Below are 205,746 nucleotides of genomic sequence, written 5' to 3' on the forward strand. Positions count from 1 at the left end.
TGCCAAAGGCATCAAGGTCAGTACACGAGAAATGGCGACACTGAACATCCGGCGACGACGGCTCTGCCCCAACCTGAACTACACAATCAGGCCAAACAAATCGGGAAGTAGTTAATGGACACTTACTAAGTTGGGAGATGAGTTGCTGCAGGTCTGAGCAGCTTTGCCAAAAGAACCCTTACAATCCAATTTCGTTTGTGGGTAGCTTTGTGGGTACAGCACAGGGGAGACTTCCTTTTCTCCTTTAGATTCAGTGCCTTGACTTTCTAAAATGGTGGAGGCGGCGGGAATCGAACCCGCGTCCGCAAGCCCTCCGCCGTCGGTCCTACATGCTTAGCCCGTTCTATTGTTTTTAGCCTTCCACCGCCCGAAGGGCAGGGCGATTGGTCAGCGAGCCCGAATTAGGTTTTAGCGATCTCGGTCCAGGCCCCCGGTATCGCGATCCTGTGTGATGTTACCCCACGAATCCGCCGCCCACAGGCAAGTGACGGTGTGAGGCCCACTGGGTTTAAGCAGCGAGAGCGTAGTTGTCGTCGTTGGCAACTATAGATTTGCGGTTGGATTTACGAGGTCGCCCGCACCTCGGCATGCACCTCGGGTTTTGTGACCCACGTCGAAGCCATGTCGCCCCCAAGTAACAGGTAGACACGCTATCACCCTGTGGGGTTCCCTGGCAATGCCAGAAAAGCAAACCGGGCCGACCTCGGTGTCGTCGGCCCGGTAGCTTGAGAAGTCTCCGAGCGGATTCGCTGGTGGACTTACTCGGCGGCGGTGCTAAAGGTGTCGACCGTCTGGACCTCGACGACCTGAGCTTGGTTGCTCTTGGCGACGTCTGTATCCGAAACGACCAGAGCGGCTTGGGTGCCACCGATCAACAGTGCGACGATTGCGAGTGGTGCTAACATGTTGAACCTCCTATTGGTTCATGGTGGAGCTGAAGCTTGAGAATTAGTATATAAGCAAACTCTAATTCGTCAAGGGCATCTCGACGAATTTTGACGTGGGTCAGGCGCAGGCGTTTTTCGGCGGCGCTTGCGAAAGCTCAAACAGCTGTCTTGATCCGGCTCCGTTCACCTCCCGTTCACCTCGACGGTTACGCGCAGGCAGAATTCATGGCGACGAAAAGCATCCCTAAGGTGGGTTTCATCAGTCTCGGCTGTCCCAAGGCAACGGTCGATTCCGAGCGCATCCTGACGCGCTTGCGGGCCGATGGGTATGCGATCGCGGCGGATTACGCCGGGGCTGATCTGGTAGTGGTCAATACCTGTGGCTTTATCGATGCGGCGATCGAGGAGTCGCTCGATGCGATCAGCGAGGCGCTGGACGAGCACGGACGGGTGGTGGTGACTGGTTGCTTGGGCACGCGTGCGGAGATGATCCGCGAGGCACATCCGGATGTCTTGGCGGTGACCGGCCCCCAGGCCGAGGATGCTGTGCTGGAGGCGATCCACACCCATCTGCCGCCGCCTGAGCACAATCCCTTTGTCGATCTGATGCCGCCGCAAGGGATCAAGCTAACGCCGGATCACTTCGCCTATATCAAGATTAGCGAGGGCTGCAATCATCGCTGTAGCTTCTGCATCATCCCGAGCTTGCGGGGCGACCTGGTCAGCCGGCCGATCGGCAGTGTGCTGGATGAGGCGCATCGCTTAGTCGACGCCGGAGTGCGCGAGCTGCTGGTGATCTCTCAAGACACCAGCGCTTATGGGGTTGATTTGCGCTATCAGGCCGACTTTTGGAGGGGCAAACGGCTAACGACCGATATCGAGACCCTGGCCCGTGGCTTGGGTGAGCTGCAGGCCTGGATCAGATTGCACTATGTGTATCCCTATCCGCAGGTGGATCGGCTGATCCCGTTGATGGCCGATGAGCTGATCCTGCCGTATCTGGATATGCCGCTGCAGCACGGCAGTCCGTCAGTGCTGAAGGCGATGCGGCGACCGGCGGCGACCGAAAAGGTGCTCGATCGTCTCGTGGAGTGGCGCCGCATCTGCCCTGAGCTGGTGCTGCGGAGTACCTTCATCGTTGGCTTCCCCGGTGAGACCGATGCCGATTTCGAGCAATTGCTGGCGTTCTTGAGCGAAGCGCAGCTGGATCGGGTCGGCTGTTTCAGCTACTCGGCGGTTGCTGGTGCCGCGGCCAATACGCTGGCCGACCCGGTGCCAGAGGCGCTGAAGGAGGAACGCCGGCAGCGCTTCATGGCCCTGCAGGCCGAGATCAGTCGCGACAAGCTCGCGCAGCGTGTCGGCAAGCGCGAGATCGTGCTCGTCGATGAGGTTCACGAGGAGCAAGTGATCGCACGCAGCTATGCCGATGCCCCGGAGATCGACGGCACTGTGATCATCGATGGCGCCTGGGAGCTTGAGCCGGGTTACTTCATTGAGGTTGAGATCACGGCAACGGGTGAGCACGACCTGTTTGCAGTGCCGGTCGCTGAGTAGTCATGAGTCGTCAACCGATGCCAAGGCGGAGCCGTTGTGTTGGCTGAGTGATGGACTCGAGGGGCTCGGTGGCGATTCGGCGGGCGGGGCTAAGCGTTGCCCTGTTGCTTGGTACTGCCGCGTTGCTGCTGGCCGCCGTGGCACTGACGCTGTACGGGCTGCGCGCCAGCCAGCCGCCAGATCTCGCAGCTGAGACCTCGCCGCTGGTACTGGACCGCAACGGCCAGCTCCTGCGTGCATTTACGGTGGACGATGGGCGCTGGCGGCTGGCGGTGAGTCTGGACGAGGTTGATCCGCTGTATCTGCGGATGTTGCTCGGTTACGAGGATCGGCGTTTCTGGCAGCATGCGGGGGTGGATCTTTGGGCTTTGCTGCGGGCGGCCTGGCAGGCCTTGGGCCAGGGCCGGATTGTCTCCGGGGGCTCGACGCTGACCATGCAGGTGGTGCGGCTGCGGCTGGGGCTCGCGACGGGCTCGCTTGAAGATAAATGGCGACAATTCGGCGGGGCGCTTGCGCTTGAGCGCGTTGAGGATAAGCATCAGGTGCTCGAGGCCTATCTGAACCTGGCCCCGTTTGGCGGCAACCACGAGGGTGTGCGGGCGGCTTCATTGGCCTGGTTCGACCGAGAGCCGCGGCGACTGACACCGGCGCAGGCGGCGTTGCTTGTGGCCTTGCCGCAATCGCCGGAGCAGCGTCGGCCGGATCGCTCGCCGGATGCAGCGCGGCGCGGGCGCGATCGGGTCTTGGCGCGGGCTGAAGCGCTGGGGTTGATCGATGCCGATACTGCAGCCGCGGCGCGGCGCGAGCCGATTCCGACCCGGCGACGGCCATTTCCGATGCTGGCGCCGCATCTGGCGCGTCGCGCGCGGGCGCTCTCGCCAGCGGCTGGTGTGCATCGGCTGACCCTAGATGCACGCCTGCAAGCGCGTCTGCAGACGTTGGCCGCTGAGCGTGCCGAGCAACTGCCGGATGCGGTTTCGGTTGCGATCTTGGTCGCCGATCATGGCAGCGGGGAGGTCTTGGCCAGCGTCGGCTCGGCCGGGCTGCTGGAGTTTGAGCGCGATGGCTTTGTCGACATGACGCGTGCCGCGCGCTCGCCAGGCTCGACGCTGAAGCCACTGATCTATGGGCTGGCGTTCGAGCTCGGGCTGGCGCATCCGGAAAGCCTGATCGACGATCGTCCGCGCGCCTTCGGTGGCTATGTGCCGGAGAATTTCGATCGCGGCTTTCAAGGTACAGTGACGATTCGCGCAGCGCTGCAACAGTCGCTGAATGTCCCTGCAGTGACGCTGCTGGAACGGGTCGGGCCGGCGCGGCTGCTGGCGCGGTTGCGGCGGGCGGGGGCCGAGCCGCGCCTGCCGGAGGCAGCGGTTGGCGCTGGGCTGGCGATTGGACTCGGTGGGGTGGGGCTTAGCTTGACCGATCTGGTGAGCGTTTATGCGGCGATTGCTCGCGGTGGTGATCCTGTCATGCTGCAGGATGGACTGAGAGACCCAATAGGCCCTGATCGCGCAAGGGTCTCTGCGGACGCAACCGTTTCTTCGGACCCGAGGCTTTCCGCGGAGCGAATGCGTTCTGCGGGCGCTGCGACACACCCGGACTCCTCGGATTATGCGAGGCGGAGCGGAGCTTCCGGCATGCACATCCGAACAAGTGCGGTGGCTGAACGCAACCCGGTGCTATCGCCACGCGCGGCCTGGTATCTCGCTTCGATCCTGTCGGGGGCGCAACGCCTCGATCTGAGCGGCGGTGCAATCGCGCTGAAGACCGGAACCTCCTATGGCTACCGGGATGCTTGGGCGCTTGGCTTTGATGGCCAGCAGGTGATCGGGGTTTGGGTGGGGCGACCGGATGGCGCCGCGGTGCCGGGGCTGACTGGCACTGAGGCGGCGGTGCCGATCCTTTACGATGCCTTTTCGCGTCTCGATGAACGGATGCCGCTGCCAGGGCCACCATCGGCGGTGCTGATGGCCGTGAGCGCCGAGTTGCCCCTGCCGCTGCGTCGCGTGGGCGGTAATCCCTCGAGTGAACCTGATGATCAGCTCGAGATCGCCTTTCCGCCAGATGGCGCGGTGGTCGATCTTGGGCTGGGGCTCGGACTGGGGGGCGGGGCGGAGCTGACGCTGAAGGTGCGCAATGGCTCGCCGCCGTTTCAGTGGCTGGCGAATGGCAGGCCGATTGCGCAGGCGCCTTACGCCCGCAGTGTCCAATGGCGCCCCGAGGGGCCTGGTTTCGCAACCATTGCCGTGATCGATGGAAAGGGCCAGTCCAGCCGCGTCAGTGTCAGCTTGCAATGAAACGCTTGTTGCTGAGCCTGTAGCCGACAGGCTTGCCTAGCGGGCTGCGTAGACGGGCTGCCTAGACGGCGTTCGAAGCCGCAGGGTTGCTAGGTTGCCGAGCGCCTGCTCAAGCTCACTGATGGCATTCGTTGCTCTGCAGGCTCAAAACGCGGATTACTCGGCGGATTACTCGAGCGATTTGTCATCTTCCGGCCGCACCGGCACCCGACAGGCATCGAAGAACCGATAATGCTCAATCGCCTCAAGGATGCCGGCCGCAAACGGCTGTTCGGCAAAGTAGATGCTCTCGGTATCGGTGAGCTGTGAGAGTTCCTCGTGATGGCGGTTGGCGACGACCACGGCCAGGGTGTTGCCGCGCATCATGTCCTCATCGGCGCCCGAGCCGCCAGCGGTCAGACAGTGCTCGATCGGGATGCCGAACTGGTCGGCCACGTAGCGCAGGGCCAGGCCCTTCGAGGCGCGTGCTGGTACCACGTCGAGGAATTGGCCAAACGACAGATTGAGATGCACGTTCAGGTCGGCCTGATGCAAGATGCTGCCGATCTCGTCCAGGCAGGGGGCGTGCTCAGGGTCGATGTAGAAACTGACCTTAAACCGGCTCTGCTCCGACTTGGGCTGGCGCTTGATGCCAGGCAGGTCGGCGAGCACGTCGCGCACCCGGCGCGGGTACCAGAGGTGGTCGATGTGCCTAGCCCAAGCATCGTCGGCGGTCAGCTGCGGGGCGTAGTAGATCTCGGTGCCCAAGGCGGTGATGAGGACATCGGGGCGCGGGATGCCGTAGCGACGCATCACCGCCAGTGCCGAGTCGAGCCGTCGCCCAGTGGCGATGCCGAAGCTGGTGCAGCGATGGTTCTCACGCATGATGCGCAAGAAGTCGGCGAGCGAATCCGGATCACCGAGCAGGTTCTGATCGAGATCGGTGAAGATGGCGCGATCGTGATAGAGCATCGGCCGCCGCGCGACTGGGGCCATTGGCGGTGGTTCGACCTGTTCGAGTAGGGGCCTGATCGCCTCCATGTAGCTCTCGGCATGGGCCTGCCAGGAATAGTGTTCCTTCACGCCACGGAGGCCATTCTTGCACATGCTGCGCCAGCGCGAGGCATCGCTCACCACCTTCAATAACGCTTTGGTGATGTCCTGCTTGTCGAGCGGATCGATCAGAATGCCGTTCTTACAGTGGCCAATGATATCGATCGGGCCACCATCTTCGGTGGCGACAATCGGTAGGCCACTGGCGGCGGCCTCGATCAGCGTCAGCCCAAATGGTTCGGTGAGCGCCGGGTTGATGAAGACCCCGCGCGAGGCTGCGGCTAGCTGATACAGGACTGGCACCTCGTCGGCCCGATGGTGTTTTGGGTAGGCGACCTTGCCGTAGAGGTCGTAGAGGTCGATCAGGATCAGGATGTCGGTCAGAACCTGCTGGGCGCCGCTATCGAGATCGCGGATGTCGTCGCGGTTGCCGGCGATGATCACCAGGTTGGCATTGCGCTGCAGCTCTTCGGACTCGCCGAAGGCATCGACCAGGGTGGCGATGTTCTTGCGCTCGTCGGGCCGCGATAGGGCGAGGATGATCGGCTTCTTCGGGTCACGCAGAAAGCGCGCCAGCTCCTGCTTGATCGACGCCTTTTGCTCGCTGCCATCCGGCGGATGGAAGCGGGTCAGGTCGGTACCGGGTGCGATGACCGACATGCGCTCGGGCTGGTAGTGGTCGTAGAGTCCGTACTGCTCTTGGATCTCCTGGCTGGTGCTGGTGACGACCAGGCTGGCGGCGCCAAGGGTTTCTTCCTCGGCATCGATGCGCCGATCCATGCGATAGCGTTCATCGATGATCTCTTGCTTGACACCGGAGGCGAGCAAGCGGCGGCGCTTGACGCGTCCGAGCGAATGTCCGGTATGCACCAGCGGCACACCGAGCTGGCTCGAGACCCGGGTGCCAACATAGCCAGCGTCAGCGTAGTGGCTGTGGATCAGGGTCGGTGCGATGTCCTGATCACGCAGGAAACTGAGCATATTGTCAGCGAAGGTGTCGAGATGATCCCAGAGTTGCTCTTTTGGCAGATACTCGGCTGGACCCGCCTCGATGCGCACGATACGCGCTTTGGGGCCGATGTCCTCGGCGGGCTGCTGATAGTCTGCGCTGACATGCGAGTCGACGACTAGGCGCGTGAAGAGGTCGACCCGGTCGACGTCGTCACGTTGGGCTAGGGCGCGGGCGAGTTCGACGACATAGAGCGTCTGTCCACCGGTGTCGGCATCGCGACCGAGCTCGAGGTCATGGCCGCGTATGAGTCCGTGGACGCTGATCAAGACGATGTAGCGGGAGTCTGGTTGTGGTGTCATACGGCTGACTGCTGCTATCGAGGTGGCGGCTTTACAGATCGTGAGAATATCCGATCCGCGATCACCTTGCCCGGAGCGATCAGCCTTGCAGCGCCGGGCAGGCGAAAACCTGCTGTCAACTGCGACCTGATTTCACGTAGAATCCCCACCCCATGGACCTGAACTTTCTCGAATTTGAACAACCGGTCGCCGAGCTTGAGGCGAAGATCGAAGAGCTTCGGCATCTCGGTGCGACCTTGGGCGCCCGTCATCTTGGCCGTCATGGCCCGGGTGATGAAGAAAACGGCATCAATATCGCCGACGAGATCGAGCATCTCGAGACCAAGAGTCGGGCGCTGACCGAGCAGATCTTCTCGTCGCTGACGCCGTGGCAGATCTCGCAGCTGTCGCGACATCCGCTGCGGCCGTATTTTCTCGACTATGTCGACCGTATCTTCGACGGCTTCCAAGAGCTGCATGGTGACCGCGCCTTTGCCGACGACCGCGCCATTGTGGGTGGCTTGGCGCGGCTCGACGGCCAGTCGGTGATGGTCATTGGCCACCAGAAGGGCCGCGACACCAAGGAGAAGATCCAGCGCAATTTCGGTATGCCGCGGCCCGAGGGCTATCGCAAAGCACTCCGGCTGATGCAGATGGCCGAGCGCTTCGGGCTGCCGATCCTGACCTTTATCGACACCCCCGGGGCCTATCCCGGCGTTGGCGCCGAAGAGCGCGGCCAAAGCGAGGCGATCGCACGCAATCTGCAGGTGATGGCGGGGCTGCGGGTGCCGATCATCGTCACCGTGACCGGCGAAGGCGGTTCCGGCGGCGCCTTAGCGATTGGCGTCGGCGACCGCCTGATCATGCTCCAGTTCAGCACCTACTCGGTGATCTCGCCAGAGGGCTGCGCGTCGATTCTGTGGAAGAGTGCGGAGAAGGCACAACTGGCGGCTGAGGCCATGGCGATCACCTCAGACCGGCTCTACGAGCTTGGCTTGGTCGATGCCGTGGTACCGGAGCCGCGCGGTGGCGCGCATCGCAATATCGACGACACGGCCTCGTCGCTAAAGATGGTGCTGGTGGATGAACTCGCGCGGGTCGCGAGCCAGCCCGTTGATCAGGTCGTCGAGGCGCGCTATCAGCGCCTGCGCGGCTACGGTCATTTTAAGGGCTGAGGCGACCCCGCTGGCAACGGGTATCGAGCCATATCCATCGCTGTGCCGGCGCCTTGCCCTCCTTGCCTGATGCCGCCTTCTCCGCTGATCGACTGAGGCCGCTGCTGGCGGCCGCGTTGGCGCGGTCGCCGCGTTCTCAGCGGCTCTGGATCGCCTATAGCGGCGGCTGCGATTCCCACGTTCTCCTGCATGCCTGTGTTGAGCTGCGCGCTGAGCTTGATGTGGTACTGAGTGTCATCCATGTCGACCATGGCCTGCATCCAGAGTCCGGTGCTTGGGCGCGCCACTGCGGCAGCGTCTGTGATCAGCTGGGTGTCGATTTCCATGCGCGGCGGGCGCAGATCGAGCGTCGTCGGGGCCAAAGCCTAGAGGCGCTGGCACGCGCGACGCGCCGACGCCTGTTTGCCGATTGCCTTGGCCCTGGCGACTGGCTTGCGACCGCGCAGCATCGCGACGATCAGGCCGAGACCCTGCTGCTCGCGTTGCTCCGCGGCAGCGGTGTCCACGGCTTAGCCGCAATGCCAGCGTGCGCAGCACTGGGAGCTGGAACCCTCATCCGCCCGTTGCTCGGGTTCGCACAGGCCGATTTGCGTGCCTACGCCGAGCAGCATCGGCTGTGCTGGCTCGAAGATCCGTCGAATCAGGATCTCGACTTCGATCGCAATCTGCTGCGCCATCAGATCATGCCGGTCTTGCGCCAGCGCTGGCCATCAGCGTCAACCACCATCGCCCGCAGCGCCGCCCACTGCGCTGAGGCCGCTGTGCTGATCGATACGCTGGCTGATGAACTGCTGCCAACGGTTGCCGGCTCGCGGCCGACGACACTTTCGGCCGCGCGCCTGTCGACGCTAGCATCCGAGCGCGCCCGCGCAGTGTTGCGGCGCTGGTTGGCGCGGCAAGGCTTTCGAGCGCCAAATCGGCCGCGCTTAGAGAGGATTTTGAGCGAGGTCGCTCAGGCCCGCGCCGATGCCCAGCCCCTGGTCGCCTGGGAGGGATGCGAACTGCGTTGCTACCGCGATGATCTGTTCGCGCTGGCGCCCTTGCCGCCGCGCCCCGCGACCGAGTTGAGTTGGGATGGGCGGCAGCCACTGCAACTGCCGCTGGGCTTGGGCAGGCTGCGCCTCGAGGCCGATGACTCGGCGTGCCCAGTGGGGAGCGCAGCATCCTGCCAGAGGTTGCCTCATGTGCCTGCCATGATCGTTCGCTTTGGCTCGCCTGGCCTGCATTGCCGGCAACCGAATCGACCGAGTCGAACACTCAAGAACCTGTTCCAGCAGGGCGGTGTTCCCGCCTGGCTGCGAGCCTATGTACCGCTGCTTCTCGATGGTCAAGGCGAACTGCTTGCGGTTGCCGGTGTTGCGGGCTGCGGTTGGGAGGGTGACTCCAAGCGCGGGCAGCGGCCGTTGTGCTTGTGGTGGGAAGGGCATCCCTGGGCGCAGTTTGGCTGGTTCACCGAGCCCTTGGTGCTCAGGCGGGTCGGGCCTGGATGACGACGCGCTGGCCAAGCTCCCCAGCAGATCGCTGTACACCGCGTCCATGGGGCGGAGATCCGGAACATCAGGCCATCAGTTCACTGTAACGGCAGGCTTCAGTACAGACTGCTCAACATCTTCGCCCGATAGCCTGTCACCAGCTCGTCATGACTCCCCAGGAGATCGAAGATCGCGACCATGCCTTTGCGTGCTGCATCGTCGCCATACTGACGGTCACGCTTTAATAACGTCAGCAGATTCTCCAGTGCTGCCTCGTTGTCACCGGCCAACACTTGATGGGCCGCCAGCTGATATCGTGCAGCACTATCTCCAGGGGTCGCTTCGAGGGTTGCCTTCAGTGCTGCGGCAGGTGGTGCATCAGCGACCGCTGCGCTGAATGCCAGCCGCCCGCGCAGTGCCGCGAGTTCTGGATCAGCAGCCAGATCGAGTGGGGTGTGCTCCAGCAGCGCGAGTGCGCCTTGGGCGTCGCCCTCTGCTGCCCTCAGCTGGACCTTGGCGATGAAGACGCGGCTGTTGCTTGGATCATCACGCTCGGCTCGGTCGACCAGTGCCGCTGCTGCTGTCAGATCGCCTGTGGCGATCGCCTGACGTGCCTGTTCGAGCAGCCGATCGGAGGCGCGAAGGATGTGCCGTGATAGGAACTCGCGGATCTGCGCCTCGGGTAACGCGCCCATGAACTGGTCGACTGCTTGGCCGTCCTTGAATAGCTGTACCGTCGGCAGGCTGCGGATTCCAAACTGCGCGGCCAGTGCCTGCTCGGCCTCGGTGTCGACCTTGGCGAGGAAGAATTGACCTTTGAATTCTTCGGCGAGTCGCGACAAGATCGGCATCAGTTGCCGGCAAGGTGCGCACCAGTCGGCCCAGAAGTCGACCAGTACCGGACGTTCAAAGGAGCCCTGGATGACGATGCGCTCGAAGTCGGCAGCCGTAACGGCGGCCGTATGGGTAGAGTCGGTCATAGTGTCTCTCGATGTGGTCTAAGGCGCGCAAGGCCTTGGCGAGTTGGGCCGCTCAGGCACCTGCGCGGAGTCGCCAGCGCGAAGTCGCATTGGCACTTGGGTCTTGCCTGGAAAATAATTGTCGCAACGGCCTCAATCAAGCGGGCGTTGGTTCGAATCGGCATCGGTACTCGGCGAGCGAGGTTTTTCCGATCGGCCTTTCCGAACGGCCTTTCCGATCACCTTGTCCGGTCACGCTGATCGCCCGACTCCTGAGAGCTGCCACCCAACATTTCGGAACCTCACTGGAGGCATACCAATGACAACGCCCATCCACATCGTCTGCCCGCACTGCGATGCGGTCAATCGGCTTCCACCACAGCGCCTCGCTGACGGCGGGCGCTGCGGTCAGTGCCATCGCGCCCTGTTTGACGGTCAACCGCTCGCGCTTAGCCAGGCAAGCTTCGAGCGCCACGCTAGCCGCAGCGACATCCCGCTGGTGGTCGATTTCTGGGCCGCTTGGTGTGGTCCCTGCAAGATGATGGCGCCAGCCTTCGAAGCGGCAGCGTCCCGGCTCGAGCCGCGGGCTCGATTGGCTAAGGTCAACACGGAACAAGAGCAGGGGCTGGCGATGCGTTTTGGTATCCGCAGCATTCCGACCCTGGCGCTCTTTGTCGGTGGTCAAGAACGCGCGCGGCAAGCCGGGGCCATGGATACTAACGGTATCGTGCGCTGGGTCGAGACCAATCTATAACGTCGTTCGCGCTACCGATCCCTGTCATCTGTCGATGGAACTGACCCCGGGTTGCGCCATGACGACCTCGAGATCTAGTGCTCAAGAGCACCGCTCCTCGCGCGTCAACGGACAAAGCGTCGCACATTTTGTGACGCAGTTGTTGCGCTGCAGCACTAACCATGGACAGCGGCGGAGGCTTTCGCTAACATCCTGGCCGTTTTGTACGGCGACGGCTTAACGGTTTTCACGAGCGGACTGCGGTCTTAGTGCGGGCATGTTTGATGAGCCCTCGCCAGCGCTCGACTTGAAGCGTACACCCTTTGCCTGAGTGGGTACGCCACGGTCGTCGTCTACCACATTGTTGCTGGGTCGCATGTGTCACTGCAACAAGGGTCGCATTGGGCGGCCATTGATGGTCGGGCATTTCGCCCGGCAGGCAGCATGGATAAGCCTGTGCTGCCTCAGGCGCAATTGGTGACATCGATTGATTCCATCAATTCATGACATCAGCCGCGTTCTGCACCACCGACTGCCTCGGAGGCTGCGTTGACTATTCCTGCGGTTTTGGTCCTGCAAGACGGCTCTGTCTTTCGCGGGACATCAATAGGCGCCCGCGGCCAAAGCGTTGGTGAGGTCGTGTTCAACACGGCCATGTCGGGCTATCAAGAGATCCTGACCGACCCGTCTTATCGGCGGCAGCTGGTCACCCTGACCTATCCGCACATCGGTAATACCGGTACCAACGAGGAGGATGAGGAGTCGCCCGCGATCCAGGCCGCTGGCCTGATCATTCGCGATCTGCCGGTGCTCGCGAGCAATTTCCGCCGCAACGAGACCCTGAGTGCGTATCTCGAGCGTCAGGGGGTGGTTGGCATCGCCGACATCGATACCCGACGTCTGACCCGACTGCTGCGCGAGAAGGGGGCGCAAAACGGATGCTTAATGGCCGGCGATGATCTCGACGAGCAGGGCGCCCTGGTCGCGGCTACCGCCTTTCCTGGACTCAAGGGCATGGATCTCGCGCGTGAGGCCGGCGTCAGCAGCGCCTATCGCTGGACTCAGGGCACTTGGAGCCTTGAGCAAGGATTGCCCGAGCCGCTCGCCTGGGATGACGAGCGCTTGCGACACCATGTCGTCGCCTACGACTTTGGCATCAAGCGCAATATCCTTCGGCTGCTGGTCGACCATGGCTGTCGGATCACGGTGGTGCCGCCGCAGACCTCGGTTGCCGAGGTGCTCGAACTGTCCCCGGACGGCGTCTTCCTCAGTAACGGTCCTGGCGACCCCGAGCCCTGCGGCTACGCGATTGAGGCCATTCGTGAACTGCTGGCGCGTGATGTGCCGCTGTTCGGCATCTGTCTCGGGCATCAGCTGCTTGGTCTCGCCTGCGGCGCGCAGAGCGTGAAGATGAAGTTTGGTCATCATGGTGCCAACCATCCGGTACAGGACTTGACGACCGGACAGGTCATGATCAGTAGCCAGAATCACGGCTTTGCCATCGATGAGCAGAGCCTGCCGGCTGCGGTCGAGGCGACCCATCGCTCGTTGTTCGATGGCTCGCTGCAGGGGCTGCGCCACCGTGCGCATCCGGCCTTTAGCTTCCAGGGGCATCCTGAAGCGAGCCCGGGCCCGCATGACGTTGAGCCCTTGTTTGCCCAGTTCGTCAGCATGATGGACGCGCGCTCGGGCGGGCAGTGAGCAGAGTGGAGAGTGGAGAGTGGAGAGTAGAGAGTAGAGAGTGGATAGAGGGTAGGTGAATCGCGCAAGATTCACGTTAAACAAACACAACCTTTTTACGTAGCAGATTTCGGACGCCTCTCAGCCTATGCCCAAGCGCACAGACATCCAGAGCATCTTGATCATCGGCGCTGGGCCGATCGTGATCGGGCAGGCCTGCGAGTTCGATTACTCCGGCGCCCAGGCCTGCAAGGCGCTGCGCGAAGAGGGATTCCGCGTGGTGCTGGTGAACTCGAACCCGGCGACGATCATGACCGATCCGGAGATGGCCGATGCGACTTACATCGAGCCCATCACCTGGCGGGTCTTGGAGCGCATCATCGCCCATGAGCGCCCGGATGCGCTGCTGCCGACCATGGGCGGACAGACGGCGCTGAATTGCGCGCTGGATCTGGTCACCGAAGGCGTGCTCGAGCGCTACGGCGTGGAGATGATCGGCGCCTCGCGCGAGGCGATCGACAAGGCCGAGGATCGCGATCTGTTCCGCCAGGCGATGCGCCGTATCGGCCTCGACATGCCACGCTCGGCGATCGCGCATAGTCTGGAAGAAGCGATTCAGGTGCAGGCGCAGATCGGTTTCCCGACCATCATCCGGCCCTCGTTCACCATGGGCGGCAGCGGCGGTGGCATCGCGTACAACCATGAGGAGTTCGAGGAGATCTGCACCCGCGGGCTGGATCTCTCGCCGGTCAACGAGCTGCTGATCGAGGAATCCGCACTGGGTTGGAAAGAGTACGAGATGGAGGTGGTGCGCGACCACAAGGACAACTGCATCATCATCTGCTCGATCGAGAACCTGGACCCGATGGGTGTGCACACCGGCGACTCGATTACGGTGGCCCCGGCGCAGACGCTGACCGACAAGGAATACCAGCGCATGCGCGATGCCTCGCTCGCCGTGCTGCGCGAGATCGGCGTCGATACCGGCGGCTCGAACGTCCAGTTCGCGATCCATCCCGACGATGGGCGCATGATCATCATCGAGATGAACCCGCGCGTCTCGCGCTCCTCGGCGCTGGCATCCAAGGCCACCGGCTTCCCGATCGCCAAGGTCGCCGCCAAGCTCGCGGTTGGCTACACCCTTGATGAGCTGCGCAACGAGATCACCGGCGGCGCGACCCCGGCCTCGTTTGAGCCGGCGATCGACTACGTGGTCACCAAGATCCCGCGCTTTGCGTTCGAGAAATTCCCGCTCGCCGATGCCCATCTGACCACGCAGATGAAATCAGTGGGCGAGGTGATGGCGATCGGCCGCACCTTCCAAGAGTCACTGCAGAAGGCGCTGCGCGGGCTCGAGACCGACAAGGACGGTCTCAACGAGATGTTGAACCTGTCCGATCCGCAGTCGCTGAGCCGACTGCGCACCGAGCTGCGCCAGCCGGGCGCCGAGCGCATCTTCTACTTGGCCGATGCCCTGCGCGCCGGGATGACCCTGGACGAGGTGCAGGCGCTGACCAAGATCGATCCCTGGTTCCTGGCGCAGATCGATGAGCTGGTGGCGATCGAGCATGAGGTTCGGGTGCAGGGGCTTGCAGCGTTGGATGCAGCGCGCCTGCGCGGGCTGAAGCGACGCGGATTCTCGGATCGGCGTCTGGCTGCGCTGACCAAGCAGACCGAGGAGGTGGTCCGCGAGCGCCGGCGTGAGCTTGGTATCCGGCCGGTGTTCAAGCGCGTCGATACCTGCGCTGCTGAGTTTGCGACCAGCACGGCGTACCTGTACTCGACCTATGAGGAAGAGTGCGAGGCGGTGCCAACTGACGCCAAGAAGATCATGGTGCTCGGCGGTGGTCCGAACCGGATCGGGCAGGGCATCGAATTCGATTACTGCTGTGTTCACGCCGCCTTCGCGCTGCGCGATGATGGTTTCGAGACCATCATGGTCAACTGCAATCCGGAGACCGTCTCGACCGACTACGACACCTCCGATCGACTCTATTTCGAGCCGCTGACCACCGAGGATGTCCTCGCCATCGTCGACACCGAGCGCCCCTATGGCGTGATCGTCCAATACGGCGGGCAGACACCGCTGAAGCTGGCGCGCGACCTGGAGGCCGCCGGGGTACCGATCATCGGTACCTCACCTGACAGTATCGACCATGCCGAAGACCGCGAGCGTTTTCAGCGTCTGATTACGGAGCTGGGTCTGAAACAGCCGCCGAATGCGACTGCGCGCAGCGAGAGCGAAGCGGTGGAGCGGGCGGCTGAGATCGGCTATCCGTTGGTAGTGCGTCCCTCCTATGTGCTGGGCGGGCGGGCGATGGAACTGGTCTATGATGAGCAGGATCTGCGCCGCTATATCCGCACCGCGGTCAGCGTCTCGAACGCGGCACCGGTGCTGTTGGACCGTTTCCTCGAGGACGCGATCGAGGTCGATGTCGATGCCGTCTGCGACGGCGAGTCGGTGCTGATCGGCGGCATCATGGAGCACATCGAGCAAGCCGGGGTGCACTCGGGTGATTCGGCCTGCTCGCTGCCGCCCTATACCCTGAGCGCCAAGCTGCAAGACCGCCTGCGCGAGCAGATGGCGGCCATGGGGCTGGCGCTCGGCGTGCGCGGGCTGATGAACGCCCAGTTTGCGATCAAGGGTGAGGATATCTACGTGCTTGAGGTCAACCCAAGGGCTTCGCGCACGGTACCCTTTGTTTCCAAGGCGGTCGGTGTTCCGCTCGCCAAGGTCGGTGCGCGCTGCATGGCCGGGCGCTCATTGGCTGAGCAGGGCATGCTGCTTGAGGTCGCGCCGAATCGCTACTGCGTCAAGGAGGCGGTGTTTCCCTTCGTCAAGTTTCCTGGTGTCGATACCCTACTCGGGCCGGAGATGAAGTCGACCGGCGAGGTGATGGGGATCGGCAAGACCTTTGCCGAGGCCTTCGGCAAGGCGGTGGAGGCGGCCGGGATGGCGTTGCCACGTCCGGGAAAGGCCTTGCTCAGCATCCGCGATGCGGATAAGGCACGGATGTTGGCGGTCGCCCGCAAGCTCCTCGAGCTGGGTTTTACGCTCTACGGCACCCACGGCACGGCACGGGCGATCCAGGATGCCGGGATGGACTGTGTTGGGGTCAACAAGGTCAAGGAAGGGCGCCCGCACATCGTCGATATGATCAAGAACGGGGAGGTGCGCTTTATCGTCAATACCACGGAGGGGGCGGAGGCGATCGCCGATTCGGCAGCGATCCGGCGCGCGGCCTTGCAACACAAGGTCAGCTATACCACGACCATCTCTGGTGCTGAGGCCACCTGCCTCGCCTTGCAGGCAGGTGACCTTTTGGAGATTACCCAGTTACAGACGCTTTACTGAGCGCTTGTGCGCGGTTAGTCTCTGCGATGTTGTCTCGTCCCGCTTACCGCGGGGCCTCGTCATCATAATCCCTACGCGTCGATCGATCGGTGGGTCCCCCATCGAGCGCACCGCTTCCTAAACCAACCTTCGACAACAACGCTATCCAAGATGGCGCGCGTTTGCCCACTGTTGCCGCAACGCGTGCTGACCGACGTATTCAGTGGGCGCGCCATGGTGCGCCCCAGTGTAAGAGGATGCCCGCATGAATAGAGTCCCTCTCACGGCGAAAGGCGCCGAGCAGTTACGCACAGAGCTCGAGCAGCTCAAGCGCGTTGAGCGCCCACGCGTGATCGAGGCCATCGCCGAGGCACGCGCACACGGCGACCTGAAGGAGAACGCTGAGTATCACGCGGCTCGGGAGCAGCAGGGCTTCATCGAAGGCCGCATCAAGGAGATTGAAAGCAAGCTCTCGAATGCCGAGATCATCGATGTCACCAAGCTCAATCCTGGTGGTCGCGTGGTCTTTGGCGCAACCGTGGATGTGCTTGAGATCGACAAGGACGAAGAACACACCTTCATCATCGTCGGCGATGACGAGGCCGACATCAAGCAGGGCAAGATCTCGGTTGGCTCGCCGATTGCGCGTGGCCTGATCGGTAAGAGCGAGGGTGATACCGCGCTGGTCGAGGCGCCCGGTGGCAAACGTGAGTTCGAAATCCTCGAAGTACGTTATGAATGAGGGCGCTGCATGCCGTTGCGGAACCAGTGCTGGAGCCGGTGACGAGTGTCATCGAGCGTGCCACCAGGGTGCGATCAGGGACGCGATCAGGGACGCGATCAGGGTGTGATCAGAGGCGCGCGATGAGAGGTGCGCTGAGAATCGGCCTATAATCCCTGACCGGCCGACAGCGAAGACTTGCTTTCGCTCGGCACGATAAGCCCTGGAGAGGAGGTATCCATGCGCCATCTGGCTCTGATCGGTTGTCTGCTGCTTGCGGCAGCTCCAGCTCACGCACTGCGCTGTGGCAACAGCGTGATCTCGGAAGGTGACAGTACCTTACGGCTGAAGCGGTTTTGCGGCGAGCCGGCCCAGGTCGAGCAGCACGAGGATCGGGTTGCAGTGGAGCGTTACGATTCGTCGCGGCAGCATGACTACATAGATTATGTGGGTAAGCCCTACGAGATCTGGATCTATAACTTCGGTCCGCGCCGCTTGATCAACCGCATTGAGGTTCGCGACGGCGTCATCAAGCAGATCACGACCGGCGGTTACGGCTATTGATGACGACCTCGATGGCCATGCACTGTCAATGATGGGGCTTTGGGTGAAGAACGAGTGCGGCTTACTGCGGACATCATGGCTGTTGAGCCGCGTGCTGCTGGTCCCGGTCTTATTGGCTAGCGCTGCGCTGGCTGAGGAACCACAGGGCACCTCCGCTTGGGCAACAAAGGCACCGACACGCGAACTGCGGGTGTTGACCTGGCCAGAATATCTCGATCCGGCCCTCGTCGACATGTTCGAGCGGGAATTCAAGGCGCGCGTCAGATTCGACTATTTCGAGAGTGACGATGCGCGTGATCGCTTTGTCGTGCAGAGCGATGGTCAGGGATTCGAGATCGCGGTGCTCGATAGCAGCGCCATTGCGAGCTATCAGCGACGGGGCTGGATTCGCCCCATCGACGTGGCACAGGTTCCCAACCTGCGCCATATCGACAAGGCTATCGATCAGGCCTACCCAGAGACCAGCGGTTATGCGGTGCCGTATTTCTGGGGCACCACCGGCATTGCCTACCGGGCTGACTTGGTGCCGGAACCGCCACGGCGTTGGATGGATCTGTTTCGCCCCGATGCGGCCTTGGTTGGGCGTATCATGATGATCGCCGACAGTTACGATCTGATCGGCATGGCCCTGAAGGCGCTGGGTTTCTCGATGAATAGCGACGATCCCGAGCAGATCGAGCAAGCCACCGCACTGCTGTTGGAACAAAAACCCGCGTTGCGCGGCTATGGCACCTTAGAACTGGGCCCGGAATCACCGCTGATCACTGGTGAGCTGGTGGCGGCCATGAGCTACAGCGGCGATGCGGCGATGCTGATGGAGCAGCATGACGCGATCCGCTATCGGGTGCCAGAAGAAGGTGGGCCGATTTGGATCGACTATCTGACGATTGGCGCGCAGGGCCAGTCTGATTTAGCCCTAGCCTTCATCGACTTTCTCAATCGTCCCGAGGTGGCGGCGCAGAATGCCCGCTATCTTCACTATGCAACGCCCAATCGGGCTGCCGAGGCACTGTTGCCCACCGAGTTTCTCAGCGATCCATTGATCTACCCTCCACCCGAGACGCTTGCCCGCTGCGAGCACTACAAGCCGCTGTCACCCGAGGCGGTGCGCCAGCGTGTCGAAGTCTACTCAGCGATCGTCCACGGTCGCTGATCCGTGCGCCTGCAAGCGAAATTAGCCTTAGCGCTGGTGCCCTTGATTGCGCTGCCGCTGCTGGCCTCTGGCTGGCTGAGCTGGAACTATTCAGGCGCTGATCTGCAGCGCAAGGCCGAGCAAAGCCTCGATGCGGCGCTGCACCGCGTTGAGCAGGCGACCGAAGCGCTACTCGAGAATGCGAACGCGAGCCTTGATCTGCTCGCGATCGCCCCAGAGACCGAGCGCTACGCGCGCAGCAACAATCCGGAGGATCGCTACTCGCTGTTCCAATCGCCGCTGCTGAAGCTCTTTCAAGACTATCGGCGGACGTACCCCGAGTATCTAATGGTTCGCTTTCTGATGCCCGATGGCCGCGAGGACGCACGCGCGGCGGGGGTGGTGAGCGGTGTGATCGGGGTCGACTCAGCGGTCGAAGCGGCCTTGTTGAGACAGCTTCCGATCCCAGAGTCGCAACTGCTCGACCTGGACAACGATAGCCTCATCTTCTATCGACCCGTTCGGCTTTCGCTCGGCTATAGCGATGCCACAGAGGGTGCTTATCGCTTGCGCGGATTCATCGCGCTGACGGTGTCGCTCGCGGGGCTCTACGCACAGGTCAACGAGCTGCGACCGAACCTCGGGTGGCTGTTCTTGGTGTCTCGCGACGGCCAGATGCTTTTTGGCGCTGGTGATGCGGCTGCGGCTGGTCATGCGGCGGCTACGGATGACGCGCTCCTAGCGCGGATCTTGGAGATCGCGACGAGCGCAGAGGCGCCGCAACTCGAGCCGCTCAAGATCGATTGGGAGGGTGGTCATCGGCTGCTGCAGGTGCGTCCCGTCGGGGCGGGTTTGACCGCCGTTGCGCTCTTGCCCGCTGATGCCTTACTGGAGCCACTGCAAGACCTGGCGTTGAAGATTGTGGCCATCACGCTGGCTTCAGGTCTGTTGTTGGCGCTGGTCCTGTACCTTTCGTTACGTCGGCTCGTGCTGACACCGCTCGCGCAGCTGCGCAAGGCGGCACAGGCGATTGGTGCCGGCAGCCTGACCCCAGCGATTGATGTGCGCTCCAATGACGAGATGGGCCTCCTCGCTGACGATGTGCGCGAGATGGGCCAGCGCCTGAGTACCTATCGCAAGCAGATCGAAGATTTGGCATTCAATGATCAGTTGACCGGTCTTCCCAATCGACACCTGATCCGCGAACTGCTGCAAACCCATCTGCAGCACTGTCAAGCCGCTGGCGAGCCGCTCGCCGTGCTCTTGTTCGACCTCGATAACTTCAAGCAGATTAACGACAACCTTGGCCATGCGAGCGGCGACCGGCTGCTGCGGATCTTGGCCGAGCGGTTTAGAACCCAGCTCGATGTCGAGGCCTTGCGCGGCCGAGCGCAGCTGGCGCGGTTTGGCGGTGATCAACTGCTGCTCGTGATCGGCGGGCTGCTTGACAACGACGAGTCGGCGCGCCTGGCCGAGCGGATCTTGGCGGAAACGGCGAAGCCGTTCGACCTGGGCGTTGGCCATTACGTGGTCACCGCCAGCGTTGGTGTCGCCGAGTTTCCGCGCGATGCCAACAATGCCGAGGGCTTGATCCGTTGTGCTGACCTGGCGATGTACCGCGCCAAGGCGGATGGTCGTAATACCTATCGGTTCTTCTCGCCCGATCTCGACAGCAAGGCTTCGGAACGGCTCCTGCTCGAACATCGCCTGCGGCTGGCTGTGGTCGAGCGCGCCTTTCAGGTCTACTACCAACCGCTGTTTACCATCGAAGGGATGCAGATCGCTGGATTCGAGGCCTTACTGCGCTGGACCGATCCTGAGCTCGGCGTGATCTCGCCAGCGCGCTTTATCCCGATTGCCGAGCATACCGGGCTGATCGAGGAGCTTGGCGACTGGGTCATGCGTGAGGTCTGCGCGCAGCTCGCGCGCTGGGCGGCGGTGGGGCTAAAGACGGTGCCCGTGGCGATCAACATCTCGCCGCTGCAATTGCTGCGCGGTTCGTTGATCGAGCGCCTTCAAGGCTATCTGCAGCAGTTCCAGCTGGCGCCCAGCCAACTCCATATCGAGATCACCGAGTCGGTGCTGATGGACATCAGCCCAATCAACAGCGCGCGTCTCGAGGCCTTGGCCGAACTCGGGATTGCGCTGCACATCGATGATTTTGGCACCGGCTACTCGTCGATCAACTATCTGCGCCGTTTCAAGATCGATTGCATCAAGATCGATCGAAGCTTCGTCGGCGACATGTGCACCTGCGATGAAGATCGCGCCCTGGTGGCGGCGATGATCGCGATGTCCAAGGCCCTGGGGATGCAAGTGGTCGCCGAGGGCATCGAGACCCAAGAACAGCGGGATCTGCTGCATGACCTTGGCTGCGATCTCGGTCAAGGTTATCTGTTCGCTCGCCCCTGTGGGGCTACCGAGGCCATGCGCTTCTTGGCTCGGCCTGCTGCAGTGGCTGTTGAACCCGTCATGCCTGCTGCAGCAGATGCGGAGGTGGATTGAGGCCGATCGACAAAGTACAAATCGATGGTACAAATCGATGGTACAAATCGATGGTACAAATCGATGGTACAAATCGATGGTACAAATCGATGGTACAAATCGATCGTCGAGATCTAGGGCGACTGGAAACCTTCGATCTCTCGGTCGTCCTCTCGGTCGTCCTCTCGGTCGTCGTTGGTCATGGTTTGGCGATCGGCGATGACCATGCTTGATCTGCCTCAAGGGTGGCAATGCCGATCGCACTGGACCGAGTTGTTGGGCGCCATCCGTTGGCGCAAGCGGGGCGGGCTGTCGATCAAGCGGCCTCGCCGACCAAGTCACGATAGGCATACCAGCTTGCGTAGCCGAGCAGCGGAAAGATCAGGATCATGCCAACGAAGGCCGTTAGCGCACCGATGATCATCAGGCCGAGGATCAAGCCAGCCCAACGCAACATCGGTGCGGGGTTGAGGCTGACGGCGCGCCAGCTGGCTTGAACACCGGCGATCGGGCCGGCATCGCGATCGACGATCAAAGGCACTGCGACGACACTGGCTGCGAACACCGCCGCGCCTAGCAAGGCACTGCTGGCCAAGGTGAAGAGCATCATCAAGGGGTCCATGCCGCCGCCCAGCAGGGTGACATAGCCGCTGGAGGTTGGTGCCAGGGTGGTTACCTTGATGGCAAAGATCACCACCGATGCCAGCGTCCAAAAGGCGACGACGAACATCAGCAAGAGTCCGAACAAGGCCAGGCTGGAGCGCCGCTGGCCAAAGAGCGCCAGGCTGGCACGAATCCCGATCCGCTCGCCGGCCAGATGTTGACGCGCGGCGACATAGAGCCCCGCGGCCAGGAATGGCCCCAGAAGCAAGAGCACGATCAGAAATTTCAACGTCAAGCCTGGCATTGCGCGGCTCATGGTCAGCGCCGCGAAGCCAGCGAGCGCGCAGAGCGAGCCGTAGAACAGACTGATCAAGGGTGTTTTCGTCAGGGTACCCCAACCTTGCGCGAGCCACCGCAGGGGCGCATTGACCGCCACCTGCCGGATCTCGAGTGTATCGCCTTGCACGGCGTCCCGATGAGCATCGGTTGAGGACAAGGTCATCGATTCTGTATTCATTGAGAAAACTCCGGAGGGGTAGAGCGACGAGGGCGACACATCGGTGGTGCCCAGCATCGAGTCATTAACCCTTTAAAGGCGTTTGAATGTAGCTAAGTAAGAATATAAGACTTTTCTGATATACAAGCAAGCCTTCGATTGAGAATTGTTCAGTAGGAGAGGGTTAAGGATGCTGGTTGTAGGGTGATGTGTTGATTTGCTGAGACCCGCGGCTTGCGGGTGTGACCCGCACGCCCTTAGCATGATCAACCTTTTCGATCGCCACAGCTCGCGGAGTCCAGCACCATGCCGTTCGATCATCAACAGCCGCCACTTGTCTTCGGCGAGGCCCTGTTTGACTGTTTTCCCGATGGCGCCGAGGTGCTGGGTGGCGCGCCCTTCAACGTCGCCTGGCATCTGGCCGCGTTCGGGCTGAATCCGGTGTTCTTGAGTCGTGTCGGTGAAGATGCCCTCGGCGAGCGGATTGATGCGGCGATGCGCGAGCAGGGGATGACCACCCTGGGGGTGCAGCGTGATCCTGAGCATGCCACGGGTACCGTGCAGGTCTCGCTCGTCGGCGGTGAACCGAGCTACGAGATCGTTCCTGATCGCGCCTACGACCACATCGATGCGGCAGCGCTGCCGCCATTGCCGCAGCAGACGCTGCTGTATCACGGCAGTCTGGCATTGCGGCACTCGGTGTCGGCAGATGCGCTGCGGATGTTGCGGGGGCGACTCAGCCCGTCGATCTTTCTGGACGTGAATCTGCGCGATCCCTGGTGGCGGAAAGAGCGGCTGCTTGAGCTGCTGGAGGGCGCGACCTGGGTCAAGCTCAACGCCGATGAGCTGGCGCTGCTGGCGCCTGAGGGCGACGCTATCGAGACCCGAGCACAGCGGTTGCGGGAGCGCTACGAGCTTGAGGCCGTATTTGCCACTCTCGGCGCCGCGGGCGCCTTTGCAGTGGATGTCGATGGGACTGTCAGCCGCGTGGCGCCAGCCGGCGCGATCGAGGTGGTCGATGCCGTAGGCGCGGGCGATGGCTTCGCCTCGGTGCTGATCTTAGGGCTGATCCGCAGCTGGCCGGTGCAGCAGACACTGGATCGTGCGCAGGCCTTTGCCTCGGCCATCGTCGGCCAGCGGGGGGCGACAGTGCGAGATCCCGGATTCTATGCACCCTTCCTCGACGAGTGGCGCTTGGGCGGGAGGGACTAGGGAGATGCCGATGCAAGCAGAGGTCCCCAATGCCCGCATCCCTGCGCTCGCCGCCTTTCTCTCCGAGAATCGCAGCAAGGCGCACCGGGTGATGCATCACCTGATCGGGTTGCAGCGGCCGTTCTTGCTGCAGAGTGATCTGCAAGATGCGCTCGAACAGCTGTGTCGCGACGATGACCAGATCGCGGACACCGCACTTGCGCGAGCACTGTTGCAGGCGCAGGAGGCGGCGATCAATGCCTCTTGGGTCTATCTGGCGCTGCGCCGCAGGGTCGCGAAGTGGGATTATCTACGCATCCATCTGGAGACCATGGATCTGAATGAGGTCACGGTCTCCGAGTTTTTGCGTTTCAAGGAGCATCTGGCCACTGGTGGCAACGATGATCCGTTCGGGCTAGAGATCGATCTGCGTCCGTTCTACCGCGAGCAGCAGAAGCTCACCGAGGAGGGCTCGATTGGCCGTGGTGTCGAGTTCCTCAATCGTCGCCTCTCCAGCCGCCTGTTCGATGAGCTAGGTAAAGGCGATCAGCGCCTGCTCGGCTTTTTGCGCATGCACAGCTATCGTGGCCATCAGCTGATGCTGAACGATGCGATTAACAGCGTTGTCGAGCTGCGCAATGCCTTGCGCCAGGCGATGATCCCGCTGCGCCGTCGGCCGAGTCATGCGCCCTATGCTGAGCTCTCAGCAGACCTGCGGGGGTTCGGCTTCGAGGCCGGTTGGGGCCATGATGCCGCGCGTATCCGCGAGACCATGGGCCTGTTGCTCGACATCCTCGAGGCGCCCTCGCCGCAGTCGCTGGAGAGCTTTCTGAGCCGGGTGCCGATGATCTTTTCGATTGCGATCGTCTCGCCGCACGGTTGGTTCGGGCAGTCGAACGTGCTCGGGCGGCCAGATACCGGTGGCCAGGTCGTCTATATCCTGGATCAGGTGCGCGCGCTTGAGCGCGAGATGCACCAGCGGCTGGCCGAGCAGGGGATCGATATCGAGCCACGCGTGGTGGTACTGACCCGGCTCATCCCCGAGTCTGAGGGCACCATGTGTAACGAGCGCCTCGAGCCGATTGCCGGGACTCGCAACGCGGTGATCCTGCGCGTACCATTCCGCAATGCTGCTGGTGAGGTGCTGCCGCACTGGGTCTCGCGCTTCCGCATCTGGCCCTATCTAGAGGCCTTTGCGCTGGATGCCGAGCGCGAACTCTTGGCCGAGCTGGGTGGCCGGCCGGATCTGATCATCGGCAACTATTCCGATGGCAATCTGGTCGCCTCGCTGCTCTCGCAGCGATTGGGCGTTAGCCAGTGCAATATTGCTCATGCGCTGGAGAAGACCAAATACCTGCTCTCGGACCTGTACTGGCGCGACAACGAGGAGCGGTATCATTTTTCGGCCCAGTTCACCGCAGATCTCATCGCGATCAACAGCGCCGACTTCGTCATTACCAGCACCTATCAGGAGATCGCCGGCACCGACGACAGCGTCGGCCAGTACGAGAGCTACACCAGCTTCACCATGCCGGGGCTGTATCGGGTGGTCTCCGGCGTCGATGTCTATGATCCTAAGTTCAACATCGTCTCGCCGGGCGCGGATGAAGACATCTACTTTCCCTACACCGATGCTGAGCGGCGCTTGATCCATCTGCAGGATGAGATCGCGGAGCTCATCTATGGCGGTCCGCGTGAGGGTGAATCACGTGGTGTGCTAACCGAGCACGAGCGGCCGCTGCTATTCAGCATGGCACGCTTGGACCGGATCAAGAACATCACCGGCCTGGTCGACTGGTTTGGCAATAGCCCGGAGCTGCGCGAGCAGGCAAATCTGGTGTTGGTCGGCGGTCATGTCGATCCGGGCCGATCGGGTGATGACGAGGAGCGCGAGCAGATCGAGGCGATGCATTACCTGTTCGACCATCATGGGCTCGATGGGCAGGTGCGCTGGCTTGGGATTCATCTCGAGAAGCCGCTCGCCGGCGAGCTCTATCGCAGCATCGCCGATCGCCGCGGCCTGTTTGTGCAGCCGGCGCTGTTCGAGGCCTTCGGACTGACGGTGATCGAGGCGATGAGCTGTGGCTTGCCGGTGTTCGCGACTCGCTATGGTGGGCCGCTCGAGATCATCGAGGATGGGGTGTCAGGTTTTCATATCGACCCGAACCACGGTGAAGCCTCGGCGACGCTGATCGCCGACTTCTTGCGCCGCTGCGCTGAGGACGGCGATCAGTGGTTGGCGTTGTCCGACGGTGCCCTAGCGCGCGTCGAGGAGCGTTACACCTGGCGCCGTTATGCCGAGCGCATGATGACGCTGTCGCGGGTCTATGGCTTTTGGAAATATGTCAGCAACCTGGAGCGCACCGAGACGGCACGCTATCTGGAGATGTTCTACGGCTTGCAATATCGGCCGTTGGCGCGCTCAATCGCTTAGTGATCCTGCCCCAGCTATGCAAGCGTTGCTCAATCACTTCAGTAGCCGATCAGTAGCCGGTCAGTAGCCGGCTATGCTGGCCTGCATCCATAGGAGTCCCATGATGTCGCCCCGCGCATTTGCCGAGCATCCGCGGCCCGCCGCCCCCCAAGAGGGCGATGCCGAAAGCCAACCGCTTATCGACCCGCCAGCAGGCACCCGCGTCAGCGAAGCCGACTACTGGACCCATTACTATGAACACGAAAACGGCTACGAATGGAATAACGGCGTACTGGAGGTCAAGCCGGTGTCTGATGCCCTCACTACCTGGATCTACCAATGGTTGCTCGGGCTGTTTCGGCTCTACCTCGATACCCACCGCAACGCCTACCTGACCTGCCTGGAATTCGGCTTTCGCCTCAGCCTGCCGAACAAGATCGCCATCCGCAAGCCCGACCTCGGCCTGGTGCTCGACAGCAATCCTCAGCCGCTCGCAGACCAGGACCGCTCCTACCAAGGTACCTTCGACCTCTGCGTCGAAGCCCTCTCCGACAGCAGCCCAGCCGAGATTCGGCGCGACACCGAGCAAAAGCACGACGAATATCAAGCTGCCGGCGTGCCCGAGTACTACATCATCCACCATGACCCGCGCTGGCAATTGTTCTATCGGCGCAACGCCTTCGGCCTCTACGAGCCCATCCCCCGCGAAGCCGGCCTCATCCGCTCAGCGATCCTGCCCGGCTTTCGCTTTCGGCTCGAGGATCTCAGCCGCCAGCCGAGCCCAGAGGCAATGCTCGAGGACCCAGTCTACGCGCCCTTCGTGCTGCCGAACTGGCAGCGGGATCGCCAGGCGCGTGTGCAGGCCGAGCAAGCGCACCAGCAGGCCGAGCAAGCGCGTCAGCAAGCCGAGCAGCGAGCCACGACGGCCGAACGGCTCGCCGAACAGCAACGTCGTGAGAAAGCTCATGAACGCGCGGAAAAAGAACGTGAACGCGCCGAAAAAGAGGCACTGCTCGTCGAGCTGGCCCGACTTCGTGGTCAGCTGAGATAACCGGCGCTCGAACCCGCCGAGCGTTGTCCCTGATGATCGAGGATGATCTCTTTGTTGGAGGCATTGATGAACGAAACCGATCTTAGTCTGTCGTGGCGCATGCTTTCCTGCCTGCGCCCGGCTGTCCCTGCCTGTCCACTAGCGCCCGCGCTTGCGGCCTGCTTGTTGGGTTTGATGGCGCCCGTGGCGGCATTGTGGGCCGCTGACGGCTTTGAGCCAGAGCGGCTGGATCTGATCTGTGTCGAGCAGCCGATGCGCGCGGTGAGCTTTGGTGCGCCAGGCGAGCTGAGCTACGACGAGCAGGCACCTAAGGAGTCTGGCCCGATTGATGTGCTGGTCACTAAGAGCAGGCCAGGTGAAGATTTCACCTATGACTTTGCCATCATCGAGAGCAGCGCTGCTTATCTTCAGAATGAGGAGGCGATCTGGATGACCGGCAAGCAGATCGAGGCCCAGCAGGGGCGCTTCAAGATCAATCTTTCCAACCTGATGATGACCCTGACCGAGACCGATCCGGACGGCAGCGCACGCTTCCGCCGCTTTGAGTGCGAGCAGCGCAACACAGGCAACGACGGCACCGGTCAGGACGACTCGAACAAGAATCGCTGAGATCGCTGAGACGAAGACAGCTGAGACAAAGATCGTCCAAACAAGATCGTCCAAACAAGATCGACCCAAACAAGCCAGGCCGGGCTGATGGTGCCCGCGTTCCGGATCGAGACCTTCGGTCGTCATGTCGCCTTGTTGCTTGATCGCTTCGATGTCTGCGGCCTTGAGGGCCGGGGGCGTAGACACCGGCTCACATCAACCCGAACTCGTCAGCGGGGTGATGCGAGTCACTCGCGCACAATCGCCTTCGAGTCGCCAGTGGATCTCCAGCGCGTAGAGCTGCAATATGAACTCACGCCGATCGGGGTAGCGATCCATGTAGCCGGGGCGTGGGTCTTGGGCGATGACCTGCTCGATCAGCTCACGCAGGCGGAGCCGGTCTTGGGGGTCCTGCTCGGCGATGGCGGCTACTGCATGAGTGCTGAAGTGGACGGCAAAGCGCGGTTCGGGCCGCGCCTGGGCGAAGCCGCCTCGAGCCTCTGGGATGGCATCAGCATAGGGTACATAAGGCTTGATATCGAGGATTGGCGTGCTGTCGAGCAGATCGGCACCGGCGACTTTGAGCATCAGCCGCTGACCTTTTCGCTCAAGCCCGTGCTGGGCGACGGCTGAGATTCCAATCGGGTTCGGCCGATAAGGCGAGCGGCTGGCGAAGACGCCGACCTTGGTTTGGGCGCCGAGCCGTGGCGGACGCACCGTTGGGCTCCATTTGGCCTCAAGGCAATCGGCGTGGAAGATGAATACCAGCCAAACGTGGGAAAAGCCCTCGAGCGCCTGGAAGGCCTCTTCGCGATCATAGGGCGGCAGCAGCTCAATCTGCGCCTCGGCAGCGGTGACCAGCCTCGGCTGCCGCGGGATGCCGAATTTATCGGTGTAGGCTGAGCGGCAGATGCCGATTGGCTCGAACTCGAAACGCATGCTGTTGAGTGCCTTATTGACGATCATGGAATCTGCGCTAGCCTAGCCCAGCTGATCCAGACTTGTCGCCCAGACTCATTGCTCTAGGCTCGCGTATCATCTAGCCGTTGATTCCCGCGATCCCTGTTTTGGAGCTCGTTCTGATGCGCATACTGCGCGGCGCGCCCGCCTTGTCCGATTTTCGTCTGTCCAAGCTTGAGGCGCGTTTGCGCGCGGCTGGGCTATCTGAGTGCCGCTTGGCGGCTGAGTTTGTCCACTTCGTCGATCTGACGCGGGTGCTCGAAGCCGATGAGGAGGCGGTGCTGACGCGGCTGCTTCGCTATGGGCCGGCGGCTGAGGCTGCGCTCGGTCTTGCTGCTGAGTCGTCTGCCGCGATCGCTCAGGGCGAATGGGCTGGCGGTGGACAGCCGTTGGCTGAGGACTCAACCCGATCCGGTGGTGTGGGCTCGCCCGCAGCAGGCAGCCTGCTGCTGGTTGTGCCGCGCCCCGGGACGATCTCGCCCTGGTCATCGAAGGCCACCGATATCGCCCAGCATTGTGGGCTGAACGCGATCCGCCGGCTTGAGCGCGGCACGGCCTATCGTCTTCGGCTGATCTCTATGGATACCCATCTCGATGCCGATGCCGATGTCGATCTCGACGCCAATGTCGATGTCGCGATCGATACGCTGGACGAGGCCGCGCTCGCGACGGCTGCCGCGCTGCTCCACGACCGCATGACCGAGATCGTGCTGCGCGATCCGACCGAGGCCGAGTGTCTGTTCGCCCAAGCCGAGCCGCGGCCGCTTGCTCAGGTCGCGCTGCTGGCCGAGGGTCGATCGGCACTGGATCGGGCCAACAGCGAGCTTGGCCTCGCGCTCTCCGCCGATGAGATCGATTACCTGGCCGAGCGTTTTACCGCACTGGGACGCGATCCCACCGATGTCGAGCTGATGATGTTCGCGCAGGCCAACTCCGAGCATTGCCGACACAAGATCTTCAACGCCGATTGGGTGATCGATGGTGAGCCGCAGCCGCAGTCGCTGTTCGCGATGATCCGTAACACCACCGCTTGCTCGCCGGCCGGCGTGCTCTCGGCCTACAAAGACAATGCGGCGGTGATCGCGGGCTGGCCAGGCCAACGCTTCGCCGCGTCTGGCGACGGCGATGGCCGCTATCGACGCAGCGACGAGCCGCTGCACATCCTATTCAAGGTCGAGACCCATAATCATCCAACCGCGATCGCCCCCGATCCTGGCGCGGCGACTGGCTCCGGCGGCGAGATCCGCGACGAGGGTGCGACCGGCCGCGGCGCGAAACCCAAGGCCGGCCTCTGTGGCTTTTCGGTCTCGAATCTGCGCATCCCCGGCGCCGAGCAGCCCTGGGAGCAGGACTGGGGCAAGCCGGCGCGGATCTGCTCGGCGCTCGAGATCATGCGTGATGGACCGATCGGCGCCGCTGCCTTCAACAACGAGTTCGGCCGGCCGAATCTAGCCGGTTATTTCCGCAGCTTTGAGCAGCAGGTGCCACGGCCGGGTGGCGGTCTTGAGCTGCGCGGCTATCACAAGCCGATCATGCTCGCCGGCGGTGTCGGTGCCGTGCGCGAGACCCATGTCGAGAAGGCAGGGTTCCCTGCGGGTGCGCCGCTGGTGGTGCTTGGCGGGCCGGCGATGCTGATCGGACTCGGCGGCGGCGCGGCCTCGAGCATGACCAGCGGCGCCAGTGCCGAGGATCTGGACTTCGCCTCGGTTCAGCGTGCCAATCCGGAGATGCAGCGTCGCTGTCAGGAGGTGATTGACCGCTGCAATGCGCGCGGCGAGGCGAGTCCGATCCTGTTCATCCATGATGTCGGCGCCGGCGGCTTGTCGAATGCGCTACCGGAATTGGTCCATGACGGCGGACGTGGCGGGCGCTTCGAGCTGCGCCGGGTGCCGAACGCCGACCCCGGCATGTCGCCGATGGAGATCTGGTGCAACGAGGCGCAGGAGCGCTATGTGCTGGCGATCGATCCGGCGCGGCTGGCCGAGTTCGAGGCGATCTGCGCGCGCGAGCGCTGCCCCTATGCGCTGGTTGGCGAGGCGACTGATGACGAGCAGCTGATCCTGAAGGACAGCCAGTTTGGCACGGTTCCCATCGAGATGCCGCTGTCGTTGCTGCTCGGCAAGCCGCCGCAGATGCTGCGCGATGTCCGCTCGGTCGAGGCCGTTGGCGACGCGCTTGATCTGGCGGCGATCGATCTGGCCGATGCGGTTGGCCGCGTGCTGCGGTTGCCGACCGTGGCCGCGAAGGGCTTCCTGATCATCATCGGCGATCGCAGCGTCGGCGGCCTGGTCAACCGTGATCAGATGGTCGGTCCCTGGCAGGTGCCGGTGGCCGATTGCGCGGTGACCTTGACCGATTTCGATGGCTACCGCGGCGAGGCGATGGCGGTTGGTGAGCGCGCGCCGATCGCGCTGCTCGATGCCCCGGCGTCCGGGCGGATGGCGGTCGGCGAAGCGATTACCAACATCGCCGGCGCCAACATTCAGGGTGTCGAACAGCTGAGCCTCTCGGCGAACTGGATGGCCGCGGCCGGGCATCCTGGTGAGGACGCGCGTCTGTATGAAACCGTGCGCGCGGTTGGACTTGAGCTGTGTCCAGCGCTGGGGATCGCGATTCCGGTGGGCAAGGACTCGATGAGCATGAAGACGGTCTGGGAGCGGCCGGTATTGCGCCCGGGTGCAGCGCATTTGGCTGAGGACGCGGGCGCTGTCAACGACAGTCGATCGGCAGCCGTCAGAGGCGCTGCGCAGCATCAAGGCAGTGCAGAAGATGCAGGCGGTTCAGCCGACCGGTCTGTTGCAGAAAGTGCTGCCGTTGCTGCGAATGCAAGCGGTGAAGGAGATCCGGCTGTTGCGAAGGGTGCGAATGGCTCCAAAGAGACGGCCGGCGTTGCTGGCGGCGATGGCCGCACCGAGCGCGTCGAGATGGCCGCACCGCTCTCGCTCGTCGTCTCGGCGGTAGCACCGGTACGCGATCTGCGCCGCTGTGCGACGCCTTGGCTAAGGCTCGATCGCGGCGAGACCCTGCTGGTGCTGGTCGACCTCGGGCGTGGGCAGGATCGTCTCGGCGGTTCGGCGCTGGCGCAGGTCTACGGGCGGATCGGCGAGGTACCACCCGATCTGGATGATCCGGTGCTGCTCAAGGCCTTCTTCTCGGCGATGCAGGCGCTGAAGGACGACGGACTGCTGCTTGCCTATCACGATCGCTCCGATGGCGGCTTGCTCGCGACCCTCTGCGAGATGGCCTTTGCCGGGCGCTGCGGGATCGACTGCGATCTCGGGATGCTGCCGGGGCGAAGTGATCTGATCGCGGCCTTGTTTGCCGAAGAGCTGGGTGCCGTCCTGCAGGTTCCCGCAGCCGAGCTGGCGGCGGTCTTGGATCGACTGCACCAACTTGGACTCGGCGACTGCAGCCATGCGTTCGGCCGGCCCAGCAGCGATGGACTGATCCGCATCCGCCAGTGCGATCAGCTGTTGTTCGAGGCGACCCGCGCCGAGCTGCAGCAGGCCTGGTCCGAGACCAGCTGGCAGATGCAGCGGCTGCGCGACAACCCCGACTGCGCCGATGAAGAGTTTGCGCGGATCAGTGCCGATGAGCCGGGTCTGAGCGCTGTGCTGCCCTTCGATCCCGCCCAGGATATTGACGCGCCGCTGATTGCGACCGGCGCCCGGCCCCGACTCGCTGTGCTGCGCGAGCAGGGCGTCAATGGCCAGATCGAGATGGCCGCTGCCTTTGATCGCGCCGGTTTCGACTGCATCGATGTGCACATGTCCGACCTGCTCGAGGGCCGTCTTGGGCTCGACGGTTTTCAGGGGCTGGCCGCTTGTGGTGGCTTCAGCTACGGCGACGTGCTCGGCGCGGGTGAGGGCTGGGCCAAGACCATCCTGTTCAACCCCCGCGCACGCGAGCAGTTCGAGGCCTTCTTTGCCCGTGCTGACAGCTTCGCGCTCGGTGTCTGTAACGGCTGCCAGATGCTCGCCAACCTGCGCGAGCTGATCCCCGGTACTGAGCACTGGCCGCATTTCGTGCGCAACCGCTCGGAGCAGTTCGAGGCGCGGTTGCTGATGGTCGAGGTGAGGCCCTCGCCATCGATCCTGCTGCAGGGGATGCAGGGTGCGAGGCTGCCGATCGTCGTCTCGCACGGCGAGGGTCGAGCTGAGTTCCGTGATACGGCACAGCAGCAGAGCGCCGGCCCGATGACAGCGCTACGCTACATCGAGGCCGATGGCACAGCGGCCATCCGCTACCCGGCGAACCCGAACGGCTCGCCGGAGGGCATCACGGGCCTTTGCAACAGCGATGGGCGTGTCACCATCATGATGCCGCACCCGGAGCGCATCTTCCGGACCGTACAACAGTCCTGGCATCCTGATGATTGGGGCGAAGACAGCCCCTGGATGCGGCTGTTTCGGAATGCGCGTGTTTGGGTGGGCTAGCGGGCTAGTATTGCTCAAAACTGCTTCACCTTGATATTCATCGTCTGAATCCGATAGGCGATCTGGCGCGGGGTCATGTTGAGCAGGCGCGCGGCCTTGGCCTGGACCCAGCCGGCTTGCTCCAGCGCGGCGATCACCCGCTCGCGCTCGTCGACGTCCGGGTCGTCGAAGTCGATGCCGTTGTCTCCGGCACCAGCTCCAGCACCGAAACCTGAACCCGCCGCCGAGGTCAGCGCGGCGCGCGGTTCGGGTAGGTTGCCGACATCGAGCCCGGTCAGGTCGATCACATCGCGGTCGATGATCCCGCATTCGCTCATCACCGCCGCGCGCTCCATGCAGTTCTCCAGCTCGCGCACGTTGCCGGGCCAGTCGTAGCGCATCAGCACGCGCAGCGCGCTGTCGGTGATGCTGAGCTCGCGGCCCTGCTGCTTGGCGACCTTGGCGACGAGGAACTGGGCTAGCTCGGGCACGTCTTCGATGCGTTCGCGCAGTGCTGGCATCACGATCGGCATCACGTTGAGCCGGTAATAGAGGTCTTCGCGGAACTCGCCGGCCTTGACCTCTTGCTCCAGGTTGCGGTTGGTGGCCGCGATCACGCGCACATCGACCTTCATGGTGCGGCTGCCGCCGACGCGCTCGAACTCGCCCTCTTGCAACACGCGCAGCAGCTTGGCCTGGAAGGCCGGACTGATCTCGCCGATCTCATCCAGGAACAGGGTGCCGCCGTCGGCCTGCTCGAAGCGGCCCTTGCGCAGGTTCACGGCGCCGGTGAAGGCGCCTTTTTCATGGCCGAACAGCTCGGATTCGAGCAGATTGTCGGGCAGCGCTGCACAGTTGAGTTTGACGAAGGTGCTCTGTGCGCGCGGTGAATTGTAATGGATGGCGTTGGCGATCAGCTCCTTACCGGTGCCGGATTCGCCACGCACCAAGACCGTGGTGTTCCATTTCGCGACCTGACGCACCTGCTCGAAGACGATGCGCATGCGCTGGGTGTGGCCGATGATGCTGTCGAAGCCATGGGTGCCTTTGACGTGACGCCGCAGGGCATCGCGCTCCTCGCGCAGCGCTCGCCGCTCGGCCTCGACCGAGCGTGCCAGCAGCACCGCCTGGCCGATGAGATTGGCGACCATCTCGGTGAAACGCGCGCGCTGCTGCAAGTGTTCATCGCGCACGGGTGGCTGGATGGCGAACACGCCTGCGGCGGGGCCATCGCCGATGCGGATCGGGACGCCGATGAAGGGCAGGTCACGGTTGAACATACCGAGCTTATCGAGAAAGCGCGGCTCATCGCTGACCCGCTCTAGCAGCCATTCTTGATTGGTCTCAAGGATGTGCCCGATGACCCCCTCGCCGCGGCGATAGCGCACCTTCTCGAACGGGGCGGCGTCGTCATCGTGCAGGGCGCTGATCAGCAGGTCGCCGGACTCTTCGTCGAGCAGGCTGACCATGCCCAGGCACAGACGCTCGCGCTCGTGCAATGTTTGCAGCACCGCGCGCAGCGTTTCGCGCAGTTGGAGTGAGCGACTCAGAATGCGGCTGACATCGAACAAGGCGGCGAGCTGCGCCTCAAGCAGATCGGCGCGTCGCGTATCCATTCGCGAATCCGTTCGCGAATCCGTTCGCGTATCCACTCGCATCTCTGTTCGCGTATCCGTTCCCGTTTCGGGGCGTGGCGATTCTGGTAGGTCCTTGTCGTACATTGGCACGGGGTCTAAGTCAGTCACGGGGCAGGGCGTTGGTTAAGGTCACCAGGATGCGGCAACCGTCGTTGTATTCCGGGTCGATCTCGATGCTGCCACCATGCTGGTTGGCAAGCTCCTGAGCGAGTGGCAGTCCCATGCCGGCACGGCCGCGACGGTTTCGCCAGCCGATATAGAAGGGCTCAAAGGCCTTGTAGCGATCGCCACTCGGAAAGCCGGGGCCGCTGTCCTGGATGCAGACCTCGACCGCGTCATCGAGCGCGCGGGTACTGATATGCAGCTCGCGCTGGCTGCGCCCGGCTTCGCCTGTTGCTTGCAGCGCATTGTCGATCAGGTTCTTGAACAGCGAGCGCAGCTCGGTCTGGCGCGCACTGATCTCAGGCAGGACATGCGCCGGACGCCAGTCGACGGTGACGCCAGCGGCGAGCAGGGCATCGGTCTCTAGGGCAAGCACGTGCCGCACCAGTTCGTTGACATTGACACTGACACAGGCCTCGACGATCTCATCCGGGAGCGCCGCTTGCAGGGTTTTGAGCGCCTGCTCGCTGGTCTCGGTAATCTGCGCCAGGGTCGGCGCGAAGCCCTCGAGGGTGCCGGCGCCATTGGCGAACATGGCGTTCGCCGCGCGCAGCAGGTTGAGCGGGGTCTGGATCTGGTAGCTCGCGGCGGCCAGCGCTTCGCGCATGCCTTGCGCCAGTCGTTGCTCGGCGATGCGCGCGCGCAGATGCTCCAGATGCGCGCGCTCGATTTCGCGATGGCGGGCGGTGACATCGGTGGCGAGCAGCAACAGACGGGCGTCACCGCGATTGCCGCGACCGAAATAGCTGCGAGCACTGCCGTCCTGCTCGCTGATGCGGGTGCCGGAGCAGGAGAACCAACGCGGACCGAGGCCGCCGGGTACCTCGAGGCTGACCTCGACGTTCTTGAAGTCTTCGCCGCCGCCGGTCGCGGGAACGGTGCGCTCGATGGGGTCGAAACCAGCCTGCTGACGCAGCGCGGCACGGATCAGCGGCAAGGGCTCGCGCCCGCGCAGGTCGCCGAACAGTTTTTTGTACTCCATGTTATCGAGGATGATCTCGCCCTCGGCGTCGAGCAGCACCATCACCGTTGGCGCGGCGTCGAGCACATTCTCGATACGTGTCTTCTGCTGTCTGAGCGCGGTCGCGAGTTCATGTTCGCGCGTCACGTCGCGATGCATGCCAAGGAAATAGGCAATCTCGCCGCTGCTATCGAGGACCGGTGAGATGACCAGCTCGGCGAGGTATTCATCACCCCCTTTGCGTTGGTTCACCAGGGTTCCGGTCCAGGTTTTTTTGCGCTGGATGGTGCGCCAGAGCTGACGATAGATGCTGTCTGGCGTTGCATTGCTGGACAGGATCGACTGGTTCTTGCCCAGCAGTTCGTCGCGCAGATAGCCGCTAAGATGCTCGAACGCGGCGTTCGCGTAGAGGATGCTGGCGGTTGGATCGGTGATCGAGATTGCCACGGGCGCTTGCTCGACGGTCTCGAAATAGAGGCGCGGTGGTAACGGCTCGGAGGCGTTTCCCGCCATCAGTCGCAACGCGGCCAGCACCTCTAGCGGGGTGTCATCGGGTGGCTCGCGCAAGAATGCCGAGATGGCATTTTGCATGAGGGGCTGTGCGTTCTTCAGGCTAGCGCTGGCAGACGTGTTGAAAGCCTGCGCTGGCGCCTGACGGGACGAGGTCGTACCCGGACTTGAATGCTGCGAAAGTGGCGCGCTGCTCTCCGGGGATGATCGAGCCATGGGTGTCTCCTCTATCGTGACCTAGTCTTTTTTCGTGTCGAGTCATTGCTGTGCCATCAGCGTATGTCATCAGCTTCTGCCATCAGCGCAGTTCGGGGCGTTGAACCCGGACGCCGGAGCTGTTTTAAGCAGATTTCATGCCGGTCTTATGCTGGCCGACGCTGTCATGCCTCTATTAAGCCCCGGCTCTTGGGGCTACAGGGATGTTTGACCGACTGGAAACGCAGATAGCCTTGTCGGTTTTACGACAATTTACTGTGGCCCAGCATGCTGGCTGTGTCGTCCGCGACAGCTGACTGCATGCTTGGCAGCTAAGCACAATGCCCGTCGCAATGCCCGTCGCAATGCCCGTCGAGCCAGTCCAGTGCTGCCAAAACCCCAGTCTGATGAGGATTTCGGGCCAGGTCAGGGATCGCTCGCTGGGCTTTTCGCGAGGGCTGCGCAGCGCTGGCATTGAGTTTGCTAGATGCAACGAGTCTCGAGTGCGCGCCGCCTCGGCTGTGCGTTGTCTGTCTTCGCCGGAGAGTCCTGCTGAAGCCCTATGACTGAGTCCCTGATGCTGATCCTTGCGACCGCGCTAGTGAACAACGTCGTGCTCGTCAAATTCCTTGGCCTCTGCCCGTTCATGGGTGTGTCTGGGAAGCTTGATACCGCACTGGGCATGGGGTTGGCAACGACCTTTGTGCTGACCCTGGCCGCGGCGGCCAGCTGGGTCTTGGAGCATCTGGTGCTGGCGCCGCTCGATATCGGTTTTCTGCGCATCCTGACCTTTATCTTGGTGATTGCCGCCGTCGTTCAGTTCACCGAGATGGTCGTGCGCAAGCTCTCGCCAACCCTGTATCAGGTGCTTGGCATTTTTCTGCCGTTGATCACGACCAATTGCGCGGTCTTGGGCGTGGCCTTGCTCAACGTCCAGGAGCAGCACAGCTTTGTCGAGAGCCTGCTCTATGGGTTTGGCTCGGCGCTCGGTTTCACCTTGGTGATGGTGCTCTTTGCCGGGCTGCGCGAGCGCTTGGCACTGGCGCAGGTGCCGGCGACCTTCGCCGGGGCACCGATTGCCTTCATCGTCGCTGGGCTGTTGTCGCTGGCCTTTATGGGTTTCGCCGGGCTGGCGTGAGGATGGTCGTTCCAACTGATCGCCGGATGGAGCCAGCCGGCAACCCTTTAGCCCCCTTTAGCCCCGCGCGCGAGCCGATTCCAGCGCTAACTTCAGTGCGAACCTCAGCGCTCACTTTGGAGCCTTCGACATCATGGTTTTTGCGATCCTGAGCTTGACCACCCTTGGCCTTGGACTTGGCGCGCTGCTCGGCGTTGCGGCGCGCTTCTTGAAGGTTGAGGAGAGTCCGCTGGTGGCCGAGATCGAGGCACTGTTGCCCGGCTCTCAATGTGGCCAATGTGGCTTTCCGGGCTGTGCGCCGGCGGCCGCGGCGATTGCCGAGGGCAAGGCGCCGGTCACCCTCTGTCCGCCCGGCGGGCGCGCCTTGGCGCAGGCCTTGGCGCAGCGCCTCGGGGTCAGTGTTGATCTGAGCGCGGTGGCCGAGCAGGCGCCGAAGGTGGCCTTTGTCCACGAGCGGCTTTGTGTCGGCTGCACCAAATGCTTCAAACGCTGCCCGACCGATGCCATCGTCGGTGCTAAGGATCAGATCCATGCCGTGTTCGAGGACGCCTGCATCGGCTGTGGCGACTGCGCCGAGGACTGCCCGACCGAGTGCATCGAGATGCGCAGCCCAACCCAGACCCCATCGAATTGGGTCTGGCCGCAGCCGATAGCGGCCTGACCCATCTATTGAAGCTTGATCCGCTCTATTGACGCATGATCCATTCTATTCACGCTCGCTGAGGCCTGTTCGATGCAACTGTTCCGAATCCGTGGCGGCGTGCATCCCGACGACCGCAAGACCCTCGCCGCTGGTCGGCCGATCGAGCCGCTACCGATGCCGAAGCTGCTGCATATCCCGTTGCAGCAGCATATCGGCGCGATTGCCAATCCGCTGGTACAGCGACGCCAGTATGTCGCCAAGGGCGAGCGCATTGCTCAGGCTCAGGGTACGGTCTCGGCGCCGATCCATGCGCCGACCTCGGGCCGCATCGTTGGGCTGGGCCTGTATCCCGCCAATCACCCCTCCGGACTCTCGGTGCGCACCATCACCCTGCAGCCGGATGGCAAGGATCGCTGGCATAAGCGTATCCAAGGCGTTGCTGATCCCTTGGCGCTAGAGCCGGTCGAGATCGCCAAGCGGGTCGCGGATGCCGGTGTCGTCGGCATGGGCGGGGCAACCTTCCCGTCGGCGGTCAAGCTTGGGCTTGGCAAGCGCTACCAGCTGTCGACCTTGGTCATCAATGGCTCCGAGTGCGAGCCCTATCTGACCTGTGACGATCAACTGATGCGCGAGCAGGCTGAGGCGATCGTGGATGGTGCGCGCATCATGGCGCGGGCGCTTGGCGTCGATCGTCTGCTGTTCGGGATCGAGGGCAACAAGCCCGAGGCGCTAGTGGCGATGCAGCGCGCCACGGCCGAGCTTGCTGGGGCCGATGTGGTGCGACTGCCGATGCGTTATCCGATGGGCTCGGAGAAGCATCTGGTGCAGACCCTGACCGGCAAGGAGACACCGGCGCGGGGGCTGACCGCTGACATCGGCGTTGTCGTCCATAACCCGGCGACCGCCTTCGCCGTGCATGAGGCGCTCCGCTTCGGTCGGCCGCTGGTCTCGCGCGTGATCAGCATCACCGGCGGGGCGATCAGCACGCCGAAGAACCTACGCGTGCTGATTGGCACCAAGATCGAAGACCTGATCGAGCATTGCGGGCGCTTCCGCGAAGACCCCGAGCGCCTGATCGCCGGCGGACCGATGATGGGGCAGCCAATCCCGGAGCTGCGGGTGCCGGTGATGAAGGGCACTAACGGCATCCTGGCGCTGACCGCGGCCGAGACCGGCAAGCGCGAGCCGCAGCCCTGTATCCGTTGTGGCAGCTGCGTGCAGGCCTGTCCCTGTGGGCTGGTGCCGCTTGGCATGGCGGCCCATGTGCGCACGGGTGATCTCGATGGCGCGGTCGCGACCGGGCTGATGGATTGCATCGGTTGCGGCTCCTGCGCCTATGTCTGCCCGGCGCACATCCCGTTGGTGCAATTCTTCAATCATGCCAAGGGCGAGCTGGCCGCGCGCGGCCGGGCCAAGCAGAAGCAGACCGAGACCAAACGCCTCGCCGAGCATCGCGCGCGGCGGCTCGAGGCGCAGAAGCGCGCCAAGCGTGAGGCGATGGCCAAGCGCAAGCGTGAGGCCGAGGCGAAGAAACAGGCCGAAGCCAAGGCACAGGCCGAGTCAGAGAGACAGACCGAAGCTAAGGCACAGGCCGAAGCGGAGAGGCAGACCGAAGCAAACCAGCAGGTCATGGCGGCCAATGAGGCTGAGGCCAGGATCAAGCCTCGGACGGAGTCGTTGACCAAGCACGGACTCGAACAGCGGCTCAAGCAAGCGCCCGAGTCGAATCAAGACCAGGCGGTTGCGGAGGCACAAGCATGCTAGACAGTCCACTCCTCGCCAGCCCGCACGCGCATGCGCCGGTCAGCATCAGCCGCACCATGGGGCTGGTCCTGCTGGCGCTGCTGCCGGCGACGCTGCTCGGCCTCTGGCAATTCGGTTGGCCGGCGATTCTGTTGTTTAGCGCGACGCTGACTGCCGCGCTGTTGTTTGAGGCGCTGGCGCTGATCCTGGGCGGCAAGCCGCTGCGAGCGAGCCTGATGGATGGCTCGGCGCTGCTGACCGGCTGGTTGTTGGTGATGACCCTGCCGCCCTGGGCGCCCTGGTGGATCGGCGTGCTGGGTGCCTTTATCGCCATCATCGTCGGCAAGCAGGTGTTTGGTGGACTGGGTCAGAACCTGTTCAATCCGGCGATGGTGGCGCGGGTGGTGCTGCTGGTCTCGTTTCCACTGGAGATGACGCAATGGATCGGCCCGCAACCGCTGTTCTTCGCGCAGACGCCAGGGCTGAATGACGGCCTGGCGATCAGTCTGGACGGGCTGTCCGCGCCCTGGGATGCGATGAGCGGCGCCTCGATCCTGGGCCAGGTCGATCTGATCCTGCAGCAGGGTGGCGATCTGGCCGCGGCGACCCCCGAGCTGTTTGCGCCGCTGACGGCACTGCTGGGTGGCATCCCCGGCAGCCTTGGCGAGACCTCGGCGCTGTTGCTGTTGCTCGGTGGGCTGTTCCTGATCCGCAAGGGCGTGATCGACTGGGTGATCCCGGTCGCGGTCCTGCTCGGCGTGGCGGTTCCGGCCAGCCTGCTGCACCTGCTCGACCCCGCCCGCTTTGCCGGCCCGCTGCTGCATCTGCTCGCCGGCGCGACCCTGCTGACCGCCTTTTTCATCGCCACTGATCCGGTGACCTCGCCGGTCTCGCGGCTTGGACAGGCGGTGTTTGGGGCTGGGGCCGGGCTGCTGATCTATCTGATTCGAACCTTCGGCGCCTATCCCGAGGGCGCAGCCTTTGCCATCCTGCTGATGAATGCGGCGACGCCGATGATCGATCATTACATCAAGCCGCGTATCTTTGGTCGCGATCGGCACGGGCGCCCGCTGCCGGTGGCCGGGGATGCCGCCCAGGAGCGCCAGCGATGAGCCGATCCCTGCCACAAACCTTCACCGATCGCGATGGCATCGGTTATCAGGCGCTCTTGCTGGCGGGATTCGCGCTCGCCGCCTCGGTGCTGCTGGTGGTCGGGAATCTGGTCACCAAAGGCCCGATCGCCGAGCGCAAGGCCGAGGATCTGCTGGCCTCATTGGAGCAGGTGATTCCCGCCGAGCTGCATGACAACGACCTGCTCGCGCATCCGCTGATGATCCCGCGCTCGAGCTTGAACTCGGGTTCGAGCCGCAGCCCGAGCCCTAGCCGTCATAGCGAGAACGCGATCATCGTCTACCGCGCACTCCAGGGGTTGGACGTGACGGCGGTCGCCTTTGAGACCCTTGGTCAAGGCTATGCCGGTCCGATCCGGGTGCTGCTCGGGATCGGTGTCGATGGACGCATCCTCGGCGCCCGGGTGCTGGCGCACAGCGAGACCCCAGGGCTTGGCGACAAGATCGAGATCGCGCGTGACGCTTGGATTACCGATTTCACTGGCCGCGATCTCAGCGATCCGCCGCCCGAGCAGTGGGCCGTGAAGAAGGATGGCGGCGTCTTCGATCAATTCAGTGGCGCGACCATTACCCCACGGGCGGTGGTGGCGGCGATCAAGGGCGGACTCGAGACCTTTGCCGCGCAGCGCGATGCCTTGACCGCCTCAGCCGTGATCACGACCGAGATCAGCCAATAATCACTCCCGCTCCAAGCATTGTGGTTAAACCATGTCCAGGAGATAGAAACGTCATTGTTCCGCAGCGGGTGCGGTCAAAACTGCACATCCCAAACTGGACGCGGTTTAGAAGCTGGCTTGATACATGACCTTAAGAACATGACCCCCGATCCAATTGGAAGCGCTCGCGATGACCAAAGACCTTGACGAGACCGCCCCTGAACGCACCCCTTGGGGCCGCATCGCTCGCGATGGGCTTTGGGACAACAATGTGGTGCTGGCGCAGATGCTCGCACTCTGCCCGCTGCTCGCGGTCACCGGTACCGCGACCAATGGCCTCGGCCTCGGACTAGCATCGCTGGTGGTGATGGTTGCTTCGGGACTTCTGGTCTCGAGTCTACGCGGGCTGATCACGCCGCAGGTGCGCATCCCGGTGTTCGTGCTCATCATCGCCACCCTGGTGACTTTGGTCGATCTGGCGATGAACGCCTGGCTGCATGATCTGCACAAGGTGCTCGGGCTCTTTATTCCATTGATCGTGACCAACTGCGCTATCCTCGGCCGCGCCGAATCCTTTGCCTCGCGTAATCGCATCGCGCCGGCGGTCTTCGACGGGCTGATGATGGGCATCGGCTTCACGCTGGTGCTAGTCACGCTCGGCGCGATGCGCGAACTGATTGGCTCTGGAACCCTGTTCGCCAATGCCTCCTTGCTGCTCGGCGAGGCGATGGGCTTCTTGGAGATGACGCTGATCCCTGACTATCGCGGCTTTCTGTTGATGATCTTGCCGCCGGGTGGCTTTCTCGCCCTAGGGTTCTTGCTGGCTGGTCAGCGACTGCTAAAACGGTTGCCGATCTTCAAGCGCCGCGCGCAGTCGGTCTCGTTTGCGTCGCCCGGGTGATTGTTCAACTCAACAAGAGGCTTGATCCATGCATATCGGTGTCGCGTACGCAGACAAGTTCAAACGCACCTGGTTGAGCCTCGACGTCCCGGACGGCAGCACCGTTCGCGAGGCGATCGAGCACTCTGGCCTGCTGCGCCAATATCCGGACATCGACCTCGACATCCAGCGCGTCGGCATCTTCGGCAAGCTGAGTAAGCTCGACGCCAAGGTCAAGGAAGGTGATCGAGTCGAGATCTACCGGCCCATCACTGTCGATCCCGAGACCGTCGAGCGGCGTGAGGAGTGATTCCCATGATCAGTCGGCTGATCAGTCGGCGCATGGGCAAAGCCTCAAGCCTCATCGCTAGACTTGGCGCTAGGCGCGCGAGCCTGGAGCTTGTTGAGCAAGGCCAGCGCATCATCGAAGGCAAAGTCTTCAAGGAGTGCGCCGATCTCATCGACCTCGCGGCCGAGTCCGGCTGAGAGCAGGCTGCGATGGGTCTCGAACACCGACTGGGCTTGGATATAGCCGGCTTCGAGCAAACTGGACAACTCCTCAATGCAGGCTGCCAAGGCAAGGCGATCGACCGACACTGGGCCGGCTGAGGCTGGGCGCGGAGTAGGGGCGCTGGCTGTGGTCTGAGCGGGAGCAATGACCTTGGCGAGTGCCTGCTGTAGCTGTTCGACCTCGGCGTCGAGTCGGCGTGCCTGGGCTTGGGCCTCCAGCAGTGCACTGCCGCCCGCTTGCCAGTTTTCGAGGTTCCTGCTCTGTGGGCCGATCTGATGATCGCCTGGTGCTGGCGTGGATGCTGTTGCTGGCGCGGGCAGTGGTGCTGGCGCATGTCCCGCTGGCAGGGCTGGTCTGGTGGCTCCGTTGTGGCCGCGGCTGGCAATGGCCTGCTCAAGGGCAAAGGCTTGGGCGCGTACTGACTCGGCGCCAAGGGTGGCCGCAACGCCTTTGATGCTGTGCGCCGTGCGTTGAGCCGTTTCGAGGTCAAGGTTGGCTAGCGCTTGCAGCAGACTGGCTGTATCGGTCGCATCTAGGAACCGGCGCAGTAAGCGCTGGTAGAGATCGAGGCGGCCATTGCACGCATGCAGCCCAGCGTTGGTCTCCAGCCCCTCGATGGCTGCGAGCCGTTTAAGGAGTACGTCTGCCTGCTCAGCTCCATCCACCTTAGCGCTAACAGTCGCCGCGGCACTGGCTCCAGCCTCAGCAGACTTGTCATGGTCGTTCAGCATCGTCGCTGGTGGCTCAGCCCCTGACTCGGAGGCTGCGGTGGTCAAAGCATTGACCTCTGTCGAGGCCTCCACAAGCACTCCCTCATTTCCAATATGTCCAACGTCCCTAGGGTTTCCGGCGCCTTGATCTGCCGTTTGATCGCGATTCTGCCCTGCGCTTTGAGGCTGCCTTGAGCCTGCGGCTGAGTGGTTTTGGGCAGCAGCCGGCAGCCATTTGAGCAGCGTCTGATAGAGTCTCTCGGGATCGACCGGCTTGACGATGTGATCGTTCATGCCTGCTTGTAGGCAAGCATCGCGGTCTTCATCAAAGGCATTGGCGGTCATCGCCACGATCGAGGTGTCGTGATGTGCTGGGATCTGCCGGATCGCCCGCGTTGCCTCCAGCCCATCCATCACCGGCATCTGCACATCCATCAGGATCAGGTCATAAGCCTGAGTGCGCGCTTTGTCGACGGCGACTTGACCATCATCGGCGATGTCCGGCTCGATGCCAACGGTTTCTAGCAGTTCACGCGCGACTTCCTGATTGATGATGTTATCTTCAACCAGCAGCAGGTGGGCTGGGGCGCGCTGACGTAGCGCCCGTTCAGCTGCGCCGAGGTTCGGTTCCGCGGCCGCATCGGTGCGTCCGGTGAGGGCTTCTCGGAGTGCCCTGACCAGCCGCGAGGCGGTGAGTGGTTTCGGCAGCAGGCGTACATAGCCGGCCTGGCTCAGTGCCTGTGGCGCCACCTCTTCACTGGCGGCGCTGATCAGCAGGCAGACGGGTGGCCGCGCGAGTCCGAGGCTGTGCAGTTGCTGGCCCACCTCGAGTCCATCCATGCCCGGCATCTTCCAGTCGACCAGGCAGAGGTCGAAGGCGCGGTTCTGCTGCTCGGCCTGCTGTAGCTGCTCGAGCGCCGCCGCCCCGGTGTTGGTGCTGGTGACCAACAGACCCGCCGGCTCGAGCATGGCAGCGAAGGACTCTAGTGCTTCAGGCAGGTCATCGACCACCAGGATACGGCGCCCTTGTAGGCTGGGTTGTCTGGATCGCTCTGGCAATGCCTTGGTCAATTGGCCAAAGGGGAGTTCGACCCAAAAGGTGCTGCCTTGGCCGAGCGCGCTCTCGACGCCGATGCGCCCGCCCATCAGCTGCGTGAGTCGGCTGGAAATGGCCAGCCCCAGCCCGGTGCCACCGTATTTGCGGGTGGTTGAGGCATCGGCTTGCTCGAAGGCCTGGAACAGTCGCTGCTGTTGCTCGGCGCTAAGACCGATGCCGGTGTCGATGACCTCGAAGCGGGTGAGTAACTGCGCGGTCGCAGCCTGCTGAGACTTGAGCTGGCGCCCACTGAGGCGGATACAGCCGCGCTCAGTGAACTTGACCGCATTGCCGAGGAAATTGAGCAGGATCTGACCAAGCCGTAGGCCATCGCCATGCAAACCTGGTGGCAGTGTGCGGGTATCGACCAGGAGTTCGATACCTTTGCTCGCGGCCTTGTCGCGGACCAGGTTGCAGGCATTGTCGAGCACCCGGTCGAGGTCGAAATCAGTCGGCTCAAGCTGCAGCTTGCCGGCCTCGATCTTGGACAGATCAAGGATGTCGTTGATGATGGTAAGCAGGTGATGGGCGGCATCGGAGACCTTCTCGAGGCGTTCGCGCTGGGCAGCGTTGCTGGTCTCGCGGCGCGCTAGATGGGTCAGGCCGATGATGGCGTTCATCGGCGTGCGCAGCTCGTGGCTCATATTGGCCAGGAATTCGCTTTTGGCGCGGTTGGCTGCCTCGGCTGCCTCCTTGGCCTGTTGCAGACGTTGCTCGGCCTGCTTGCGCTCGCTGATGTCAGTAAACGAGACCACCGCACCGATGCTGTCGCCATCGCGTAGCATTGGCGCACTGGCATAGGCGACTGCAAAGGCGGTGCCGTCGGCACGCCAGAACACCTCCTGATCGCATTGCAACGGCTGTTTCGAGTGCATCGAGTGGCGGATCGGGCAGTCTTGCGCTGGATAGGGGCTGCCGTCGGCGTGGCTGTGATGGGTCTGCTCGTGCGCGCTACAGCCGATCAGTGCCGCCGCCGACGGATAGCCGAGCAGGCGCACCGCGGCGCTGTTGGCAAAGGTGATGCGCTCATCCTGGTCGATGCCGAAGATGCCCTCCGAGGTGGATTCGAGCAGCAGCCGTAACTGGTCTTCGCGATGGGCCAGCGCGGCCGCCGCCTGGGCGCTGTCAGTGCGATCACGCGCCTGCATCAGCAGACCGGAGAGTTGCCCCTCGCTATCCCGGAGTTTGAAATAGGTGAAGGCGAGCAGGTGCGGTCTGCCATCCGCTAGGGTCAGCTCGGTCTCGTGCGAGAGGCTGTCGTCGGTGCTGGCCAAGAGCACGTCTTCAGCGTTCTGCATCTCGGCTGCGAGCGCGCGCGGCACCTGGGCGTTAGCGGTCTGACCACGAAACGCCTGCCAGCCGGAGGCGCCGCAGGCGTCAATGAAGCTGCGGCTGACGGCGCGGAAGCGGCGCTCGGCATCTTTGAGGGTAATCAGATCACGGGCGACATTGAGCACGCGCCAAAAGTCGCCACTGACCTCCTCGGCCCAGTCCTTCGCGGCTTGCAGCTCGGCGGTGCGCGCTTCAACCAGGTCTTCGAGCTGGTTGCGATAGGCGTCAAGCTCGGCGGCGAGGCGCTTGCGCTCGGTGATGTCTTGCTTGACCGCGACATAGTTGCAGATCTGGCCCTGAGCGTCGCGCAGCGGCAGGATAGTCGCCGCCTCGGTGCGAATCTCTCCATACTTGGTGCGGTTGATGAACTCACCGCTCCACGGCAACCCGGCGCGCAGCGCCTGCCAGAGCTCGGCGTAGACCGCACCTGGTGTTTGGCCGGATTTCAAAACGCTTGGGTTGCGCCCGAGGATCTCGTCCGGCTGGTAACCGGTCAGCTCGCTGAAGGCATCGTTGACGTAAACGATGCGGGCATCGGTATCGGTGACGACCACCGTCGAGGGGTTCTGCTCGACCGCCATCGACAGCATCCGAATCCGTGCCTCGGCCTGCTTTTCGCGGCTGATGTCACGCCACATGCCGAGGATACAGGGCTTGGCGTCGATCTCGATGCGACGGGTGTGCACTCGGGCATCAAAGGTCGAGCCATCCTTGCGCCGATGGCGGGTCTCGAAATGGGCCTCGCCTTTGGCCGCAATCTCGGCGATCACATTTGCGAGCGCGGTGGCATCCATCTCGGCTTGGATGTCAGCCACGGAGAGCTGCAGCATCTCCTCGCGGGTATAGCCCAGGGCGCGATAGCTGGCCGGATTGGCGGCGATGAAGCGGCCGTTTTCGGCATCGACGAGCTCGATCGCATCGGGCGCGTACTCGAATATCGCCGAGAGCATCGGCTGGGTGTCGAAGCCGGACTGCAGGCGGGGTATGGGACTGACTGACTTTGCCGACGATCCGGATGGGCGACGGGCGAAGAACTGCCGGAATAACCGGCGCGGCAGACTGAGCATCAAGCGCTGGCCTTTAACGCGTCCTGTGATGCGGCTGCTTCGGTATCGGTATTCGCGTCGGCTTTGGCAGCCGTTTCGGCACCAGCTTCGGCATCAGGATAGCTCGCTGCGATCTCGGCGAAGCGTTCACGATTCGCCACGAAGGCGTCGACTACGGCGGGGTCGAAATGGGTGCCACGGCCCTCTAGGATGATGCGGGTGGTCTCCTCCAGGCTCATCGCCGGCTTGTAGACACGCTTATTGAGTAGCGCATCAAAGACATCGGCCAAGGCCATCAGTCGGCCGGAGGCCGGGATGGCATCACCAGCGAGCCCGGCCGGATAGCCGGAGCCGTCCCACTTCTCATGATGGCTGCCGGCGATCTCGGCGGCGATCTCGAGGAAGGCGAAGGCGTCGCGACCCTGTCCCGCCTCCTCGGCATCGGCCTCGGCAAGGCTGGTCTCCATCGCGCAGCGAATGGCATCGGCGCCGATCCGCGCATGGGTGCGCATGATCGCCATCTCGGCGTCGGTGAGCCGTCCGGGCTTGAGCAGGATGGCGTCCGGGATGCCGATCTTGCCGACATCGTGCAGCGGCGCCGCCTTGACGATGCGCGGAATCCGCTCCGGGGTCAGCTCGGCCTGGAACCGCGGATGATCGGCCAGGGCCTTGGCGAGGATCTCGACATAGGCCTGGGTGCGCAGGATGTGCTGGCCGGTCTCGTTGTCGCGCGCCTCGGCCAGGTTGGCCAGCGCGCGGATGCTGAGATCCTGGATCAGCAGGTTCTCGCGCATGCGCCGCGCCACCTCGGCCTCGAGCCAGGCGTTCTGATCGCTGAGCCGATCGCGCGCGTCCTTGAGTTCAAGCTGGGTCTTGACCCGCGCCAGCACGATCGCCGGGTTGATCGGTTTGGTGATGTAGTCGACCGCGCCCAAGCTCAGCCCATGCTCCTCGTTCTGGCTGCCTTCCATCGCGGTGATGAAGATCACCGGGATGGCGGCCGTCTCGGGCGCGGCGCGGAGGCGCTCGAGCACCTCGTAGCCGCTCATGCCAGGCATCATCACGTCGAGTAGGATCAGATCTGGAAAGGGCTGTTTCTCGACCACCTTCAGCGCCCGCTCACCACTATTGGCGACCCGCACCCGATACAGCGGTTGCAGCAGCTCGCCCAGCACGGTGAGATTCTGCGGCGTGTCGTCGACGATCAGGATGCTGTGTTGTTTGCTCATCCGCTCACTCCCTAGACTGCAGTGAGCGCGCAGTGTGCCATAAACGACTGCCTGCTAGCGCGACGGCGGTGCCTTTGGTATCGCTAGGTTCGCCAGCCATTGACGTTGTTGCTCTTTACGGCGGCGCTGTTCGAGCGCGGTATGGATGCGCTGGCGAACCGCGGCGAACGGCAGCGTCTTGGCGGGATGGATGGCCTCGCAAAGCACGATGTGGAAGCCGAGTTCGGACTCGAGCACGCCGCTGAGCTGTCCTGCCGCAAGCGCGAATAACGCGGAATCGAGGGCGGGATAGAGCTGGCCGCGGTTGAGCCTGCCAAGCTGGCCGCCTTCCATCGCGGTTGGGCATTCGGAGCCTTTGCGGGCTTCGTCGATAAAGGCGTTGAGCAGGGCGGCTGGGGCATCGGCCTGGACGCGTTCCGGGACAGTGTTGGTCTGGTTGCGACCCTGAGTGTGGGTTTGGGCGCTGGCCTGGTTGCGTTTCTGCGTGCGGGCTTGGGCGCTGGCCTGTGCTCGCAGGCGCTCGCTGATGGCCACGATGCGTGCGCGTGCGGCACCGCGGCTGTTCTCAGGATAGTCGTCGTTAATCGTGATCAGGATGTGGCGTGCGCTGCGGGTCTCGGGGGAGTCGAAGCGCTCGCGATGCAACTCGTAGAAGAGCCGTTCATCGGCGTCGGTGATCGGCGCATGGCGTGCACCGACGCGCTGCATTACGGCATCGAAGATCAGCTCGCGACGCAAGGCTTGGCGCAGCTCTCGGCTGTTGAGACCATTACGCTTAAGGTCGGCCTCGAACTCGCTTTGGCTCTCGTAACGCTGCTTGACTTCTTGATAGGCGCGTTGGACCTGGGTATCGGGGATCAACACATCCAGCGCTTCGGTACTCTTCAAGACCTGCTCTTCGAGGGCGAAGCTGCGTCTGGCTTGATGCTCGGCTTCGGCAAGCTCTTCGCGTGAGAGTGCTGGGATGTTGCGTTGGAAGCGGGCCGTTGCTGCGCGCAGCAGATGGTAGCGGTAGTGCTCGGGCTCGGCGTCCTGTTGACCGGACGCTGCGGGGTTGGGGGCAATGGCCTGCGATGCGCTCATGGGCTCTGCTCCGCGATGGCGGTCTGATTGCTGCGACTGAGGTCGTGCGTTGCGGTGACCGTAGACGGCGAGAAGGATTCTGGGGCTGGAGCGGGCTCGAGCGCGGACTCCGGAACCTGCAACAGGCTGCAACCTGGGAAGAGGACATGGTAGGCGACCTCGCCGGTTTCCTCGGCCGTGGCTGGCCCGCGCAACACCTTGATCACCTCGCCGATGCGGCCTTGCTCGACCAGCACGCGCCCGCCGCGGCCGAGCGCAATCCGGGCGGCGACCTTTTCGCGCGACTCGAAACGACTCGGCGTCCAGGGGTCGCTGGCCGGCTGCAGTTCCTCCTCACGGCAGCCGACGATGCGATCGCCGTCGAGGAAATGCACGCTGTAGATGATCTGGTCCTGCAGAAAGGTGCCGACATCGCGGACATAGCCGGTGCTGCCGCGGCGCACCAGCAGAGTGCCGGTTGATTGGCCAGGGAAGGTGCCATCGTTGCGCAGATTGCGTAGCACCCGCACCTCGTCGCCGTAGTCGTAGAGCGGCCGCATCAGAGGGGTTGCTCCGTTAGTGAAGCAGGCGCATTGCGGCTAGCGCTCGCGAGGAGCTGATCGAGGCCGACGTTGACCTGCCGCGGCGCGCGCATCTTAAAGACGCGGAAGACCTTTTCGGTGCGTGCATCGGAGCCGACGAAATCTTGGTAGGCGCCGTGCAGGAGGTCGGCATAGAGCCGATAGCGGGCAGCGGCGCTATCTGGCGGCTCGTCGATCTCGCCGAGGTAGTCGTGGAAGCGTTGCAGGATGTGTAACCGATTCACATGCACGATGCTCGGCTCGAAGGTGACGCCGAAGTAGTCCAAAAAGTCTTCGGCGGTTTCGAGCTCGTCGAGATCAACCTCGAAGGCATCGATCGAGTCCGGGATCGGATGATTGAGCGTATCGGGCATCGGATTGGTCCTCGAATTCGTCTTCGAATTCGTCTTCGAATACAACAGTGTCGATGTGTTGAGGTCAGCCATGGCGGTCTCCGTTATCGGGTCAAGGTCAATCTGGAATCGCGTGGTATCGGCTGCGCTCCATGCGCGGCGGTCTCAATCGCTCAATTTCAATCGCTCAATCGCCGAGCAGATGGACATTGCCACCGGCGTTGCTGATCTCTTCGCGCCGCACCGCCTTCTCGGCCCAGCTCAGCAGTTCGCTCGTGCCGAGCTGGTCCTTTTGATCGAAGGCGCGCACTGGGGCCAGTCGCTCGATCGCGGCCTGTGGTTGATGTTGGCGCAGGAGCAGCCAAGCCGCGCCCTTAAGCGCTAGGAGCAGAAATCGGGTGCTGGTCATTGAGTGCTGCGCTGCCCGCTCCAGGTCGGCCTGTCTGAGCTGACGCCAGTCCTCGGTCAGGCCGAGCTGTCGGCTGCTCAGCAGGATCGCGCGATCGGCCATCATCACCGCCTCGGCATAGCGGTGGCGGTAATAGAAGAACCGATAGAGCGCGACGATCACCGAGAGATGCTCAGGGGCCTTGAGGTAGGCGCGCAGTAGCGCCCATTCCGCACTGTCGACGGAGGTCAGCTCCAGATCATCCTCGGATGAGCCGTCGAGTGCCTGTGAGCGATACTGTTGGCCGCTCTCGTCGAGCAGCTGCTGGACAGCATCCGGCAGCGGCGTCTCGAAATACATCGCCTCGTTGTCGAGATCGAGCAGATCCATGAGGGTGCCTTGGTCCCGGTATTGGCTCAGGCGAGCCGTCTCTGGCCGGTCGCCGCTGGGCTCCTGGTCTGTTCGAGGAACCGCCGCAGGTCGGTGCTGGCCGGTGCGCGCTTGGTTTCGGTGACGAAGCGGCGCAGCAGCGGTAGCACCCGCTCCGCCTGCATGGCGTTGATGTCGAGCTGCAGCAGTTGCTCGTAGGCGAGCCGGATCGCCTGGCGACCAGAATGCTTGCCGAGCACAATCTGATGCTGGCGGCCGACCTCTGCGGGGTCGATCCCCTGATAGTTCAGTGGGTCTTTGAGCAGGCCGTCGACATGGATGCCCGCCTCGTGGGTGAAGACACCATCGCCGACCAGGCTCTTGTGCCAGCCGATGGCATGGCCGGAGGCCTGCTCGACGAGCTTGGATAAGGCCTCGAACCGGGTCAGGTCAACGCCCGTTGCGATCTTCTGCACATGCTTGAGCCCCATCACGACCTCTTCGAGCGCGGCGTTACCAGCGCGTTCACCAAGACCGTGCACGGTGGTGTTCACATGGGTGGCGCCGGCGCGCACCGCGGCCAAGGTGTTCGCCGTGGCCAGGCCAAGGTCGTCATGCGCGTGCATCTCAATCTCGCAGTCGCAGACGCTGGCGAGATCGCGGATGCGCTCGAAGGTGCCGAAGGGATCGAGTAGGCCGACGGTGTCGGCGAAGCGCAGCCGGCGTGCACCAGCCTGCTGCGCGGCCTCGGCGACCTGCCTGAGCCAGTCGGGATCGGCCCGCGAGGCATCCTCGCAGCCGATACCGACCTCGAGTCCTTGCTCACGCGCGATACGGATCTCCCGGGCGATACAGTCGAGCACCCAGGTGCGGTCGCGGCCGAGCTTGCGGCTGATCTGCTGATCCGAGACCGGGATCGAGAGATCGACCAGATCGACGCCGAGATCGATGCAGGCATCGATATCCGCACTGCACATGCGTCCCCAGACCATCAGGCGCGCGTTGAGCCCAAGGTCAGCGACGGCCCGGATCGAGTCACGTTCGTCTTCGCCCATGGCTGGGATGCCGACCTCCAGCTCGGGCACGCCGAGGGCATCGAGCCCGCGTGCGATCGCCAGCTTCTCATCAAGCGAGAAGGCGACACCGGCCGACTGCTCGCCATCGCGCAGCGTGGTGTCGTTGATGCAGACCCATGGGGGCGTCGAAGTCTCGGTCAGCGACATCGGTCTGAACTCCAATGGCGGATGGTACCGGAGGCAATGTCGGAGCAGCGTCGATCCTGCTGCTTCGGCATCGCCGGTTGCGCGTTATGCGCTTTTATGCAAACCATGGGCCAGATTAATAAATCCTTTAAAATAAATGCCTTATCGATGTGGCGTCGAAGGTTTTGGAGCGACTGCGACTCATTGTGGCCCAGGGCGTGTCGCAGACCCGACAGAGCAAATCGTCACAAGGCCGTACAAGATCGGTGAATCGAGCACCGATGACAGCAGCAGGCCCGCAAAGACCGCAGACTCCCGTTCCGGCTCGCAGGAGGTTCTCAGCATTCAGCACCTGGCACGGTCAGGCTTCGAACGGCCTGGCTTGTTCATAAAGAAGTGTCAAGTGCGGTTGCGCGTTATCCACTCATCGTCGATGGTTACGGTTGATCATTTCCAGTCAGCCAGGCTGTTTCTCAGCTGATGGTTCGACATCACTTGAACGCAACGGCTTCGCAGGCGGGTTGCTCGTCAGGATAAACAGGATGCGAATACTGATCTATCTACCGATTATCCATAGCGCGGAGGAGTTGGGCGGGCTGGCCGGGACCGTTGCTCAGGCGCGGGCTAGCGCGGCCGCGCAGCAACAACATGAAGCGGCGATCAGCCTGGTCTGGGACCAGATCGAGCAGGTGTTGGAGTCGCTTCCAGTTGGCCCTTCAGGCTGGCGCCTCTACCAAGACGGCCTGCCGGTGTGTGGGCAGGAAAAGGCGATCGTCGACGAGCTTGCTGCCGGCGGCAGTCGCAATCACCGGCTCCTACAGCAGCTAATCGAGCGCGGTGCTGAACTCATGGGCACCGAGTCTGGCGACCTCTTGGTCGATGAATACCAACTGCAAAAACAGCTGCTTGCGATCAAAGTGCCGGATGCCGAGAAGGATGTCACGGCAGCGGCCTTATTGAGCCGGCGTGATGCCTGGATCGGTCATCGGATCAACCAGACGCTGCAGCAGGGTGAGGTGGGCATCCTCTTCATCGGACTGCTGCATAACGTCGAGGCCCACCTCGATGCCGATATTCAGCTGCGGTATCCGGTTGGCAAGCCGGCGCTCAGTGCGGCGGAGGTTCGATGAGCGCGGTTGCAGGCCCCGTCGAGGCCAGTCCGAAAGCCTTGATCGTCGATGATGATCAGGATCTTTGCGACATGCTGAGCCTGGTGCTCAGCCGTGGTGGCTTTGAGGTGCGCACGACCCACGACGGCAACAGTGCGCTGAGCTGTGTCAACCAGCGCATGCCTGATGTGATGTTACTGGATGTGAGGATGCCAGGGCCGGATGGGATGGAGGTGCTGCGGCGTGTGCACAGCAGTTATCCGCAACTGCCGGTGGTGATGATGACCTCGTTTGCCGGGGTGTCGCAGGCGGTCGAGGCCATCAAGGCTGGCGCCGCGGATTACCTGCCGAAGCCCTTCGATAACCGGCATGCGGTGAGCTTACTGAAGCAGGTGGTCAAGCAGGCTGAGGGCAGGGCGCTTGCCGGTGCCGCTAGCCAGGCATCGAGTGCCAGCGCCCAGATCAAGACCAACGCCAGCAAAGCGACCTCGCTGCAGAATCATCTCAGGGCGACGATGGGATCAAGCCCGCGCGTGCAGCGACTTGTGCGGGAGATGGCCGCGGTTGCTGAGACCAATTTCTCGGTGATCATCCAGGGCGAGACCGGCACCGGTAAGGAGCTTGTCGCGCGTACCCTGCATGCGTTTAGCGCCCGCTCGCAGGGGCCGTTTGTCGCGGTCGACTGCGGTGCCATCGCCGCGTCGCTGCTCGAGAGCGAGCTGTTTGGGCATGAGAAAGGCGCCTTCACCAGCGCCGATAGCCGCAGTATCGGCAAATTCGAGGCGGCCGCCGGTGGCACGCTGTTCTTGGATGAGATCGGCAACATGCCACTGCAGGCACAGGCCTCGATGCTGCGGGTGCTGCAGGAGCGGGTGCTCTATCGGGTGGGCGGTCAGCAGCCGATCAAGATCGATTGCCGGGTGCTGGTGGCTACTCATGAGGATCTGCAGCAGGCCGTCGAGGACGGTCGTTTTCGCGAGGATCTCTGGTATCGGCTGAATGAGTTTCAGCTCTCTGTACCACCACTACGTGAGCGGCGTGAAGACATCCTGCACCTCGCGGAGCAGTTTCGCCGCCAGGCCGAGATCGATCTGGCGAAGCCGGTGGGGGGCTTCTCCCCGGCTGCGCAGCAGCGCCTGCTGGCCTTCGGCTGGCCCGGTAATGTGCGCGAACTGCGAGCGGTGGTCAGGCGCGCCGCGCTGCTCGCCGAGGAGCAGATCGATGTTGAGCATATCCGGCTGCGGAGCCGAGACCGCTCGGTGTTGGCGGCGGCCGGTTCGCCGGTGACCGCCGCACAGGCGCTGCCCATCGGTGAGCGCTCGATGCGCGAGATCTTATTAGACAACAAGCAGCAATTGGAGCGTGCGCTCTTGGATAAAGCCCTGGGGTTGGCGCATGGCAATAAGGCCGAGGCGGCACGGCTGCTGCAAGTCGATTACAAGACGATCCATAACAAATTGAAACAATTCGGACTACAGCATCAGTGAGGTGAAATGATGACTGATCGATCGCAGGCGGGCGGTGGTATCGAAGGTGTGCTGCATGGTCTCGGTGACCTGGTTGAGAAGCTAGGACAACTGGCCGAGACCGGTGAGCAGCTCAAGCGCAGTGGCCAGTTTGATCTGCAGTCCGATCATGGTCAGGACATGAAGGCCGTCTATGGGTTTTCAGTCAGGTTTGGTGCCGGCGGCGATGGCGCTACCGCCAGCGAGCCGAAGGTAGAGCCCTTTGGCAACGTGCGCCGCGATGAGCAAACCGGTGTCTCGGTGGTGCAAGAGGTGACCGAGCCGATGATCGATGTGTTCGATGAGCAGGACCACCTCAAGGTGGTCGCTGAGCTGCCGGGCATTGCCGATGAGGATGTCAAGCTGGAGCTGGACGAGGACATCCTGCTGCTGCAGGCCGAGCGTGGGGCAAAGAAGTACCGCAAGGAGATCCTGCTGCCGCGTGTCTGCGATCCGAACAAGCTGGCCTACAGCTGCCGCAACGGCATCCTCGAGATCCGCTTGACCTAAATCGGGCGGGCGCGCTAACGCTCATTTCACCTGCTCATTTCACCTGCTCATTTCATCACATGGAGACAACGATGCCCGAGCCTCTGAAGCTCAAGGTTGCCGAAGCCCTTCCCAAAGACGCTGGGCGCGGTTATGCGCGTCTCGATCCGGTCGATATCGACCGTCTCGGTTTACAGCTCGGCGATATCGTACAGATCAAGGGCGCGGGCATGAGTGTCGCCAAGGTGATGCCGGCCTATCCGCAGATGCGTGGTCAGGGCTGTGTGCAGCTCGATGGCATCACGCGTAAAAATGCCGATGTGGCGGTGGATGAGCAGGCGCTGGTGCAGCCGCTGCCTTGGCAGCCGGCGCGCCAGGTGGTGCTGATTCCCAATACGGTCAAGCCCGGAAAGCGCGATCTGGACTATATCGGCGGCCTGCTCGACGGGCTGCCAGTGGTCAAGGGTGATCTGGTGCGCGCCTCGCTGTTCGGTAGCCGATCGGCGGACTTTACCGTCGCCGACTGCGATCCGAGCGGGGCGGTGGTCATCAATCCGACCAGCTCGCTGGTGATTGGCAAGCGCAGTGGGAGCGCCACAGCAGCCCCGCCCAGCACCACCATGACCTACGAGGATGTCGGTGGCCTGCGCACTCAGGTACAGCGCATTCGCGAGATGATCGAGCTGCCGCTGCGTCATCCGCAGGTGTTCGAGCGGCTTGGCATCGATGCGCCCAAGGGCATCTTGCTGCATGGTCCGCCCGGCTGCGGTAAGACCCTGATTGCGCGCATCATTGCCCAGGAGAGCCACGCCAACTTCTTTAGCGTGAGTGGGCCTGAGATCGTGCATAAGTTCTATGGCGAGAGCGAGGCCCATCTGCGCAAGATCTTCGAGGAGGCGGCGCGCAAGGGGCCGAGCATCATCTTCATGGATGAGATCGACGCTATTGCGCCGCGCCGCGATAAGGTGGTCGGCGATGTCGAGAAGCGGATCGTGGCGCAGCTGTTGGCGCTGATGGATGGCTTGACGCGGCGGCAGAATCTGATCGTGATCGCGGCGACCAACCTGCCGAATGCGATCGATCCGGCCTTGCGTCGGCCGGGCCGCTTCGATCGCGAGCTGGCGATCCCGATCCCAGATCGCGATGGTCGCCGCGAGATCCTTGAGATCCATAGTCGCGGCATGCCGCTGAATGAGGATGTGGCGCTGGCGCAGCTGGCGGAGATCACCCATGGCTTCGTCGGGGCGGATCTCGAGGCGCTGTGTCGTGAGGCGGCGATGAGCACCTTGCGCCGCCTGCTGCCAGATATCGGCGTCTCGCTGGCGGAGATGCCGATCGATCGGCTCGCCGGTGTGACCGTTGATATGGAGGATTTTGTCAATGCGCTGCGCGAGGTCGAGCCCTCGGCGATCCGTGAGCTGTTTGTCGAGGTGCCGGATGTGCGCTGGGACGATGTCGGCGGGCTGGATGCGATTCGACAGCGCTTGGTGGAGGCGGTCGAATGGCCGCTAAGCTATCCGCAGCTGTTTGAGCAGGCCGGCGTGCGGCCGCCGAAAGGGCTGTTATTGGCGGGGCCGCCCGGGGTGGGCAAGACCATGATCGCCAAGGCGGTGGCGAATGAGAGCGGGGTCAACGTCATCGCCGTCAAGGGGCCGGAGCTGATGTCGCGCTACGTCGGTGAGTCTGAGGCCGGGGTGCGGGAGCTGTTTCATAAGGCGCGTCAGGCGGCGCCCTGCATCATCTTCTTAGATGAGGTGGATGCGGTGGTGCCGGCGCGCGGTGCGGGCGCGACCGATTCGCATGTGGCGGAGCGGGTGCTGAGTCAGTTCCTGGCCGAGCTGGACGGGCTGGAGGAGCTGAAGGGGGTGTTCGTGCTGGGCGCCACCAACCGCGCGGATCTGATTGATGCGGCCATGTTGCGCCCCGGTCGCTTCGATGAGGTGGTGGAGATTCCGCTGCCGGCCGAGCTGGATCGGCGCGCCATCCTGGCGGTGCATCTGCGTGGTAAGCCGGGGGCGGAGGCGGTGGATATCGAACAGCTCGCGATCAGCACCGATGGCGCTAGCGGTGCTGAGCTGGCGGCGATCTGCAATCGCGCAGCGCTGCGGGCGATTCGCCGGGCCGTGGCGCAGGGCGGTGGTGATCCGCTGGCGGTGGCGGCGGTGCAGCTGGAGCGAGAGGACATCAACAGCGCGTTGCAGGATCTGATGGGCGCGGATGTCTGTTGATGAGAGAGCAGATGAGGATGCATGCCGCTAACCTGCATGCCGCTAACCTGCATGCCGCTAACCTGCATGCCGCTAATCTACCGGCAGCCGGCGAGGCCCTCTATCTCTATGGGGTGGTGCGCGACGCCGAGCCAATGCGGTTGGATATGCCGGCAATGGATGCGATGCGGCCGTTGATGGCGCTACGCCATGCCGGTTTGACGGCGATTGTGAGCGTGGTGCCGCTAGCGGAGTTTCGTGGGCCGCAGGGCGAACAGAATCTCGCTGATCTCGGCTGGCTGGGGCCGCGCGCCTTGGCGCATGAGGCCGTGATCGAGCGCTTGATGACGCAATGCAGCGTCTTTCCGCTGCCGCTCGGCACCCTGTTTTCGTCGACCCAGGCGTTATGGGAGGCCTTGGATGCCCAGCGCCCGCAGATCGAAGCGGCCTTGGAGCGACTGCAGGGCTGTCGCGAGTGGGCGGTCCAGGGGCAATTGGATCGGGAGGCGGCATTGGATGCGCGGCTGGATGAGGCGATCGCGAGCGGGCGTTATGTGCCGGCGACCTCATTGGGGCGGCAGCATCTGGAGAAGCAGCGCCTGCGGCGTGAGCTGGCGCGCGATCTTGATGCTTGGCTGTTGACGCGCACCGCGCCTTTGGCTGAGACCTTGCGTCGGCAGTGTGCGGGCTTTTGTGAGCGGCGCCTCCTCGCCGATCAGGGATGGGTCTTCAATTGGGCGGTGCTGGTGCGGCAGCAGGAGACCGCGGACTTGCATCAGACCCTCGATGAGGCGCGTGCGATCTATAGGGTTTGGGGCTTGCGTCTGCTCTGTAAGGGGCCTTTGGCACCTTATAGCTTTTGTGGCGAGGCGTGCTGAAACGGCCATGGCACTCATGCTCTATTGCATTGGCGCCGATCTCGGCGCAATGCCGTCGCGGCGGTTGGCTGCGGATGAGACGGATGCGGCGCATGGGGCGACTGATGCAGCGAATGGGGCGATCGATGCATGGGATACCCCCTTGCAGACAGTCTCGGCGCATGGCTTGACGGCCTGGGTCGGCGAGATCGCAGAGGTGGCAAAAGATGCGCAAGCGGCACTCGCCTTCGGCCGCGTGATCGAGGCCTTGCATCAGAGGATGACCCTGATCCCGTTGCGTTATGGCTGCCTGTTTACCGATACCGCGGCCTTAGAGGCGCACCTAGGCGCACAGCAGCATCACTACAGGGCACTGCTCGAGGCGCTCAAGGGCTGCGTCGAGCTGAGTCTGCGGATTCCGGTGGCGACTGCGGAGGCTGGCTTGGATGCAGGCCCGGATGCAGGCCCGGATGCAGGCCTGGATGCGGGCTTGCGGATGGACTTGGGGCCGGCGAGGGACCAGGACTCCGACGAGGCAGCGGGTGCTGAGCTGCGGTCTGGATACTCCTATCTGCTTGAGCGCAAACGGAGGCTTGCCGCGGAGCAGGCAGCCGTGCGCGCGGCCGAGGCGCTCGATCAGCCGCTGACGGGCCTGGTGCGACGGCGCGACATCGAATCGGGCTGGTTTGCGGGGCAGGCGATGGTCTCGACACATTATCTGGTGCCGCGGGAACAGTTGCAGCAGGTGGAGGCGGTGCTGCATGCAGCCGCGCTGCGCGGCGCTGCAGAGATCGGCTCCGCACCCTGGCTGTTGAGCGGGCCTTGGCCCCCCTATCATTTTGCTGCGCTCGCGGAACTCTCGCCAGCCGGCTCGACAGATCATCATGTCTGACCCTGGCGATCACGACAACCTACCCCTTGGCTATCAACAACTGCTCGATGGGATTCCCTCGACCGTCTTGTTGGTCAGTGAATCCTTGCGCATTTGTGCCGTCAATCAGCATTTTTTGGAGAAGAGCCGCCGCCGTGAGCGCGATACCATCGGCCGCCGGATTATGGAGGTCTTTCCGCGCGTCATCCTAGAGCGCACCGATCTGCAGACCAACATCAAGCAGGTCTTCCGCAGCGGCCAGCCGATGCGCGGGGAGCAGATGAGTTATCGTGCGCCGGGCATTTCCAGGCGGGTCTATTTCTACTCGATCGTACCCCTGTCCTGTGAGAACGGATCGAAGCGGGTGATGCTGTTCGTGGAGGATGTCAGCGAGCGGGCTCGCCTATCGGAAGAGGTGCGCCGGGTCGAGCGGCGTCTGGCATCGGTGGTCGAAAGCGCCAGTGATATCGTGCTCTCGACCGATAACGAGGGCCGCATCCGCACCTGGAATACGGCCGCTGAGACCCTGACAGGATTATCGGCGGCTGATGTCTCCGGTCGCTGGTTTGCGCAGCTCTGTGCCGATGAAGACTGCGAGGAGGCCTCAAGGGTGCTGGCGCAGATCAAGGCCGGTAGCCAGTCGCAGACGGCGGAATGGCGATTGCCGACCGGCGCTGGACAGTCGCTGTTGGTGTCCTGGGTGTTCTCGGCGATGCGCGATGACTATGGCGAGATGATCGGCATGGTGGCGGTAGGGCGTGATCTCACCGAGCGGCGAGAGCTGGAGATGCATCTGCGCCAATCGCAAAAGCTGGCCGCACTCGGGGTGATGGCCGGTGGCATCGCACACGAGATCCGCAATCCCTTGTCAACCTGCTACTCCGCCGTGCAGTTTCTGGATGATCCGGATCTGGATGCGGATCTGCGCCGTGAATGCATCGATAAGATCAAGGCGAGTGTCGAAAAGGCCTCGGGCATCATTGAGAATCTGCTGCGCTTCGCGCGGCCCTCGGCCGATGATGAGATGCAGGAAATCGATCTCTGTGCCGTGCTACAGGATACGATCGACTTGGTTGCCAATCAGGTCAAGGTGCAGCAGATCAGTCTGACCTTGAGCCTTGAGGTTCCTCAGCTGCAGCTGCGGGGGATTCCGAATCTTCTGCAGCAGGTGTTCTTGAATCTGCTCTTGAACGCCATTAATGCCATGCCGGATGGCGGCGAGCTGCGGGTTGAGCTGCGTCAGGTGCAGAACCTGGCCCTGGTTGATGTGACTGACACCGGTGTCGGTATTCCGAGCAGTGAGCTGCAGAAGATCTTTGATCCCTTCCATACGAGTCGACCGACACCAAACGGCACCGGGCTCGGGCTGTCGATCTGCTATTCCATCATCCAGCGCCATCTCGGCTCGATCAGCGTGACCAGTCGAGTGGGTGAGGGAAGCACCTTTCGTGTTCAGTTGCCGATCCTGTGATAAGGGTCACAGCGGCTTGAGCAATGCCCGAGGTCAGCGTCCTACTGGTCGATGACGAGCCCAATATTTGCTGGGCCATCAAGGCCCTCCTGCGTCCTCCAGGTTATCGGCTACTGAGTCTGAACAGCGGCTCAGAGGCCCTGTCGCGACTTCAGCAGGAGTCCTTCGAGCGCATCATTTTGGATGCCAAGCTCCAGGATATGAATGGGCTGGACTTGGCCGGGCGCATTCGCCTGCTCAATCCCAAGGCCTGGATTGTGCTGGTCTCGGCCTTCTATTACCGCGACGACCCGGCGGTGACCGCGGCCTTGAGCGAGGGCAGTATTCAGCGCTTCGTGGCTAAGCCTTTCTCGCATCAGGTGTTGCTGGACGCGCTCGATCCTGAACGGTCAGCGGCAGAGGGTGCTAGCGAGCCGCTTGCTAGCCGTTAATAATTCTCAATCACTAGGGTTTGGTCGCCATACCTATGGAATCTGTTCCATGGTGTATCGATCAGTATATCAGCAGATGGTCCCGGTGAATGATGCCTATTTGGCCACCGAGTCTTTTTAAATCAATAGCTTGTATTTTTTTTGTTACCTGCTCCGATCTTGGCCCATGCCTTGCTCCCTTATCACTGACAGCGCAACCGCACTGTCTCTGAAGTCAAATGCGCTTTGCCGCATAGGAGTAGTTACATGGCTAACATCGCAAAATCCACTGACTCTTCAAGTCTGGCCGAAGTTGTTGATCGCATCCTCGACAAAGGTATCGTGGTTGATGCGTGGGTCAAGGTCTCGCTGGTTGGTATCGAGCTGCTCTCGGTCGAGGCCCGCGTCGTCGTGGCCTCGGTTGAGACCTACCTCAAATACGCTGAGGCCATTGGTCTGACCGCCAGCGCTGCAGCACCTGCCTGACAGCATGGCAGCCTCGGGGTGAGTTGACCTGTTTGATGCGCCCCTGAGGAAGTCCCGCGCGTCGATCCACCGACAGCGGGACTTGTGGTTCCTGGATTGGCCTGAGGAGACAGACGATGAGCAAGATTTTAGATGAGATGACGCATCTGCGCAGCGATATCGATCGCGCGCGAGAGGGCCGCGCGCAGGCCCAGCAGGCGCGCTCCGAGCAGCTTGCGGACCAGGCATCGCTAGTAGAAGGCCTGCTCACCGGCTTTGCCGCGGCGCGCGCCGACCAGGGTGCGGCTGACCGCGCCGCACGTCAGCAGTTTCTCGCTGGCTTAGGGCAAGATATCAACGCCTTGAGCCAAGGCGTGCGCGACATGATGCAGGATCTGCAGCAAGCCAGGACCGAGCAGGCGGCGGCTGCGGCCGAAGAGCGCCGCGCCCAGGTCGAGGCGATTGCCGATGACATTCGCGGGACGCTTGGCGAGTTCAAACAGTCGATGATCGCTTTTCGCTCCGATTACCTGGCATCCGTCGATGAGGATGCTTCCGCGCGTGCTGGCTTTGTCGCTGAGACCGCGCGTCAGGTTGGCGATCTGCTGAATGGCTTCAAGCAGGAGCGCAGCCAACAGGCTGCCGCCGCTGCTCAGACGCGACTTGCTTTCATGCGGGATCTCAGCAGCCAGGTTGCCGCGATTCAGAACTCGGTGGCTGAGGATCTTGCTGGGGTGCGGCAGTTGTTTGGAGCAGCCTCTGAGTCCGCTGCTCGTTCAGCCAAGCCTGTATCGAACTCGGCGCGGGCAAAAAAGCCGGCTACCGCGCCAGCATCGCCAGCACCATCGGCCGCGCCAACCAAGCAGGCGGGGACGCATGAGCAAGCCCAGCCGGTGGCCGATGAGTCGGTGACCAATGGTGGCAAGGCTCCGGCAGCCGCACACAAGCCGAGGAAGTCAAGTGCTCACCAGGAAGCAAAGGCGAAAGCGTCGAAAGAATCGATAGCAGGCGACTGAGAGATCGATGCCTGAGCGCTGATCGCGACCTGATGGCCCGGGTTGCCAGGATCAGCGCTGACCCGTCCTGGCCCGATTTGATTGGGCCGTTTCGTTGATGTCTTGATGTGCGCTGAGCCTGGAATTGAATGATGACCCTGGAAAGTCTTCGACCCGATGTCGGTCTGAATGATGATGATCTCGTTGTCCCCGAGGCGAGCGAGACCTTTGTCTCCACACCCTATGTGGAGGAGGTGACGAATCGGGCGCTGGTCTATCTGCGGGCCGGTTATCCAGTGCATCTTGCCGGCCCTTCTGGGACTGGTAAGACGACCATGGCCTTCCATTTGGCCGCGCTCTGGGGGCGGCCGGTGACTCTGATCCATGGTAATGATGAGTTTAGCGTCTCTGATCTGATCGGCACCAATGATGCCGGCTATCGGCGCAGCAAGGTGGTTGATAATTACATCCATTCGGTAGTGCGCACTGAGGAAGAGATGCGGCAAATGTGGGTCGATAATCGCCTGACGACCGCCTGTCGCAATGGCGATACGCTGATCTACGATGAGTTCAATCGCTCACGGCCCGAGGCGAACAATGTGCTGCTCTCGGTGATGTCGGAGGGGATCTTGAACCTGCCGGGATTGCGCACGGCGGGAGAGGGCTACCTGGATGTCGGCGGCGATTTTCGTGCCATCTTCACCTCCAATCCTGAAGAATACGCCGGCACGCACAAGACCCAGGATGCGCTAGCGGATCGCATGATCACGATCCGTCTGAATCCGCCGGATCGCGATACCGAGATCGAGATCGTCAAGGCCAAGGCCGGCATCGATGAATTTGAGGCCGGTCATATCGTTGACATCATTCGTGAGTTGCGCGGCAGCGGCGAGAACAAGACGCGACCGACCCTGCGCGCGGGGATTGCGATTGGCAAGATCCTCGGTATGGTCAATGGCCGAGCGCGCTTTGGCGACCGCTTCTTCCATGGCGTCTGTTATGACGTGGTCAGCACTGAAAGCGCAAAGGTCCTGCATGATGGGCAGTCGATCTTCCGGCAATTGGTCGACAGCGTGATCAAGCAGGTCTGTCCGCCGGTGGCGGCTGGACCAGGCGCCGAGGCTGCCGGTAGGAGCGCGTTGAGCGATGACATTGTCGTCGCTTTGAGCGGCAAGCCAAATCTGATCAGGAGTCAATAATGGCAATCAAGACAACGCGTCCACCGCGCACCTTAAGCGACATCAAGACCGTCGCGGGACGAAGCTCGAATAAGAATCAACGGCGCTACGCCAGTTATTTTCAATTAGGTGCGCTAGAGCTTGAGCGTTATCGTCGAGGGCTTGAGCGGGATGCGGCACAGGGGCGGATTGATGGCATCAATGAGCGCCTTGGTGAGATCGAGACTGAAATGCAGGGCCTGCTCGTCGAGGCTGGGGTCGAAGGCGTACAAAGATCGACCAAACAGGATGCTCGCGCGCCCGCTGGCCGTCGCTCGGAGACTTGCAGCCGGTCCACCTCGGGCGAGCCAACAGGCCAGTCTCGTGGGCTACGCATCCGCTATTGAAACGCAAGCCTCAACCGCGATCAAACAATCCGCAGGATTATCATGGCTCAGAAATCGAAATCGCCGGGCGGAAAATTTATCTATGCGCTGGTCGATGTTGGTGATGAGGCGCCCGCTTATCGCGTGACCGGACTGAATAAGGAGCGAGTCTATGGCCTGAATGCGGGCCATATCGGCGCGGTCGTCAGTGATATTCAAAGTGCCCGTGTGCGCCCGGAACGGCGCCATCTGATGGCGCATCGCGCCGTGCTCGCTCATCTTTTGGAACAGGGCACCGTATTGCCAATGCGTTTCGGCGTCATTGCAACCAGTGCCGCGGCGGTACAGAGCTTATTGACTGGTAATCGTGCCGCGATCGAGGAGCAGTTACAGCGGGTGCGCCACCGCGTTGAGATGGGGCTTCGCGTCTCCTGGGACGTCGGTAACATCTATGAGTATTTCGTCAGCATGCACCCCGTCCTGCGCGAGATGCGTGATTATGTGATGCAAGAAGAGCATAACCGACGCGAAGAGAAGATCGAGCTAGGCCGAATGTTCGATCGCTTGGTGCAGGAAGAGCGCGAGCGGCATACCGCAGCGGTCATCGAGGTGTTACGCGGCTATTGTGAAGAAGTGGTTGCGAATCCTCCTAAGCATGAAAAAGAGGTGATGAATCTGGCTTGTCTGGTCGACAAAGCAGCGCAGGCCGAGTTCGAGAAAGGTGTGTTTGAGGCCTCAAAGCGATTCAATAACGACTTTCTGTTCGATTACAACGGCCCTTGGGCACCCCACAATTTCGTCGATCTCGATCTGCAGACACCCTCTCAGCCAGCGAATCGAGCGGCCGTCGGCTAGGCGGTCACGCGATGACAGGTCGACCAGTCACAGGATGAGGCCGGTGCTGTGCTACTGATCGATGACATTCTTTTCAGCCCCTATCGCGGTCTGTTCTGGGTATTTAAGGAGATCCATAAGGCCGCACTCGAGGAGGTTAAAGGCGAGGCGGCGCGTATCCGCAATGAGCTCACCGATCTCTACACGATGCTCGAGACCGAGCAGATCGATGAGGAGGAGTTCGACCGCCGTGAGGGACCGTTGCTTGACCGGCTCGACGAGCTCGAGGCGGATGAAGCGCCAGATGAGGACGATGAGGAGGATGAAGATCAGGATGACGAAGATCTGGATGATGCGGATGCGGATGCGGATGCGGATGCGGATGCGGTTAATGAGGTTTCGGATGCGCATGATGAGGATTCGGAGGATAACCAGGCCGATAGCGAGGATGGCGAAGACGACTGGGAAGCCCACAAATGACCCTGATGGCACAGCCTGAATTTGCGCATGAGCCGGCATTGGCGCTGCTTTGTTGTCGATCCGCTGAGCTGAGCCTGGCGTGAGCGATGCGAGCATCGGCATCGCTGCTGGCACCCTGAGCGGTGGCAGTCAGGGGCTGGGTCAAGATCAGGATCTCGGTCATGGCACTGGCAGGTCGAGGACACCCGGAGCCGAGCAGCAGCACATCTCGCTGTGCGAGGCGCTGGATCGCATCCTCAACAAGGGCGCCGTGGTGGTGGCTGATCTGACCATCTCGGTTGCCGATATCGATCTCATTTACATCAACTTGCAGGCCCTGATCACCTCGGTCGAGACCGGGCGGCGGCTGCAGCAAGAGGCGGCTCATGAACGACAAACAGCCGACGGCGGCAAATCCTAAACGACCTCAGGGGGTGCTGCCGGATGCGCTGGACAGGTCGCTGCAGGCGTCTACCCGATTCTCAGGGACCGGCTCAGTAGGCGGTCGCAAGCGCCTGGAGATTGATGGCGAGCGCGTGCGTGATGGGTTAGCGCAATTGGTGCTGACGCTGATCAAGCTGCTGCACGAGCTGCTAGAGCGACAAGCGATCGCGCGGATGGACTCCGGCTCGCTGAATGACGAGGAGATCGAACGACTCGGCCTGACACTGATGCGTCAGGCCGATGAGCTGGCACGCGTGCGCAAGGCCTTTGGCCTGCGCGATGAGGATTTGAACATCGATCTCGGCCCGTTGGGCCGACTGCTTTAAAGATGCATCATGGCCACCAATCAACGCAATCTGACCCATGCGACCGACAGCACAACCGTCGCCGACCTGCTTGAGCGCTTGCTGGATAAGGGGGTTGTGATTGCGGGCGACATCCGCGTCAAGCTGGTCGAGGTCGAGCTGCTGACGATCGAGGTGCGGCTGTTGATCTGCTCGGTCGATCGCGCCGTCGAGATGGGTGTCGACTGGTGGCGTGGCAACCCAACCTTCGATACCAAGGCGCGTGACCCACAGTTGAACACCCCAGGACTAGAAGAACGGCTGGCTCGGCTGGAGGAAAAGCTTGAGACGCCAGCGTCGTCCGACCCGGAATCTCGATAGGGAATCTGATATCGTCTTTGTTGATTTCGAGCCGACCAAAGGCAAAGAGATCGGTAAGTACCGTCCGGCGCTGGTGTTGCGAGCAGGGCTTATAACCAGGCGACTGGCCTGCTCATCTGCTGCCCGATCAGCACCAGTCTCCGGGGTGCGGCCACAGAGGTGCTCCATTTGGCCTCGACGCGGGTTGTAGATATCAGGCATAAGCGGGCTGAAAGCCGGCCTGATGCCCCTGGCCCTCGGTCGCTGGGCGGTCTTGATCCCAATAGGGCGAGAGCTTGCGCAGTTGAGCGACGACCGGTGGCACGGCTTCGATGACGCGTTCGATCTCCTCGGCCGTGGTGTAGCGCGAGAGCGAGAAGCGGGTGGTGCCGTGGGCGGCAGTGAAGGGGATGCCCATGGCGCGCATCACATGGCTTGGCTCAAGCGAGCCCGAGGTGCAGGCCGAGCCACTGGAGGCGGCGATGCCAAGCTTGTTCAACAGCAGCAAAATGGCCTCACCCTCGATGAACTCGAAGGCGATGTTGCTGGTGTTCGGTAGTCGATTGCTGGGATCGCCGGTGACGAAGCTGTTGGGGACCACCTCAAGGATGCCTTGCTCAAGCCGGTCGCGCAATGCGGCGACCTGGGTGCGCTCGGTCTCAAGATGGGCTTGGGCCAGCTCGCAGGCCTTGCCGAGCGCGACGATCGAGGCGCTATTCTCGGTGCCAGCACGTCGACCGCGCTCTTGATGGCCACCACGCAGCAGCGGACGGAAGCGGGTGCCGCGACGCAGATAGAGCACGCCGATACCCTTGGGCGCATGCAGCTTGTGCCCGGACAGCGAGAGCATGTCGATGGCCGTCGTCTTGAGATCGATCGTCAGCTTGCCGACGGCTTGCACCGCGTCGGTATGGAACATCACACCGGCCTCGCGTGCCATCTCGGCCATCTGTTCGACCGGGAACAGGGTGCCGGTCTCGTTGTTGGCCCACATCACCGAGACGATGGCGACCTGATCGCTAAGCAGCGATTGATACCGCGCGAGATCGAGGCGCCCCTGGCCATCGACCTCGAGCCTGTGAACGGTATAGCCGTCCTTCTCCAGATGCTCGCAGAGGCTCAGCACTGCCGGATGTTCGACCACCGTGGTGATGATCTCGCGGCGCTCCGGCTGGGCCTTGAGCGCGGACAAGATGGCGGTGGAATCGGACTCGGTGCCGCAGGAAGTGAATACGATCTCGGAGTCGAGCTCGGCGCCAAGCAGGGCTTGCACCTGCTGGCGCGCGGTCTTGATCGCGCGCCCGACCCGGTCGCCGAACTGATGCATCGAGGAGGCGTTGCCGAACTGATCGCTGAAGTAGGGCAACATCGCCTCGACCACTTCGGGTGCGACCATGGTGGTGGCGTTATTGTCGAGATAGATACCGGTGCTGGGTTGATCGCTAGACATGCTGGTTGAGCTCATGGTGTCGGTGTTCATCGTCTGTGTCACGCGAAGCCGATCAATCCGCTAAACTGCTCCGTCACGGACTCATGGTCTCGCCCAAGCCAAGTGCTTTCTTTGCTGAGCATTTTCGCGTCTTTGCGTCTTCGCGTGACATCTTCTTTTTCGCAAGACTCTTTTCGTAAGGCTTTCGCCTGAGCTGTTTGCGTTGAATCAAGCTTTTATTGCCGAAGCACAGGCTCAGGCGCGCTGAGCAACGGCCATCGCCTGTTCTGGCAGCACGCGAACCAGTTCACCGAGATCCTCGCAGATGCGCTCCTGAATACCTTCCAGCGTCACCGCGGCAAGCTGGCAGCCGGAGCAGGCGCCGACCATCTTGACGAAGATGTTCTTGCCATCGACATCAATTAGTTCGATATCGCCATGGTCGCGCTGCAGATTTGGCCGAATCGACTCGATGGTCTGCTCGATGCGGCGGATGCGGGCGAGATTGCTCAGCTTGGGGCGAGACTTTGCGCTGGGTTCAGCCTGGTTCGCTGTTGCCGCCGCTGGCGATGCGGCGGCTAATGCGGCGCTGCCAGGAGGTGGTGCGACGCTTGCTGATGACGCGGGCGGCGCTGTTGCGCTCGTTGCAACGGCTGCCGCATCCGTCGACGGCTGTTCAGCCGGCGAGGCTGTTTGGGCGCGCTTCGGCATCAGCGGCATGCCCACGGCAACCCGCTGGCGCTCCGGTGCTTTGGCTGGTGAAGCAGCTGGCTGAAAATCGCGCCCCTGCTCCTTGAGCACACGCGCAAGGATGGTTTCGATGCCTTCATGACAGGCCGAGCAGCCGCCCCCGGCCTTGGTGTAGTTCGATACCTCTTCGACGCTGCTGAGATGGTTCGCGCGGATGGTCTCCTCGATCAGCACCTCATCGACGGCGAAGCACTTGCAGATCATGGCGCCTTCTTCATGATCGTCGCTCCAGACCTCGCCGCGGTAGTTGGCGACCGCCGATTGCAGGGCTTCGCGACCCATCACCGAGCAGTGCATCTTCTCTGGCGGCAGGCCGTCGAGGTAGTCGGCGATGTCCTGATTGCTGACCTTGAGGGCCTGATCAAGCGTCATACCCTTGATGATCTCGGTCAGTGCCGAGCTGGAGGCGATCGCCGAGCCGCAGCCGAAGGTCTGGAAGCCGGCGTCGAGGATGGTCTCGTTCTCTGGGTCGACCTTCAGGGTCAGGCGCAGCGCATCGCCACAGGAGAGGGAGCCGACCTCGCCGATCGCATTGGAGTCAGCGACGGCGCCGGCATTGCGCGGGTTGAAGAAGTGCTCTTTGACGGTGTCTGAGTAATCCCACATGGTCTGGCTCCAGGCTCGAGTTTTTGGCGGCTGCTGGCGCTGAAGGGGCGCCGATCGGTGCGATTGAGAATCCGCATGGTTGTCTTGGCAAGCAACTCTTGGGCCTAGAGTGAGGGAGGTTTCAGGTCTCTGAAATTCAAGAGATTCCATCCGCCTCTTGGCACGGGTTGTCGGGCTTGCAACAAGCAGGTTGTCGGCAGCGTAACGCGCACTCGGATTTTTTCGTGCTTTGGGATTGATTCAAGCGATACGATGCGGACAGTCGACGAGCTGATCTTTAGATTGAACAAGGAGAAAGACTGATGGGGCTACCTCAGCGAGATACCGACTATCACAGCTACGGTGAACATCTGACCTGGCAGGATGACATTGTGCCCGAGCCCTATGATGGGATGGTCGTGAGCGAGGCCGATTATTGGCGGTACTACGCGGATTGGCCGGATGTGACCTACGAATGGCATCAGGGGCGATTGGAGGCCAAAGGCGTGTCGGACTGGGCAACGATTCTATTATTTCAATGGTTTATCGCGCTCATCCGGTATTGGCTCGACAGCCATGCCGGTGGGCAACTGGTCAACCAGGAGATGGGATTCGTGCTCAACCTCGCCGGTCAACGCAGCATCCGACGACCGGATACGGGCATCATCCTGCCGCACAATCCACATCAGCTGCAACTCCCTGACCGCAGTTATCCAGGGGTCTTCGATCTGTGCCTCGAAGCCCTCTCCGATAGTGATCCGAGACAAAAGGCGCGCGACCAAGTGGTCAAGTATCGGGAATACGCCCAAGCAGGAGTGCCCGAATATTATATTCTGGCTGGCGACCTCGCCAATTGCGCTTTTTATCGTCGCGATCCGCAAGGCTTCTACCAACCGCTCATGCCTGACGCGGAGGGGATCATGGCATCCGTCGCGTTACCCGGATTGCGCTGGCGCCAACGCGACCTGGTCAAGCAACCGTCTTTAGAAGGACTCCTGACTGATCCAGTCTACCGTGATTATGTGCTGCCTGAATTCAGTCGAGCCCGGGAGGCTCAAGCCGCCGCGCTCGTGCGAGCTGATCAAGAGGCCCGGCGGGCGGAGCAAGCGGCCCAGCGGGCGGAGCAGGAGGCCCAGCGAGCGGAGCAGGAGGCCCAGCGCGCCGATCAAGAGGCCCAGCGCGCTAATCAAGAAGCCGCGCGAGCAGCGCTGCTGACCGCGCGCTTACGCCAACTCGGCATCGATCCGTCCTAGCGGCGCTTGGCTTGGCGCTGGAGCCTGTTGACCGCCCGCCCGACGAGCGATAACAGCATCCACGCCTGTTCACCCGTCATCCTCATCACTGACCTCGGCGAGGACCAATCCGGTGGCGCTGTCGAGGTCACGAGTGAAGCGCAGGCAGTGCTCGCTGGCGTCGATCAGGTAGAGATTAAAGCCAGCGGATTCGCGCACTGGCTCGATGCCGGCGCTGATGTCGTCATCGAGGCAGTGGGTGAAGTGATGGTCTGGGAAGGCGTCGCGCAGGGCCGCGACCGAGTCGGCGCTGAGGCCGGCGCGGCTGACGATGGTCTCGATCTGATCGAGAAAGACTGGAGTAATCATGCTGTGTGTTGGCTTCAGGCTGCCGCCGTGCTGCCGGTCGTGCGCGAGCAAGCGTCCGTGCCAGTCTCGAGCGGGTCTTGGGGTTCCTTATGCTTCTTCAGCGGATCGCTCGAAGTGGACGCGGTCTTCGGTTGCAGTGCCCATGATCTTGGCGAGCCAGGGTGGCGTTTTTGCGGCGAGCGTGCGCGAGAGCTCGGCGATATGCTCGCGGGCGTTGCCCATCTGCGGACGTTTGATCGGATGGATGTCGCGCTTGACGACCTTGGCCGCGGCCGGGCCGCCGATGGAGGCGACGTAGAGGACCTGGCAGTCGGCGATCAGTGAGGCGCGATAGCTGTTTTTATCGTCTTGTAGCTCGCCGGCGGTCGGGTCGATGTCGCGGCAGTCGATGAGCTTGTAGCTGTCGGCGGAGACCTGATAGACCAGAAAGCGCTGGCAGGAGCCGAAGTGGCCGTCGAGCAGCTCGCCGCCGTTGGAGGCGCAGGCGACGCGGATTGAGTTGGGCAGTTCGCCGTCGCTGTAGGACTCGGGCTCGGGTGCGGGTTCGATGTCGGTGTTACCTTGGCCTTTGAGGCGGGCGAGGGCCTCTTTGAGCGAGGCGCTGTCGATCTCGCCGAGGTCGCCATTGGCGGCTTGTTTGAGGTCTTTGACGGTGAGTGTGTCGAGATTGGCGGCGGTTGGTGGCAGGCCGACGGCGTTGGCGAGCACGCGCAGGAGCCGGGCGATGTCGGTATCTGGGAGGGCGCGCGCGGCGAGACCGATGCGCAGCGCGATCTCGTCGGATAAGGTCGGTTGGGTCATCGGTGGCTCCTTTTCTTGGCGTTGGTGGTGGCCGAGACTGCGGGTTGGGTGCAGGCAGAGTCTGCCGGGTAGCGCCCGCCGGGGGACGCCGTGAATCCGTCCTTGGAGGCTCGAGCGCAGCATCCTTGCTGCGCACGCCTCCGGCGGGCGCCACCCGACAGACTCTGCTCGCACTTTGGCTGTTTGCGGACGTCCGGCGGCGTTTGCTGCTGGCTCACGGACAGCCTTTAGTTGCTTGCGCTTTTCGCTCGACCCTATCTTAGGCGGGGACGATGCAGTCGTCTTCCATGCAGACGTCGAGGCACTGCGGGTCGGCGTCGTCGCACTCGGTGCAGGTGGCGGCGTCGATCTTGTAGGTGCCTTTAAAAGCCGTGATGCTATCGGTCGGGCAGACGGATACGCAGTCGCCGCAGGCGGTGCAGAGGTCGCGGATGATTTGTAAGGCCATGGTGTACCTCCGGTTGGGGCGTTGTGATGGCGGCTATGTCGGATGTTGGTCACGCATTGCCGCGCGAGCTGGATTAGGGCGTCGCTGCAGTAGCAAGTTTGCTGGCTTTGGTGACTCGCTCAGCTCTCGGCGCGCTTGAAGCGCAGGGTGGTTGGGAATCTGGGTGGTGGGCTGACCGGGTCGATGTACCAGCGTGAGCCGTCGGTCAGCTCGACAGCGCCACCCCAGGCGTCGCTGGTATCGGTCTCGACGCTGGCGATGGTCTCTTCCATGTCTTTCTTGGCGACATAGAACAGCAGTCCACCGCTGTCGTTCTTTCGGATCATCACGTTCGGCATCTTGTACGATCTCTTTGTTTTGGCTAGTCGGCGGTGCTTGTGACTCAGTGGTGTCGATCGCCCGCTGCCGGTCGCCGGGCCACCAGGGACTGGATTCATGCCACCCTCTGCTGTCCGGTGTTCTTGAGGCGCTAGTCGTGGTCCTGGTGTCCCCGGTCAGCGGCGTCGATCGCCCGGATGGCGATCGCCGAGCCTCCAAGGACGGATTCACGGCGTCCGCTGACCGGGGGTACCAGGGCCGCGACGGGACCTTTGGCACTGAGTAGGCGTTCCATGTCGCCTGAGCGTGCAGACAGTCCCACCCCGGCCCGACAAGAGGAGGAAGCCGCTTGTCGGGCCGAAAGCCACCTTCGCGGTTATCGAACCAGGTCGTAACCGAAGTCGGTAACGCCCATCTCGTTGGTCTCGCGATCGAGCTGCTCGAGCACGGCGTTGACCAAGGTGGTCAGCATGTACATCGCGCCTTCGTAGCCGAGCGTGGTCATCCGATGCAGGTGATGACGATCGAAGATCGGGAAGCCGAGGCGGATCAGCGGGACTTCATGCTCCTTGCCCTTGTGCAGGGTGTCGCGCTGGATGAACTTGCCGTAGCTGTTACCGATCAGGAAGTCCGGCTTGTCGGTGAAGCAGAGTGAACGCAGGTGCCAGAGGTCTTTGCTGATGTAGACGGTCGAGTTCTGTCCATAGGGCGAGTCGGCCAGCATCGCCTCCATTGTCTTCTTCCAACGCTTGTTGGCGTGATGACAGAGGATATGCTTCGGCTCAGCACCGAGTTCGAGCAGGAACTTGGTCAGGCCCATGACGAAGTCGGCATCGCCGTAGAGCGCGAAGCTCTTGCCGTGCAGCCACTGATGGCTGTCGGTCATCATGTCCACCAGGCGACCGCGCTCCTTGGCCAGGGAGGCCGGGATCTCCTTGCCGGTCAGCTCCGAGACCTTCATCAGGAAGTCGTCGGTCCACTCGAGACCCATCGGGATGTCGATCTTCGAGGCCGGCTGATGCCAGACGGTGTCGATGTACTTCTTGGTCTTGGGCAGCTGCCAGGGCTGCAGCAGCAGGGTGTCGATGGCGTTAGGGGCGTCCTTGATCTCATCGATCTTGGTGCCGCCGTCGTACATCCGGTACTCGCCATCGGCTGGCGTGTCGAGCACATCGGTCGGGTCGCTGAGCAGGCTGTAGTCGACGCCCATCTCCTGCATCATCCGGTGCATGATGCGGAAGTTGCCCAGGTAGGTCTCGAAGCCCGGTACCAGGTTGATCTTGCCGTTACTGCCGACCTCTTTACCCTCCATCTCGTTGAGGGTGAAGTAGCGCATAGTGCCTTCGAACATGTTGTCCCAGCCGGTGGTGTGGCTGCCGACGAAGCTCGGGGTGTGGGCGAACGGGGTTGGGAACTCGGGCGGGATGTGCCCTTCCTTCTTGGCGTTGCCGATGAAGGCGTTGAGGTCGTCACCGATGACCTCGGCCATGCAGGTGGTAGAGACCGCGATCATCTCTGGCTTGTAGAGCGCTTTGGCGTTCTCGAGGCCGTCGAACATGTTCTTCTGGCCGCCAAAGACCGCCGCATCCTCGGTCATCGAATCGGAGACGCAGGCGATCGGCTCCTTGAAGTGGCGGTTGAAGTAGGTGCGGAAGTAGGCGACGCAGCCTTGGGACCCGTGCACGTAGGGTAGGGTTTTCTCGAAGCCGAGCGCGCAGAGCACGGCGCCGAGCGGCTGACAGGCCTTGGCCGGATTGATGGTCAGGGCCTCACGGGCGAAGTTGAGCTCTTGGTATTCCTTGGTCGTGGTCCACTCGAAGGTCTCATCGAGCTTGGCCTGATCGACACGCTCCTCTGAGGTCTCGCGCTTGCTGGTGATGCTGGCCTGGTAGTCCTCATCGAGGAACAGCGGATAGCCGGGCTTGATCTTGTCGACGGTCTGGGTCATCGGTGTGCTCCTGCCGCGCCGCTTATCCGCGGACTGACGGCGAGTGAAAACGGGATCGTTCGGTGCTTGCTATGGCTTGGCTATGGCGTTGACCTTAGGGCGCCGGTGCCGGCCTCACGTTTAGCGGACGCCGTGCATCCATCCTTGGAGGCTCGGCGATCGCCATCCGGGCGACCGATGCCGCCGGCCGTGAGCCCGGCACCGGCCCTTTGGCCTGGTTTAGTGCCGGGCTAGCCGATCAAGCGCTGGCGGCCATGGGGGCTTCGCTCTCGCCCTCGGCCGGCTTGAGCCAAGGTGCCTTCATGCTGTTCCAGCAGGGGTTGTTGATGGTCATGTCCATGTCGCGGGCGAAGATGGCGAAGCCGTCGTAGCCGTGATACGGCCCGGAGTAGTCCCAGGAGTGCATCTGGCGGAAGGGGATGCCCATCTTCTGGAAGATGTACTTTTCCTTGATGCCAGAGCCGACCAGGTCGGGCTTGAGGGCCTTGGTGAATTCCTCGAATTCGTAGCCGGTGACGTCGTCGTAGAGCAGGGTCGAATCGCCCATCTCCTTGACGGTGCGGTCGTAGTCGTCGTTATGGGCGAATTCGTAGCCGGTGCCGACCACCTCCATGCCAAGATCTTCGTAGGCGCCGATGATGTGACGCGGACGCAGACCGCCGACGTAGAGCATCACCTTCTTGCCTTCCAGACGCGGGCGGTACTTGGCGATGATGGCGTCGTACTCGGCCTGGTACTTGGCGATGACCTTCTCGGCATTGGCCTGGATGGTCTCGTCGAAGAACTCGGCGATCTTGCGCAGCGATTCGGCGATCTTGGTCGGCCCGAACAGGTTGTACTCCATCCAAGGCACGCCATAGCGCTCTTCCATGTGGCGGCTGATGTAGTTCATCGAGCGGTAGCAGTGGATCAGGTTGAGCTTGACCTTGGGGGTCAGCTCCATCTCTGAGAGGGTGCCGTCACCAGACCATTGCGCGACCACCCGCAGACCCATCTCCTCGAGCAGGATGCGTGAGGACCAGGCATCGCCGCCGATGTTGTAGTCGCCGATGATAGCGACGTCATAGGGCGTGGTCTCGAAGCTGGTGTCGTTGTCGCGGTTGTGCACGACATGGTCGCGGATCGAGTCGTTAGCGATGTGATGGCCGAGCGACTGCGAGACGCCGCGGAAGCCTTCGCAGCGCACCGGGATGACCGGCTTGTGATGCTCTTTGGTCTTCTGCTTGGAGACCGACTCGATGTCGTCGCCGATGAGGCCGATCGGGCATTCAGACTGCACCGAGACGCCCTTGGAGAGCGGAAACAGTTGCTCGATCTCGTCGAGCATCTTCGCCAGCTTCTTGTCGCCGCCAAAGACGATGTCCTTCTCCTGGAAATCAGAGGTGAAGTTCATCGTGCCGAAGGTGTTCACGCCGGTCATGCCGGTGTAGTAATTACGACGTCCAGCGCGCGAGTACTGACCACAGCCGACGGGGCCGTGGGAGATATGGATCATGTCCTTGATCGGGCCCCAGACCACGCCCTTGGAGCCAGCGTAGGCACAGCCACGAATGGTCATCACGCCAGGCTGGGACTTGCGGTTGGAGGTGATGCACTTCTTCGACTGCTCGACCGATGGGTCATTGACGGCCAAGTGCTTGGCGCGGTCTTTCTTCGCCTTCTCGGGGTAGACCTCGAGCACCTCTTGGATCAGGGCTTGGGTCTCGTCACGGGTCATTGTTGCCATGTCGGCGTTCCTCTCATCGGCGCCGCCGCTCATCCGCGGACCGACGCACGTTGAAGCATCGAACTCATCCCTCGCGGTTGCGCCCTGTGGCAGCGAGACGAGGGACCGGTGAGATCGGCAGGGCGATCGGTAGTGGTTTAGGCTGCGACGGCCTCTTCAGAGGCGGCCTTGCCCACGATGCTCTCGTCTTCTTCTTCCATCAGACCGAAGTCCATCAGCAGGTCTTCGAGGGCATCCATCGAGATCGGCGTCGGGATCACGAAGTTCTTGTTGTCGATGATCTTCTGCGCCAACTGGCGATATTCATCGGCTTGCTTGGCGGTTGGGTCGTATTCGATCACCGTCATGCGGCGGATCTCGGCGCGCTGGACGACGTTGTCGCGTGGTACGAAGTGGATCATCTGGGTGCCGAGCTGACGCGCCAGCTCCATGATCAGCTCGTCTTCGCGAGCGGTGTTGCGGCTGTTGCAGATCAGGCCTGCCAAGCGCACGCCACCAGAGCTGGCGTACTTCACGATGCCCTTGGAGATGTTATTGGCCGCATACATGGCCATCATCTCGCCAGAGCAGACGATGTAGATCTCCTGCGCCTTGTTCTCGCGAATCGGCATGGCGAAGCCACCGCAGACCACATCGCCGAGGACGTCATAGAAGACGAAGTCGAGCTCGTCGTCGTAGGCGCCTTCCTCTTCCAGGAAGTTGATCGCGGTGATGACACCACGGCCAGCGCAACCGACACCAGGCTCCGGGCCGCCAGACTCGACGCACTTGATGCCGGCATAACCGGCGCGCAGTACATCTTCCAGCTCGAGGTCTTCGACCGAGCCAGCATCCGCCGCGAGGTGCATAATGGTTTCCTGCGCCTTGGCGTGCAGGATCAAACGGGTGGAGTCGGCCTTCGGGTCACAGCCAACGATCATGACCTTCTTGCCGAGTTCAGCGAGGCCAGCAACGAGATTCTGAGTGGTGGTGGACTTGCCGATTCCGCCTTTGCCGTAGATGGCGCATTGACGCAGTGCCATGAGATTCTCCCGGTTGGATGCCCTGTCGGGCGATGAACAGATGGTTCGCTCACCGGGGTACTAAGCACAGCCTGTGCCAAACAAGTAAAATTTCCTCAATGTACTGAAATAAAAGTTAAAAATAACTCTGGCGCCGGTTTGTCATCTTCGTAGCATAGGCAACAAGGCCCCAGCCTTTGTGTGTCTAGCGACAGCCGACGTTCTAACTCCGACATGCCTCAGCTCCAGCCCACAGACCGGCCTAGGTCACAGCCATCCTCTCAGCCATCCTCTCAGCCATCGCTGCCGTCGAATGCGCGCCTGCCCATCAATCGTTGCAACCTGCCAGCCGTCATCCTTGGTGGGCTGACCTACCAGGCGCATCCGGTCTCACTCGAGATCGACGGCATTCGTGCCTTCCATCAAGACCTGTTCCGGCTTCTGGCGCCGATCGATAACAGTCGCGAGCGCGCTGAGCGCTTTGTCGACTATATGGCCGCCCACTTCTGTCTCGATGATCTCGAGGCCGCCGGCCTAGCTGCAGAGCGCGTCAAGAAATACCGGCGCAACGCCAACTACCTGCGAATGGTGCGGGGCTGGTCGTTCGACGCTGACGGGCGCGAGGGTGCCGTGCTCAAACACTGGGTCGAGACGCGCTTTGGTCTGCTCGCCCGCTATCATGCGGGGCCGCTCGACGGTGCTGATCCGGATGCCTATCACCTTTACCTTGCCCAGGGTACCAAGGGTCTTTACGCGACCAATGCCCTCGAGGCTCAGCTCGACCTGCTCTACACCTATTGCCAATACGAGTTGGTCCGCCAGCACCCCGAAGAGACCCATCTGACGCTGTACCGCGGCATCAACCGCATTGGCGAGCATGAGCTGTTGGATGACAGGCCCGAGTCCGGCACCACCTTAGGGGCAGCCAGCGCCGCTCAAGCGCCGGTGCGGGGCCATCGGCGCGAGGCTGGACAGGGCAGCAGCCGGTTCTGCAGTGGCTCGACGACTCCCGGCTGGCGGCGGGTCTTGCTGAATAATCTCAGTAGCTTCACCAGTAACCGCGAGCGCGCCTGCGAGTTCGGCGACTACATCCTCGAGACGCAAGTGCCGATCCCAAAGGTCTTCTTTTACAACAGCTTGCTGCCCGGTATGTTGAAGGGCGAGGATGAGTGGGTGGTGATCGGTGGGGTCTATGAGGTGGCGATCAGCTGTTTGTGAGCCTTTTCAGACTCTCAGTGACAAACGCTGTAGTCTGCTCGATGGCTCGAAAGAGCCGATTTTTTTCGCGGGGTCGGCGTCATGATGTCGGCATAACATTGATCAGGTCGCGTCCCATGCTGTGAGGAGCTTCTCGCAGTGTTGCCGGGCGCTGTCGTAGTCGAGTCGGTCGAGGTCTTGCGCCATAACGTCAAGATGAGGTGCTTTGCACTGGCCGATAGAGTTGCCCGGTTGATCAGCCAGTTGCGTCCTGAGCTTAGCAAGGGTATCGCGGGCGCTGAGACTGTTGGTCTTGATCTGCGCATACAGGGTGGAGAGCTGGCTCAAGCTTGCCGCCGATGTGGGGTTGGGGTCAGCGGTTGCAGGAGCAGGTTGTGGCTCGGCTCCGCGGATGCTGTTGAGATCAGTGCTCGAGATCAGTTGCCGCACCGCCTGCAGCGCGGGTGCAAGTTGTTGGTCAATGGCCTCCAGCAAGGGCTCGAATCTGAAATCAGGCTCAGCAGGATCGCTCTCAAGGTCGTGCAGCCTTGCTTCGAGCTGCTCGGCGGCCTTGCTGAGGTGCTCGAGATGCAGTGTCGCGGCGGCACTTTTGAGCGTATGCGCGAGGCGCTCTGCCGGTTTGAGCTGATGCGCCTGAAGCGCGTGGCGCAAACGCTGACCGGCGTCGGCATAATCGCGTGCGAAACCGAGTATGAGTTTTTGCAGCAATGCCCGGTTGCCATCGCAGCGCTGGAGCGCAGCTGGCAAGTCGAACGGTGGCAGCTGCGAAGGCAGCCATGTGGATGATTGTGCTTCTCCTAAAGCCATTTCCGATTGCGATGCTCCCGATGGCGGTTGTGCCTTCGACATCGTCCGGGATGACCCGGTGCTATCTCTACTAGAAGCAGCGTAGCAATGTTCAGACGCTTGCGCGTCAAGACGTGCGGAGGCTGTGCTGCTGGGTATTGGTGTGAGCCAACGCCGTAACAAGTTCCAAAGCTGATGGGCGTCGATCGGCTTGGTGAGGTGATCGTCCATCCCTGCCGCTAAGCTATTCGCGTGATCCTGCTCGCTGGCGTGGGCGGTCAGGGCAATGATCGGTAGCCGTGCAGAGGCCTTGTTGCCGCCGACAGCGACCAAAGCGGCCTCTTGTGCGCGAATGGCGCGGGCGGCTTGCAGACCATCCATGTCTGGCATCTGGATATCCATGAGCACCAGATCGAAGGCGCCGGTCTTGGCCTTGTGCAGACCCTCGCGTCCATTGCGGGCGACCTCAGTGTCGATGCCAAGCTCATCTAAGAGGGCGCAGACCAAGTCAGCGTTAAGCTGATTATCTTCGACCAAGAGGACCCGACACCCGCGGAATGCAAGCGGGTCAGACTGGGCAAGCGCTCTGTTGCGTTGAGTCTCAGCGAGTGCGCATTGGGCCGATGCTTCGGCACTGAGGGTGCCGAAACGAATCTGGACAGAGAAGCTAGTACCGCGTCGAGCACGCCGACGGACCTGAATCTCACCGCCCATCAGCTTGACCAATTGCTTGGTGATGGGAAGACCAAGACCCGTGCCACCATAGCGCCTGGTGGTGGAGCTGTCGGCTTGCCAGAATGGCTCGTAGAGCAGCGGTGACTGATCGGCCTTGATGCCGATACCTGAGTCATGTACCCAGAAGCCCAGACGGACCCAGTCGGTGGCGCAATCGAGCAGCCGCACGCGCACCTGGATCAGCCCCTGCTCGGTGAATTTCACGGCATTGCCGGCGAGGTTGAGCAGGGCTTGGCTGAGACGCAGCGCATCGCCAACCAGGTAGTTGGGGATGGCGGGGTCGGCCTCGATCCTGACCCGATTACCCTTGGCCGCAGCCGAGATGGCGAGGACCGAGCGCAGCTGGGCAAGTACCTCTCGGAGCTGGAAGGGGCGCGCCTCGAGCTCGAGCTTGCCGGATTCGATCTTCGACAGATCTAAGAGGTCGTTGATGAGCCGCAGTAGCCAGCGAGCGGCCTGCTCGATCTGCGCCAGCCGATCGCGAGTCTTGGCGCTGGGTGGCTCGCGCTGCGCCAATTGCGCCATGCCGATCACCGCATTCATGGGCGTGCGGATCTCGTGGCTCATATTGGCCAGAAAACGGCTCTTGGCCGCGGTGGCGCTTTCGGCCTTTTGTTTCGCGGTCAGCAGCTCACGCTCTTTGCGCATCTTCAGCTCGGCCTCGGCGAGCAGGTTGCTGAGGATCTTGAGGGACGAGGCCTGTTTCTCGGTCCAGTGGCGCGGTTGGCGTATGCTGTCAAAGCCTAAAAAGCCGACCACGCGACTGCCAATCTTGAGCGGGGCAGTGAGCAAGGACTGGATGCCCTGGCGGGAGAATTCGCGTTGTTCGGCCCCGGCCTCCGCTGGTAGCGCCTTGATCTGCGGAATCAGCACATAGTCCTGATTCAGGATCTGGCGCCTCCACCAGGGCAGGGCGTTGACCTCAGTGACCGTGTCGTGAAGAAAGCCCTCAATGCCTGGAGCGCACCATTCATGGGTGTTGCGCATCGATGTCAAATCATTCGAAAAGGCAAACAGATAGCTGCGGTCGACATCAAAAAAGGTGCCGGTCACGGCCAAGAAGTGATTGATCTTGGCATCGATGTTGTTAGGATCGGCGCTAATGAGGTCAGTCGAGAGTTCAGTGACCATCGCCTGGAATCGGCCTTGATCGGTCAGCGCCTGGTTCGCTCGCTGACTGTCGATCAGTGCCTTGCGATAACGACGATTGAGGACGGTGACGTAGGCCGAGATGAGTCCGGTGATGCCAAAGAGGGTCAGGCTAATCGCCAGACTACGATAGAACCAGCTCAGGTCCACCTGTTGCTCCGGCTGGTAGAGTAGACCCTCGAGAGAGAAGCCTGCGGGTAAGAGCCCAAGCTCGATATAGACATCGACGATGTGCTGCCAGCGGCCTGGGTTCATATAGCCGATGTCGATCAGGTCCGGCTTGATGAGGTCGCGCAGGGTGTCGGCCTCATAGCGCAGATGGTCGAGCGACTTATCCGGATTCCAGTGCTCTTGAATCAGCGCGATGATCTCTTCTGGATGCGCCATGGCATAGTCCCATCCACGCAAGCTCGCCCTGAGAAAGGCCTCGACCCGATCGGGCCGGCGCTCGAGTTCGCGATGGCTGGTGAAGAGACTATCGCCGTAGAAGTCGACGCCGTAGTGCTTGGGCCAGAGGATCTGGTAGCGCTCGCCACGCTGCTGTAGATAGTAGGGCTCGTTGGTCGCGTAGGCGCTCAGGACGTCGATGTTTGGATTCAGATAGTCGGCTTGGCCGACCTCGCCATCCGTCAGCGCGAGCTGATCGATGTCGATGCCCTCCATCGCCAGCATGGCCTGTAGCTCGGCATCGCGGGCGTCCCTGGTCATCTTCACTGCTGCGCCGATCAGATCGTGCGGCGTCACGATGTTGCTCTGCTCGCGGGCTAGCAGGACCAAGGGGGAGTGTTGGAAGATGGCCGCGAGCACGATGACGGGATCGCCATCACCGGCGCGTAGCAGGAGCTCGCTGTTGGTAACCCCGTAGTGGGCATCGCCGTCGACCACCGACTGCACGACGTCTTCCGCTTCGGAACGCTCGCGGATGATAACCTCGAGGCCGGCATCGCGATAGAAGCCTTTGGCTTGGGCCGCGTAGTAGCCGGCAAACTGGAACTGATGGAACCAGCGCAGTTGTAAAACGATACGCTCGTATTTGTTCTGGTTGTTGTGGTTGTTCTGTACGGTTTGTGCAGTCAGCTCAGTCTGCTGCACCGAGTCTTGCTGCACCGAGTCTTGCTGCCCCGAGTCTTGCTGCATCAAGTCTTGCTGCCCGGGATCAAAAGCGTCTTTGGTGATCGTTGGAGCATTTCTGTTGGGCGTATTGATGGGCGTATTGATGGGCTGAGTCATGGACTCAGTGATTGGATCTGCGGTCAGCTCAGTGTTGGACTGGTCAGCCTGAGCATGCAGTGGATCAGCCATCAGGATCAGATTCAGTGCGAGCAGGCTGAGCAGGGCCCTCGACCAGGCTAAGACGGCTTGCCGAGACTGTTTTGCGATCAGAGCCTTATCAAGGCTGAGAGGGATGTGGTGAGCGGCGTCCTGAATGTGTGCACGAGTGATCAGGGCCGCATCGGCGGTTAAGGTTGGCGTCTGCACCGCGATCAACAATTCAGATCCTTGGCTAAGCAACTGCGATTGCGACCGCTGTTCTTGGCTCGGTAGAGCTGCTCGTCGGCTTGCCTGATCAGGAGTGAGGCGTCCGTCGTCTGATTGCAGCAGGCGGTGATGATGCCGAGGCTAATTGTCACATACTCTGCGGTTGGCGAGGATTTGTGCGGCACGGCCAGCGCCGCGACCTGCTTGCGCAGTGCCTCAGCGAGCGCGAGCGCACCCTGTGCGGGTGGACCGTCGACGAGGACACAGGCGAATTCCTCGCCGCCATAGCGGGCGACCAGATCTGTGTTACGTCTCAAACCGCGCTCAAGCACCTGTGCCACCGCACAGAGACAGTCATCGCCGAGCACATGACCATAAGTGTCGTTGTAGGCCTTGAAGTGATCGATGTCGAGCATGATCAACCCAAGCTGGGTGCCTGTGCGGGCGTGGCGGGCATGCTCCTGCGCGAGGACCTCATCGAACCGGCGCCGATTGGCGATTCCGGTCAGACCATCAGTGGTGGCCAGCTTGGCAAGTCGATCGCGCGCTTGCTTCAGCTCGATCTGATTGCGTACCCGAATCTTCAGCACCAGCGGGTTGATCGGCTTGGTGATGTAGTCCATTGCACCCAGCTCAAGCGCCCGCGTCTCGGTGGTGCTATCGGCGCGCCCGGTGATGAAGAGCACCGGGATGGCGCTGGTCAAGGGGTCGGCCTTCAGTTGCGCGCAGACCGCGAAGCCGTCCATGCCTGGCAGCATCAGATCAAGCAGGATGAGGTCGGGAATGGCGCTTGCCGCGATCTCCAAGGCCTTCTCCCCGGAGAGCGCAAACAGGGTCTCGTACTGGCCTCGAAAGAGGTTGGCGATCAGCTCGACGGTGGCGGGATCATCGTCGACGATAAGGATTTTGGCCGCTGGGGACTCAGGCATGGATAGGGCAGCCGCATTGAAAATGCCAATAGTTTAGCCGGTCTGCGACGGTGAGCCTATGCATTGGGCAGGCTGTTGGGCTGGGTGGGTGCTAGGGTTTCTTCTGCTGCCGCAGCAAGTCGGTGATTGGGATTTGGATCGGCGCACCTGGCTGGAAACGGGGCGTCTGCGGCCGGCTTTTAAAAGGCTCGGTGAGCTGATCTGCGAGCCAGAGACCCAAGAGTGCCAGCGGTAGGGCGATCAGCCAGGCGGGTGCTGGTAGTCCCAGGAACTCGACGCCGCCAAGCAGCGGCAGCTGATAGGTCCAGGCTGGCGATGCTGACGTTAGCGCACCAAGCAGCAGATTGAGGGCTTGGCCGAATGCGATCAGCAGTGTTGCGGCAGCGGCCGTGAGCATGGGGCGGCTCCAGTCGCCCTGTGCAATGCCAGACAAGCTCGTGGCTTGGCGCAAGGCGATTTGCAGTCCAAGCGTGAGGAAGGTCGGTGCGATGAGCATCAGTGGATAGAGTTGATCCGGCCAGACCGCTGCGCTGGCCAGCGCTAGGCCGGCGAGCCCCATCATGGGCCAACCTTCTTGTATCAAATCACCGATCGGCAGGCCCGACTGGGTCCAGCGCAGCAGCCGCGGGAAAGAGCCGAGCCATTGGCGCAAGCTTAGGAGTGCGGGCAGTAGACTGGCGTAGTCCAGCGACTTGCCGAGCGCGAAGGGCACGGCCTCGGTGGCGTTCGGGTAGGTCCAAACGCCAATGAAGAGATTCAGCCAGTAGAAGACCAGCCAGCCTGCCGCCAGACTGGCAGGAAACAGGAGCAGGAAATAACCGCGGCGTTGGCTGATCAGGCTGCTGCCGGTGCGGCGCTCGGTGTCGGCATTGAGGAGCAGGGTCAAGGCCAGCGTGAGCAGTCCAATCGCCACATTGAAGGCCTTGCCGTCAATCGCTATCAAGGCTACGAGCAGCAGCAACAGCGAGATCCAGACAAAACGAGGCCAAGGATGCTGCGCTGTCCGGCGTTGTCCATCGGCGATGTCTGGCCGTTTGCGCTGGCGTGGCCAGCACAGCCAGAGCAACGTGCCAATACATAGAATGGCAAACAGTTGTGCCGCATGAGTGAAGGCGGCATTGATCGGTGCCGGGTCCCAACCGCGCGTATTGAGCGGAAAAATCAGCAGACTACTCAGTGGCTGACCGCTCAAGACAGCGCCTGCAAGGGGCAGCAGAACAGTCAGCAGCGCGATGACGATCAGGCGCAAGACTGAGCCGGACATCAGTCAGCCCTGACAAACCCGTGCAGCGGGTTTGCAGTCCTTGGCAATCCGTTGGCTCGCGTCTGGCATCATGCTGTCTGTGTTGTACACGATTGATCGGGTACTGCCTGTTTTAGCGCAGCACCTGATTGATGCGGACCTGAACCGGCTCCGTCGCTGTGCTCTCGACCGGCCCGGTCTCGCCTTGCAGATCGCCTGGGCGGGGCATGGCTTGACCGGATGGCGAGACGCGAGCGCCGACGATGATCTGCGGGAAGTTGGAGAGCTGCATCGCCGGCATCATCGCCATGCTGTCATCAAGCCGCACCTGCACCGGAAGATCGCCGAGGGTCGCCCGTTGAACCGCGAGCGGCATCGGCGGGCCGGCAGCGGCCTTGGCGTAGATGAACACCGGTGTGTTGGGCGGTAGGCGACCGCTGAGTTCGGTGGCGAGGGCGACGCTGACTTGGACGCCCGGCTGGATCGCTTCAGGTGGCGTATCGCTCGGCCGGTCTTGAGCATCCGCTCCGGCTGATGCCCTAGCCGAGGGCTGGCTGCTCGTTGCTGGGCCATTGGATGGGCCTGGATCGTTACCCGGCTCGTTGCCCGGATCGTTGTGCACTTGTGCTGCTGATCCTTGGGATACCTCATCGCCGGAGCTTGCTTGCCTTGGTGATCCCTGGGAGGCATCGTCGCTGGCGTTATCGCCGGCTGCTTCCGCTGCAGCGGTTACTGGCACTGAAACCCCACCCGCTTGAGCAATCTGCTGCGCTGCATCAGGCAGGCCAGCGCGTTGCTCGGCCTCGCTGATCAGGTTGCGTAGCTCGGCGGCATCCTCGCTCTCGGGATCAAGCTGTTCGAGCAGATTGCGCCAGGTGGTGGCTGCAGACTGAAACTGCCCGCGCTGGAAGGCGACCATCGCCGCCAGCCAGCGCGCGGTGGCGTTGTTGGGCTCGAGTGCCAGCGCCTCTGAGATCAGCTCGGCCGGACGCCCTTCGAGCTGGTTGTCGTTGTTGGTCGCAATCGACTCGGCGTAGGCCAGCACGATCAATGGATCGGTGGGCAGGAGCTTGTAGGCCTGAGCCAGTGCCGCTTGTGCTCGTTTGCGATCACCGGTGGCGAAGTAGGTGCGCCCGAGCATCATCCAGCCCTCGGCGTTGCCCGGTTCTTGCTCCAGCCGCTGCTCGAGCCTGGCGACCAGCTCTTCAAGCGGTGGCAGTTCGGCCTGGCCGCCGCCGTGGCCACCGCTGCTGCCTGCGCCGCCGCTAGCCGCAAGCTGCTCTAACTGCGGGATGAGCGCCTGGCTGCCGATCAGGCCATAGAGCACCCAAGCAGCGAGGGGGACCACCAGCAGCAACGCCAGCGCGGTGGGGCGGGGGCCGGGAAGCCGATAGCGGCGTTGCTTGGCGTCGATGCTGCGGGCTGCAGTGAGCGGGTCGCGATCGCCGAGATCGTGCAAGAGTTCGCGCTCGAGATCGCGGCGTGCGGCCTCGTAGACGGTCTGGTCGAGCTTGCCGCTGCTGAGATCGGCATCCAGCTCGGTGAGCTGCTGCTTGAACAGCTCGAGGTTCAATAGGGCCTGATCGGCCTCGGTGTCGTCAGAGTCCGGTGCGTCCTGAGCTGTTGGTGCGGGCGTGAGTAGGGGCGCAACGGCGAAGAGGACCGCCAGACCGGCCAGCCCAGCAGCGAGTATCCAAAAGATGATCATGGTCAGATGGCGAACGGGCTAGGTCGATCGGGGGCCAGAAGAGGGGCTGTCAGTGCTGTTGTCGAGCAGGGCCTGAAGCCGCTCCTGCTCGGACGCTGAGATGGGCTCATCGGTGGCGCGTTTCTTGGCCAGGATGGTGCGCACGACGACGAAACCAGCGATCCCGATCAGCACGAAGGGGCCAAACCAGAGTAGGTAGGTCGATGGCTTCAACGGCGGATCATAGAGCACGAAATCGCCGTAGCGCTCGACCAGAAAGTCGAGGATCTCGTCTTGCGACTGCCCGGCTCGCATCATCCGATAGACCTCGTTGCGCAGGTCTTGCGCCAACTCGGCCTGGGAGCCGGCTAAAGACTCGTTTTGGCACACCAGGCAGCGCAGCTTGGCGATCAGCTCGCGGAACTCGGTTTGCTGTTCGGGGCTATCGAACTGGAATTCTTCCAGCGTATAGGCGCTGAGCGAGCCGCTGCCGAGCAGCAGCAGCGCGCCAAGCGCTAGTGATTTGATCACAGGCGACATCTTGATCAGCGGGTCCTTCTTGAGCAGTGGGGGCATCAGGCACCTTCCGCCTTGAGCTGAGCGACCAGCGGTTGCAGGGTCTCTTCCCAGACCTTGCGATCGATGGGGCCGATGTGCTTGTAGCGGATGACGCCCTTTTGATCGACGACGAAGGTCTCCGGGGCGCCGTAGACGCCCCAGTGCAAGCCAACCTTGTTATCCGGGTCGTAACCATTCATGGCGTAGGGGTTGCCGGTCATGCGCAGCACGGCGAGTGCATCCCGCGCATCGTCCTTCCAATTGAGCCCGACGATTTGGAAGTCGGTCTCCTTGGAGAGCGCCATCAGCGCCTGGTGCTCCTGGCGGCAGGAGCCGCACCAGGAGGCCCAGACGTTGACCAGCGAGATCTGCCCCTTGAGATCCTCGTCGCCGACGCTGCGGTCGGGGTCGGTGAGTTCGGGCAAGCTGAACGCTGGGACCGATTTGCCGATCAGCGGCGAGGGCACCTTGCTCGGGTCCTTGCCGAGTCCGATCACCAACAGGATGACCAAGGCGCCAAAGATGACCAGCGGGATCAGGAAACGAACCGATTTCGACATACTGCATTGCTCCTGCTAGGCCTTGGCGCCGACAGCGCCCGCGGGCGCGGTGCTGCGGGCACGGGCTATGCGATAACGACGGTCGGAGACGGCAATGGCGCCACCCAGGGCCATCAGTGCCGCACCGAGCCAGATCCAGCGCACGTAAGGCTTGTAGTAGAGCCGCAGCGCCCAGTCACCGCCACCGACCGCCTCGCCGAGCGAGACATAGACATCACGGAAGAAGCCGGCATCGATGGCCGCCTCGGTCATTGGCATGCCACCGCCGAGATAGGAGCGCTTCTCAGGGAAGAGCTCAGCGATCTGACGCTCGCCGCGATAGACCAGGAAATGCCCTTGGTCGGCCCGATAGTTTGGGCCGTTGACCTTCTGTGCACCCAAGAATTCGAAGCGATAGCCGGCCATCTCGTGGCTGTCACCAGGCGACATGCGCAGATCCTTCTCGATCTGATGGTTCGAGACCATGGTGACGCCGACGATGAACATCGCCACGCCCAGATGAGCGACGACCATGCCATAGAAGCTACGACCATTGCCGCTGAAGTCGGCGACCATGGCCTGGCGCCAGCCCTGCTGCTTATGCTTGAGGCGATCGCGAACGATGAGCAGATGCGAGAAGAGTAGCCAGGCCGCCAAGGCGATACCAATCGGCACCCAGAGGTCGTCGCCGCTGACGGCTGACATCGAGGTCAGTGTCAACACGCCGATACTGAGCGCAAAGGCCAGCCACAGCTGCTTGGTCAGACGCGAGGGCTGATCGCTCTTCCAGCGGGTTGCCGGGCCGATGCCGAGCAGCAGGGCGAGGAAGGGCGCCAGCGCCAAGAACATCTTGTTGAACCAGGGGAAGCCGACCGAGATCTTGCCGAGATCAAAAGCTTCATAGATCAGTGGCGCCAGGGTGCCGAACAGCACCAGCACGGTGAAGGCGACGAACAGCAGGTTGTTCAGCAGCAACGCACTCTCGCGCGAGAGCAGATCGAAGCGCCCGCCCTCGGAGACCTCGGGTGCCCGCCAGGCATAGAGCGCCAGCGAGCCGCCGATGACGATGCACAGGAAGATCAGGATGAACAGCCCGCGCTCAGGATCAGTGGCGAAGGCATGCACCGAGGTCAGCACGCCCGAGCGGACCAAGAAGGTGCCGAGCAGGCTGAGCGAGAAGGCCGAGATGGCCAAGAGCACGGTCCAGCTCTTGAACGCCGCGCGCTTTTCGGTGACGGCGAGCGAATGGATCAAGGCGGTGCCGACCAGCCAGGGCATCAGCGAGGCGTTCTCGACCGGGTCCCAGAACCACCAGCCACCCCAGCCAAGCTCGTAGTAGGCCCACCAGGAGCCGAGCGCGATGCCGATGGTCAGGAACACCCAGGCAACCGTGGTCCAGGGCCTCGACCAGCGTGCCCAAGCGGCATCGAGCTTGCCACCGATCAGCGCCGCGATGGCAAAGGCAAAAGCAACTGAGAAGCCAACATAGCCCATATAGAGCATCGGCGGATGGATGGCGAGGCCAAAATCCTGCAGCAGCGGGTTCAGGTCACGACCCTCTGGCGGCACTGGGAACAGGCGTTCAAAGGGGTTAGAGGTCAGCAGCATGAACAAGAAGAAGCCGATTGCGACCATTCCCATCACGCTGAGTACGCGTGCTACGACCGGTAGCGGCAGGTTCCGGCTGAACGCGGAAACCGCTGCGCCCCAGCCGGACATCATCAGCGCCCAAAGGAGCAACGAGCCTTCGTGACCGCCCCAGACCGCTGAGACTTTGTAGATGTCAGGCAGCAGGGTATTCGAGTGCTGGGCGACGTAGAGCACCGAGAAGTCGCTGATCAGAAAAGCCTCGACCAGGGCAACGAAGGCGATGGCGACAAAGACGAACTGCCCGTAGGCCAGCGGCCGCGCCATCGTCATCCAAGGTCGGTTACCGGTCAGCGAGCCGGCGAGCGGCATCGCCGCCTGCGCGGTGGCGAGGATCAACGCAAAGATGAGTGCGAGATGTCCGAGTTCTGGGATCATTGGGTCGCGCTCCTGGGTGTGTTGGCCCCGGTGGTCTGCTCGACGATGCCGTCGACATGGGCGGTCTGCAGGGTATCGGCGACCTCAGGCGGCATATAGGACTCGTCATGCTTGGCGAGCACCTCTTCGGCATAGAAGACACCGTCAGTACCGATGCGGCCCTTGGCCACGACGCCCTGTCCTTCGCTGAACAGGTCCGGCAGGATGCCGGTGTAGCTGACCGGAACCACCGCGGCGTTGTCGGTGACCTTGAAGTGAACCGTCAGACCGTCTTCCTGGCGGGCCAGCGTGTCTTTAACCACTAAGCCACCGACTCGGAACACCGCGTCGGTTGGATGTTCACTGGCCATGACCTGGCTCGGACTGAAGAAATACGAAATATTGCTCTGCAATGCGCTGAGCGCCAGCGTGGTTGCGCCGGCGACACCGACCAGCGCAAGGCCGACTAAAACCAATCGTTTTTGTCTTGCTTTCATGGTGAGCACTCCGCGTGGCAATCGATCGAGCGGCTGATTCGGGTCCGGGGCAAGCCGACTCCTTTAGGATTAGGTTGTTGGGCCGGAGGTTCCCCGCTGCATGCTGGGGCCGGCACCCGCTTGCCGGGGTGCGCGTAAGCGCAGCAGCCGGCTAATGCGAGTGAGCGTCGTCTTACGGCTGCTGCGCAGTTGCAGCACTTCGATCAGCAGCAGCCCGAAGGTCATGCCAAAGGCACCCCAGACATAGCCGGCGTAGCCGCCCTGGCTGAAAAACTCCATCATGCTGTTGCCTCCTTGGCGATGACATCGCTCACCCAGGCATGGTCTGCCTCGCGCGTCAGTATAATCGTGCGCAGACGCGCGAATACCGCAGCGAACGAATAGGACCAGAGTCCGAGTGTCATGGTCAACATCGGTATCAGAATACTCAGGTGGATACTGCCTGGATCGGAGCGCTGATGCAGCGCCGCACACTGATTTGGGTCAGGGCAGTTGATGGAGAGGAAGATCACCGGAACCATCACCAGTCCAACAATGGCTAACAATGCCGCGGCACGGTCGGCGCGCCGGGTGTCGTCGATCGCCGAATGCAGCGCAATGTAGCCGATATAGAGGAAGAACAGCAGCAGCTCCGAGGTCAGCCGCGGGTCCCAATCCCAATAGGTGCCCCAGCTCGGGCGGCCCCAGAGGGCGCCGGTCCAGAGCGCTAAGAAGGTAAAGATGGCGCCGGTAGGGGCGACCGCCTTGGCCATCATGAAGCTCAGGCGGGTGTTGAACACGAGGCCAATCGCCGACCAGCCGGCGAGCACAAGGTAGAGCCACATCGACATCCAGGCCGCGGGCACATGGACGTAGATGATGCGGTAATACTCTTTCTGTGGGTTGCTGCCACCAAGCTGATCGGCAGTGAGGAAGAAGCCCCAGAACAGGCCGATGAGCACCAGCGCGAGGGCGACGCGGCCGAACCAAGGGATGAGGCGGCCCGCGATCGGGTAGAACGCGGCGGGCGAGGCGAATTTGAACCAGTTGATCGTCATGATAGTGGCAAGCGGGTTGATTCTAACAGCGGATCGGTGATCCAGGCTCCGCGGCTGACTGTTAAAGAGTCAGAAATAGTCGGTCTTGACCTCGAAAAGTTCGAAGTGTTCTGTTGCTGCCAACCATTGCGATGAGCATTGGCATCAGCCACGGTGAATTGGCGAGGTCAGCGATGGCGGCAAGCGGCAGCATGAGCTATTCCAGCGAGATACGGAGCGCTGCGGCCGCGGCGAGCGGGGCAAGCAAGCTCGAGCCCATCAGGAATGCGGTTAACAGGTAGAAATAGGGTTGCGTGTCGGCGATTTCGATCGCGCTGACCGAGACCGCGCCAGCGCCATAGACCAGTACCGGCACATAGAGCGGCAGGATCAGCAGCGATAACAGGATACCGCCACCTCGTAGCCCTAGGGTCAAGGCGGCGCCAATCGCGCCGATCAGACTCAACACCGGGGTGCCAATGGCCAAGGCGGCCATCATCACCCAGATCGCGGTGCTGCTCAGATGGTATTGCATCGCCACCAAGGGTGCGATCAGTACCAAGGGCAGGCCGGTCAGCAGCCAGTGCGCAACGACCTTGCCAAGCACCAGCAGTGCTAGCGGTTGGCCGGTGAGCAAGAGCTGCTCGAGCGTGCCATCGTCGTAGTCGGCCGCGAACAGCCGCTCTAAAGCGAGCATCGACGCTAACAGCGCGGCGACCCAGACCACGCCTGGGCCGAGCATCCGCAACTGCTCGCGCTCGCTGCCGACACCGAGCGGAAACAGGCTGACGACAATGATAAAGAAGAACAGCGTCGTCAGTACGTCGGTGCGCCGACGCAGGGCCAGCGTGATGTCGCGAGAGAGGACGCAATAGAAGACCTTTAGCATGAGGACTCGGTGTTTTCCGAACTGACCGGATCGCTTGCCTCGCCGAGCGTCAGACGTTGGATGGCGCCACTGGTCAAAGGAACCTCTTGATGGGTGGTCAAGATCACCGAGCCGCCACGGGCGACCTGCTCGGCGATGAGTTGCTGCAAGAGGTCGACCGCATCGACATCGAGCGCAGTGAAAGGCTCGTCCAAGATCCACAGCGGCGCCTTGCTCAAGATCAAGCGCGCTAGGGCAACGCGTTTTTTCTGCCCCTGAGACAGCATTCGGGTCGGGAGATCCTCGAAGCCTTCCAGCCCGATGCGACTGAGGGCCGCGACGATCGCGTCCGCGTCTGTCGGGTCTTGATCGAGGGTGCTGGCGATGCGGAGGTTCTCGAGTCCCGTCAGATCGGCCTTGATGCCATTAAGATGGCCGAAATAGAGCAGATCACGATTATAGTCTTCGGCCAGGTCGCGGATGGGCTCGCCGCGCCAGCGAATGCTGCCGGCGTCCGCCCGCAACAGACCACAGAGCGCACGCAGTAGCGTTGTCTTACCGCTGCCGTTGCGTCCGCGTACATGCACCAAGGTTTCCGCAGGCACCTGGAAGCTGAGGTCGCTGAACAGGAGACGCTCACCGCGACGGCAAGCGAGATCGGATACGTCGAGCATCAGTAGATTGGGCTGCGGGTGAGAACAGCGCGACACCATAGCGGTTCTCGAGCGATGCGACAATCGAAAAGCCGTGCTTTGGACCACAGCCCTGACATACGATCAACCTGGCCAACCGCAGTAGAGCTTATATTTATGTGAAGGACAAAAAACAACGGCTTAGCCTCATAAAGAGGCCAAGCCGTCGATTTAGTTGGCTCCCCGAGCAAGACTCGAACTTGCGACCCACTGATTAACAGTCAGTTGCTCTACCGGCTGAGCTATCGGGGATTTGACTTAGCCGCTTACTATATTCCGCTTTGGCCCGCGAGTCAAGTATTGTTTGTCAGCACTTCAACATTCAGAACCCTGAGGGCGCATCTATGAAAACGACAGCCTGGCTCGGGAAGAGGCAAAGACACGGGGGGTTGATCGGTTGCGCAATGCTGCTCGGGTTGGCCACGACGGCCGAGTCCTCCGACTGGTATCTCCGCGCTACCCTGGGTGGTGAGCAGTCCAACGATGCGGATGTCTTCGATCGCGATTGCGCCTCACAACAGCCGGCTGCGCTCTTCGGCTGTGTTAGGGGCGACGACGGCCGACCGATCGGCGCCTATGGTGACTTCGGCCGCTATCCGCTGATCGAGGTCGCGCTTGGCAAACGGTTGCTGCCTTGGCTGCGCACCGATCTGTCACTCGGCTACCGCTTCGACAGCGACTATCAAGGCAACGCCAACTTCCTCTCGGTGGGGACGCACGAACCGGTGTCAGCACAGTTCGAGTCTTGGAGCAGCATGGTCAACGCCTTCGTGGATCTTGCGCCACTGATCGAGGCGGATCTGGGCCGGTTTCAACCCTTTGTCGGCGTCGGCGCGGGCTTGGCCTACAACCAGCTTGGCAAGATGACCTACCGATTCCCGCAGAATCCCTACCGGCACAAGCTCAGTGTGACCCCGGACGGTGAACGGACCAGCTTCACCTATCGGTTGACTGCCGGCACCGGTATCAGGCTCACCGATAGCCTGATGCTGGATCTCGCCGTCGCTTACAGCGACCTCGGCAAGGTCGGCACGAACGCGGGTGTCATGGCGATGAACCATGTTCCGAGGGGCATTCCGATTGACGAGACCGAGACGCACCTGCGCGCCTTGGGGCTGAGTGTCGGGCTGCGTTATGGCTTCTAGGCACACATGGCGGATCACTAATGGGTCCATGTGTGCGAGTGGTGACCCAGAGATCCTCTGAGCCGTTCTCGGTTCGATCCCGACCACGCAATCGGTGATCTGCCGGCGTTCATGAGAGGTTTGTGCAAACGATTCTTATTTGTCTTGATGTTTGACCTGAGAAGCATTACTATTTGTATGGAATCCTGCCAATGCCTCTGTTGTAACGCTTGCCGTCGAGTTCTAGCCCATGAATCCTCGTGACCTCAGCTATCTGCCCTTTGCGAGTGGCATGCGCCACCCTATGACGTTGCCGCCGCTCGTGACCAGCAGCGATTGGCAGCTGCGACTGCGTCACCGCAGCGCCGGCCGGGCGCGACTGCAGTTGCCAGTGCTGCGGCGCGAGCCCGAGTTGGCTGATCGTCTCAGCGCGGCGCTCGAGGTCGATCCGCTGATCCGCGCGGTTCGCCTGAATCCGCGCTGCGCCAGCCTGGTTGTCCATCATGCGCTAGACCACTGCTCGGATACGGCCTTGGTGGCACAGCTGATGAAGCGGCTTGAGCCCCTGAGTCTGGCCTGGCGCGTCTCACAACTGCAGGCTGTTGTGAATAGGATCGGGCCAGATTCAGCATTCGGCTCTGCCTCGGCGTCAGGTTCAGCTTCGGCGGCAGAAGACATGCATCAGTGTCGCGAGGCGGTTGCTCAGAAGCCGATCGCAGCGCAGGCAAATTGTGCATCACGATCCCGTCGTCCTGGCTTGACCTGGGCCCTGGCCGATGTGCCGATTCGCCCAAACGCCTTGGCTGGTGATCCGCTGCCGAGCTTGCAGCAGAAACCGCTATCGGCGGTGCGATCACAGCAACCATCGCGGCGGCCAAGTTGTTGGCTCTGTGCTCTACATCGCCGATTCATGCGCTGGATGACTCGGCTCACGCTGCGCTGCTGGTGGCAGGGACGCTGATTCAGTCCCGGTTGCGGCAATGTGCGTCCTGGCATTGGTTCACCTCCAGGGTGAGATGATCGATACCAGGGATGTCAGCCAGCAATCGCTTGTAATGCTCGACGCTCTGCGGATCATGGGTGACTATGGACAAGATGCAGGCGCGGCTTGCCGCGCCAACACGCCACAGGTGCAGATCGGCGATCTGAACGTCATCGATCGTCTCGAGTGCAGCGCGGATTTGGCTTGCAATCGTGCGATGGTCTTCTGCATCCAGTAAGGTTTGGGCGCTATCCTTGGCCAATCCATAGGCCCAACGGCCGATCAACAGCGCGCCGACAATTCCCATCAATGGGTCTAGGAAAGCCCAGCCGAGCAGCATCCCTGCGCTGAGCGCACCGATGGCGAGCACTGAGGTCAGCGCATCGGCAATGACATGCAGATAGGCTGCGCGCAGGTTGTGATCCTTGTACTCGCGATGGCCCTGATGAGCATCAGCATGTTCCTGCCCATGATGATCGTGATCGTGTCCATGGTGATGATGCGCCGAGCCGCCACCGAGTATCCAGGCACTGGCAACGTTGACGACCAGGCCGAGGATGGCGACTGTGATCGCCTCGCTGTATTGGATTGTGATGGGCTGTAGAAACCGGGTCAGCGATTCCCAAAACAGCCACAAGGCCCCCAGCCCGAGCAACAATGAGCTGGTGTAACCGGCCAGCGTCGGTACCTTGCCGGTGCCAAAGGTGAAACGGTCATCTCCGGCCCAGCGCCGTGAGAAGCGATAGGCGATGACGCTCATGCCGAGCGCCGCGGCGTGGCTGCCCATGTGCCAGCCGTCGGCCAGTAGCGCCATCGAACCGGTGAGCCAGCCAGCGATCAGCTCCACCACCATCGTCGCCAAAGTGAGATAGACCACCCAACGCGTGCGCCGCTCGGCTTGCAGTTCGGCGTCGGTTCTGTAGTCGTGAGTATGGGTCCAGGCGTCGATGGAGTGTGGCTGCATTGATCAGGGTTCTCAGTGGTTTGTGGTCAGTCTATAACGATGGTCACCACATGATCATCACCCTGAGCAGGTGATCGATTGCTCAGCTGGGCATACGTTTTCTAATTTTGTATGATCACTGGCCTAGATTGAGTTGTCAGACTGGACCGGAGATCATCATGAGGCGAGGCAGAGCGCGAGCAGTTGGATGCGGTCTGGATCGGCGTGAGTTTCTCCGATGGGCTGCATTGTTGTCCTTGTCGGCGGCGTTGCCACTGCATGCAACGGCGGCGGATACAGCGGAACTGAGGACTGCGCCGCGATCGCCGGCGACTCAGTTGCCAGCGCGAGTCGTTGCGCTTGGTCCAGGTGCGTTGCGACTCCTGGCCTATCTGGACGCGACCGATGGGCTCTGCGCGATCGAGGGGATGGAGCAGCGTGGCCCGAGCGGTCGGCCCTATACCCTCATGCTCGGCGATCTCAGCGATCAGCTACCGGTGATCGGTCCCGGTGGGGTGGGGCGTCTGCCGGATCTGGAGCGGCTGCTGATGGCCAAACCCGACCTCGCGGTCGCCGTCACGCTCGACGAACAACAGGTGCGGATGCTCGAGCAGCGCGCCGGCATCCCGGTGCTGCTGCTCAGCTACGGCGCGATCGGCGAGCTGCAGCTGCCGGTGTTTGCCGACTCACTACGGCGCTTGGCGGAGCCGCTCGGGCGCCAAGCGCGTGCCGAGGCGCTGGTCGAGGCCATCGAGGCCTCGCTCGCCGAGCTGGCGACGCGGGTGGCGGATGCCGACCCCGTGCCGGCCTACATCGGCGGCATCAGTCTCAAGGGTCAGCAGGGGCTGGCCAGCACCCAGGCGGGCCATCTGCCGCTGCGCTGGGCTGGTGCCGACAACCTGGCCGACCGCATCGCTGAATCGGGTCATCGCTTTATCGATCTCGAACAGTTGCTGGCCTGGAACCCGCCGGTCCTGTTCATCGACGGCGGCGGCCTGCCGGCGGTGCTGAAAGAGGTTGCGATCAATCCGGGGCTGTTCGCCGCGCTGGATGCAGTGCAACGCGGTCAGGTCTTCGCGACCTTGCCATTCAACGCGTACAACACCAACGTTGAGCACGCCTTGATCAACGCCTGGTTCATCGCCTCAAGGCTCTATCCGGAGCAGTTCCCGGCGTTTGATCCGGTCGCTAAGGCGGATGCGATCTACCGCGACTTCTATGGTGAGCCACTCTATGCGCGTCTGCGGGCGGAGGGGCAGGGGAGCCAGCCGGGATTCGCACGGGTTGATCTGCTGACCGGCGAGGTTGACCCGCTACCCATCGGTGGCGGTTGATCTGCGGGAGATGTTTCGGGACAAGACCATCAGCGGGCTGACGCCTTGGCGATTGGCAAGATTGAGTCTGTGTCTGTGGTCAGGCCCTCGCTGCCAACCTCTTGCGCGGCTGTTGTGGCAATCCGACGCGTTCGAGCCATTCGGTAAACCCCACCCGGCGACTGGATCAGTATCCTGATGCAGGGGCTTGCCAAAGACAAAGAGTCCGCTGTTGGCAACGCAGGGGATGCGCCGCCGTCGCCGCGTCGAGCCTACCAGCGTTTACTCCAGCAGCGGCTGCTGCTTGGACTGGCCATGCTCGCCGCGCTCGCGCTGCTGCTACTCATTGCGCTTGGCAGCGGCTCCTACCAGCTTGGCCCAAGCGCGGTCGCAGCGGCACTGCTGGCCGGCCCATCGCCAGCGGATCAGGAGCAACTCGTTGCCGCCCAGGTCATCTGGAGCTTGCGCCTGCCACGGGTGATCACGGCACTCTTGGCCGGCGCCTCCTTGGGCCTGGCCGGCGCCGTACTGCAAGGGCTGCTGCGCAATCGGCTGGCCTCGCCTTTTACCCTCGGCATCTCGCAAGGGGCCGCGCTTGGGGCGACCTGCGCCATCGTGCTCTTCGATGCCGGTGCGCTGCATGCGGTGGGTACCGAAGCCATGACCCTGCAGGCGCCGATGAGCGTGGTTGGCTTGGCGCTGGCCGGTGGTCTCGGCGCTGCAGCGCTGATCCTAATGATTGGAACGCTGCGCGGCCTGACCCCCGAGGCGGTGGTCTTGGCCGGCATCGCGCTTGGCGCCTTCGCCAGCGCGGCGACCATGATCGTTCAATACTTCGCCTCCGACACCCAGGCCGCGGCGACCCTGTTCTGGACCTTTGGCGATCTTGGCCGCGCCGGCTGGTCCGAGTTGGCTTGGCTCGCGGCGGCGCTGGTCGCGATTGGGGTCTGGCCGCTGCGGGCGGCTTGGCATTACAACGCGCTCGCCTGGGGCGATGATCTCGCTCGTGGACTCGGGGTCTCGGTCGCCCGGCAGCGGTTGATCGGTACCGCCGCGGCCGCCGCGCTGGCGGCCATCACCACCGCTTTTCTCGGCGTGATCGGCTTCATCGGGCTGATCGCGCCGCATCTGATCCGTCTGCTGATCGGTGGTGATCAGCGCTTTCTGCTGCCCTTCTCGGCGCTCGCCGGGGCGCTGATCCTGCTTGCTGCCGATACCTTGGCGCGGGTGCTGATTGCGCCGGTGATGCTGCCGGTCGGGGCAGTCACCGCGCTGCTCGGTGCGCCGCTGTTGCTGGTGCTCCTGCTGCGCCAACGGCGCTGACCGCGATGCTCGAGATCGACCGACTCTCTTTTTCCTATGCGCGGGGCACTTCGAGCAAGGCGGCGGGTCGCCATGGCGCTCTTGGTCCTTCCTGTGACGTCTCTGCCGTCTCTGCCGACAGTGCTGTCGGCAACGGCCGTCCGCTGCTGCTGGACCAGCTGAATCTGTCGGTCGCCTCTGGCGAGCTGCTCGCGGTACTGGGGCCGAATGGCGTCGGCAAATCAACCCTGCTCAAGCTCATCGCGGGACTCTTGCCGTGCAAGCAAGGCCGGATTGGCATCGATACCACGGATCTGAACGCGCTGAGCCGGCGCGAGCGGGCGCAGCGCATCGCCTATCTGCCGCAGATGACCGAGATCGCGTCGGTGACGGTGTTCGAGGCGGTGCTGCTCGGCCGCCTGCCACATCTCGGGCTGCAGCCGAGCGAGCGCGATCTGGCGATGGTCGAGACGATGCTCTGCGATCTTGGGCTAGCGCCACTGAGTGGCCGGCGGGTGAGTCGGCTCAGTGGCGGCGAGTTGCAGAAGGTGGTGATCGCGCGCGCGCTGGTTCAAGAGCCGCGGCTGTTGCTGCTCGATGAACCGGTGAATCATCTCGATCTGCGCAACCAGATCGCGGTGCTGCGCAGCATCCAGGCGCTGACCCGCGCGCATGCGCTCATCACCTTGGTCGTGCTGCATGATCTCAATCTCGCCCTGCGCTTTGCCGACCGCTTCCTGCTGTTGGGGCCGCATGCAGCCGTCACGACCGGTTGCATGGAAGCGCTCGCATCAGAGGCTGTCGGCGCGGCCTATGGGATCACAGTGATCCGAGGTGAGGTGGGTGGGCTGCCGGTGATGGTGCCCGTCGTCTCTGCTGCATCATAGCGGATAGCCTGAGCCGGGCACGAAGCACGAAGGGCTCAACGCGGACTGGCCCTTCAAGCCATTCGCCAGGCGACCTCAGTTCCGGCGCGCAAGGGCAGGATCTCGTCCGAGCCTGAGCGGATCAGCTCGGGCACTGACCAGGCCTGGGCTTCCAGGGTGATCTGGTCGTCATTCCTGGGCAGGCCGTAGAAATCCGGGCCATGGAAGCTCGCAAAGCCTTCGAGTCGATCCAAGGCACCGGCGTTGGCGAAGACCTCGGCATAGAGTTCGATCGCCGCCGGCGCGCTGTAGATCCCGGCACAGCCGCAGCCCGACTCCTTGGCGTTTTTTGGATGCGGCGCCGAATCCGTGCCAAGAAAGAACTTCGGATCACCGCTGGTGGCCGCTTTTACCAGGGCCTGACGATGGGTTTCGCGCTTGAGCAGCGGCAGGCAGTAATGATGCGGCCGCAAACCGCCATCGAACAGCGCATTGCGGTTCAGGAGCAAATGATGAACGGTGATGGTCGCCGCAACCCGCTCGGAGGCCTCCAGCACGTAGTCAACGGCGTCTTGGGTCGTGACGTGCTCGAGCACGGTGCGCAGGGCCGGAAAGCGGGTATTGATCTGCTGTAGATGCCGCTCGATGAACACCGCTTCCCGGTCGAAGACATCGATCTCCCGGTCCGTGACTTCACCGTGCAGCAACAACGGCAGATCGACCTCCTGCATGGCCTCGAGCACCGCATCAACCTGGCTCAGATCCCGAACCCCATTGTCGGAATTAGTCGTTGCGCCCGCCGGATAAAGCTTAACCGCATAGATCGCTTCTGAGGCCTTGGCCCGTTGGATCTCGTCTGGCGAGGTGTTTTCGGTCAGGTACAGTGTCATCAGCGGATCGAAGGTCATACCCTCGGGCACCGCCGCGAGAATGCGCTCGCGATAGGCCTCGGCCTCGGCCACTGTGGTCACCGGCGGCTTGAGATTGGGCATCACGATGGCTCGCGCGAAGCAACGAGCGGTGTCCGCAATCACTGTCTTCAGCATCTCACCATCGCGCAGATGCAGATGCCAGTCATCGGGTTTGGTAATTCGGAGTTGCTGGTTGGTCATTCCAAACTGGAGGATCAGGTTGTTGCTGCAAAGGCTGTGATGCCGCGACCATCTTACTCTTTGACGGCTGATCTGGCAGGCTGTTTTGGGTGGGGTGCGGACGTTTTCCGGGCCTGTGATTTGGTGCGCACTCGCGATCCTCAGACCCTGCTACTCACCGCTGCCGACAGCGATGGCTCTGGTCTCCAGCTCTTGTGTGTCGCGCCTGATGGCATCGAAGGGGCCAACACCCGCGCCTTCGTCGCCGAGGCCGACGCGCAGCTGCCGTATCGCCCCCTGCCCAATCTGGCCACCGAGCTGCAGCCGGTGCCCGCGCAACCACTGCTGTTCGCCATCGCCTGGCCCGGCTTCAGCGACTTCGCCGGCGGCATCCTGAGCCGGGCCGAGGGGCTGAATGCGGACTGGCTGCGTCGTGCCGAGCCCTTTGCCGCGGGTGAGCCGCCGCTGCGCCAGCGTTTTGACAACACGGATGTCTACCGGCTGCTCTACAAGACCCTGTTTGGCGTGCGGCTGCCAAGTAGGGTTGGGGTGGAGGCAGAAACGCGGTAGCCAGTAGCAGGGTCCTGTGGCTCAAGGCTCAAGCCATCCCTGGCTCAGCGTCGAGGACGCTTAATCCAGTGCGGTGGCATTGATCCAGAGCACCGCATCCTGCGACAGCTCTTTACCCTCATACTCCTTGTCCGGTCCAGAGCCGAGGCAGGCGAAGCCCCAGACGCCCGCGCGCGGGATACCGAAGGTGAATAGCCCGTTGTCGTCGGTGATGGCGACCACGGCCGTGCTCGGCACCGGCCCCAGGGTCTCCTTGCTGATGCGGTTGGCCTCCAGGTCGATCTCGCTGTTGATGTACTCGATCTCGCACTCGACACCGGCGGCCGGCTTGCCCTCTGAGAGCAGCTGACCGGTGAAGGTGCTGCCGGCGAAGACCTGATAGGGCTTGTTCATCGGCATGATCTCGGTGGGCAGGCCGAGCGGCTCGTTCCAGCCGGTCGGCATCGCCCCCTTGTTGACCATGGCTTTCGTGATCTGCTGGATGTAGACATCCTCAGCGCCCTCCATATAAGGCGCTGGTACCAGGCCGAAGAGGTAGTCACCATTGCGCTTGATCTTGTAGCTGGCCTTGTAGCCATCGGCGGGCTCATCGCCTGGCCCCTGCCAGTCGACCGCCTCGAGGCTGTCGATCAGATCGGTCTTCTCGCCCTTGAAGACGACGAAGAACGCCTCCGGCTGGCCCATGTCCATGCTGTGGCTGTTCTCCATCGGGTGCCCGAAGATCAAAGCCAGAGGGATGTCGCCTGGCTTCTCCAGCATCACCTCGGGGGTGTAGAGCAGCTGGAAGTGCGCCTGGGCGTTGCCGGCGAGGGTCAGAGCAAGGGTCATGCCGGTGGCGGTACTGAGCAGAACGGGGCGTTTCATCGTCTCGAGTCTCCTATGGAGCAGGGGTGGAGGGGGTTCAACAGGCTTCCGGGGCCGAATCAAATCGAGCAGCCTGAGCGACCGTCTTTTGGATCTACTCGACGATGTCGCTGCCAGCGATCTCGATATCGTGGCCAGGACCGGCGTCGAAGACGACCTTGTAGTCGCCATCGGGCTTGTCGAACTCGAACTCGCTGTACTCACTCATCTCGCCCTCGATCACGACGTTGTCGTTCGCGTCCAAGACACGGATGCCGACCCCGGCGGCGGAGGAGCCATCGGAGAATCCGCCTTCGCAGAGCACGGTGCCGTCACCGTTGTCGTAGCAAGAGCACAGCGGGGTGTGGGCAAAGGCGGTTGCAGTTGCAAGCGTCAGTGCGAGTGCCGTGGCCGCTGAGGCGATGTGGAGTAAGGGCTTGCGGGTCAGAGAGGGGATCAGTGAACGGGCGATCGGCTGGGTCATCGGGTCATCTCCGTGTCTGGACGTTTCACCACAAGCCTAGCGCTGTTTTTTTCACATGTAAATAAAAAACGATCGCATTTGCGTTTGTTTTGTTGTCTGGATTATTATTAGCTCTCCAGTGGATGAACCTAAGCCTGATGGGGCTCCCATCAGTCCCAATCCTGAAGCGTCGCCCATCGATGGACGACCCCCTGAGAGCGTCAGCGATGTCCAAGATGCCCGAGCGCGGCGGCGCGCAAACCCTGAACGACATTCGCCCCGGCGGGCGCGTGCGCATCCACCGGCACCATGCCGAGGCTGCGGTTCGCCAACGCCTGCTGGACCTGGGCCTGATGCCGAATGTGGTGGTGACGGTGGTGCGCAGCGCACCCTTGAACGATCCGATTGAGCTCAAGCTCGAGGCCTCGAGCATCACCCTGCGACGCCATGAAGCCATCACCATCGAGGTGACTAGCGAGGACAGTGAATCATGAGCAAGCGCGATGGGGTCCTGGTCGCCCTGGCAGGCCAGCAGAACGCCGGCAAATCGACCCTATTCAATGTGTTGACCGGAGCGCGTCAGCATGTGGCCAACTATCCGGGCGTCACCGTCGACAAGAAGTACGGTCAGTACCGCGATGCGGTTGGCAGCGTCTATACCGTCGATCTCCCAGGCACCTACAGCCTGACCTCGTTCTCGCTCGAGGAGCGGGTCGCGCGCGAGTTCCTGCTTGGTGACCGACCGGACGTCACAGTCAACGTGGTCGATGCCTCCAATCTGCGCCGTTCCCTGCATCTGACCCTGCAGATCCTGGAGATGGAGCTGCCCTCGGTGCTGGCCTTGAACATGATGGATGTGGCCGAGGGGCGTGGTCTCCAGATCGATCAGTCGTTGCTGTCTGAGCGGCTGCAACTGCCGGTGGTGGCTACTGTTGGCCGCAAAGGGCAGGGGCGCGAGGCATTGCGCGAGGCGGTGCGTGCCGAGGCGTCTCGGCAGGTCGAGACCCCGACACCGCCGCCGGTGCTGGTCGATTATGGGCCGCTCGAGCCGATCATCGCCCAGGTCCAACAACGCCTGGCGCGGTTCAAGGCGATTGCCGATCTGCCACAACGCTGGCTCGCGCTCGAGCTGCTCGAGGGTGACAGCCAAGCGGTCAGCATCCTGGTCGAGCGGCTCGGGGAAGCGGCGGCACGACCGCTGCGCGAGGCCATTGGCAGCTTGATCGCCGAGTTCGAGCAGCAGCAGGACATGGAGATCAGCGATTACGTCGTCGGCTGCCGGGATCGGGCCGTCGAGCGCCTGCTCGATGGCGTCTTGAGCGGCGGCGAGCAAGGCCGTAAGACCCTGACCGAGCGGGTCGATCGGGTCGTGCTCAATCGCTGGCTGGCACCGGGTTTCCTGCTGCTGACCGTGTTCGCGATCTATCAGGTCTCGATCGTCTGGGGCTATGAGCTGACCAACGTCACCTGGCCTTACCTCGCCAAGGGCCGCGAGCTGATCGCTGGGCTGCTACCGAGCGCACATTTCCTGGTCGATCCCTATGTGCGCTCGCTCGGGCTCTGGCTGGTCGATTCGGCCAACACCCTGCTCAACTATGTGCCGATCTTCATCATCCTCTTCGCCTGCATCGCCATCGTCGAGGACTCGGGCTACATGGCCCGCATTGCCTTCATCCTCGATAAGGTGCTGCATCGCTTCGGCCTGCACGGGCAGAGCACGCTGCCGTTGATCCTCGGCGGCGTCTTTGCCGGTGGCTGTGCCGTGCCCGGCGTGATGGCCACCAAGGGCATCCCGGACAATCGCGCGCGCATGGCGACCATCTTCACCGTGCCGTTCATGAACTGCCTGGCCAAGGTGCCACTCTACACGCTACTGCTCGGCATCTTCTTCGTCGAGCACAAGTCGTTGATGATGTTCTACATCTCGACCATGACCATCGTCTTCGCGCTGCTCGTGGCGAAACTGCTGACCAAGACCGTGCTCAGCGGCCAGGAGACCTCGCCGTTCGTGATGGAGCTGCCGCACTATCATCTGCCGACCTTCAACGGTGTTGCCCGACGGGCGATCGAGCGCACCTGGCAGTACATCAAGAAGGTCGGCACCGTAGTGCTAGCGGTTGCGGTGGTGGTGTTCGTGCTACTGCATCTGCCGGGCCTGCCAGAGGCGCGCAAGGCGCATTTCCAGCAGGAGGCCGAGGCCGCCATCGAGCGCTTCGAGCAGGCGCTGGCTGGTAACCCTTATCGCGAGATCGCCACCGGCGCCAACCTGGTGCCGCTCATCAATTATTACAGCGACTACAAGCGCGCCAAGCTGAACGCAACGGGCGCCGAGGCCTCGCAGCGTGTCACCGAGCGCTTCCAGGCGCGCAATGCCGACTTCTATCCGCTCGTGATACGCGGCGGCGATCGTGACGCGAAACAGGCGAGTCGCGCGCTGCGCACCCTGGCGCGCGAGCGCCAGAAGCTGCGTCTGCAGATGCGCGAGGAGCGCATCACGCACTCGATCCTCGGCACCATCGGCCGCGGCATGGAGCCGATCACCCAGTTCGCCGGCTTCGATTGGAAGATCAATGTCGCGCTGCTGGCGTCCTTTGCCGCCCGTGAGAGTAGTGTCGCGACCCTGGGGGTGCTGTTCCAGCAAGGCGATGACGAGAACCAGACGCTCGAGGAGCGCATGGGGCAGGAGACCCGAGAGGGTGGCGCCACCGCATTGCTGGCGGTGTCGATGATCCTGTTCTTCGCCCTGTATCCGCCCTGCCTGGCCACCACCATGATGGTCAAGGTGCAGACCGGTTCCTACAAATGGATGGCATTCTCGATCATCTTCCCCACCATCCTTGGACTAGCGGTCTCGAGCGCGGTCTACAGTATTGGCATGGCAGTGGGCGCCACCGGGATCGAAGCCATGTCGGCGGTCTATTGGAGCGCCTTCGTGCTGCTGCTGATCGTCGGCCTGTTCAGTGATCGTCAGGCGAGCCGGCTGCTGCGGCAGCGCTTCTCGGAAGGTTAAGGTGAATCTCACGCAATTGATCTGCTGGGGGTGGGCGGCGCCATGAGCGTTAGGAATCTGGCCCTAACCACAAGCAAGCGCGTGGCTTCGAGTACGCCACGCCGTCTTGAGTTGACCGCAGAGGGGATGAGCGATGGCCGAGCCTGACCAAGGATCGCAAACACACACAGCGTCGCCAGACAGCCTGGTCTCGCAGGCCGAGAGTGCGCGCAAGGATGAGCCTCTAGTGCAAACCTCGTCGCCATTGACGCTGGTCGATGCCGGAATCATTGCGCTGATCCTGGGTGTGGCGCTCTGGTATCTCTACCGGCAGTTCTGGCGCAAGCGCGGCGCTTGCGGTGGCTGCGCCAAGGGGGCAGGCGGCGGTTGCGCGGTCGCGCGCACGGTTGCCAACGCCTCGGCCTCGGCGCCATCGCCGCGCTCGCCCCAGGTGCATCCTGTCTCGGTCGATGCCGAGCACAAGCGATCCAAATGACGGCCGCAATCCAGGTCGAGCGGCTCGCGCACCGCTATGGGCGGCGCCCCATCTACTCGGATCTGAGCTTCAGCGTCCCGCAAGGCAAGGTCGTCGCCTTGCTCGGCAAGAACGGTGTTGGCAAGACCACCCTGATTCGGCTGCTGATGGGTTTCATGCGCCCGAGCGCGGGTTGCTGTCAAGTGCTCGGCGAGCCCTCGCATGCGCTCTCACCGGCGACACGGGCGCGCATCGGGCTCTTGCTCGAGGGCCATCTGACCTATGACCTGATGACCATCGCGCAGATCGAGCGCTTCTATCGGCCGTTCTATCCGCGCTGGCGCCGAGAGCTGTACTTCGATCTGGTCGATCGGCTCGGGCTGCCCCATGGCCATCGGATCGGCAACATGTCCTGCGGACAACGCTCGCAGGTGGTACTGGGGCTGATCTTCGCCCAGGACCCGGACCTGATGATCCTCGACGACTATTCGATGGGGCTCGATGCGGGCTATCGGCGGCTATTCCTGGACTATCTGCGGCGCTTCCTCGATGAGGGCGGCAAGACCCTGTTCGTCACCTCGCATGTGGTGCAGGATATGGAATCGCTGGTCGATGAGCTGATCTTCCTGCAGCGGGGTGGGGCGCTGCGACAGCTGCCACTGGTCGATTTTCGGCGCGATTTCCGTTGCTTCGGTTTCCAAGTCGATGGCGGCTCAGCACCACAGCCGGACGCCCTGATCGAGAACGTCGACCTGCATGGCCGCGAGCCTGTTCTCTATAGCTTCGCCGACCGCGAGCCGCTCGAGGCGCACCTGGCAACCCATTGGCCGCAGGTCCGACTTGGCGATGAGCAGCCGCTGTCGCTCGAGGATGCGTTCATCGGCCTGACCGGGAAGTATTGAGAGGAGCGATCGGCGATGCGAGCGGCCATGCTGTCGGCAATCTTTTTGAAGGAATGGCTCAAGGTGCGCTGGGTCTGGCTCGGGCTGTTGGTGCTGCATCTGGGGATGCTGTTGTATTTGTTGCTCGCCATCCGCCATCAGTTCCGGGTCGAGCACTCGGAGATGATCTGGTATTGGGCCTTCGAGCTGCGCCGGCTGTTGTATGCGCCGATCCAATACCTGCCGCTGCTCACCGGGGTGCTGATCGCCATCGCGCAGTTCGGCCCGGAGATGCTCGGCGGGCGCTTTCGCCTGTCCCTTCACCTGCCGCTGCGTGCTGACCTGCTGGTCTGGAGCTGGGTCGGCTTCGGGGCGCTGATGGGCGCCTTGCTGGCGCTGTTGGATGCCGTCGCCCTGTATTGGATCATCGCCGGCTGGTTTCCCCATGAGGCCGCCGTCAGCGCCCTGCTCACGGCCTTGCCCTGGCTGCTGGGCGGCTGGATCGGCTATTTCGGCGCGACCCTAGCGCTGTTGGAGCCAGCCGCGCCGCGCCGACTGATCTATCTGGGGCTGAGCGCGGCCTTCCTGGCCTTGCTCTATCAACACCGCGGCTATCAGGAATACGACCAGGTGTTGCCGGTGCTGATCGCGCTCGCGCTGCTGTTCATCCCGGCAGTGATCCTGCCCGCCCACCGCTATCGCCACCAGCGCTGACCCGGAGCTGACCGACCATGACTGCCAGGATTGCCCGCTGGTCCTTGCTGCTGCTGACCATCGTCCTGCTCGCGCTCTGGTGGCCCTTGCTCAAGGAACTGCTGTTCGAGTACCGCTACGGCAAGACCGACCTGTTCTACAGCCCGGTGATCGAGCGCTTCGTCTACAAGGAGCTGCTCGGCGAGGGCCATGCGTTCATCTATCGCGACCAGGACGCCAACGATTACGACCGCCAGACCTTTGAGACCCTGATCCCGTTCATCTACTACAAGAACATGGAGCTGTGGGGCAAGCTGCCGTTGCAGCTCGCTGGCCAGAGCTTCGATAAGGCCCAGATCCAGGCCGAGCGTCAGGTGCTGGAGCTGAAACCGGGTGAGCTGCCGGGGCATGCCCCGCGCATCCAGCTGTTCCCGCTGCTCGAGGCCAATCCCGGCCGCGCCCGGCTGCGCTTTCCGGAGGACATCCTGCGTCCCAGCGAGCAGCTGACCTTCATCAACAGTGATCACAACCGGATCGACCCCGAGCTGACCACGCGCTTCACTGAGGCGCTGAGCGAGGCTGGCTTCGTCTGGCCGGTGCAGGCGACCTTCGGCCGGGTCTCGATCCTGAAGGCGTTCGATGCCGGTTTCTTCCTGCTCGATCGCGCCGGCCAGCTGTTCCAGCTTCGTCGCGTCGACGGCCTGCCCGAGATCACGCCGGTGCCATTGCCCGAGGGGCTTGAGGTGCGTCATGTCAAGGTGGCCGAGAACAAGCGCGGCGACTCTCTTGGTCTGATCCTGGGCGAGGACGGTCGACTCTTCCTGCTCGGTCAGGCTGATGGCCGTCGGACCGCAGCTGGGCTGACCCCGCTTGCGCTTCCGGGCTACGATGCGGAGACCATGGCGCTGAAGATCCTGTTCAATCCGCTGCATCGAACCGCGATCTACGCCAACCAACGCCAGATCAAGGCCGTCGCCATGAATCGAGCCTTCGAGCCGATCGCGCGCTATGAGCGCCGCATGGCCATGGGCGAGCCGCGCCTCGTCGATCGGGTCTGGCAGGCCTTGGTACCGTTTAGCCTGGATCTGCGCGATCCGAACGGGCGCTATCTGCGGCTCAGCCTGGATGTTCATGCCCTCGCAGCGCTGCCGGCCAGTGCTGTTGCGCTCCTGCTTGCTTGGCTGCTGCTCTGGCGGCGTGGCTTGCGCTTTCTTGCCATGACACCGAGCTTGCTGCTGGTAGCCTTCACCGGCGTCTATGGACTGATTGCCGTCGGGCTGATTCCGCCCGAGCCGTCGGATCGGGCCGGCGCCGGTGATCTGGGACGGACGGCGCTGGAGCCAGGCGCCACCTGAGCGACAGGGCGCTTGCAGATATCAGCGCTGCTCAATCACCTGCTGCCGTTTCGCCGAGCACCGGCGCGCGCCTCAGCGCGCCCGCCGGTGCTGCTGGTGATCGGCGCCCACCGCGAAGAGCTGAGCTTTGGCGAGGCCGTTGCCGCCCAGCTCGACCGCCAGCGCCTCGACCTGCTGCGCATCCCGGTCGGGATCTCGGGGCAGCGGCCCGGTCCGGATGCGCTTGAGGAGTATCGCCAGCGCCATGCCGAGCTCTATCGGCAGATCCTGGAGCATGTTCAGCCAGCGCAGCGGGTCCTGATCGATCTGCATACCGGCTTCGACGAGCGCCTGTGCTCGGCCGATGTGCTCTGTGGCGAACCGGCGCTGCTGCGCTGCATCGAGCAGCAGGCGTCGCAGCCAGGGGCACCGAGCGGCGGTGGCATGCGCGCAGTGCGGCTGGTGGCGTCCGATCGCGATGCCGTGCTCAGTCCTGGAGAATGCCCGCGGGCCGAATCCTGGCCCTGGGTCAGCCCTGTGCTGCCAGAGGCGATTTGGAACCGTCGGCGCCCACTCTATGTTGGGATTGAGGTCTATCTGGCCTCGTCATCCTATGCCTTATCCTCCCGTGGAACCGCAGCTGAGGTGCGCTTGGCCGCGGCCGTGATCGAGGCCGTCAGTGATTGTGCGCTGTCGGTGCAGCGTGCGATGGAGCCGGGCTGAGTCTCAGAATCATTCCGTCGAGACTCCATCACATGGCCATTCTTTCCCCCCTGCAGGCGCGCAATCCGCGTTTGGTGCTTCAGCTCCAAGGCATCCACCGAATCAAGGTTCTTCTTCCAGGCCTCGAATAACCGGTCGTCCTGCCGCGAGAGCCAGAACCCGCAGTCGCCGTAGCACTGGCCACCATCGGCGAGGCATAGAGGACAACGGCAATGGCAGGAGCTTGCGAACCTAAGCTTGCGAACCTACCAGAGCCGGAGGTCAGGCGCCGTTCGATGGTCCGCCCCAGCGACGATGCAGCTTGTCGAGCTGTTCGTGGGCGCAAATGACGATGACCTCATCGCCTGGCTTGATGCGGCGGGTCTCTTCGGGCAGGCGAAAGCGCTCGCCGCGGTAGAGACAGACGATGCGCGTGCGCTCGGGTAGGTCCAGATCCTGAACTGATCCGGCGTCGTCGTCGCCGACGGTGAAGCTGAACACCGCCGCGTCGTCGCGAATCACCGACGATAGCTCCAAGGATTTCTCGCCGACCAGCAGGGCGCGCAGATGGCTGGCCACGGCCTGGTTCGGCAGCACGGCATCCTCGAGTCCAAGCTCGTCTGTGATGTGCTGGAACTGACGCTCGTTGACCCGCGGCACGACGCGTGAGAAGCCGAGCGAGCGCCCGATGAGCGCCGCCAAGATGTTGGTCTGGTCTGACTCGAGCAGGCAGAACAGCACATCGGTGTTTTCGGGCTCGGCGTCTCGCAGCACTACCGGCGACGTGCCGTCACCGTGTACGAAGCCGGCATCCAGTCGCTCTGAGAGCGCGTCAATGCGCTCGCGCTCGCGCTCGACGATGATGACCTCATGCCCGTCACCGAGCAGCAGCTCGGCGGTGGCCACGGTGAGGGAATTGCTGCCGATGAATGCCGTTCGCATTAGAGCTTGCGCCTCCGCGCGATCCAGGTGGGTGGGTAGAACAGCACGAGCATGGCCAGGATCTCGACGCGCCCAAACAGCATGTCGCCAATGAGTACGGCCTTGAGCGTCGGCTCCAGGTCTGTCCCGGTGAGCCCCGTTGAGAGTCCGGCGTTGGCGATCGCGGAGACCACCTCGAACAGGCTTGGCAGCGGCGCGTAACCGTAGACTAGGAACAGTAGCCAGGAGAGCAGCAGCACGGCGAGCCAGAGACTCAGGAGCTGCAGCGCACCGGTGATCATGTCCGGCTGCAGGATGTGGCCATCGACGCGCGCGTGCAGCACGGCTCGCTCACCGATTGCGGTGCGTCGCAGGGCGAGCTGCACCAGCCGCAATAGCACCAGGAGTCGCACCAGTTTCAGTCCGCCCGCGGCGGAACCGGTGCAGCCGCCGATCGTCATCGATAGCACCAGCACGAGCTGGGCCGCTGGCGACAACGCCGTCAACTCCAGGGTGCTAAAGCCGGTGGTCGTTTGCGCCGAGACACCAAGCGCGACGCTGTGACCGAGCGCGCTCTGCCAGTCCATCTCAGGTTCCAGATCCTGCTGCCAAATCCAGAGCAACATCAGCAGCAGCGTCGTGAGCAGTGTCGCGGCCAGCAACGCGCGGACCTCCTCATCACGCCAGAGCACACTGAGCCCTTGCGATGGTATCCGAGCGTAGAGCGGGAGCGTCACGGCCGACAACAGGCAAACAGTCGTTAGCACCGCGACAGCGGCAACAGGCAGCGGTGCGAGGCTTGCGTCTGCCGGCGCGAAGCCACCGGTAGCGACCGATGCGAGCGTATAGAGCAGCGCATCGAAAGGGTCGGTCCCAGCGGCCCAGACCGCCGCCAGCGCCAACCCGCTGAGCAGGACATAGACAATGAACACCGTTCGCGCATGCTGGCGTGCGCTGGCGTTAGAAAGCCGCTCACCGCTGGTCTCGATCAGCCTCCGGGCGCTGGCGTGGTGCCGCATGATGAGCGCCACGGTCAGCACCGCGATGCCGAGCCCGCCGTACCACTGCATCCAGGCGCGGAGAAAGAGCAGGGCAGGGTCGATCTCCTCGACACCGCGCAGGACCGTGAGACCTGTAGTGGTGACCGCAGACGCGGTTTCCAGCAGCGCATCGAGCGGCCTGATGCCAGCCGCCATCATGGGCCAGACCATGCTCGCTGCTGCCAGCAGAAAGGCGAGCGCCGTGACCGCCAACGCCTCGTTCCACTGCAGGTCGATCCGCTGGAGGTCGACACCGGGCAACCGCAGCAAGAGCAATCCGAGCGCACACAAGGCCAATGCGACCAACCCGAGCCGCTGGCATAGCGGTACGCTGCCGAGTCCAAGCGCTACCCCTGCCGGCAGCAGCGTCAGCAAACCCAACATCATCATCAGTTGCGCGAGCATCGCTGCCACCACCCGAGCTCGGGCGGCATGCATGAGAGTTTGGACGGCGTGCTCGGTCATGTTTGCTGACCTGAACGGCCCGATGACGGAGGAATGTGTTAAGTCTAGTCGTCCGAGCCGCTGAGGTAGCAGCGCAGCACCTGCTCCGTGGTTGCCGCAAGCAGTGACGGACCTCGAGCCATGGCCTGCTCGAGGGTCATCGGGCCAGGGCAGAGGCTGAATACGGCATCGATGCCAATCTGATGAAGTGCAGCGATACGCTCGCCGATGCTGCCAGCGATGGCGATGCAGGGGATGCCATGCGCTTTGGCACACTCCGCCACCCCGGCCGGGGCCTTGCCGAAGGCGGTCTGAAAATCAATTTGGCCCTCGCCGGTGATCACCAGATCGGCTCCTGCAAGCTGTGTATCTAAGTCGAGGAGGTCGAGCACTAGGTCCACGCCTCGGCGAAGCTCCGCGCCGAGGAAGGCGTACAGTCCGGCGCCCAAACCGCCGGCTGCGCCGGCGCCGGCCAGGTCCCTGACCTCGTGACCCAAGTCGGCGGCGATGCGATCAGCCAGATGGGACAGGCCGGCGTCCAGAGCGCTGACCTGCTCGGGCGTTGCCCCCTTTTGAGGGCCGTAAACGGCCGCAGCGCCGGTGGGGCCGACCAACGGGTTGTCGACGTCGCAAACGGCCTCGCAGCTCACCTCGGCCAGGCGCGGATCGAGCCCGCTGGCGTCAATGCGGCGGATCTGCCCCAGCGATCCGCCCACCGGTGCCACCGTCTCACCGTCAACATCGAGAAAACGCACTCCGAGGGCGGCGGCCATGCCGATACCGCCATCGATGGTAGCGCTGCCGCCGATGCCGACCACGATGCGCTGAGCCCCCAGGTCCAGGGCGGCACGGATCAGCTCGCCGGTACCATAGGTCGTGGTGCGCATTGGATCACGGTGTTCGGGGGCGAGCAGGGCCAGACCGCTGGCAACAGCCATCTCTACCACCACCAGCCCCAGGGCCGGGACATGGCATAAGGTGGCCTGGACGGGCTCATGCAAGGGGCCATGCACGCTGAAGACTCGCGCTTCGCCATGCAAGGCATCGATCAGGATCTCTGCGAGACCATCGCCGCCGTCCGCAACCGGGATCTTGCAGACCTCCGCTGCCGGGTAGGCGGCGCGAACCCCTTTTTCCATGGCCAGCGCGGCCTGCATGGCGGACATGCTGCCTTTGAAGGCATTGGGTGCCAAGACGAGCTTCATCGGATCATCCGCAGTTGCAGAATAGGATAACAATCATAGATGATCGATCGCCGCCTGAGAGGATGGTCCAGTCAGGATGTTCCGGAGCGGCTGCCGGGCTGGAACCACTTCGGCAAGCCAGAATGGACTCGATTCTCGCCGCCGGCATCTTCGAGACGATAGAGATCGTACCAACATGACCTACTGCCTTGGACTCGTCGTCAACGCTGGCTTGGTGCTCGCCTCCGACTCCCGCACCAATGCGGGCATCGATTATGTGACCAGTGTCAGCAAGCTGCATGTGTTCCAGCCGGCGCCAGACCGACTGTTCGTCTTGCTCTCCGCCGGCAACCTTGCCTCGACGCAGGAGGTGCTGAACCTCATCCGCCGCGATCTGGATCAGCCGCCGTCTGGGCTCAGTCTGATGTCAGCGAGTTATCTATTCGAGGCCGCTGATTATGTGGGGAGGGTCAACCTTACAGTGCAGTGCGACCGTGGGCCCGCGCTCGCCGCGCATGGCGTCAGTGCAGAGACGACGCTGATCCTGGGTGGCCAGATCGCCGGGCAGCCACCGGGTCTGTTCCTGATCTACCCGCAGGGCAACTACTTTGCTGCTTCTCCCGAGACGCCCTATCTGCAGATCGGCGAGAACAAGTACGGCAAGCCCGCGCTAGACCGCATTGCCCGACCGGAGCTGTCACTGGAGGATGCCGCGCGTCTTTGTCTGGTTTCACTCGACGGTACCTCCCGTTCTAACGTTACCGTTGGCCCACCCTTCGAGGTCGCGATCTATCCCAGAGATAGCCTGGCGCTGAGCTACCGGCTCAAATTGCCGCAGGATTCGCCGCTACTTGCCCAGATGTCCCAGAGCTGGAACGCGGGTCTACGCAAGGCCTTTGAACAACTGCCGCGGTTCGATTGGGAGGCGCCATCAACAGCGGACATGCCGGCATTGCAGGCCGGCGCAATGGCGGCAAGCCCTTGATGCGAAAATGACCTGAAAAATGATGACTTGGACTAATGACTTGGCCTCTTGGTGAGTGTCGGTATGGCTAGAAAACACGACGAGTTTACGTTCCTCGATGTCTTGTACAGGGTGTGTGATGCCCTCTGCGAGGGGGAGAGGCGTGAGTTCACCCGCGACAACGGCGTCACCCGCTTTCGTCGCGACAAGGACAACGTCTTCTTCGTTGAAGGCCCCTTTGTCGCCGTCAGCTTGAATCTTCCGAGTGTGCGGGTTTCGATGAATGGGATTTCCGATCAGAATGGAAAGCCGCTAGAGGTCGATAAAGACGACATTGCCGGATTGACCGGAAGACTCATCAACCTGGATTACGAAATGGTACAAGCCAAGGTTCTCCCCCGGGCTTGATTCGTGGGTGACCTACCGCTGAACCTGTTAGTGGGTTAGTGGATTAGTGGGAGGCTCCACACCGAGCTCGGCGCGGGGTCGTTCGAGCCACTTTGTCTTCATCATCATTAGCGACGGGGTAGACGGCATGAGTCAGATCCATTTCATTGGCGGCGAAAAGGGCGGGGTAGGCAAGTCGGTCCTGTCCCGGCTGCTGGCCCAGTATTATATCGACCAAGATCTGTCTTTTCGCGCCTTCGACACGGACCGCTCACATGGTGCAATGCTGCGGTTCTACGCAGGCTACACCACGCCTATCGCACTAGACGACTTCTCCAATGCTGACCAGCTCATGGAGGCCGCGCTGGAACAAGACCAGAACGTGCTTGTGGACTTGGCTGCCCAGACCTCCCGACCCCTGTTCCAGTGGATGGATGAGAATGACCTGCTCGGGTTGGCAACAGAGCAGGGTATTGGCGTCATCCTCTGGCACGTAATGGACGACGGCGTCGACAGTATCGGGCTGCTAGAACAGTTATTCGAGCAATTTCCAAGCGGCGCCCGCTATGTGGTGGTCAAGAACCTAGGCCGCGGCAAGGACTTCTCCAACTTCGAGGCTTCGCGAGCACGCGAAAGCGCGACGGCGCTGGCTGCCCCCGTCATCGAGCTGCCCGAGCTACACGCCGCCACGATGCGCAAGGTTGACCACGGCAACCTGAGCTTCTGGGCCGCGGCCAACAACACGGAGGCTGGGCTCGGGCTGATGGACCGCCAGCGGGTCAAGGTCTGGATGCGCAAGACCTATCGGCAGTTCGACGCCATCGCTGAGTCTCTCGCCTAAAGCGGGCTACATTACGCGAAATAACGATGTCCACCACAATGGTTGGCAGTGTTTAACTGGACTGGAGGTAAAAGTAATGGAATTGAATCTGGACCGCGAGAAGTTTGATGAGCATCAGGCCATATTCATCACTGAGATTGTTGAAAAAATCAGAATAAAGGTACAAGAGGCGGGCTTGCGGGGAGAGTCTTTAGAGGCGCTTACAGCGAACATCGCTTTTAGTATCGCCAGCACTATCGATGACACCTCACTAATAGAACGTGACGGTATTGAGGTAAAGCCCTATTTGACGTTCCGCACAAGTGAAAACGAACTCCTTCATTGCGGCGAAAATGCGTACACTTATGAGTTTGTTCCGGGCGTCTTACGATCGCTATTTGAAGGCTAAAGATGTGCCACTAACTTGCCGATTTGCACAAGCATCAACGGCAGAAACGGTATCGGCACCAGTGTTGTCGTTGTTGCCGCCCTCGGCAGCACTCGCATCAAAATCGCCAGACTTGGCTTGGTTACCGAGCTCGGCATTGCCGCGCTATTGTTCGCAGAGTGGCTCCCTACACCGCTCTCAATTCTGCTCTCGGTGCCGCGCTGCCTGATCGATACAGGCGACGGTCTGGATGCTGACTGACATGCAGGCACGCCCGGCCGGGCAGGCTGTGGCCTTGGATAAACTTGGTCTTCCGCTGGAAAATGAAAAAAGGCCTAGCATCTGGTGGATGCTAAGCCTTTGATTTTTATGGCGCGCCCGGAAGGATTCGAACCTCCGACCACCTGGTTCGTAGCCAGGTACTCTATCCAGCTGAGCTACGGGCGCGATGAGCAGATAATTATGTTTACTGCGCGCGGAGATGTCAAGCATTTGTTGTAGGTTGATCAGCGCAGTCCTGATTTCCTGATTGTTGCTCGGACCACAGTTTGGCCTTGCATCCTGTATCCTTGACAAGTTTTAGAAGAGCGGCGCTTGAAGGCGCTCGCTTGAGAATGACCTAGAAAACGGCTTGGAGGGTTCTGATGCGTCTGGTGTTGATCGCCCTCGCGGGTCTCTGGGCCGTGGGAGCACTGGTTACCTTTTTGCAGACGCGCGATCGGCCGACCGATGCGAAGCTGAGCGCTGCCTATTTGGTGGGCTGGCCGGCGCTGTTGGTGCTGATGTATATCAATCAGCCGGTGCCCTTGTGGGTCTCTGTCCCGGTCTTCTTTGGCTTTATCCCTTGGTTCTTGGCTGGGCCGCACCTCTGGGGCATCTTGAAGGAGCCGAGTCGGATCAAGCCAGGCGAGGTTGTCGGTATCCCGCTCGGCTACTGGAAGTGGGGTGGGCTCGCCGCGGTGCTGTTGGGCATCCTGTTCGATGTCCTCGTCCGCCCTTGAGCCAAGCAACGCGAAGCCGATCGCCGCGCGCGACCATTGAGTTTTAAGACAGTCTTATGAGCAATCCCCCGAACAATCAGCCACCCCAGGACATCCGCAGGATTGAGGCGCTGCTGCAAATCGTTGCGCGCTTGCGCGACCCTGAGCACGGCTGCCCTTGGGATCTCAAGCAGACCATGCGCAGCATCCTGCCGTTCACACTCGAGGAGGCCTATGAGGTCGCCGAGGCGATTGAGAACGACGATATGCCGGAGCTGCGCGAGGAACTGGGTGATCTGCTGTTCCAGGTGGCGATCTATTCGCGCATGGCCGAGGAGCAGGACGCCTTCAGCTTCGAGGATGTCATCGAGGCGATCTGCGACAAGATGATCCGTCGCCATCCGCATGTGTTCGGCGATGTGCGTGTCGAGTCCGAGGCCGAAGTGCGGGCGAACTGGGAGCGCATGAAGGCGGACGAGCGTGAGGCCAAGCACGAGCGTCCTCACATTAGCGTGCTCGATGGCGTCGCGCAAGCGCTGCCGGCCTTGGTGCGCGCCGAGAAGCTGCAGAAGCGCGCTGCAAACGTTGGATTCGATCTCGACGACCTTGATCATGTGGTCAAGAAGATCCGGGAAGAGCTTGAGGAATGCGAGGAGACCTTCGCCGAGCACGCCGATCCGACTGAGCGCGTGCACGAGGTCGGTGACCTGCTGTTCTCCTGCGTTAATCTCGCTCGCCACCTGGGCGTCGATGCCGAGCAGGCGCTGCGTGCGGCCAACCATCGTTTCGAACGGCGCTTTCAGCGCATCGAGGTCTGCCTACGCGCCGCTGGGCAGGTGCCAGCGCACTCTCAACGTGCCGAGATGGATCGGCTGTGGGAGATCATCAAGAACGAACAACATTGAACGCCGACAGTGCACAGTCGTTTCGGCCCAGACCAGGCTCAGATCTGTCTCAGGCTTGCCTCAAATTTCCTCTGGCGCCGGTTCCTTGGAGACGATTGAGAGGCTGATGAGGTGATCTTCCGATGAGCTTTCTCGCGCGCATCAACGAGTGCAATCGCTGGGCGCCCGGCGATTACATGCCCTTCATCGTCGACGGCGAACGGCTCGGCATGGCGCGCATTGAGTTTGCCAGAGCCCTTTGCGAGCTGGACGACCAGGCGTTCGCCCTAGAGAGCGCTGGGCTGCGCTGGGCGGGCGCGCCGAGCGGTTTTGATGCGCGGACCGACGCGATGCACGCGCTTTGCGACGAGCTGATCGCGCGCGGACTAATCAGCCATCAACATGGCGAGCAGTATCCGGTCACAGCCGGCCGTCGTGAGGATGCGCGGTTCCTGATTGATCGCGCCTGTGCCCCTTACTTCGGCGTCCGCGCCTTCGGGCAGCATATCAATGGCTTTGTCCGTCGCCCAGCGGGGATCATGATGTGGATTGCTCGGCGCTCAGCGGACCGCCGCGTCTACCCAAATCGCCTCGATAATATGGTGGCCGGCGGCCTGCCTTGGGGCATCGCGCTGCGTGATAACCTGCGCAAGGAGTGCGCAGAAGAGGCGGGGATGTCCGCTGAGCTTGCCGATCGCGCCATCGCGGTTGGGGCCATTACCTATTGTCGAGCCTCCAAACGCGGCCTCAAGCCAGACGTGATGTATTGCTACGATCTGGAGCTGCCCGCAGAGTTTGAGCCATGCTGCCAAGATGGCGAGGTGGCCGGCTTCGAGCTGCTGCCGATCGAGCAGGTGGCTGAGATCGTCCGCGACACCGACGCGTTCAAGCTCAACTGCAATCTGGTCATCATCGATTTCCTCGTGCGCCATGGCGTGCTAACCCCCGAACATCCCGACTATCTGGAGATCGTCCAACGGCTGCGCTCGCTGGCCTGATGGCGGCAGGAGCTCCAGCCCATCCCTTCGTCTCCGGCAACACTCTTGAGTCTTGAGGGCACTATGAGCATTCAGTTTGGCATTCCGCGTCGGCAATCGGTTCAGGTCATGATCGGCGGGCTTGCGGTCGGCGGCGACGCGCCGGTGCGCGTGCAGTCGATGACCAACACCGATACCGCCGATATCGAGTCCACCGTGGCCCAATGCGCCGAGCTGGCCCGCGCCGGCTCTGAGTTCGTGCGCATCACGGTCAACAACGAGACCGCTGCGGCCGCGGTGCCACGGATTCGTGATCGCCTTGAGGCGATGGGCTCGCCGGTGCCATTGATCGGTGATTTTCACTTCAATGGACACCGCTTGCTGACCGACTATCCGGCCTGTGCCGAGGCGCTCGCTAAGTATCGGATCAACCCCGGCAATGTCGGCCGTGGCGAGAAGCGTGATACCCAGTTCGCGACCATGATCGAGATCGCCTGCCGCTACGATCGGCCTGTGCGCATCGGCGTCAACTGGGGCAGCCTTGACCCGGAGCTGATCGCGCGGATGATGGATGCGAATGCGCGCTCCGAGAATCCCCGTTCTGCTGAGGAGGTGATGCGCGAGGCAATGGTTGAATCCGCGGTGGGCAGTGCGCTGCGTGCCGAGGAACTCGGACTTGGCCGCGACCACATCATCCTCTCTTGCAAGATGAGTGGCGTGCAGGATCTGATCGCGGTCTACCGAATGCTCGCCGCGCGCAGCGACCACGCACTGCATCTCGGCTTGACCGAGGCAGGCATGGGATCGAAAGGTATCGTCGCCTCAACGGCAGCGCTGTCGGTGATCCTGCAGGAGGGGATTGGCGATACCATCCGCGTCTCCTTGACTCCGGCTCCAGGCGAATCTCGCACCCGCGAGGTGGTGGTGGCACAGGAGATCCTACAGACCATGGGAATGCGCTCGTTTGCCCCCATGGTTACCGCGTGCCCGGGATGCGGTCGGACCACGAGCACCGTGTTTCAGGAGCTGGCCGAAGATATTCAGGGCTATCTGCGTGATCAGATGCCGATCTGGCGCGAGACCTATCCTGGGGTCGAGACCTTGCAGGTGGCCGTGATGGGCTGCGTGGTCAACGGCCCCGGCGAAAGCAAGCATGCCAACATCGGCATCAGCCTGCCGGGTACGGGTGAGCAACCCTCAGCGCCGGTCTACATCGATGGCGAGAAGGTCACCACGCTGAAAGGGCCGGATATCGCTGAACGCTTTAAGACGATGGTGAACGAGTACATCAGCGAGCGTTTCGGGGCTCGATAATCTCGTCGGCTAAGCAGCTCCCGACCCGTTATCCATGGTGCATGTCCATGGTGCATGTCCATGGCGCACGACCACCAAGACGTTAACTGCGGAGAGACGATTAATGAAGAAAACGGTACTGGCCGCCTCAACCCTTGCCATCGCACTGGCGGGGAGCTTATCGACCAGCGTTGCGTTTGCGGCTGATGATCCGATGATGGTATCGGTGAAACGCCTGTCTCTGACGACGGCACAGCAGATCGCTCAGGCCACCATCGACGCCTGCCGTGAGAAGGGGATTCAGATCGGTGTTACCGTCGTCGACCGCGACGGCGTCATCCAGGCCCAGCTGCGCGATACCATCGCCTCACCAATCACCGTTCCGATCAGCTATAAGAAGGCCTATACCGCCGCCAACTTCAATGCCGCGACCTCGGCACTCGAGCCGCGCGCAGACACCGCTGTTGGGCGCCAAGACTTCTTGGTCATGTCGGCCGGTGGGCTGCCAATCCAGGTCAGCGGTGCCTTGATCGGCGGCGTCGGTGTGAGTGGTGCACCTGCCGGCGAGACCGACGAGGAATGCGCACAGGCCGGCGTGGATGCGGTTCAGGATGATCTTGAAATGGCGATGTAGCAGACTCGCAGATTACTGCGCTGGGCCGACCAACAGGTCGGCCCACAATCACCCGATCAGTGCGCGGCTCGCAATGTTAGAAATTGCCGGTTGCCCCGGCGGTGATGATCGAGAGCATCTCGCCGTTGATGGTGATCGCAATCGCCTGCAGCTCCGCTGGGAGTTCGTAGGCGTTGATGATCATGTCGAGATTAAGCATCTCGAGCCAATGGCGCCCATCATTATCCTCGATCAGTGCAATCGAGCAGGGCATGTAGGCGGCGTAGATGGTGTTGAATCGCACCATCTTGATGGCATCTTCGGGCCGACAGAACTGGAAGATCTCCAGCCTCGGCGACTCGAGGCCGCGCGCTTCGAGCTCGGCGCCGACGTTTTGATGGCCGACCAGTTTCATATTCAGCTCGACCGCCTTGGAATTCATCGCGTCGATGGCGTCGTCTGGACTCACTCCATCCGCAAGACCGATCTTCAGCACTGTTTGACCAATCTCGTACATATTGACTTCAGGCGCATTAGCAACCTCAGAGGCCAAGACGATCGGCAGCGAGAATGGTAACAGACACAACAATGCGGCCGAAGCAAGGGTGCGTTTGAGCATGGGCAGAACTCCTTGGGTGTTCATCCGCGAGCGCTGAAGCAGCTCGGGTTAATCGTCGTTATCGTTGTCATCATCGTCATCGTCGCCGCCGCCGAGATCATCATCGAGCGATGCGACGAAGGCGAGGATGTCGAGCAGTTCGTCCTCCTCGTAGGCAGCGAAGGTCTCGTCTTCAGGGTCATCGGCGTGGATGCGCTCGCCGTTCTTGAACAGGGCGATCTGGCGCAAGAGATATTCGTAGTACTGACCTCGCAGCGGCGGCGAATCCTTGCGTGATTTGCCCTGAGCCTTGCGTCCATGACAGCTCTTGCAATCGTATTTGTAGAGCTTCCGACCCGAGCGGGCGCTTCCTTCTTCCGGCCCCGGCACATCAAGCTCGATATCGAGATCGGAGATATAACCAGCCAGGTCCATCAGGTCTCGGTCATTTGCCGTCTTCAGACCACCAACCACGAGCATGGCGTCGTAGCCGCGCGCACCGGTCTGGTAGTCGCGCAGCGCGTTCACCAGGTAATACTCGGGGAGCCCAGCAAGCCGCGGGTATTTGCCGCCCAGGATGCCCTGGCCGCGTTGACCGTGACAGAGCGCACATTGGCGAAACATTACCTCGCCAGCGGCGAGGTCTGGCTCATAGTCGTCTAGGGCCTCGTTGCGGGCCTCGTTATCGTCAGCGGCCTGCGCCGGCAAGGTCATTGCCATCAAGGCCAGTGGAACCGCAACTAGCGCGGCGAGAAGCGAACGCGTCAGCGACATCGAAACTTGCTCCGTTCTCTCTTTGGTAGGGCTTCGCCTGGGCGAAGCTTGAGAAGGTCTCGTGCGTGAATAGGTCGAGCCTTCATCGTTGTTTTCGGCACGACTAACATAGGCGATTGCTTGGGGTGCTGCAACCGCGTTCATAACCATGAAATGCGTATTGGATAAACCGCTCAGTCTGCACCGATTGGGATCGACACCGGCAATCCGGTGCCGTCGATGGCGATGGTGCGGGCCTACGCTGATCGGCGCTGAGTGATCGATCTCGCTCAAGCGCGATCGTCATGTAACTGGCGCGCGACAGCCTCGCCGACGCGCCGACCGCTGCTCAGCGCCCAATGGATCGATGGCGGCGCAGTAAGCTCACCACAGACCCAAACCTGCTCAGCAACTGGCTGCACGGTGTCAGATGTGCTTGCTGCAGTGACAGGCGGAGCCTGCACCGGGAGCGCGTCGTCGATGCGATAAATCGCGAGTCGGCACCAATCCTCAACCGCATTGCCGAACCAGGAACGCAACTGCTGCTGAACCAATGGCGCCAGCTGCTCAGGAGCGCGCTCATGCCCAAAGCAGTTGACGCTTACCAAGGCCTGTCCGGGCGGTGCATAGGCTGGCGCGAGGTTGCTCGGGCAGAGCAGGCTGTTGATGGGGCCTTGGCCGTTGCCGTCAAGCACCAGATAAGGGCCATCAATTGGCGCCACCGGCGCCGCGAAGTAGAAGCAGGTCGTGCCGCGCGTCGGTGGTGCCGGTCGGCCGAGCAGGCGGGCGGACTCTCGCCCTTGAGTGGCCAGGATGACGGCCTTGGCAGGGCAGAGCGAACCATCGCTGAGGACAACCCCAGCCCCATTCCCTGCAGCCCGATCGGACGCGATCAGGCGCTCGACCTTGCGCCCCAGCTCGATGGTCTCTGGGGGAAGCCGCTGCGCAAGCTGCAGCGGTATCTGCGCCATCCCCTCAGCCGGTAGCGCAGTGTCGCCGAGCGCAAAGGCGCGAAACACAAACTCGAAGGTCCGGCTCGAGACATTCAACGCTGGCTCGAAGAAGACGCCGGCAAAGAACGGCTTAAAGAAGCGCTGAATGATGCGCTCTGAGAATCCAAGCTCACGCAGCAGCGTGAGCGCTGAGGTTTCGGGTCGGCCGTAAAGGGCCTCGAGATCGCCGCGGATGGCTCGTTGGCGCAGGCGCAGCAAACGTAGCTTGTCGGTCAGATGACCGACCGGGGATAGCAGCATCTCAGGCAAGCGCTCTGGATGCCGCCAAATGTCGCTCACGCGATGGAAGCGATTGCCGATGCGTACCTGGGCGCCGGGATAGAACGAGCGCAGGTCGAGTGCAGCATAATCGAGCTGCCGTTGCGCCTCCGGATACCAGGTCTGCAAGACCTGAAAGCCGCGATCGAGTTTGAAACCCTCGACCTGGTCGGTCGCGATACGACCGCCGATGCGGTCGCTGGCCTCTAGGAGGCGGTAGCTGATCTTGGACTCATGCAGTGCGCGCGCACAGGCCAAGCCGCTTAATCCTGCGCCGATAATGATGACATCCGCGTTCAAGTAATTCTCCAATAGAAGCTTTGCCTGAGCAGGCTTGGCTTGAGCATGTTTGGCCTCCGCATGCTTGGTATGCATCTGATGCAGATGATGACTGTGCGGCGCGCGGGCTCGACGTCAGTGCAGGCTGACCAGGAGTGAGTGATCAGGAGTTAGTGATACTGCTCGGTGGTGTAGTGGCCGGGCTCGGTGCGCTTATGTCGATGCAGTCCATGCGCCTCGAGCCAAGCGCGGACATCCTTGATCATCTCTGAGTTTCCACAAAGCATCAGATGGCTATCGTTGGTCGTGATCTTGGCGCCTGCCGCATCCTCGAGTACGCCATTTTCGAGCAGATTCGTGATCCGGCCTTGCAGGGCAGTCTCGCTTGAATCGCGGGTGAGTGCCGTGATGAAGGTGAAGGCATCTTCGTGTTTGGCTTGCAGCTCAGCGATGGTTTCGCCATAGGCCAACTCGCCGGTGTTGCGCGCTCCATGCACGAGGATGATCCGCTCAAAGCGCTCCCAAGGCTCGGCGGTCTTCAGGATCGAGAGGAATACGCCCAACGCGGTTCCCGTCGCCAACATCCACAGATCTCGACGCGAGACCACGTTGTCCATCGTGAACACACCGCTGGCCTTTGCCGAGATCCAGATCCGATCGCCGATCTCGAGATCCGAGAGCTTGGGTGTTAGTGGCCCTTCTGGCACCTCGTTGAAATAGATTTCCAACGGTTGTTCTTGCGGTGCGTTGACCAGCGAGTAGGGCCGCCCGACGCGCTCACCGTCGACATCAAGCGCAACCTTGATGTACTGCCCGGCTTGGAAGTCTGTGAGCGGTGCGTCGATCTGCAGGCTGTAGAGTGCCTGCGACCAATGCCGCTTGCCCGAAATTCTCCCTTCGATCCAATCAACCATCGATCTTTACCTCAATAACTTGGTTAATTTGCTTAGGTGGCTCCGGAACACCCTTTTCAAACCCTGAACAACGAATGTTCAGCGATAGATTGCTGGTACAAAGACCTCGCAAACCGAGCTTTCAGTGTTGATTTTCTGCTAAACCCTATCGAGGTCAGGTGTTTGGGCGCTAGTGCTCGACCAGTTGTGTTCGCAGATCGGCATCCCATTTTAGGGTTGTCTAGACTTTGCACAATCATAAACGAGGCCGATCTATGCGACTTCTGGCTCTACTCGCCGTATTAGGAGGCTTGACCATGACGACCAACGCGACTGCTAACTGCGGCCCAGCACTCGATTTCGAACTGCGGCGTCTCGCGGGTGATGAATCCGTGAGGCTCTGCGATGCCTACCAAGGCAAAGTGGTGCTGATGGTCAATACCGCTAGCAAGTGTGGATTCACCGGTCAGTACGAGGGGCTCGAGGCACTCTACGACAAGTACAAGGAGCGCGGACTGGTGGTGCTGGGCTTCCCCTCCAATGACTTTGGCAACCAAGAACCCGGCAGCGAGGAGCAGATCCAGCAATTCTGCCGACTGACCTACTCGGTCGAGTTCCCGATGTTCGAGAAGATCCACGTCAAAAAAGGCAAGGCTGATCCGCTTTATCAGTACCTTGCAGCCCAAACTGGAGCCTACCCGAAATGGAATTTCTACAAGTATCTGATCGATCGGGATGGAAATGTTGTCGACTACTTCTCCAGTATCACATCACCTGATAGCAAGAAGTTCATAGCGGCAATCGAGAAACTGCTCTAAGCAGTTGACCTGATCATGGCAGGATTCGATGCTCTGAGGGCGGCTCGAGACCTGGTCCGCAGCCGCCAGATGCTGGCACCCAATGATGCGAACTACCGCTGGCCTGACATTTCCTGCCTGAAGTGCATTCCCGGATTGCCCGATCGGACAGAACCCCTGAAAATGGCGACCAGATCGACGGCACAGCCGTCAGCGTTAAGAGGTCGACCGCCTTGCCTAAGGCTCCCTATCATTCGGATGATCCTGACCAGGCCTCGGCCGAAGGTCCGCCACCGCTGTTGCCTGAGGACTTCGGGCTAACCCCGGCCAGCTCACCCACGGATTCGCTCTCTGAGCTGGCTGAGGCCATGCCAGGGATGCGCGTGCCGCCGCACAACCTACAGGCCGAACAGTCGTTGCTCGGCGCCCTGATGCTCGAGAACAGCGTCTGGGAGCAGGTTGCCGATAAGGTCCGCGAGACCGATTTCTACCGCCAAGAGCATCAGCTGATCTTCCGTGCGATTCATATCCTAGCCGAGCAGGATCAACCGTTCGACGTCATCACGTTGGCCGAGGCGCTTGAGAAGCGCAAGCTGCTCGATGACATGGGCGGAATGCAGTATCTGGCTGAGATCGATCGCAACACCGGCTCCGCCGCCAACGCCGCACATTACGCGCGCATCGTCCGTTTCAACTCGGTCTTGCGCCAACTGATCCGAGCCGGTACCGGCATCGCCGATCTGGCGTTCGATACCAAGGGCCGCAGCGAGGCCGAGATCCTCGATGCCGCCGAGGCCAAGGTGTTCGAGATCGCCGAGCAGCTCACCCGCGGCGGCGGCTTCAAGTCGATCGAAGACCTGCTGACCATCGCGGTCCACAAGATCGATGAACTCTATCATCGTGACGAACCCATCACCGGCCTGCCGACGGGGTTCATCGACTTCGACATGAAGACCTCCGGCCTCCAGCCCGCCGATCTGATCATCTGTGCCGGGCGGCCGTCGATGGGCAAGTGCCTAGAGGCCAGCAGTGAGGTCCTGCTTGCGGATGGTCGGGTCACAACCATCGAAGCGATCGTTCAGGCACGCCAGGCATCATTACTCACATTGGATGAGCGCCTGCGCTTCAGGACGACGCAGCCAAGCGCCTTCGTCGATGACGGATATAAACCGGGGTTTCGGGTTACCACCAGACTCGGGCGTGTCGTCGAGACCACGGCCACACATCCGTTCCTGACCATGCAGGGCTGGCAAGCGCTGAGCAAACTCGCCGTCGGTGACTGCATCGCTGTGCCGCGACGCCTGCCGGTCTTCGGCAGCAAACCGATGCGCGACTGCGAGGTCAAGCTACTCGGCTGCTTGATCGGTGACGGTTGTCTCAGAGGCGCAACGCCGACGTTCATCAACGACAGCCCTCAGCTCCAGACCGACTTCATCGATGCAGCCAATGCCTTCGGCGGCGTGCGTGCTCTGCTCAAACGCCGCCCGAACCGCAGGTCCGAGATCTGCGTGGTGGCGGATCGCGACGCCAGGGTGGCTCAGCGCAGTGCGTTTAGCACGGCATTGCGTGATGCTCTCGCTCTGTCTGGCCGCTCTCAGCGCCAACTCGCGCTTGCCACGGGGGCGAGTCCGGCAACGGTCTGCGATTGGCTCCAAGGGCTGAACATGCCCGGCGCAGTAAAGAACGGCCCCAACGCACTGACTCGCTGGCTGATGGAGCTAGAACTCTGGGGCCGTGATGCGCATGACAAGTCCATTCCAGCGCCGGTGTTCGAGCTGCCCAAGGCACAACTTGCCTTGTTTCTGAATCGACTCTTCGCAACCGATGGCTGGGTAACGCTGCGTGCGAGCGGTCAGAGTCAGATTGGCTATGCCTCGCCCAGCAAACGTCTGGCGCGGCAAGTTCAGCATCTCCTGCTGCGCTTCGGCGTCATCGCCAGGCTTCGCGACCGCCCTATTCGTCGCATGCAGTTAGGCGAGCAGTTAGGCAAGCAGTTGCGCGAGCAGCCGGCAGCGCAGACCGATTTCAGCGCCTGGCAGCTGGATTTGACTGACGCAGACTCAATCCGCACCTTCGCTACCGAGATTGGAATCTACTCGAAGCAGGCCGCTCTCAGACGTGTCTTGGAAGCCCTTGATCAGAAACGCCGACAGACGAATGGTGATCTGATTCCGGCCGCGGTTCGGGAGCGGTTACAGGCCGCGAAAGGCGATGAGTCCTGGTCCGCGTTAGTTCTGCGCGCGCTGTCTCAGCAGCGCTTAGGACAGCTCGCTGAAGCGCTGAACGAACCTGCATTGAGCACTCTTGCCACCAGCGAACTCCTTTGGGACCCGATCGTCTCAATTGAGCCCATCGGCTTGCGGCGGGTTTACGACCTGACCATCCCAGAGACACATAACTTTGTCGCCAACGACGTCTGCGTGCACAACACCAGTTTCGCGATGAACATAGCGGAGAATGTCGCCATCAAGACTGGAAAGGGCGTTGCCGTATTCAGTATGGAGATGCCCGGCGATGCGCTGGCGATGCGCATGATGTCCTCACTGGGACAGATCGACCAGCATCGGGTGCGGACCGGCAAGCTGACCGACGAAGACTGGCCGCGGCTCACGTCTGCGGTGACCATGCTCTCGCAGGCGCCGATGTACATTGATGACACCCCGGCGCTGTCCCCCACGGATCTGCGTGCGCGGGTGCGCCGGTTGCAGCGTGATCTGAAACGCGAGGAGAAGGATCTGGGCATGATCGTCATCGACTACTTGCAGCTGATGCAGGCCCCGAGCGAAGGCGAGAATCGGGCGACAGAGATCTCTGCAATATCACGCTCCCTCAAGGCGTTGGCAAAGGAACTTCATGTTCCTGTTGTGGCCTTGTCGCAGCTCAATCGCAGCCTCGAACAGCGTCCGAACAAACGCCCTCAGATGTCCGATCTGAGGGAAAGTGGTGCAATTGAACAGGATGCAGACGTCATCGCCTTCATCTATCGCGATGAGGTCTACAACGAGGACAGCCCGGATAAAGGCGTTGCTGAGATCATTATCGCCAAACAACGTAACGGGCCGATTGGTACCGTGAAGCTCGCGTTCCTTGGGCAGTTCACCAAATTCGAGAATCTGGCCGAGGATCTTTACGGCGATCTGGGGTATCAATGATCGTCGGACCCGTTGCCCACATCGATCTCGACGCCCTGCGGCATAACCTTGCGGTTTGCCGGGCCGCAGCACCGAACAGCCGCGTTTGGGCGGTGATTAAGGCCAATGCCTATGGTCACGGCATGGGGCCGTGCGCCGCTGCCCTCGATGCGGCAGATGGGTTTGCGCTGGCGCGGGTAGAGGAGGCGCTGTTGCTGCGGGCGACCGGTGTCAGCAAGCCGCTGTTGGTGATGGAAGGCATCGCCAACGAGGTCGAGGCCAGTGCGGTGCTTCCGATGCAGGTTGAGCTAGCGGTTCACGCTAGCCGGCATCTGGATCTCATCCTGAATGAACTCGAGTCAAGCCCGCAGTCGAGACCCCAGCGCATCTGGCTCAAACTCGACACCGGCATGGGGCGGCTCGGCCTGCAGCAGCAAGAGGCGGTGGCGCTGATTGAGCGCCTGCGCGCGCTGCCACCGAGGCTGGCTGAGGCGCTAGAGATCGCCGGGATCATGACGCATCTGGCCAATGCCGATGATCCATCGCATGCCATGACCGACAAGCAGTGTCAGCAGGCGAGGGCGCTCGCCCAACGCTTTGACCTGCCACTCTCAATTGGTAACTCGGCCGGCATTCTGGCCCATCCTGCGGCACGGAGTGATTGGGTGCGCCCGGGGATCATGCTCTATGGTGGCTCGCCCTTACTGAACCGTTCAGCGGCAGCGCTCGATCTGCGGCCAGTCATGACCCTGTCGAGCCAGTTGATCGCCGTGCGCGAGTTCAAGGCGGGCACGCCGATCGGCTACGGCAGCACCTACCGCTGCCCAGAAGCCATGCGCGTTGGCGTGGTGGCGATTGGTTATGGCGATGGCTATCCACGCCATGCGCCAACAGGCACGCCGGTGCTGATCCGCGGCCAGCGCGCGGCCTTGCTCGGGCGCGTCTCCATGGACATGATCAGCGTCGATCTTCGGCCGATACCGGAGGCCGAGGTGGGCGATCGCGTCATCTTGTGGGGCCAGGGCTTGCCGGTGGAGCAAGTGGCGGAGCAGGTTGGCACCATCAATTATGAGCTGCTGTGCAGACTCTCGCCACGCGTCAGAGTCGTTCACGAGCAGCAACTCGGACGGCAAGCACCGGAGCAGGGGGCTTGACTGCGACCACGAAAAAGGCTCGCAGCCTCTATGTCTGCAACAGCTGCGGCGCCCAGTCGCCGAAATGGAGTGGTCGCTGCGCAGACTGCGGCGCCTGGAACAGCATCGAGCAGGTCGCGATGCCGCCAAAGACCACGCCTCGGCCCGGCGGCGGCGGATACGCTGGAGCAGCCGGTCATGCGTCGCGCGCCGACCTCGGCGCCATCCATCGCCTCGCCGAGATCGCGCCCGAACAGGAGGTGCGCACCCCGAGCGGCATCGCAGAGCTGGACCGAGTGCTCGGCGGCGGGCTGGTGCAAGGCTCGGTGGTCCTGATCGGCGGCGATCCCGGTATCGGCAAATCGACGCTACTGCTACAGGCTTGTGCAGCAATCGATGCCAATCTGGCCTTCGCGTCCGATAAAGGCTCGGTGCTCTATGTGACCGGCGAAGAATCGCCACAACAGGTCAGCCTGCGCGCGCAGAGGCTCGGGCTCAAGCCCGGCGGGCTGAATCTGTTGGCCGAGACCTGCATCGAGCAGATTTTGGCGACCACTGCGGCCGAGGCACCGCGCGTGCTGGTGATCGATTCCATCCAGACCTTGTATACCGATGCCCTGACCTCGGCACCAGGCTCGGTCTCACAGGTGCGCGAGACCGCCGCCCAGTTGGTCCGTTACGCCAAGCTCACCGACACCACCGTATTCCTGGTCGGCCATGTCACCAAAGAGGGTGCCTTGGCTGGGCCACGTGTGCTTGAGCACATGGTCGACACTGTGCTCTATTTCGAGGGCGAATCCGGCAGCGCACATCGGTTGGTGCGCGCGGTCAAGAACCGCTTCGGTGCCGTCAACGAGCTTGGTGTCTTTGCCATGACCGATCGCGGGCTGCGGCAGGTCTCCAATCCCTCGGCGATCTTCCTCTCGCGCCATTCGGAGCCAGCCCCGGGTTCAATCGTCTTGGTCACGCGCGAGGGTACGCGGCCGATGTTGGTCGAGGTGCAAGCGCTGGTCGATCAGAGTCCACTGGCGAATCCGCGCCGGCTTGCGGTAGGCCTAGAGCAGAATCGACTGGCGATGCTGCTGGCGGTGCTGCACCGCCATGGCGGCATTGCGATGTTCGACCAAGATGTCTTCACCAACGTCGTCGGCGGCGTCCGAGTGACCGAAACCGCGGCCGATCTAGCCGTTCTTTTCGCCATCCTCTCGAGCTTTCGTGACAAGGCCTTACCGATGGATCTTGCCGTGTTCGGTGAAGTTGGCCTGTCCGGTGAAATCCGGCCAGTGCCGAACGGCCCGGATCGATTGCGCGAGGCCGCCAAACATGGCTTCAAGCAGGCCGTCGTGCCCAAAGCCAATGTGCCGAAAGGCGGTGTAGGCGGCCTAAAGATTCAGCCCGTGCTGACCCTGCGCGAAGCGATTGACGCGGTATAAGATGATCTCGACCCTCAATAGACTCGCTCCGATCCGCGCAGAACTCGCTGTTTCTGCTTCCAGTCTCAGTGCGCTGCCGCTCGTGCTGCTTGATCACGGGTATAAAATTGACCAGCCCGAATAAATCCTGAGACAACCTCAGGTTCCGCAGCAATCACATGCCCATCGGCATCTCGACGTTGGACCCAGGCCTCTGGAAGGCCATCGAGGACATGAATAGGAGCCAGTCTGCCATCGCCGAAGCGCGACAGCTCAATCTCGCCAGTGGCCAGGTTGAGGTAACCAGGCCGCCAGCCCAATGAACGATTGCTTTGACTGATGCCGCGCGTTTCAGCGTAGATCTCATTTTCGTGGCGCAGCGTTAACTCAGTCAGGGCGCCTTGCATCCGGCGTTCGCGGTCGTTGCCACAGGTCGACGCTGCGGTTGAACTCAGGGCTTGACTGAGGACTTGGGTCTGAAATTGCTCGGTGTACATTGAAGTGCTCCTCGGTGTGTTACCTATCTTATCGGCAGCCAGAGCCCGATGCAGGATGCCTAAAGTAGCGAAACAGATGGGATCAGCCCGAGTACAGACCTGTTCTGTGATCCTCTTCACAATCTCGGCTGATGGAGAGGGATTCGGCATTCAGCCAGTCATGGCGCGCCCTGGAGCCGGATTGGCCCCTGGGTGTGATTGCGCATAATGTATATTATGTAAAGTGTTGAGCGACGATGCGCTCAAGGTGACGCTTTGTCGGGCGTCTGATCAGGCATCTGCTCAGACATCTGATCAGGCGGCTTAGCCTCGGTCGCTCGATCGCCAATCCAGCGCCGGTTGTCTATGATGCTGGGGATTGCTCTCCCGCAGGCCTCGCAGACCCTTGATCGCTCAGTCTCACCACCAACCCCGCAAGCGGTTCGGCCAAAATTTTCTCCATGACCCTGGGGTCATCCAGCGCATCCTCGGCGCCGTCAATGCGCAGCCAGGTCAGGCTTTGGTCGAGATCGGCCCCGGCCAAGGGGCGATCACGGCCGGCCTGTTGCAGAGCGCCGGCGTGCTCGATGTCATCGAACTGGATCGCGATCTGATCGCACCCTTGGCGCAACGCTTCAACGGCCAAGTCATCGATCCGCAGATCGATCAGCAGATGGATCAGCAGATCGATCAGCACATGGATCAGCACATGGATCAGCACATGGATCAACAGTTGGTCGTCGAGGTCGATCGTCAGCCACCTCCTCGCCTGCGTATCCACAATGCCGATGCCTTGACCTTTAAGCTCTGTAGCCTGCTTCCAGCCGGCTCTCGCCGCCAGCGATCACTCGGCCCGACGGATTCGACGGTGGATGCCGTGGATCGCTGCAACGATCGCTGCAACGATCGCCGCAATGATCGCAGCAACCAGGATCAGGGTCCGAACCGCGAGCTTGACCCTGGCGCTGATCACCCCGGTCAGGATCAGCGGATCGAGCCGCGCCTGCGCCTGATCGGCAACCTGCCCTACAACATCTCAACGCCGCTGCTGTTTCGCTTCCTCGATCAAGCCGACTGCATTGAGGACATGCACCTGATGCTGCAGAAGGAGGTGGTCGACCGCATGACCGCCGAGCCGGGCACCAAGGTCTACGGTCGGCTCTCGGTGATGGTACAGACCTTCTGCTCGGCACAGCGCCTGTTTCTGGTCTCCGCCGGCGCCTTTCATCCGGCCCCAAAGGTCAGCTCGGCAGTCATACGCTTGCGCCCACATCGCCGGCTGCCCTACCCGCTCGCCGATCCAAGTTGGCATGCCCGCATCGTCGCAGCCGCCTTCGCGCAGCGCCGCAAGACCTTGCGCAATAGTCTCTCCGGGCTGGTCTCGTCAGAGCAGATGACCGCGCAGGGAATCGACCCCGGCGCGCGCGCGGAAACCCTCTCCGTCGCCAACTTTGCCGCGCTCGCCAACGCGACCAGCGCTTGCATTGAGGCGCAAATACCCTGAGATTGAAAGGCGTTTTAAACAAAGCCGATACGGCACGGCAGAGGTGACGCCTCGCCCGTGCGGCATGATTCCCCGGAAGGGGCAGGATTCAATCCGGAGATTTCGATGAATGAAGAGGTTGCAGACACCGAGCAGCAGGAAGACAGGGCCTTCGATACGGACGATTTCGATCAGGAGACCAGCGAGCTAGCCCGTGCTCGTGACGTGCTGCCGTCGATGATCCATCTGCTGCCAGTGGCTTCACGCCCTTTCTTTCCGGGCCAGGCCGTGCCGCTGCTGATGGATTCGGAGTATTGGCTGCAGACCATGAAGGCGGTCGGCAATACCGAGCACAAGATCTTGGGCGTGGTGTTGGTCGGCAGCAACACCTCCGAGGAGGCCCGCAGCGCCGACTTCAAGCCTGTCGGCACCGCCTGTCGAGTGCATCGGGTGCATTCAGAAGAAGGCAAGCTGCAGGTGCTGGTCGAATGCCTGCAGCGCTTTCGCATCGAGCGCTTCGTCAGCCGCAAGCGTCCGTTCTCGGCACGGGTCGACTACATGCCGGAGCCGGTGCCGGAGCCTGAGGATCAGATCAAGGCCTATGCGATGGCCGTGATCAATACCATCAAGGAGTTACTGCCGCTCAATCCGCTCTACGTCGAAGAGCTGCGGATGTTCCTCGACCGCTTTGGCCCCGATGATCCCTCGCACCTGGCCGACTTCGCCGCCAGCCTGACTACCTCGACCAAAGAGCAGCTACAAGAGGTGCTCGAGGCCGTACCGCTGATGAAGCGCATGGAGAAGGTGCTGGTGCTGCTCAACAACGAGCTCGAGCTGGCCAAGGCACAGCACTCGATCCGCCAGTCGGTCGAGGAGCGGATGCAGAAGCAGCAGCGCGAGTTCTTCCTCAAGGAGCAGCTCAAGGTCATCCAAAAGGAGCTTGGCATTGCCAAGGACGATCGCACCGCCGAGACCGACAAGTTCAAGGACCGCCTGAAGAAGCTGACCCTGACCAACGAGGCGCAGAAGCGCGTCGATGAGGAGATGGACAAGCTGGCGATGCTCGAGACCGGCTCGCCCGAGTACTCGGTGACGCGCAACTATCTGGACTGGATCACGCTGCTGCCTTGGGGCCTACACTCCAAGGACAAGCTCGACCTGAAGCGCGCCCGGCGCGTGCTCGACCGCGACCATTACGGCCTGGACGACGTCAAGAACCGCATCCTCGAGTTCCTCGCCGTCGGCATCCACAAGAGCGAGATCGCCGGCTCGATCATCCTGCTGGTCGGCCCGCCTGGCGTCGGCAAGACCTCGATCGGCCGCTCGATCGCCGATGCGCTCGGCCGCCGCTTCTACCGCTTCTCGGTCGGCGGTATCCGCGACGAGGCCGAGATCAAAGGCCATCGACGCACCTATATCGGCGCCATGCCCGGCAAGTTCCTGCAAGCGATCAAGGATGCCGGAACCGCCAATCCGGTGATCATGCTCGATGAGATCGACAAGATCGGCGCCAGCTACCACGGCGACCCGGCCTCCTCGCTGCTCGAGGTGCTCGACCCGGAGCAGAACGTCGACTTTCTCGATCATTATCTGGATCTGCGCTTTGATCTCTCCAAGGTGCTGTTCGTCTGCACCGCCAACCAGACCGACAGCATCCCCGGCCCGCTGCTCGATCGCATGGAGGTGATCCAGCTCTCCGGCTATATCGCCGAGGAGAAGCTGGCGATCGCCAAGAAATACCTGCTCCCGCGGCAGATCGACCGGGCTGGACTGCCCAAGGACACGGTCAAGCTCAAGACCAAGGCTTTGCGCAGCTTGATCGAAGGCTATGCCCGCGATGCCGGCGTGCGGCGGCTCGAAAAGCAGCTCGGCAAGATCGTGCGCAAGGTGGCGGTGAAGATGCTCGAAGGCGCCGAGACGCCGATCGATGTCGATCCAGAAACGCTCAAGGATTACCTCGGCAGTCCAGTCTTTCGCGATGAGCGCAAGCTCTCCGGCCCCGGCGTGGTCACCGGCCTGGCCTGGACCGCGATGGGCGGCGCAACGCTGTCGATCGAGGCGGTGCGCACGCACGAGTTCGCCCGCGGTTTCAAGCTTACCGGTCAGCTCGGTGATGTGATGAAGGAATCGGCTGATATCGCTTATGGCTACATCGTCAGCCATGCGCTCAAGTTCGGCGCCGATCCAGCCTTCTTCGAGAAGGCCTTCGTCCATCTGCATGTGCCCGCCGGCGCGACGCCCAAGGATGGTCCGTCAGCCGGCATCACCATGGCCTCCGCCCTACTCTCGCTAGCGCGCAACAAGCCGGTGCGGCGCATCGCGATGACCGGCGAGCTGACGCTGACCGGCGAGGTATTCCCGATTGGCGGTGTGCGCGAGAAGCTGATCGCTGCGCGCCGTGCCGGCTTCAAAGAGATCCTGCTACCAGAGGACAATCAGGGTGAGTTCGACGAGGTGCCCGAGCACGTGAAGAAGGGCTTCAAGGTGCACTTCGTCAGTCGCTTCGAGGATGTGGCGGCGCTGTTGTTCTCGGCCTAGTGTAAGAACGCGGAAATCCCGAAACCGGTCGCTGCCGACCCCCGTCGTTGCGAGGTAGGAGCCCGCTTGCGGGCGATATCCGTCATCTCAAACCCTACTTCTGCCGGTCGTTCTTGCACCCTTATCAAAGCTCATTCAATGGAATTCCTCGACATCGCTCTGATGATGTTTGTGCTCGCGCTCTGCGCGGGGTTGATCGACGCGATCGCCGGCGGTGGTGGTCTGATCACGGTACCAGCGCTGCTGTGGGTCGGGCTGCCGCCAGTCGCAGCGCTGGCGACCAACAAAGCACAGGCGGTTTGGGGCTCGTTTGCGGCGACCGCGCATTTTGTTCGCCAAGGCACCATCGATCTGCGCCGCACATCCTTGCTCGTGATCTGCACCTTCATCGGTTCCGCCCTTGGTGCACTCTTGGTGCAGTACCTCGGTTCGGAACTGCTGGAGCGACTGGTGCCGCTGCTGTTGATCGCCTTCGCGCTCTACTTTCTGTTCTCGCCGAGGGTCTCGGATCTGGATTCGCGGCAGCGCATCGGCCTGCCCGCGTTTGCGCTGACGGTCGGTTTCGGTGTTGGCTTTTATGATGGCTTTTTTGGGCCTGGCACGGGCACCTTTTTTGCGATGGGCTTCGTCGCCCTCCTCGGTTTTGGCATGCGCCGCGCGACCGCGCATGCCAAGCTGCTCAACTTCACCAGTAATTTCGCGGCGCTCTTGTTCTTCGTGCTGGGCGGGCAGGTCGTCTGGTCGCTGGCGCTAATCATGGCCGGTGGACAGCTTGCTGGCGGCTGGCTGGGCGCCCATCTGGTGCTTCGACACGGAACAGGATTGATAAGACCGGTGTTGGTCGTCGCCTCACTCGCGATCTCGGTCAAGCTATTGGTCATACCATGACGATGCCGCGCTCCACACAGCTTCCGTCACGAAGAAACTCCTGAGCAAGTTCCTTCAAACCTGCTCGTTGACGGGTGCTCCTGCGCTGGGGTTCGCATGTCGACCTCTGGATTCATAGGGGCCAGCCAAAGAACCCACGCTTGACCTTTGTCGTCATCGCGTTCAACGCGGAGCATCTCCCAAAGACGGTGCAGCTGGCGCAGGCCCTGATCTGTGTCAAAAAGGTGTCATCTCAGTCGGAATTTTCGCCGACCAAGTCAATGTTGCCAGCGGTCTCTTCAGTGTACCCTCGCGGCCTTTCCTTCAATCTGTGCCCCTTGGTCGATGAAACGCAGCTTGATGTTGCTCGGCGCGAGTCTCTTTACGCTCGCCTTAGGCGTTAGTGCCCATACAGGGGCTAGCGGTGGCTCCAAACCCGAGTCTAATCCGAGCGCCGCCGCCTTTGCTTGGGGCGGCGATCTACGCCTGCGCCAGGTCTTCATCGGCAATGTCGGCCTCAACGACAAGTCGCCCATCGCCGATCGCAACTTTCAACGCTATCGCGGCCGGCTCTGGGGTCGCCATGCGCCGACCGAACAGCTCAGCGCCGAGGCACGGCTGATCTGGGAAGGGCGTCATTACAACCAGCCCAAAGCCGATCAGTGGCCGATTCCCGGCTTTGAGGCCTGGTACTCAGGCGGACTCCTGTTCGACCAGCTCGCCCTGAGCCTGGATCAGCCCGCCGGGCTTCCCCTCAGCCTCAAGGTCGGCCGGCAAGACCTGATCCTCGGTCACGGCTGGCTGGTGCTCGAGGGCACGCCCTTGGACGGCTCGCGGACGATCTACTTCGATGCCGCACGGGCGACGATCAACCTGGCCGAGATCGAGACCCGGGTCGACCTCATCTACCTCAATCAGGACGCGACCACCGAACGCTTCCCACGGCCACTGAATGGCGTGATCGAGAATCAGATCGAGCAAGATGAGACCGGCGCCATCCTCCACGCGCGCAACCGATCCTTGCTCCCCGAAACCGATCTCGACGGCTATTTCATCTACAAGCAGGATCGGCCCGATGTGACCCCGGGCAACATCCGCGTCAACAATGGAGCGCCCTTTCCGTCACCGAGCGACAGCGGCGACATCTACACTCTCGGCCTGCGCACAGAGGGCGATCTCAGCCCAGCCTGGGGTCTGCGCGCCGAGGGTGCTTATCAATGGGGGCAGCTCAACGGGAGCGATCTGACCGCGGTCGGCTTCAATGGCCGCATTCTCTACCGGCTGCGGGATCGGCTCGAGAACCGCTTTCATGCCGACTTGGAATATCTCTCCGGCGATGATCCGGGCGACAGCGCCGATCAGGCCTTCGATCCACTCTGGGGCCGCTGGCCGCAATGGAGCGAGCTGATGATCTATCAGTGGCCACTCGACAGCCGTGTTGCGCAGGCCAGCAACCTGCTGCGGCTCAACCTGGGCTGGATGGCGCAGGTGCATCCGACCAGCCTGCTGACCTTCGACTACCATGCCCTGTTCGCGAACGAAGAGAGCACGCTGACGCCGCAGCAAGCGGTGAATATCTCCGGCGACGGTCGCTTTCGCGGCCATCTGTTCACGGCCTGGCTCAAGGCCAAGCTCAGCGATCATGTCTCCGGCCATCTGGTCGCTGAATACCTGGCGCCCGGCGACTTTTATGCCGAGCACCGCCGCGATGAATCCTACTTTCTGCGCGCCGAACTGGTGCTGCATTGGTGAAACGATCGATGACCGAAGAACGCCTCCTCTTAAGCGGTGATGACGCCGTCGCCCTCGCCGCCCTGCATGCCGGAGTCCGGCTCGGCACTGGCTACCCGGGGACGCCCTCGACAGAAATCCTCGAGACCTTTGATCGCCTTGGCGGTCATGCCCAATGGGCACCGAACGAGAAGGTCGCGCTCGAGGTCGGTATCGGCAGTGCCTTCGCCGGCGCCCGCACGCTGGTGACGATGAAGCACGTCGGCCTCAATGTCGCCGCCGATGCGCTGTTCACGGCCACCTATACCGATGTCGATGGCGGCCTGGTCATCGTCTCGGCCGATGATCCGGGTATGGCCTCGAGTCAGAATGAGCAGGACAATCGCCACTTCGCGCGCGCTGCCGGCGCACCGATGTTGGAGCCGATCGACTCGCAGCAGGCCTATGACTACACCTGGCTCGCGTTCGCGATCGGTGAGCGCTGGAAGATCCCGGTCATCCTGCGTCTGACGACGCGGATCTGCCATGCCAAGACCGTCGTTCGCCCACGCGGCGTCGAGCAGCGGCGCTCGCTGGAGTCCCATGAAACCTCGACGGAGCACGGCAAGACTGAACATCGTTTTCGGCGCGATATCCCGACGCGTGTCATGATCCCGGCCTTCGCCAAACCCGCGCACCATCGGCTGCGCCAGAAGCTAGCTGAGATCGCCGCCTGGAATGAGGCTGAAGGTCCGATGCAAGAGTATGGGAGCGAAGCACGAGACCAGGACGGCGATCAGCCAGCTCCCAAACTCGGCATCATCGCCACCGGTGTCGCCGCCATGCACGCGCGCGAGGCGGCGCCCGATGCCCGTCAACTGACCTTCGGCCTCACCTATCCATTACCACTGACGCGGATTCGCGCCTTCGCTGCCCAGGTCGAGCGGTTGCTGGTGATCGAAGAAGGCGATCCAGTGTTGGTCGACGATCTCAATGCCGCCGGCATCAAGGCCGAAGGCAAGCCGATGCGCTACCGCTTCGGCGAGCTGAATGTCGAGCGCGCGCGCCGCATCATCGCCGGCGAAGACAGCCCCGAGCCTGAGCCGGCCAAGGGCAAGCCACCGGAGCTCTGTCAGGGCTGCTCGCATCGCGTGGTGTTCGAGGCCCTGCGCGATCTCAACTGCATCGTCGCTGGCGACATCGGCTGCTACACCCTCGGCGTGCTACCACCGTTCTCGGCCATGGACACCTGCGTCTGCATGGGCGCGAGCATTGGCGTTGGTCTCGGCATGCGGCATGTGTTGCCCGAGGCCGAGGCGCGCCGTGTGGTCAGCGTGATTGGCGATTCGACCTTCGTTCATTCCGGACTCACCGGACTCGCGGAGATGGTCTATAACCCACCGCCGACCGGCCATCTGGTGCTGATCCTCGACAATGGCACCACCGCGATGACCGGCCAGCAAGAGCACCCCGGCACCGGTCGCTCGCTCGACCACAGCCCAACCCATCAGCTCGACTTCGCCGGTATCGCTCAGGCGATGGGTGTGCAATCGGTGGTGCTGATCGACGGCAGCGACAAGACCCTGTCACTCGAGGAGCGCATCGCCACACAGCTCGCCCGCGATGAGACGGCGCTGTTCATCGTGCGCCAGCCCTGTGTTCTGGCAGCGCCAAAGATCCGGCTCTACGAGAAGGCGGCGGCTGGCGAGCGCGAGCGCCGATGCGCCGCACTGCCAGAAATCGATGACTAACGCTCATGGCGCGGCGCCACCCCGGACAATGAATCGCGTGAGATTCAGGTTAACAACCGACCGCGACGGCGGTCCTCGAATCAGGCACCAAACAGAGCATCGATGATTACCAACATCGTCATTGCAGGCCTCGGCGGCCAAGGCGTCGTCAAGGCCTCCGACATCCTCGCCGATGCCGCGCTTGCCGCTGGCTTCGACGTCAAGAAGAGCGAGCTGCACGGTATGAGCCAGCGCGGCGGCTCGGTCACCAGCGACGTGCGCTATGGCCACCCCGAGCACAGCCCGGTACTGAGTCCGATGGTGCCGCCCGGCGAAGCCCACGTGCTGCTGGTACTCGAGCCGACCCAGGTCGAGGTCGCTCGGCCACTGCTGCATCCCGGCGGTCTGCTGATCGGCCCGGAGCTCATCGAGCCGGGTGCGTTGAAGAACAAGAAGAGCTTCAACGTCGCCATGCTCGGCGCCCTCTCGACCGGACTCGAGATCGGCGAGCTGTACTGGCAGCAGGCGATCCAGGCCAACCTGGCCGAGAAGCTGCACGCCCTCAACGCCCAGGCCTTCGCGCTCGGTCGGGCGCGTGGTCCTAGCTAGAAGATAGCAGGCACCCGGGATCAAGCACGCCAACTTGACAACGTGACAACATGCAAGCATAGCAACCACTCGGGTCGTTTCCTGCCGCCGACTCCGCCCGATGAACTTGAGGCTTTCCCATGCTGAAAGAGCTCTGGAACGATGCTGCCGGGGGCTTCCACCCCGCCAGCGCCCCTGATTTCCTGCCAGAAGCTGCGCTCAAGGAGGTCCAGTTGCGGCGTCTGCGCGCTGTGGTGCAGCGCGCCTACGACAACGTCGCCCTGTTCCAGGAGCGTCTGCGCGAGCGCGATCTGACCCCTGCCGCGATCGAGTCGCTCCAGGATATCCGCCATCTACCGTTCACGGTTAAGGCCGACCTGCGCGACACCTATCCCTTCGGTCTCTTCGCCAGCCCGATGAGCGAGGTGGTGCGGCTGCACGCCTCCAGCGGTACCACCGGCAAACCGATCGTCGTCGCCTACACCCGCGAGGATATCGAAGTCTGGTCCGAGGTCATGGCGCGCACCCTCGCCTGCTGCAGCCTGCACCGCGGCGACATCGTGCAGAACGCCTTCGGTTATGGCCTGTTCACCGGCGGTCTTGGCGCCCACTATGGCGCCGAGGCCTTGGGCGCCACGGTGATCCCGATCTCGGGCGGCAATACCGAGCGCCAGATCATGGTGATCCGCGACTTCGGCGTCTCGGCGCTGTTCTCGACCCCGAGCTACTTCACCCATCTGGTCGAGCGTGCCGGCGAGCTTGGCATCGACCTGCGCGAGTTGCCGCTCCGGGTTGGCGTTTTTGGTGCCGAGCCCTGGAGCGATGGCATGCGCAGCCATATCGAGGCGGCCGCCGGCATCAGCGCCTTCGATATCTATGGCCTGTCCGAGATCATCGGCCCCGGCGTTGCTAGCGAATGCCCCGAGCACCATGGCCTGCATGTGTTCGAGGACCACTTCTACCCGGAGATCATTGACCCCGAGACGGGCGAGCCACTGCCAGACGGCGAGGAAGGCGAGCTGGTGCTGACCACCCTCAGCAAGCAGGCGATGCCGATGATCCGCTACCGCACCCGCGACATCACCGCCATCATCCACGAACGCTGCGGCTGTGGGCGCAGCCTGCGCCGGATTCAGCGCATCGGCCGGCGTTCCGACGACATGATCATCATCCGTGGCGTCAACATCTTCCCGTCGCAGGTCGAGGCCGCGCTGCTGGCGGTGGAGGGTACTCTGCCGCATTACCGGATCATCCTCGGCCGCGAACAGGGGCTGGATCAGATGACGGTCGAGGTCGAGGTCACGCCCGAGGTGCTGAGCGATCAGGTGCGCGTCATCGAAGACATGCGCGAGCGCATCGCTCAGGCCATCGAGCGCATCCTCGGGATTCGCGTCGGCCTGCGGCTGGTCGAGCCGCATAGCATCGAGCGCAGCCAAGGCAAGGCCAAACGTGTGGTTGACCAGCGTGGCGACTAAGGCGCTTCCTGGACAACCTCATACCCTCTACCTACAGATCAGTACCACGGATAAACACCAATGAAGCGAGATAGAAACAACTAGGATTCGTGTCCATCTCCACCACAGCAGCTAACCGCCTGTTCATCATGAAACTTAACCAGCTCTCCCTGTTCCTTGAGAACCGCCCCGGCAGGCTGATCGAGCCGACCCGGCTGCTTGCCGCCGAGGGCATCAACGTCATGACCCTGTGCCTGGCTGATACCGCCGAGTTCGGCATCCTACGGCTGATCGTGCAGAACCCTGCCCGTGCTGCGGACGTGCTCAACGCGGCCGGTTGGGCGGTTAACCTGACCGAGGTCGTTGCCGTCGAGGTGCCTGATCAACCCGGTGGCCTGGCCGAGGTGCTCGGCGTGTTCGAGCAGGCTGGACTCAATGTCGAATACGTCTACGCCTTTACCCTGCGCCGCGAAGATCGAGCGATCCTGGTGTTCCGATTCCAGGAACCGGACCAGGCGATTACGGCACTTCAGGCGAGCGGCCATCGGGTGCTCGATGCCGAGCGGCTCGAAGCGCTGGTTGGCTGAGCACGCAAGCCATCGTCTGTACAAGCTTGCGCAATCGATTGCGAGCTCAGGCTGGGCTGCGGTCTGGGGCAAAGCCGTAGTAAGTTGGCGTGGCTCGGCCCCGACGAGGGATCAGGCACAGGCACAAAAGAGGCCAGGCTCAATCAGTCCCACTCAGACCGCGTCCAGGGGCGCAAACAGCAGCTCCAGATCCTCATGGCTCAGCGACTTTGTCGCGCTGCCGCCACCTTCTAGCATGGCGTCGGCGAGCGCCTGTTTGCGCGCCTGTAGCTCCGCGACACGCTGCTCGACCGTACCTTCGGTCAATAATTTGTAGACGAACACCGGTTTGTCTTGGCCGATCCGATGCGCGCGATCGGTCGCCTGGCGCTCGGCGGCAGGATTCCACCAAGGGTCGTAATGGATCACGGTATCGGCTGCGGTGAGATTCAAGCCGCTGCCGCCAGCCTTGAGGCTGATCAGGAATAACGGCACCTCTCCGGCCTGAAAGCGATCGACCGGCGTTTGCCGATCGCGGGTCTGTCCGGTCAGCTTGACATAGTCGCGATCTTTCTTTTTCTTCAAGCGTTTATCGAGGGCCTCCTCGACTAGACTCAGCATGCTTGTGAACTGCGAGAACAGCAGCACCCGACGACCTTCTTGTAGCAGTTCCTCAAGCAGCTCCATCAATAGATCTAGCTTTGCCGAGCCCTTCACTCGTCGCGCATTCGTCAGCGAGACCAACCGCGGGTCACAGCAGCACTGACGCAGCTTCAGCAACGCATCCAAGATGATGATCCCGCTCTGCGCCAGGCCCTTGCGCTCGATCTCCTTGCGCACCTTTTCGTGCAGGGCAAGGCGCAAGGTTTCGTAAAGATCGCGTTGATCGGCGGCCAATGGCACCTCGCGCAGGATCTCGGTCTTTGGCGGTAGCTCGGTAGCGACTTGCTCCTTGGTGCGTCGCATCAGGAACGGCGCCACGCGACGGCGCAGGCGCTCGGTCCGATCTTGATCGCCATGGCGCTCGATCGGGTTGCGGAATAGGCGCCGGAAACCGCGCTCATCGCCGAGCAGATCCGGCATTAGAAAATCGAGTAGCGACCAGAGCTCGCCGAGATGATTCTCCATCGGCGTGCCGCTCAGACAGAGCCGATGCCGCGCATCCAACGACCGCACCGCTTGCGCCGCTTTGCTGCGCGGGTTCTTGATTGCCTGCGCCTCATCCAGGATCAGCAGATGCCAAGGCTGGGCGCGAAGCACCTCCAGATCGCGCGGCAGCAAGGCATAGGTGGTCAGCACCAGATCTTGCTCGGCGATCGTGTCGAAGTCTTCCTGACGTTTTGGTCCTTGCAGGATGACCACCCGCAGCGTTGGCGCGAAGCGATCGGCCTCGCGCTTCCAGTTGAACATCAGGCTGGTTGGCGCGACCACCAGGCTCGGGCGATCCGCGCGCCCCGCCGCCTTTTCGATCAACAGATGGGCTAAGGCCTGCATCGTCTTGCCTAGCCCCATGTCGTCAGCAAGGACGCCGCCGAGCTCGAAATCACGCAGGAATTGCATCCAGCTGACGCCCTCCTGCTGATAGGGCCGCAGTTCTGCCTGCAACTCGGCCGGCGGCGCGACCGGCTCGATGCGCTCGAACTCGCGCAGTCGCTTGCCCCAAGCCCGCGCCTGCTCGGCCCCACGCCAGCTCAGATTCGGGGCCTGCTGCTCCAGCTCCGCCAGTTCCCCCGCCTGCAAGCGCGACAGCCGCATGCGACCATCAGCGTTCAGGCGCGCCATTGGGTCGTAGAGCTCAACCAGGGTTGAGAGGATCGGCTTCAGCCGCTCGGCTGGGAAGAAGACATAGCGCCCATCGTCGAGCCGCAGACTGAATCGGGTCTCGTCAGCCAGTGCCGCGAGCGCCTCGGCGGAGAGATCAACGGCTGGATTTTGCATCAGATTGAGCAGGATCGGCAGCAAGTCCAAGCGCTCGCCGTCGACTTCGACCCCCAGACTGAGATCCAGCCAGCGTCCGGCATCACCCTCCTCGATATCTAGATCCCATTCGCCGATGCGACCAACCCGAAAGCGGAAGCCCGAATCGATCTCGATCCGCCAGCCCTCGCCTTCGAGCACCGGCAGATCCCGGTCCATGAAGGCCAGCCAAGCCTCGACTCGGGGCGGACCAAAGGGCACGCCAACCCGATCCGAGGTCTCGACCTTTTGCTCGAGTCCAAGCGTCTCGAGCCGCTTGAGCGCCGCTTGCTCGGCTTGGGGTTGACGGTCGCACTCGATCATCATCCCGTCCTTTATATTGGAAACCTGCTCCCCGGCCTCGCGCGGGTCGACCATCGCTCCGGCGTAATCGAGCGTGAGGCGGGCCTCATCCTCCCACTGCGGCTCTGATGCCCCGGCATAACCCCAGGGGCCATAGCCATAGCCTGGAACCCCTGGAACGGTGTGACTCGAAAGCCGCAAGCAGGGCGTTGGCGCATCGACGCTGACCCGGCGCTGCTTGGGCCGAAGCGGTGTTGGCAGCTTGAGTCCCTTGAGCCGAGTGCTCGACTGTTCCTTGAAGGCATCAAGATGCGCAAGCGGGATCGCTGGCGCCCGCACCAGGGCAGTCGCCTCGGGCTCACCGAGCGAGGTCTCGATGGGGCCGCACTCGCCTGAGTTCGGGTCAAGGTACCAGGGAGGACAGAGTGGCAAGAGCACAAGCCCCTCGCGCTTGGTCTCGAAATGCTGATGGAGCTGGGAATCCTCACCCCAGCGCCAGCTGAGTTCGCCCGTGACCGGAGCGCCTCGCGTCAGACGCGGCCCATTCTGGTCCCGCCAGTAACCACGGCCGGATCGCAGCACAGCCTCAAGCAGTTCGATACCCAGATCGTCGCTGAGCACCGCGGCACCAAACTCGCCACCGCTCGGCTGCGCCGCGGACAGCGCAATGATGCTGCGATCCTCAGACCGAATGAAACGTGCCTTCGATTGGCCGCGCAGATTGAACGTACTCGGTTTGCCGTAGCCGCCACTCTTGAGGATTCGCACCTTGACTGCGTTCAGAATCACCTTAGGATGGGAAATGGCTTGCATCTGCAGTCGCAGTAGATAGAGCAGCCACTGCTGATCGTCCTCTTCAAGCTCCAACTGCTCGGTCTCGTAGAGCCAGCTCGCGATCCGCGCCGGCAGCGCCTTACGAGGTAGAGCAGGCTGCGGGCGGCGCGGGACCCGCGCCTCCCCACCTGCTGCCTTCGCTGTGCCAGCGCTCAGCAAAACGGCGGCTACATGCTTGCAGTTCCAGCCTACCGGGCAAGAGCAGTGCCCGCGGATGCTGTTCTTAGGTCCTGCGCTATCATCAACCTGCACCACGACCTGATACACCCGGGCGCCGGACCCGCGTACCCGACCTGAGATCACGCCTTTTTCGGCACGTTGCTCGACACTGAGCACATGTCCTTCGCGAAGGTAGCGCCGACCTCGTTCCACATAGGTAGCTGGCAGCACCTGTTTGAGCTGCTGTTCATTAAAGATCATGAGTGGGTAATGCTTTTGGTCCGCTGGATCGGGATTGCTGAATTGAGGTCGCTGGTTCGAGATCGTTGAATCGGTCTGTCATCGCCAGTCCTTGCCGTCATCCTGGGTGAGAGACTAACGTGCTCGCCGGCGATGGCCCAAGATCAGAGCCTCTGAAGCCACCGCTCGGCCGAGCCATCTGCCGGGCCTGTTCGGCCTGTTCGGCCAGCGCGATCGAGCCAGGCTAAGCCCATTAAGAAACCGATGCTAGGAAACCGCAGATTGAGTGACCAGAAAACAACGCGAGTCGAGCGATTAGCAGAGCTTACGGCCGAACATACGGCTAAGCCAAAGGCTGAGCACACGCCAATGATGCAGCAATATTTGCGCATCAAGGCGGAGTTTCCGGACATGCTGCTGTTCTATCGCATGGGTGATTTCTACGAACTGTTCTTCGACGACGCCCAGCGCGCCGCGCGGCTGCTCGATATCACCCTCACCAAACGAGGCCAGTCGGCCGGGCAACCGATTCCGATGGCCGGCATACCTTACCATGCCGCCGAGGGTTATCTCGCGCGGCTGGTGCGAGCGGGTGTCTCGGTTGCGATCTGCGAGCAGAAAGGTGATCCCGCTAAGACCAAGGGGCCGGTCGAGCGTGAGGTGGTGCGGATCGTAACGCCCGGCACCCTGACCGATGAGGCGTTGCTCGAGGAGCGGCAAGAGAGTCTGATCTGCGCCCTGGCTGAGCCTGAAGGCAGGCCCGGCGCAGCCGCTATGTCGGGCGCCAGATCAGATGCGGACGCAAGCGGCCGCGTGGGATTTGCGGTACTGGAGTTGGCTAGCGGACGGTTTTCGGTATTCGAGATCGAGGGCCAGGAGGCGCTCATCGCCGAGCTTGAACGTTTGCGCCCGGCTGAGCTGTTACTGCGCGAGAGCAGCAGACTATCCGAGCAGCTTGGCGAGCAGCTGGCATCTGGTCTGGCAGCCGGCATCACGCGCCGGGCGTCCTGGCAGTTCGACGCCGACAGCGCCGAGCATCTGCTCTGCGAGCAATTCGGCACCCAGGATCTGAGCGGGTTTGGCTGCGCCGGATTGCGGCTGGCGATCGGCGCCGCGGGTTGTCTGCTGCAATATGTGAAAGAGACCCAGCGCGTCGCCCTGCCCCATCTGCGGGGTCTGCGCACCGAAAACCGCGACGATGCGCTGATCCTGGATGCCGCCACCCGTCGCAACCTCGAGCTGACTCGCTCGCTGAGCAGTGCACTGGGCACGGGCTTTAGCAGCGGACATGGCGGCAGTGCCGATCAGCACACGCTGGCCGGGATCATGGACCGCACCGTCACCGCGATGGGCGCGCGCCTGCTGCGGCGCTGGATCAATCGACCGCTGCGCGATCCCGTCGCGGTCGGCGAACGACATGCGTCAATCGAGGCGCTGCTGCTCTCCGGCGTCTTCGAGGCCTTGCGCGAGGAGTTGGCGGCGATTGGCGATCTCGAGCGCATCCTGGCGCGGGTCGCGCTTGGTTCGGCGCGGCCGCGCGATCTGGCCGCGCTGCGCGAGGCGCTGGCGCGGCTGCCGGCGCTGCATGCCGAGCTGGGCCTGGTCGACAGTGCTCGCCTTGGCCAGCTCGACCAGGCCCTCGGCGAGCATCCGGCACTGGTCGACCTGTTGCAGCGCGCCCTGATCGAACAGCCGCCGATGCTGATCCGCGATGGTGGCGTCATCGCCCGCGGCTATGATGCCGAGCTGGATGAGCTGCGCGATCTGGCCGAGCATGGCGATCAGTTCCTGATCGACCTGGAGCAGCGCGAGCGCGAGCGCACCGGCATCGCGACGCTGAAGGTCGGCTACAACCGGGTGCATGGCTACTACATCGAACTCGGGCGCAGTCATGCCGAGCGCGTGCCCGATGACTATCAGCGCCGCCAGACGCTGAAGGGCAGCGAGCGTTACATCACCCCGGAGCTGAAGCGTTTCGAGGAACAGGTGCTGAGCGCGCGCGAGCGGTCACTGGCGCGCGAGCGGCTGCTCTACGAGGTGCTGATCGAGCGCTTGCAGACCGAGCTGGCGCCGTTGCAAGCCAGCGCGGCGGCGATCGCCGAGCTGGACGTGCTGTGCAATCTGGCCGAGCGCGCCGAACGGCTCAACTGGAGCCGACCGCGGCTGCTGGACAGGCCCGGGATTCGCATCGAGGATGGCCGTCATCCGGTGGTCGAGCAGGTGCGCGCCGAGCCCTTCGTACCGAATGGACTCAATCTCGACAACGCCGAGCGGATGCTGGTGATCACCGGCCCCAACATGGGCGGCAAGTCGACCTTCATGCGTCAGGTGGCGTTGATCCTGGTGATGGCCTATGCCGGAAGCTTCGTACCGGCAAAGAGCGCTGAGCTTGGCCCCATCGATCGCATCTTCTCGCGCATCGGCGCCGCCGATGATCTTGCGCGCGGTCGCTCCACCTTCATGGTCGAGATGGAAGAGACCGCCAATATCCTCAATAACGCCACCGCTAACAGCCTGGTGCTGATGGACGAGATCGGTCGCGGCACCAGCACCTTCGACGGCCTCTCGTTGGCCTGGGCCTGCGCCGAGGCGCTGGCCGATCAGCTACGCGCCTTCACCCTGTTTGCCACCCATTATTTCGAGCTGACCGCGCTGCCCGAGCGTCATCCGAGCGTACGCAATGTGCATCTCGATGCCGTCGAGCATGGCGAGCGGATCGTCTTTCTGCATGCGCTGCGCGAGGGGCCGGCCAGCCAGAGCTATGGTCTGCAGGTGGCGGCGCTGGCTGGCGTGCCTGCGGCGGTCATCGCCCGCGCGCGTGAGCATCTGCGCCGGCTCGAGGAGCAATCGGTGGCGCGCGACCAAGGTGTTAGGCAGCTCTCGCTGTTTGCGTCCGAACCCTCGGAGGGCATGGCCGTGCAAGATCAGACCAGGGCGTCTTCCGCCTCAACCCTCAAGGCATCCGGTGTATCTGGTGCGTCCAGGTCGAGATCCGCATCCAAGGCGAGGTCTGCATCCAAGTCGATGTCCGCATCCTCTGCGTCGACCGAGCAGGCGCTCAGCCCAGAATCCGGTTCGCTGCCAGAACCGGCCATGGTCCGCGAGCCAACGCCGAGTCGGGCCTTAGCGCCGAGTCGGGCCTTAGCGGCGCTGCGCGAGCTGGACCCGAATGAACTCAGTCCGCGCAAAGCGCTCGAGACGCTGTATCGCCTCCAGGCGTTGGATCGCGGTTTGGAGGATCTGCCATGAGCCGCGATGCCTCCCTGATGTCTGAGCTGCGCCGTTTTGACACGGCTGAGGCGCGCTCGTTTCAGCATGTCTTCCGTCACCCGGAGGCAGGGATTGCGCTGCATTGGAACGCCCGTAATCATCGAAAACGGCGTTCGCACCCACTGGAGACGGCCGATGGGGTTTATGCGGCGCGAGTAAGGTATCGCTTGTTTGCGGTTCAGTGGCGGTCACTGTCCTGGTGGGTCGCGGCGGTCTTTACCCTCGGCAGCCTGGTTTGGCTGATCAATGGCCTGGTCACCGTGCTGCCGTTTTCCGATGCGCCCGCGATCAAGGCCGATGTGCCGATTTGGACAGCCGTGCTTGGTGGCGGGATCTTCCTGATCGGCGGCTATCTCTCCTGGTCAGAGGTACTGAACGCGCCGCGCTATCTGTCGCTGTTGCGGGATGACGAGGGCGGACACAGCCGCGCCCTACATGCCGACGATCATCGTTTTCGATGGATCGGGCTGCAACCGGCCAACTGGGGTTACTGGCTGAATCTGGCGCAGTTGCTGGGCGCGACCATCTTCTTCCTGCCCTGCGTGGTCGGCGCGCTCTTGGCGACGCATCCAGCGATCGATGCCTTCACTTGGTACTGGCTACCGCAGATGATCGGCGCCACCTGGTTCGTGATTGCCGCCTGGATGGCGATGCGCGAGGTGCAGCCCAGCGTGCTCAGACCCGCCTGGGATCGGCTCGGCTGGTGGAGCGGTCTGTTCAACCTGCTGGGCGCCATCGGCTTCTTTCTCTGCGCCTGGTTCGGATTCAAGTCCGATTTCCAGGACCCGATGCTCAGCAATCGCTCGACCTTTCTCGGCTCATGCTGCTTCCTGATCGCCAGCTATCTGATGCTGATCGAGGTCATCAATCCAGAGGGGCCGGAAGGGCGATGAGGTTTTCCTCGTCTCGGGCTCGCCGAGACTGATCGAATCTCATCAAACCAAGATGACCTCGATTGCGTTTCAGCATCGCTGCTGGGCCTCTGCCAGTTACAGGATGTACCATGGACTCGCAAAAGCATCACCCAAATGAACGCACCTGCCGCGCTGCTCCCTGAAGCCACGCTGATCCTGGGCGGCATCGCGGCACTGGTCGCTGGCCTGTTGTGCATGCTGGTCCCGCTCGGCATCCACTTTGGGTTTCGAGCGCCCCGCATTCGGCTGCGTGCAACACCGGCTGACCATGGCTTGCCTTATCAGTCGCTGCGGATTCCAACCGCGCGCCAACGCTCACTCGCCGCCTGGCTGATCCCCGCCCAGCTGGCGCGGCCCGGCGGCGCCACCGCTGAGAGACAAATGCCCATGGCAGAGCGCCGTGCGCAAGCCACGATCCTGATCCTCCACGGCTGGGGCAGCAACGCCGAACAGATGCTGCCGCTGGCCTACCCGCTGGCCAAGGCCGGATTCAATCTCCTGCTGCTCAACGCCCGCAACCACGGTGACAGCGACAGCGATACCTTCTCGTCCCTGCCCCGGTTCGCCGAGGACCTGGAGCACGCGATCGACTGGCTGCGCCAACAGCAGCCGGCGCGTGCGGCCAAGATCGCGGTGATCGGTCACTCGGTTGGTGCCGGCGCGGCCTTGTTCGCCGCCACCCGCCATGCCGCGATCGATGCCGCGATCAGTCTCTCGGCCTTTGCCCATCCTGCCGAGGTCACCGCCCGAGTGATGGCGCATCTGCCGGTGCCGAGGCTTGTGGTGACGCTGGTGGTGCGCTACACGGAATGGCTGATCGGTCATCGATTCGATGCCATTGCTCCGATCAACAGCATCCGCTCAGTCCGCTGCCCGGTATTGCTCGCCCACGGCACCGCAGACCAGTTGGTGCCCTACGCCGATGCCGAACAGATCTACCAACAGCGCGTCGATGACCAGATTCAGCTGACCGCGATCAACAGTGCCGGACACGACCCGACCCCTCAACTGGAGACCCATTGCGAGCAGCTGCTGGATTTCCTTGCAAGCCACATTGACCGGGAGCCTTAACCTGGGGAATGAACCTGGGGCATTAACCTGGGACCCTCACATCGATATCGGTCGAAGCGTTCGAGGGGATGGCCGAACCTGTCGTCGCCACGCGTGCCGCGCTTGACCAAGCCGTGGCCAGCGGTGCCCTCTGTCCTCTCAGAGCGGCCACCGCCCGGCGGCTAAACATTCAGCAGGCTCAACCCGGTTCAACGTTCATCCCAGTGATCGGCTATGCTGCCGACTCAGCAAACCACAGCAGCGAGGTCTTCCATGCCCACCCTCATCATCAAGACCAACGCCCCTCTTGAATCGACGGCGACCGAGTCGCTCCTCGAACGCGCCTCCGCCCGTGTCGCCGAGCTACTCGGCAAGCCGGAGCGCTATGTCATGGTGATCCTCGAGCCAACCCCGGCGATGTGCTTTGGCGGCGACACCAGCCCGCTCGCCTTCCTGGAGCTGAAAAGCCTGGGGCTGCCCGAAGATCAGACCCCAGCGCTCTCGGCGGCACTCTGCGAGCTGCTCGACGAGACCCTCGCGATCCCCTCCAACCGGGTCTACATCGAATTCGCCTCACCGCCACGGCACCTGTTCGGGTTCGACGGCAAGACCTTTTGATCTGCGCTGCCGGCAGTGACTCCGAGCCAACCCGGCGCTGTCGGCACGATGCCGAGTCGACCTGAATCGCGCGCATCCTGGCTGAGCTGGAGGCCCTACTGGAGACTGGGCTAGTCTGGCGCTGACCCTGGTCCTGCTCGGGCTGGTGCTGCGTTGGGCGCACCGCCGTGCCTGGGATGCCCGCCCTAGCACCTTGCTGCGACAGCTGAGCGCACCACTGACCCTACTGTTCTGGATGCCCCTGCTGCGCCGCTTTCTTGATGATCAGGTGCAGGTCACCGGTCTGGTGATCGCCTGGCCCGACTACCTCGCCGAGCTGACCCGGATGCTGGCGCTGATCTGGCTGGGTGAGCTGCTCGGCGGTGCCGTCAAAGACGCGCACCGCCTCGAACAGGACTCCGTGCGTTTGCGTTGGTTTTGGCGCTGGCGCTGGCTTTGGCATTGGCGCCGAAGAATCGGCGCTCGCGGCCATTGCGGTGGTGAAACACATCAGGATCAAGAACGCGATGTTTAGCGGATACCACATGGTTGAAGATCAACAGCCCTCGGTGCAATGCGTCGCGCGACCAGGCATGGGTTGCGCTCTGACTGCCGAGACGATGGGACAGTGTAGCAGCCCAGCCGACCGGCTTGTGACATCAAGCAAGGTCGTCGGTATCATCCTGGGTTTCGTTCAGACAGGAGCAGTCAGTTGCAAAAAAGGAGTTCAGGGCTTGCCGCCTATGCGTTGTTGTTGATTCTGTCGAGTCTTCTCATGGGACTGTACCTCTGGACGTCGTATCAGCGGACCCTGGAGCTTCAGGAGAGCCGCCTGGCCTTCTCCTCGGAACTGATCGCCGAATGGATTCGCGGCGCCTTTGTCGCCTCGGATTACCTGTTGCGGGACATGGCCGGCCAGATCGACCCCGATGACCTCCGCTATCCCCATCCCGACCCCCAGGCCCATGCCGATCTGAGCCAACGGCTCGCGCAGCGCTACAAGACCTTTCCCCATGCCATCCTCTATGGCGTCTTCGATCGAGCCTGCGTGGTCACGCATGGCAACGCCAGGCTCGGTTACGACGCCAGCGAGCGCGAATACTGTCAGCGGCTGCAGGCCGATCCCGAACTCGATAGCCTGGTCACGCGCGGCTATCGCGCCAACATCGGCCCGGTGAATGTGACCCATGCACGCGCGCTGCGTGCCGAGGACGGGCGCTTTCTCGGTCTGGTCGCCATTGCCCTGGATCTCGAGTTCTTCAGCCAATGGCTGGCCCGCCTGGGCACGGGTCGCCTCGATTCCCTGGCGATCGTCGACGACCAATACATGCTGCTGGCGCGCTACCCGCCGTTGCCGCAGGCGATCGGGCAGTTGGTCGACAGTCCGGACTTGATCGACTTCCTCAGCTCCGACGAGCGCTTTCGGGTCGCCTCCGTGCGCTCTCCGCTAGACCAGAAAACCCGCTACTTCGGCTCGCTGAAGATCGAGGGCACCCCCTATACGATCATCCTGGGCATCGATTGCGCCAACTGGTTGGCGGACTGGTATCGTTTGGCCTGGCTGGCGGTGTTGGGCTGGACCCTGATCATGGCGTTGGGGTTTATTGCCCTGCGCAACTACCTGCGTTTGCTCAAAGGTCGTAGCGCGTTGCAGCAACAGGCGCGCACCGACCCCTTGACCGGGATCGCCAACCGATTCCACTTCACCACGCTGGCGGAACGCGAGATCGCCCGGGCGCGGCGGACTCAGGGCTGGATCGCATTGCTGTTGCTCGATGTCGACCGCTTCAAGACCATCAACGATGTCCATGGTCATCTTGTCGGCGATCGCGCCCTCCAGGTCTTTGCCGCCTGCTGCAGCCGGGTCACACGCGCCGAGGATGTGGTCGGACGCTGGGGCGGTGATGAATTCGTCGTGCTCATCAGCCAAGATCAACCAGCGGCGCTTGGCCTCGCCGAACGCCTGCTGCAGGAGATCCGGGCGTCCAAGATCCTCAACGACCAGGGCAAGCCTGTGAGCCTGAACGCCAGTATCGGCGTCGCCTGCCTGCGTGCCGATCATCCCGTCGACCTGGACGCCTTGCTGCATCAGGCCGATCTGGCCATGCTGGAGGTGAAGCGAAGCGGGCGTGGACGGATTGGGACCCTGGCAGATGCAGCGGTCTCGAGCAGCGGTGAGCGAGCCAGACCCTCAAGCAGCGGTTAGCGCGTCAAATCCGGCCCATCCGGCCGGCCAGTTGGCAACCTGCCGATCGCCGGTGGCCTATCCTTGGCCTCCGATTGAACGGAGTCCGGAGGCTCGCTGGAGTCCTGAGGTATGCTAGACAGCATGAGCCCAGAACTGCCCTTCTATGGTGCCTACTTTCCTTCTTGGCTGATCAGCGCCACGCTCGGTATCCTCGGTTCGGTGCTGGTGCGCAGCCTCCTGATCCGCTTGGGCGTGGATCAAGGCATGCCGCTGCGGACGCTGGTGTACATCGCGCTCGCCTGCTCGATCGCCCTTGCCATCTCGGCCAAGGTCTTTGGACGTTAGCCGATGGCGCGATCGGCCTACGCACGCCGCTACACGGTCGTCGGCATCAGCCTCGCGGCGCTGATCCTCATCGGCGCGGTCGCCTCCGGTTGGTGGTTCCTGCAGCGCGCCGCGAACAACCCACTCTCCGAGGATGCCGTGCTGAGCGCGAATCGGGTGAACGTCGCCGCCACCATCGCCGGACGGGTGGTGACCATCGCCGTGACCGACAACCAGCGTGTTGCCGAGGGCGAGCTCCTGTTTGCGCTCGATCCCAAGCCTTACCAGCTGGCCGTGGCGCAGGCCCGGGCCGAGCTGCGCCTTGCCGAGGCGACGCGCGATGCCCAGCGGCGGACGATCCTGGCCGAGCAGTCGAATGCCGCTGTCGCCACCGAGCAGGTGCGGCGCGCGCGCTCCAACCTTGCGCTCGCCGAGGCGACCCTGGCCCGGCTCCTACCCCTGGCACCTAAGGGCTACGTCACGGCCCAGCAGGTCGATGACGCGCGCACGGCCCGGGACGATGCGCAGACCAGCCTGGATCAGGCGCTGCGCCAGGCCGAGGCCGCGGAGGCGCTGGTGACAACGCTCGCTGCCTCGGAGGCACTGGTCGACGCCCGACGCGCGGCCCTGGCGATCGCCGAGCACGAACTGACGGCGACCGAGGTGCGCGCGCCGCATGACGGACTGGTGGTCGGCCTGACCGTCTCCACCGGCGAGATCGTCGCGCCCGGTCAGTCGCTGTTCACGCTGATCGACAGCGAGCACTGGTATGCCTCGGCCACCTTCCCCGAGACCGAGCTGTCGCGCATCGCGATCGGTGATTGCGCAAGCGTCTACGTGCTGGCCGATCGCTCGCGTCCGGTCGCCGGCCGGGTCGACAGCATCGGCTGGGGCGTCATCTCCGAGGATCTGGTCAACCTACCGCGCGGTGTGCCCTATGTGCCGAAGTCGCTCAACTGGGTGCGCATCATCCAGCGCTTTCCGGTGCGGATCAGGCTCGACCATCCACCCGCGCCGCTGATGCGCGTGGGCGCATCCGCGGTTGCGGTGGTGCGGCATGGTGAAGACTGTGACCCTGGCGCCGCTGAGTGATCCGCCCGTGGTGTCACTGGCAGCCCAATCGGCACCCACAACGGCATCGCAGTCGGCCTCTTCGTCGGGCCCCTCGTCGGCACCAACGGCGGCTCCCAGGTCGGCACAACCATCAGTCCTCTCGCCCGCGCCGTCGCGCTGGCACCAGGTGCTGGAGGACCTGCAACCCTTCTCCGGTCGCGCCGGCCTGACCTGGCGCATCGCGCTGCTTTGCGCGCTGGTGACCGGCGCGGCGATGCTGTTCGAGATCCCTGAGGCGGCGATCAGCTGCTACTTGATCATCTTCTTGATGAAGCCCGACGCGGTGGCGAACATCGGCACCGGCATCGGCTTCCTGCTGCTGTTGCCGGGGTTGATCGCGCTGCTGGCCTGGATCATCAACCTGACCCAGGGGTCGACGTTGCACATCATGTTGGCGATCGTCATCAGCTCCGGCCTGTTGCTCTACCTCGGCGCGGCAACGCAGCTCGGCGAGCAAGGCAGCGTGATGGCGTTGATCATCGCCTTCGTGCTGACGCTGATCGTCAAGGCGCCCTTTGGTGATGCCGCCAGCTTCGCCTTGCGTGAGGCCTGGGCCATGGCCGCACTGCCGATGCTCTTGATGATCGGCTTCAATCTCCTGCTCGGCTTCTCGCCGGTGAGGCTGTTGCGCGATCAGCTCCGCGCGCGGCTTGCCGCCGCCGCGGAGGCGCTGGAGACAGGTGATCGCGCGGAGTTGCGCGAATTGCTGCGCGAAGGCAACGCGCCCTTCGAACCGCAGGTGCTGGCGACCCGGCTGTTGCGGCTGGTGCCGCGCGCGGACGCCCGGCAAATCGCCGCCGATCTGCGCGCCGGCTATGCGCTGATGCTCGCGGTCTCGGCACTTCCGGATGCGCTCGACCCGGCTCGCCGCGCCCGGCTCGCAGAGCAGATCCGCGCCGCCCATGCCGCGCTCGGTCAGGGCAAGGCGCCGGCGCCAGTGTCGGCTCAGGCGCCAGCTCCAGTGTCGGCTCCGGCTCCGGCTCCGGCGCGATCGCCGCCCCGTACTCGCCTCATCGCCCAAGGGCCGCTCGAAGACGCGGATGCCCGCGCGGATAAGGCAGACGTCGATCCCACCGAGGGGGTAGCTTGGGATGAGCCCGCCGAGGGTGCAGCCCGGGCTGATTCCGCCGAGGCTGCAACCTGGGCTGATCCGGGCGAGGCTGCAACCTGGGCTGATCCCGCCGAGCGCGCGGCCTGGGATGCCCTCAATGTGCTTGCCGGCGCGCCCGAGGCCGAGGTCGTGCCGGCACCCAAGACGCCCTTCGTCGCCCCGGATGCGCTGAGCAATCCCGCCTACATCCGCTTTGCGCTTAAGACCACGGCGGCCGCGGTCATCTGCTTTCTCATCTATACGGCGATTGACTGGCAGGGCATCCATACGGCGATGGTCACCTGTTATGTCGCCGCGCTCGGCACCACCGGAGAGACGGTGCACAAGCTGGCGTTGCGCATCATCGGCTGCCTGATCGGAGCGGCGATCGGGGTCGCGGCGATCTTTTGGGTCATTCCCCATATCGACGGCATCGGCGCACTGATGGCCTTGGTATTCTTCGGCTGCCTGGTCGGCGCCTGGGTTTCGACCGGCCCCGAGCGCCTCTCCTACGCCGGCGTCCAGGTTGCGTTGGCGTTCTTGCTGACGGTGCTACAAGGTTTCGGGCCGAGTGTCAGTCTGGACACGGCGCAAGGCCGCATTGTTGGCATCCTGCTCGGCAATCTCGTGGTCTACCTGATCTTTACGCGCCTCTGGCCGGCGCCCATCGTCGGCGAGGCCCGTGCCTTGTTCGCGCGCGCCCTCTCGGGGCTGGCCGGGATGGCGCGGCTGGCACCCGCCAGGCGACTCAACGCCGTGAGCAGCGCCGCCGCGATCGAAGCGCTGGTCGGCAAGGGCGAGGAGGTGCTGCGTCTGCTGCCCTTCGAGCCCCGCGCGCTCAGGCCGACGCCCGCGAGCGAGGCAGCGCTGCATGGCGCGGTCGCCGAGATCGAGGCGCTCAATCGCGCGATCTGGCTGAGCCCTGACCCAGACCTCAGGCAAACCGCCGAGCAGCTCGATTACCTTGCCGAACGCTTTGACGGAGCCGCGGAAGCATCCGCGCTTGACGCCGACCACGCCGGCTCTGGCTTCGGCTCGGGCGCTGGCTCCAGCCCCGGTCCCGACGCTGGCTCCAGCCTAAGCTCCAGCCCTAACCGCGGCGCCGACTGCAGCCTGAACCTCAGTCCGGGTGCTGCGTCGTCTCCGACGCTGCATACCGATTTAGCGCCCTTCGTCGGCCCCTTTAGTCGCCAGCTCAACCAGCTCCAGAGGGCTGCGGGATGACGAACCGCCATGCTTGGTTGCCCCGCGCTGGCGTCTTATTGCGCGCTGGCGCTTCATTACAGGCTTTCACCTCAATGCTCGCCAGCGCCTCGGTGCGCGCCGGCGCATCAGTGCTCACTTCCGCCATGGCTTTGGCGGTCGTCCTCGTTCTGGTGCTAATGCTGGCCGGCTGCGCCTCCAACGCGGTGAACATGACCTCCCCTTCGCTCGACCAGCCCTGGACGCCTCGGGGCGACGAGGAAACCGGCCTGTGGAGTCGCGCACGCGCGCACCCGCCAACGCCAGAGGACGGGACGGCACACTTCAGCATCCCCGCGGATTCAGCACGCGCGCAGCTCCCGCTGACCAAGGGTGTCGATCCGGACCGCACCTATCGGCTGCCTGAGCTGATCGATCTCGCACAACGGACCAACCCGGCGACTCGCGTCGCCTGGCAGCAGGCACGGCAGGCGGCGCTGGCGGTCGGCATGGTGGAGGCGACCTATCTGCCGGTGATCAGCGCGACGGTGATTGGCGGCTATCAGGAACTGACAACACCGCTGCCGGACCTGCTGGGCGAACCCCTCAGTGTCGACAGCACCGAGCAGGGTACGGCGCAGATGCTCGCGCTACAGTGGCTGCTGTTCGACTTCGGCCAGCGCCAGGCGCTCGCGACAGCGGCCAAGCATCATGCGATCGCGGCCAACATTCTGTTCAACGGCCGGCATCAACAGCTGATCTTCGAGGTGTCGCAGGCCTATTACCGCTACGGCGCCGCGATCCAGCGACGCGGCTTTGCCGAAACGGCATTACGCAACGCCGAAGCGATCCTTGCCGCCGTCGAAGCGCGCGAAACCCAGGGGCTCGCCACCAGCGTGGAGTCGGCGCAGGCACGCCAAGCCGTGGCGCAGGCCGAACTCCGTCGGGTCCAAGCCGAGGGGGAGGAACGCGATGCCTATCAGACCCTACTCGCCGCCGTGGGCGTGAATGCCGCGTTGCAGGTCGATGCGCTCAGCGCGGCGAGCCGGCCGCTTCCGCAGCCGGCCTCCGCCCCGCTCGAGGCGATGATTCGACAGGCGCTTTCGCGACGGCCTGACGTTGCCGCAAGCTACGCCGCGCTGCAGGCCAGCCAGGCCGAGGTGCAAGCCGCGCAGGCCGGTTATCTGCCCAAGCTCTATGCGGGTGGCAATCTTGCTTCAGGCACGGGGGATTTCGATCTGTCGGGTCTGCCCGCCATCGGTCAGCAGGGCTCGGGCAATGGTCTGCTGCTCGGGGTCACGGTGCCACTCTACGATGCCGGTCTGCGACAGGCTCAGGTCAGAGAGGCCGAGTCCCAAGCCGAGATCGCCGCTGATACATTGCAACGAGTGCAGACCGCCGCGGTGACCGAAATCGTTGGCGCCCGCAATGCGCTGCGCACCGCGCTCGAATCGCACCGCGCCGCCAGCGCCCTGGTCGAGGCCGCCGCGACCACCTACGATGCCGCCTTAGCGGCCTATCGCAATGGCGTCGGCACCCTCGATGCCGCGACCGAAGCCGACACCGCGCTGCTCGACGCCCGCCAGGCACAAGCAGAGGCGCATGCCGCCACGCTGATCGGCGCGGTGAACCTCGCCTTTGTCGTTGGCTCGCTGACCTCGCGGGACAGCTTGCCCTGATGTGCCCACAAACCAACCAGGAGAACCAAGATCCGATGTCTCACGCGCAACAAAACAACGACGACGAGACCTATGCCTCCAGCGATCTGGCCACTGGCCTGCCAAAGTCGGCCTTTCCCGATCAGGAGCGCGATCCGCGACACATCTTTGCGGCCGTCCGCGATGAGCTGATGCTCGACGGCAACGCGCGGCAAAACCTGGCGACCTTCTGCCAGACCTGGGAAGAGCCCGAAATCCATCAGCTGATGGAGGCCTGCATCGACAAGAACATGGTCGACAAGGATGAATATCCGCAGACCGCCGAGATCGAATCACGCTGCGTGCGGATGTTGGCCGATCTCTGGCATGCGCCGACCAGCGACTCGGCGGTTGGCTGCTCGACCACCGGCTCCAGCGAGGCCGCCATGTTGGGCGGGCTGGCGATGAAGCGCCGTTGGGAGGCCTGTCGCCAGGCCGAGGGCAAGCCCACCGACAAGCCCAATCTGATCACCGGGCCGGTACAGATCTGCTGGCACAAGTTCACCCGCTACTGGGATATTGAGCACCGCGAGATCCCGATGGAACAGGGTCGGCTGCTGATGACGCCCGAGGAGGTGCTGAGCCGCTGCGACGAGAACACCATCGGCGTGGTGCCGACACTGGGCGTGACCTTTACCGGCGAATACGAACCGGTGCGGCAGATCAGCGACGCGCTCGACCAACTGCAGTCCGACACCGGTCTCGACATCCCGATCCATGTCGACGGCGCTAGCGGCGGCTTCCTCGCCCCGTTCTGCGCGCCTGACTTGGAATGGGACTTCCGCCTACCAAGGGTGCGCTCGATCAACGCCTCGGGCCATAAGTTCGGCCTCGCCCCACTGGGCGTGGGCTGGGTGCTGTGGCGCGAAGAGCAAGACCTGCCCGAGAGCATGGTGTTCTGGGTCAATTATCTCGGCGGCAACATGCGCGACATCGCGCTGAATTTTTCCCGGCCTGGCGGGCAGATCGTCTGCCAGTGCTACAATTTCCTCCGCCTTGGCCGCGAGGGCTACCGCAAGGTCCACACCGCCTGCTATCGCAGCGCCGAGTATCTGGCCAACGAGATCGCCAAGATCGGGCCGTTCGAGATCGTCTTCAGCGGCGACATGGCACGCGGCATCCCAGCGGTTTCATGGAAGCTCAAGGACGGCACCGATCCGGGCTTCACGCTGTTCGATCTTGCCGATCGGCTCCGCGTGCGCGGCTGGCAGGTGCCCGCCTACACCTTGCCGGCGAATTGCCAGGATCAAGCGATCCAGCGGATCTTGGTCCGCAACGGCGTCAGCCAAGACCTCTGCGCGCTTCTCATCGAGCACATGCAGGCGGCCTTGGCTCATCTTGAAGCGCATCCGGTTCAGGAGCCGCTGACCAGCCAGGAGGCATCCGGTTTCCATCATTGAACTCGAAACGCCCGGGGCTGATCGAGACTTGTCAATGCGAGCCTCGGCTCGTCGTCGCACAATTCCGACTGAACTGATCGGAAAAGCAACGAGGAGACGCGATCATGCCCCAACAACGACGACACGACATGGGTACCGGCGGTGCTTGCTTCTGTCCGAAGTGTGCGTATCGCGCCGCGCATCAACGCGGGGTGCCCTGCCAAGACGAGCGCTGCCCGCAGTGCGGTGCCAAGCTGATTCGCGAGGGCTCTCATCACGATGCGCTGCTGCAACAGAAACGTCAGGGCTAGGGCTCGCTTGCGATGAGGATCTATCTCGACTGCTGGCCCTGCTTCCTGCGTCAGGCACTGAGCGCGGTGCGCCGGGCCGGCGCTCCGCCCGCACTGCAACGCGCAATCCTGGAAGAGACCATGACCGAGCTAGGGGCGGTCTCGGAAGCGGCGACACCACCAGAGATGGGCAACCAGATTCATCGGCTGGTGCGCGAGCGCACCCAGGTGGCAGACCCCTACCGCGAGAGCAAACAAGAAGCCACCGCCAGCGCCCTCGCCTTGCTGCCGATGCTCAGGGAGCGGGTGGCGACTGCGACCGACCCGCTCGCAACCGCGGTGCGCATCGCGATCGCTGGCAATATCATCGACTACGGCGTTGCCGAGAGCTTCGACCTGGAAGCCACCGTCGAGCGCGTGCTGCGGGTAACACCAGCGATCGATGATCTAGCGCTGTTGCGCCAGACCTTGCAGCAGGTCGATCGGGTGCTCTATCTGGCCGACAATGCCGGTGAGACGGTCTTCGATCGTGTTCTGATCGAGACCCTGTCGGTGCCGGTGGACTATGTCGTCAAGGCCGGTCCCGTGCTCAACGATGCCACCCGCGAGGAGGCGATCGAGGCCGGTCTCGATCAGGTCGCTGCGCTCAGTGACACCGGCTGCGACGCGATGGGCACCCCGCTCGGCCTTTGCTCGAGTGCCTTTCATGAGCGCTTCGAGCGTGCTGGCTTGATCATTGCCAAGGGCCAGGCGAACTACGAGACGCTCAGCAACGTCGATGCGCCCATTTGCTTCCTGCTGCAGGCCAAGTGTTCCGTGATCGCCGAGGATATTGGCGTCGCCCCCGGCAGTGTCATCATCCAGGCGAGCGATGCCTTGAGCACCGCGGTCTCGACCACTAGCTAATGCCACTAGCTAATCCTGGATAACGAAGCGCTGGTTTCATATTAGTCTTGTCGAGCTTCACGGGCCTTAACAATCAGCGCGTCCGCGATCTCGAGCAGATCAGCCTTGCTCTTAGCGCCTTCGCCAAGGACGACGTACCGCCCATCGACGATGATCATCGGCACGGCGTCGACGCGAAAACGAGCCGCCAGGGTATTCGCGCGCGCCAGCGCTGCCTCGACCGCAAAGCTGTTGTAGAACTTGGCGAAGGCCTCAGGGTCGACGCCCTGCTCAGCGATCCAGTTGAGTGCGGTCTTTTCGGTGTAGAGATTGGTCCGCTGCTTGATGACGGCATCGAAAACCGTCTGGTCCAACGTCTCCAGCTCACCCGCAAAATCGAGGGCGAAGTAGAGTCTGGACAGGTTCTCCCAAGCGGCGCGTCCAAAGGTCACCGGCACGCGCTCAAAGCGCACATCGCTCGGCAATCCCTCAGCCCATTGCTTGATCAGCGGGTTGATGTCGCCGCAGTGTGGGCAGCCGTAGGAGAAGAACTCCAAGACCTCGATCTCATCGCCCTCTTGCTCGGTTGCTGGGGCACTGACCGCCTTCCAGTCGCGCCCCTCGACAAGCTCCGCGCTCGCCATCAAGGGCAGGCAGAGGAAGGCCAGAACGGCCAGGAGGCTGAATCGGCGCTGAATCGCATCCATTGTCATCTCTCCAGACAAGACTCTCAGGGGCATCCGACCGAGCGGACGGACAACGAACTCGCGCAACGCGGACTGCTCTCAGCAGCCAGGCCGCTGTTCTGCGCGAAAGGTTAAGGCATAGAGCAGTTTGTGCCGTCGGCGATGACGACACGCTTCACGGCTCGAATACTTGCTTACTGCTCAAGCACCGCTTACTGCTCAAGCACCTGCACGAGCCGCTTGGGCTCGACGAAGCCAGGGACCAGTTGGCCGTTCTCGAGGACGATGGCCGGAGTGCCACGAATGCCCATCAGCTCACCCAGCTCCATGTGGCGCTGCACTGGATTATTGCAGGCCTGACTGTCGACCCGATTGCCGTTCTTGGCCTCGGTCATCGCCGCCTGCTGATCGTCGGCGCACCAGACCGCGACGGCCTTGTCGTAGGAGGGCGTGTCGACGCCGGTACGTGGATAGAACAGGTAGCGAACGCTGATCCCTTCCGCGGCATAACCATCCATCTGATGATGGAGCTTACGGCAGTAGCCGCAGTCGATATCGGTGAAGACGGTGATCTCATGCTTGGCGTTGGGGGCTTCGAAGACGATCATTTCATCCTCGCCCATGGCCTCGACCGCGCGCTGACGCGCCTCGTTCTGGGCCTTTTCGGCCAAGTTCTCACGGGTTTCCAGGTCAACGATGGCGCCGTCGATCAGATAGCGGCCATCGCCGGTCATGTACATCACCTGCGGGCCGATCTCGACCTGGAACAGGCCCTTGATTGGGGTCGGCTGCACGCTGGTCGGCTTTGCATCCGGTAGCACCTTGGCCAAGGCCGCGCGGATAGTCTGCGCCTCACTGGCGCTGCCTGCCGTGCTGACGGCGAGCAGTGTGACGGCCATGGCGAGGCCAGCGGCCCCGATCCTCAAACGCATTGTCATGCTGTTTTCCTCAGGTCTCTAGAGACGATGTTCAATGGGGACTAAGCTCTATCGGGACGCATTTCAATCAACTCCGCTTGCGCCCCAGATCCTCAGGCTTGGCGATTGTGTGCTTAGTTGCACAAGCAAGCGGCAGTTCCCGACGGCAAAGCCAGGCAAAATAGAGCATGCGACGGATTAGGTCTACTGCTGGCGGGTTACCATCTGTTCAGACAGCGACTCTGATCAAGCATGCGGCTGAAGCACGCGGCGACTCCTATCAAGCACGCGGATGGTGCTTCGCATGCAACTGCTTCAGGCGCTCGCGCGCCACATGGGTGTAGATCTGCGTGGTCGAGAGATCGCTGTGCCCGAGCAACATCTGTACGACGCGCAGATCGGCCCCATGGTTCAACAGGTGCGTGGCAAAGGCGTGCCGCAAGGTGTGTGGCGAGAGGGGCTTGATGATCCCGGCCAGGGCGGCATAGCGTTTGATGAGTTGCCAGAAGGCCTGACGTGTCATGCAATCGCTGCGCTGGGTCGGAAACAGATAGTCGCAGCTGCGATTGCCGAGCAGCAGCGTGCGCGGACCCCGTGCATAGCTGACCAGCCAGCTGGTCGCCTCCTCGCCGAGCGGGACCAAGCGCTCTTTGTCGCCCTTGCCCGTGATGCGCACCACGCCCTGCGTCAGACTCACGGCGTCTGGCCTCAGGGTGACCAGCTCAGTGACGCGCAAGCCGCTGGCGTAGAGCACCTCTAACATGGTGCGATCGCGATGGCCGCGTGGATCATTGGCATCGGGCGCCTCCAGCAGTGCCTCGACATCGGCCTCGGTCAGCGTCTTCGGCAGCGGTCGGCCTAGCTGAGGCGCCTCGACGCGCTCGCTGGGGTCCTCAGCAATCACGCCCTGACGCCGCAGGTGTCCATAGAACTGACGCAAGCAGGACAGGACACGCGCTGATGAGCGCGGCTTGCGACCCTGCTGCGCAAGCACCGCAAGATAGTCGAGCAGATCGCTACGCTGGGCCAGTGTCAGGCCAGGTCGATGCTCTCGAGTGAGCCAGTGCTGGAAGCCGCGCAGGTCCGACTGATAGGCGGCGAGCGTGTTCGCGCTGAGCCCGCGCTCCATCCAGAGCGCATCGGCAAAGGCCTCGATCACGCGCAGTGCGCTATCATCACCTGGGCTCGAGCCCTGCTCGCCCTGGTCTGCAGTCAAGTCGCTGATCTGCCTCATTGCTGGCCCCTCGCCTCGCTCGGCCTTGGTAGCTCCAGTGGCGCCAGTCGTTTCGGTGGCCTCGGCTGCTCCCGGCTGAGCGATGCCTCGTGGTCGAGCAGCCAGCGCTTGATCGCGACGAGGCGGCCGCTGCGATCGCCGGCGAAGCCGCCAAGACCGCGCGCGGCGATGACCCGGTGGCAGGGAATCCGCAGCGGCACGGGGTTAGCGCGACAGGCATTGCCAACCGCGCGCGCGGAGCTGTCGAGCGCTTCCGCGAGCGCCCCATAGGTGCGAGGGCATCCGGGCGGAATAGCAGCGATCATCGCCCAGACCCGGTGCTGAAAGACCGTACCCGTCAGCTCGATGGCGCAGCTGAAGTGATGCCGCGGGTCCGCAAAATAGGCTTCCATTTCAGCGCTTAGCCATGCTGGCGTTGCTGCCCTCGCCGGCATCTGCGCAAGCGCGGGTCCAGTCGCAAGCTCAGGCGCGAGCAGAACCCGCGTCAGCTGATGGTCCCGCCAAAAAACGCCAATCGCGCCAAAGGGTGTCGGAAGCTGACTGTAATTCATCGAGCCGAACCGGCTAAGCTAGTGGGATGTCCAGTATCAATCAGACCCAGCCGATGGCCAACCCTTCTGCAGCAATCGATGCCTTCTGGGAGCGCATTGCGCTCGATCAGCTCTCCGCCACGCAGTGGGAATCACTCTGTGACGGCTGCGCCAAGTGCTGCGTCACCAAGTACGAAGACGAGGACACCGGCGCCATCCACTACACCGATGTCGCCTGCTATCTCCTCGATCAGGACGGCTGCCACTGTACCGATTATCCGCATCGCTCCGAGCGCGTGCCCGACTGCGTCACGCTGACGCCAGCAACCCTAGCAGAGCCCTACTGGCTGCCTGAGACCTGCGCCTATCGGCTCGTTGCCGAGGGTAAGCCGCTGCCAGACTGGCACCCGCTCATCTGCGGTGATCCTGACGCGGTGCACCGTCTCGGTCAGAGTGTCCGTGGTCGAGTCGAATCCGAGACCACCGCCGGCGATCCGTTGATGCGCCTGATCACCTGGATTCGATGAGTCTCATGACCAAGCACAGCGCAACATCTACACCTGCCAACCCCCCAACCCAAACCACGACTCCGACTGCGACTCCGATTGCGACATTGGCCTCAGCCTCAGCTAATGCGCTCAATGCCGGATCTGAGCGCACCCTCGTGCTGGCGTCAACCTCGCCATTCCGGCGCGAGCTGCTCGACCGCCTCGGCCTCCGCTTCCAGACCGCCGCGCCGGATTGCGACGAGACGCGCCTCGGCGACGAGCCACCGCAAGCACTGGTGCAACGGCTCGCGGAGTCGAAGGCACGCGCGGTCGCGGCACAGTTTCCGGATGCGCTGATCATCGGCTCGGATCAGGTCGCCTGCCTGGACGAGCAGGTGCTGGGCAAGCCCGGCACCCGCGAGCGAGCCCTCGAACAGCTGCGCCAAGCCTCTGGGCGCCGCGTCACCTTTGCGACCGGGCTGTGCCTCTTTGATGCACGCAAGGCCCAAGCCCAAGTCTGCTGCGAGACCTACCAGGTGCAGTTTCGTGTGCTATCGGAGGCCGAGATCGCCGCCTATGTCGACCGCGAGCAGCCGTTTGGCTGCGCCGGCAGCTTCAAGTCGGAGGGGCTCGGGATCGCGCTCTTCGAGCGCTTAGAGGGTAATGACCCGACCAGCCTCATCGGGCTGCCGCTGATTCGGCTCTGCGAGCTGCTACGCGCAGCCGGAATCGATCCGTTGCAGGCCTGAAGCAGGCGCACCTAGGGAATTATGAGGCGATGGAGGAACCATTGGCAGACATGGCCCCACTCCGCGACCTCTGCCGCCAACTAGCGCGCATCCAGGCCCAAACCACCCCACCCATCGACACAGGCTTGCGATTTAGCCAGGCCTCTTACAATACATTCCAGTGCTCGGCCTGTGGCGAGGTCATCAACCTCCACGAAGGAATCCATGGCGAAGAATAAGCCCGAAAATGCCAAGTCCCTCGAATCCTGGATCTGGGACGCCGCCTGCTCCATCCGCGGAGCCAAGGATGCGCCGAAATACAAGGACTACATCCTCCCGCTGATCTTCACCAAGCGCCTCTGCGATGTGTTCGACGACGAGTTGAACCGCATCGCCGCGGAGGTCGGCTCGCGCCGGTCGGCCTTCGCGCTCGCCAAGGCCGACCACAAGCTGGTGCGATTCTACCTGCCGCTGGTCCCGGAGGACCCCGAGCAACCCGTCTGGTCCGTCATCCGCAAGCTCGCGGACAGAATCGGCGAAGGCGTCACCAGCCAGATGCGCGCCATCGCCCGGGAAAACCCGCTGCTGCAGGGCATCATCGACCGCGTCGACTTCAACGCCACCACCCACGGTCAGCGCGACCTCGACGACGACCGCCTGTCCAATCTGATCGAAGCCATCAGTACCAAGCGCCTGGGTCTGGACGACGTCGAGGCCGACATCATCGGCAAGAGCTACGAATACCTGATCCGCAAATTCGCCGAGGGCGGCGGCCAGAGCGCAGGCGAGTTCTACACCCCGCCCGAGGTCGGCACCATCATGTCACGCGTGCTTGCCCCGGAGCCGGGCATGGAGATCTACGACCCCTGCTGCGGCTCCGGTGGCCTGCTGATCAAGTGCGAGATCGCGATGGAGGAGACCGCCAAGAGCGAACGGCCCGCTCCCCTCAAGCTCTATGGTCAGGAGTACATCGCCGACACCTGGGCCATGGCCAACATGAACCTGATCATCCACGACTTCGAGGGTGAGATCGAGATCGGCGATACCTTCAAGCACCCCAAATTCCGCTGGCGCGGCCGACTGCGCACCTTCGACCGCGTCGTCGCCAATCCCATGTGGAACCAGAACTGGTTCACCGAGGCCGACTACGACAACGACGAGCTCGACCGCTTCCCCGCCGGGGCAGGCTTCCCCGGCAAATCCTCCGCCGACTGGGGCTGGGTGCAGCACATGCACGCCAGCCTCAATGACATAGGGCGTGCCGCCGTCGTCCTCGACACCGGCGCCGCCTCCCGCGGCTCGGGCAATGCCGGCACCAACAAGGAGAAGACCGTCCGCCAGTGGTTCGTCGACCACGACCTGATCGAGAGCGTCCTCTACCTGCCCGAAAACCTCTTCTACAACACCACCGCACCTGGCATCGTCCTGTTCCTGAACAAGACCAAGCCCGAGGCCCGGCGGGGTAAGATCTTCCTCGTCAACGCCAGCCAGGTCTTCGAAAAGGGCGACCCCAAGAACTTCATCCCGCCCGAGGGCATCGCACGCATCGCCGACACCCTCATCGGGTGGAAGGAAGCGGACAAGCTCAGCCAGATCGTCGATCTCGCGGAGTTGAAGAAGAACGACTACAACATCTCCCCCAGCCGCTACATCCATACCAGCGACGCCGAAACCTATCGGCCGCTGGAGGAGATCGTCGCCGACCTGGACGCGGCGGAGGCCGAGGCGCGCGAGGCCGATGCGACGCTGCGGGAGATTCTGCGGAAGATCGGGGTATGAGCGAGCCCAACGACCTGAACGACGCCCCCGACCGCTTGCTGGGCGAGTTGCGGGGCATGATCACAGATGCGCGGGAACAGCTCGCCCAGACCGCCAATGCCGCGCTCACGATGCTCTACTGGAACTTGGGAAGTCGGCTGCACCGCGAGATTCTCGGCGAGAAACGTGCCGAATACGGTACGCAGATTGTCGCCGCAGTGGGGCGACAATTGTCCGGCTGGCTCGGAAGCGCCTTCAGTGAGGAGAACCTCTGGCGAATGATTCAATTTGCGGAGGCGTTTTCGTCGAAGCCCAGAAGATTGACAAGGCGTTGAAGGAGATTCTTTAGAAGCCGTGATTATGATTAACTGGCAGCAAACCACAGTTGGTGAGATTGCCACCGGATTCCTCAACGGAGGAACGCCAACAACCTCGCGGGCTGATTTCTGGAAGGGAGAGATTCCTTGGATCACAAGCAAGTGGCTTGGGGAGAAATTAGAACTCACAACCGGGGAAAAATTCGTGTCCGAAGAAGCGGTCAAGAAGACCGCCACCAAGATCGTCCCCAAAGACAGTATCATCTTCGCAACGCGGGTAGGAGTCGGCAAAGTTGGCATCAACCGGATTGACCTCGCCATCAATCAGGATCTCGCAGGCGTTCTGATCGACAACGAGAACTATGACATCAAGTTTCTCGCTTACCAACTCGGGATCGATTCGATCCAGCAATACGTTGCGATGAACAAGCGCGGCGCGACGATCAAGGGAATCACGCGGGACTGCCTCGAACAGATCCGGCTCAACGTCCCCCCACTCCCCGAGCAGAAGCGGATCGCGCACATCCTTTCGACGGTGCAGCGGGCAATCGAAGCGCAGCAGCGGATCATTCAGACCACCACCGAGCTGAAAAAGGCCCTCATGCACAAGCTCTTCACCGAAGGCCTTCGCAACGAAGCCCGAAAAGAGACCGAAATCGGCCCCGTGCCCGAAAGCTGGGAGGTGGTGGAGTTGGAAACCCTATTTGAGAAGCAGCCACAGAACGGAATCTACAAGCACAAGCGCGACTACGGCTCAGGCACCCAGATTTTGCGAATCGATGACTTCAGCAACGACGGTGACGTCGTTAACCGAGCTGGAAACCTTGTCGCGCTGGCTCGCGACGAAATCGAAACCTACGGACTGGAACCTGGCGACATCGTCATCAACCGAGTGAACAGTCTTTCCCACTTGGGCAAGACCGCCCTGATCGGAGCGATCAGCGGTGATATGGTCTTTGAGTCCAATATGATGCGGTTCTCGGTCGACGAATCGCAGGTTCTGAAAGAATACGTCTTCAAGTTTTTAAGTTCCCCGCTGACCAAGAAGCAGATCATCGGGACAGCGAAGCGTGCCGTTGCGCAGTCGAGCATCAACCAGGGCGACGTTAAGGCGATCATCGTCCCCAAACCGACGCTTGAAGAACAGGGCGAGATTGTTGCGGCGCTTGACGCCACCGAAGCCAAGATCTCCCATTCGACCGATAAAGCAGCGGTTCTCCAAGACCTCTTCCGCACCCTCCTTCACGAACTGATGACCGCGAAGATCCGTGTTCACGAGTTGGAATTTGAAATGATGAATTTGGAATAGCCAATGGAAGCAAGAAACCGAAAAATCTCTGATTGGTATGGCAAGGTAGAGCGGGCCGAGATCAAGCTACCGCGCTTCCAGCGCTTTGAGGCATGGGACCGAAGCCGGATTTGCAGTCTGGTTGAGACCGTCATCAACAACCTGCCCTTGGGGATCACCCTAATCTTGGAGGTTGGTGACAAAGAAAAGTTTGTTTCCCGCCACCTGTCCACAGCTCCCGAGATCGATGGCCGTGTCTATGAACACCTGTTGGACGGACAACAGCGATTGACCGCTCTATGGCGCGTCTTTCAGAACAACTACGAGTGGGAAACCTATTTTATCTATCTCAAAGCGTTGGACGAATATGATGGCGACGCGGAAATGGAAGATCACACAGCCTACTGGCGAGGTCGCTACTACAAGAAGAACGGCGAGCGTTATCCGCTTTGGTGCGACGCTCCGGCACAAACGCTTCGCCGCGGACTGATTCCCGCCAACCTCCTGAGGCCAGAGGACATCCAGAACGAGATTGATGCTTGGCTAAAACAGGCACTGGAGCCAGTCCAGGCGCAACCTGGCGATTCAGCTGGAATTGAGGCCTACTATCAGAAGAAACAAGAAGTGAGCGATGCGATCAAAGATTTGAGGTCGGTGATCGCCAACTATAATTTGCCCTATCTGTCCCTTCCCGCGCACACCGAAAAGTCGGTTGCTTTGAACGTGTTCATCAACATGAATACGAATAGCAAGCCGCTCTCTACCTACGACATCATCGTCGCTGAGGTGGAAAGCGTGATGGGCAGATCACTTCATGATCTGGAAGAAATCCTCATCGCGAAGAGCCCGGAAATCGCCCACTACGAAGAACCTTCCAAGTTGATTCTCAACACGGCGGCTCTACTGCAAAACCAGCTACCGAACCAGCGCGGTGCGTGGGATATGGACAAGCGGGAGATGGTCAACCACTGGGCTACGCTGGAAAAAGGTCTGCAGAGGATGGCGCGCTTTTTGAAGTCGGAGGGGATCTTCGATGCCAACCGCCTGCCGACGAATGCTGTTCTTGCGGTGATCGCGGCGCTATACCGGGACATTCCCGAATCTGGCGACAAGCTGGGGCAGGACGAATTGCTTCTAAAACGCTATACCTGGAATGCCTTCTTCACAGATCGCTACGAAAACTCGGCAGCGACTCATGCCTTCTCAGATTTTAATGCTCTTCGGCGGATCGTGTGTGGCGAGAAGAAAGCCGATGGCGCAACGTTTGGAATCCAGGACGTCCCAATTTTTGCCGAGCATACCATGGTCGAGGCCGAAGAACTGATGACGGCCGAATGGCCCAAGCGGGCAAGCATCCGTGGACGTGCTGTACTGGCCGTGGCCTGCCGTCTCGGAGCACTCGATTTCTCCACGGGCGAACGGCTCGATAAAAACAACATCGGAGACCGCCATTATCACCACATCTTCCCTGATGCGCTGCTTAAGGAAGCCGAGATTGACAGCTTTCTGGCTTTGAACTGCGCACTGATCACCGACAAGACAAACATTTCCATCGGTAGGAAAGACCCGCTGGTTTATCTAAAGGATCGGTATCAATGGACGTTGGAAGGCATCGTCAACGAACGCCTGCAATCCCACCTGATTCCAATCGGTGAGTTATCCAATGGCGGCTACGAAGGTCTGGGGGATTCGGAAAAGAACGAAAAGCTTGCTAGTGACTTCAATGTGTTCCTGTCCGCCCGCGCAGAGTTGATTAGCAAAGCCGCGAGGCGACTGGCCGAAGGACACCAGTTGAGCACCGGAGAGATTTATTCGCATGGAGATCCCCTGTCAACATAAGGCCGTTCAAGTGGGGATGCCGCACACCCGATGCATTTCGGACTACAAGCCATGAACAACACCCGGATCGAGGCGAAACTTCCCGCGGAGCTTGCAGCTCAGGCCCGAGCATTCGTGGCGGAAGGCTGGGCGACGGACTTCAACGATCTGCTGGTGGAGGCGCTACGGCGATTTCTGGAGTCCCACGAGACATTGCCGAAAGCTGGCGGTCGGGCTGGCGTCGACGGGGACGGGCTTTCTGCTGGAAAGCCAGGTGCAAACAAAGGCACCTCGTGACGGGTGCTTTAGCGACAAAAAAGACAGTTTATACGACGCATAGGAAGATTCACGCCAGATTCAGCCGCGTTTATGTCGCGTAAGAGTTTTTCGCGACATATAATCCGCCACATGCCAAAGCGGATTCCAGAAGAAGAACTCAACGCCATCCTCGCGATCGTAGCGGACCATCATCCGAGCGCTGTGCAGGTCCGGGCCATTCGCGACGGGTTGGCGTCTGAGCTGCCGACACGGATGCTGCAGCGGCGCCTGGCCTTGTTGGTCGATCGGCAACGACTGACGGCAGAGGGGCGAGGCAAAGGTCGGCGCTATCGTTTGCCGCCCAACAATGTTGGCGTGCAAGCTCGGCCCGGTCAGCTCGAAATCAAAGGGCATCCGGCCGGTCTCGAAGTCTACCCGCCCGTTTCGCCCGAGGCGATGGCCATCAAGGATGCGGTCCGCGCGCCAATTCAGCACCGGCAACCGGTCGGCTACCAGCAGGCCTTTCTGGATGATTACCGACCCAACGAGACCTTCTATCTACCGGAGGACACGCGTCAGCGCCTGCTGGAGATGGGTCGCCCGCCCGACGCCGAACGCCCGGCCGGGACCTATGCACGCAGGATCTACAGCCGCCTGCTGATTGATCTTTCTTAGAACTCGAGTCGCCTGGAAGGCAACACCTATTCGCTGCTGGAAACCGAGCGGCCTGCGGAGTACCAGGCTTGGCGGCAAGGCTGGCATTAACGGAGTTTGCGCATGCCGAAACCCGGAGAACACAAGACCGTCCAAGCCCGCATCCTCGACTACGCGCAGGCCATCGGTTGGACCTTTGTGCCCCGCGAGCAAGCCGAGCAGCGACGCGGCTTTGACCCGGACGCGCCACCCGCCGACCGCGCGAAGAACCGTTCGCTCTTCTTCGACGACCTGCTCGACGCCAAGGTGCGGGAATTCAACCCGCGCTACGCCGAGGCTGAGGGCGCGTTGCTCGGGGCTTTCCGTCATCTCCACACCGACATCTACGGCAACCGGGACTTCGTCGAGCACCTGCGCAACCGGGGCAAGTTCTTCGATGTTGATGGGCAGCGCGAGCGCGACCTGATCCTGATCGATTACGAGCATCCCGAAAACAACGTTTACGAGGTCACCGAGGAGTGGGCCTTTCACAACGGCCACTACGGCACGCGGCAAGACATCGTCTTTCTCATCAACGGCATCCCGGTGCTGGTGATCGAGTGCAAGAACGCCAACAAGGACGAGGCGATTGCGCTGGGGGTGGATCAGATCCGCCGTTACCACCGTGAGACGCCAGAGCTGTTCGTAAGCCAGCAGCTCTTCACCGCCACCGACGCCATCGGCTTTTGCTACGGGGTGAGCTGGAACACGGTGCGGCGGAACATCTTCAACTGGAAGGACGCGGAGGTCGGCAAGCTGGAGGCCAAGGTGAAGGGCTTCTGCGCCATCCCACAGGTGCTCGGTTTCCTGAAGGACTACATCGTCTTTGCCGAGAAGGACGAGGAGCTGAACAAGTACATCCTGCGCCAGCACCAGACCGGCGCGGTGGACGCGACGGTCGACCGCGCCCTCGATCCCATCCGCACCCGCGGCCTGATCTGGCATACCCAGGGCAGCGGCAAGACCTTCACGATGATCAAGGCGGCGGAGCGGCTGTTTCGCGCGCCCGAGGCGGACAAGCCCACCGTGCTGCTGATGATCGACCGCAACGAGCTGGAAGATCAGATGCTCAAGAACCTCGCGGCGCTGGGCCTGGGCAACCTGGAGCACGCCAGCAGCATCGCCCGGCTCAACCAGCTGTTGCGCGACGACTACCGGGGCATCATCGTGACGATGATCCACAAGTTCCGCGACATGCCGGCGAACCTCAACAGGCGCTCGAACATCTACGTGCTCATCGACGAGGCGCACCGGACCACCGGCGGCGACCTCGGCAACTTTTTGATGGCCGGCCTGCCGAACGCGACCTTCATCGGCTTCACCGGTACCCCGGTGGACAAGACCGTCTACGGCAAGGGCACCTTCAAGACCTTCGGCTGCGAGGACGACCAAGGTTATCTGCACAAGTATTCCATCGCCGACAGCATCGAGGACGGCACGACACTGCCGCTCTACTACCAGCTCGCCCCGAACGAGATGCTGGTCCCGCACGAGACGCTGGACAAGGAGTTCCTGTCGCTAGCCGAGGCCGAAGGGGTGGCGGACATCGAGGAGCTGAACAAGATCCTCGATCGGGCGGTGAACCTGAAGAACTTCCTCAAGGGCAGGTCGCGGATTCAGGGGGTGGCGCAGTTCGTCGCCAGGCACTACCGCGAGAACGTCGAGCCGTTGGGCTACAAGGCCTTCCTCGTCGGCGTGGACCGCGAGGCCTGTGCCCACTACAAGCACGCCCTGGATCAGTTCCTGCCGCCCGCGTATTCCGAGGTCGTCTACACCGGCAGCAACAACGACTCCAAGCTGCTCAAGGCATTCCATCTCGACCCGAAGCGGGAGCGGCAGATCCGCAAGCGCTTCGGCAAGCTCGACCAGCAGCCCAAGATCCTCATCGTCACCGAGAAACTGCTCACCGGCTTCGACGCGCCGGTGCTCTACGCCATGTATCTCGACAAGCCGATGCGGGACCACACGTTGCTGCAGGCCATCGCCCGCGTGAACCGGCCCTATGAGAACGAGGCGCAGGAGATGGTGAAGCCCCACGGCTTCGTGTTGGATTTCGTCGGCATCTTCGACAAGTTGGAGCAGGCGCTGGCCTTCGACAGCGACGAGATCAACGCCATCGTCAATGACCTGAAGCTGCTGAAGGTCCTCTTCAAAAACAAGATGGAGTCCAAGGCCCCGGCCTACCTCGGCCTGATCGAGCGCAACTTCAACGACAAGGACGTGGACAGCCTCATCGAGCACTTCCGCGACCCGGAGCGGCGCAAGGCCTTCTTCAAGGAGTACAAGGAGATCGAGATGCTCTACGAGATCATCTCGCCGGATGCCTTCCTGCGGCCCTTCATGGACGACTACGCCACCCTTTCCGCCATCTACGCGGTCGTCCGCAAGGCGTACAGCAAACGCGTGCAGGTGGATCGTGAGTTCCAGCGCAAGACCAACCAGCTGGTGCAGGAACAGGTCGGCCTCTACGAGGTGCAACGCGTCGACGGGCCGGTCGAGATCAACGCCGAGACCATCGAGCTGATCAAGCAGCGCCAGGGCGGCGACGCCACCAAGGTGATCAACCTGGTGAAGGGCATCGAGCGCAAGGCCGAGGAGGAGAGCGAGGACCCCTATCTCATCGCCATGGCCGAGCGTGCGCGGGCGGTACAGGATGCCTTCGAGAGCCGCCAACTCGACACGGCAGAGGCCTTGGCGGCGCTGCTGCGGGAGGTCGAGTCGAACGAGACCAGACAGCAGGAGCAGGCCGAGAAGTCCTTCGACGGCCTGACCTATTTCGTCTACCGCACCCTGTTGGATGCCGGCATCGGTAACCCGGAGGCAGTCAGCCGCAAGATTCGGCTCGCCTTTGGGGAATGCTCCAACTGGAAGCGAAGCGAGAGCGCCCTGCGCGAACTGCGCAAGCGGGTGACCTTCGCGATCTTCGCCGAGACGGAGGACCTGGACCGGGTTACGGCACTGGTGGACGAGCTGTTCACCCTGCTGGACAAGGCGGAGCGGATTTAGCGGGATGGCCGATGCCGCACGCAAGCAGGCGTTCAAGCACCGGGTCCGCGAATGGGCGGACCGGTTGGACGTAAAGGTCGTCCAGCTCAGCGTCCGCCCCATGCGCAGGAAGTGGGCGTCCTGCTCCACTAACGGACGGCTGAATTTCAACGACGAGTTGCTCGGGCTGGATACCGGGCTGTGGGACTACGTCATCGTCCACGAGTTGCTGCATTTCTCGGTGCCCAATCACGGCAAGCTCTGGAAGAGCCTGATGCAGGCGCACCTGGGGGATTACGCGGCGATGGAGGCACGGTTGGCGGACATGGCCAGCTCGGCGCGAGATTGACCCATTGCTTCGCTGGCACTTAGCGCCGCCTGGTGGCGGCGGGCCGACTGGAAGTCGGCGGGTCTCAGGGCGCGCCGGCGGGCGTAAGGGCGGCGTCTTGGTGCAACATATCGTTGAGATTCGTGAGATGGTCGAGCCGGCCGATGTTCCCGGATGCCCAGCATCTTATGAACGACTGATGGCGATCTCCGCTTCCAGACCGCCGCGCCGGATTGCGACGAGACGCGCCTCGCCGATGAGCCACCGCAAGCACTGGTCCAACGGCTCGCCGAGGCGAAGGCACGCGCGGTCGCGGCACAGTTTCCGGATGCGCTGATCATCGGCTCGAATCAGGTCGCCTGCCTGGACGCAGTCCCCGCTTAGACCCTATCTCAAGCTGGGAGTCCCGGCGCCAATGCGCTCTGCAAGCGTGTTGGCTAGGCTGGTGCCAACGCGCTCTGCCACGCGCTCCCAGAGGTCGCGTTCCTGGCTGTAGTCGACCAGCGTTTCTGCACCGACGATCTCTCGAGCCACGTAGGACGGGCTGCCAAGACCATCACTGAGGCCAAGCTCGACGCTTTCTTGGCCGGTCCAGAACAGGCCGCTGAACAGCTCCGGTCCGCCCTTGAGGCGGTCGCCACGACCCTCTTTCACCGCGGCGATGAATTGCTCATGGAGGTTGTCCAAGAGCCCTTGGATGAACTGTCGATCCCACTCATCAAAGTTGGAGAAGGGATCGAGGATGCCCTTGTGCTCGCCGGCGGTGAGCAACCGGCGCTGGATGCCAAGCTCATTGATGACACGCTGGAAGCCAAAGCTGTCCAGGCGCACGCCGATAGAGCCGATCAGCGTGGCGCGGTCGACGTAGATCTCATTGGCGGCACTGGCAATGTAATAGGCGCCCGATGCGCACATATCAGCGGCAACCGCATAGACCGGCTTATCGGGGTACGTCTCGCGCAGGCGCTGGATCTCGTCGAACACGTAGCCGGACTGCACTGGGCTTCCACCCGGACTGTTGATGCTCAAGATGACGGCCTGAGCGTTCTCGGCCTCGAAGGCGTTGCGCAACCCCTTAATGATGCGATCTGCACTGGCGTTCGTCTTGTCCGCGATCAGCCCTTCAACCTTGACGACGGCCGTATGCTCACCAGCCGAGCCCATCGAGCCACCGATGCCATCCATGACAAGCGTGATCGAGAGCAAGAGCAGATAGGCGAGGATGCCAAATTTGAGCACCAGTCCCCAGCGCCGAGAGCGTCGTTGTTGACGCAGAAATTCGGCCGCCATGCGATTGATCAGCGCGCGCTCCCATTCCGGATCATGGGTGGCTGGCATCTGTTGGCCTGCGGTCAGATCGCTGTTTTTCCAGCGACTGATCCAAGAGGGTAATGTCATGTCTAGGCTCCGCTAGCAGTCGAGCGAGTATTCATCTTCCGAAGTGGCGCCGTGCGAAGTAGCGCCGCGCCCTGCGCGTTAGGCCCTCTGGAACTCGGCAGGCCTCGGCTGTTATTCTCCACGGGATCAGCGCAGCAACCACTCCGAGAGCGAGGCGATCGAGGCCGCGCAGCCCAGTGGTCGATGTTCGAGAAGCCGCGCCGGGGACTGGGTGCCATAACCCACGGCCAGCGCTCGAACGCCGGCGTTTTGGGCCATCTGTAAATCGTAATCGGTATCGCCGATCATCAGTGTTTCTGCTGGCCTAACGCCAAGCTCATCCATCAGTTCGTGCAGCATTCCAGGGTGCGGTTTCGAGGCGGTCTCCTCCGCACAACGGGTTGCGTGAAACCAGGGGCGCAACCCGGTCTGGTCGAGGGCCTGATCAAGGCCCTTTCGGCTCTTGCCGGTGGCCACTGCCAAGAGCCGGCCGCGCTGGTGCAAGGCTTCGACAAGTGTCTTCGCGCCCTCGAAGAGCGGCGTTGGGATGCTGTTGGCAACCAAGAAATGGTGCCGATAGCGCGCAATGATCTCGCTCAGATCCTGGTCTATGCTGACCCCGGGCAGGCGTAGGATCGCCTCTTCGAGACCCAGGCCGATGACCTCGCGCACCGCGGCCGATGGCGGCGGCGCGCGGCCGATATCGGTGAATGCCGCTTGCATGCTAGCGACGATACGCCCCTCTGAATCCATGAGTGTCCCGTCCCAGTCGAACACCACCAGCTCGATGGCGTGCAGCTCCGGCATTGCAGCATTGTGGGTTACGTCCAAGATTGCTCCTCGAGTCTGCTCAGGACTGCCTCTAAGCGCTTAGGCAGTGGTGCCGTGACATGCACCAGCGGTCCGTCTTCCTGCGAGCGGAAACTCAGGGCCGCGGCATGTAAAAACAAGCGTTTTAATCCGAACGCCTTCAGGCGCTCATTATCAGCCGGATCACCATACTTCGGATCGCCAGCAACTGCGGCCCCCAGGTGCGCGGCATGGACCCGAATCTGATGTGTGCGCCCGGTATCGAGCTCTGCCTCGACCAGCGTAAAGGGACCGAGGCGTCGTCGCACACGGAACCAGGTTCGTGAGGGCTTACCTTCTGCCGGGTCAACGCGGACCACTCGCTCAGCACCGCGCACTCGATCAGTGCGCAGCGCAACCACGACCTCGATCTCAGGTCGCGAAAACGGCCCGCAGAGCAACGCCAGGTAGCGCTTGTCGACCTCGCCATCGCGCAATTGTGCATGCAAACGCCGCAACGCACTGCGGCGCTTGCTGATCAGCAGGCAGCCGGAGGTATCGCGATCCAGCCGATGGACCAGTTCGAGTTCGGCACCGGGGCGCATCGCGCGCAGCGTTTCGATCACCCCTAGGGTGATGCCGCTACCACCGTGCACGGCAAGACCGGCCGGTTTGTTCAGCACCAGCAGACGTTCGTCTTCGTACAGCAGCGCCTCGTCAAGACGCGCTCGAAGCTGAGTCGAGGGCGCGATGGCTTCACCCTGCGCCGGCAGTCGTAGTGGCGGCAAGCGCACTTGATCTCCGGCTTCTAGCCGTTGTGAAGGCCGCGCGCGCCCCTTATTGACCCTAACCTCGCCGCGGCGTAACAAGCGATAGACGAGACTGCGCGGCACGCCTTTCAACTGCGCCAGCAGAAAATTGTCGATCCGCTGGCCAGCAAGATCGGCGCTGACCTCTACCCACCGCACCATCGGGTCTTGCGACGGGCCTCGCGACAGTTGATCCGTCTGCGCAGTCGCTGCGCTTGCTGCAGCTGGGGCGGCGGCAGAACGCGGATTGGCGACAGAAGCACGCGGCACATGGCGAGCTGTGCGATTCGGCTTGGGGCGGGCGTGCTTGGGGTGCTTAGATGTCGACTTCAGGGTCAATTGCCGGTACCGGGAAAGCTTGCTAGCATTCACGTCTTGTGCTGCGTAGAAAGGTACCTGCGCGTGCCAGACGTCATGGGGAGGAGCAGCATAAGACAGGGTGAGCGTCGGCCCGAGCGAATCGCGATGGTCCGAGCGAGGTCAAAGGTTACTGGCTCCGGAGGTTGACGCTACACCAGCTCGCGAAGCCGATCACCCCGCACTTGGGGACTGACCCGATGCACGAGGCGTAAGGCCAGCCAACAGTATGGCGCATCGCCAAGCCAATTGTGACACCGGTTATGACACGCGTTGTAACACTCGGTCGCAATTTCCGACTCCCCACTGGTTTTCAACGAGCATCGGCGTGTCGCCGGTGACTCGACAGGGTGACTGGTGCACTGCGCCAGACACCATAGGTTAATTGAAAGCGCGTGCCTAAGGCATGCCACGGGTTCGATAATGGACTGTTCAGCGCGAACGCCGCGCGGGCAGATCAACCCGGGCTCCTGGGTGCGGCGGCACATGAAGCCGCTCGCGCGCGCCGCCACAACCGAGCTTATCGGCGGTGAAGCGTGCCTCGCGCCAAGGCGAGAGATCCACAACGATGAAAAGAATGTTGATCAATGCAACTCAGCCTGAGGAGTTGCGGGTGGCCATCGTCGACGGTCAACAATTGTACAACCTAGATATCGAGAGTGCAGGACGCGAACAGAAAAAGGCCAACATCTACAAAGGCACCATCACTCGCGTAGAGCCTAGCCTTGAGGCGGCCTTCGTCGACTACGGCTCAGATCGTCACGGATTTCTGCCATTGAAGGAGATCGCGCGCAGCTATTTCCGGCAAGATGCACCCAAGCCTGGCACGCGCGCCAGCATCAAGGAACTGATCAAGGAAGGCCAGCAAGTTATGGTGCAGATCGACAAGGAGGAGCGCGGCAACAAGGGCGCGGCCTTGACCACCTTCATCTCCCTGGCCGGCCGTTACCTGGTCTTGATGCCGAACAACCCGCGTGCCGGCGGCGTCTCGCGTCGCATCGAGGGCAACGACCGTTCCGACCTGCGCGAGGTACTGAGTCAGCTTGAGCTGCCCGAGGACATGGGCCTGATCGTGCGCACCGCGGGGGTCGGCAAGAACGCCGAGGAGTTGCAGTGGGATCTCAACTACCTGCTGCAGCTCTGGGACGCGATCAAGACCTCTGGTGAAGCGCGCAAGGCGCCCTTTTTGATCTATCAAGAGAGCGATGTCATCATTCGCTCGATGCGCGACCATCTGCGCGTGGATATCGGCGAGATCGTTGTCGACGACGCCAAGGTGTATGAGAAGGCTGAAGCCTTCATGCGCCAGGTGATGCCGAATAACCTGAAAAAGCTACGGCTGTATCTGGACGAGGTGCCGTTGTTCACGCGTTATCAGATCGAGAGCCAGATCGAGTCGGTGTTCCAACGCGAGGTCCGGCTGCCCTCCGGTGGCTCGCTCGTCATCGATCAAGGCGAAGCGCTGACGGCCGTCGACATCAACTCCGCGCGCGCCACCAAAGGCGCCGATATCGAGGAGACAGCACTCAATACCAACCTAGAGGCGGCCGACGAGATCGCCCGTCAACTCCGCCTGCGCGACCTCGGCGGCCTGTTCGTGATCGATTTCATCGATATGACGCCGGCGAAGAATCAGCGCGAGGTCGAGAATCGCCTGCGCGACGCCCTCAAGCATGATCGTGCCCGGGTTCAGGTGGCGCGGATCTCGCGCTTTGGCCTGCTGGAGATGTCGCGACAGCGTCTGCGCCCGTCGCTTGGTGAGTCGAGCCAGCTGGTGTGTCCACGCTGCAAGGGCCAGGGCACTATCCGCGGCGTCGAGTCGTTGGCCCTCTCGGTGCTGCGGATCGTCGAGGAAGAGGCGATGAAGGACCGCACCTCACGCATCATCGCGCAGCTGCCGGTTGAGGTCGCGACCTTCCTGTTGAACGAGAAGCGCCGCCAGATCCTACAGATCGAGGAGCGCCAGAAGGTCGATGTGGTGCTGATCCCGAACCGGCACCTGGAGACACCGGACTATGAGATCGAGCGCATCCGCGCTCAGGACACGGAGCGCCTCGCCGATAACGAGATGAGCTACGACCTGACCGCACAGCCAGCGCAGGCTGAGCCAACCTTTGCGCGGCCGCATATCATCCCGCGTCCGGAAGAGCCCGCGGTGAAGGCCTTGGCCCCCTCGATGCCGGCACCGCAGCGGCCTGAACGACAGGATGATGAGCAGCCCCCGAGGCTAGCGACCGCGGCCGACAGTGCAAGCGAGCAAGGGCGGCGCACCGAGAGCGTACTCAAGCGGATCTGGTCAACACTCTTCGCGTTGCCGAATGATCAGCCGGGCGACGCATCGGCAGACCATCACGCTGGCACTCGATCAGAACAGGCGGCGGGCAGCGGTCCGCGAGCCCATCGGTCCGGCTCGTCGGACGCAAAAAGCCCGCGCTCTGATCGCGGACGCAGCGGCAGCGACCCAGGCAGTCGTAGCCAACGTGGCGAGCGCCGTTCGCGTCGTTCGAACGCGGCTAGCCAAGATCGTGCAGGGCTGAACGAGACGGTTGCAGCTAAGGACACAGACAGCACGACTAGCCCGGCCACCGAGAACGACAGCAGCTCACAGCGTTCCAAAGAGGAGCAACCGCAGACCGCTGCAAACGGCAACGCGCAGAGTACAGGTCAGTCGCGACGCAATAGCTCTCGCCGCGGTTCACGGGGTGGTCGCGGTCGGCGGAATCAACCGAGTACCGACAGCTCAAGCGCAGCAATCGACGAGGCGAGCAACAGCGCGACCACGACCGACGAACAGTCGCCGTCAGCCAACGCAAAGCGCGCTGCGGTGCCAGTCTCCTCATCCAGGGCGCTGGTCGCGAGTGAATCGAGCGCTAACGCGGACGAGGCCCCAAAAGGCCGCAAGCCCCCGGTTGCGGAAGAAGCGAATGCTGACCAGGGGGGGTCCAGTGCTCGCTCGGCTGTTCAGTGTGCTGAGGAGAGCGCCGAGGAGAGCGCTAAGGAAGCAAGCCTAGAGTCGGGTCCAGAGGATGGCGACGCAAAGCCTTCGAGCCGAACACGATCAAGCCGACGTCGTCGTGGTGGGCGAGGCCGTCGGCGCACTGAAGCCAACGGCAATGCGAGCGAGCAGCAAGAAGCGCCGGCTTCGGCAGCAAGCAGCGAAGCGGCGATCGAATCAGCGCCTGCCTCCATCCCTCAGCCGAGCGCAACATCCGCGGCGGCATCCGAGGTGGCCCTGGTCCGGGCCGACGACGGACCTGCGAGACGAGCAAAGCGCGACGACGCGGGGCCGGATGAGGCCGTCCACGGCGGACAAGATCACTCTGAAAGGGCATCAGTGAAACCGACCGCTCCGACGGACGATGCGCCTCAAGCACCGGGATCACCGGGATCACCGGGACATGATGATTCCCGCGCCCTGGCTCGGACCGAGCCGAAGCCGACAAAACCAAGCGCCGAGGCAGCTAGCAGCCCAGTCACTGCGCCTAGCCCTCCCCTCTCTGCAGCATCCGCAGCTTCGCTTCAACCCGCTTCAGCTCAGCCGGCTTCAGCTCAGCCGGCTCCAACTCAACAGGTTCCCGTTCAATCAGCCCCCGCGCCACAGACCTTTGTCGCGCCAGCCCCCGAGGCCAAGATCCAGGCTTCGCCAGCGGCCACATCGGCATCCGAGAGCAAAACTCAGTCCGCTCCTGATGTCACATCGGCACCCGAGAACAAGACCCCGGCTCCTGTGCCTGCCGCAGCGCCATCTCCCAAAGCCAGCGCAGCGTCTCCGACATCGAACGATGCTTCCGGCCAGCCATCCAATCCAGCCGGGCAATGAGCGCCGCCCCTTCCAACGCAGAGGCTGATCTCGGCAGTCATGTTTGAGCTTTTCCTGATCTCAGCCAAGCGATTCGTCGGCCTGGTTGTCTCGAGTCTGACGACCTCTGCGGACGGCCGCGCAGCATTGCGACCACGACGGATCTTGATCATGCTCGGCTTCTTGCCTGTGTTTGCGCTCGGTCAGGCACTTCATTGGCTCGGTTTTCTGCTGGATGATCTGTTCTTCCGCGGCTGGCGCCGGGTGCAGGTCGAGGCACCGGTCTTCGTGCTCGGCGTCCCGCGCAGTGGCACCACGCGTCTACACCAGGTACTGGCCCAGGATGAGCAGTTCACCACATTCCGCACCTGGGAATGCCTGTTCGCCCCATCGGTCACCCAGCGCCTGTTCTTCCTCGAGCTTGCGCGAGCCGATCGGGCCGTCGGCGCCCCAATCGCGCGTCTGCTGCGCAAGATCGAGCGGCGGGTCTTCTCCGGGCTCGATGATGTCCACCCGATGGGGCTGACGACCCCTGAAGAGGACTACTTCGCGCTGATGCCGGTCCTCTCCTGCTTTATCCTCGCGTTGCCCTTCCCCAACTTCGAGCACATTTGGCGCGTCGGTCGCTTCGATGCCGATCTGGAGCCGGCCGAGCGCAAGCGCCTGCTCGCTTTCTACGAGGCCTGTCTCAAGCGCCATCTGTACGTGCATGGTGCCGGAAAGCGCCTGTTGTCGAAGAACGCGGCCTTTGCACCCTTGGCACAGAGTCTCGCGCAGCGCTTCCCAGACGCCCGCTTCATCGTTAGTCTACGCGATCCGCTGGAGACCGTGCCGTCTCAGCTCAGTTCGATTGGCCCAGGACTGGCCTTCTTTGGCGTGCCGGCCGATAGTGAGCCGGTGCGTCAGCGACTCACCGCTCAGCTTGCCTTTTACTATGAGAATCTTGGTCGACTGCGCGAACAGCTCCCCGAGTCGCAACATGCAGCGCTTGGCATGCAAGACTTACGCAGTGGCCTCGGCGTGACCTTAAAGGCTGTCTACAACCGCTTTGGACTGCCCGTGTCGGCCGCCTTTGGGCAGGTGCTCGAGCACGAAGACGGCCAGTCTCGCAGCTACAAGAGCAGCCATCATTACAGTCTCGAGCAGTTCGGCCTCACCCGCGCAACCGTCTCGGAGCGATTCGCCGCCGCTTATCGTCATCCGGTGCTCGCGCCGGTAGCCGCTGCGCAACCTGCTGTGCTAGAAACCCGGTCCGCGTCATGCTGAACTCCTCTCAGCCCCCAGCGCCAGTATCGGCCTTGGCCATCGAAGCCGATCAGGCACGAGCCACCGCCGATGCAAGGGGGCTTAGGGTCGCGATCATCTCCGACGCAGCGCCCGAGCGTAATGGTGTCGGCACCTACTATCAGGACTTGGCCGAACACCTAAAAGCAGTGGGCGCCAAGGTCGAGTTGATCTCACCACGCTTCCGCACCAGTCGCTGGTACGGTGGCCTGGCCATGCCCATGCCAGGTGATCCAACGCAGCGTTTTCTCATCCCGCAGCCGAGGCTCATCAGTCGACGGCTCAAGCGGCTCGATCCCAACGCCATTATCATCGCCACGCCTGGCCCCTATGGCATGCTCGGCTTGATCCTAGTACGCCGCTATGGCGCTCGACTGGTAGTCGGCTTTCACACCCATTTCGAACGCCTTGCCGCGCTGAACAATCACTGGCGGCTGTTTGGCGTGCTGGCCCAGACCTACCTCAACATCTGCCATCGCGCGCTGTTTAAGGCCAGCCATCTGGTGCTCGCCAATTCTGATGAGATGCTCGACGTTGCCCGATCAATCGGGGCCTCTAAGGTCGGCCTGATGGGCACCCCGATCCCGAAGCACTTCCTCGATGTGCCGATCAGTCCGCTGCGGCCCCAGATCAAGCAGGTGCTGTTTGCCGGTCGGCTCGCCCCGGAGAAAAATCTTGGCGCCGTGGTCGAGGCGGCTGAGGCCCTGCCAAAACTGCAGTTCCAGATCGCCGGAGATGGCCCGCTGCGAGATTGGGTTGAACAAGAGGCCGCCCGCCTGCCGAACCTCGAGTACGTTGGTTGGGTCCGACGCCAGGAGATCCTGCCCCTGATCGATCGCACCGACCTCCTGGTGCTGCCCTCGACGATCGAATCATTTGGGACCATCGCCCTCGAGGCCATGGCTCGCGGCCGCTTAGTGGTGGTCTCATCACAGTGCGGCATCCTGAGCTGGGATCATCTCAACCGCGCCCTGTTTCAAATGCGCGCCGATGAAACGCTCGCCAGCGCACTGATGCGCGTTTGCGCGCTGGATCAGGACATTCTCGAACGCAAGGCATTGCTCGGACGTGAGGCGGCGCGAGAGATCAACGATCGTAATCTACGCCACTGGATATCGGTGCTGCGCGACCAAGACCCGCAAGGCCTCGAGCAGTATGAAGCCGATTGAGCACTTGCCATTAGCGACGGAGGCGGCCCTACCAACGGCGTTGATCTCTGTCCACGACCTGATGCCTGAGACCATGCCGGCAGTGCATCAGACACTGAAGCAGCTCGAACAGCATCGGCTGACACCCGTCACCTTGCTCGTCGTGCCTGGGCGTCACTGGAACCGCAGCGGGATCGAAACGTTGCGAAGCCTAGAGCGCGATGGCTACCGCCTCGCCGGTCATGGCTGGTGCCATCAGGCCGAGCGTATCGGTGGGTTCTACCACCGCCTGCACAGCCTGTTTCTGTCGCGTCGTGTCGCCGAGCATCTGGCACTGGATGAGGCTGGGATTATTGCCCTGATCAATCGCTGCTACGCCTGGTTTGGCGAGCAGGGTCTAACACCGCCAACGCTCTATGTTCCGCCGGCCTGGGCCATGGGCTGCATCTCGATCCCGCGCCTACGCGAATCCTGTCCGTTTTCCCTTTACGAACGCTTCGATGCTGTCATCGACAGCGCTGCCGAACGGGCGCACCCTCTGCCACTCACCGGCTACGAGGCAGACAGCGCGCTGCGTGCCCCGGTGTTGCGGCTCTGGAATCGCTGGAACTGGCGCAGTGCCCAACGCCAAGGTCTGCCCATCCGCATCGGCATCCACCCAGGTGATCTCGAGCTTCGGCTGGCCGATGATCTCAAGCGCGACCTGTCGCGATCGATCAGGCCTGTCGATTACGATAGCCTGCTCGGTGCCGCTGGCTAGATCAACCAGCAAAGGCCGCCGTTGTCAGCGCCGCCAACCACCAAGATGGCCTAAGTCGTTACCCAGGTGCCACCTCCCGATCATCGTCCTGCAGCAGTGCCCACATCGGATAGCGGTTGATGGACAACATGTCTAATCCTGCACTGACTCGATCCGCTCGCGGCGAATCGCCTCCAGCAGCCCCCGCGCGGCTGCGTCGACCATATCGAACACGGCGTCGAAGCCATTGGCTCCGCCGTAGTAGGGATCTGGCACCTCGCGTCGCTCCAAATGTGGCGCGTAGTCCATGAACAATCGTAGCCGCTCCTCGAAGCCCTGAGGACAAAGCGCTGACAAGGCGCGGTGATTGTCCTCGTCCATTGCCAGCACATAGTCGAACCGCTCAAAGTCCTCGGCCAACGCGCGTCGCGCGCGCTGCCGCGAAAGATCGATCCCGCGCCGCCGTGCCGTCTCTCGTGCGCGCGGGTCTGGCGGCTCGCCAACGTGATAGGCGTGTGTCCCCGCCGAGTCGATCTCGATGAGATGCGACAACCCCTCCTCGATCACCAGCTTGGTGAACACCCCTTGCGCCGTGGGCGACCGGCAGATATTACCCATGCAGACGAAGAGCACCCTGATGCGACTATTAGGAATCTGATTCATCGATTTGTTACCGTATTCTTGTACTGAAGATGTGAATCGGAGCTCTTGCCCGACGGTGACTCAGGTTCGCCTGAGAGCAGACCCGGTAAGAGCGTTTGCGCCCTCGGTGCAGCACGCCCATCAGCGGCGCCGAAATGGGAGCCCCTCTTGCTGACCGCGAATATTGACGCGATGTCGCTCGGCGCGACGACGAATATCCGCTGCGGCGTCTCTTGCAGGAACGCGGTCAGCGCCTAGGTTTGTCTGCGGCGCGATGCGCTGCTGGTGCTCGGCGCGGTCGATCGCACGCGCGTTGCGTTGTTGGAGCGCACGAAGATCCAGCTGTTGTGAGCGTTCGATGGTTTCCAGCTGCCGTTGTTGCTTGAGATCGAGCGGCGCGACGCGATTCCGATACGCTCGCTGATTCTGCTCTAGCTCGATCCAGCCGCGCGCAGCATGGCGTTCTTGCGTCGAGCCTAGGGCGTTGGCGCTATCTGATGAAACCTGCGCCACCACTGGCAATCCGTGAGCAACCAAGATCAGCAGCAGCAGACTAAAGGTGCGGCATCTTTTATCTCGGATAGCGAGATCGGACTGGCAGCCTCGAGGCATCGCACGCACCGCGTTGGTGCAGAAAGAGGGTCGCTTGATCCAATTCTTACCCACTCGCACCCCGTTGTTTCCGTGGTTTTCGATAACGTTTTGCATGATCGCCCCCTGCATCAGGCCCGCTCGGTCGACCGAATTTCGGGATTCGTATGCCAATACCAGATGTTGGCACTGATGCTGCATATACTTCAGTGAGGCGGAAACCTCCCTCTCTGCCATTTCCGTCCTCTGACCTCCTCAGTGGTGAATTGCCCCGCGACTTCGCGGGGCATTTTTTTATCCGCTAAAGCATCCATATCCTGTCTTGTTGACGATACAGCTTGACGATACAGCTTGTTGACGATACAGAATGAATGCGCGAGACCGCTGATGACCAACGACGCCTTCAACCAACGCCTGCGCTCACTGATCGGACGCAACTGCTGCTATTTTGGCCGCGACTGCAGGATCGTCGAGATCCTGAGCGATAGCGACAACGAGCAGGGGCATCTGGTTCTCGAGGCCTTTGACGCAGTCCCCCCGATCCAGACCGACCAGTTCGGCCAGGCGGTGTTCCGTGCTAACGAGCACATTGAGGTCCCAATCCAAGGTTCTCAGGGCGAGTTTTCAGAGGAACTGATGCATCTGCTCGACGGGCTCGAGACCGGGGCTGTGCGCTAGGCACTGTCATTCCAGACACTCCTACAGGCTACTAAAGAAGGGCATCCCAGGCATTCGGTGTGTGGGCGTACGCGCCCTCTCAGTCGCAACATCACATCACATCACGCCTGCTCCGGCCCACGACCTCCCTCTTCGTTCGCCTCCAGCCAACGCGCGACGCGCTGGACATCATCTGGCGTGTCGACCCCTGGACCTGGCAAGGTTTTGGCCTCCGACACATGGATGCGCTCGCCATGCCAGAGCACCCGCAGCTGCTCCAGGGATTCCGCCTGTTCAAGCGGTGACGGCGGCCAGCTGACGTAGCGCGCCAAGAAACCGGCATGGTAGGCGTATAGCCCGATGTGGCGCAGGAAAGGCACAGCGCGCGACAGCTGCGTCTGATCGCGGAGAAATTCGTCGCGATGCCAGGGCACTGGGGCGCGGCTGAAGTACAGCGCATAGCCGTTGCAATCGGTAAGCACCTTGACCACATGCGGATCGAACAGCGAGGCAGCATCCTCGATGCGACACGCCAGGGTCGAGAGACCCGCGTCGGGATGATGGGCCAACCCACGCGCGACCTGATCGATCAGCATCGGCGAGATGCCCGGCTCATCGCCCTGCAGGTTGACGACGATGTCCACCGTGTCCCAACCCCGAATCTCAGCAACCTCGGCGATGCGTTCCGAACCGCTGCAATGATCAGCGCGCGTCATCACCACCTCGGCGCCGAACGCAACACAGGCCTCGGCGATGCGAGGATCATCGGTCGCGATCAGCACCTCAATGGCCGAACTGGCGCAGGCTCGCTCCCACACCCAAGCGATCAGAGGTCGCCCGCCGATCTCGATCAGCGGCTTACCCGGCAGACGGGTAGCGCCGTAGCGCGCGGGAATCACCACGCGAAAGGGCTGTTCGACAGTGTCTCTACTCATGACTCCAGTGTTCCTGGCTCCCTAGTGTTCATGGCTCCAGTGTCCTGCTGCGCTTGATGGGCGCCTGTGCCTGGCCTGTGCCTGGCCTGTGCCTGAATGCGCTCCAGCGCCCTGTCCAATGCCCTGATGCAGCGCGGCTCGAGGACGGCTGTTACCGGCACAGACCAATGCGCCGGCCCGGCGAAGCTGCGGCATTTAACGGCATCCTTCTCGGTCATCAGCACCGGTCCATCGGGCCAGTGGCGCAGCTCATCGGCAGTGTACCGATAATGATCCGGATAGGTCAGCGATCTGACCGTCAGGCCAAGCCCACGCAACATTGCAAAGAAACGCTGCGGATGACCGATACCAGCGACTGCTGTGACTGGCTGCCCTGCAAAAGCGACCAAAGGACGCCGACGCGACAGATCAACCAGGTTCAGCGCGTCAGCGGGTTCCAGCCGCATCTGAAACGCATCCAGCGCACCGCAGCCATTCTCGATCACCAGATCGACGTGGCGTCGCCGGCCAACCGGCTCACGTAATGGCCCGGCCGGCAGACAACGACGATTGCCAAAACCGCGCTCGCCATCGACGACGAGGATCTCGAGCTGTCGCCGCAGCCGATAATGCTGGAGCCCGTCATCGGTAATCACCAGATCGCAGCCGCATTGCTCAGCGAGGTCGCATGCTGCCGCGACGCGGTCACGGCACACCATCACTGGGCAGCCCGCGCGCTGGGCCAGTAGCAACGCCTCGTCACCAAACTGGCTTGCATCGCCGTCAGCCGGCACCTGACGAGGTTGTTTTCGATGTGCATCGGCCTCGAACTGCTTCCGGCCATAGCCCCGCAGGGCAATGCCAGGCCGATAGCCGCGCTCAGCAAGATACCTCGCTAGCCAGAGTACCAAGGGTGTCTTTCCCGTCCCGCCGACGGTGAGATTGCCAACCACGATTACCGGCACAGGCGCCGAATAGGACGCTAGCCAGCCGCGTTGATAGAGCCAGCGGCGCCATTGCGCAACACCACAGTAGAGCCAGCCGACCGGTGCCAGCAAGACGCCAAGCCAGTGTCCCTGATACCAAACGCGCTCCGGAAGCGCATTTAGCCAGGATTTTAGTCTGTGCTTGAAACGGTCCCGGCGCTCACTGACCGGAATCTGCCCGGGTCGACGATCTATCGCGCCCACGCTAGCTCGGCTCGATCCCGGCATCGGCAAACTGCAGCCGATGCAGACGCGCATAGTAGCCGCCGCGGGCGATCAGATCAGCGTGGGTGCCGCGCTCGACGATACGGCCGGCATCCAGCACCAGGATCTCATCGACGTGCTCAATGGTCGACAGCCGATGTGCGATCACCAGGGTCGTGCGATGCTGCATCAGCGCCGCCAGCGCCGCCTGGATGTGGCGCTCGGCCTCGGTATCGAGTGCCGAGGTCGCCTCATCCAGCACCAGGATTGGAGCGTCCTTGAGCATCGCGCGGGCGATCGCGACGCGCTGGCGCTGTCCACCCGAGAGCAGGATGCCGCGATCGCCCACTAGGGTATCCAGCCCTTCCGGCAACGCATTGATGAAGTCAGTGGCATGCGCAGCCTCGGCAACGCGCTCAAGCTCGGCCCGGCGCGCGCCACCTTTCAACCCATAGGCGATGTTGTTGGCCAGGGTATCGTTGAACAACACCACGTCTTGAGTGACAAGCGAGATCTGCGCGCGCAGGCTGGCCAAGGTCAGCTCGCGGATATCGACCCCATCGATCAGGATCTGCCCCTGAGTCGGATCGTAGAAGCGCGGTAATAGGCTGGCGATGGTCGACTTACCGCTGCCAGAGCGCCCAACCAGGGCAACGCTGCGCCCAGGCTCGATGAGCAGGTTCAGATGCTCGAGCACGGGACCCTTCTCCGGGTCGTAAACCTGGCTCACATTGCGGTATTCGACCCGCCCCTGGGCACGGGTCATCACCTGATCGCCAGTGTCGGTCTCGACCTCGCTATCGATCAGCTCGAACAGGCTCTCAGCTGCGACAATGCCGCGCTGCAACTGCGAGTTCACCGAGGTCAGACGCTTTACCGGGGGCAGCAGCAGGCCCATGGCGACGATAAACGACATGAAGGTACCGACGGTAATATCAGCACGCAGGCCCTGCAGGGTGGAGAGATAGACGATGATCGCGATCGCGATCGCTGCGATCAGCTGCACCAGTGGCACGCTGATCGAGTCGGTGGCGACGATCTTCATCTGCAGCGAGCGCGTCTTCTCGTTCACTGTTGCGAAACGCCGGGTCTCGTAGTCCTCGCCGCCAAAGGCCTTGACCACCCGATGCGCCTCGATCACCTCCTGTGCCGCATGCGACAGCGAGCCCATGCGCTCCTGGACGCGCTTGCCGTAGCGGCGGAAACGCTTGGTCGCATACTTGATCGCCAGCACCATCGCCGGCGCCACCAACAGGAAGATCGCTGACAGTCCCGCGTCGATGTAGAGCATATAGAGGATCAGCGCTAGCGCCGTGAAGCCGTCACGCACCAGCGTTGTCAGCGCCGAGGTCGAGGCGGTGGCGACGTTCTCGACGTTGAAGGTGAACTTGGCGACGATCTGACCAGAACTATGGTGATCATAATAACGCGCCGGGGCCCGCAGCAGATGATTGAACATCTGCTGGCGGAGATCAGCTACCACGCGACGCCCAACCCATTTGAGGCAGTAGGTATTGACAAAGCCGGCCATGCCGCGCACCAAGAAGATGCCAACCAGCACGAACGGCATCATGCGCACCACGTTCGGGTCACGCTCGACAAAGCTGCCATCGAGCAGCGGCTTGATCATGGCCGCAAACAGCGGCTCGGTCAGCCCGAAGACCAACATGCCGGCGATCGAGATCGCAAACATCTTCCAGTACGGGCGCACGTAGCCCAATAGGCGTCGATAGACTTCGCGAGCGCTGGCCTCTTCGGGCGTAGCAAAGATCACGCCCAGTCCGGTTGCTGAGGTCATCGGTCGATCTCCTGCGCTGCGCTTGGCTGTTCCGCCGGTTCCTGTTCCTTTGGCACTGCGCTCGACGCCGAACTCATGGTCTGGCGCGGACTCTGGCTGGCCGCAAACGCCACCTGACTCAGCCCCAGCTGGCCAGCCGCATCGAGCACCTGCATCACCGCTTGATGCTCAGCCTTGGCATCGGCCTTGATCAGGACCGGCAGCTCGCGTTCAGCGCCGACCGCGCCGATCAAGGCCTGCTTCAGGGTCTCGAGATCGGTCCCGATAACCCTTTGTGTGTTGACGTAGAAGCGCCCCGCGTGGTCGACCATCACCTCGACCAGCTCGATCTCCTCGGCCGGTACCGGCTCGGCATCGGCCTCCGGGAGTTGCAGCCGCAACCGTCCCTCGTCGCGGAAGCTGGTCGTGACCATGAAGAAGATCAGCAGCAAGAAGACGACGTCGATCAACGGTGTTAGGTTGATCTCGGGCACTTCGGGGCGATGCGGGCGCAGGTTCACAGTGTCTCTCCGTCGGCGGCCTCGCGCTCGCCTTGCATCACCTCGATCAGCCGCAACGCCTGCTCTTCCATGCCGACCACCAGCTTATCCACCCGGCTGAGAAAATAGCGATGGAACATCAGCGCCGGAATCGCAATCGACAGCCCCGCGGCGGTGGTGATCAGCGCTTGTGATATCCCGCCGGCGAGCACGCCAGGGTCGCCAACGCCAGCGTCCATGATCACCGCAAACACGTCGATCATGCCGATCACGGTACCTAACAGCCCAAGCAGTGGCGTCACCGCGGCGATGGTGCCAAGCGTACTCAGGTAGCGCTCCATGCCGGAGACGACGTGACGGCCGGTATCCTGAATCGCCTCCTTCATCACTTCTCGCGCATGAAACCGGTTCACCAGCCCAGCGGCGAGCATCCGACCGAGTGCCGAGCCTTGTCGGATCTGCTCGATGCGTTGATCGTCAAGCTGAGCGCTGCGCTGCAACTCCCAGATCTGCATCACCAGCCCATCCGGCATGATGCGTTTGCGCCGCAAGGCCCAGAAACGCTCGATCACAATCGCCATTGCGGCAACCGAGCACAGCAGGATCGGCACCATCAGCCAGCCGCCGGCCTTCATCAGATCGAGCACTAGGGAGTTACCTCGGGACGCAAGTGAGCCAACAGATCAGGGCCGCAATCATAACGCACTGCAAAACCATCAGGCCGAGCTTGTACTCGACCGGCGACACCTAGGGCCGGTCACCGGTTGGGACTGCCGGCGCCGGATGGTGGCGCCAAAGCCGATTCGCGCGCTCACGATAAGCAGGCGCGACACGCAGTTCGCCCTGCGGGCCAACAGACAGCTCGATCGCACCCGAACTGGCGGTGTCCAAGCTTGCCGCGCCGGACGCGATCACACGCTCGCGAACCGACTCAGCGGGAAACCCAAAGCGATTCTTCCAGCCCATCGAGAACAGCACCCACTGCGGTGAGACCGCGCTCAAGAAGGGCTGCGTCGTTGAACTCGCACTGCCGTGATGTGCGGCGATCAGCACCTCGGCTGGCAAAGCGCCCGCCGCCTGTTGGAGCAGACGCCGCTCAACCGAGGCCTCGGCATCACCCGGCCAGAGCAGCGCGGTCTCGCCGACCACAATACGCAGCACACAAGAGCTGTTATTACCGTCCTCGATCGGTTCGGTGGGATGCAGGACCGCGAAATCGACCCCATCCCAATGCCACTGCTGTCCGCGCCGACAGGTCTCAACGCGGCGGCCATCGCGGCCAAGATCATGACGATCTTCATGACGATCTGCTTGCTGTCGTTGCTGCTCTGTGAGCGGCTTCTCTGTAGGCGGCTTGCTGGCGCGGACAGCGAGGGCCTTGCCTTCCAACATCCGTTCAATCTCCTCCGGCTCGCCACTGAGAATGCGTCGAGCCTCAACCGAGGCCAGCAGTCCCTGCACACCGCCTGCATGGTCCTGATCCGCATGCGAGACCATCAACAGGTCAATGCTGTTGATGCCCAGGTGCTGAAGATAGGGCGCGATCACCGCCTCACCGGTGTTGAAGCCGCTGCGGAAGCCAGGGCCGGTATCGTAGACCAACGTGTGGCGATGGGTCCGCATCACCGCGGCGAGTCCCTGCCCAACGTCAAGCAGCGTGACCTCAAGCGAGCCAGGCACCGGCGTTGGCGGGCGCAGCAGCCACAACGGCAGCAGCAGCAATGCCCCGAGCCAACGCCCGGGCAGCCCACGCGGGGCCAGCAGGAGCAGCGCACCAAGCCCGGCGACGAGCCAGACCCAATCCGGTCGACCGCCGAGCGACACACTGGCCCAAGGCAGCGAGGCCGCAAACGCGAGCAGGCTATAGCCCTGGTCCAAGAGCCAGTCGACGACAAGCAGGGGCAACGCCCAACCGGTAAGCAGGAAGGTGAGACTGGCGATAAGGATGATCGGCAGCAAGAGCCCGAACAACGGCACGGCGATCAGATTCACGAGCGGCGCAATCACTGATGCACGGCCGAAGAACGCGATCAGCAGCGGCAACAGACCGAGCGCAACGGCCCACTGCGCCGCGCCCCAACGCGCGATCCAACCCGGTGGTCCGAGCCGCCAGCCGAGCGCATAGAGCAGCACCGCAACCGCCCCGAACGAGAGCCAGAAGCCGTAATCCAAGACCGCGGCCGGATCGACTAACAGCACCGCCGCCAACGCCAGCGACAATGCACTCGAGGCGCGCAGCGTTCGGCTGGCGACCATCGCGAGCAAGACCACAGCCAGCATCATCAAGGCCCGCTGCGTCGAGACCGAAAAACCGGCCAAGGCAGCATAGACGAGGGCTGCGAACAGCGCAGCCACCGCCGCCGCGCGCGGGGCCGCAACACGCAACGCCAAGCCTGGAGCCCATACCCAAAGGCGCCGAGCCAACACAAACAGGGCCGCCGAGACGAGCCCGACATGCAGCCCTGAGATCGCGATCAGATGCGACGTCCCCGTGCGCGAAAAGACCGACCATTGCGCTGGCGTCAAGGCGCCGCGATCGCCGATCACCAAGGCCGGCACCAGGGCCGAGCCAACGCCCGTTGGCAGCGCCTCGAGCAGACGCTCACGCAGTCCCTGACGCCAACGATCCAGCCAATATCGCCCAGCCCCAGTCTCGAGCCTTTGCGGCGCAACCTGCATTCGCACATAGCCGGTCGCCTTCACCTGCTGCCGGAACAGCCACCGTTCGTAATCGAAGCCACCAGGATTCATGAACCCGTGCGGCGTCTTCAGCCGCACCTTGAACCGCCAACGCTCGCCGACCTTGAGCTGCGGCGCATCTTTGTACCAAGACAATCTGACGCGGCCAGTGAAATCGCTCGACGGGCCAGCGTCGGACAGGCGCTCGACAGCGAACAGAAAACGCGTCCGCTCAGCTGTCACATCGGGCAGTGAAGCGATGCGGCCCACGATGGTCACATCTTGCTGGGCCAGGGCGTCTGGAAACGGATTGCATAGCAGCGCGCAGGCCCAGAGGTGCGACCAACAGAAGCCGAGGACCAGCGCTGCGAGCGGCCAGCTGATCCGCTGCAGCAAGCGGCCGACGATGGCGAGCAGGAGCAGCGCAACGACCGCAAGGTTCGGGGGTGGATCAGCAGCGATGAAATAGCTACCGGCGCCCAATGCAAAACCAAAGCCGATTGCGGCCAGCCCGCAACGCGGCTCAGCTGTCAGACGCTCGCGCATCACGTACACCGCCGGCGCCGCATGATCTGCGCAACACGCTCTGGCTCACTCGGCTGGCTGTTCGTCGAGAGGCTCTGGCGTTGGAAACTCATGCGCCAGATCAAACGGCGACGAGCCCGTTACGCGGCCTCGACCAATCTGCCCTCGTCCAAGCGCCAGACCTGATCGGTGCGCGCGGCAAGGGCCGGATCATGGGTCACGATGACGATACTGGTACCGATCTCGGCATTCAGCTCCAGCATCAGATCGTAGACACCCTCGGCCGTATGCCGATCCAGGTTCCCAGTCGGCTCGTCGGCGAGCACACAGGCCGGGCGGGTCACCAAGGCCCGGGCAATGGCGGCGCGCTGGCGCTCGCCACCGGAGAGTTCAGACGGCTTGTGCGCCTCCCGATGGCCCAGCCCGACGCGACCGAGCATCGCCGCCGACTGTTCCCGGACCTCCGCTGGCTCGCTGCCGCGGATCAAGAGTGGCATCGCCACATTTTCCAGCGCCGTGAACTCGGGCAGCAAATGATGGAACTGATAGACGAAGCCGAGCTGACGATTGCGCCGCTCACCGCGCACTCGTTCCGAGAGCTGCATCACCGCTTCGCCGGACCAGAGCACCTCGCCGGCGGTCGGCTGCTCGAGTCCACCGAGGCAATGCAGCAGCGTGCTCTTGCCCGATCCTGAAGCGCCGATGATCGCCATGCGCACCCCTGGCGGGACGAGCAGATCAACCCCACGCAGGACTTCGACGTTCAACGGTCCTTGGCGGAAGCCTTTACTGACCCCGCGCGCCTCCAAGACGGGCATGCTGTCGCGCTGCTTGCTTATCGTCGCGCCCTGATCACTGCTCTGTTCACTCATAGCGCAAGGCCTCGGCCGGATCGGTGCGCGCCGCGCGCCACGCCGGATACAGGGTCGCGAGCACGGTCATCGAGAAGGCGCCAACGGCGATGCGGATCACATCAGCCGCACGCACATCGGATGGCAACGCACTGATGTAATAGATGCTCGGATCGAGAAAATGCACATCGAACAGGCGCTCGATGGAGGCCACGATCGACTCGACGTTCCAACCCAGCAGCACGCCGCCAACCACGCCCATCAGGGTGCCAAAGACCCCGATCGCGGTGCCCTGCACCATGAAGATCGCCATGATCCGCCCCGGAGAGGCGCCCAAGGTCCGCAGCACGGCGATATCCGCGCGCTTATCGGTGACCACCATCACCAGGGTCGAAACGATATTGAACGCCGCCACCGCGACGATCAGGAACAGGATGATCGACATCATCCGCTTCTCGGTGCGCAGCGCGGCGAAGAAGTTGCGATGCACCTGGGTCCAGTCGGAGACCCGGTAGAGACCATCGAGCGAGTACTGGATCTCGCGCGCGATCATCGGCGCCTGCCACATATCGGTCAGCTTCAGCCGCACCCCCTCGGCCGCATCGCCGAGGCGCATCAGCCGCGCCGCATCCGCCATGTGCATGAAGCCGGCGCCGCGGTCGTAATCGGACATGCCGACCTCGAACAGGCCGACCAGGGTAAAGGCCTTCAGCCGCGGCATCACCCCGACCGGGGTCGCGTTCAGTTGCGGCGTCACCACCGTGACCTTATCACCCACCCCCACGCCGAGCGCCGCCGCCAGCTCGCGACCGAGGACGATGTTGAACTCACCCGGCAGCAGCGAATCGACGGTACCGGCGATCATATCCTCGCGCAGATCAGAGACCGCATCCTCCTGTTGCGGCAAGATGCCGCGGAGGAGCGCGGCATTGGTGCGCCCGGCATGCATCAGCATCGACTGGATCTCGACGAAGGGCGCCGCGCCGACCACCTGCGGATGGCCGCTGAGTTCGTTCACCAAGGCCGGCCAGTCGCTGATCCCGCTCGGATCAGAAAGCGTGGCATGCGAGGCCATGCCGAGGATGCGCTCCTGGATCTCCTTGTGGAAGCCGTTCATCACCGAGAGCACCACGATCAGCGCAATGATCCCGAGCATGATCCCAAGCATCGAGATCATCGAGATGAAGGAGATGAAATGATTACGCCGCCGCGCTCGCGTGTAGCGCAGACCGACGAACAATGAGAAGGGTCGAAACATGGGCGCGGATTAGACCAGAAACCGAGGCCAGAGGATACAACCAGCGCCGATCTTGCTTCAGCCGCCTGCTCGAACAGCGCGCGGCAGCCCTCGAGCACGGCACTCGCGGCCGCGATGCGATCAGCGTTCACGCGGCAGATCAGCGTTCACGCGGCAGATCAGCGTTCACGCGGCAGCGATGCGATCAGCGATCCGCGTCCAGCATTCAGCGATCTGCGTCCAGCGATCAGCGATCTGCGTCCAGCGATCAACGTCCAGCGTTCGCGGTCACAACGTCAGGGTCGATCGCGCCAGCCACGCGACAAGCCACGCGACAAGCGCCACAAAGCCGTCAAGCGTTTCCCGTACACTATTCCACTCACCACTCACCACTCACCAATCGCCGCCCGCTGTCCCTGGACCAACCCATGCTCATCCCCAACCGCAAGACCAAGATCGTCGCCACCATCGGCCCGGCCTCCGAGTCACCAGAGGTGTTGCGCGCGCTGATCCGCGCCGGCCTCGATGTCGCCCGCCTCAACTTCTCGCACGGCAACCCGGACGATCATGCCAGCCTGATCAGCGCGATCCGCGCGGCGGCCACCGAGGTCGGGCGCCGGGTGGCGATCATGGGCGACCTGCCCGGCCCGAAGATGCGCATCGGCGATCTCGATCAGGAGCCGATCGAGCTGGTGCGCGATCAAGTCTTCACCCTGACCACCGAGCCCGGCATCGGCCAGGCCGATCGGGTCAGCATCACCTTCCCCGGTCTGCCGGTGGCGGTGAAGCCGGGCGATCGGCTGTTCCTGAACGATGGCTTCATCCTGCTCAAGGTGATCGAGGTCAGCGACACCGATGTGGTCTGCAACGTCCGCGCCGGCGGTGAACTGCGCTCGCGCAAGGGGCTGAATCTGCCCGGCATCGATCTTGGCATCTCGGCCTTTACCGAGGAGGATCATCAGTGGCTCAGGTTCGCCGCCGCGCATCGGCTCGATGCGGTCAGCCAATCCTTCGTCGCCAACGCGGCCGACATGCAGGCCGTGCGCGCCGCCGCCAAGGCACTGAACTATGAGCCATTCTTGATCGCCAAGATCGAACGCGCCTCGGCGCTGGACAACCTCGATGAGATCCTCGACACCGCCGATGGCATCATGGTCGCGCGCGGCGATCTCGGCGTCGAGATCCCGATCGAGACCATCGCCGTCGCCCAGCGCCGCATCACCGAGCAGGCCAATCTGCGCGGCAAGCCGGTGATCACCGCGACCCAGATGCTCGAGTCGATGGTGACGCTGCGCCGACCGACCCGCGCCGAGGCCACCGATGTCGCCAACGCCATCCTCGGCGGCACCGACTGCGTGATGCTCTCGGCCGAATCGGCGATGGGCCGCTTCCCGGTCGAATCGGTCGAGATGCTCGCCGCCATCGCCGCCGCGATCGAGCCCGAGCGCGATAACCGGCTGTTGGCGCAATCGCTCGGCGCCTATGGCAAGGGTGGCCCGCTGCGCGCGGTCGATCTGATCGCCCGCAGCGTCTATCACACCGTCGAGCGCAGCGCGCCCAAGGCGATCATCGTGCCGACCCGCAGCGGCAATACCGCGCGCAGCATCGCCCGCTTCCGCCTGCCCTGCTGGGTGGTCGCCTTCAGCCCGGTGCCGAGCACCAGCCAAGCGCTCAAGTTCTCCTATGGCGTGCTCGCCGTCGATGTCGACGGCGACCTGCCCGACTGGAGCGAATACGTGCGCGGCTGGCTGGCCGACAAGGGCATCAACGAGGGTCTGGTGCTGCTCACCCAAGGGCCGTCCGAAGAGCACCCTTGTGGCAACCATCGGATGGAGATCATGGAGCTGAGCCCGGAACGCAATCCGGCCTGCCATTGAACTTGGAGATCAACCGCCCATGACAACCACAGCTACGCCCGGTCTGGAGCAGCTTGAAATCGCCACCACCGCTTCCGGGCGCCGCATCGCCTTCTCGCAGTTCGGCCGCCCTGCTGGCGTGCCGGTGATCTATGCGCATGGCTTTCCGAGTTCGCGACGCGAGGCCTGGCTGGTGCACGAGGCGGCACAGGAGATCGGCGTGCGCCTGATCAGCATCGACCGCCCCGGTTATGGCGACAGTGAGCCCGACGACGCTCGGCAGATCATTGATTGGCCGGATGATGTGCTCTGCGTCGCCAACCAGCTCAAGCTCAAACGTTTCAGCCTGCTCGGCGTCTCGGGTGGCGGTCCCTATGTGCTCGCCTGCGCCTGGCGGCTGGCGCAACCCGAGCCGCATCCGCTCAAAGGGCGCGTCTCTGCGCTGACCCTGGTCTGTCCGCTCGGGCCGATCTATCGCGACGAACAGCTCGAGCAGATGCCGTGGGCGGCGCGCATCAACCTGCGCATGGGTCAGCAGGCCGACTGGCTCAATGACCTGGTGTTCGGCGGCCCCACCACCGCCCTGCTCGCACGCTGGCCGGGGCTGGTCGAACAGGCGCGCAGCCTCGCCGCGCCAGCTGCCGACCGCGAGGTCCTCTCCAGGCCCGCGATCACCGAGCTTCTCAACCGCACCATCGCCGATGCCATGGCCAACGGCGCGCCCGGTGCGCGGCGTGATCTCTATCTCTATACCCACGACTGGGGACTCCCGTTCCAGCAGATCGATGTGCCCATCCACCTCTGGCACGGCCGGGCCGACGGCACGGTGCCGATCGAGCATGCCCGCTGGTACGCGGACCAACTCCCCGATCTGATGCTGACCGAACTGTTCGACGAAGGGCATTACTCGGTGCCCGTGCTCTATAGCCGGCAGATCCTCATCGAACTGGTTAGCGCGACCCAGTTTGGGACGCTCTGAAGCGGTCCGCCTACCTCGGCGACAGCCGTTCGGCCAGCGACCCTGTTGGGTCATACAGTTGACCGGGAGTCTTTGGATTCGCGTGCCTGGCGCAACCAACGTCAAACACAGCGACACGGCGCAGATTGTTTGTCTGCGCGCTATGGCATTGCCGCGCTGGCCGCGAGACCCGATGGGCAAACCCCACCGCCGCCGGATATCCTGCACCGATGACACCCGTGCCGGAGAACCCGCCCATGTCCCGCCTGTGCTTCCCCTACGGCATCGCTAACTTCCGCGCCATTCACGACGACGGCGCGCTCTACATCGACCGCACCGACCGTATCGCCACCCTGGAGGCCATCGGTCGCCAGCTCCTGCTGCTGCGCCCGCGTCGCTTCGGCAAATCGCTGTGGTTATCGACGCTCGCGCATTACTACGATCTGCGCCGCGCCGGGGAGTTCGAGGAACTCTTTGGGCATCTCGCCATTGGTCGGGCGCCGACCGCGCGGCGCAACAGCTATTTCATCATGCAGTGGAATTTCTCCACCGTGGATCCGATGGGGACGACCGATCAAATTCGCACGGCACTCTACGAACATATCAATGGGGAAATTGCCGCGACCCTCACCCGCTATGGGGATCTGATCCCAGGCCAGGTCAGCATGCAGGACAATGCCCTGGCCTCGTTCCGCTCCCTGCTCGCCGCCGTGGGCCAAAGCCCGCATTCCCTCTACCTGCTGATCGACGAATACGACAACTTCGCCAACGAGGTGCTGGTCAGCCGCGATCGCGGCGAAGAACGTTACCACGCACTGGTCGGCGGCGAGGGCGTAATCAAGACGGTGTTCAAAGTCGTCAAGATGGCGGCTGAAGGCGGCGCGCTCGACCGAGTGTTCATCACTGGGGTCTCGCCGGTGGTGATGGCGGACATCACCAGCGGCTATAACGTCGCCAAGGACATCACGCTCGAACCCGAGCTGGCCGATCTGTGCGGCTTTCATGCGTCTGAAATCGCGGTCGTCCTCGACCAAATCATCGCCGAGTGCGAACTGCCCGCCGCCCAGGCCAAGGAAGCGCTGGATCTGATGCGGGCGTTTTACAACGGCTATAACTTCTCCCTAACACCTGAAGGCGGGCAGATCTATAACCCAACGCTCGCGCTCTATTTTTTTGAACATCTGGCCAAGTCTTGCCGCTACCCGGAAGAGATGTTCGACAACAATCTCGCCATGGACCGCAACCGTATTGACTACATCGCCCAACTGCCCCATGGCGAAGCGGTGGTCACGGCGGCCCTGGATCGCGGCGAGCCGCTGACGGTCGAGACGTTGGAGCGGCGTTTCGGCGTCGAGCGCATGTTGCGCGCGCCGCAGACCGAAAGCTTCCTGGCCTCGCTGCTGTATTTCTTCGGCGTCCTAACCTATGGCGGGCGCGGACCCTTGCGGCACTTGCAACTGGTCATTCCCAATCTGGTGGTGCGCAAGCTCTATGTGGAGCGCATTCAGGAATCCCTGCTGCCGGGCTTCGATCTCGACCGCGAGCGCCGCGCGGTCTGCAAGGGCTTGTATGCCAAGGGTGCCATTGGGCCGGTCTGTACCTTCATCGAGCAGCGCTTTCTGCCGGTGTTCGACAATCGCGATCTGCGCTGGTCGAACGAATTGGTGGTGAAAACCGCCTTTTTGGTGACGCTGTTCAATGATCTGGGCTACATCATGGATTCCGAAACCGCTGTCGGGCGCGGTTACTGTGATCTGTCCATGATCGTCCGCCCGGATGCCCGGCACTATGCTTTCCTCGATCATGTCATCGAGTTCAAGCACCTGACCCTCGCCGACCTGCCGGGACTCGACAGCGAGGCATTGGCCAAGATGCCGATTGAAGCCCTGCGTGCGCGCCCGGAGGTCGCCAACCAACTGGCGGCGGCCAATGCCCAGTTGGCGATCTATCGCGAGCGGTTGCAGGCCCTCTATGGCACCGCGCTCAAGCTGCATACCCATGCCGTGGTCTGCATCGGGCTGCTGCGCTTGGTGTGGGCATCGACAGCGACGGCGCGGCTTGATGGCGCGAGCGCAGACATCGCCATCCATGAGGAGTTGTGAGGCCATGCGCTTTTTCAATACCGAAGGGCCGGTGCGGGCCGATCTGCATTATCTGCTGCCACCGCTGACGCGCTGGGATCTGGAGGAGGTGCTGGCGCTGATTGAGCAGCAGAAAGACTTCCTGCTCCACGCCCCGCACCGCACCAGACCGGTAAGACCTCCTGCTTGCTGGCGCTGATGGCGCATCTGAACCGTGAGGGACAGTATCGCGCGGTGTATGCCAATCTGGAAGGCGCACAGGCCTATCGCGAGCGCATCGATCCGGCAATGGCGACCATCGTCACCGACATCGCCACCTGGGCCAGCGATGGCGTCGGGGATACCCAAGCCCCAGCCCTGGCCCGCGAGGTGCTCGCAGATACACCACCAGGCTCGGCGCTAGGGGTCTTTTTGAGCCGCTGGTGTGCGCGCCTAGACGCTCCGCTCGTGCTCCTGCTCGATGAGGTCGATGCCCTGGTCGGCGACACCCTGATCTCGCTGCTGCGCCAGTTACGTGCTGGTTATACCAAGCGCCCCAAAGCCTTCCCCAGCAGCCTGGTGCTGTGCGGCGTGCGCGACCTGCGCGACCTGCGCGACCTGCGCGACTATCGCATCCAATCCAGTACGCAACAGGCCGTCATCACCGGCGGCAGCGCCTTCAACATCAAGGCCGAGTCGTTGCGTCTGGGCGATTTCAGCGAGGCAGAAACGCGGACCTTGCTGCAGGAACATACCCAGGAGACCGGTCAGGTCTTCACCCCCGAGGCCCTGCAACAGGTCTGGACGCTCACCCAAGGCCAGCCCTGGCTAGTCAATGCGCTGGCCTATCAGGCCTGTTTCCGCTCGCCGGAAGGACGCGATCGCACCCGACCGATCGATGCGGCGATGATCGAGGCGGCCAAGGAGCATCTGATCCTCCATCGCGTCACCCATCTCGACCAGCTCGCCGACAAGCTGCGCGAGGAGCGGGTGCGACGGATCATCGAGCCGATGTTGGCGGGCGAGTCGCTGGAGCAACTGCCGCTCAGTGACATCGAGTATCTGACCGATCTCGGGCTGTTACGCCAGCGCGGTGGTGGTGGCATCGAGATCGCCAACCCGATCTACCGCGAGGTCTTGCCGCGCACCCTAGCCCTGGTGCCTCAGGCCTCCCTGCCCCGGATCAACCCGACCTGGCTCGATGACCAGGGCCAAGTTGACGAGGCGCTCAGCCCGGGTGGACGGAGGATTAAGGTGATTCGGGCCTGAGCGCGACACCCCCAGCCTGGGATGCACCGACCTCACAGCCGTATCGTCACCGAGAATAGTTCCCCGTTTTCAGCAAAACTCACGCGATCGCCTAAGGCTCTGATCATCAACGGAACCCCGCGCCCCAAGCCATCGATGTAGCGCATGTTATCAAGGTACTTGAGCAACAACAGATTCCGCGGCGCGGAATTGCCAGAGCGAATCTTCTGTACTGTGAGGCTATTCGGCAAGCGTCCGGGCGAATGGATTTCGAGCCGATCACGAAACAAGAAAAGCTGAATCCGCCGGTGCGAGAGCGAATAATCGCGATGGCAAACCGCATTGACCAGCGCCTCACGCAGGGCAGCAGGCGGAATGCAATCCTGCTCTTCGCGCCGTAATCCGTTGACTGTCGAGGGCTTGGGCAAAAAGAGGCGGACCAGCGCCGCGGCATTGTCGATCAGATCCGGCAGCACGCCCATCAGTTCTTTCTTATCCAGCAGCGGATCGGTGATCTCGACACCGTTAAAAGCAGCAAACTGAATGGCACTCTGCGGCAATCTGCGTTGTGGTTGTCGACCGAAGATCAGCAATCCACCAATGGTGCACACCGGCAGACCTTCATGCAGACTCAAGAGATCGGCATTCAGTAACAGATTGATGCGCTCATCGCCATCAAGGCGAAAATAGTCGAGTTGATAATACGTCTGCCAATAGACCTGAAGCTTCGACTCGTCAAGATCCTCTGGGCCGGTCTGTTCAACGGGCGAGATGTCAAAGTGGACCAGGCCGGCTGCTTGGAACAAGCGGCTCAGTTCCTCTTTGGTGGCCTGCCGATTGGTTGAGCCGATCCGAATCAGGAATTTTCCATCGAGCGTCTGGTAAGGCTTCGCTGGCCCCTTGCCAACCCTCACCTCGCAGACATCCCGACCGTTGATACAACTCCAAACAAGCTCCGGATCGATGGCCGGCACGACATTGTGTCGCGCCACATTGATCACCCGCTGTTCAATCAGCGCGCGATCGGTCACGCCAAGAATGGCTCCGTCGTCAGCCACGCCGATCAACACGACCCCACCAAGGCTGTTAGAAAAGGCGACGAGTTCTTTGGCTAAGGATTCCGGCCGCACATCTTCTTGCTTGAATTCAAGAGACGCATGCTCGCCTTGAGTCAAGAGCGTTGTGATATCCGTCATTGAGTCGGAGTACCTCGAGTGCTGGCGATCCATCGGCATGGCCACCCAAGCGCTGCGCATCCGCACTGCAGACCCCGCGCGGGGACCCTCCTCGCTTTGACTCGCAGTCGCACTCGCCAACGCCTCTAGCCAGGGCTGGCGATTACGGACTATAGCCGGAACGGAGGTCAACCATCAATACAATGCGAGTCATATTCGGATTACCCCTTGCCTGCGGCGGACAAGGCTGGCCGGCCGAGGGTGCACGAGGCGTCAGCGCGATCCAGGTGTCGACTTTAGAGCGCCCCCGTCGGGTCTACGGCGGATGCTATGCTTGAGCACTCGCGAACCGTCAAAATGGGCTTTATGACGATGCGCTTTTTCAATACCGAAGGGCCGGTGCGGGCCGATCTGCATTACCTGCTTCCGCCGCTCCAGCGTTGGCACCTCGATGAGGTGGTCGCGCTGATTGAGCGAAAGAAATACTTCCTACTCCACGCCCCACGCCAGACCGGCAAGACCTCCTGCTTGCTGGCGCTGATGGCGCATCTGAACCGTGAGGGACAGTATCGCGCGGTGTATGCCAATCTGGAAGGCGCACAGGCCTATCGCGAGCGCATCGATCCGGCAATGGCGACCATCGTCACCGACATCGCCACCTGGGCCAGCGATGGCGTCGGCGATACCCAAGCCCCAGCCCTGGCCCGCGAGGTGCTCGCAGACACACCACCAGGCTCGGCGCTAGGGGTCTTTTGAGCCGCTGGTGTGCGCGCCTAGACGCTCCGCTCGTGCTCCTGCTCGATGAGGTCGATGCCCTGGTCGGCGACACCCTGATCTCGCTGCTGCGCCAGTTACGTGCTGGTTATACCAAGCGCCCCAAAGCCTTCCCCAGCAGCCTGGTGCTGTGCGGCGTGCGCGGCGTGCGCGACCTGCGCGACCTGCGCGACTATCGCATCCAATCCAGTACGCAACAGGCCGTCATCACCGGCGGCAGCGCCTTCAACATCAAGGCCGAGTCGTTGCGTCTGGGCGATTTCAGCGAGGCAGAAACGCGGACCTTGCTGC

179 protein-coding genes, 2 tRNA genes, 1 other RNA gene and 2 pseudogenes are annotated in these 205,746 nt (G+C 62.5%); 113 read left to right on the forward strand and 71 right to left on the reverse strand.

The annotated features are described in order from the left end of the window. Positions 1 to 272: 272 nt before the first annotated feature. Positions 273 to 632: a transfer-messenger RNA gene (gene ssrA / locus CCR96_RS11520) on the reverse strand. A 126-nt stretch (positions 633 to 758) separates the two neighbouring features. Next, a complete protein-coding gene (locus tag CCR96_RS11525) occupies positions 759 to 905 on the reverse strand; it encodes a hypothetical protein (protein ID WP_201220274.1) in 147 nt (48 codons plus the stop codon). Positions 906 to 1,112: 207 nt separating this feature from the next. Here CCR96_RS11525 and rimO point away from each other — a divergent pair, with 207 nt between their 5' ends. After that, positions 1,113 to 2,441 carry a 30S ribosomal protein S12 methylthiotransferase RimO gene (rimO, locus tag CCR96_RS11530; RefSeq protein ID WP_201220275.1) on the forward strand — a complete coding sequence of 443 codons (1,329 nt, stop codon included), beginning with the start codon at positions 1,113 to 1,115 and terminating at the stop codon, positions 2,439 to 2,441. A gap of 50 nt (positions 2,442 to 2,491) precedes the next feature. Further along, on the forward strand, positions 2,492 to 4,738 hold the full coding sequence (pbpC, locus tag CCR96_RS11535; RefSeq protein ID WP_201220575.1) for a penicillin-binding protein 1C: 2,247 nt from the start codon (positions 2,492 to 2,494) through the stop codon (positions 4,736 to 4,738). Positions 4,739 to 4,906: 168 nt separating this feature from the next. On the opposite strand, the gene CCR96_RS11540 is transcribed toward pbpC, so the two are convergent. Continuing rightward, positions 4,907 to 7,081: an HAD-IIB family hydrolase gene (locus CCR96_RS11540; protein WP_201220276.1), complete on the reverse strand. Its 2,175-nt coding sequence runs from the start codon at positions 7,079 to 7,081 to the stop codon at positions 4,907 to 4,909. Between the two features lie 152 nt (positions 7,082 to 7,233). Between CCR96_RS11540 and CCR96_RS11545 the strand changes: the two genes are divergently transcribed. Continuing rightward, positions 7,234 to 8,235: an acetyl-CoA carboxylase carboxyltransferase subunit alpha gene (locus CCR96_RS11545; RefSeq protein ID WP_201220277.1), complete on the forward strand. Its 1,002-nt coding sequence runs from the start codon at positions 7,234 to 7,236 to the stop codon at positions 8,233 to 8,235. A 53-nt stretch (positions 8,236 to 8,288) separates the two neighbouring features. After that, complete coding sequence (gene tilS / locus CCR96_RS11550) at positions 8,289 to 9,725, forward strand: tRNA lysidine(34) synthetase TilS (protein WP_242518957.1); 1,437 nt, start codon at positions 8,289 to 8,291, stop codon at positions 9,723 to 9,725. A 98-nt stretch (positions 9,726 to 9,823) separates the two neighbouring features. Here the strand turns inward: tilS and trxA are convergent, their stop codons facing one another. Continuing rightward, positions 9,824 to 10,687: a thioredoxin gene (trxA, locus tag CCR96_RS11555; protein WP_201220278.1), complete on the reverse strand. Its 864-nt coding sequence runs from the start codon at positions 10,685 to 10,687 to the stop codon at positions 9,824 to 9,826. 298 nt (positions 10,688 to 10,985) lie between these two features. Here trxA and trxC point away from each other — a divergent pair, with 298 nt between their 5' ends. The 8 genes from trxC to CCR96_RS25085 all read left to right on the forward strand — a co-directional run bounded on the left by trxC (position 10,986) and on the right by CCR96_RS25085 (position 21,547). Then, the gene (trxC, locus tag CCR96_RS11560) at positions 10,986 to 11,420 is read left to right on the forward strand and encodes a thioredoxin TrxC (RefSeq protein WP_201220279.1); all 435 of its coding nucleotides are present in this window, start codon (positions 10,986 to 10,988) and stop codon (positions 11,418 to 11,420) included. A 528-nt stretch (positions 11,421 to 11,948) separates the two neighbouring features. After that, positions 11,949 to 13,100, forward strand: a complete 1,152-nt coding sequence (carA, locus tag CCR96_RS11565) for a glutamine-hydrolyzing carbamoyl-phosphate synthase small subunit (protein ID WP_201220280.1) — start codon at positions 11,949 to 11,951, stop codon at positions 13,098 to 13,100. A 127-nt stretch (positions 13,101 to 13,227) separates the two neighbouring features. Next, positions 13,228 to 16,434: a carbamoyl-phosphate synthase large subunit gene (carB, locus tag CCR96_RS11570; RefSeq protein ID WP_201220281.1), complete on the forward strand. Its 3,207-nt coding sequence runs from the start codon at positions 13,228 to 13,230 to the stop codon at positions 16,432 to 16,434. 244 nt (positions 16,435 to 16,678) lie between these two features. Next, positions 16,679 to 17,155, forward strand: coding sequence for a transcription elongation factor GreA (gene greA / locus CCR96_RS11575; protein WP_201220282.1), 477 nt, complete (start codon positions 16,679 to 16,681; stop codon positions 17,153 to 17,155). A gap of 219 nt (positions 17,156 to 17,374) precedes the next feature. Then, positions 17,375 to 17,698 (forward strand): DUF2845 domain-containing protein, encoded by a 324-nt coding sequence (locus CCR96_RS11580; protein WP_201220283.1) that lies wholly within the window; start codon positions 17,375 to 17,377, stop codon positions 17,696 to 17,698. A gap of 91 nt (positions 17,699 to 17,789) precedes the next feature. After that, on the forward strand, positions 17,790 to 18,851 hold the full coding sequence (locus CCR96_RS11585) for a polyamine ABC transporter substrate-binding protein (RefSeq protein WP_338035878.1): 1,062 nt from the start codon (positions 17,790 to 17,792) through the stop codon (positions 18,849 to 18,851). A 3-nt stretch (positions 18,852 to 18,854) separates the two neighbouring features. Beyond that, a complete protein-coding gene (locus tag CCR96_RS11590; RefSeq protein WP_201220285.1) occupies positions 18,855 to 21,335 on the forward strand; it encodes an EAL domain-containing protein in 2,481 nt (826 codons plus the stop codon). Between the two features lie 89 nt (positions 21,336 to 21,424). Beyond that, positions 21,425 to 21,547, forward strand: coding sequence for a hypothetical protein (locus CCR96_RS25085; RefSeq protein WP_274601108.1), 123 nt, complete (start codon positions 21,425 to 21,427; stop codon positions 21,545 to 21,547). A gap of 83 nt (positions 21,548 to 21,630) precedes the next feature. Here CCR96_RS25085 and CCR96_RS11595 read toward each other — a convergent pair whose 3' ends face one another. Beyond that, the gene (locus tag CCR96_RS11595; protein ID WP_201220286.1) at positions 21,631 to 22,434 is read right to left on the reverse strand and encodes a DUF2189 domain-containing protein; all 804 of its coding nucleotides are present in this window, start codon (positions 22,432 to 22,434) and stop codon (positions 21,631 to 21,633) included. Positions 22,435 to 22,719: 285 nt separating this feature from the next. On the opposite strand from CCR96_RS11595, the gene CCR96_RS11600 reads away from it, so the two are divergent. From CCR96_RS11600 to CCR96_RS11615, 4 genes are all read left to right on the forward strand, one after another. Beyond that, positions 22,720 to 23,625 (forward strand): carbohydrate kinase family protein, encoded by a 906-nt coding sequence (locus CCR96_RS11600; protein WP_201220287.1) that lies wholly within the window; start codon positions 22,720 to 22,722, stop codon positions 23,623 to 23,625. Between the two features lie 10 nt (positions 23,626 to 23,635). Continuing rightward, the gene (locus CCR96_RS11605) at positions 23,636 to 26,038 is read left to right on the forward strand and encodes a sucrose synthase (protein ID WP_201220288.1); all 2,403 of its coding nucleotides are present in this window, start codon (positions 23,636 to 23,638) and stop codon (positions 26,036 to 26,038) included. Positions 26,039 to 26,141: 103 nt separating this feature from the next. Next, positions 26,142 to 27,068 (forward strand): Uma2 family endonuclease, encoded by a 927-nt coding sequence (locus tag CCR96_RS11610; RefSeq protein WP_201220289.1) that lies wholly within the window; start codon positions 26,142 to 26,144, stop codon positions 27,066 to 27,068. Between the two features lie 66 nt (positions 27,069 to 27,134). Continuing rightward, on the forward strand, positions 27,135 to 27,677 hold the full coding sequence (locus CCR96_RS11615; RefSeq protein ID WP_201220290.1) for a hypothetical protein: 543 nt from the start codon (positions 27,135 to 27,137) through the stop codon (positions 27,675 to 27,677). Between the two features lie 195 nt (positions 27,678 to 27,872). Here the strand turns inward: CCR96_RS11615 and tsaA are convergent, their stop codons facing one another. Further along, on the reverse strand, positions 27,873 to 28,622 hold the full coding sequence (tsaA, locus tag CCR96_RS11620; RefSeq protein ID WP_242518959.1) for a tRNA (N6-threonylcarbamoyladenosine(37)-N6)-methyltransferase TrmO: 750 nt from the start codon (positions 28,620 to 28,622) through the stop codon (positions 27,873 to 27,875). Positions 28,623 to 28,738: 116 nt separating this feature from the next. Here tsaA and purL point away from each other — a divergent pair, with 116 nt between their 5' ends. Beyond that, positions 28,739 to 33,052: a phosphoribosylformylglycinamidine synthase gene (purL, locus tag CCR96_RS11625; protein ID WP_201220291.1), complete on the forward strand. Its 4,314-nt coding sequence runs from the start codon at positions 28,739 to 28,741 to the stop codon at positions 33,050 to 33,052. Positions 33,053 to 33,066: 14 nt separating this feature from the next. Here the strand turns inward: purL and nifA are convergent, their stop codons facing one another. Then, positions 33,067 to 34,647, reverse strand: coding sequence for a nif-specific transcriptional activator NifA (nifA, locus tag CCR96_RS11630; protein WP_201220292.1), 1,581 nt, complete (start codon positions 34,645 to 34,647; stop codon positions 33,067 to 33,069). A 121-nt stretch (positions 34,648 to 34,768) separates the two neighbouring features. Next, positions 34,769 to 36,382, reverse strand: coding sequence for a nitrogen fixation negative regulator NifL (gene nifL / locus CCR96_RS11635; protein ID WP_201220293.1), 1,614 nt, complete (start codon positions 36,380 to 36,382; stop codon positions 34,769 to 34,771). 676 nt (positions 36,383 to 37,058) lie between these two features. On the opposite strand from nifL, the gene rsxA reads away from it, so the two are divergent. The 7 genes from rsxA to CCR96_RS11670 all read left to right on the forward strand — a co-directional run bounded on the left by rsxA (position 37,059) and on the right by CCR96_RS11670 (position 42,996). Then, on the forward strand, positions 37,059 to 37,634 hold the full coding sequence (gene rsxA, locus CCR96_RS11640; RefSeq protein ID WP_201220294.1) for an electron transport complex subunit RsxA: 576 nt from the start codon (positions 37,059 to 37,061) through the stop codon (positions 37,632 to 37,634). Positions 37,635 to 37,767: 133 nt separating this feature from the next. Next, on the forward strand, positions 37,768 to 38,295 hold the full coding sequence (locus CCR96_RS11645; RefSeq protein ID WP_201220295.1) for an RnfABCDGE type electron transport complex subunit B: 528 nt from the start codon (positions 37,768 to 37,770) through the stop codon (positions 38,293 to 38,295). Between the two features lie 72 nt (positions 38,296 to 38,367). Further along, entirely contained in the window at positions 38,368 to 40,041 is a 1,674-nt protein-coding gene (rsxC, locus tag CCR96_RS11650; protein WP_201220296.1) for an electron transport complex subunit RsxC, read from the forward strand. Further along, positions 40,035 to 41,132 carry an RnfABCDGE type electron transport complex subunit D gene (locus CCR96_RS11655; protein ID WP_201220297.1) on the forward strand — a complete coding sequence of 366 codons (1,098 nt, stop codon included), beginning with the start codon at positions 40,035 to 40,037 and terminating at the stop codon, positions 41,130 to 41,132. The genes rsxC and CCR96_RS11655 overlap by 7 nt, the downstream gene beginning before the upstream one ends. Next, positions 41,129 to 41,827: an electron transport complex subunit RsxG gene (rsxG, locus tag CCR96_RS11660; RefSeq protein WP_201220298.1), complete on the forward strand. Its 699-nt coding sequence runs from the start codon at positions 41,129 to 41,131 to the stop codon at positions 41,825 to 41,827. Before CCR96_RS11655 ends, rsxG begins: the two co-directional genes overlap by 4 nt. A gap of 169 nt (positions 41,828 to 41,996) precedes the next feature. Next, positions 41,997 to 42,707, forward strand: a complete 711-nt coding sequence (locus CCR96_RS11665; protein WP_201220299.1) for an electron transport complex subunit E — start codon at positions 41,997 to 41,999, stop codon at positions 42,705 to 42,707. Positions 42,708 to 42,735: 28 nt separating this feature from the next. Continuing rightward, the gene (locus CCR96_RS11670; RefSeq protein WP_201220300.1) at positions 42,736 to 42,996 is read left to right on the forward strand and encodes an RnfH family protein; all 261 of its coding nucleotides are present in this window, start codon (positions 42,736 to 42,738) and stop codon (positions 42,994 to 42,996) included. Between the two features lie 44 nt (positions 42,997 to 43,040). Here CCR96_RS11670 and CCR96_RS11675 read toward each other — a convergent pair whose 3' ends face one another. The 7 genes from CCR96_RS11675 to nifV form a co-directional block, all read right to left on the reverse strand. Continuing rightward, entirely contained in the window at positions 43,041 to 47,285 is a 4,245-nt protein-coding gene (locus CCR96_RS11675) for a PAS domain S-box protein (protein WP_201220301.1), read from the reverse strand. Positions 47,286 to 47,401: 116 nt separating this feature from the next. After that, positions 47,402 to 48,610: an HD-GYP domain-containing protein gene (locus CCR96_RS11680; protein ID WP_201220302.1), complete on the reverse strand. Its 1,209-nt coding sequence runs from the start codon at positions 48,608 to 48,610 to the stop codon at positions 47,402 to 47,404. A gap of 54 nt (positions 48,611 to 48,664) precedes the next feature. After that, the gene (locus CCR96_RS11685; protein WP_201220303.1) at positions 48,665 to 49,693 is read right to left on the reverse strand and encodes a peptidylprolyl isomerase; all 1,029 of its coding nucleotides are present in this window, start codon (positions 49,691 to 49,693) and stop codon (positions 48,665 to 48,667) included. After that, the gene (locus CCR96_RS11690) at positions 49,690 to 50,232 is read right to left on the reverse strand and encodes a nitrogen fixation protein NifZ (protein ID WP_201220304.1); all 543 of its coding nucleotides are present in this window, start codon (positions 50,230 to 50,232) and stop codon (positions 49,690 to 49,692) included. The genes CCR96_RS11685 and CCR96_RS11690 overlap by 4 nt, the downstream gene beginning before the upstream one ends. After that, complete coding sequence (nifW, locus tag CCR96_RS11695) at positions 50,232 to 50,627, reverse strand: nitrogenase-stabilizing/protective protein NifW (RefSeq protein ID WP_200246011.1); 396 nt, start codon at positions 50,625 to 50,627, stop codon at positions 50,232 to 50,234. Before nifW ends, CCR96_RS11690 begins: the two co-directional genes overlap by 1 nt. A gap of 166 nt (positions 50,628 to 50,793) precedes the next feature. Next, positions 50,794 to 51,384, reverse strand: a complete 591-nt coding sequence (locus tag CCR96_RS11700) for a hypothetical protein (protein ID WP_201220305.1) — start codon at positions 51,382 to 51,384, stop codon at positions 50,794 to 50,796. A gap of 26 nt (positions 51,385 to 51,410) precedes the next feature. Then, complete coding sequence (gene nifV / locus CCR96_RS11705) at positions 51,411 to 52,586, reverse strand: homocitrate synthase (RefSeq protein WP_201220306.1); 1,176 nt, start codon at positions 52,584 to 52,586, stop codon at positions 51,411 to 51,413. Between the two features lie 521 nt (positions 52,587 to 53,107). On the opposite strand from nifV, the gene CCR96_RS11710 reads away from it, so the two are divergent. From CCR96_RS11710 to CCR96_RS24595, 18 genes are all read left to right on the forward strand, one after another. After that, on the forward strand, positions 53,108 to 53,695 hold the full coding sequence (locus CCR96_RS11710) for a hypothetical protein (RefSeq protein ID WP_201220307.1): 588 nt from the start codon (positions 53,108 to 53,110) through the stop codon (positions 53,693 to 53,695). Next, on the forward strand, positions 53,692 to 55,161 hold the full coding sequence (locus CCR96_RS11715) for a sigma-54-dependent transcriptional regulator (RefSeq protein WP_201220308.1): 1,470 nt from the start codon (positions 53,692 to 53,694) through the stop codon (positions 55,159 to 55,161). Before CCR96_RS11710 ends, CCR96_RS11715 begins: the two co-directional genes overlap by 4 nt. Positions 55,162 to 55,170: 9 nt before the next feature. Beyond that, a complete protein-coding gene (locus CCR96_RS11720; RefSeq protein ID WP_201220309.1) occupies positions 55,171 to 55,689 on the forward strand; it encodes an Hsp20/alpha crystallin family protein in 519 nt (172 codons plus the stop codon). A 71-nt stretch (positions 55,690 to 55,760) separates the two neighbouring features. After that, a complete protein-coding gene (locus CCR96_RS11725) occupies positions 55,761 to 57,896 on the forward strand; it encodes a CDC48 family AAA ATPase (RefSeq protein WP_242518961.1) in 2,136 nt (711 codons plus the stop codon). 11 nt (positions 57,897 to 57,907) lie between these two features. After that, positions 57,908 to 58,753: a GvpL/GvpF family gas vesicle protein gene (locus CCR96_RS11730; RefSeq protein ID WP_201220311.1), complete on the forward strand. Its 846-nt coding sequence runs from the start codon at positions 57,908 to 57,910 to the stop codon at positions 58,751 to 58,753. 7 nt (positions 58,754 to 58,760) lie between these two features. Beyond that, positions 58,761 to 59,624 (forward strand): GvpL/GvpF family gas vesicle protein, encoded by an 864-nt coding sequence (locus tag CCR96_RS11735; protein ID WP_201220312.1) that lies wholly within the window; start codon positions 58,761 to 58,763, stop codon positions 59,622 to 59,624. Further along, a complete protein-coding gene (locus CCR96_RS11740) occupies positions 59,617 to 61,074 on the forward strand; it encodes a PAS domain-containing sensor histidine kinase (protein ID WP_201220313.1) in 1,458 nt (485 codons plus the stop codon). The genes CCR96_RS11735 and CCR96_RS11740 overlap by 8 nt, the downstream gene beginning before the upstream one ends. A 23-nt stretch (positions 61,075 to 61,097) precedes the next feature. Continuing rightward, positions 61,098 to 61,505 (forward strand): response regulator, encoded by a 408-nt coding sequence (locus CCR96_RS11745; protein ID WP_201220314.1) that lies wholly within the window; start codon positions 61,098 to 61,100, stop codon positions 61,503 to 61,505. A 246-nt stretch (positions 61,506 to 61,751) separates the two neighbouring features. After that, entirely contained in the window at positions 61,752 to 61,970 is a 219-nt protein-coding gene (gene gvpA, locus CCR96_RS11750; protein ID WP_200245878.1) for a gas vesicle structural protein GvpA, read from the forward strand. Positions 61,971 to 62,086: 116 nt separating this feature from the next. Further along, a complete protein-coding gene (locus CCR96_RS11755; RefSeq protein WP_201220315.1) occupies positions 62,087 to 62,965 on the forward strand; it encodes a hypothetical protein in 879 nt (292 codons plus the stop codon). A 128-nt stretch (positions 62,966 to 63,093) separates the two neighbouring features. Next, positions 63,094 to 64,143, forward strand: a complete 1,050-nt coding sequence (gene gvpN, locus CCR96_RS11760; RefSeq protein ID WP_201220316.1) for a gas vesicle protein GvpN — start codon at positions 63,094 to 63,096, stop codon at positions 64,141 to 64,143. Beyond that, positions 64,143 to 64,508, forward strand: coding sequence for a hypothetical protein (locus tag CCR96_RS11765; protein ID WP_201220317.1), 366 nt, complete (start codon positions 64,143 to 64,145; stop codon positions 64,506 to 64,508). Before gvpN ends, CCR96_RS11765 begins: the two co-directional genes overlap by 1 nt. A gap of 42 nt (positions 64,509 to 64,550) precedes the next feature. After that, on the forward strand, positions 64,551 to 65,342 hold the full coding sequence (locus tag CCR96_RS11770) for a GvpL/GvpF family gas vesicle protein (RefSeq protein ID WP_201220318.1): 792 nt from the start codon (positions 64,551 to 64,553) through the stop codon (positions 65,340 to 65,342). Between the two features lie 48 nt (positions 65,343 to 65,390). Then, positions 65,391 to 65,801 (forward strand): gas vesicle protein GvpG, encoded by a 411-nt coding sequence (locus CCR96_RS11775; RefSeq protein ID WP_201220319.1) that lies wholly within the window; start codon positions 65,391 to 65,393, stop codon positions 65,799 to 65,801. A 79-nt stretch (positions 65,802 to 65,880) separates the two neighbouring features. After that, the gene (locus CCR96_RS25320; RefSeq protein ID WP_338035871.1) at positions 65,881 to 66,201 is read left to right on the forward strand and encodes a gas vesicle protein; all 321 of its coding nucleotides are present in this window, start codon (positions 65,881 to 65,883) and stop codon (positions 66,199 to 66,201) included. Next, on the forward strand, positions 66,167 to 66,550 hold the full coding sequence (locus tag CCR96_RS11785; RefSeq protein WP_201220320.1) for a gas vesicle protein K: 384 nt from the start codon (positions 66,167 to 66,169) through the stop codon (positions 66,548 to 66,550). The genes CCR96_RS25320 and CCR96_RS11785 overlap by 35 nt, the downstream gene beginning before the upstream one ends. Before the next feature lie 9 nt (positions 66,551 to 66,559). Then, the gene (locus tag CCR96_RS11790) at positions 66,560 to 66,889 is read left to right on the forward strand and encodes a gas vesicle protein (RefSeq protein ID WP_201220321.1); all 330 of its coding nucleotides are present in this window, start codon (positions 66,560 to 66,562) and stop codon (positions 66,887 to 66,889) included. Beyond that, positions 66,852 to 67,079, forward strand: a complete 228-nt coding sequence (locus CCR96_RS24595) for a type II toxin-antitoxin system PemK/MazF family toxin (protein ID WP_242518963.1) — start codon at positions 66,852 to 66,854, stop codon at positions 67,077 to 67,079. Before CCR96_RS11790 ends, CCR96_RS24595 begins: the two co-directional genes overlap by 38 nt. A 3-nt stretch (positions 67,080 to 67,082) precedes the next feature. On the opposite strand, the gene nifS is transcribed toward CCR96_RS24595, so the two are convergent. Further along, the gene (gene nifS / locus CCR96_RS11795; RefSeq protein ID WP_201220322.1) at positions 67,083 to 68,318 is read right to left on the reverse strand and encodes a cysteine desulfurase NifS; all 1,236 of its coding nucleotides are present in this window, start codon (positions 68,316 to 68,318) and stop codon (positions 67,083 to 67,085) included. 234 nt (positions 68,319 to 68,552) lie between these two features. Then, positions 68,553 to 69,653 (reverse strand): Fe-S cluster assembly protein NifU, encoded by a 1,101-nt coding sequence (gene nifU / locus CCR96_RS24600; protein WP_242518965.1) that lies wholly within the window; start codon positions 69,651 to 69,653, stop codon positions 68,553 to 68,555. Positions 69,654 to 69,955: 302 nt separating this feature from the next. Between nifU and CCR96_RS11810 the strand changes: the two genes are divergently transcribed. Beyond that, complete coding sequence (locus CCR96_RS11810; RefSeq protein WP_201220323.1) at positions 69,956 to 70,885, forward strand: Uma2 family endonuclease; 930 nt, start codon at positions 69,956 to 69,958, stop codon at positions 70,883 to 70,885. Between the two features lie 69 nt (positions 70,886 to 70,954). Here the strand turns inward: CCR96_RS11810 and CCR96_RS11815 are convergent, their stop codons facing one another. The 7 genes from CCR96_RS11815 to nifH form a co-directional block, all read right to left on the reverse strand. Further along, positions 70,955 to 71,233 (reverse strand): DUF6129 family protein, encoded by a 279-nt coding sequence (locus CCR96_RS11815; RefSeq protein WP_201220324.1) that lies wholly within the window; start codon positions 71,231 to 71,233, stop codon positions 70,955 to 70,957. A gap of 87 nt (positions 71,234 to 71,320) precedes the next feature. Further along, entirely contained in the window at positions 71,321 to 72,034 is a 714-nt protein-coding gene (locus tag CCR96_RS11820; protein WP_201220325.1) for a dinitrogenase iron-molybdenum cofactor biosynthesis protein, read from the reverse strand. A 259-nt stretch (positions 72,035 to 72,293) separates the two neighbouring features. Beyond that, positions 72,294 to 72,482, reverse strand: a complete 189-nt coding sequence (locus CCR96_RS11825; protein WP_201220326.1) for a DUF362 domain-containing protein — start codon at positions 72,480 to 72,482, stop codon at positions 72,294 to 72,296. Positions 72,483 to 72,601: 119 nt separating this feature from the next. Continuing rightward, positions 72,602 to 72,820, reverse strand: a complete 219-nt coding sequence (nifT, locus tag CCR96_RS11830) for a putative nitrogen fixation protein NifT (RefSeq protein ID WP_201220327.1) — start codon at positions 72,818 to 72,820, stop codon at positions 72,602 to 72,604. Positions 72,821 to 73,176: 356 nt separating this feature from the next. Then, positions 73,177 to 74,748 carry a nitrogenase molybdenum-iron protein subunit beta gene (nifK, locus tag CCR96_RS11835; protein ID WP_201220328.1) on the reverse strand — a complete coding sequence of 524 codons (1,572 nt, stop codon included), beginning with the start codon at positions 74,746 to 74,748 and terminating at the stop codon, positions 73,177 to 73,179. 238 nt (positions 74,749 to 74,986) lie between these two features. Further along, entirely contained in the window at positions 74,987 to 76,474 is a 1,488-nt protein-coding gene (gene nifD, locus CCR96_RS11840) for a nitrogenase molybdenum-iron protein alpha chain (protein ID WP_201220329.1), read from the reverse strand. Positions 76,475 to 76,611: 137 nt separating this feature from the next. Then, complete coding sequence (nifH, locus tag CCR96_RS11845) at positions 76,612 to 77,496, reverse strand: nitrogenase iron protein (RefSeq protein WP_201220330.1); 885 nt, start codon at positions 77,494 to 77,496, stop codon at positions 76,612 to 76,614. A gap of 213 nt (positions 77,497 to 77,709) precedes the next feature. Here nifH and CCR96_RS11850 point away from each other — a divergent pair, with 213 nt between their 5' ends. Next, positions 77,710 to 78,693: an NAD(+)--dinitrogen-reductase ADP-D-ribosyltransferase gene (locus tag CCR96_RS11850; RefSeq protein WP_242518967.1), complete on the forward strand. Its 984-nt coding sequence runs from the start codon at positions 77,710 to 77,712 to the stop codon at positions 78,691 to 78,693. A 102-nt stretch (positions 78,694 to 78,795) separates the two neighbouring features. Here the strand turns inward: CCR96_RS11850 and CCR96_RS11860 are convergent, their stop codons facing one another. From CCR96_RS11860 to CCR96_RS11920, 13 genes are all read right to left on the reverse strand, one after another. Continuing rightward, positions 78,796 to 82,593 (reverse strand): ABC transporter substrate-binding protein, encoded by a 3,798-nt coding sequence (locus CCR96_RS11860; protein WP_201220331.1) that lies wholly within the window; start codon positions 82,591 to 82,593, stop codon positions 78,796 to 78,798. 254 nt (positions 82,594 to 82,847) lie between these two features. Further along, positions 82,848 to 83,771, reverse strand: a complete 924-nt coding sequence (locus CCR96_RS11865) for a diguanylate cyclase domain-containing protein (RefSeq protein ID WP_201220332.1) — start codon at positions 83,769 to 83,771, stop codon at positions 82,848 to 82,850. A 91-nt stretch (positions 83,772 to 83,862) separates the two neighbouring features. After that, on the reverse strand, positions 83,863 to 85,035 hold the full coding sequence (locus CCR96_RS11870) for a hypothetical protein (RefSeq protein WP_201220333.1): 1,173 nt from the start codon (positions 85,033 to 85,035) through the stop codon (positions 83,863 to 83,865). A 112-nt stretch (positions 85,036 to 85,147) separates the two neighbouring features. Next, entirely contained in the window at positions 85,148 to 86,722 is a 1,575-nt protein-coding gene (gene ccmI, locus CCR96_RS11875) for a c-type cytochrome biogenesis protein CcmI (protein ID WP_201220334.1), read from the reverse strand. An 18-nt stretch (positions 86,723 to 86,740) separates the two neighbouring features. Further along, positions 86,741 to 87,277, reverse strand: a complete 537-nt coding sequence (locus CCR96_RS11880; protein ID WP_242518969.1) for a cytochrome c-type biogenesis protein — start codon at positions 87,275 to 87,277, stop codon at positions 86,741 to 86,743. Next, the gene (locus CCR96_RS11885) at positions 87,277 to 87,819 is read right to left on the reverse strand and encodes a DsbE family thiol:disulfide interchange protein (RefSeq protein WP_201220335.1); all 543 of its coding nucleotides are present in this window, start codon (positions 87,817 to 87,819) and stop codon (positions 87,277 to 87,279) included. The genes CCR96_RS11880 and CCR96_RS11885 overlap by 1 nt, the downstream gene beginning before the upstream one ends. A 15-nt stretch (positions 87,820 to 87,834) precedes the next feature. Next, positions 87,835 to 89,823: a heme lyase CcmF/NrfE family subunit gene (locus tag CCR96_RS11890; RefSeq protein WP_201220336.1), complete on the reverse strand. Its 1,989-nt coding sequence runs from the start codon at positions 89,821 to 89,823 to the stop codon at positions 87,835 to 87,837. Further along, positions 89,820 to 90,299, reverse strand: a complete 480-nt coding sequence (gene ccmE, locus CCR96_RS11895) for a cytochrome c maturation protein CcmE (RefSeq protein WP_201220337.1) — start codon at positions 90,297 to 90,299, stop codon at positions 89,820 to 89,822. The genes CCR96_RS11890 and ccmE overlap by 4 nt, the downstream gene beginning before the upstream one ends. A 69-nt stretch (positions 90,300 to 90,368) precedes the next feature. Beyond that, on the reverse strand, positions 90,369 to 90,581 hold the full coding sequence (gene ccmD / locus CCR96_RS11900) for a heme exporter protein CcmD (protein WP_201220338.1): 213 nt from the start codon (positions 90,579 to 90,581) through the stop codon (positions 90,369 to 90,371). Beyond that, the gene (gene ccsA, locus CCR96_RS11905) at positions 90,578 to 91,336 is read right to left on the reverse strand and encodes a cytochrome c biogenesis protein CcsA (protein WP_201220339.1); all 759 of its coding nucleotides are present in this window, start codon (positions 91,334 to 91,336) and stop codon (positions 90,578 to 90,580) included. Before ccsA ends, ccmD begins: the two co-directional genes overlap by 4 nt. Before the next feature lie 196 nt (positions 91,337 to 91,532). Further along, positions 91,533 to 92,204 carry a heme exporter protein CcmB gene (ccmB, locus tag CCR96_RS11910; RefSeq protein WP_201220340.1) on the reverse strand — a complete coding sequence of 224 codons (672 nt, stop codon included), beginning with the start codon at positions 92,202 to 92,204 and terminating at the stop codon, positions 91,533 to 91,535. Further along, positions 92,198 to 92,857, reverse strand: coding sequence for a cytochrome c biogenesis heme-transporting ATPase CcmA (gene ccmA / locus CCR96_RS11915; RefSeq protein WP_201220341.1), 660 nt, complete (start codon positions 92,855 to 92,857; stop codon positions 92,198 to 92,200). The genes ccmB and ccmA overlap by 7 nt, the downstream gene beginning before the upstream one ends. A gap of 194 nt (positions 92,858 to 93,051) precedes the next feature. Continuing rightward, positions 93,052 to 93,127 (reverse strand) — tRNA-Asn (locus tag CCR96_RS11920). Between the two features lie 152 nt (positions 93,128 to 93,279). Between CCR96_RS11920 and CCR96_RS11925 the strand changes: the two genes are divergently transcribed. Then, positions 93,280 to 94,020 carry an outer membrane protein gene (locus CCR96_RS11925; RefSeq protein WP_201220342.1) on the forward strand — a complete coding sequence of 247 codons (741 nt, stop codon included), beginning with the start codon at positions 93,280 to 93,282 and terminating at the stop codon, positions 94,018 to 94,020. A 169-nt stretch (positions 94,021 to 94,189) separates the two neighbouring features. On the opposite strand, the gene CCR96_RS11930 is transcribed toward CCR96_RS11925, so the two are convergent. Continuing rightward, complete coding sequence (locus CCR96_RS11930) at positions 94,190 to 94,504, reverse strand: hypothetical protein (RefSeq protein ID WP_201220343.1); 315 nt, start codon at positions 94,502 to 94,504, stop codon at positions 94,190 to 94,192. 457 nt (positions 94,505 to 94,961) lie between these two features. Continuing rightward, the gene (gene dmeF, locus CCR96_RS11935) at positions 94,962 to 95,945 is read right to left on the reverse strand and encodes a CDF family Co(II)/Ni(II) efflux transporter DmeF (RefSeq protein WP_201220344.1); all 984 of its coding nucleotides are present in this window, start codon (positions 95,943 to 95,945) and stop codon (positions 94,962 to 94,964) included. 317 nt (positions 95,946 to 96,262) lie between these two features. Here dmeF and CCR96_RS11940 point away from each other — a divergent pair, with 317 nt between their 5' ends. From CCR96_RS11940 to CCR96_RS11950, 3 genes are all read left to right on the forward strand, one after another. Further along, complete coding sequence (locus tag CCR96_RS11940; protein ID WP_201220345.1) at positions 96,263 to 97,258, forward strand: ABC transporter substrate-binding protein; 996 nt, start codon at positions 96,263 to 96,265, stop codon at positions 97,256 to 97,258. 177 nt (positions 97,259 to 97,435) lie between these two features. Further along, the gene (locus tag CCR96_RS11945) at positions 97,436 to 98,560 is read left to right on the forward strand and encodes a FecCD family ABC transporter permease (protein WP_201220346.1); all 1,125 of its coding nucleotides are present in this window, start codon (positions 97,436 to 97,438) and stop codon (positions 98,558 to 98,560) included. A gap of 5 nt (positions 98,561 to 98,565) precedes the next feature. Next, positions 98,566 to 99,426 carry an ABC transporter ATP-binding protein gene (locus CCR96_RS11950; RefSeq protein ID WP_201220347.1) on the forward strand — a complete coding sequence of 287 codons (861 nt, stop codon included), beginning with the start codon at positions 98,566 to 98,568 and terminating at the stop codon, positions 99,424 to 99,426. A gap of 53 nt (positions 99,427 to 99,479) precedes the next feature. Here CCR96_RS11950 and pyrC read toward each other — a convergent pair whose 3' ends face one another. Continuing rightward, positions 99,480 to 100,517, reverse strand: a complete 1,038-nt coding sequence (gene pyrC / locus CCR96_RS11955) for a dihydroorotase (RefSeq protein ID WP_201220348.1) — start codon at positions 100,515 to 100,517, stop codon at positions 99,480 to 99,482. Between the two features lie 123 nt (positions 100,518 to 100,640). Here pyrC and CCR96_RS11960 point away from each other — a divergent pair, with 123 nt between their 5' ends. Beyond that, positions 100,641 to 101,066, forward strand: coding sequence for a hypothetical protein (locus CCR96_RS11960; protein ID WP_201220349.1), 426 nt, complete (start codon positions 100,641 to 100,643; stop codon positions 101,064 to 101,066). Between the two features lie 60 nt (positions 101,067 to 101,126). On the opposite strand, the gene CCR96_RS11965 is transcribed toward CCR96_RS11960, so the two are convergent. After that, a complete protein-coding gene (locus tag CCR96_RS11965; protein ID WP_201220350.1) occupies positions 101,127 to 101,930 on the reverse strand; it encodes a DUF4198 domain-containing protein in 804 nt (267 codons plus the stop codon). 94 nt (positions 101,931 to 102,024) lie between these two features. After that, positions 102,025 to 102,393: a hypothetical protein gene (locus CCR96_RS11970; RefSeq protein ID WP_242518971.1), complete on the reverse strand. Its 369-nt coding sequence runs from the start codon at positions 102,391 to 102,393 to the stop codon at positions 102,025 to 102,027. 206 nt (positions 102,394 to 102,599) lie between these two features. Here CCR96_RS11970 and CCR96_RS11975 point away from each other — a divergent pair, with 206 nt between their 5' ends. From CCR96_RS11975 to CCR96_RS12005, 7 genes are all read left to right on the forward strand, one after another. After that, entirely contained in the window at positions 102,600 to 102,866 is a 267-nt protein-coding gene (locus CCR96_RS11975; RefSeq protein ID WP_201220351.1) for a FeoA family protein, read from the forward strand. Beyond that, the gene (gene feoB, locus CCR96_RS11980; protein WP_201220352.1) at positions 102,863 to 105,382 is read left to right on the forward strand and encodes a ferrous iron transport protein B; all 2,520 of its coding nucleotides are present in this window, start codon (positions 102,863 to 102,865) and stop codon (positions 105,380 to 105,382) included. Before CCR96_RS11975 ends, feoB begins: the two co-directional genes overlap by 4 nt. 133 nt (positions 105,383 to 105,515) lie before the next feature. After that, positions 105,516 to 105,857 (forward strand): hypothetical protein, encoded by a 342-nt coding sequence (locus CCR96_RS11985; RefSeq protein ID WP_201220353.1) that lies wholly within the window; start codon positions 105,516 to 105,518, stop codon positions 105,855 to 105,857. Further along, entirely contained in the window at positions 105,854 to 106,738 is an 885-nt protein-coding gene (locus tag CCR96_RS11990; RefSeq protein ID WP_201220354.1) for an ABC transporter ATP-binding protein, read from the forward strand. The genes CCR96_RS11985 and CCR96_RS11990 overlap by 4 nt, the downstream gene beginning before the upstream one ends. Positions 106,739 to 106,765: 27 nt before the next feature. Continuing rightward, positions 106,766 to 107,431 (forward strand): hypothetical protein, encoded by a 666-nt coding sequence (locus CCR96_RS11995; protein WP_201220355.1) that lies wholly within the window; start codon positions 106,766 to 106,768, stop codon positions 107,429 to 107,431. A gap of 17 nt (positions 107,432 to 107,448) precedes the next feature. Continuing rightward, positions 107,449 to 108,765, forward strand: a complete 1,317-nt coding sequence (locus CCR96_RS12000; RefSeq protein ID WP_201220356.1) for a DUF4857 domain-containing protein — start codon at positions 107,449 to 107,451, stop codon at positions 108,763 to 108,765. A 12-nt stretch (positions 108,766 to 108,777) separates the two neighbouring features. Then, positions 108,778 to 109,467, forward strand: a complete 690-nt coding sequence (locus CCR96_RS12005; RefSeq protein WP_201220357.1) for a hypothetical protein — start codon at positions 108,778 to 108,780, stop codon at positions 109,465 to 109,467. A gap of 261 nt (positions 109,468 to 109,728) precedes the next feature. Here CCR96_RS12005 and CCR96_RS12010 read toward each other — a convergent pair whose 3' ends face one another. The 3 genes from CCR96_RS12010 to CCR96_RS12020 form a co-directional block, all read right to left on the reverse strand. Continuing rightward, positions 109,729 to 110,388 carry a potassium channel family protein gene (locus CCR96_RS12010; RefSeq protein WP_201220358.1) on the reverse strand — a complete coding sequence of 220 codons (660 nt, stop codon included), beginning with the start codon at positions 110,386 to 110,388 and terminating at the stop codon, positions 109,729 to 109,731. Further along, entirely contained in the window at positions 110,388 to 111,812 is a 1,425-nt protein-coding gene (locus CCR96_RS12015) for a TrkH family potassium uptake protein (RefSeq protein ID WP_242519041.1), read from the reverse strand. Before CCR96_RS12015 ends, CCR96_RS12010 begins: the two co-directional genes overlap by 1 nt. Before the next feature lie 104 nt (positions 111,813 to 111,916). Beyond that, positions 111,917 to 113,056, reverse strand: coding sequence for a glycerate kinase family protein (locus tag CCR96_RS12020; RefSeq protein ID WP_201220360.1), 1,140 nt, complete (start codon positions 113,054 to 113,056; stop codon positions 111,917 to 111,919). Between the two features lie 175 nt (positions 113,057 to 113,231). Here CCR96_RS12020 and CCR96_RS12025 point away from each other — a divergent pair, with 175 nt between their 5' ends. From CCR96_RS12025 to CCR96_RS12040, 4 genes are all read left to right on the forward strand, one after another. Further along, positions 113,232 to 114,020 carry a proteasome-type protease gene (locus CCR96_RS12025; protein ID WP_201220361.1) on the forward strand — a complete coding sequence of 263 codons (789 nt, stop codon included), beginning with the start codon at positions 113,232 to 113,234 and terminating at the stop codon, positions 114,018 to 114,020. Positions 114,021 to 114,083: 63 nt separating this feature from the next. Continuing rightward, positions 114,084 to 114,407: a hypothetical protein gene (locus tag CCR96_RS12030; RefSeq protein ID WP_201220362.1), complete on the forward strand. Its 324-nt coding sequence runs from the start codon at positions 114,084 to 114,086 to the stop codon at positions 114,405 to 114,407. Positions 114,408 to 114,534: 127 nt separating this feature from the next. After that, positions 114,535 to 115,227 (forward strand): P-loop NTPase family protein, encoded by a 693-nt coding sequence (locus CCR96_RS12035; RefSeq protein WP_201220363.1) that lies wholly within the window; start codon positions 114,535 to 114,537, stop codon positions 115,225 to 115,227. Between the two features lie 76 nt (positions 115,228 to 115,303). Continuing rightward, positions 115,304 to 115,615, forward strand: coding sequence for a hypothetical protein (locus tag CCR96_RS12040; protein WP_201220364.1), 312 nt, complete (start codon positions 115,304 to 115,306; stop codon positions 115,613 to 115,615). A gap of 349 nt (positions 115,616 to 115,964) precedes the next feature. On the opposite strand, the gene CCR96_RS12045 is transcribed toward CCR96_RS12040, so the two are convergent. Continuing rightward, positions 115,965 to 116,041, reverse strand: a tRNA-Arg gene (locus tag CCR96_RS12045). A gap of 197 nt (positions 116,042 to 116,238) precedes the next feature. Here CCR96_RS12045 and CCR96_RS12050 point away from each other — a divergent pair. From CCR96_RS12050 to CCR96_RS12070, 5 genes are all read left to right on the forward strand, one after another. Further along, positions 116,239 to 116,595, forward strand: coding sequence for a hypothetical protein (locus CCR96_RS12050; protein ID WP_201220365.1), 357 nt, complete (start codon positions 116,239 to 116,241; stop codon positions 116,593 to 116,595). Positions 116,596 to 116,651: 56 nt separating this feature from the next. Beyond that, positions 116,652 to 117,479: a nucleoside triphosphate pyrophosphohydrolase gene (gene mazG / locus CCR96_RS12055; protein ID WP_201220366.1), complete on the forward strand. Its 828-nt coding sequence runs from the start codon at positions 116,652 to 116,654 to the stop codon at positions 117,477 to 117,479. A 122-nt stretch (positions 117,480 to 117,601) separates the two neighbouring features. Next, positions 117,602 to 118,456, forward strand: a complete 855-nt coding sequence (locus CCR96_RS12060) for a DUF4743 domain-containing protein (RefSeq protein WP_201220367.1) — start codon at positions 117,602 to 117,604, stop codon at positions 118,454 to 118,456. A gap of 63 nt (positions 118,457 to 118,519) precedes the next feature. After that, positions 118,520 to 119,749 carry a flavodoxin-dependent (E)-4-hydroxy-3-methylbut-2-enyl-diphosphate synthase gene (ispG, locus tag CCR96_RS12065; protein WP_201220368.1) on the forward strand — a complete coding sequence of 410 codons (1,230 nt, stop codon included), beginning with the start codon at positions 118,520 to 118,522 and terminating at the stop codon, positions 119,747 to 119,749. A gap of 103 nt (positions 119,750 to 119,852) precedes the next feature. Beyond that, entirely contained in the window at positions 119,853 to 120,362 is a 510-nt protein-coding gene (locus CCR96_RS12070; protein ID WP_201220369.1) for a GlcG/HbpS family heme-binding protein, read from the forward strand. Positions 120,363 to 120,438: 76 nt separating this feature from the next. On the opposite strand, the gene CCR96_RS12075 is transcribed toward CCR96_RS12070, so the two are convergent. The 4 genes from CCR96_RS12075 to CCR96_RS12090 form a co-directional block, all read right to left on the reverse strand. Further along, positions 120,439 to 120,960 (reverse strand): DUF302 domain-containing protein, encoded by a 522-nt coding sequence (locus CCR96_RS12075; protein WP_201220370.1) that lies wholly within the window; start codon positions 120,958 to 120,960, stop codon positions 120,439 to 120,441. Between the two features lie 48 nt (positions 120,961 to 121,008). Beyond that, the gene (locus CCR96_RS12080) at positions 121,009 to 121,713 is read right to left on the reverse strand and encodes a c-type cytochrome (RefSeq protein WP_201220371.1); all 705 of its coding nucleotides are present in this window, start codon (positions 121,711 to 121,713) and stop codon (positions 121,009 to 121,011) included. Between the two features lie 269 nt (positions 121,714 to 121,982). After that, the gene (locus CCR96_RS12085) at positions 121,983 to 123,263 is read right to left on the reverse strand and encodes a protoporphyrinogen/coproporphyrinogen oxidase (protein WP_201220372.1); all 1,281 of its coding nucleotides are present in this window, start codon (positions 123,261 to 123,263) and stop codon (positions 121,983 to 121,985) included. 149 nt (positions 123,264 to 123,412) lie between these two features. After that, complete coding sequence (locus CCR96_RS12090) at positions 123,413 to 124,156, reverse strand: ferredoxin--NADP reductase (protein WP_201220373.1); 744 nt, start codon at positions 124,154 to 124,156, stop codon at positions 123,413 to 123,415. A gap of 254 nt (positions 124,157 to 124,410) precedes the next feature. Here CCR96_RS12090 and CCR96_RS12095 point away from each other — a divergent pair, with 254 nt between their 5' ends. The 4 genes from CCR96_RS12095 to radA all read left to right on the forward strand — a co-directional run bounded on the left by CCR96_RS12095 (position 124,411) and on the right by radA (position 130,629). Next, entirely contained in the window at positions 124,411 to 124,953 is a 543-nt protein-coding gene (locus CCR96_RS12095) for a glutathione peroxidase (RefSeq protein WP_201220374.1), read from the forward strand. 356 nt (positions 124,954 to 125,309) lie between these two features. Then, a complete protein-coding gene (dnaB, locus tag CCR96_RS12100; protein ID WP_201220582.1) occupies positions 125,310 to 128,084 on the forward strand; it encodes a replicative DNA helicase in 2,775 nt (924 codons plus the stop codon). Beyond that, entirely contained in the window at positions 128,081 to 129,217 is a 1,137-nt protein-coding gene (gene alr / locus CCR96_RS12105) for an alanine racemase (RefSeq protein WP_201220375.1), read from the forward strand. Before dnaB ends, alr begins: the two co-directional genes overlap by 4 nt. Beyond that, on the forward strand, positions 129,214 to 130,629 hold the full coding sequence (radA, locus tag CCR96_RS12110; protein WP_201220376.1) for a DNA repair protein RadA: 1,416 nt from the start codon (positions 129,214 to 129,216) through the stop codon (positions 130,627 to 130,629). The genes alr and radA overlap by 4 nt, the downstream gene beginning before the upstream one ends. A gap of 65 nt (positions 130,630 to 130,694) precedes the next feature. Here radA and CCR96_RS12115 read toward each other — a convergent pair whose 3' ends face one another. Then, the gene (locus CCR96_RS12115; protein WP_242518975.1) at positions 130,695 to 131,255 is read right to left on the reverse strand and encodes a hypothetical protein; all 561 of its coding nucleotides are present in this window, start codon (positions 131,253 to 131,255) and stop codon (positions 130,695 to 130,697) included. A 235-nt stretch (positions 131,256 to 131,490) separates the two neighbouring features. Here CCR96_RS12115 and CCR96_RS12125 point away from each other — a divergent pair, with 235 nt between their 5' ends. From CCR96_RS12125 to CCR96_RS12160, 8 genes are all read left to right on the forward strand, one after another. After that, complete coding sequence (locus CCR96_RS12125; protein ID WP_242518977.1) at positions 131,491 to 132,588, forward strand: ribosomal RNA small subunit methyltransferase A; 1,098 nt, start codon at positions 131,491 to 131,493, stop codon at positions 132,586 to 132,588. A 105-nt stretch (positions 132,589 to 132,693) separates the two neighbouring features. Further along, complete coding sequence (gene lon / locus CCR96_RS12130; RefSeq protein WP_201220377.1) at positions 132,694 to 135,105, forward strand: endopeptidase La; 2,412 nt, start codon at positions 132,694 to 132,696, stop codon at positions 135,103 to 135,105. A 138-nt stretch (positions 135,106 to 135,243) separates the two neighbouring features. Then, positions 135,244 to 135,993, forward strand: coding sequence for a TSUP family transporter (locus CCR96_RS12135; protein ID WP_201220378.1), 750 nt, complete (start codon positions 135,244 to 135,246; stop codon positions 135,991 to 135,993). A gap of 324 nt (positions 135,994 to 136,317) precedes the next feature. Beyond that, positions 136,318 to 137,724, forward strand: coding sequence for an alginate export family protein (locus tag CCR96_RS12140; protein WP_242518978.1), 1,407 nt, complete (start codon positions 136,318 to 136,320; stop codon positions 137,722 to 137,724). Positions 137,725 to 137,732: 8 nt separating this feature from the next. Continuing rightward, positions 137,733 to 139,433 carry a thiamine pyrophosphate-dependent enzyme gene (locus CCR96_RS12145; protein WP_201220379.1) on the forward strand — a complete coding sequence of 567 codons (1,701 nt, stop codon included), beginning with the start codon at positions 137,733 to 137,735 and terminating at the stop codon, positions 139,431 to 139,433. 102 nt (positions 139,434 to 139,535) lie between these two features. After that, the gene (locus CCR96_RS12150; protein ID WP_201220380.1) at positions 139,536 to 140,021 is read left to right on the forward strand and encodes a 2-oxoacid:acceptor oxidoreductase family protein; all 486 of its coding nucleotides are present in this window, start codon (positions 139,536 to 139,538) and stop codon (positions 140,019 to 140,021) included. A gap of 119 nt (positions 140,022 to 140,140) precedes the next feature. Beyond that, positions 140,141 to 141,475 (forward strand): phenylacetate--CoA ligase family protein, encoded by a 1,335-nt coding sequence (locus CCR96_RS12155; protein ID WP_201220381.1) that lies wholly within the window; start codon positions 140,141 to 140,143, stop codon positions 141,473 to 141,475. A 128-nt stretch (positions 141,476 to 141,603) separates the two neighbouring features. Then, a complete protein-coding gene (locus tag CCR96_RS12160) occupies positions 141,604 to 142,041 on the forward strand; it encodes an ACT domain-containing protein (RefSeq protein WP_201220382.1) in 438 nt (145 codons plus the stop codon). Between the two features lie 153 nt (positions 142,042 to 142,194). Here CCR96_RS12160 and CCR96_RS12165 read toward each other — a convergent pair whose 3' ends face one another. Further along, positions 142,195 to 145,533 carry a DEAD/DEAH box helicase gene (locus CCR96_RS12165; protein WP_201220383.1) on the reverse strand — a complete coding sequence of 1,113 codons (3,339 nt, stop codon included), beginning with the start codon at positions 145,531 to 145,533 and terminating at the stop codon, positions 142,195 to 142,197. A gap of 348 nt (positions 145,534 to 145,881) precedes the next feature. Between CCR96_RS12165 and mutS the strand changes: the two genes are divergently transcribed. The 13 genes from mutS to CCR96_RS12230 all read left to right on the forward strand — a co-directional run bounded on the left by mutS (position 145,882) and on the right by CCR96_RS12230 (position 161,512). Then, positions 145,882 to 148,761 carry a DNA mismatch repair protein MutS gene (gene mutS / locus CCR96_RS12170; RefSeq protein WP_201220384.1) on the forward strand — a complete coding sequence of 960 codons (2,880 nt, stop codon included), beginning with the start codon at positions 145,882 to 145,884 and terminating at the stop codon, positions 148,759 to 148,761. Continuing rightward, positions 148,758 to 149,675: a hypothetical protein gene (locus CCR96_RS12175; protein ID WP_201220385.1), complete on the forward strand. Its 918-nt coding sequence runs from the start codon at positions 148,758 to 148,760 to the stop codon at positions 149,673 to 149,675. Before mutS ends, CCR96_RS12175 begins: the two co-directional genes overlap by 4 nt. A gap of 135 nt (positions 149,676 to 149,810) precedes the next feature. After that, positions 149,811 to 150,767: an alpha/beta hydrolase gene (locus CCR96_RS12180; protein ID WP_201220386.1), complete on the forward strand. Its 957-nt coding sequence runs from the start codon at positions 149,811 to 149,813 to the stop codon at positions 150,765 to 150,767. A gap of 252 nt (positions 150,768 to 151,019) precedes the next feature. Then, positions 151,020 to 151,364: a phenylpyruvate tautomerase MIF-related protein gene (locus CCR96_RS12185; RefSeq protein WP_201220387.1), complete on the forward strand. Its 345-nt coding sequence runs from the start codon at positions 151,020 to 151,022 to the stop codon at positions 151,362 to 151,364. Positions 151,365 to 151,509: 145 nt separating this feature from the next. Continuing rightward, positions 151,510 to 151,878 (forward strand): hypothetical protein, encoded by a 369-nt coding sequence (locus CCR96_RS12190; RefSeq protein WP_201220388.1) that lies wholly within the window; start codon positions 151,510 to 151,512, stop codon positions 151,876 to 151,878. A 240-nt stretch (positions 151,879 to 152,118) separates the two neighbouring features. Continuing rightward, on the forward strand, positions 152,119 to 153,549 hold the full coding sequence (locus CCR96_RS12195; protein WP_201220389.1) for a sensor domain-containing diguanylate cyclase: 1,431 nt from the start codon (positions 152,119 to 152,121) through the stop codon (positions 153,547 to 153,549). Positions 153,550 to 153,672: 123 nt separating this feature from the next. Beyond that, positions 153,673 to 153,876, forward strand: a complete 204-nt coding sequence (locus CCR96_RS12200; RefSeq protein ID WP_207191949.1) for a YtcA family lipoprotein — start codon at positions 153,673 to 153,675, stop codon at positions 153,874 to 153,876. A 3-nt stretch (positions 153,877 to 153,879) separates the two neighbouring features. Continuing rightward, positions 153,880 to 154,947, forward strand: a complete 1,068-nt coding sequence (gene mdtN / locus CCR96_RS12205; RefSeq protein WP_201220391.1) for a multidrug transporter subunit MdtN — start codon at positions 153,880 to 153,882, stop codon at positions 154,945 to 154,947. Continuing rightward, a complete protein-coding gene (locus CCR96_RS12210) occupies positions 154,913 to 157,282 on the forward strand; it encodes an FUSC family protein (RefSeq protein WP_201220392.1) in 2,370 nt (789 codons plus the stop codon). The genes mdtN and CCR96_RS12210 overlap by 35 nt, the downstream gene beginning before the upstream one ends. Continuing rightward, positions 157,279 to 158,919, forward strand: coding sequence for a TolC family protein (locus CCR96_RS12215; RefSeq protein WP_201220393.1), 1,641 nt, complete (start codon positions 157,279 to 157,281; stop codon positions 158,917 to 158,919). Before CCR96_RS12210 ends, CCR96_RS12215 begins: the two co-directional genes overlap by 4 nt. 35 nt (positions 158,920 to 158,954) lie before the next feature. Then, complete coding sequence (gad, locus tag CCR96_RS12220) at positions 158,955 to 160,337, forward strand: glutamate decarboxylase (protein ID WP_242518980.1); 1,383 nt, start codon at positions 158,955 to 158,957, stop codon at positions 160,335 to 160,337. A gap of 104 nt (positions 160,338 to 160,441) precedes the next feature. After that, the gene (locus CCR96_RS12225) at positions 160,442 to 160,627 is read left to right on the forward strand and encodes a ferredoxin (protein WP_201220395.1); all 186 of its coding nucleotides are present in this window, start codon (positions 160,442 to 160,444) and stop codon (positions 160,625 to 160,627) included. Positions 160,628 to 160,639: 12 nt separating this feature from the next. Then, complete coding sequence (locus CCR96_RS12230) at positions 160,640 to 161,512, forward strand: damage-control phosphatase ARMT1 family protein (RefSeq protein ID WP_201220396.1); 873 nt, start codon at positions 160,640 to 160,642, stop codon at positions 161,510 to 161,512. A gap of 41 nt (positions 161,513 to 161,553) precedes the next feature. Here the strand turns inward: CCR96_RS12230 and CCR96_RS12235 are convergent, their stop codons facing one another. From CCR96_RS12235 to CCR96_RS12250, 4 genes are all read right to left on the reverse strand, one after another. After that, on the reverse strand, positions 161,554 to 162,198 hold the full coding sequence (locus CCR96_RS12235) for a thiol:disulfide interchange protein DsbA/DsbL (RefSeq protein ID WP_201220397.1): 645 nt from the start codon (positions 162,196 to 162,198) through the stop codon (positions 161,554 to 161,556). 191 nt (positions 162,199 to 162,389) lie between these two features. Beyond that, on the reverse strand, positions 162,390 to 163,115 hold the full coding sequence (locus CCR96_RS12240) for a DsbC family protein (protein ID WP_201220398.1): 726 nt from the start codon (positions 163,113 to 163,115) through the stop codon (positions 162,390 to 162,392). A gap of 259 nt (positions 163,116 to 163,374) precedes the next feature. Continuing rightward, positions 163,375 to 164,328, reverse strand: coding sequence for a site-specific tyrosine recombinase XerD (gene xerD / locus CCR96_RS12245; RefSeq protein WP_201220399.1), 954 nt, complete (start codon positions 164,326 to 164,328; stop codon positions 163,375 to 163,377). Next, entirely contained in the window at positions 164,325 to 164,720 is a 396-nt protein-coding gene (locus CCR96_RS12250; protein WP_242518989.1) for a methylated-DNA--[protein]-cysteine S-methyltransferase, read from the reverse strand. The genes xerD and CCR96_RS12250 overlap by 4 nt, the downstream gene beginning before the upstream one ends. 185 nt (positions 164,721 to 164,905) lie before the next feature. Here CCR96_RS12250 and CCR96_RS12255 point away from each other — a divergent pair, with 185 nt between their 5' ends. The 11 genes and pseudogenes from CCR96_RS12255 to CCR96_RS12305 form a co-directional block, all read left to right on the forward strand. After that, complete coding sequence (locus CCR96_RS12255) at positions 164,906 to 165,385, forward strand: YcgN family cysteine cluster protein (RefSeq protein ID WP_242518991.1); 480 nt, start codon at positions 164,906 to 164,908, stop codon at positions 165,383 to 165,385. An 86-nt stretch (positions 165,386 to 165,471) separates the two neighbouring features. Continuing rightward, a complete protein-coding gene (locus CCR96_RS12260) occupies positions 165,472 to 166,095 on the forward strand; it encodes a Maf family protein (protein WP_242518993.1) in 624 nt (207 codons plus the stop codon). A 204-nt stretch (positions 166,096 to 166,299) separates the two neighbouring features. Continuing rightward, positions 166,300 to 167,853, forward strand: coding sequence for a type I restriction-modification system subunit M (locus CCR96_RS12265; RefSeq protein ID WP_201220402.1), 1,554 nt, complete (start codon positions 166,300 to 166,302; stop codon positions 167,851 to 167,853). Continuing rightward, entirely contained in the window at positions 167,850 to 168,167 is a 318-nt protein-coding gene (locus CCR96_RS12270; protein ID WP_200242976.1) for a DUF1016 N-terminal domain-containing protein, read from the forward strand. The genes CCR96_RS12265 and CCR96_RS12270 overlap by 4 nt, the downstream gene beginning before the upstream one ends. A gap of 25 nt (positions 168,168 to 168,192) precedes the next feature. After that, positions 168,193 to 169,458, forward strand: coding sequence for a restriction endonuclease subunit S (locus CCR96_RS12275; protein WP_242519046.1), 1,266 nt, complete (start codon positions 168,193 to 168,195; stop codon positions 169,456 to 169,458). A gap of 3 nt (positions 169,459 to 169,461) precedes the next feature. Next, on the forward strand, positions 169,462 to 171,276 hold the full coding sequence (locus CCR96_RS12280; protein ID WP_201220404.1) for a DUF262 domain-containing protein: 1,815 nt from the start codon (positions 169,462 to 169,464) through the stop codon (positions 171,274 to 171,276). Between the two features lie 51 nt (positions 171,277 to 171,327). Continuing rightward, positions 171,328 to 171,552: a hypothetical protein gene (locus tag CCR96_RS12285; protein WP_200242958.1), complete on the forward strand. Its 225-nt coding sequence runs from the start codon at positions 171,328 to 171,330 to the stop codon at positions 171,550 to 171,552. 111 nt (positions 171,553 to 171,663) lie between these two features. Beyond that, positions 171,664 to 172,188 carry a hypothetical protein gene (locus tag CCR96_RS12290; RefSeq protein ID WP_201220405.1) on the forward strand — a complete coding sequence of 175 codons (525 nt, stop codon included), beginning with the start codon at positions 171,664 to 171,666 and terminating at the stop codon, positions 172,186 to 172,188. Positions 172,189 to 172,290: 102 nt separating this feature from the next. Continuing rightward, complete coding sequence (locus CCR96_RS12295) at positions 172,291 to 175,212, forward strand: type I restriction endonuclease subunit R (protein WP_201220406.1); 2,922 nt, start codon at positions 172,291 to 172,293, stop codon at positions 175,210 to 175,212. Positions 175,213 to 175,216: 4 nt separating this feature from the next. Next, positions 175,217 to 175,540 carry a M48 metallopeptidase family protein gene (locus CCR96_RS12300; RefSeq protein ID WP_201220407.1) on the forward strand — a complete coding sequence of 108 codons (324 nt, stop codon included), beginning with the start codon at positions 175,217 to 175,219 and terminating at the stop codon, positions 175,538 to 175,540. A 186-nt stretch (positions 175,541 to 175,726) separates the two neighbouring features. Next, positions 175,727 to 175,888: pseudogene (locus CCR96_RS12305) on the forward strand (Maf family protein); the annotation flags it as partial. A gap of 18 nt (positions 175,889 to 175,906) precedes the next feature. Here the strand turns inward: CCR96_RS12305 and CCR96_RS12310 are convergent. The 4 genes from CCR96_RS12310 to CCR96_RS24225 all read right to left on the reverse strand — a co-directional run bounded on the left by CCR96_RS12310 (position 175,907) and on the right by CCR96_RS24225 (position 179,439). Further along, positions 175,907 to 176,917 (reverse strand): S49 family peptidase, encoded by a 1,011-nt coding sequence (locus CCR96_RS12310; RefSeq protein WP_201220408.1) that lies wholly within the window; start codon positions 176,915 to 176,917, stop codon positions 175,907 to 175,909. Positions 176,918 to 177,043: 126 nt separating this feature from the next. Further along, the gene (locus tag CCR96_RS12315; protein ID WP_242518994.1) at positions 177,044 to 177,727 is read right to left on the reverse strand and encodes an HAD-IA family hydrolase; all 684 of its coding nucleotides are present in this window, start codon (positions 177,725 to 177,727) and stop codon (positions 177,044 to 177,046) included. After that, entirely contained in the window at positions 177,718 to 178,656 is a 939-nt protein-coding gene (locus CCR96_RS12320; RefSeq protein ID WP_201220409.1) for an RluA family pseudouridine synthase, read from the reverse strand. The genes CCR96_RS12315 and CCR96_RS12320 overlap by 10 nt, the downstream gene beginning before the upstream one ends. A 627-nt stretch (positions 178,657 to 179,283) precedes the next feature. Further along, positions 179,284 to 179,439: a hypothetical protein gene (locus tag CCR96_RS24225; protein ID WP_207191961.1), complete on the reverse strand. Its 156-nt coding sequence runs from the start codon at positions 179,437 to 179,439 to the stop codon at positions 179,284 to 179,286. Here CCR96_RS24225 and rne point away from each other — a divergent pair. From rne to CCR96_RS12340, 4 genes are read left to right on the forward strand one after another with little or no spacing between them, the layout of a single operon-like run. Beyond that, positions 179,420 to 182,671, forward strand: coding sequence for a ribonuclease E (rne, locus tag CCR96_RS12325; protein WP_201220410.1), 3,252 nt, complete (start codon positions 179,420 to 179,422; stop codon positions 182,669 to 182,671). The genes CCR96_RS24225 and rne overlap by 20 nt on opposite strands. A 39-nt stretch (positions 182,672 to 182,710) precedes the next feature. After that, positions 182,711 to 183,916, forward strand: coding sequence for a sulfotransferase (locus tag CCR96_RS12330; protein WP_201220411.1), 1,206 nt, complete (start codon positions 182,711 to 182,713; stop codon positions 183,914 to 183,916). Then, a complete protein-coding gene (locus tag CCR96_RS12335; protein ID WP_201220412.1) occupies positions 183,910 to 185,103 on the forward strand; it encodes a glycosyltransferase in 1,194 nt (397 codons plus the stop codon). Before CCR96_RS12330 ends, CCR96_RS12335 begins: the two co-directional genes overlap by 7 nt. After that, positions 185,090 to 185,842: a DUF2334 domain-containing protein gene (locus tag CCR96_RS12340; protein ID WP_201220413.1), complete on the forward strand. Its 753-nt coding sequence runs from the start codon at positions 185,090 to 185,092 to the stop codon at positions 185,840 to 185,842. Before CCR96_RS12335 ends, CCR96_RS12340 begins: the two co-directional genes overlap by 14 nt. Before the next feature lie 132 nt (positions 185,843 to 185,974). Here the strand turns inward: CCR96_RS12340 and CCR96_RS12345 are convergent, their stop codons facing one another. Then, entirely contained in the window at positions 185,975 to 186,484 is a 510-nt protein-coding gene (locus tag CCR96_RS12345; protein ID WP_201220414.1) for a low molecular weight protein-tyrosine-phosphatase, read from the reverse strand. Between the two features lie 120 nt (positions 186,485 to 186,604). Next, complete coding sequence (locus CCR96_RS12350; protein WP_201220415.1) at positions 186,605 to 187,171, reverse strand: hypothetical protein; 567 nt, start codon at positions 187,169 to 187,171, stop codon at positions 186,605 to 186,607. A gap of 270 nt (positions 187,172 to 187,441) precedes the next feature. Between CCR96_RS12350 and CCR96_RS12355 the strand changes: the two genes are divergently transcribed. Further along, on the forward strand, positions 187,442 to 187,732 hold the full coding sequence (locus tag CCR96_RS12355; protein ID WP_201220416.1) for a hypothetical protein: 291 nt from the start codon (positions 187,442 to 187,444) through the stop codon (positions 187,730 to 187,732). 101 nt (positions 187,733 to 187,833) lie between these two features. Here CCR96_RS12355 and kdsB read toward each other — a convergent pair whose 3' ends face one another. The 8 genes from kdsB to CCR96_RS12395 form a co-directional block, all read right to left on the reverse strand. Next, complete coding sequence (gene kdsB, locus CCR96_RS12360; RefSeq protein WP_201220417.1) at positions 187,834 to 188,646, reverse strand: 3-deoxy-manno-octulosonate cytidylyltransferase; 813 nt, start codon at positions 188,644 to 188,646, stop codon at positions 187,834 to 187,836. Further along, positions 188,643 to 189,815, reverse strand: a complete 1,173-nt coding sequence (gene lpxK / locus CCR96_RS12365) for a tetraacyldisaccharide 4'-kinase (protein WP_338035872.1) — start codon at positions 189,813 to 189,815, stop codon at positions 188,643 to 188,645. The genes kdsB and lpxK overlap by 4 nt, the downstream gene beginning before the upstream one ends. Before the next feature lies 1 nt (position 189,816). Next, entirely contained in the window at positions 189,817 to 191,586 is a 1,770-nt protein-coding gene (msbA, locus tag CCR96_RS12370; protein ID WP_420827269.1) for a lipid A export permease/ATP-binding protein MsbA, read from the reverse strand. 23 nt (positions 191,587 to 191,609) lie between these two features. Next, positions 191,610 to 192,113 carry a biopolymer transporter ExbD gene (locus CCR96_RS12375; protein WP_201220420.1) on the reverse strand — a complete coding sequence of 168 codons (504 nt, stop codon included), beginning with the start codon at positions 192,111 to 192,113 and terminating at the stop codon, positions 191,610 to 191,612. Next, positions 192,110 to 192,739: a MotA/TolQ/ExbB proton channel family protein gene (locus tag CCR96_RS12380; RefSeq protein ID WP_201220421.1), complete on the reverse strand. Its 630-nt coding sequence runs from the start codon at positions 192,737 to 192,739 to the stop codon at positions 192,110 to 192,112. Before CCR96_RS12380 ends, CCR96_RS12375 begins: the two co-directional genes overlap by 4 nt. 100 nt (positions 192,740 to 192,839) lie before the next feature. Beyond that, positions 192,840 to 195,317, reverse strand: a complete 2,478-nt coding sequence (locus CCR96_RS12385; protein ID WP_201220422.1) for a DNA internalization-related competence protein ComEC/Rec2 — start codon at positions 195,315 to 195,317, stop codon at positions 192,840 to 192,842. 119 nt (positions 195,318 to 195,436) lie between these two features. Next, positions 195,437 to 196,168: an ABC transporter ATP-binding protein gene (locus CCR96_RS12390; protein ID WP_201220423.1), complete on the reverse strand. Its 732-nt coding sequence runs from the start codon at positions 196,166 to 196,168 to the stop codon at positions 195,437 to 195,439. Continuing rightward, complete coding sequence (locus CCR96_RS12395) at positions 196,161 to 197,405, reverse strand: lipoprotein-releasing ABC transporter permease subunit (RefSeq protein ID WP_201220424.1); 1,245 nt, start codon at positions 197,403 to 197,405, stop codon at positions 196,161 to 196,163. Before CCR96_RS12395 ends, CCR96_RS12390 begins: the two co-directional genes overlap by 8 nt. Before the next feature lie 407 nt (positions 197,406 to 197,812). Between CCR96_RS12395 and pyk the strand changes: the two genes are divergently transcribed. The 5 genes from pyk (at position 197,813) to CCR96_RS12420 (ending at position 203,527) form a co-directional block, all read left to right on the forward strand. Continuing rightward, complete coding sequence (gene pyk / locus CCR96_RS12400) at positions 197,813 to 199,261, forward strand: pyruvate kinase (protein WP_201220425.1); 1,449 nt, start codon at positions 197,813 to 197,815, stop codon at positions 199,259 to 199,261. Positions 199,262 to 199,280: 19 nt separating this feature from the next. Further along, positions 199,281 to 200,219, forward strand: a complete 939-nt coding sequence (locus tag CCR96_RS12405; protein ID WP_201220426.1) for an alpha/beta fold hydrolase — start codon at positions 199,281 to 199,283, stop codon at positions 200,217 to 200,219. Positions 200,220 to 200,455: 236 nt separating this feature from the next. Further along, a complete protein-coding gene (locus CCR96_RS12410) occupies positions 200,456 to 202,300 on the forward strand; it encodes an AAA family ATPase (protein WP_242518997.1) in 1,845 nt (614 codons plus the stop codon). Between the two features lie 4 nt (positions 202,301 to 202,304). Then, positions 202,305 to 202,478 carry a hypothetical protein gene (locus CCR96_RS12415; protein WP_201220427.1) on the forward strand — a complete coding sequence of 58 codons (174 nt, stop codon included), beginning with the start codon at positions 202,305 to 202,307 and terminating at the stop codon, positions 202,476 to 202,478. Beyond that, on the forward strand, positions 202,478 to 203,527 hold the full coding sequence (locus CCR96_RS12420) for a hypothetical protein (RefSeq protein WP_201220428.1): 1,050 nt from the start codon (positions 202,478 to 202,480) through the stop codon (positions 203,525 to 203,527). Before CCR96_RS12415 ends, CCR96_RS12420 begins: the two co-directional genes overlap by 1 nt. A gap of 32 nt (positions 203,528 to 203,559) precedes the next feature. Here CCR96_RS12420 and CCR96_RS12425 read toward each other — a convergent pair whose 3' ends face one another. Continuing rightward, the gene (locus CCR96_RS12425) at positions 203,560 to 204,702 is read right to left on the reverse strand and encodes an RNA-binding domain-containing protein (RefSeq protein ID WP_201220429.1); all 1,143 of its coding nucleotides are present in this window, start codon (positions 204,700 to 204,702) and stop codon (positions 203,560 to 203,562) included. Between the two features lie 351 nt (positions 204,703 to 205,053). Between CCR96_RS12425 and CCR96_RS24605 the strand changes: the two genes are divergently transcribed. Together CCR96_RS24605 and CCR96_RS24610 are read left to right on the forward strand one after the other, a co-directional pair. Continuing rightward, complete coding sequence (locus CCR96_RS24605; RefSeq protein ID WP_242518999.1) at positions 205,054 to 205,437, forward strand: AAA-like domain-containing protein; 384 nt, start codon at positions 205,054 to 205,056, stop codon at positions 205,435 to 205,437. A 32-nt stretch (positions 205,438 to 205,469) separates the two neighbouring features. Beyond that, positions 205,470 to 205,746, forward strand: a pseudogene (locus CCR96_RS24610) (ATP-binding protein); the annotation flags it as partial.

Source organism: Halochromatium roseum, assembly GCF_016653315.1.
Lineage (GTDB): Bacteria > Pseudomonadota > Gammaproteobacteria > Chromatiales > Chromatiaceae > Lamprobacter > Lamprobacter roseus.

Coding starts and splice junctions, on each gene's coding strand:
- CCR96_RS11525 (WP_201220274.1), bottom strand. CDS start 905: ATGTTAGCACCACTCGCAATCGTCGCACTGTTGATCGGTGGCACCCAA.
- rimO (WP_201220275.1), top strand. CDS start 1,113: ATGGCGACGAAAAGCATCCCTAAGGTGGGTTTCATCAGTCTCGGCTGT.
- pbpC (WP_201220575.1), top strand. CDS start 2,492: ATGGACTCGAGGGGCTCGGTGGCGATTCGGCGGGCGGGGCTAAGCGTT.
- CCR96_RS11540 (WP_201220276.1), bottom strand. CDS start 7,081: ATGACACCACAACCAGACTCCCGCTACATCGTCTTGATCAGCGTCCAC.
- CCR96_RS11545 (WP_201220277.1), top strand. CDS start 7,234: ATGGACCTGAACTTTCTCGAATTTGAACAACCGGTCGCCGAGCTTGAG.
- trxA (WP_201220278.1), bottom strand. CDS start 10,687: ATGACCGACTCTACCCATACGGCCGCCGTTACGGCTGCCGACTTCGAG.
- trxC (WP_201220279.1), top strand. CDS start 10,986: ATGACAACGCCCATCCACATCGTCTGCCCGCACTGCGATGCGGTCAAT.
- carB (WP_201220281.1), top strand. CDS start 13,228: ATGCCCAAGCGCACAGACATCCAGAGCATCTTGATCATCGGCGCTGGG.
- greA (WP_201220282.1), top strand. CDS start 16,679: ATGAATAGAGTCCCTCTCACGGCGAAAGGCGCCGAGCAGTTACGCACA.
- CCR96_RS11580 (WP_201220283.1), top strand. CDS start 17,375: ATGCGCCATCTGGCTCTGATCGGTTGTCTGCTGCTTGCGGCAGCTCCA.
- CCR96_RS25085 (WP_274601108.1), top strand. CDS start 21,425: ATGGTACAAATCGATCGTCGAGATCTAGGGCGACTGGAAACCTTCGAT.
- CCR96_RS11595 (WP_201220286.1), bottom strand. CDS start 22,434: ATGAATACAGAATCGATGACCTTGTCCTCAACCGATGCTCATCGGGAC.
- CCR96_RS11600 (WP_201220287.1), top strand. CDS start 22,720: ATGCCGTTCGATCATCAACAGCCGCCACTTGTCTTCGGCGAGGCCCTG.
- CCR96_RS11605 (WP_201220288.1), top strand. CDS start 23,636: ATGCAAGCAGAGGTCCCCAATGCCCGCATCCCTGCGCTCGCCGCCTTT.
- CCR96_RS11610 (WP_201220289.1), top strand. CDS start 26,142: ATGTCGCCCCGCGCATTTGCCGAGCATCCGCGGCCCGCCGCCCCCCAA.
- CCR96_RS11615 (WP_201220290.1), top strand. CDS start 27,135: ATGAACGAAACCGATCTTAGTCTGTCGTGGCGCATGCTTTCCTGCCTG.
- tsaA (WP_242518959.1), bottom strand. CDS start 28,622: ATGATCGTCAATAAGGCACTCAACAGCATGCGTTTCGAGTTCGAGCCA.
- purL (WP_201220291.1), top strand. CDS start 28,739: ATGCGCATACTGCGCGGCGCGCCCGCCTTGTCCGATTTTCGTCTGTCC.
- nifA (WP_201220292.1), bottom strand. CDS start 34,647: ATGGATACGCGACGCGCCGATCTGCTTGAGGCGCAGCTCGCCGCCTTG.
- nifL (WP_201220293.1), bottom strand. CDS start 36,382: ATGCAAAATGCCATCTCGGCATTCTTGCGCGAGCCACCCGATGACACC.
- rsxA (WP_201220294.1), top strand. CDS start 37,059: ATGACTGAGTCCCTGATGCTGATCCTTGCGACCGCGCTAGTGAACAAC.
- CCR96_RS11645 (WP_201220295.1), top strand. CDS start 37,768: ATGGTTTTTGCGATCCTGAGCTTGACCACCCTTGGCCTTGGACTTGGC.
- rsxC (WP_201220296.1), top strand. CDS start 38,368: ATGCAACTGTTCCGAATCCGTGGCGGCGTGCATCCCGACGACCGCAAG.
- CCR96_RS11655 (WP_201220297.1), top strand. CDS start 40,035: ATGCTAGACAGTCCACTCCTCGCCAGCCCGCACGCGCATGCGCCGGTC.
- rsxG (WP_201220298.1), top strand. CDS start 41,129: ATGAGCCGATCCCTGCCACAAACCTTCACCGATCGCGATGGCATCGGT.
- CCR96_RS11665 (WP_201220299.1), top strand. CDS start 41,997: ATGACCAAAGACCTTGACGAGACCGCCCCTGAACGCACCCCTTGGGGC.
- CCR96_RS11670 (WP_201220300.1), top strand. CDS start 42,736: ATGCATATCGGTGTCGCGTACGCAGACAAGTTCAAACGCACCTGGTTG.
- CCR96_RS11675 (WP_201220301.1), bottom strand. CDS start 47,285: ATGCTCTCGGCGATATTCGAGTACGCGCCCGATGCGATCGAGCTCGTC.
- CCR96_RS11680 (WP_201220302.1), bottom strand. CDS start 48,610: ATGAGCAAACAACACAGCATCCTGATCGTCGACGACACGCCGCAGAAT.
- CCR96_RS11685 (WP_201220303.1), bottom strand. CDS start 49,693: ATGAGCGCATCGCAGGCCATTGCCCCCAACCCCGCAGCGTCCGGTCAA.
- CCR96_RS11690 (WP_201220304.1), bottom strand. CDS start 50,232: ATGCGGCCGCTCTACGACTACGGCGACGAGGTGCGGGTGCTACGCAAT.
- nifW (WP_200246011.1), bottom strand. CDS start 50,627: ATGCCCGATACGCTCAATCATCCGATCCCGGACTCGATCGATGCCTTC.
- CCR96_RS11700 (WP_201220305.1), bottom strand. CDS start 51,384: ATGGATCTGCTCGATCTCGACAACGAGGCGATGTATTTCGAGACGCCG.
- nifV (WP_201220306.1), bottom strand. CDS start 52,586: ATGTCGCTGACCGAGACTTCGACGCCCCCATGGGTCTGCATCAACGAC.
- CCR96_RS11710 (WP_201220307.1), top strand. CDS start 53,108: ATGCGAATACTGATCTATCTACCGATTATCCATAGCGCGGAGGAGTTG.
- CCR96_RS11715 (WP_201220308.1), top strand. CDS start 53,692: ATGAGCGCGGTTGCAGGCCCCGTCGAGGCCAGTCCGAAAGCCTTGATC.
- CCR96_RS11720 (WP_201220309.1), top strand. CDS start 55,171: ATGACTGATCGATCGCAGGCGGGCGGTGGTATCGAAGGTGTGCTGCAT.
- CCR96_RS11725 (WP_242518961.1), top strand. CDS start 55,761: ATGCCCGAGCCTCTGAAGCTCAAGGTTGCCGAAGCCCTTCCCAAAGAC.
- CCR96_RS11730 (WP_201220311.1), top strand. CDS start 57,908: ATGAGGATGCATGCCGCTAACCTGCATGCCGCTAACCTGCATGCCGCT.
- CCR96_RS11735 (WP_201220312.1), top strand. CDS start 58,761: ATGGCACTCATGCTCTATTGCATTGGCGCCGATCTCGGCGCAATGCCG.
- CCR96_RS11740 (WP_201220313.1), top strand. CDS start 59,617: ATGTCTGACCCTGGCGATCACGACAACCTACCCCTTGGCTATCAACAA.
- CCR96_RS11745 (WP_201220314.1), top strand. CDS start 61,098: ATGCCCGAGGTCAGCGTCCTACTGGTCGATGACGAGCCCAATATTTGC.
- gvpA (WP_200245878.1), top strand. CDS start 61,752: ATGGCTAACATCGCAAAATCCACTGACTCTTCAAGTCTGGCCGAAGTT.
- CCR96_RS11755 (WP_201220315.1), top strand. CDS start 62,087: ATGAGCAAGATTTTAGATGAGATGACGCATCTGCGCAGCGATATCGAT.
- gvpN (WP_201220316.1), top strand. CDS start 63,094: ATGATGACCCTGGAAAGTCTTCGACCCGATGTCGGTCTGAATGATGAT.
- CCR96_RS11765 (WP_201220317.1), top strand. CDS start 64,143: ATGGCAATCAAGACAACGCGTCCACCGCGCACCTTAAGCGACATCAAG.
- CCR96_RS11770 (WP_201220318.1), top strand. CDS start 64,551: ATGGCTCAGAAATCGAAATCGCCGGGCGGAAAATTTATCTATGCGCTG.
- CCR96_RS11785 (WP_201220320.1), top strand. CDS start 66,167: ATGAACGACAAACAGCCGACGGCGGCAAATCCTAAACGACCTCAGGGG.
- CCR96_RS11790 (WP_201220321.1), top strand. CDS start 66,560: ATGGCCACCAATCAACGCAATCTGACCCATGCGACCGACAGCACAACC.
- nifS (WP_201220322.1), bottom strand. CDS start 68,318: ATGTCTAGCGATCAACCCAGCACCGGTATCTATCTCGACAATAACGCC.
- nifU (WP_242518965.1), bottom strand. CDS start 69,653: ATGTGGGATTACTCAGACACCGTCAAAGAGCACTTCTTCAACCCGCGC.
- CCR96_RS11810 (WP_201220323.1), top strand. CDS start 69,956: ATGGGGCTACCTCAGCGAGATACCGACTATCACAGCTACGGTGAACAT.
- CCR96_RS11815 (WP_201220324.1), bottom strand. CDS start 71,233: ATGATTACTCCAGTCTTTCTCGATCAGATCGAGACCATCGTCAGCCGC.
- CCR96_RS11820 (WP_201220325.1), bottom strand. CDS start 72,034: ATGACCCAACCGACCTTATCCGACGAGATCGCGCTGCGCATCGGTCTC.
- CCR96_RS11825 (WP_201220326.1), bottom strand. CDS start 72,482: ATGGCCTTACAAATCATCCGCGACCTCTGCACCGCCTGCGGCGACTGC.
- nifT (WP_201220327.1), bottom strand. CDS start 72,820: ATGCCGAACGTGATGATCCGAAAGAACGACAGCGGTGGACTGCTGTTC.
- nifK (WP_201220328.1), bottom strand. CDS start 74,748: ATGACCCAGACCGTCGACAAGATCAAGCCCGGCTATCCGCTGTTCCTC.
- nifD (WP_201220329.1), bottom strand. CDS start 76,474: ATGGCAACAATGACCCGTGACGAGACCCAAGCCCTGATCCAAGAGGTG.
- nifH (WP_201220330.1), bottom strand. CDS start 77,496: ATGGCACTGCGTCAATGCGCCATCTACGGCAAAGGCGGAATCGGCAAG.
- CCR96_RS11850 (WP_242518967.1), top strand. CDS start 77,710: ATGCCTCAGCTCCAGCCCACAGACCGGCCTAGGTCACAGCCATCCTCT.
- CCR96_RS11860 (WP_201220331.1), bottom strand. CDS start 82,593: ATGACTCAGCCCATCAATACGCCCATCAATACGCCCAACAGAAATGCT.
- CCR96_RS11865 (WP_201220332.1), bottom strand. CDS start 83,771: ATGCCTGAGTCCCCAGCGGCCAAAATCCTTATCGTCGACGATGATCCC.
- CCR96_RS11870 (WP_201220333.1), bottom strand. CDS start 85,035: ATGTCCGGCTCAGTCTTGCGCCTGATCGTCATCGCGCTGCTGACTGTT.
- ccmI (WP_201220334.1), bottom strand. CDS start 86,722: ATGATCATCTTTTGGATACTCGCTGCTGGGCTGGCCGGTCTGGCGGTC.
- CCR96_RS11880 (WP_242518969.1), bottom strand. CDS start 87,277: ATGCCCCCACTGCTCAAGAAGGACCCGCTGATCAAGATGTCGCCTGTG.
- CCR96_RS11885 (WP_201220335.1), bottom strand. CDS start 87,819: ATGTCGAAATCGGTTCGTTTCCTGATCCCGCTGGTCATCTTTGGCGCC.
- CCR96_RS11890 (WP_201220336.1), bottom strand. CDS start 89,823: ATGATCCCAGAACTCGGACATCTCGCACTCATCTTTGCGTTGATCCTC.
- ccmE (WP_201220337.1), bottom strand. CDS start 90,299: ATGAAAGCAAGACAAAAACGATTGGTTTTAGTCGGCCTTGCGCTGGTC.
- ccmD (WP_201220338.1), bottom strand. CDS start 90,581: ATGATGGAGTTTTTCAGCCAGGGCGGCTACGCCGGCTATGTCTGGGGT.
- ccsA (WP_201220339.1), bottom strand. CDS start 91,336: ATGACGATCAACTGGTTCAAATTCGCCTCGCCCGCCGCGTTCTACCCG.
- ccmB (WP_201220340.1), bottom strand. CDS start 92,204: ATGCTAAAGGTCTTCTATTGCGTCCTCTCTCGCGACATCACGCTGGCC.
- ccmA (WP_201220341.1), bottom strand. CDS start 92,857: ATGCTCGACGTATCCGATCTCGCTTGCCGTCGCGGTGAGCGTCTCCTG.
- CCR96_RS11925 (WP_201220342.1), top strand. CDS start 93,280: ATGCTGCTCGGGTTGGCCACGACGGCCGAGTCCTCCGACTGGTATCTC.
- CCR96_RS11930 (WP_201220343.1), bottom strand. CDS start 94,504: ATGATGGACAACCAGGCTGGCGCAGCGCGGATTCAGGCGAACCGCGCG.
- dmeF (WP_201220344.1), bottom strand. CDS start 95,945: ATGCAGCCACACTCCATCGACGCCTGGACCCATACTCACGACTACAGA.
- CCR96_RS11945 (WP_201220346.1), top strand. CDS start 97,436: ATGCAGGGGCTTGCCAAAGACAAAGAGTCCGCTGTTGGCAACGCAGGG.
- CCR96_RS11950 (WP_201220347.1), top strand. CDS start 98,566: ATGCTCGAGATCGACCGACTCTCTTTTTCCTATGCGCGGGGCACTTCG.
- pyrC (WP_201220348.1), bottom strand. CDS start 100,517: ATGACCAACCAGCAACTCCGAATTACCAAACCCGATGACTGGCATCTG.
- CCR96_RS11965 (WP_201220350.1), bottom strand. CDS start 101,930: ATGAAACGCCCCGTTCTGCTCAGTACCGCCACCGGCATGACCCTTGCT.
- CCR96_RS11970 (WP_242518971.1), bottom strand. CDS start 102,393: ATGACCCAGCCGATCGCCCGTTCACTGATCCCCTCTCTGACCCGCAAG.
- CCR96_RS11975 (WP_201220351.1), top strand. CDS start 102,600: ATGTCCAAGATGCCCGAGCGCGGCGGCGCGCAAACCCTGAACGACATT.
- feoB (WP_201220352.1), top strand. CDS start 102,863: ATGAGCAAGCGCGATGGGGTCCTGGTCGCCCTGGCAGGCCAGCAGAAC.
- CCR96_RS11985 (WP_201220353.1), top strand. CDS start 105,516: ATGGCCGAGCCTGACCAAGGATCGCAAACACACACAGCGTCGCCAGAC.
- CCR96_RS11990 (WP_201220354.1), top strand. CDS start 105,854: ATGACGGCCGCAATCCAGGTCGAGCGGCTCGCGCACCGCTATGGGCGG.
- CCR96_RS11995 (WP_201220355.1), top strand. CDS start 106,766: ATGCTGTCGGCAATCTTTTTGAAGGAATGGCTCAAGGTGCGCTGGGTC.
- CCR96_RS12000 (WP_201220356.1), top strand. CDS start 107,449: ATGACTGCCAGGATTGCCCGCTGGTCCTTGCTGCTGCTGACCATCGTC.
- CCR96_RS12010 (WP_201220358.1), bottom strand. CDS start 110,388: ATGCGAACGGCATTCATCGGCAGCAATTCCCTCACCGTGGCCACCGCC.
- CCR96_RS12015 (WP_242519041.1), bottom strand. CDS start 111,812: ATGCTCGCGCAACTGATGATGATGTTGGGTTTGCTGACGCTGCTGCCG.
- CCR96_RS12020 (WP_201220360.1), bottom strand. CDS start 113,056: ATGAAGCTCGTCTTGGCACCCAATGCCTTCAAAGGCAGCATGTCCGCC.
- CCR96_RS12025 (WP_201220361.1), top strand. CDS start 113,232: ATGACCTACTGCCTTGGACTCGTCGTCAACGCTGGCTTGGTGCTCGCC.
- CCR96_RS12030 (WP_201220362.1), top strand. CDS start 114,084: ATGGCTAGAAAACACGACGAGTTTACGTTCCTCGATGTCTTGTACAGG.
- CCR96_RS12035 (WP_201220363.1), top strand. CDS start 114,535: ATGAGTCAGATCCATTTCATTGGCGGCGAAAAGGGCGGGGTAGGCAAG.
- CCR96_RS12040 (WP_201220364.1), top strand. CDS start 115,304: ATGGAATTGAATCTGGACCGCGAGAAGTTTGATGAGCATCAGGCCATA.
- CCR96_RS12050 (WP_201220365.1), top strand. CDS start 116,239: ATGCGTCTGGTGTTGATCGCCCTCGCGGGTCTCTGGGCCGTGGGAGCA.
- mazG (WP_201220366.1), top strand. CDS start 116,652: ATGAGCAATCCCCCGAACAATCAGCCACCCCAGGACATCCGCAGGATT.
- CCR96_RS12060 (WP_201220367.1), top strand. CDS start 117,602: ATGAGCTTTCTCGCGCGCATCAACGAGTGCAATCGCTGGGCGCCCGGC.
- ispG (WP_201220368.1), top strand. CDS start 118,520: ATGAGCATTCAGTTTGGCATTCCGCGTCGGCAATCGGTTCAGGTCATG.
- CCR96_RS12070 (WP_201220369.1), top strand. CDS start 119,853: ATGAAGAAAACGGTACTGGCCGCCTCAACCCTTGCCATCGCACTGGCG.
- CCR96_RS12075 (WP_201220370.1), bottom strand. CDS start 120,960: ATGCTCAAACGCACCCTTGCTTCGGCCGCATTGTTGTGTCTGTTACCA.
- CCR96_RS12080 (WP_201220371.1), bottom strand. CDS start 121,713: ATGTCGCTGACGCGTTCGCTTCTCGCCGCGCTAGTTGCGGTTCCACTG.
- CCR96_RS12090 (WP_201220373.1), bottom strand. CDS start 124,156: ATGGTTGATTGGATCGAAGGGAGAATTTCGGGCAAGCGGCATTGGTCG.
- CCR96_RS12095 (WP_201220374.1), top strand. CDS start 124,411: ATGCGACTTCTGGCTCTACTCGCCGTATTAGGAGGCTTGACCATGACG.
- dnaB (WP_201220582.1), top strand. CDS start 125,310: ATGCGCGTGCCGCCGCACAACCTACAGGCCGAACAGTCGTTGCTCGGC.
- alr (WP_201220375.1), top strand. CDS start 128,081: ATGATCGTCGGACCCGTTGCCCACATCGATCTCGACGCCCTGCGGCAT.
- CCR96_RS12115 (WP_242518975.1), bottom strand. CDS start 131,255: ATGCCGAATCCCTCTCCATCAGCCGAGATTGTGAAGAGGATCACAGAA.
- lon (WP_201220377.1), top strand. CDS start 132,694: ATGAATGAAGAGGTTGCAGACACCGAGCAGCAGGAAGACAGGGCCTTC.
- CCR96_RS12135 (WP_201220378.1), top strand. CDS start 135,244: ATGGAATTCCTCGACATCGCTCTGATGATGTTTGTGCTCGCGCTCTGC.
- CCR96_RS12140 (WP_242518978.1), top strand. CDS start 136,318: ATGAAACGCAGCTTGATGTTGCTCGGCGCGAGTCTCTTTACGCTCGCC.
- CCR96_RS12145 (WP_201220379.1), top strand. CDS start 137,733: ATGACCGAAGAACGCCTCCTCTTAAGCGGTGATGACGCCGTCGCCCTC.
- CCR96_RS12150 (WP_201220380.1), top strand. CDS start 139,536: ATGATTACCAACATCGTCATTGCAGGCCTCGGCGGCCAAGGCGTCGTC.
- CCR96_RS12155 (WP_201220381.1), top strand. CDS start 140,141: ATGCTGAAAGAGCTCTGGAACGATGCTGCCGGGGGCTTCCACCCCGCC.
- CCR96_RS12160 (WP_201220382.1), top strand. CDS start 141,604: ATGAAACTTAACCAGCTCTCCCTGTTCCTTGAGAACCGCCCCGGCAGG.
- CCR96_RS12165 (WP_201220383.1), bottom strand. CDS start 145,533: ATGATCTTTAATGAACAGCAGCTCAAACAGGTGCTGCCAGCTACCTAT.
- mutS (WP_201220384.1), top strand. CDS start 145,882: ATGATGCAGCAATATTTGCGCATCAAGGCGGAGTTTCCGGACATGCTG.
- CCR96_RS12175 (WP_201220385.1), top strand. CDS start 148,758: ATGAGCCGCGATGCCTCCCTGATGTCTGAGCTGCGCCGTTTTGACACG.
- CCR96_RS12180 (WP_201220386.1), top strand. CDS start 149,811: ATGAACGCACCTGCCGCGCTGCTCCCTGAAGCCACGCTGATCCTGGGC.
- CCR96_RS12185 (WP_201220387.1), top strand. CDS start 151,020: ATGCCCACCCTCATCATCAAGACCAACGCCCCTCTTGAATCGACGGCG.
- CCR96_RS12195 (WP_201220389.1), top strand. CDS start 152,119: ATGGGACTGTACCTCTGGACGTCGTATCAGCGGACCCTGGAGCTTCAG.
- CCR96_RS12200 (WP_207191949.1), top strand. CDS start 153,673: ATGAGCCCAGAACTGCCCTTCTATGGTGCCTACTTTCCTTCTTGGCTG.
- mdtN (WP_201220391.1), top strand. CDS start 153,880: ATGGCGCGATCGGCCTACGCACGCCGCTACACGGTCGTCGGCATCAGC.
- CCR96_RS12210 (WP_201220392.1), top strand. CDS start 154,913: ATGGTGAAGACTGTGACCCTGGCGCCGCTGAGTGATCCGCCCGTGGTG.
- CCR96_RS12215 (WP_201220393.1), top strand. CDS start 157,279: ATGACGAACCGCCATGCTTGGTTGCCCCGCGCTGGCGTCTTATTGCGC.
- gad (WP_242518980.1), top strand. CDS start 158,955: ATGTCTCACGCGCAACAAAACAACGACGACGAGACCTATGCCTCCAGC.
- CCR96_RS12225 (WP_201220395.1), top strand. CDS start 160,442: ATGCCCCAACAACGACGACACGACATGGGTACCGGCGGTGCTTGCTTC.
- CCR96_RS12230 (WP_201220396.1), top strand. CDS start 160,640: ATGAGGATCTATCTCGACTGCTGGCCCTGCTTCCTGCGTCAGGCACTG.
- CCR96_RS12235 (WP_201220397.1), bottom strand. CDS start 162,198: ATGGATGCGATTCAGCGCCGATTCAGCCTCCTGGCCGTTCTGGCCTTC.
- CCR96_RS12240 (WP_201220398.1), bottom strand. CDS start 163,115: ATGACAATGCGTTTGAGGATCGGGGCCGCTGGCCTCGCCATGGCCGTC.
- xerD (WP_201220399.1), bottom strand. CDS start 164,328: ATGAGGCAGATCAGCGACTTGACTGCAGACCAGGGCGAGCAGGGCTCG.
- CCR96_RS12250 (WP_242518989.1), bottom strand. CDS start 164,720: ATGGAAGCCTATTTTGCGGACCCGCGGCATCACTTCAGCTGCGCCATC.
- CCR96_RS12255 (WP_242518991.1), top strand. CDS start 164,906: ATGTCCAGTATCAATCAGACCCAGCCGATGGCCAACCCTTCTGCAGCA.
- CCR96_RS12265 (WP_201220402.1), top strand. CDS start 166,300: ATGGCGAAGAATAAGCCCGAAAATGCCAAGTCCCTCGAATCCTGGATC.
- CCR96_RS12270 (WP_200242976.1), top strand. CDS start 167,850: ATGAGCGAGCCCAACGACCTGAACGACGCCCCCGACCGCTTGCTGGGC.
- CCR96_RS12275 (WP_242519046.1), top strand. CDS start 168,193: ATGATTAACTGGCAGCAAACCACAGTTGGTGAGATTGCCACCGGATTC.
- CCR96_RS12280 (WP_201220404.1), top strand. CDS start 169,462: ATGGAAGCAAGAAACCGAAAAATCTCTGATTGGTATGGCAAGGTAGAG.
- CCR96_RS12285 (WP_200242958.1), top strand. CDS start 171,328: ATGAACAACACCCGGATCGAGGCGAAACTTCCCGCGGAGCTTGCAGCT.
- CCR96_RS12290 (WP_201220405.1), top strand. CDS start 171,664: ATGCCAAAGCGGATTCCAGAAGAAGAACTCAACGCCATCCTCGCGATC.
- CCR96_RS12295 (WP_201220406.1), top strand. CDS start 172,291: ATGCCGAAACCCGGAGAACACAAGACCGTCCAAGCCCGCATCCTCGAC.
- CCR96_RS12300 (WP_201220407.1), top strand. CDS start 175,217: ATGGCCGATGCCGCACGCAAGCAGGCGTTCAAGCACCGGGTCCGCGAA.
- CCR96_RS12310 (WP_201220408.1), bottom strand. CDS start 176,917: ATGACATTACCCTCTTGGATCAGTCGCTGGAAAAACAGCGATCTGACC.
- CCR96_RS12320 (WP_201220409.1), bottom strand. CDS start 178,656: ATGGTGCGGTGGGTAGAGGTCAGCGCCGATCTTGCTGGCCAGCGGATC.
- rne (WP_201220410.1), top strand. CDS start 179,420: ATGAAAAGAATGTTGATCAATGCAACTCAGCCTGAGGAGTTGCGGGTG.
- CCR96_RS12330 (WP_201220411.1), top strand. CDS start 182,711: ATGTTTGAGCTTTTCCTGATCTCAGCCAAGCGATTCGTCGGCCTGGTT.
- CCR96_RS12335 (WP_201220412.1), top strand. CDS start 183,910: ATGCTGAACTCCTCTCAGCCCCCAGCGCCAGTATCGGCCTTGGCCATC.
- CCR96_RS12340 (WP_201220413.1), top strand. CDS start 185,090: ATGAAGCCGATTGAGCACTTGCCATTAGCGACGGAGGCGGCCCTACCA.
- CCR96_RS12345 (WP_201220414.1), bottom strand. CDS start 186,484: ATGAATCAGATTCCTAATAGTCGCATCAGGGTGCTCTTCGTCTGCATG.
- CCR96_RS12350 (WP_201220415.1), bottom strand. CDS start 187,171: ATGCAAAACGTTATCGAAAACCACGGAAACAACGGGGTGCGAGTGGGT.
- CCR96_RS12355 (WP_201220416.1), top strand. CDS start 187,442: ATGACCAACGACGCCTTCAACCAACGCCTGCGCTCACTGATCGGACGC.
- kdsB (WP_201220417.1), bottom strand. CDS start 188,646: ATGAGTAGAGACACTGTCGAACAGCCCTTTCGCGTGGTGATTCCCGCG.
- CCR96_RS12385 (WP_201220422.1), bottom strand. CDS start 195,317: ATGCGCGAGCGTCTGACAGCTGAGCCGCGTTGCGGGCTGGCCGCAATC.
- CCR96_RS12390 (WP_201220423.1), bottom strand. CDS start 196,168: ATGAGTGAACAGAGCAGTGATCAGGGCGCGACGATAAGCAAGCAGCGC.
- CCR96_RS12395 (WP_201220424.1), bottom strand. CDS start 197,405: ATGTTTCGACCCTTCTCATTGTTCGTCGGTCTGCGCTACACGCGAGCG.
- pyk (WP_201220425.1), top strand. CDS start 197,813: ATGCTCATCCCCAACCGCAAGACCAAGATCGTCGCCACCATCGGCCCG.
- CCR96_RS12405 (WP_201220426.1), top strand. CDS start 199,281: ATGACAACCACAGCTACGCCCGGTCTGGAGCAGCTTGAAATCGCCACC.
- CCR96_RS12410 (WP_242518997.1), top strand. CDS start 200,456: ATGTCCCGCCTGTGCTTCCCCTACGGCATCGCTAACTTCCGCGCCATT.
- CCR96_RS12415 (WP_201220427.1), top strand. CDS start 202,305: ATGCGCTTTTTCAATACCGAAGGGCCGGTGCGGGCCGATCTGCATTAT.
- CCR96_RS12420 (WP_201220428.1), top strand. CDS start 202,478: ATGGCGCATCTGAACCGTGAGGGACAGTATCGCGCGGTGTATGCCAAT.
- CCR96_RS12425 (WP_201220429.1), bottom strand. CDS start 204,702: ATGACGGATATCACAACGCTCTTGACTCAAGGCGAGCATGCGTCTCTT.
- CCR96_RS24605 (WP_242518999.1), top strand. CDS start 205,054: ATGCGCTTTTTCAATACCGAAGGGCCGGTGCGGGCCGATCTGCATTAC.